We start from the raw sequence: 229033 nt of genomic DNA, 5'->3' as shown, positions 1-229033 counted from the left end.
GACACCAGCTTCGTGCAGGCCAACCTGCTGCTGCGCTGGTACATCCCCATTGGTGAAAGCAACCGCCTGATCCTGCGCGGCGAAGGCGGCACCACCTGGACCAGCGACCTGGTGGCCATGCCGCCCAGCCTGCGCTTCTTCGCCGGTGGCGACCGCAGCATCCGCGGCTATGCCTTCCGCGAAGTCGGGCCCCGCACGCCGGCGCCGGACAAGTACGCGCTGGGTGCGAAGAACCTGGTGATCGGCTCGGCCGAGTACGAGCACTATTTCAACGGCGGCCCATGGGGCGCGGCGGTATTTGTCGATACCGGCAGTGCGTTCGACAACACCATTGACCTGCACACCGGCGTCGGCTTCGGCGTGCGCTGGAAATCGCCGGTGGGCCCGGTGCGCGTGGATATCGCGCACGGCCTGAACAATCCGGATTCGCAGTTCCAGCTGTACCTGAACATCGGAGCGGACCTGTGAGCGCGCCCACGCCGAATCCACCTGCGGGCAGCCCGCCACCGCGCGTGCGTTTCTACCGTCGCCGCCGTTTCTGGGCGTGGTCGGGGGTGGGCGTGCTGGGCCTGGTGCTACTGGCCCTGCTGGCGGTCTACTGGCTGCTGCAGACCGTGGCCGGCCGCGACGTGCTGTTGGCACAGGTGGTGGCGCGGCTGCCGGTCGGCGCCAGCTTCACCTGGGACAAGGTGGAGGGCCCGGTCGCCGGCCCACTGACCCTGTACAACGTCGATTTCCGCTACGACGACATCCATTTCCACGCCGAGCGTGCGCACCTGGAACCGGACCTGCGCCCGCTGCTGGGCCGCAAGCTGCTGCTGGACCGGCTGGAGCTGACCAACGCGACCTTGAACCTGGCCAAAAGCGATGAGCCGTTCGAGATGCCGTCGTGGCCCGATTCGCTGCCGCAGATCGAGATGCCGCTGGCCATCCAGGCCGATGTGATCGCCATCGATGGCTTCCGCATCACCCAGGCCAACGAGCCGCTGATCGACATCGCCCGCGTGCGTGGCGGCATCGAGATCGCCAATGGCGAATTCCAGGCCCGGCAACTGGTGGTGGACAGCGACATGGGCGATTTCACTGCCCAGGGGCGCTACATTCCGGCCAAGGATTACGATACCGACGTGACCGTGACCGCCGTGCTGCCGGCCCCGCGCGGTCGCACTGCCGCCACCCTGGGCCTGGTTGCACGCGGCAACCTGGCGCACATGGAAGTGGGCGTGGCCGGGCGCGCGCCCAAGCCGTTGCGGGCCATGCTGGTGTTCGATGGCCGCACCGATCCGACGTGGAGCGCCAGCGTGCGCAGCGATGAGCTGGATCTGGCGCTGCTGTCGCCGGCGCTGGCCGCATCGGCCATCGCACCGCTGTCGCTGGATTTCACCGCCGCCGGCAAGGGCGGCCAGGCCAACCTGCACGGGAAACTGAAGCAGGGGGCACAGGAAGTGGAGCTGGCGCCTTCGGTGGTATCGCTGGAAAACCAGGTGCTGAAGGTGTCGCCGCTGGTGCTGAAAGGCCTGGGCGGTGAAGCGCGCCTGCAGGGCACCGCCGATTTCAGCAACCCGGACCAGCAGACCCTGAATTTCTCGGTGATTGCGCGGAACCTGACCTGGGTGCCCGAGCCCGACCCGAACACCGCCGGCAGTGCGCCGGTGCCGGTCACCCTGCAGGAAGCGCGCTTCGGCCTGGCCGGCACGCTGAAGGCATGGGCGGCCATTGGCCGTGCGCAGATCGAGCGCGAGCAGAAACGTGCCGACCTGCGCTTCGACGTACGCGGCAACGACCAGTCCGCTTCGATCCGCGAACTGGTGGCGCAGACCCCCGGTGGCCAGTTGCAGGTGGAAGGCCAGGTGGCCTGGGCACCGCAGCTGGACTGGGATGCCAAGGCCAGCCTGAAGGACTTCGATCCGGGCTACTTCCTGCCGGGTTGGGACGGTCGCCTGTCGGGCAACCTTGCCTCGAAGGGCCGCCAGGTACCGCCGCCGGCCAGTGCTGCCGCGGGTACGGCGCCCACCCTGGAAGCCACCGTCGATCTGCCTGCACTGAAGGGCACCCTGCGCCAGCGCAACGTGGATGCCAAGGGCAAGTTCGCGCTGCAGGGCGCGCAGGGCCAGGGCGAACTGGCGCTGGCGATCGGCAGCAGCCGGGTCACCGCCAAGGGCAAGGTGGGCGACCGCCTGGATATCGATGCACGCTTCGAGCCGCTGCAGTTGAGCGATCTGCTGCCCGGCGCCGATGGCGGCCTGCGCGGCCAGGTGCAGGTGACCGGCCCGCGCGACGCGCCGGACATCCGTGCCGACCTGGTGGGCAACAACATCAACTGGGACGGCTACGGCGCGCAGAGCCTGAGCATCCAGGGCAACCTGCCGTGGCGCGGCGACGCCGGGCGCCTGTCGATCCAGGGCCAGCAGGTCAATGCCGGCATGCTGCTGGAACGCCTGGCCATCGACGCGCAGGGCAGCGTGTCCAACCTGCGCCTGAGCGCGCAGACCCACAACGAACTGGGCGCGATCGACCTGCAGGGCAGCGTGCGCCAGCAGGGCGCGCAATGGCGCGGTGAACTGTCCACCCTTCGCATCGCGCCGGTGAAGGGCGATGCCTGGGCGTTGCGTGCACCGGCCGCCTTCGCGGTGAACGGCGGCACCTACACGCTGGCCGACACCTGCCTGGCCGCGGCCACCGGCGGCGCCCTGTGCGCCCAGGCCAACTGGCCGCGCGAAGGGCTGATGGTGCGCGGTGATGCCTTGCCGCTGTCGCTGGTGCAGCCGTGGCTGCCGCCGCAGTCGGGCCGCCGCATCTACCTGCGTGGCGAACTGACCCTGGATGCGCAGATCCGCCCGCGCGGCAACGCCTGGGAGGGCCACATGGAAGTGCGTTCGCCGGAAGGCGGCGTGCGCCTGGGCGAGAACCGCAACACGGGAACCGGCGCCAATGCCAACCGCGGTGAGCTGGCGCGCTACGACCAGTTCTCGGTGAAGCTGGACATGACCCCGGCCAGCATCAAGGGCTACCTGGGCCTGGGCTTCCAGGGCAACGGCTTCGTCGATGCGAAGTTCCAGACCGGCTGGGAGGCCAGCGCGCCATTGAACGGCGAGCTGTACCTGAACATGTCGCGGCTGTACTGGCTGGAGCTGTTCTCGCCGGACATCGTGCGCCCCACAGGCCTGATCGAAGGCCACGTGAGCCTGCGCGGCACGCGTGGCCAGCCGTCGCTGGGCGGCGACGCGCAGCTGAGCAACTTCAAGGGTGAATTCCCGGCGCTGGGCCTGACCCTCGACCAGGGCAAGGGCAGCTTCGTCGCCCAGCCCGATGGCTCGGCCAAGATCACCGCGCAGGCCAATTCGGGGCAGGGCACGCTGTACGTGGACGGCGGTCTGTCCTGGTTCGGCGATGCGCAGCCGCTGCAGCTGAAGATCCATGGCGAAAACGTGCTGGTGTCCAACACCAGCGAACTGCGCATCATTGCCAACCCGAACCTCGATTTCACCCTGGCCAAGGCCGCGATGGAACTGCGCGGTACGGTGCACGTGCCCGAGGCCGACATCGACCTGGAACGCCTGGACCGCGGCACGTCGGTGTCCGAAGACGTGGTGGTGCTGGACCCGGCCGACCCGGAGGAATCGCGCACCTCGCCGCTGGACATGGACCTGACGGTCAGCCTGGGCGACAAGGTGAAGATGACCGGGTTCGGCCTGAAGGGCGCGCTGACCGGCAAGATGCAGGTGTGGGCGCGGCCGGGCCGCGAGATGACCGCCAATGGCGGCCTGGAAGTCAGTGGCCGCTACAAGGCCTATGGCCAGGACCTGACCATCACCCGCGGCAACCTCAACTGGAACTACAACGCGGTGTCCGACCCGCGCATCAACATCCGCGCCGAGCGCCGCATTGGCGATGTCACCGCAGGCATCGATGTGACCGGGCGCGCCCAGCAACCCCGTGCCGATGTCTGGTCCGACCCGGCCATGTCGCAGTCCGAAGCGCTGGCCTACCTGGTGCTGGGCCGCAGCCTGACCAATGCCAGCAGCGACCAGACCCAGCAGGTCACGGCCGCCTCGGCCGCGCTGTCGGCCGGCAGCGGCCTGCTGGCCTCGCAGCTGGGCGCCAAGCTGGGCCTGGATGATGCCGGGGTCAGCCAGTCGCGCGCGCTGGGCGGTTCGGTGATTGGTTTTGGCAAGTACATTTCGCCCAAGCTGTACGTGGGCTACGGCGTATCGATGGTCGGCAGCGGTTCGGTGCTGACCCTGAAGTACCTGCTCAGCCGCGGCTTCGACGTGGAAGTGGAATCGAGCACGGTGGAAAACCGCGGCTCGCTGAACTGGCGCCGCGAGAAGTAGAGCCACGCCATGCCGGGGTCAGATCCCTTTCAACGAAAGGGCTCTGACCCCGGGTGCAACGCCGCCACCCAACCATCGGCCGTTGCCCCGGCCTGCCCCAGCGGCTATGGTCCCCGGCTGTTCTGTATTGCCGGAGTGCCGATGTCTGCCCGCAAAACCCTTCCTGCCGCCCTGGCCCTGGGCCTGACCCTGGCCGCCGGTGCCCACGCCGATGAAGGCATGTGGATGCCGACCCAGCTGCCCGACCTGGCCAAGCCGCTGCAGGCGGCCGGTTTCAAGGGCGATCCGGCCGACCTGGCCAACGTGACCGCGCCGCCGCTGAGCGCCGTGGTGCGTGCCGGCGGTGGCACCGGTTCGTTCGTGTCGGCCGATGGCCTGCTGCTGACCAACCACCACGTAGCGATGGGCGTGATCCAGTACAACAGCTCGCCCGAGCACAACCTGATCGACAACGGCTTCATCGCCCAGGGCCGCGCCGATGAGCGCCCGGCCAACCCGGATTTCCGCGTGCTGGTGACCGTCGGCTTCGACAAGGTGACCGACCAGGTGCTGGCCCAGGCCCGTGGCAAGACCGGCCGCGCGTACTTCGACGCGGTGGACGCGGCCAGCAAGCAGATCGTGGCCGAGTGCGAGAAGACCGGCAACGTGCGCTGCTCGGTGGCCAACATGTACTACGGCACCGATTTCTACCGCATTGCCCAGCTGGAGCTGAGCGACGTGCGCCTGGTGTACGCACCGCCGCGCGCGATCGGCAACTACGGCGATGAGATCGACAACTTCATGTGGCCGCGCCACACCGGCGATTTCACCCTGCTGCGTGCCTACGTGGGCAAGGACGGAAAGCCGGCCCCGTACAGCAAGGACAACGTGCCCTACCAGGCGCCGGCACACCTGCAGATGTCGCTGGAAGGCCCGAAGGAAGGCGACTACGCGATGCTGGCCGGCTACCCGGGCATCACCTACCGCCACCGCACGGCGGCCGAATTCGCCGGCCAGATCGACACCGTGCTGCCGCGCCGGGTGTCGGTGTTCCAGCAGATGATCGACACGATCGAAGCGGCCACGGCCAAGGATGCGCAGGCGCGTACCCGCTACGCCTCGCAGCTGCAGTCGCTGAAGAACAACCGCAAGCGCGCCGCCGGCGAGCTGGAAGGCCTGCTGCGCAGCGATGCCAAGGCCCAGCGCGCCGCCGACGAGTCGGCCATGCTGGCCGCCACCGACCGCCGCTACCAGGGCGATATCAAGGCTCTGCTGCGCAACCTGTCGCAGGGTGCAGCGGTGGGCGAGCGTGACCTGCTGCTGGACCAGATGGCCCTGCAGACCCAGCTGCTGCGTTCGGCACTGCTGCTGGAGCGCCTGCGCATCGAATCGGCCAAGCCCGATGCGCAGCGCGAGACCGGCTTCCAGCAGCGCGACCAGGCGATGATCGAAGGCGTGCTCAAGCAGGTGCAGCGCCGCTACGCACCCGAGGTCGAGAAGGCCCTGCTGGGCAGCCTGTTGACCCGCTACCAGCAGCTGCCGGACGCGCAGCGCGTGGCCGAGTTCGATACCGCCTTCGGGCGTACCCCCGAACAGCTGGCCAAGGCCCTGGATACCCTGTACGCCAGCACCCAGCTGGGTGACGAGGCACAGCGCCTGAGCCGTTTCGCCGCCGCCCGCGAAGGCAAGGCCCTTGCCGCCGATCCGCTGATTGCCGTGGCCGGCCCGCTGGTGGCCGCGCAGCTGCGCATCGAGAACGAAAGCAAGACCCGCGAGGGCGAACAGCTGCGCCTGCGCCCGGCCTACATGCAGGCGCTGTTCGCCTGGCGGGCCAAGCAGGGCCGCGCCGTCTACCCCGACGCCAACCGCACCCTGCGCATCAGCTACGGCAAGGTCGAGGCACTGCACCCGCGTGATGGCGTGATCTATTCGCCGGTGACCACCGTGGCCGGCATCGTCGAAAAGAACACCAACGCCTATCCGTTCGACGCGCCCAAGCCGCTGCTGGCGGCCATCGCCAAGGGCGATTTCGGCAGCACCGCCGACCCGGCGCTGAAGACCCAGACGGTCAACTTCCTGACCAACCTGGACACCACCGGTGGCAATTCCGGCTCGCCAGTGCTCAACGCCAAGGGTGAACTGATCGGCCTGAACTTCGACAGCAACTGGGAATCGGTCAGCGCCAGCTGGTGGTTCGACCCGCGCTACAAGCGTGCGGTGCACGTGGACATGCGCTACCTGCGCTGGCTGCTGGCCAAGGTCTACCCGGCGCCGGAGCTGCTGAAGGAAATGGGCGTGCCGGCCCAATAACTTCGGTACCTGGCAGGTGCCCACCCCTGCTGGTGGGCACCTGCCGCCATGACCTACCCTCACGACCAACGGTCGTGATCTACTGGCCCCTGTCCTGACGGAAACGCACGCGTGGTCTCCAGCTGGATCCTGCTGCTGGTCTCGGTTGCCTATGCCGCGCTGCTGTTCGGCGTGGCGTGGTGGGGTGACCGACGGCCCATGTACCCCGACCGCCCGTGGCTGCGGCCGGTGGTCTACAGCCTGGCGCTGGCCGTCTACTGTTCGTCGTGGACCTTCTACGGTGCCGTGGGCACGGCCGTGCGCAACGGCGTGGGCTACCTGCCGATCTACATTGGCCCGTTGCTGCTGCTGCTGTTCGGCTGGCGCATCATCGAGCGGCTGGCGCTGATCGCACGCAGCCAGAACGTGGTGTCCATCGCCGATTTCATCTCCTCGCGCTTCGGCCGCTCGCGGCGGCTGGCGGCGCTGGTGGCGATCATCGCCCTGATCGGCATCGTTCCGTACCTGGCCCTGCAGTACAAGGCCGTGGCCATGAGCCTGCAGGTGCTGACCGGCAACAGCGGGCCCACCGGCTTCTTCACCGACCCGGCGCTGTACGTGGCCCTGCTGATGGCTCTGTTCGCCACCCTGTTCGGCACCCGCCAGGTCGATGCCACCGAGCACCACCACGGCATGATGCTGGCCATCGCCTTTGAATCGGTCATCAAGCTGTGCGCGATGCTGGCGGTGGGCGTGTTCGCCTACCTGTGGCTGAGCGACCGCAGCGAAGCGGTGGTCGCCTCGGTGCATACATTGTTCACCGGCCTGCCGCCGGTGGGCTTCATTTCGCAGACCCTGCTCAGCTTCTTGGCCATCATCTGCCTGCCGCGCCAGTTCCATGTGGCGGTGGTGGAGTGCGGCGACGTGCGCGACGTGCGCCGCGCGCGCTGGATGTTCGGTGGCTACCTGGTGCTGATCTCGGCCATGGTGCTGCCGATCGCCACCGCCGGCGTCAGCCTGTTCGGCACCGGCGGCAGCGTGGCCGACGATGCCATGGTGCTGGCCCTGCCGCTGGCCGAGGGGCGCAACGCGCTGGCCCTGATCGCCTACGTCGGCGGTTTCTCGGCGGCCACCGGCATGGTCATCGTCTCGTCCATCGCCTTGGCCACCATGGTCAGCAACGACCTGGTGATGCCGGTCCTGCTGCGCCGCAGTGGCGACCACCAGGAAGCGGCCGACGTGGCCTCGCGCGTGCTGTGGATCCGCCGTTTGGCGATCCTGCTGCTGGCGTTGATGGCGTACAGCTACTACCGCAGCAGCAGCAACGACAGCACCCTGGCGTCCTACGGCCTGATGGCATTCGCGGCGGTGGCGCAGTTCGCGCCGGGCCTGATCGGCGGCCTGTACTGGCGTGGCGCCAGCCGCCGCGGCGTGGAAGCCGGCATGCTGCTGGGCTTCGCCACCTGGCTGTACACCCTGCTGCTGCCGGCGATGACACTGGCTGGCTGGGTGGATGCGGCGTGGGTGCAGCACGGCCCGTTCGGTATCGACTGGCTGCGCCCGCAGCAGTTGTTCGGCATGACCGGCTGGGACCCGCTCACCCACGGCACGTTCTGGTCGCTGCTGGTGAACGCGGCGACGATGATGCTGGTGTCCGCGCGCTGGCGCCCCGGCGTGGACGAGCGCCTGCGTGCGGCCCCCTTCCTGGACCCCTACGCGGAACGGCCGTCGGTCGCCGGTGGCTGGCCCGGCCACGTGCACGTGGGCGACCTGCTGGCGCTGGCCGCGCGGGTGGTGGGCGAGCGCCATGCGCAGCGCTCGTTCTTCGAACAGGCGCAGTCGCTGGGTCGCGAACTGCAGTCCTCGGCACCGGCCGACCGGCCGTGGGTGCAGTTCACCGAGCGTCTGCTGGCCGCCTCCATCGGTGCGGCCTCCGCACGCCTGCTGCTGACCAGTCTGCTGCGCGGTTCGGGCATGGACCTGGGCGAAGTGGTGGCGGTGCTGGATGAAGCCGGGCAGGAGCTGCGCTTCAACCGCGAGATCCTGTCCACCACGCTGGAAAACATCAGTGCCGGTGTCAGCGTGGTCGACCCGGACATGCGCCTGACCGCCTGGAACCGCCGTTACCAGGACATGTTCGGCTATCCCGACGGCATGCTCTACGTCGGCCGCCCGGTCGCTGACCTGATCCGCTACAACGCCGAGCGCGGCGAGTTGGGCGAGGGCGATATCGAAGTGCAGATCAACCGCCGCATCGGCTACATGCGCGCCGGTTCGCCGCACGTGTTCGAGCGCACCCGCAGCGATGGCAAGGTGATCGAGATGCGTGGCCAGGCGCTGCCCGGCGGCGGTTACGTGACCAGCTACAACGACATCACCGATTACAAGCACGCGGAAAAGGCGCTGCTGGAAGCCAACGAGACGCTGGAACAACGCGTGGCCGAGCGCTCGCATGAAGCCGAGGTGGCGCAGCAGTCGAAGACGCGCTTCCTGGCAGCGATCAGCCACGACGTGCTGCAGCCGCTGAACGCGGCGCGCCTGTTCGCTTCGGCGCTGCGTGACAGCGACCACGTGAGCGATGAGCAGAAGCATCTGGCCGAACGCGTGGATGCGTCGCTGCGCGCGGCCGAAGAACTGCTGGATGGCCTGCTGGACGTGTCGCGGCTGGATGCCGGTGGCCTGCACCCGGTCATCGGCGAGTTCGACGTGAGCGCGCTGATGCGCGAGCTGGCCGCGCAGTACACCCCGGTAGCGGCGGGCCGTGGCCTGCGCCTGGACCTGTTCGCGCGCACCACCTGGGTGCGCAGCGACCGTCGCCTGCTGCGGCGCGTGCTGCAGAACTTCCTGGCCAATGCCCTGCGCTACACCCGCCAGGGCCGCATCGTGCTGGCCGTGCGCCAGCGCGGTGACGAAGTGGAACTGCAGGTGTGGGATACCGGGCCAGGCATTCCCGAGCACCACATGCGGCAGATCTTCGACGAATTCCACCGTTACCAGCAGCCGTTCGACTGGGGTGAGCAGGGGCTGGGCCTGGGCCTGTCGATCTGCCAGCGCATCTCGCGCCTGCTCGACCACCGTTTGAACGCCCGCAGCCGGGTCGGCAGTGGCTCGATGTTCTCGATCATCCTGCCGCGGGTGGCACCGTTGCCGGGCTACACCGAGCCGGCGGCTGTGGTCACCGCAGCCGCACCGGCGGTGCGCAGCGATTCGCTGGCCGGCCTGCGCGTGCTGTGCGTGGACAACGACGAGGAGATCCTGGACGGCATGCGCGCGTTGCTGGGTCGCTGGCAGGTGCAGGTGATCACCGCGTCCACCGTGGACCAGGCACTGGAACGGATTGCCGAGCGACCGCAGGTGATGCTGGTGGATTACCACCTGCATGACCGCATGGATGGCCTGGATGCCCTGGTGGCGCTGCGCGAGGCCGCCGGCTACCCGCTGCCGGGCGCATTGCTGACCGCCGATGGTCGTGACGAATTGAAGCGGATGGCGCGCGAACGCGGCTACCGCGTGCTGACCAAGCCGATCAAGCCGGCTTCGCTGCGCGCCTTCCTGGGCGCGCTGCGCGATGCAGGAACGTCACCGTAGATCCACGCCATGCGTGGATCCGGTGGGTGCCAACCTTGGTTGGCACGATGCGGGACTGCACGCCCGGCGGCAACGATAGCCAACGCGTTATGCCACGCCGTGCAGGTGCTCGTACAGGATCGTCGAACCGATGACGATCAGGATCACGCCGCCGATGATCTCGGCGCGCTTGCCGACCATGCTGCCCAGCGCACGGCCGAGCATGATGCCGGCGGTGACCATCGTCAGCGTGCACAGGCCGATCACGGCCGCCATCACGCCGATATGCACGTCCATGAAGGCCAGGCCAATGCCCACCGCCATGGCGTCGATGCTGGTGGCGAAACCGGTCAGCGCCAGCTTCCAGAAGCCGTGGTGCTGCGAGGAGTCTTCCTCTTCGTCATCGCCGTCCGGGCGCACACCGTTGATGATCATGTGCACGCCCAGTGCCAGCAGCAGGCCGAACGCGATCCAGTGGTCGAAGGCTTCCACGTACTGCAGGGCAGCGCGGCCGAGCAGCCAGCCGATGATGGGCGTGATCGCCTCGATGACACCGAAGATGATGCCGGCGCGCAGTGCATCGCGGAACACCGGCCTGCGCATGGCCGCACCCTTGCCGATCGCAGCAGCGAAGGCATCGGTGGACATGGCAAAGCCGATCAGGAGGATCGAAACAGGAGACATGGGCGGCAGCTGAAGGTCGGGCAAGGACGGACGCACGGCGCGCGTTCGCGCCCAACCTGAGATTGCGCACGCGGGCCGCTGGTCTCGCCAACCATCATGGTTGTCCACGCCACGGCGCACTGGCCGAGTATGTTGACGTGGACGATTCCTGCGAAGGAATCCGGCTACTCCCCAAGGGGACGCGAAGCTTAGCACCGCGATCCGCGCGTGGCGCATTTCCAGGCAAACGCGCAGGCAGGGCTGGTTTGTATAGCGAAGGCTATATCGAGGCGAAGCAGAAGCGTGCCAAGCAAGCTTGGCACGCACCAGTGTGGTCAAGGTAGCGCCGGGCCATGCCCGGCGGGGGTCAGTCTTCTTCCGGCGGCAGCACGATGGCGTCGTCGTCGATGGCCAGCTTGCCGGCCATCAGCACCGCCTGGGTGCGGTTGGTCACCCCCAGCTTGCGCAGGATCGCGGTCACGTGCGCCTTGATGGTCGCTTCGGAAACATTGAGGTCGTAGGCGATCTGCTTGTTCAAGCGACCGGCGCCGAGCATCTGCAGCACGCGGAACTGCTGCGGGGTCAGCTCGCGCAGGCGCTGGCCGACTTCGCGTTCTTCGCTGCCAGTGGGCGGCACGTTGTGCGCTTCCGGCGGCGCCCAGGTTTCGCCATCCAGGATGGTGCCCAGCGCATGGCCGATGGTGTCCGAGTCGGCCGACTTGGGAATGAAGCCCAGCGCGCCGTGGTCCAGCGCACGGCGCATCACCGTGGCTTCTTCGCGCGCAGAGACCACCACCACCGGCAGGTGCGGGTGCAGCGACCGCATGTGCACCAGCGCGTTGAAGCCCTGCGCACCGGGCATGTTCAGGTCCATCAGGACCAGGTCGGCATCGTTGTGCTGGTCGGCCAGCGCGTACAGCGCTTCCACGCTGTCGGCCTCGAACAACTGCACGCCGGGGATGACCCGCTGCACCGCCCCGCGCAGGGCTTCGCGGAACAGGGGGTGGTCATCGGCAATCAGAAGGGTGGTCATGGTCGGGGGGAACCGTGGGGGAAACTGTTCGGGGTCAGATCCCGTTCCGTCAGGGACGGGCTCTGACCCCGTGGCGGCCGGAATCTGCTGGGGTCAGAGCCCTTTCCTTGCGGAAAGGGATCCGACCCCGGGCTCTGACCCCGGGCGATGCATCAGCGCACCTTGCGCTCGTCCACCAGCGAGGCCACGACCGACGGATCGGCCAGGGTCGAGGTGTCGCCAAGCTGGTCAGGTGCATTCTCGGCGATCTTGCGCAGGATGCGGCGCATGATCTTGCCCGAGCGTGTCTTCGGCAGGCCCGGCGCCCACTGCAGGTGGTCGGGCGTGGCGATGGGGCCGATTTCCTTGCGCACCCACGCCACCAGTTCCTTGTGCAGTTCGTCGCTGGGGGCTTCGTCGGCCACCAGGGTCACGTAGGCATAGATGCCCTGGCCCTTCACGTCGTGCGGGAAGCCGACCACGGCCGCCTCGGCCACCTTCGGGTGCGAGACCAGCGCGCTTTCCACTTCGGCGGTACCGATGCGATGGCCGGACACGTTGATCACATCGTCCACGCGGCCGGTGATCCAGTAGTAGCCATCCTCGTCGCGGCGGCAGCCGTCGCCGGTGAAATAGCTGCCCGGGTAGGTGCGGAAATACGTATCGATGAAGCGCTGGTGGTCGCCATACACCGTGCGCATCTGGCCCGGCCAGGAATCACGGATGATCAGGTTGCCCTCGGTCGGGCCGTCCTGGATCTCACCATCGGCGTTGACCAGCGCCGGCTGCACGCCGAAGAAGGGCAGGGTGGCCGAACCCGGCTTCAGATCCATCGCGCCGGCCAGCGGCGAAATCAGGATGCCGCCGGTTTCGGTCTGCCACCAGGTATCGACGATCGGGCAACGGCTGTCACCCACCACCTCGTAGTACCAGCGCCAGGCTTCCGGGTTGATCGGTTCGCCAACACTGCCAAGCAGGCGCAGCGAGGCACGCGAGGTCTTCTTCACCGGCTCCTCGCCCTCGCGCATCAGCGCACGGATGGCGGTGGGGGCGGTGTAGAAGATCGACACCTTGTGCTTGTCGATCACGTTCCAGAAGCGCGAGGTGTCCGGGTAGTTGGGCACGCCTTCGAACATCAGCGAGGTTGCGCCGTTGGCCAGCGGGCCGTACACGATGTAGCTGTGGCCGGTGACCCAGCCGACGTCGGCGGTGCACCAGTAGATGTCGTCCTCGCGCAGGTCGAACACCGCTTCATGGGTGTAGGCCGCGTACAGCAGGTAGCCGCCGGTGGTGTGCAGCACGCCCTTGGGCTTGCCGGTGGAACCGGAGGTGTAAAGGATGAACAGCGGATCTTCCGCGTTCATACGCTCCGGTTCGCAGGTGGACGGCTGGCTGTCCACCACGTCGTGGAACCAGCGGTCGCGCGGGGCCTGCATGTCCACCGCACCGCCGGTGTGGCGCACCACCAGCACGGTTTCCACCGTGTTGGTGCCCGGCAGCTTCAACGCGGCATCCACGTTGGCCTTCAGCGGCACCTTGCGGCCGCCGCGCAGACCCTCGTCGGCGGTGATGATCAGCTTGCTCTGGCAATCGCTCACCCGGTCGGCAATCGAATTCGGGGCGAAGCCACCGAACACCACCGAGTGGATCGCACCGATGCGCGCGCAGGCCAGCATGGCCACCGCGGCATCGACGATCATCGGCAGGTAGATGGTGACCCGGTCACCCTTCTTGACGCCCAGGTTGCGCAGCGCATTGCCCAGGCGGCAGGTGCGCTCGTACAGCTCGCGATAGGTCACGTGCTGGGCCGGTGCATCCGGGCTGTCCGGTTCGAACAGCAACGCGGTCTTGTCGCCGCGCGTTTCGAGCTGGCGATCCAGGCAGTTCACGCTGGCGTTGAGCTCGCCATCTTCGAACCACTTGATGTGGAAATCAGCCAGGTCGTAGCTGACGTTGCGGATCTTGGTCGGCGCACGCATCCAGTCCAGCCGCTGCGCGGCCTTGCCCCAGAAGGCATCCGGATCGGACACCGACGCCTGGTACTGCTGTTCGTAGGACTTCTTGTCGATGCGTGCCTTGGCGGCGAACTGCGGATCGACGGGGTAGATATCAGCCATGGCACCCTCACTTGCACGTTGACTTTTCATGTGCGGTCGCAGCATCGCAACGACCCTCCGCCACCAGTTTGCCCCATCCACGTGGGGTCGCGTCACCACTGCGCTTAGACCATGGTCGAAAGACCGGCCCGTAGCAGCCCGGCTTCGACCAATGGCGAATACCGCTATACATAAACCCCCCGCAGTCTCGGCTCGACCGTGCCCCACGCGCGGCATCACCTTGCCACTTGGGAGAGAGGGCAACATGAGCCACCGTACGTTGAAAGCCGTGCGCAAACCTTTGGCGGCCTGCTTGCTGGTCGCCCTGGTCGCACCGGGCATGGCGTTTGCAGAAACCGCCAAAGAGAAAGCACTGGAAGCGCGCGTTGCCGAGCTGGAACGCCAGGTCCAGGCGCTGCTGTCATCGCAGCAGCAGCAACAGACCCAGATCGTGCAGACCCAGCAGGCGGTCACCGAAGTCCGCACCGTGCAGGCCGAGCAGAAGCCGGCCGTGCCTGCGGGCAAGCAGCCGATCCAGGTCACCACCATCACCCCCGGCGCGGCGCCGGGCACCACGGTCAAGATCGGCGGCTTCATCAAGGCCGACTTCCTGGCCACCCAGACCGGCGATGGCCAGTTGGCTGACGATGCCACCGGCCGCGCGCTGTACCTGCCGGGCCAGACCCCGGTGGCCGGCGCCGGCGGCAGCGGCAAGCGCTCGGACGTGGATTACAACGCCCACGCCAAGTTCTCGCGCTTCAACATCGGCATCGACAACGTCAGCGAATCGGGCAACAAGTCCGGCGCGCTGTTCGAGATGGATTTCTTCGGCAATTCGCTGGGCAACCAGACCGCCACCAACACCTATGGCGTGACCCTGCGCCATGCGTACATGTACTGGAACAACTGGCTGGCCGGCCAGACCTGGTCCAACTTCATGGACGCCGCAGCGCTGCCTGAAGCGGTCGATTTCGTCGGTCCCACCGACGGTGTGATCTTCGTGCGCCAGGCGCAGGTGCGTTACACCAACGGCGGCTTCAGCGTAGCGCTGGAGAACCCGGAAACCACGACCCTGACCGGCACCCGCAACCCGGTGACCGGGGCTTGGACCAACGCCAGCGCCAACTCCGACCGCGGCAGCCTGCCCGATCTGACCCTGCGTTACGGCTGGAAGGGCGACTGGGGCACCTTCGGCGTGGGTGGCATCGTGCGCCAGCTGAAGGTCGACAACCAGGCCACCGGGGCCAAGGCAGACAAGGTGGGCGGCGGCCTGACCGTGGGCGGCAAGTGGGTGATGGGCGGCAACGATTCGCTGCATTACCAGCTGACCGGTGGTGAAGGCATTGCCCGTTACATCGGTCTGGGTGTGACCGCCGATACCGCTTACGACGTGGCACGTGACGAACTGAACCCGACCGGCGTGCTTGCCGGCTACGTGGGCTGGCGGCATGCGTTCACCCCGAAGCTGCGCACCAACCTGATCTACGCGCGCAGCGACTACGACAACGATGGCAGCCTGGGCCCGCTGGTGACCAAGAGCGTGCAGAGCATCCGCGGCAACATCTTCTACACGCCGATGCCCAAGGTCGATATCGGTGCCGAGTACATGTACGGCGTGCGTGAGATCGAAGACGGGCGCAAGGGCGATATCAACCGCGTGCAGTTCACCACCAAATATAGTTTTTGAATGAGTGCCGACCCTTGGTCGGCACCTACAAAGGGGAAAACGTCTCATGTCCAGTACACCCAGCACCGCGCATAACGCCGCGGGCAGCCTGACCAAAGGCCACAAGAAGGTCATCTTCGCATCGAGCCTCGGCACGGTCTTCGAGTGGTATGACTTCTTCCTGTACGGCTCCCTCGCCGCGATCATCGCCAAGCAGTTCTTCAGTGGTGTGAATGAAACCACCGGCATGATCTTCGCCCTGCTGGCCTTTGCCGCAGGCTTCTTCGTGCGACCGTTCGGCGCGGCATTCTTCGGCAGCCTCGGCGACCGCATCGGCCGCAAGTACACCTTCCTGGTCACCATCCTGATCATGGGCATCTCGACCTTCCTGGTCGGCGTGCTGCCCAACTACGCCTCGATCGGCTTCGCCGCACCGGTGATCCTGATCATCCTGCGCCTGGCCCAGGGCCTGGCCATGGGCGGTGAATACGGCGGTGCCGCCACCTACGTGGCCGAGCACGCGCCGGACGACAAGCGCGGCCTGTACACCAGCTTCATCCAGTGCACCGCCACGCTGGGTCTGTTCATGTCGCTGCTGATCATCCTGGCCTGCCGCTACTTCCTGGGCAACGAAGCCTTCGAAGCCTGGGGCTGGCGCATTCCGTTCCTGGTGTCGATCCTGCTGCTGGGCGTTTCGGTGTGGATCCGCCTGCAGCTGAGCGAATCGCCGTTGTTCCAGCAGATGAAGTCCGAAGGCAAGGGTTCCAAGACCCCGTTCCGTGACAGCCTGAAGGGCGGCAACCTGAAGCTGATGCTGCTGGTGCTGCTGGGTGCCGCGGCCGGCCAGGCCGTGGTCTGGTACGGCGGCCAGTTCTACGCGCTGTTCTTCCTGAGCAGCATGCTGAAGGTCGATGCCACCACCTCTTACCTGCTGATTGCCGCCGCGCTGGCGCTGGGCGTGCCGTTCTTCATCTTCTTCGGCTGGCTGTCCGACCGTATCGGCCGCAAGAAGATCATCCTGGCCGGCTGCCTGCTGGCTGCCGTCACCTACATCCCGATCTTCAAGGGCCTGACCCACTTCGCCAACCCGGCCATCGAAGAAGCCCGCAGCAGCTCGCCGGCCCTGGTGGTTGCCGATCCCAGCACCTGCTCGTTCCAGTTCGATCCGGTCGGCCTGCGCAAGTTCACCAGCTCCTGCGACGTGGCCACCGCCGCGCTGACCAAGGCGGGCGTGCCGTATGACGTGCAGCCGGCCGCGGCCGGTTCGCTGGCCATGGTGAACGTGGGCACGGCCAGTGTGACCTCGTATGAGGCCGCCGGCCTGACCAAGGAAGAAGGCAAGGCCAAGGCCGATGCCTTCGGTGCAGAGCTGAAGGGCGCGCTGACCACCGCCGGCTACCCGGCCAAGGCCGATGGTTCGCGCATCAACTACGCCGGCACGATCTTCATGCTGTGGCTGCTGGTGCTGTACGTGACCATGGTCTACGGCCCGATCGCCGCCTACCTGGTGGAACTGTTCCCGACCCGCATCCGCTACACCTCGATGTCGCTGCCGTACCACATCGGCAACGGCTGGTTCGGTGGCTTCCTGCCGGCCATTTCGTTCGCACTGGTGGCCGGTACCGGCAACCTGTACTACGGCCTGTGGTACCCCATCATCATCGCGCTGATGTCGGTGGTGATCGGCGGCCTGTTCCTGCGTGAGACCAAGGACGTGGATATCACCAAGTAGGAATGATGATAATCGGATAGAGGAGAGGCCGTGGTGCAGACCACGGCCTTTTCGTTTCCCGGTAGCGCCGAGCCATGCTCGGCGACCGCGCAACGCGCGGCACTAAATCCGCAGACGCGAAAAGACAGCGTTCGGCACGCCCGGGGTCAGATCCCTTTCGCTCGCGAAAGGGATCTGACCCCAGTGAATAGCGCGGCAGCCCGTATAGTCGGCCCATGACCACCACCGCCCCGGCCGACCTTCCCGCCCTCCTGCACACCCTGCGCAGCGCCTGGCAGGTCCAGCGCCCTTCGCTGGACCAGCGTGAGGCCGATCTACGCCGCCTGCGCGAAGCACTGAAGGCGCGTCTGGATGAAATGGCTGCGGCCATCGCCGAGGACTTCGGTCACCGCGCCCACGTCGAATCGAAGCTGGCCGATGGCATGAGCGTGCTGTCGGCCATCGACCACCTGCGCCGCCACCTGCGGCGCTGGTCGAAGCCGCGGCGGGTGGGCGCCGGCTGGCGGCTGTGGCCGGCGCGCGCGCAGCTGCGGCCGACGCCGCTGGGGGTGGTCGGGGTGATTTCGCCCTGGAACTACCCGGTCACCCTGGCGCTGGTGCCGCTGGCCACGGCCATCGCGGCGGGCAACCACGTGCTGCTCAAACCGTCCGAACACACGCCGCGCACCAGCGCGTTCCTGGCCGATCTGCTGGCCAGCGTGTTTCCGCCCGATCGCGTGGCGGTGGTGCAGGGCGGTGCGGATGTGGCTGCAGCCGTGTCCTCGCTGGCGCTGGACCATCTGGTGTTCACCGGCTCTACGGCCGTCGGCCGCAAGGTGATGGCGGCGGCGGCCGAGCATCTGGTGCCGCTCACGCTGGAACTGGGTGGCAAATCACCGGCCATCGTCTGCCGCGATTTCCCACTGGACAAAGCCGCCGCGCGGCTGGCCACCGGCAAGTGGTTCAACGCCGGCCAGACCTGCATTGCGCCAGACTATGTGCTGATCGACACCGTGCGCCAGCGCGAGTTCGTGCAGGCGCTGCAGCAGCAAGTGCGTGCGCGCTACGGGGATTTCGCCGATGCCGATGACTACACGCGCATCATCAACGAGGGCCAGTACCAGCGCCTGCAGGGCTATCTGGCGCAGGCCCGCGAGCGCGGCGTGCCGGTCATTCCGTTGGCCCAGGTGGATGCCACGCGCGCCGACCGCGAGCGCCTGCTGGTGCCCACCGTGGTGCTGGACCCGCCGGATGACCTGGACCTGATGCGCGAGGAGATCTTCGGCCCGATCCTGCCGGTGCGGGCCTACCCGGACCTGGATGCGGCGCTGGCCGACGTGCTGTCCCGCGACCGGCCGCTGGCGCTGTACCCCTTCAGCGAGGACCGCGCGACGGTGGAACGCATCCTCGACCAGGTGGTGGCCGGCGGGGTGACGGTGAATGACACGCTGCTGCATTTCGCCGCCGATGGCCTGCCGTTTGGCGGGGTGGGGGCCAGCGGCATGGGCGCGTACCACGGCCGGGCCGGGTTCGATGCCATGAGCAAGCGGCTGCCGGTGCTGTGGCAGTCACGCTGGGCGGCCAGCGACCGGCTGCGGCCGCCGTATTCGAAGATTGCGGGGTTGTTGCGGTTCCTGCTGCGGTGAAGCCACGCATGGCGTGGCTCTACTGGTAGGTGCCAACCTTGGTTGGCACGCGGGGTTGTCGGCAAGCGGCCAGCGCTACCGGGCCGGCATGCGCGGCATCCCGTGGGCGGGATCAGCGCGGAGCCCGGCCTTCCTGAAACCACGCGTAGGCGGCGGCTTCGAGGTCGCCTTCCTTCGCGATTACAGAGCCATCCTCATCCAGCAAGGTATAGCTGCGCTGGTCGCTACCCAATGAGGCACTGCCATCCAAGCCGAGCAACAGCGTGTACATCACGTCTCTGGTGAAGGTCCCGAGCAGATCCTGCAGTTGCACAGTCTGCTCTGAGGTAAGGCCCATTGCCGTGATCCTTGCCTCGCACTCAGTGCCCGGCATCCAGGCATCTGACAGAAGCTTTTCCTTTTCCGCGTGCCAATTGGCCACGAATGCGTCTGCGTCCAAGGTGATTCCATGCGATCCAAAGGGCGTCCCGGATTGTACGGGAGGGGGGGGCAGCCGTCAGCGAGCTGACGGCCCGTTGCCGGCCAGCGGACGGCACGCCCGGGCCGATCCACCCGGGTAGAATGCCCCCATGAAAATCGCCTCGTGGAACGTCAATTCGCTCAATGTCCGCCTGCCGCACCTGGAGCAGTGGCTCAAGGACTTCGGCCCGGACATCGTCGGTATCCAGGAAACCAAGCTGGAGGACCACAAGTTTCCCGATGCGGCGCTGATCGCCGCCGGCTACCGCAGCGTGTTCGCCGGCCAGAAGACTTACAACGGCGTGGCCCTGCTGTCGCGTGAGCCGGCGCAGGACGTGCAGATCGGCATCCCCGGCTTCGAGGACGAGCAGAAGCGTGTCATCGCCGGCACCTTCGGCGATCTGCGGGTGATCAACCTGTACGTGGTCAACGGCCAGGACATCGGCACCGACAAGTACGACTACAAGCTGCGCTGGCTGGAGGCGGTGCATGCCTGGATCGCGCAGGAACTGCAGCGCCACCCGAAGCTGATCGTGATGGGCGATTTCAACATCGCCCCGGACGCACGCGACGTGCACGACCCGGAGGTGTGGAACGAAAACCACATCCTGACCTCCACCGCCGAGCGCGGCGCGCTGAACAAGCTGCTGCAGCTGGGCCTGCACGATGGCTTCCGCCTGCACAACGACGAGGCCGGTGTGTTCAGCTGGTGGGATTATCGTGCGGCCGGTTTCCGCCGCAACCTGGGCCTGCGCATCGACCTGACCCTGGTGTCCGATGCGCTGAAGGGCAGTGCGGTGGCCGCGGGCATCGACCGCGAGCCGCGTACCTGGGAACGCCCCAGCGACCATGCCCCGGCATGGGTGGAATTGGGTTGAAGCGGTAGCGCCGGGCCATGCCCGGCGAGCGAAGCGGCGGCAGGGAGACGCCGGGCATGGCCCGGCGCTACCCCTCGGATCACCGTATGCTCTTGCGGGTGAACAGGTTGACGATGGCCAGCAGGATCACCGCGCCGATCAGCGAGAACAGGAACGTGCGGATCGTAATCGCTTCGTTGATGCCGCCGCCGAACAACCAGCCGGCAATCAGCGCGCCGACGATGCCGACCACGATGTTGAGGATGATGCCCTGCTGGGCGTCGCGTCGCATGATGATGCTGGCCAGCCAGCCCACCACGCCGCCCACGATCAGCCAGATGATGATGCCCATGTACGTGACCTCCGGAAGGGAACGCGCCCAGTTGACGCGCAGCGCCGTGAACCCGTCGTGCAATCCCGTGACGGGGGCGTGCGGATGAGCCTGCCGGCCACCCTGGACGGCCCCTGGCGGTTCGGCCCGGTCACCGTCTGGCGGCGCCCGCATGTGCCCGGCCAGCGGGGCGAGCCGCAGGCGCGGCAGGTGCTGGCGCAGGCGCTGGGGGGCGAACCGGAGGCGTTGCCGCTGGTGCGTGATGACAAGGGCCGGCCCGAGCTGGCCGGTGCGCTGGCCCACTACGGCACCGGCTGGAGCCACAGCGGCGAGGTGCTGCTGGTGGCGCTGGGCGAGGGCGTGCGCCTGGGGGTGGACCTGGAACTGCTGCGCCCACGCCCGCGGCTGCTGGAAATCGTGCAGCGCTTCTTCCACCCCGACGAGGTGGCCTGGCTGGAAGGGTTGTCCGTGGCCGAGCGCGAGCACTGGTTCTTCCGCGTCTGGTGCGCCAAGGAGGCGATCCTGAAGGCGCACGGGCAGGGCATTTCCTTCGGCCTGCACCGCCTGCGCCTGGCCCCCGGCCGCGATGGCGCGCTGCACCTGCTGGCCTGCGACGCCGAACTGGGCCAGGCCGAGCGCTGGCACCTGCACGAATGGCAGGCCAGCGGCCAGTTCCGCGCCGCGTTGGCCTGGCATGCCGATTGATGCCGCGCACCGAAGCGGCGAACCGGCGGGCAAAACCGGCGATAATGGCGGCATGAGCGAACATGATCTTCCCGCCGGCGTGGTTGCCACGCTGGAACAGGGCCTGGCCAGCATGGGCCTGGCGGCCGACCTGGCGCCGCCGCTGCTGCGCTACCTGGCCCTGCTACACCGCTGGAACGGCACCTACAACCTGACCGCCATCCGCGACCCGCAGGAGATGGTCACCCGCCACCTGCTCGATTCGCTGGCCATGCAGCCGTTCGTGGCCGATGGCAGCCTGGCCGACCTGGGCACCGGCCCCGGCCTGCCCGGCATCCCGCTGGCCATCGCCTGCCCGGGCCTGCAGGTCACCCTGGTGGAAAGCAACGGCAAGAAGGCGCGCTTCATGCGAGAAGCCGTGCGCCAGCTGGGCCTGGCCAATGCCCGCGTGGCCGAGTCGCGCGCCGAGGCACTGGACGAGGCCGGCGCCTACGACCAGCTGACCGCGCGCGCCATGGACACCCTGGCCGGCATCGTCCGCGTGGGCGGCCACCTGCTGCGCCCCGGCGGCGTGCTGCTGGCCATGAAGGGGGTCTACCCGCATGACGAGATCGCCGCACTGCCGGCCGGCTGGCAGGTGCGCGAGGTGACCCCGCTGAGCGTGCCCGGCCTGGCCGGCGAACGCCATCTGGTCACCGTTACCGGCCCTTGAACCCGCTCGTCGACCCCTTGTGCAACAACGGGTTGGCGATCCACGGTTTCCGCCCGGGGCCGGTTGTACGCATAATGACCTGTCCCAACCATCCGTCGACGAGGCACACCTGCATGGCCCGCATCATCGCCATCGCCAACCAGAAGGGTGGCGTCGGCAAGACCACGACCGCCGTCAACCTGGCCGCTTCCCTGGCCAACGCACCCAAGCGGGTGCTGCTGGTCGACCTCGATTCGCAGGGCAATGCGACCATGGGCAGCGGCGTGGACAAGCGCGAACTGGTCGCCTCCACCTACGATCTGCTGCTGGGTGAAGCCAACGCCGCCGATGTGCGCGTGGCCACCGCCGAAGGCTACGACCTGCTGCCGGGCAACATCGACCTGACCGCAGCCGAGATCCAGCTGATGGCACAGGAAGCGCGCGAGCAGCGCCTGAAGCGCGCACTGGCGCCGATCCGCGATGAGTACGACTACATCCTGATCGACTGCCCGCCGGCGCTGTCGCTGCTCACGCTGAACGCACTGGCCGCCGCCGATTCGGTGATCGTGCCGATGCAGTGTGAGTACTACGCACTGGAAGGCCTGAGTGCGCTGGTGGAAACCATCGAAGCGCTGCGTGCCAACCTGAACCCTGCGCTGGAGATCGAAGGCGTGCTGCGCACCATGTTCGACGTGCGCAACAACCTGGCCAACGCGGTGTCGGCCGAACTGACCGAACACTTCGGTGATCGTGTGTTCCGCACCATCGTGCCGCGCAACGTGCGCCTGGCCGAAGCCCCCAGCCATGGCCAGAGCATCGTCGGCTACGACCGTGCCTCGCGCGGTGGCGTGGCCTACCTGGGCCTGGCCGGCGAGATCATCCGTCGCAACAACGAACGCAACAAGGCCGCCAAGGCCGTGGAGACCGCCTGATGACCAGCAAGCCTGCAGCCAAGAAGCGAGGCCTCGGCCGCGGCCTGGACGCCCTGCTGGGTCCGAAGGGCGCGGTCAGCCAGGTGCAGGCCACCACTGCTGTCATCGAGCCGCTGCCGGGTGAAGTGCTGCGCAAGCTGGCCGTGGGCCAGCTGCAGCCGGGCAAGTACCAGCCGCGCCGCGAGATGGACGAAGGCAAGCTCTCCGAGCTGGCCGATTCGATCAAGTCCCAGGGCGTGATCCAGCCGATCCTGGTGCGCCAGCTGCCGGCCGGCAACTACGAAATCGTGGCCGGCGAACGCCGCTGGCGCGCTTCGCAGCTGGCCGGGCTGGACGAAGTGCCGGTGGTGGTGCGCGAGCTGGAAGACCGCACCGTCATCGCGATGGCGCTGATCGAGAACATCCAGCGCGAAGACCTGAACCCGCTGGAAGAAGCCGAAGCGCTGCAGCGCCTCATCAGCGAGTTCACCCTGACCCACGCCGAGGCCGCCGAAGCGGTGGGCCGCTCGCGCGCGGCGGTGTCCAACCTGCTGCGCCTGCTGGAACTGCCGGTGGCGATCCGCCTGCTGCTGGAAACCCGCCGTCTGGAAATGGGCCACGCCCGCGCGCTGCTGACCCTGGCCCCGGAACTGGCCGGCAAGCTGGCCCAGGAAGCGGCCGACGAAGGTTGGTCGGTGCGCGAGGTCGAGCGCCGCGCGCAGGCCTTCGCCGCCGGCAAGGTGCCCAGCAACCGCCCGGTGGCCACGCCGAAGGTGCAGCAGGCCGACATCGCGTCGCTGGAAACCGAACTGTCCGAATCGCTGGGCACCAAGGTGGCCATCAATCACGGCCGCGGCGGCAAGGGCAAGCTGATCATCCACTACACCGACCTGGATACCCTGGACGGCGTGCTGGAAAAGCTGCGTACGCGCCAGGGCTGAGCCCGGCCGGGTTTCTGCCCCGCGCACGGCGCGCCTGCGCCGTGCCCCGGGGCCTGACAGGGAACCGTGCATGAGCAACGACTTCGACGATGTCAGCCCCGGTGGCAGCCGCATGCACCTGCACCGCCGCGACACCGTGCATTCGCCTGCACAGGGCCAACCGCACACGGCGCAGATCCGTGCCTACATCGAGCGCCACCTGGGGCCGGTAGCGGGCGCGTTCGACGATGCGCTGCCCGATACGGTGCGCGTGCTGGTGCATGTGGTACCGCCCACCGCCGACCGTGCCTGGCTGCAGCTGGTCACCTCGGGCATGAGCGATCTGCCGATGAACCTGCCGCCGGGCGTGGACGTTCCGCATTTCGCCGAACTGATGCTGACCCTGCCGGCCCACTGGCCGCTGGATGCGCAATCGCTGCAGGACGAGTGCTTCTACTGGCCGGTGCGCCTGCTGCAGACGCTGGCACGCCTGCCGCATCTGTATGACACCTGGCTGGCACCCGGGCACACCGTGCCGCATGGCAATCCGGCCGAACCCTACGCGGCCGACGTGCGGTTCGACGGGGCCATGGTGGTGTATCCGGCTTCGGTGCCGCCGGCCTTTGGCGAACTGCTGGACGATGATGGCCGCACGATCGCCTTCCGCGCGGTGCTGCCGCTGTACCCCGAAGAGATGGCGTTGAAGCTGCAGGAGGGGGCCGATGAACTGCTCGAACGCCTGCAGGCCAAGGGCATCGATGACCGCATCGACACCGGCCGCTTCAACGTGGCGCGGCCACGGCTGGGCCTGTCCTGAGCCAGGCGGGTAACATCTGTGCTGCATTCCTGCGCGTAGAGCCCCCGCCATGACCCTCCTGCTCACCGGCGCTGCCGGCTTCATCGGTGCCTACACCGCCCGCGCCCTGCTGGAGCAGGGCCAGGCCGTGGTTGGCCTGGACAACTTCAACGATTACTACGACCCGCAGATCAAGCGCGACCGCGTGGCCGCGCTGTGCCCCACGCTGGACCTGCGCACGCTGGACCTGACCGACCGCGAAGGCCTGGCCGCGCTGTTCGACGAAGTGCAGCCCAGCGCGGTGATCCACCTGGCCGCGCAGGCCGGCGTGCGCTATTCGCTGGAAAACCCGCATGCCTACGTCGACAGCAACCTGACCGGTTTCGTCAACATGCTGGAACTGTGCCGCCACCGCGGCGTGCAGCACCTGGTGTACGCCTCCAGCAGCTCGGTGTACGGCGATTCGGCCACGCCGCCGTTCTCCGAAGACCAGCGCGTGGACCAGCCGCGCTCGCTGTACGCGGCCACCAAGGCCGCCAACGAGCTGATGGCCTACACCTACGCGCAGCTGTATGGCCTGCATGCCACCGGCCTGCGCTTCTTCACCGTGTATGGCCCGTGGGGCCGCCCGGACATGGCGCCGCTGCTGTTCTCGCGCGCGGTCCTGGCCGGTCGTCCCATCGACGTGTTCAACGAAGGGCGCATGCAGCGTGACTTCACACATGTTTCCGACATCGTGGCCGGTATCCTCGGCGCCCTCGCGCACCCGTCCACCGAGCCGGTGCCGCACCGCGTGTTCAACCTGGGCAACCACACCCCGGTCGAGCTGGAACGCTTCATCGGCGTGATCGAACAGGCGGCCGGGCGCCCGGCGCAGAAGGTCTACAAGCCCATGCAGCCCGGCGACATGGTGCGGACCATGGCCGATACCCGGCGTGCTCATGACGCATTCGGCTTCGACGCGGCCACCCCGATCGAACAGGGGCTGCCGCCGGTGGTGCAGTGGTGCCGCGAGTACTTTGGCGATCGCGCCTGAGGACGGTTCCTCACGCAGCCGGGTTCATCTTCGGATAACCTCGGCTGCGGACAATGCGCGGTCTTTGTTTCCCTCTTGGCCGAGTGCCCCATGAGCCAACCTGAGCTTTCCGTTGTCGTTCCGGTGTTCAACGAGCGCGACAATGTCGCCCCGCTGGTGGCCGAGATCACCGCCGCCCTGCGCGGCCATCTGCCGTTCGAGATCGTCTACATCGACGACCATTCGCGCGACGACACCCTGGCCGTGCTGCAGGGTCTGAAGGCCACCACCCCGGAACTGCGGGTGCTGCACCATGTCAGCCAGAGCGGGCAGAGCACCGCCGTGCGCACCGGGGTCAAGCACGCGCGCGCGCCGTGGATCGCCACCCTCGATGGTGATGGCCAGAACGATCCGGCCGATATTCCCAAGCTGCTGGCCGCCCGCGCCGCCGCCGATGCGCAGGTAAAGCTGTTCGCCGGCTGGCGGGTGAACCGCCAGGACAGCGGCAGCAAGCGCTGGGCCAGCCGCTGGGCCAATGCGATCCGTGCGCGCATGCTGCGCGACGACACCCCCGATACCGGCTGCGGCATCAAGCTGTTCGAACGCGCCGCCTTCCTCGACCTGCCGTACTTCGACCACATGCACCGCTACCTGCCGGCGCTGATGCAGCGGGCCGGCTGGAAGACCACCAGCGTGCCGGTGAACCATCGCCATCGCACCGCCGGGGTTTCCAAGTACAACAACCTGGGCCGCGCGCTGGTCGGCATCCGCGACCTGCGCGGCGTGGCGTGGCTGATCACCCGCAGCAAGCGCACTGCGGTGGAGGAGCGTTGATGGAGCTGCACTGGCTGGACCAACCGCTGACCTGGCTGTACTGGACCGGCCTGCACGTGACCGGCTGGAAGCTGATCGGCTACACCGGCGCGCTGATGTTCGGTGGCCGCTGGCTGGTGCAGTTCGTGGCCTCCAAGCGGGCGGGCAAGCCGGTCATCCCGCGCCTGTTCTGGTACATGAGCGTGGTCGGCAGCCTGATGACGCTCAGCTACTTCCTGTTCTCGGCCAAGCAGGATTCGGTGGGCGTGCTGCAGAACCTGTTCCCGGCGTTCACCGCGCTGTACAGCCTGCACCTGGACATCAAGCACCGCGGCTGGAAGCGCGACAAAGCCAGCCATTGAGGGCCGGGGTCGGATCCCTTTCCGCAGGAACGGGCTCTGACCCCCGTCCGGATCCCCGGCGCATCCACGCATGGCGTGGATCTACTCATGAGGCAGGACCTTCGTCCCATGCCTGCGCGGGGCTGGCGGTGCGATCATCGGGGTCTGCCTTCCCGGGAACCTGTGCTTGTGAAAACCCGTCTTGCCGTTGCCCTGCTGATCGCCCTGGCCTCGCCGGCCGTTGCCCTGGCCGCGCCGCCCGCTGCCGCCGCACCGGCCAGCATGGCCGCCGAATCGCCCGCCGACGCGGCGTTCCGCGCGATCTACGAGAAAGAATGGAAGTGGCGCCAGGACGGCGGTGGTGAAGCCAGCGAAGACGGCGATGCACCGGCCAATGCCACCCGCCTGCCCGATGTCAGCGCCGCCGCCCAGCAGGGCCGGCTGAAGGTCTGGGACCAGACCCTGGCCGAACTGAAGAAGATCGACCCGGCCACGCTCAGTGCGGCCAACCAGGTGAACTACGCGATCTATCGCGACCAGGTGTTCAACCTGGCCGAGGAAACCCGCCTGCGCGGCTACGAAATGCCGTTCAATTCCGATTCCTCGTTCTGGTCCAACCTGTCCTTCATGGCCCGGCGCGAGATGAAGACCGCGCAGGACTACCGCAATTACATTGCCCGCCTGAACGATGTGCCGCGCTACTTCGGCCAGCAGACCGACAACATGCGCGCCGGCCTGAAGCGCGGCTTCAGCGTGCCGCGCGCGGTGCTTGATGGCCGCGAAGTGTCCATCGCCACCGTGGCCGAACTGAAGGACCCGACCCAGTCGCCGCTGTACGCACCGTTCAAGAAGCTGCCCAACAGCATTCCGGCCGCCGAACAGGCCGCGCTGCGCGAGCAGGCAGTGGCGGCGATCGGCGGCAAGGTGGTGCCGGCGTTCCAGCAGCTGCGCACCTTCTTCGTGAACGAATACGTGCCGCAGGCCCGCACCACCCTGGCCGCCGAAGCGATGCCGGGCGGCAAGGCGTACTACAAGCAGCAGATCCACGAGTACACCACGCTGGATCTGTCGCCCGACCAGATCCACCGGATCGGCCTGGAAGAAGTGGCCCGTATCCAGCAGGAAATGAACGCCATCATCAAGCAGGTGCAGTTCAAGGGCAGCTTCGCCGACTTCCTCACTTTCCTGCGCACCGACCCGCAGTTCTATGCCAAGACGCCGGAAGAGCTGCTGTCGCGCGCTGCGTGGATTTCCAAGCGTGCCGACGGCCAGATCGGCAAGTTCATGACCCTGCCGCGCGCCCGCTTCACCATCGTGCCGGTGCCGCCGGATATCGCCCCGTTCTGGACCGCGGGTCGCGGTGGCATGGGCACCTACTGGGTGAACACCTACGATCTGCCGTCGCGCCCGCTGTACAACCTGCCCGCGCTCACCCTGCACGAATCCGACCCGGGCCACGCCCTGCAGGGCGCGCTGGCGGCCGAGCAGGGCGAACAGCCCGAGTTCCGCCGCAATGCCTACATCTCGGCCTACGGCGAAGGCTGGGCGCTGTACTGCGAGAAGCTGGGCGTAGAAATGGGCATCTACGAGACCCCCTACGAGGATTTCGGGCGCCTGACCTACGAAATGTGGCGCGCCGCGCGCCTGGTGATCGACACCGGCGTGCACAGCAAGGGCTGGACGCGCGACCAGGCGCTGGCCTACCTGCGCGACCACACCGCGCTGAGCGAGCACGAAGTGACCACCGAAGTGGATCGCTACATTTCCTGGCCGGGCCAGGCACTGAGCTACAAGCTGGGTGAAATCGCCATCGTGCGCCTGCGTGCCCAGGCCGAGAAGGAACTGGGCGACAAGTTCGACATCAAGGGCTTCCATGATGCCGTGCTGAAACAGGGTTCGGTGCCGCTGCCGGTGCTGGAACAGCAGATCCAGGCGTATATCGCCGAACGCCGGAAGGCCTGACCGGGCACGCCGCCGGGCCATGCCCGGCGAGCGGCTGCGATTGTGTAACGGCTGCAACGCCCGCTACCCTCCTGGCATGATCCGCTTCGTGCGCCGCCGCCCGTCGTTCCTGCTCCGCCTGCTGATGCTGGTGGTGGTGGCGATCGGCAGCGCGGGCGGCGCCACGGCGTCGGCACTGGGCGAGCTGCACGAGATGTCGCATCTGGACCATCCGGCGGCGCCGCACGATGCCGCCGGGCTCGATGCCGGGCACGATCCGGACGACACCAGCGCTCGCCTGCTGCACGCGCTGGTGCATTGCGGGCACTGCCACGGCCAGGGCGGCGTCTTGCCGTTCGCATTGGCCAGCTGGGAACTGCCGCTGCCGCCGTCTGCCGCCGCGCCGACCACGATCGACACCGACGGCCGTCCCGCGCCGCTGGAATCGCTGCTGCGTCCTCCGATCCAGGCCTGATCCATCGCCCGCCGTGCGCGGGCTTCCGATCCTGCCCTGAGGTTTCCGGAGTATTCCCATGTGGATCCGCCTGGCCGCTGTCGCGGCCCTGGCGATCGCGCCGTGCGTGCATGCGCAGGCGCCGTCGTCGCTTGACCCCCTGACCCTGGACGCGGCCGTCGACCGTGTCGCCCGTACCCATCCCGACCTGCGCCTGCCCACCCTGCAGCGCCAGGCCGCCGAAGCCCGTCTGGACGGTGCCGCCCTCACCCCGGCGCTGGTGCTCGGCGTGGAAGTGGAGAACGTGCTGGGCACCGGCAGCACCCGCGGCTTCGATGCCGCCGAAGCCACCGTCACCCTGGCCGGCGTGCTGGAACGCGGCGGCAAGCTGGACGCGCGTCGTGCCGTGGCCCAGGCCAACCTGGACGCGCTGGCCCCGCAGCGCGAGATCACCCGCCTGGATCTGCTGGCCGAAACCGCGCGCCGCTACCTGGCCATCAGCGCGGCCGAACAGCAGCGCCGCATCGCCGTGGACGATATCGAGCAGCGCCGCCGCGCGGTGGCCGCCGCACGTTTGCGCCTTCAGGCCGGTGCCTCGCCGGCGTCCACGCTGCTGACCGCGCAGGCGGCACTGGCCCAGGCCGAACTGGACCGCGACCGCAGCCTGCAGGCCGCACGCGCCGCGCGTATGGCGCTGGCGGCGCTGTGGAACGCGCGCGAAGTGGATTTCGATGCCATTACCGGCGACCCCTTGCAGCTGCCCGCGCTGCAGGACTTCCAGCAGCTGGCGCAGCTGCTGCAGCGCACGCCGGAACTGGCGGCGATCGCCACCGAAGCACGCGTGCGCGAAGCGCAGCTGCAGTTGGCGCGCAGCCAGCAGCGCAGTGACCTGTCCTGGCAGCTGGGCGTGCGCCACATGCGTGACAGCGGCGACAGCGCCCTGCTGGCCGGCTTCAGCATGGCGCTGGGCAGTGCGCGCCGTGCGGCGCCGGAGATCCGCGCCGCAGAAGCCGAACTGGCCCTGAGCGCAGTCGAGCGCGAGGCCCGCGCGTTGCAGCTGTACGCCACCCTGGCCGAGGCACACGGCCGCTACGAAACCGCCCGGCTGGAGGTGCAGCGCATGCAGCGCGACGTGCTGCCGCAACTGCAGAAGGCCGAAAAGGCCGCCGAAACCGCATGGCGCGCCGGTGCCATCAGCTACCTGGAATGGGCCCAGCTGCAGGGCATGCGCATTGAAGCGCGGCAGCGCCAGTTGGATGCCGCGCTGTCGGCACAGTCCGCCCTGATCGAAATCCAGCGCCTGAGCGGACAACCGCTGCTGGCCGCCTCTGCTGAAGGAACCCTGCCATGAAGGCTGTCACCTCCCTGATCCGACTGGCCACCGTGGCCGCGCTGCTGGCAGCGCTGAGCGCGTGTGGCAACGGCGGCCCGCAGGCCGCGTCGCCTGCGGACGATGACCACGATCACGCCGAAGGCGAAGCCGCGCATGCCGACGACGCGCCCGAGCGCACCACCATCACCGCCGCGCAGGCGGCCGAGGCGGGCATCGTCAGCGCCGCAGCGGGCGCCGGCACCATCGCCGACGAACACGACGTGCAGGGCCTGCTGGCCCCGGTTGATGGGCGTAGTGCACAGGTCACCGCTCGCTTCCCGGGCCCGGTGCGCGCGCTGCGCGCGAACGTGGGCGACCGCGTGCGCGCCGGCCAACCGCTGGCCAGCATCGACAGCAACCTCAGCCTGACTACCTACAGCGTGGCCGCGCCGATCAGCGGCGTGGTGCTGTCACGGCAGGTGCAGGTGGGCGCCGTGGCGGGCGAGGGCCAGGTGCTGTTCGAGATAGGCGATCTGTCGCAGCTGTGGGTGGATCTGCATATCTTCGGTGCCGATACCCAGCACATCACCGCCGGCGTACCGGTTACCGTCACTCGCATGACCGACGGCGTCAGCCAGGTCACCACGCTGGAACGCGTGCTGCCCGGCACCGCCACCGCCAGCCAGAGCACCGTGGCGCGCGCCAGCGTGGACAATGCCGATGGCCTGTGGCGGCCAGGTGCGGCGGTGCGCGCGCGCATCGTGGTGGCCAGCACGCCGGCCGGTATCGTGGTGCCGCTCAGCGCGTTGCAGACCCTGGGCGGCAAGGACGTGGTGTTCGTGCGCGAGGGCGACACCTATACCGCGCGACCGGTCACCCTGGGCGCACGCGATGCGCAGCAGGTGGCGGTCAGCGCCGGGCTGCGTGCCGGCGAGCAGGTGGTGGTGCAGCAGAGCTACACGGTGAAGGCCGACATCGGCAAGGCGGGTGCCAGCCATGAGCACTGACCCCAACGCCCGCCACGGGCTGCTGGAACGCATCATCGCCGCGGCCATCCAGCGCCGCTGGCTGATGCTGGGCCTGACTCTGGTGCTGGTGGCGTTCGGTATCTGGAGTTTCACCCGGCTGCCGATCGACGCCACCCCGGACATCACCAACGTGCAGGTGCAGGTGAACACCGCCGCGCCCGGCTATTCGCCGCTGGAAAGCGAACAGCGCATCACCTACGCGGTGGAAACGGCGATGGCCGGCCTGCCGAAGCTGGACCACGTGCGTTCGCTGTCGCGCTACGGCCTTTCGCAGGTCACCGTGGTGTTCAAGGACGGCACCGACCTGTACTTCGCCCGCCAGCAGGTGGCCGAACGCCTGCAGCAGGTGCGCTCGCAGATTCCGGCCGGGCTGGACCCGCAGCTGGGGCCGATTGCCACCGGCCTGGGCGAGATCTTCATGTACACCATCGACGCCGATCCCAAGGCGCGCAAGCCCGACGGCACGGCCTATACCGCCACCGATCTGCGCACGCTGCAGGACTGGGTGATCCGCCCGCAGCTGCGCAACGTGCCGGGCGTGACCGAGGTCAACACCATCGGTGGTTTCCAGCGCCAGGTGCACATCACCCCGGATCCGGCGCGACTGCGCTCGCTGGGCTTCAGCCTGGACGACGTGGCCGAAGCCGTGCAGGCCAACAACCAGAACGTCGGTGCCGGCTACATCGAACGCAATGGCCAGCAGTTCCTGGTGCGCATTCCCGGCCAGGTGGCCGATCTGCAGGAGATCGGCAACATCGTGCTGGACCGCCGCGAAGGCGTGCCGATCCACGTGCACGACGTGGCCAGCGTGGCCGATGGCCCGGAACTGCGCAGCGGCGCGGCCACCCAGAATGGCCACGAAGTGGTGATGGGTACCGTGGTGATGCTGGTCGGTGCCAACAGTCGCGAGGTCGCGCAGGCCGCGGCCGCTCGCCTGCAGCAGGCGCAGGCCAGCCTGCCCGCGGGAGTGACCGTTACCGCCAGCTACGACCGCACTGCGCTGGTCGACCGCACCATCCAGACCGTGGCGCGCAACCTGCTGGAAGGCGCGCTGCTGGTGATCGTGGTGCTGTTCCTGCTGCTGGGCAACGTGCGTGCCGCGTTGATCACCGCGGCGGTCATTCCGCTGGCCATGCTGTTCACCCTCACCGGCATGGCCCGTGGCGGCGTCTCGGCCAACCTGATGAGCCTGGGCGCACTCGACTTCGGCCTGATCGTCGATGGCGCAGTCATCATCATCGAGAACTGCCTGCGCCGCTTCGGCGAACGCCAGCACGCGCTGGGCCGCGACATGACCGTGGCCGAACGCTTTGCCGAAACCGCCAGCGCCACCGCCGAAGTGATCCGCCCCAGCCTGTTCGGCCTGGGCATCATCACCGCCGTGTACCTGCCGATCTTCGCGCTTACCGGCGTGGAAGGAAAAATGTTCCACCCGATGGCGATCACCGTGGTGCTGGCACTGACCGGCGCCATGCTGCTGTGCCTGACCTTCGTGCCGGCCGCCATCGCGCTGTTCCTGGGTGGCCGCGTGCAGGAACAGGAAAACCGCCTGATGGCCTGGCTGCGGCGGCGCTACCAGCCGCTGTTGGCGTTCACCCTGCGCCGCGGCCGCTGGGTCGCCGTGGGCGCCCTGGTGCTGGTGCTGGGCTGCGGCGCCCTGGCCACGCGGCTGGGCAGCGAATTCGTGCCCAGCCTGGACGAAGGCGATGTGGCCATGCATGCCATGCGCATTCCCGGCACCAGCCTGGCGCAGTCAGTGCAGATGCAGGTGCAGATTGAACGCCGCCTGCTGCAGGTGCCGGAAGTGGCCAAGGTGTTTTCCAAGATCGGCACGCCGGAAGTGGCGTCCGACCCGATGCCGCCCTCGGTGGCCGACACCTTCATCATGATGAAGCCCCGCAGCCAGTGGCCCGACCCGCGCAAGCCGCGTACCACGCTGCTGGCCGAGCTGGAACGCACGGTGGAATCGCTGCCCGGCAACAACTACGAGTTCACCCAGCCGATCCAGATGCGCATGAACGAGCTGATCTCCGGCGTGCGTGCCGATGTGGCGGTGATGCTGTACGGCGATGACCTGGACACCCTGCGCAACGTCGGCCAGCGCCTGCAGCGCGTGGTCGCAGCGGTACCGGGTGCGGCCGATGTGCGGCTGGAAGAGACCACCGGCCTGCCGCTGCTGACCGTGCTACCGGATAGGCAGCGGCTGGCCGGCTATGGCTTGAACCCGGGCCAGGTGCAGTCCACCGTGGCCACCGCCGTGGGTGGGCAGGTGGCCGGGCAGCTGTTCGAAGGTGACCGCCGCTTCGACATCGTGGTGCGCCTGCCCGAAGCACTGCGCCAGGACCCGGCCGCCTTGGCCGACCTGCCGATTTCGCTGGAGCCGGCGCTGGCCAGTGACAACGGCGACGAGTTGAGCCGGGGCGTGGCCGCGGGCAGCGGTGCGCCGCGCACCGTGCCGCTGCGCGAACTGGCCCGCATCGAAACCAGCGAAGGGCCGAACCAGATCAACCGCGACAACGGCAAGCGCCGCATCGTGGTCACCGCCAACGTGCGCGATCGTGACCTGGGCAGTTTCGTGGCGGACCTGCAGCAGGCGGTGCAGGGCAGGGTGGAACTGCCGGCCGGCTACTGGATCGACTACGGCGGCAGCTTCCAGCAGCTGATCTCGGCCAGCCAGCGCCTGGCGGTGGTGGTGCCGGTCACGCTGCTGCTGATCTTCGTGCTGCTGTTCTGGGCGTTCGGATCGGTGCGTGATGCGGCCATCGTGTTCAGCGGCGTGCCGCTGGCCCTGACCGGCGGCGTCCTGGCGCTGGCGTTGCGCGACCTGCCGTTGTCGATCTCGGCAGGCGTGGGCTTCATCGCCTTGTCGGGCGTGGCGGTGCTCAACGGCCTGGTGATGATCAGCTTCGTGCGCCACCTGCGCGAACAGGGCCTGCCCCTGCTGGATGCGGTGCGCGAAGGCGCGCTGGGGCGCCTGCGCCCGGTGCTGGTGACCGCCCTCGTCGCCTCGCTGGGCTTCGTGCCGATGGCCTTCAATGTCGGTGCGGGTTCGGAGGTGCAGCGACCCCTGGCCACCGTGGTGATCGGCGGCATCGTTTCGTCCACGCTGCTGACCCTGCTGGTGCTGCCCGTGCTGTACCGCTGGCTGCACCGCCGCGAGCCCTGACCGGAGGGGTCAGATCCCTTCCGCAGGAAGGGCTCTGCCCCCGTCCACTTACGGCAGCTTCGCAACCACCTTGATCTCGAACTGGAACCCATACAGCCAGGTCACGCCGATGCCGGTCAGGGTCGGGTGCGGCGCCTGGCCCCAGTATTCGGGCACGATGGCCCAGGCCTTCTCGAAATTCTTTTCCGGATCGACCAGGAACACCGTCACGTCGATCACATCGTCGAACGTGCAGCCGGCGGCTGCCAGCACCGCATTGAGGTTGTCGAAGGCGCGGCGCACCTGGGTTTCGAAGTCCGGCTCGGGCGAGCCGTCTTCGCGGCTGCCGACCTGGCCGGAGACGAACAGGAAGCCGTTGGAGCGGATGGCCGGCGAGTAGCGGTTGCGCTCGTAGAGGGCCTGGCGACCGGCGGGGAACACGACATCACGCTGTGACATGGGGACTATCCCGTGGAAGAGAGGGCTATCCTGCTCGCCAATGCTGTCTGGATAAGCCGCGATAATCGGCCTAGATTGATTGTCGATCCCAAACAATCGTGGGCCGCCCATGGACCGATTCGAGGCAATGCGGGCCTTCGCCCGGGTGGTGGAAACCGGCAGCTTCACCCGCGCCGCGCACACCCTGCAGATCAGCCGCACCACGGTCACCCAGCTGGTGCAGCAGCTGGAAGCGCACCTGCGCCTGCGCCTGCTCAACCGCACCACCCGGCGCGTCAGCACCACCGCCGACGGCGCGGCGTACTACCCGCGTATCGCCCGCCTGCTGGCCGAACTGGAGGCGGTGGAAGGCGGCCTGGGCGAGGCCGCCAGCCAGCCGCGCGGGCGCCTGCGCATCGATGTGCCCGGCCCCTATGCACGGCTGAGGCTGGTGCCGGCGCTGGCGGATTTCCATGCACGCTACCCGGAGATCCAGCTGGACATCGGGGTGAGCGATCGCGAAGTGGATGTCATCGCCGACAACGTGGACTGTGTGATCCGCGGCGGCACGCCGGCCGACCCGGCGCTGGTTGCACGGCCGCTGGCCAGCCTGCCGCTCGGCTTCTACGCCAGCGCTGCCTACCTGCAACGCTTCGGCACGCCCGACCACCCGCGCGCGCTGGAAGGGCCGGACCACCACGTGGTCGGCTTCCTCAGCCCGCGCAGCGGTCGCGCGCGGGTGTTCAGCGCCCGCCGTGGTGATGAGCGCATGGAGGTGCAGGGCCATTACACGGTTGCCTTCGACGATGGCAACGCCTACCTGGCCGCCGGCGTGGCGGGCCTGGGCGTGGTCGCGCTGCCCAGCTACATGGCCGCGCCGCACGTGGCCCGCGGCGAACTGCGGCCGGTGCTGCAGAACTGGCAGCTGCCGCCGATGCCGATGCACGTGATGTTTCCGCCGAACCGGCATATGAGCCAGCGCCTGCGGGTGTTCATTGAATGGGCGGTGGAGGTGTTGGGGTGACACGCGCCGGGCATGCGAAAATCATCATTGCACGCACCAGGAAACCGCCACACGCATGAGCCGCATCGTCGCACTGGATACCGAAACCACCGGCATTTCCCACCGCATGGGCCATCGGGTTATCGAAATCGGTGCGGTGGAACTGATCGATGGCCAGCTCACCGGCCGCCAGTTCCACACCTACCTGCAGCCGCAGCGTTCGGTGGACTGGGGCGCGCAGCGCGTGCACGGCATCAGCAATGCGATGCTGGTCGGCAAGCCGCTGTTCTCGAGCAAGGCCGCCGAGCTGCTGGAATTCCTGCGTGGCAGCGAGATGGTCGCGCACAACGCCACCTTCGATGTCGGCTTCCTCGACAACGAGCTGCGCCTGGCCGGCATTCCTGGCAGCCTGGCGCAATACTGCCGCATCACCTGCAGCCTGAAGCTGGCACGTGGGCGCTGGCCGGGCCAAGGCAACAAGCTCGATGATGTGCTGCAGCGCCTGCGCATTCCCGGCAATCGCGGCCTGCATGGCGCGCTGAAGGATGCGCACCTGCTGGCGCAGGTGATTCCGCACCTGCGTTGAGGTGGCCTGCAGCAGGGGTCAGAGCCCGCGTCTGTCGACGCGGGATCCGACCCCATCGGGAAACCCCGCCAACCGTTCGATCATCGCCACACCGGTGCCCGCGCCGTCTTCGCTGGCCATCGCTGTACCCAGTGCAGCAGCACGTGCGCGCGTCTCCGGGTCTTCAGCGAATGCGATGGCCGTCGCCAGCGTGGCCGCATGCAACCGCTTCGGCGACAGTGGTGCTGGCGCAACACCCAGCGCCTGCAGGCGCCGCGCCCAGAAGAACTGATCGGCAGCGAAGGGCATCACCAGCGAGGGAATACCCGCGCGGCAGGCCGAATGCGTGGTGCCACTGCCACCGTGATGGATGGCCAGCGCGCAGCGCGGGAACAACGCTTCATGCGGTGTCGGGCCAACGACGAACACGTTCGCCGGCAGGTCGCCTGCAGGCAGGCCCGCCCAGCCGGGAAACAGCAGCACGCGGCGCGGTGCCAGGGCCTGCAGCAACGCCGGCAGCACGCGCTCGCGATCAAAGCCGGTCATGCTGCCGAAGCCCAGGTAGACCGGTGGCGGACCGGCATCGAGGAAGGCCTGCAGGTCTGGCGGCGGCAACCACGGTTGCTCCGGCATCCGCCATTGCCCGCACACCACATGGTCGGCCGGCCAGTCCGGCGGCGGCGGCAGCAGCTGCGGGGAAATGCCGTACAGCATCGGCAGGCCGGTCCACAGCGCGCGGCGCGGGGCTTGCCCCAGTGCGGCGCGCGCCAAGTTGATCGGCTTGCGGAACGTGCGCCAAACCGCCTGGTTGACCAGCCCGTAGCTGGCCCGGCGCAGGAACCCGGGCAGCGGCAGCGGCGGCAGGAAGGGGGATGCAAAGGCCCGCGTCGGGGTGAGCGGAATCATGCCGGTGCCGATCGCTGGCAGGTCGTGCCGTTCGGCCACGCTCAAGCCCACCAGGGCGGCCAGACCGCCCGTCACTATGGCGTCGCAGCCCGTGGCGGCCGCATCGGCCTGCGCCATCCAGGCCGGCACGTGGCGGCCTGCCATCCGCGCCAGCCCGCGCGAGGCCGCAGCCAGGTTGTTGCCGCGTGCCACCAGGGCCACCACTTCGTCGTGGATGTCGCCTTCCAGTGCCGCGTGCGGTACGCCCAGGGCGCGCGCAGTGCCCAGCGTGCCCTGTTCGGCCAGCAGCATCACCTCGTGGCCGGCCTGGCGAAGGCCGTGGCACAGCATCACCAACGGGCGGGTGTCGCCTTCGGTGCCATAGGTCAGGGCCAGCAGTCGCATGGAAGGGCTCGCGCGAGGGGCCGCCAGTATGGGCAGACCCGGCATGAACACGGCGTGCCACGTTCAGCCTTTGCCCTGTGGACAACTTGCGCAAGTGATTGAAAGCCTGCATAATGCGCGGCTCGCTGTGTCCGGTTTCGTGCCGGGCGGCGCCACCGGGAGCACGTCCCCGGCCGCCCAACGCCAGCGTAACCCTTTGATTCTCTTGACGTGTGGTGGGCAACCGCCGAGGCCGCCGTCTCCCGGGCTACGGGCTGACACAATTAACTATCGAGGTGCGCAATGTCCCGCGTATGCCAGGTTTCCGGCAAGCGAGTGCAGACGGGTAACAACGTCTCGCACGCCAACAACAAGACCCGTCGTCGTTTCCTGCCCAACCTGCACGAGCGCCGCTTCTGGGTTGCCAGCGAGAACCGCTGGGTGAAGCTTCGTGTTTCCGCGCATGCACTGCGCACCATCGACAAGAACGGCATCGATTCCGTTCTGGCTGAGCTGCGTGCGCGCGGCGAAAAGGTCTGAGGAGTAGACGATCATGGCAGGCAAGCGCGATAAGGTCCGTATGATTTCGACCGCCGGTACCGGTCACTTCTACACGACCGACAAGAACAAGAAGAACACCCCGGGGAAGATGGAATTCTCCAAGTACGATCCGGTCGTGCGCAAGCACGTCCCGTACAAGGAAGGCAAGATCAAGTAATCCGCAAGGGTTGCTGATCGCCTCCGGAAAAACCCGCCCTTGTGGCGGGTTTTTTCATGCCCGGCGCCCGGTAGGTGCCAACCTTGGTTGGCACACGGCTTTCAAGCAGTCGAGCATGGCTCGACTCTACAAATCTTGCTGGGCAGAATGGCCGCACACCTCCCGACGGGCGACGCGATGCTGTTCGAGTGGCTGCTGGGCTCCTATCTGCTGTTGATCGACTGGCTCATCCGCCTGGTCGCGCTGTGCTGGATTCCCACCCGCACCACGCCGGGGGCCGCACGCAGCTGGCTGCTGCTGGTCGGCTTCGTGCCCCTGCTGGGCCTGCCGTTGTACCTGCTGTTCGGCCACCCCTGGCTGTCGCGCGAACGCATTCGCCGCCAGGCCGAGGCTTCGTTGGTCATCCGCGAAGAGCAGGCGCTGCAGCGGCGCCTGCGCTGGGTGCCGCAGCCCGACACCGCCACTGCCGAGATCGTGCCGCTGGTGCAGCGCCAGGGCGACTTCATGCCGGTGCACGGCAACGCCGTCGACCTGCTGACCGACTACGACGAATCGCTGCACAGCCTGATTGCCGATATCGACCAGGCCGAAGACCGCGTGCACCTGCTGTACTACCTGATGTTCGATGACGCCGTGGGCGAGGCCATCGTCGAAGCCCTGCAGCGAGCCGCCGCGCGTGGCGTGCAGTGCCGCGTGCTGCTCGACGCCGTCGGTGCCAAGCGCGGCCTGCGCGCCTACCGCAAGCGGCTGCAGGCACGCGATGTGGAAGTGCGCGCGATGCTGCCGGGCGGCCTGCGCTGGCGCCGCAGCGGCCGCATGGACCTGCGCAACCACCGCAAGATCGCAGTGATCGACAACGAAGTGGCCTACGTGGGTTCGCAGAACCTGGCCGGCCCGCAGTTCGTGCCCGGCCATCCCAACCGTGAACTGGTGGCGCGCGTGCGCGGTCCGGCGGTGGCCCATCTGGAAGCGGTGTTCGCCAGCGACTGGTACATGGAAACCGGGCAGCGCCTGGAGGTGATTGCCAACGTGCCGGTGTGCAGCGACGACATCGCCACCCAGCTGCTGCCCAGCGGCCCGGCCTACCCGTACAGCAATGCGCGCGATGCCGTGGCCGCGCTCATCCACCTGGCACGGCGGCGCCTGGTGATGGTGACCCCGTACTTCGTGCCCGACGAGGCCACCCTGAGCGCGCTGCGCATCGCCGCGCTGTCGGGCGTGCAGGTGCAGTTGATCCTGTCGGCCAGCAACAACCAGCGGCTGACGTCCTGGGCGCAGGAGGCGTACTACGACGAACTGCTGCGCTGTGGCGTGCAGATCGCGCTGTACGAGCCACAATTCCTGCATGCCAAGCACATGAGCGTGGACGAAGACATCGCGGTGCTGGGCTCGATCAACATGGATATCCGTTCGTTCGCGCTGAATGCCGAGATCGGCCTGATCTGCTACGACCGCCCGCTGGTGAAGCAGTTGTGCGCGATCGAAGACGACTACCTGCGCCAGTCGACGCTGCTGGACCTGGAGCAGTGGCGGCAGCGGCCGGCGTGGCGGCGCAGCCGTGAAGGCATCGCACGGCTGGCCGATGCGCTGATGTAAACGGGCGCGTTGGCGCGGGGCATGGCGACCATGGCCTACAATCCACGCATGACTGATTCCGCGCGAACCGCTGAAGCGGACCTGGCGATCATCGGTGGCGGCGCCGCCGGCGTACTGGTGGCCCTCCACGTGCTGCAGCAGGCCCGGCAGCCCTTGCGCATCGCCCTGTTCGAGCCGGCCTCGCAGCCGGCGCAGGGCATTGCCTACTCCACACCGTGGCCCGAGCACCTGCTGAACGTGCCGGCGGCGAAGATGAGCGCGTTCCCCGATCAGCCCGGCGACTTCCTCGACTACCTGGAAGCAGCCAACGCCTACCCGGGTGAAGCACGCGATGTGCTGGGCGAGCGCTATGTCTGCCGCCACTACTTCGCCAGCTACCTGCAGCAGCGCCTGCAACAGGCCGCAGCGGCCAGCCCGGCGAACGTGCAGGTCATCGCCCAACCGGTGCTGGCCCTGCAGGTGGATGCACACGGCTGCCAGTTGCAGCTGGGCGATGGGCAGACGCTGCGCGCCGCGCAGGCGGTGCTGGCTACCGGCAACAGCATGCGCCCGCTGCCGGTGCCCGGCGCCGGCGCATTGCCGGCCGATGCGGTGGTCGAAGCCTGGGATTACGACGGCGTGCGCACTCTGGCCGGTACGCACGCACTGGCCATCGTCGGCTCGGGCCTGAGCATGGCCGATACCGTGCTGGCCCTGGTGGCTGCCGGCCATAGCGGCCCGCTGCACGTCATTTCCCGTCATGGCCTGCTGCCGCTGCCGCACGACCATGGCGCGCTGCCGAGCTTCGATCCCGCCAGCCTGCTGCCGCTTACCCTGCGCCAGCGGCTGCGCGCACTGCGCCAGCACGCCGGTGAACTGCAGGCCGCCGGGCAGCCGTGGCAGGGCGTGATGGACCGCATCCGCGCCCACGGGCAGGCCCTGTGGTGCAGTCTGGATGCAGCCGACCAGCGTCGCTTCCTGCGCCATGTGGTGCGCTACTGGGACGTGCATCGTCATCGCATTGCCGAAGGCATCGATGCGCAGCTGCAGGCGCTGCAGGCCAATGGCCAGCTGCAGATCCACCGCGCACGGTTGCAGCAGGTGCGCCAGCAGGACGACGCCCTGCTGCTGAGCGGGCGCAGTGCTGACGGTGGTGACCAGGCCTGGGCCGTGGCCGGCATCATCAATGCCACCGGCGTGGAAACCCGTGCCACCGCGCTGCGCAACCCGTTGCTGCAGCAGCTGCTGGCCGATGGCATGGCGCGGCCGGGACCGCACGGGCTGGGCCTGGACAGCAGCGTGCCCGGCGATCGCCTGCACGACGCGCAAGGCCGGCCGCAGCCGCGGCTGGGGGTGCTGGGCAGCCTGCGCATCGGCAGCCTGTGGGAAAGCCTGGCCGTGCCTGAACTGCGTCAGCAGGCGCAGGCGTTGGCCGCGCAGGTGGTCGCAGGGCACGCGACCGCGATGCCGTAAAATGAGGGCATGGATGTCTCCCACCTGCTTGATGGCCTGAACCCGGCCCAGCGCGACGCCGTCTCTGCTCCCCCCGGCCACCACCTGGTGCTGGCCGGCGCCGGCTCGGGCAAGACCCGCGTGCTCACCCACCGCATCGCCTGGCTGCATGAAGTCTTCGGCGTGCCCACCCACGGCATTTTCGCGGTCACCTTCACCAACAAGGCGGCCGGTGAAATGCGCCACCGCATCGACGCGCAGCTGCCCAACGGCAGCCGCGGCATGTGGATCGGCACCTTCCACGGCCTGGCCAACCGCCTGCTGCGCCTGCACTGGCAGGACGCCAAGCTGCCCGAAGGCTTCCAGGTGATGGATTCGGACGACCAGCTGCGGCTGGTCAAGCGCGTGGTGCAGGCGCTGGAAATCGACGACAGCAAGCACCCGCCCAAGCAGATTGCGTGGTGGATCAACGAGCAGAAGGACGAGGGGCGCCGCCCGCAGCACATCCAGCCCGAGCCGCACGATGCGTGGCTGGAAACCATGCGCCAGGCCTACATCGAATACCAGGCGCGCTGCGACCGCGCCGGCCTGGTCGACTTCGCCGAACTGCTGCTGCGCGCGCACGAACTGCTGCGCGACAACCCGGCCCTGCTGGCGCACTACCGCGCCCGCTTCCGCGAAATCCTGGTGGACGAATTCCAGGATACCAATGCCATCCAGTACGCCTTCGTGCGCGTGCTGGCCGGCCACGAAGGCCACGTGTTCGTGGTCGGTGACGATGACCAGGCCATCTACGGCTGGCGCGGCGCCAAGGTCGAGAACGTGCAGGGCTTCCTGCGCGATTTCCCCGGTGCGCAGACCATCCGCCTGGAACAGAACTACCGTTCCACCGCCAACATCCTGGGCGCCGCCAACGCGGTGATCGCGCACAACCCGGACCGCATCGGCAAGGAACTGTGGACCGACAGCGGCGATGGCGAGCCGATCGACCTGTACGCCGCGTACAACGAAATGGACGAGGCGCGCTACATCGTCGAACGTGCCCGCCAGTGGGTGCGCGACGGCGGCAGCTACACCGAGGTGGCCGTGCTCTACCGCAGCAACGCGCAGTCGCGCGCGCTGGAAGAAGCGCTGCTGAGCGAACAGGTGCCGTACCGCGTGTATGGCGGCATGCGCTTCTTCGAGCGTGCGGAAATCAAGGACGCGCTGGCCTACCTGCGCCTGCTGTCCAACCGCAACGACGATGCCGCCTTCGAGCGCGCGGTGAACACGCCCACCCGTGGCATTGGCGAACGCACGCTGGACGAAGTACGCCGCGAAGCACGTGCGCAGGGCCTGTCGCTGTGGGAAGCCACCATGCTGGTCACCCAGGGCAGTGCGCTGGCCGCACGCGCACGCAACGCGCTGGCCGGCTTCCTGGTGCTGGTGAACGAGCTGCAGGCACAGACCCTGCACATGACCCTGGCCGAGCGCGTGGACCACATCCTGTCGCGCTCGCAGCTGCGCGAGCACTGGAGCAAGGAAAGCCGCAATTCGCTGGATTCGGAATCGCGCACCGACAACCTGGACGAACTGGTGTCGGTGGCCTCGCGCTTCGTGCGCCGTGCCGATGACATCGAGGAAGTGGGCGAGGAGATGGACGAGCTGGTCGCCTTCCTGGCCTACGCCGCGCTGGAGGCCGGTGAGGGCCAGGCGCAGGCGGGCGAGGAGGGCGTGCAGCTGATGACCCTGCACTCCGCCAAGGGCCTGGAATTCCCGCTGGTGTTCCTGGCCGGCATGGAAGACGGCCTGTTCCCGAGTGCGCGCTCACTGGAAGAAAGCGGGCGGCTGGAAGAAGAGCGCCGCCTGGCTTACGTGGGCATCACCCGTGCACGGCAGAAGCTGGTGCTGTGCTACGCCGAATCGCGGCGCATCCACGGCCAGGACAACTACAGCCTGCCCTCGCGCTTCCTGCGCGAGATTCCGCGCGAACTGCTGCACGAGGTGCGCCCGAAGGTGCAGGTCTCACGCCCGGCCTCGCTGGGCAGCAGCCGGGTGATGGGCCACGCCTCGATCGAGGCGCCGCCGCTGAAGCTGGGTGCCCTGGTCACCCATCCCAAGTTCGGCGAAGGCATGGTGACCGACTACGAAGGCAGCGGCGCGCACGCCCGCGTGCAGGTCGAATTCGCCGATGCCGGCAGCAAGTGGCTGGTGATGGCCTACGCCAACCTGACGGTGATCTGACCCCCGTCGGGGTCAGATCCCTCCCGCGGGAGGGCTCTGACCCGGTCTTCGAGCTCCTGTAGAGTCGAGCTTGCTCGACTGCTCTGCGCGCTCAGTCGAGCAAGCTCGACTCTACAAAAAGCAGTCGAGCAAGCTCGACGCTACAACGGCAGAATCCCATGACCCGCAACGTGCTCTTCCTCTGCAGCCAGAACCGCCTGCGCAGCCCCACGGCCGAGCAGGTGTTCGCCGATTGGCCCGGCATCGAAACCGCCTCGGCGGGCTTGCTGGCCGACGCCGAGGAAGTGCTCAGCCCCGAGCTGCTGCAGTGGGCCGACCTGGTGTTCGTGATGGAAAAGGCGCACCGCAACCGGCTGTCCAGCCGCTACAAGGCATGGCTGAAGGGCAAGCGGGTGATCTGCCTGGATATCCCCGACGACTACGACTACATGGACCCGGTGCTGGTGGAACTGCTGAAGCGCAAGGTGCCGCCGTTCCTGCGCTGACAGGTCGCCACGGCACCCTGTCGCGCGCGGTAACCGTCCGTAGAGTCGAGCTTGCTCGACTGGCCCTTCCCGGAAACAGCCGTCCAGCCCGCCCGGCGCTACGGATGGGCTACTCCTGCGCCGCCATCTTCTGCTTGAAGTCCGCGGTGAAATCAGTGACTGCGCGCTCCAGCGCTTTCTCCCAGTTTTCCGGCGAAACCACTTGGAACACATTCGTGCCATGGCCCTTGGCAACGAACGATCGGCTCTGCTCAGCCTCGCCCGTTGTCACTTCCACCGATATATCCGCCACCATCTGTTGCGCCCAGCCTGCGGCGCGCCAGAAATTGAAAGGCGCTCTGACCGCGAACTGATTCATCGACGCCTGCAGGTGCAGGCAGCGTGCCTCGCAGCTCTCGATCGTGCGATAGCCCATGTTCCGCAGTGCCTGAATGATGATCTCGCGGGTCTTCTCGGCCGTGGTGGTCGACTCCAGAACTAGGTTGAAGCCATTGCCCTGGCGGACTTCTCCGCCCACGTTCCGGGCCCGGTCCGCTGCGGGCACCAGCGCCAGGAAGTCGGTGGGGCGATGGTCGGTGACCGGTGCCACGACCACCGACGTGCCCTGTTCCGGATTGACCCGGATATCAGGCACGTTCACTCGCACGACTTCGGTGCGGATGCCGCAGCCAGTGAGCAACAGCAGCAGTGTGGCTGCAATGATCGACTTCATGTATTCCCCCTGTTGGAATGATGTTTCTGTACCGCGCATTATCGCGTGGCCGACGGGTCCGGGGGGCTGAAGAAGCAGTCGAGCAAGCTCGACTCTACAATGGGGGGTGACAACTTCCAGGAACGCCGCCATGACCGAAACCACGCTGCACGTCACCGTGACCTTGAACGCCAAGTTGCAGCCCGAACACCGCCACGAGCTGTTCGAGGACCCGCTGGATGCGCTGCTGCAGGCGGCCGGGATCGGTGAGATCACCGGCGGCGGCACCGCGATCTCCGACGAGGGTGAAGTCGAGTACGGCGATATCGAAATCGCGCTGAACGACGCGGCCGGCGTGCCCAAGCTGGTTGACCTGCTGGAACAGCTGGGCGCACCGAAGGGTTCCAAGGTGCAGGGCGCAGGCGAGGCTGATCGCAGTTTCGGTGTCACCGAGGGCCTGGGCATCTACCTGGACGGTCTGAACCTGCCGGACGAGGTGTACGAGCAGTGCGATTCGAACCATGTGTTCGAGCAGCTGTCCGAGCGCATCGATGGCCTGGGCGAAATCTGCAGCTGGTGGCAGGGCCCGACCGAAACCGCGCTGTACATGTACGGCCAGTCGTTTGCCGCGATGCAGGCGGCCATTGCCGAGTTCGTCGCCAGTTATCCGCTGTGCCAGAACGCACGCATCGTGCAGATCGCCTGAGCGTAGACGTTTACCGGCAGGTGCCAACCTTGGTTGGCACGATGCTTCCGATCACAGAAAGCAGTCGAGCAAGCTCGACGCTACTGGCCCGCCGCCTGCTTTGCATTGTCGCGCAGGGCCAGTTCCTTGCCGACCTGATAGCCGCCGTAAAGCACCGCGAAAACGCCGATGACAACCCATAGGACTGTGCGCGGGACGGCGGCGGGTGTTGGTTTGCGTTCGTGCATGGCGATCTCCTTGAAAGCGATGGATGCTGCGCGGCCAGCATGTACCGGCGGCCTTCGTCGAGCAAGCTCGACGCTACGCAGAACCGGGGCTGCGCACCTGCTCCCAGTCCAGGCCGAACTTCGCCAGGTACTTGCGCAGGCGGTCGGCGTCGTTGGTACTGGCGCGCTGGGTGCGCGATACCGCGAACAGCTCGCGGCCGGCGGCGGATAGCGACTTTGAGCGTGCGCAGACCCGCACCACTTCTTCCAGCTGCACGCGGTCGAAGCGGTCCAGCTGGTCGGCTGCCTCGCCCAGCAGGGCCTGCAGCGGTGAGGGCGCTTCGCCGCCGCGCCACTGCCGGCGCAGGCGGGTAATCTCGTCGTCCACGCCCTCGGTCTGGATACGCCCGGCCGTCGCCAGGGTGGCCAGGCGCATGATCGACGCGCCCAGGTCGCGGAAGTTGCCGCGCCAGGCCGCCTCGGCGCTGGTGGCGAAGGCCAGGTAGCGCGCGCGTGCTTCCACGTTGAAGCGCACCCGCGCGTGCTGCTGCTGTGACCAGCGCTCCAGCTCGAACTCGATGTTCGGCTCGATGTCCTCGCTGCGCTGGGCCAGGCCCGGCAGGTGGTAGGTCCACAGGTTCAGGCGTGCCAGCAGGTCTTCGCGGAAGCGGCCTTCCAACACCGATTGCTGCAGGTCGCGGTTGGTGCCGGCAATCAGCTGGAACTCGCTTTCCACTTCGCGATCGCTGCCCACCGGCAGGAAGCGTTTCTCCTCCAGCGCACGCAGCAGCATGGCCTGTTCGTCCAGGCCCAGTTCGCCGATTTCATCCAGGAACAGCAGCCCTTGGTGCGCCGAACGCAGCAGGCCGGCGCGGTCCGACGATGCGCCGGTGTAGGCGCCCTTGGTATGGCCGAACAGCGTGCTCATCGCACCGTCGCCGCGCAGCGTGGCGCAGTTCACTTCAACGAAGCGGCCGGGCAACTGGTGCTTGAGCTTCTTCAGTTCGAACACGCGCTTGGCCAGCTGGCTCTTGCCGGCACCGGTGGGGCCCATCAGCAGCATGGGTGCGCGCGAACGCGTGGCCACCGCTTCAATCTGCTCGATCATCGCGTTGAAGGCGGCGTTGCGGGTCGCGATGCCGCTCTTCAGCAGGTCGCGGTCCTGCAGTTGCTGCTGGGCGAAGCGCTGGGCGATGTGGTCGTAGCGCGACAGGTCCAGGTCGATGACGGCGTAGCTGCCGGCCGCGCCATCCTGCTTGCGCGGCGGTGAGGTCTGCAGCAGGCGGCCGGGGAAATGTCGGCTCTCGGTGAGCAGGAACCAACAGATCTGCGCCACGTGCGTGCCGGTGGTGATGTGGACGTAGTAGTCCTCCTCCTCCGGCTGGAACGGGTAGCCGGCCAGGAAGTCGTGCAGGGTGGCGTAGACCCCTTCGAATTCCCAGGGATCGGCCAGGTAGGTGTCGTGCCGGCGCACCTGCAGGCCCGGCGCGGCCTGTGCCAGGTCGTCGCACACCACCCGCGCCAGCTTGGCGTAGCGGCGCTCGTCCAGCAGCAGTTCAACCCGGTCGGGCAGGAAATCCTCGTGCATGCCCAGCGATACCGTCGGCCGCCATTTCTGCCAACGCCCCGGGCCTTCGCCCGCGTCGAGCTGGGTGCCGAGCATGCCGAAGACGACCTGTCGCCGAGACATATCCATTCCTATAAAAGACGCGCTGCAACTATATGCATTCTTCGCGTGCCGCGTCGGCGATTCTTGCTTGAAGCGATTAAAAACTCAGTAAAAACAACATCTTGATCAAGTCAATCAAAAGTTGGCACGGCCATTGCTCTATTCCAGGCAAGACACGACGCGGGCAGTTCCCGCCAAGCACACCACAATGGCCAACCTGATGCTCTTCTCCAACACGCGTGCCCCGGCGCTGCCGCCGGCCACCACCGTCAATGAAGCCGGTGGCCTGGCCTACTGCCGCGACGCGCGTGCTGCGTTGGCCCTGTATGCGGCCACCGGCTGCCTCAACAACACCTTCTACAGCAACGCCGACGCGCAGCTGCAGCAGGTGCTGGCGCTGACCGCGCAGGTCGAGCCGGCCTTCGTGGCGCGCACCGCGGTGTACGCCCGCCAGGTGGCGCACATGAAGGACATGCCGGCGCTGCTGCTGGCGGTGCTCAGCCTGGGCGACCCCGAGGTGTTCGCCCAGGTGTTCCCGCGGGTGATCGACAACGGTCGCCAGCTGCGCACCTTCGTGCAGATCATGCGCAGCGGCCAGGTCGGGCGCCGTTCGCTGGGCTCGCTGCCCAAGCGTCTGGTGCGTGAGTGGATCAAGCAGGCCCCGGTGGAAACGCTGGTGCGTGCAGCCATCGGCCAGCAGCCGTCGCTGGCGGATCTGATCCGCATGGTGCACCCGAAGCCGGCCGATGCCGAGCGCAAGGCGCTGTATGCGTGGATCGTCGGTCGTCCGTATGACGCGGCGCAGCTGCCGGCGCTGGTACAGGCCTACGAGGCGTTCAAGCGTGACCCGCAGGGGCTGCCGCCGGCGCTGCCGTTCCAGTACTTCAGCACGCTGCCGCTGGATGCGGCGCAATGGTCGGCGCTGGCGCGCAGCGCGTCGTGGCAGTCGATGCGGATGAACCTCAACACGTTCGCCCGCAACGGCGTGTTCGACGATGCGGCGATGGTGGACCTGATTGCCGCGCGGCTGCGTGACCCGCAGCAGGTACGTCGTTCGCGGGTGCTGCCGTACCAGTTGCTGATGGCGTTCCACGCCGGCAAGGGCCTGCCGTTGCCGATCCTGGATGCACTGCAGGATGCGATGGAGATCGCCACGGCATCGGTACCGGTGCTGCCAGGGCGGGTAGTGGTTGCGGTGGACGTGTCCGCGTCCATGCAGTGGCCGCTGACCGGCTACCGCAAGGGCGCCAGTACGTCGGTGCGCTGTGTGGACGTGGCGGCCTTGATCGCGGCTTGTGTGCTGCGCGGTCAGCCGCAGGCCACGGTGCTGCCGTTCGACACCCAGGTGCGGCCGGTGCGGTTGAACCCGCGCGACAGCGTGATGACCCTGGCCGCGCAGTTGGCGATTAACGGCGGCGGCACCTCGGTCAGCGCACCGCTGGAAGACCTCAACCGTCGCCGCGCGCAGGTCGACCTGGTGGTGCTGGTGTCGGACAACGAGAGCTGGCGCGATACCCGCCAGGGCGGTGCGACGGCCACGATGCGGGCGTGGGAGGTGCTGAAGCAGCGTTGCCCGCAGGCGCGCCTGGTCTGCATCGACCTGCAGCCGGTGGCCAGCAGCCAGACGGTGCAGCGCGAAGACGTGCTGCACATCGGCGGCTTCAGCGATGCCGTGTTCGATCTGCTGGGCCAGTACGCGCAGGCACCGGCCGATGGCAGTGGCTGGGTGCAGCGCATCCAGGACATGACGTTGTAAGGCGGCAAGGATGTCGCCAGGGACCGCCCGGCGGGCAATGGGGCCCGCCGGGCAGGGACCCGGAATTCGAGTTTTCGCGGTGAATGCTGGTGGAACTACATTGGTTGTCCCTTCGGGGTCGGGTTCAAGTCCCGCCTTTCCTGCCGGGTGTGGGGAAAGAGACGTTCCACTCCTTTTGTCACCGCACCTGTTTCAACGCCGGCACTGCGAATGCCGGAGGAACTACAGCCTTCTAAGCTCCGGGTCGCGGGTTCGAGCCCCGCCCGCTGTGGCAACACAGCGGTAGCTCAGTGGTAGAGCAGGATGTTCCTCCACCCCTCGTCGCAGTACCGGCACCTTCGCTTTCGTTGCGCGGGGAATGCCGGCCGAACTACATCGGAAACCCTTCGGGGTCGGGTTCAAGTCCCGGCCACCTGCCACGGCAACGCGGCAGGTGGTGCGTTCGGCCACCTTTGTCACCACATCTTCTTTGTTTTTGTATTGGATGAAAGGAAACATCACCATGACCACTTTGAACCATGACGTGATCCAGCAGCCCGGCGCTGCACCCATCAAGCTGTGGACGCGCGGCGTGCCGCTGGAAGACCAGGCACGCGAACAGCTGCAGAACATCGCGCGCCTGCCGTTCATCCACAAGTGGATTGCGGTGATGCCCGACGTGCACCTGGGCAAGGGGGCAACCGTGGGTTCGGTGGTGCCGACCGTGGGGGCTATCATTCCCGCCGCGGTGGGCGTGGATGTCGGCTGCGGCATGATGGCCGTGCGCACCACGCTCGATGCCAGCGACCTGCCGGACAATCTGTCTGCAGTGCGCAGCGCGATCGAACGGGCGGTGCCGCATGGCCGCAGCGTGACCCGCGGTGGCCGTGACAAGGGCAGCTGGGATACGCCGCCGGAGCTGGCCATCGAAGGCTGGAAGCAGCTGGTGGATGACTTCGCGCTGATCTGCGAGCGCCACCCGCGCCTGAAGAACACCAACAACCTCAAGCACCTGGGTACCCTGGGTACCGGCAACCACTTCGTGGAAGTGTGCCTGGACCAGGACCAGCGCGTGTGGTTCATGCTGCACTCCGGCTCGCGTGGCGTGGGCAATGCCATCGGCACCTACTTCATCGAACTGGCCAAGCAGGAAATGCGCCGCTGGATGATCAACCTGCCCGACCAGGACCTGGCGTACCTGCCCGAGGGCAGCCAGCACTACGGCGACTACGTGTTCGCCGTGGAGTGGGCGCAGCGTTTCGCACGCATGAACCGCGAGGTGATGATGCGCAACGTGGTGGCCGCCGTGCGCACGGTCATCAGCAAGCCGTTCGAAGCCCAGGCCGAGGCGGTGAACTGCCACCACAACTACGTGAACCGCGAGACCCACTTCGGCAAGGACGTGATGCTGACCCGCAAGGGTGCGGTCAGTGCGCGCAAGGGCGAGCTGGGCATCATTCCGGGCAGCATGGGCGCCAAGAGCTTCATCGTGCGCGGGCTGGGCAACGAGGACAGCTTCCACAGCTGCAGCCATGGCGCCGGCCGCGTGATGAGCCGTACCCAGGCGCGCAAGCTGATTACCGTGGATGAACACGCCAAGGCCACCGCGCACGTGGAATGCCGCAAGGATGCGGAGGTGGTGGATGAATCGCCGGCGGCCTACAAGCCGATCGAGGCGGTGATGGAGGCCCAGCGCGATCTGGTCGAGATCGTGCACACGCTGCGCCAGGTGGTGTGCGTGAAGGGATGAAGCGGGCCGCGCGCGGCGTACACTGCGCCGCGCGCGGCAGGATGGAGGAACCCATACATGGACATGATTGAACTCGATGGCGGGCAGGGCGGCGGGCAGCTGCTGCGCTCGGCCCTGACCCTGAGCCTGTGCACAGGCATTGGCTTCACCCTGCAGAACATCCGTGCGATCCGGCGCAAGCCGGGGCTGATGCGCCAGCACCTGACCGCGGTGAATGCCGCTGCACGGGTGGGCAACGCCTGCACGCATGGTGCTGCGCTGGGTGCTACCTCGCTGCGCTTCGAGCCCGGCGTGGTGAGCGCTGGCGACTACCACTTCGCCACCGGCAGTGCCGGTTCGGCCACGCTGGTGCTGCAGACCGTGCTGCCGGCGTTGTGGCGCGCGCAGCAACCCTCGCGCCTGCGGCTGGAAGGTGGCACCCACAACCCGCTGGCGCCCAGCGCCGATTTCATCGCCGACAGCTACCTGCCGTCACTGGCGCGCATGGGCGTGCAGGCCGAAATGCAGTTGCTGCAGCATGGCTTCCACCCGGCCGGCGGTGGCGTGATTGAAGTGCAGGTGCAGCCGTGCGCCGCGTTGCAGGCACCGCAGCTGGAGCAGCGGCCGGCCCTGGAGTCGATGCAGGCGCAGGTGCTGATGTCCGGCTTGTCCAGCAGCATCGGCCTGCGCGAGCTGCAGGTGCTGGCCGACACCCTGGGCGTCGATCCGCACCCGCGTCACGTGCAGTCGATCCGCCCGGCCTTGGGCCCGGGCAATGTCGCCCTGGTGCGCGTGCAGCATGGCAGCCACGTGGAAGTGTTCGATGGCCACGGCGAGCGCGGGGTGAGTGCCGAACAGGTAGGCGCTCGCCTGTCCGCACGCGTGCAGCAGTACCTGCAGGGCAACGCCTACGTGGGTGAATACCTGTCCGACCAGCTGCTGCTGCCGATGGCCCTGGCCGGCGGCGGCGCCTTCACCACCCACGTCATCAGCGATCACCTGGCCAGCAACGCCCGGCTGATCGAGAAGTTCCTGCCGGTGGAATTCGACTGGCAGCCACAGGATGGCGCCTGGCGGGTGACCGTCGAGGCGTAGCTGCCCAGCGCCCCGCCGTGCGATGCCCGGCGGGCGTCAACCCCGCGCATTGATCCTGCTCAAGGCGCGGCGTGCACATCGGCTGTGTAATGGTGGTGTTCCCATTCGGCAGATCGCCACGGAGCCCCATCATGTACACGCGTATCCTGATCGCCACCGACGGTTCCGAGCTGGCCGACAAGGGCCTGGCCAAGGGCCTGGAGCTGGCCAAGGACCTCAATGCCGAGGTCGATATCGTGACCGTGTCCGAGCCGTGGGCCGTCGGCATGTACGACGCCATGGGCTGGAGCGTGGGCTACATGAACAGCCCCGAGTACAAGGCCGACCGCGAGGAAGGGGCCCAGAAGGTGCTGCAGCCGGCGCTGGCCAAGGCTGCCGAACAGGGCATCAAGGCCAACCCGGTGCATGTGCTGGACCGCTACGCGGCCGACGGCATCATCGAAACCGCCGCTGATCGCAACAGCGATCTGATCGTGATGACCTCGCACGGCCGCCGTGGGGTGACCCGCGTGCTGCTGGGCAGCCAGACCGCCGAAGTGCTGGCGCGCAGCTCGCTGCCGGTGCTGGTCATCCGCTGAATTCACGCGTTCCCGGGGAGAGGACCGACGCCGGTGCGCAGGATGCGTACCGGCTTCATCTTTTGTGGCGTTCGGGCGTGCTGGGGTCAGAGCCCTTTCCTGCGGAAAGGGATCGGACCCCGCGCTGCATCACCAGCTGTACAGCTTCCAATACACCGGCGACACGCCATCCTTGTCGTTGTCCATGCGGCCGTCGCCGTTCCGGTCATACATGTAGAACGGTGCGCCCCGCGACGGGGTGACCTTGACCATGCGCAGCTGGCCGGACACGCGGTACTCCTCGATGGTATCGCCGTTGTCCATGGTGCGGCTGGACACTTCGGCCCCCTTCACGTCCACCGGGGGAGCGCCGGCACCGCCCATGCTGGCGCAGCCAGCAAGCAGGAGCACGGACGCCAGCATCAGGGTCTTCATCGGCAGGGCCTTTGCCTGGAACGGGTCTTGATTATGCCCCATCACCGTGTCGCCGCCGTGCAGGCGCGGGCGCGTAGAATCGCCGCATGAGCAGATTAGTCCTGATCGACGGGTCCAGTTACCTGTACCGCGCGTTCCACGCGCTGCCGCCCCTGTCCAATGCACAGGGTGAACCCACCGGCGCGCTGTTCGGCGTGGTCAACATGCTGCGGTCCACACTGAAGGAGCGCCCGGCCTACGTCGCCTTCGTGGTGGATGCGCCAGGCAAGACCTTCCGCGATGACCTGTACGACCAGTACAAGGCCAACCGCCCGCCCATGCCCGACGACCTGCGCAGCCAGGTGGAACCGATGTGCCGCATCGTCGAAGCGCTGGGCATCAGCATCCTGCGCATTCCCGGCGTGGAGGCCGACGATGTGATCGGCACGCTGGCCCTGCAGGGCGTGGCGCAGGACCTGAAGGTGACCATTTCCACCGGCGACAAGGATTTCGCCCAGCTGGTGCGCCCGGGCATCGAACTGGTGAACACCATGACCGGCAGCCGCATGGATTCGGACGCGGCCGTCATGGACAAGTTCGGCGTGCGTGCCGACCAGATCATCGACCTGCTGGCGCTGATGGGCGACACCGTGGACAACGTGCCGGGTGTGGAGAAGTGCGGCCCGAAGACCGCGGCCAAGTGGCTGGCCGAATACCAGACGCTGGACGGGGTGATGGCCGCCGCGCCGACCATGAAGGGCAAGATCGGTGAAAACCTGCGCGCGGCGCTGGATCGCCTGCCGCTGAACCGCGATCTGGTGACCATCCGTACCGACGTGGAGCTGGAAGCGAGCCCGTCCACGCTGGCGCTGCGCGAGCAGGACGTACCGGTGCTGACGGAGCTCTACGCGCGCTACGGCTTCACCCAGGCGCTGAAGGAGCTGGGTGCGCCGCTGCCGGCCCCGGCCGCCGCCAGCGAAGCCACCCCCAGCCTGCGCGGTACCGCCGCTGGTTTCGCCCGCGGCAGCGCCGAAGCGCCGGCGGCAGGTGAACTGGACCCGGCGCTGGCCGCACCGGGCGAGTACGAAACCGTGGTGACCGACGAGCAGTTGCAGGCCTGGGTGCAGCGCCTGCAGCAGGCCGAGCTGATCAGCTTCGACACCGAAACCGATGCGCTGGACGCAATGCGTGCGCGCCTGGTCGGCATCAGCCTGGCGGTGGAGCCGGGCAAGGCCGCCTACATTCCGGTCGGCCACGATTATCCCGGCGCGCCGGCACAGCTGCCGCTGCAGCAGGTGCTGGACGCGCTGCGCCCGCTGCTGCAGGACCCGGCGAAGAAGAAGCTGGGCCAGCATGGCAAGTACGACCTGCACGTGCTGCGCCGCCACGGCGTGGAGGTGCAGGGTTACCACGACGACACCATGCTTGAGAGCTTCGTGCTCAATTCCACGGCCACCCGCCACGACATGGATTCGCTGGCCCTGCGCTACCTGGGCTACAACACCATCAAGTTCGAGGATGTGGCCGGCAAGGGCGCCAAGCAGATTCCGTTCTCGCAGGTGGGTATCGACGAAGCCAGCCGCTACGCGGCCGAGGACGCCGACATCACCCTGCGCCTGCACCACGCGCTGCGCCCGCAGCTGCTGGCCGAACCGAGCCTGGACAGCGTGTACCGCAGCATCGAGATGCCGCTGGTGCCGGTGCTGACCACCATCGAAGCCAACGGCGTGCACATCGACACCGCCGAACTGCGCCGGCAGAGCCAGGACCTGTCCTCGCGCATGCTGGCCGCGCAGCAGAAGGCCACCGAACTGGCCGGCCGCAGCTTCAACCTGGATTCGCCCAAGCAGCTGCAGGCCGTGCTGTTCGACGAGCTGAAGCTGCCGGCGGTGGTGAAGACCCCCAAGGGCCAGCCCAGCACGAACGAGGAAGCACTGGAGGCCATTGCCGACCAGCACGAGCTGCCGCGTGTGATCCTGGAATACCGTGGCCTGGCCAAGCTGCGCAGCACCTACACCGACAAGCTGCCGGAAATGGTGAACCCGGACACCGGTCGCGTGCACACCAGCTACCACCAGTCCGGCGCCGCCACCGGCCGCCTGTCCTCGTCGGACCCGAACCTGCAGAACATTCCGATCCGCACCGACGATGGCCGTCGTATCCGCCGCGCCTTCGTCGCCCCGGAAGGCTGCCAGCTGCTGGCGGCCGACTATTCGCAGATCGAGCTGCGCATCATGGCCCACCTGTCCGAAGACCCGGGCCTGGTGCGCGCCTTCGAGCAGGGCGCGGATGTGCACCGTGCCACCGCCGCCGAAGTGTTCGGCCGCACCCTGGACGAGGTGACGCCCAACGAGCGCCGCGCCGCCAAGGCCATCAACTTCGGCCTGATGTACGGCATGAGCGCCTTCGGCCTGGCCCGCAACTTGGGCATCGACCGCGGCCAGGCGCAGGACTATGTGGCGCTGTACTTCAGCCGCTACCCGGGCGTGCGTGACTTCATGGAACGCATGCGCCAGCAGGCGCGCGAGCAGGGCTATGTGGAAACCCTGTTCGGCCGCCGCCTGTACCTGAACGACATCAACGCCCGCAACCAGGGCCTGCGCGCCGGCGCCGAACGGGCGGCCATCAACGCCCCCATGCAGGGCACGGCGGCGGACATCATCAAGCGGGCGATGGTGTCCGTGGACCAGTGGCTGCGCGACAGCGGGGCACCGGCGCGGATGATCCTGCAGGTGCACGATGAACTGGTCTTCGAAAGCGCGGCCGGTTTCACAGAGGAATTGCGTAAGCACGTGGTCGAACACATGTCGCAAGCGGCACAGTTGCGGGTGCCGCTGGTGGTCGATACCGGCATTGGCAGCAACTGGGACGAAGCGCACTGAGTCGCATTTCGGGCCATTAACGACGTGAATTCATTCATCTCAGGGGATTTTCTGACTCGAAGATGAATGTTTATGGATAGGCGCACGATTAAATGGGCGCCCTTCACGAACCGTTAGTGTTCGGAGTGCTTCTATAACTCTCGACAGGCGCAACGCCTGTTGTGGATCTCTCCCATCCCCTGGAGCAGATCTCGGAACGGGGGCTCCTCCCCAAGCGCCCGTTCCCCGGCCCCGTTGACCTCCCCCTGGTCAGCGGGGCTTTTTATTTGTGCCCTGCTGCGCCACGCTGGGCCATCGCTCCGTAGGGGAACCGGCAATGCACGACCTGTTCGCACTGGCCATGCCGTGGTGGGAATTCATCCTGCGCGCGGTGGTGGTCTACACCGTGGTGCTGGGCATGGTGCGGCTGGGCGGCAAGCGCGCGCTGGGGCAGATCACCCCGTTCGACGTGCTGCTGATCGTGCTGCTGGGCAACGCTGTACAGAACGCCTTGCTGGGCAGTGATACGTCACTGGGCGGTGGCCTGCTGCTGGCGGCCACGCTGATCCTGCTGAACTACGCCGTGGGCTGGCTGACCACGCGCAGCCGGCGCATGGAGCGGGTGATCGAAGGCGAGCCGGTGGTGATCGGGCGTGATGGGCGCTGGTTCGACAGCGTGCTGCGCCGTGAACAGGTGACCCGCGCCGACGTGGAAGCCGCGCTGCGCCAGCAGGGCTGCCTGGGCGTGGAAGAAGTAGCTTTGGCGCTGCTGGAGAACAACGGCCATATCACCATCATTCCACGGCAGAAGACGGCCGCGTGATACCGCGCGATGCAGCGCGTGCCCGACCGTGCGCCCCGCCCTCGCAACATCGCGCGTGCTCGACGCTACGCCCCGCGCCCGCAATGTCGAACGCACTCGACCGTGCGTCCCGCTCCGGTAGAGTCGAGCTTGCACGACTGCGGTTGGCGCCATGCGAAAAGCAGTCGAGCAAGCTCGACGCTACGGGCATTGCGGCGTTGCGTTACACCCAGTCGCGCGGTCCCGACCGCAAGCCCCGCTCCGGTAGAGTCGAGCTTGCTCGACTGCGGTTGGCGCCATGCGAAAAGCAGTCGAGCAAGCTCGACGCTACGGGCATTGCGGCGTGGCGTTACACCCAGCCGCGCGGTCCCGACCGCAAGCCCCGCTCCGGTAGAGTCGAGCTTGCTCGACTGCGGTTGGCGCCGTGCGAAAAGCAGTCGAGCAAGCTCGACGCTACGGGCATTGCGGCGTTGCGTTACACCCAGTCGCGCGGTACCAGGTAATCGGCCAGGCGCGCCTCGGCGCTGCCGGCTTCGGGGCTGAACCCGTATTCCCAGCGCACGCGCGGCGGCAGGCTCATCAGGATGCTTTCGCTGCGGCCGCCGCTCTGCAACCCGAACAGGGTGCCGCGGTCGTAGACCAGGTTGAACTCCACGTAGCGGCCGCGACGGTACAGCTGGAACTCGCGCTCGCGTTCACCGTAGGCGGCATCCTTGCGTCGCTGCACGATCGGCAGGTAGGCCTGCAGGAAGCCATCGCCCACCGCGCGCAGATAGTCGAAATCGCGTTCGAAATCGCCGTGCAGGTCGTCGAAGAACAGCCCGCCCACGCCGCGCGTTTCGTTGCGGTGGCGCAGGAAGAAGTACTCGTCGCACCAGCGCTTGTGGGCGGCGTAGCGTTCTTCACCGAACGGGGCGCACAGGTCGCGGGCCACCCCATGCCAGTGCTGCACGTCCTCGTCCTGCGGATAGAACGGGGTCAGGTCGAAGCCGCCGCCGAACCAGCTGGCCACCACTTCGCCGTCGCGCTGTGCCTGGAAGAAGCGCACGTTGGCGTGGGTGGTGGGCACGTGCGGGTTCAGCGGATGGAACACCAGCGACACGCCCGTGGCGCGCCACGATGCGCCCGCCAGCTCCGGCCGGTTGGCCGACGCCGACGGCGGCAGGCGGCTGCCGCAGACATCGGAAAAGCCGATGCCGGCCTGTTCGAACACCGCACCGTCGCGCAGCACGCGGGTACGCCCGCCACCGCCCTCGGCGCGCTGCCACAGGTCTTCCTGGAAGCGCGCGCTGCCATCGGCGGCTTCAATGGCCGCACAGATGCGGTCCTGCAGGTCGGTCAGGTAGGCGCGCACGCGCTCGAATTCGTTCATACCGCGTACTTTACCGCAGCGACCGCGCCGTTCAGTGGAACCGCGCGCGGATGTCCGGGCGCAGCAGGCGCCAGCCCAGCCAGCCCTGCAGGCCGGCGAACAGCACCGAGGTGCCCAGCAGCGTGAGCGTCATCAGCAGGCGCTGCACCTGCAGCTGCTGCTGCAGCTCGGCATCGTTGGCGGCCAGCCCGATGAACTGCAGCATCACCCCATCCAGCCACCAGGTGATGACGAAGTTGGCCAGTGCGCTCAGGGCCAGCGCCCATACGAAGGCCCACAGGCCCCAGCGGCGCTCGCGCCACAGGCCCCAGCTGGCCAGGGTGGAGCCCAGGCACAGCAGCGCAGCGATCAGGGACGTCGCCACCGGGTGCGCGAGCATCCACAGCAGGCTGCCATCCAGCTGGTTTTCCCAGGCCAGCTTCACCAGCGCCTGCCAGAGCGCGGTCGGCGCCAGCACGGCCGCCACCACGGCCTGGCCCAGGAAGTAGACCACCATCAGCAGGCACAGCCAGAACGAGCCCTGTGCCAGCGGTTTCACCCAGCTGTTGCGCGGGGCCGCGGCCGGCGAGGGAAGATCGGGAATGGAGGAAGACATCCGGTGTCCTTGCGCTGCGATGGCGCCCGCCAGGTCAGCGGGCCGTCGCCAGGGCGGCGACCGCCGGCAGGATATGGTGTTCACTCAAGGGTGCCAAGGGCAGGCCGTGCGGCGGCTGCAGCGGCACCCAGGCCAGTTCGGCAATTTCGGCCTGCGCGCGGGGCGTGCCCGCCACCTGTACCCACCAGGCATCTGCCTGCACCCGGTGGCCGGGTTCGTTCACCGCCCAGTCCTGGAAGCGGCCCAGCGCGAGAGCCGAATCAGGCTGCAGCTGCACGCCCAGTTCCTCGTGCAGCTCGCGCGCCAGCGCGGTCAGCGCCGCTTCGCCGGGCTCGGGCTTGCCACCGGGCTGGATGAAGCGCTGGGCGCCGTGCTTGCGCACCACCAGCGCCCGGCCGCGGTCATCCAGGATGACCGCGGCCACGATCTGGATCGTGGCCGCGGCGTCGCTCACTTCAGGTTCTGCTCGAACAGCTTGAGGATGCGCTTGTACTGGTCCAGCCAGGAATCGGCACGGGTATAGCCGTGGCGCTCCAGCGGGTACGGCGCGATGGACCAGTTGTCCTTGTGCAGCTCGATCAGGCGCTGGGTCAGGTGCACCGAATCCTGGAAGAACACGTTGTCATCCATCATGCCGTGGGCGATCAGCAGGTTGTCCTGCAGGTTCTGCGCGTACTCGATGGGCGAGGACGTGCGGTACGCCTCCGGGTCGATGTCCGGGGTGTTCAGGATGTTGCTGGTGTAGGCGTGGTTATAGTTGTTCCAGTCCACCACCGGGCGCAGTGCGGCGCCAGCCTTGAACGTGCCCGGCGAACGGAACAGCGCCATGAAGGTCATGAAACCGCCGTAGGAGCCGCCGTAAATGCCGGCATGGTCGCGGTCACCCTGCTGGGTGTCCACCAGCCAGTCCAGGCCGTCCTTGTAGTCTTCCAGTTCCGGGTGGCCCATGTTGCGGTAGATGGCCGTGCGCCAGTCGCGGCCGTAGCCCTCGCTGCCGCGGTAGTCCATGTCAAGCACGATGTAGCCCTTTTCCACCAGCAGGTTGTGGAACATCTGCTCACGGAAATAGGCCGGGTAGCGTTGGTGCACGTTCTGCAGGTAGCCGGCGCCGTGCACGAACATCACGATCGGGTACTTCTTGCCCGGTTCCTTGTGCTCGGGTTCGTAGTACTTGGCCCAGACCACGCCGGCGCCGTGCTTGGACGGCACCGCCACCAGCTTCGGCTGCACCCACTCACGCGCCTTGTATTCGGCGGTGCGGGTGTCGGTCAGCACGCGGGCCTGGCCAGCACCGGTACTCGGCACCACCGCCAGCTGCGGCGGCAGGTAGGCGCCGGAATAGCGCACCAGCAGCTGCTGGCCGTCCGGCGACAGCGAGAAGTCTTCCACGCCGTTCAGGCTGGTCAGTTCGCGCACCTGGCGGCTGCCGGTGTCGACTGCGCAGACTTCGTAGTCGTGCGGGGCCTGCTGGTTGCACAGGAAGTAGAAGCCCTTGCCGTCGGCCGACAGCACCGGCGCGGAGGTTTCCCACTTGCCGCCGGTCAGCGCCTGCGGCTTGGCCGTGCCGGCCTGGGTGTACAGGTGCGAGTAGCCCGATTCCTCCGAAAGCAGCCACAGCGTGCGGCCGTCGGCCATCCAGCCGAAATCGTTGAAGCCCCAGTTGATCCAGGCGTTGTCGGTCAGCCGGTGGCGGTTCTGCACGCGGCCATCGTTGCCCACACTGACGATCCAACGGTCCTTGTTGTCGTTGGCGCGCAGCATCACCGCGGCCTGCTGGCCATCGGCGCTCCAGCGCATGCCGCCGCCCATGAAGTCGCTCATCACCTGCACGCTACGGTCGCCCTTCAGCGCGTCCTTGCCGGCCTTGCGGCGCAGCTCGGCCAGCGGGTCGGTGCCGATGCCCGGCAGGCCCGACAGCGACAGCTTCTGCGCCTTGCCGGTACGCACGTCCACGAACCACAGGGTGTGCGGCTCAAAGCCATTGCGGCCGACGCGGGTGCGGGTGTCTTCGGTTTCCTCGTAGCCCGATTCGGTCACGTACAGCGGCATCTTGCTGGTGCGGCCGTCATCGAAATCCTTGGCCTTGGTGGCCACGATCAGGTGGCCCAGGTCCGGCGACAGCAGGCTGTCGACGATCTCCACGTCGGCGCCCAGGTAGATCGGTGCGGCCGCGCGGGTCGGGTCGGCCTGGCGCCAGCGCTGATCCTGGTCCTTCAGCGCTTCGCGCTGGTCACGGTCGCGGCGCAGGGTTTCCAGGGTGCGCAGCTGTTGGTCGCGCAGCAGGTCATCCTTGGGCTTGCTGGCCGGGTCCTTGTCGGCCTTCAGGCTGGCCACCTGCTGCACGCCGCTGGCGGCGGTCCAGTGGAACCAGTTCTGGCCCACGCGCCAGATCACGCCGTTGTCGGCGGCGAAGTTCACCCCGGTGGCACGCTCGTTGCTGCGGGTCAGCTGGGTCAGCGCGCCACTGCGCAGGTCGCGCACGAACACATCGCCATTGCGCACGAAGGCGCTGCGGCTGCGGGTGCGGTCGTAGACCGGATCGGCGACGTCCAGGCTGCCGCGCTGGTCATCGGCCACCTGCGCGGCGGCGCCACCGGCCAGCGGCTGGCGGAAGGTGTCGCGCACCGGGCTGCCATTGCGCTTGAGCTGGTACTCCACCTGCTGGCTGTTCCACGACCACCAGGCCTTTTCCACCGGCGGACCGATCCAGTCCGGGTCGGCCATGGCCTGTTCGATGGTGATCGGCGTGGGCGCGGCATGCGCGGCCGGTGCGGCCAGGATGGCCGACAGCAGAAGGGACAGGGGCAGCACTCGGGACATGGGCGGACGGCACCAGAAGAGGAAACCGGGCAAGGGTAGCAGCCGCCCGCGCCGGGGGAGGGGGCCACAGGTCATGGCAGCGGGATCGGCAAAGCCATGCAACCGGTCGCCGGTCCTGCGCATCCAATCTCCTGAACCCGCATCATCCACCGTACAGGAGCCCGACCATGCAGGAACTCATTCCGATCACCCTCTTCATCTGCATCGCCTATGCGATCCATGCCCTGGCCGATGCCCGCGCCCGCAGCAAGCTGGTCGCTCCGCACGTGCCGGAGGAGGTGATCCGTTCGCTGGCGGTGCTGGAAGAAGAGCGCCGCCGCCAGGGCGCACTGCGCTGGGGCATCAGCCTGGTCAGCCTGGCCGTGGCCATGGGCCTGCTGGAGGCGATGGGCGCGCGCGAGCTGACCTTTGGCGCGGCCGCCGCGCTGGCCGGCAGTGCCGGGCTGGGCCAGCTGCTGGCCTGGCATTTCACTCGTCCTGCGCTGCGCAAGGGCTGAGGCGGGCATGCCACGGGCACAGGGGGCGCCCCGCGCATGAGCCTGCTGGGCGGAGCACTGGCCGCATTGCGGGGGCGTCGCTGCGACGTCACCGTAGCGCCTCTGCCGGACGCTGACGACGACCGCGCGCTGGTGCGGGCGATCATCGATGGCTCGCAGCCGGCGTTTGCGCTGCTGGTGCAGGCCCATCAGCGCACCTGCGCGCACGTGATCGGGCGCATGGTCGGCGACCGCGACCAGGTGGCCGATCTGCTGCAGGAAACCTTCCTGGCGGTGTTCCGCCAGCTGCACCGCTTCCGCTTTGAATCATCGCTACGTACCTGGGTTTCGCGGGTGGCCTACACCACGGCGCTGCAGTACCTGCGCCGGCGGCGTCTGGAGGCGCAGTGGATGGTGGCGGTGGACGTGCCGGAGGAGCTGGGCGTGGGTGACGAAGGCCGCGGCCCGGCGGAACTGAGCGAGGCGCTGCAGGCTGGACGCCAGCTCGGCGCGGCGCTGGAACGGCTGACCCCGCCGCAGCGCCTGATCGTGGGCCTGCACTACCTGGAGGATTTCGACCTGGTCGAGATCGAGCAGGTGACCGGCTTGCCACGCGGTACCATCAAGAGCCACCTGTACCGCGCGCGGCAGATCCTGAAGCAGGACCTGACCCGACACGCCACCGCCGGAGAGCTGCTGTGAGCGAAGCCAACGACCCCCGCGATGCCGATGCGCGCGCGCTGTCGCGCGCGCTGCGCGAGCAGGAGGACGCCGTGCCCGATGTGAGCGAGGCGCTGCGGCAGCGGTTGCAGACGGAAACCCGCGACAGCGGCGTGGGCTACGTGGTGGTGCAGGTGCTGCTGGTGTGTGCGCTGCTGGCCGCCGGCGCCTGGTATTTCTGGCGGTGAAGCCCCCGTCGGGCATGGCCCGGTGCTTCCTCGGCCGATTGCAGGGTAGCGCCGGGCCATGCCCGGCGAATCGGCACCGGGCCCAGGGGCAGGGTCCCCGCGCATGGCGATGCGTTCGTCGGATCGGCGCCCGCCGGTCATGGGGCGCGGCCATGCCCGGCGGTGTCTGACCGCCCCTGCGACATAGTGAAGCAGCGCGTCACCCGGTCGCATCCCACCTTAACCAAATCCTCCTAAAGTGGTCCGGTATCCCACCCGTACCCGGCAGGAGGCGTCCCTTGGACGCGTTGTTGTTGTCGCGGATCCAGTTCGGATTCGTCATCAGTTTCCATGTGCTGTTCCCCGCCTTCACCATCGGCACCGCCAGCTGGCTGGCCTTCGTTGAATGGCGCTGGTTGCGCACGAAGTTGCCCGTCTGGCGCGATCTCTACTTCTTCTGGCAGAAGATCTTCGCCGTGTCCTTCGGCATGGGCGTGGTCAGCGGCATCGTCATGGCCTTCCAGTTCGGCACCAACTGGCCGCGATTGAGCGAAGTGGCCGGCACCGTGATCGGCCCGCTGCTGACCTATGAAGTGCTGACCGCGTTCTTCCTGGAAGCCAGCTTCCTGGGCGTGATGATGTTCGGCTGGGGCCGGGTCTCGCCGCGCCTGCACTTCCTGTCCACCTGCATGGTGGCGCTGGGCACGCTGTTCTCCACCTTCTGGATCCTGTCATCCAACAGCTGGCTGCATACGCCGGCCGGCTACGAAATGATCAACGGCATCGTGCACCCGGTGGACTGGTGGCAGGTGGTGTTCAACCCGTCCTTCCCGTACCGCTTGGCGCACATGGCGCTGGGCTCGTTCATCACCACCTGTTTCGTGATCGGTGGCGTGGGCGCGTGGTACCTGCGCAAGGGCACGCACGTCGAAGCTGGGCGACGCATGCTGATCGCCGCCGTGGCCTTCGCCGCGCTGACTGTGCCGGTGCAGATCTTCGTCGGCGACATGCATGGCCTGAACACGCTGAAGCACCAGCCGATGAAGATCGCCGCGGTGGAGGCGCACTGGCACGAAAGCAAGGAAGGCGAAGGCGTGCCGCTGGTGGTGTTCGCCCTGCCCAACGAGAAAGAGCAGCGCAACGATTTCGAAGTGGCCATCCCCAAGCTGGGCAGCGTGATCCTGACCCATTCACTGGACGGCACCTTCGATCCGCTGACGTCGGTACCGGCCAGCGAGCGGCCGCCGGTGACGCCGGTGTTCTTCGCCTTCCGCATCATGGTCGGGCTGGGCACGCTGATGCTGCTGCTGGCCTGGGTCTCAGCCGTGCAGCTGTGGCGGAAGAAGCTGCTGGATTCGCCGTGGCTGCTGCGCGGCTGGAACTGGATGCTGCCCAGCGGCTTCATCGCCTTGGTGTCCGGTTGGTTCGTGACCGAGATGGGCCGCCAGCCCTGGGTGGTGTACGGCGTGCTGCGCACCGCCGATGCAGTGGGTCCGCAGAGCGCGTGGATGACCGCGTTGTCGCTGGCGGTCTACGTGGTCGGCTACGCCTTCGTGTTCGGCTGGGGCATCTGGTACCTGGTGAAGATCCTGCGCCATGGCCCCCAGCCCCATGACCACGGGCCGTCGCTGGACCATGGCAGCCACACCCCGGCGCGCCCGCTGTCGGCGGCCGATGAACCGCTGGAGGAGCGCTGAGATGGACCTGATGACCTGGCTGCCGGTGGCATGGTTCGCGGTGATCGGCTTCGGCGTGCTGATGTATGTGGTGCTGGATGGCTTCGTGCTGGGCATCGGCATCCTGGCCCCGTTCGCCGAAGACGAGGAACAGCTGGACCTGATGATGAACACTGCCGCGCCCATCTGGGACGGCAACGAAACCTGGCTGGTGCTGGGCGGTGCCGGCCTGCTGGCCGCGTTCCCCAAGGCCTATGCGGTGCTGCTGTCAGCGCTGTACCTGCCGGTGCTGCTGCTGGTGGTGGCGCTGGTGTTCCGCGGCGTGGCCTTTGAATTCCGCTTCAAGGCGCACCGTTCGCGGCGGCTGTGGAGCGTGGCCTTCGGCCTGGGCTCGCTGCTGGCGACCTTCGCCCAGGGCGTGATCCTGGGCACCCTGGTGCAGGGCATTCCGCTGCTGGAGGGTCGCTTCAGCGGTGGGGCGTTCGTCTGGTTCAGCCCGTTCGCGATGCTGACCGGTGCCGCGCTGGTGGCCGGTTACGCGCTGCTGGGCAGCACCTGGCTGATCCTGAAGACCGAAGGGCGCGTGCAGGCACTGGCGCGGCAGCTGACCCGGCCGCTGGTGGCCGCGGTGATCGTGGCGATGGGCCTGGTCAGCAGCTGGCTGCCGTTCCTGCACTCGCGGCTGATGGACCGCTGGTTCAGTGATGGCAACTTCTGGTGGCTGTCGCCCGTTCCGCTGCTGACCCTGGCGGTGGCGGCCGCGCTTTGGCGCAGTGCCACCCACCCGCGCCGCGACCTGCCGCCGTTCCTGCTCAGCCTGGGCCTGTTCGTGCTCGGCTTCGCCGGTCTGGTGCTGGGCATGTGGCCCTACCTGCTGCCGCCGTCGATGACCCTGTGGCAGGCCGCGGCCCCGGCCTCGTCGCTGGGCTTCAGCCTGGTCGGGCTGGTGATGCTGCTGCCGGTCATCTTGGGCTATACCGCATGGTCGTACCGGGTGTTCCGCGGCAAGGTGCACGCCGGCGCCGGTTACCACTGAGGCGTGACCCACGGCAGCGGACGGTGACCGCTGCCCGTTGGGGTTTGTGAAACATGTATTCCCTGCGCCGGACGTGCTAGCGTGCGCTCCTTTCCGGCCGCCAGGGGGGCTGCCGGCGACGTCCTGGACGGACGCACGGCTGCAGGAATGGGGGGCTGCCGCGCGTCGCCGTAAATGGCTCGTGCCTATTGTTTGCCCATCCAAACATCACCGGTAATGATTGAATTTTCCGTAGTCGACTGGGCTGCCTGGGCACCCGGGCTGACCGAACGCAGCCAATGGATGGACTGGGCCCGCACGCCGTTCCTGCCGCAGGGTGAGGGCACGCCTGCGCTGGCCGAAATTCCCGCCATGCAGCGGCGCCGCATCGAGCGCCTGGGCCGCATGGCCATCCAGACCGCCTGCTGGTGCGAAGACGGGCAGGGCGCCGACAGCCAGGTGCCGCTGGTGTTCGCCAGCCGCCATGGGGACGTTGCCCGTTCAATGGAACTGCTGGGCTCGCTGGCGGCCAACGAGCCGCTGTCGCCCACCGGCTTCGGGCTGTCGGTGCACAACGCCATCGCCGCGCTGTATTCCATCGCCCGCGGCCACCGCGGCAACTACCTGGCGCTGGCCGCCGGCCAGGCCACCGTGGAAGCGGCCTGCCTGGAAGCGGTGGGGCTGCTGGCCGATGGTGCGCCGGAAGTGCGCATCGTGGTCTACGAATCGCCGTTGCCCGACGTTTACGCGGAATTCGCCGACGAACCCGACCCGTTCTTCGCCTGGTGCTGGCGACTGGCACCGGTCGCCGCCGCCGGTACCGGCCTGCGCCTGGCCTGGCAGGCGGCCGAGGGCGAGCCGCAGACCGCCCCGGGCCTGCTGCCGCACGCGCTGGACCTGCACCGCTTCCTGCTTGGCCAGGACGCCAGCCTGGAGCACGTCAGCCAGGGCCAGCGCTGGTGCTGGAGCCGCCGTGTCTGAGGCGCTGCGCCGCCTCGATCACGCCTGGCGGGTGTTCGGCACCGGCCTGAGCTTTGCTGCCTTCGGTGTGGGCGGGTTGCTGCTGGGCGTGTTCGTAATGCCCCTGCTGCTGCTGATGCGCGACCCGGTGGCGCGGCGACGGCGTGCGCGACGGGTGGTGCAGGGCGCGTTTGCCAGCCACGTCTGGCTGATGTGCCGGCTGGGGGTGATGACCCTGCACGTGGAAGGACGCGAGCGCCTGCAGCGCGACGGCCTGCTGGTGCTGGCCAACCACCCCACACTGATCGACGTGGTCTGCCTGATCGCCCTGTTGCCCAACGCCGACTGCGTGGTGAAGCGGGCGGTGGCCTGCAACCCGTTCATGCGCGGCCCGGTGCGCGCCGCTGGCTACATCGCCAACGACGATGGCGCCGGGCTGGTGGATGACTGCGTGGCAGCCGTGCACGCCGGCGGCACCCTGGTCATCTTCCCGGAAGGCACCCGCACCGTGCCGGGCCAGCCGCTGCGCCTGCAGCGCGGCGCGGCCAACATTGCCGTGCGCGGCCGGCTGGACATCACCCCGGTGCGCATTACCTGCACCCCGCCCACGCTGACCAAGGGCCAGAAGTGGTATCGTGTGCCCTCACGTCGTTTTCACGTTCAGCTGCAGATCGGCGAAGATATCGCGATCGCGCCGTTCCTGGCCGAAGATGACTCGCCGAGGGGGGATGCCTTGGCGGCCCGTCGCGTCACCGACCACCTCACTCGTTATTTCGACCTGTCTGGAGATCCGACCCGTGCAAGCACTTGAGCACGAGATCAAGGAATTGATCATTTCCTCGCTGTCACTGGAGGACATCACGCCGGAGGACATCGATCCGACCGCGCCGCTGTTCGTTGAAGGCCTGGGCCTCGACTCGATCGATGCGCTGGAACTGGGCCTGGCGCTGCAGAAGAAGTACGGTGTCAGCCTCTCGGCCGACTCTGAAGAAACCCGTCGCCATTTCTCCAGCGTGCGCGCGCTCGGCGAGTTCGTCGCCGCCCGCCAGTCGTAAGGCGCAGGAACAGCCATGACCAAGAATGAACTTTTCGAGCGCATCGTCCGCATCCTGACCGACAGCTTCGAGATCGAGCCGGCCCGGATCACCCCGGAGGCGCGCCTGTATGACGACCTGGACATCGACAGCATCGATGCGGTCGACCTGATCGTGCAGCTGAAGCCGCTGCTGGGCCGCAACCTGCAGCCGGAAGCCTTCAAGGCCGTGCGCACCGTGCAGGACATCGTCGATGTCGTGCATGGCCTGCTGCCTGGTCAGGCTGCCGCCTGACTGCAGCGCAGACGGCACGGCCATGGCTCGGGCACGCGTGGTCGTGGTGGCAGCGCTTTCGCTGGCCTACCCCGTGCTGGTGTACGCCGCGATGGGCCGCTTCGAGCCACGCTGGCTGTCGCTGCTGCTGTTCGGCCTGGCCCTGCTGCGCGCGCTGACCACCCGGCAACCGCTGTGGTGGGCCGCCGCCGCCGGTGCCGGCCTGCTGGCCGGGCTGGCCACCGTCCTCAACCAGGCATTGCCGCTGAAGCTGTACCCCGCGCTGGTGAACGTGGTGATGCTGTGCGTGTTCGCCACCAGCCTGCGCTTCGGCCCGCCGCTGGTGGAGCGCCTGGCGCGCCTGCAGGAACCGGATCTGCCACCGTTCGCGGTGGTCTATACCCGTCGCGTCACCCAGGTGTGGTGCGGCTTTTTTGTTTTCAACGGAGGCCTGGCCCTGCTCACCGCGCTGTACGCGTCGGATCGGGTCTGGATGCTCTACAACGGACTGTTGGCGTACGTGATGATGGGCGTGTTGTTTGCAGGTGAATGGCTGGTGCGGCGGCGGGTGAAGGCGGCACATGCGCATGGCTGAGTGGATCGCCCTGGACCGCCTGATGGTCACCGCGCAGCCGGGTCGCCCGGTCGGTCTGTGTGGCGAGGTGGCGCTGGACCACAGCGTGCTGCGCCAGCGTGTGGTGGCCTGGCGTGACGCGTTCGCCGCAGCCGATGGCCGCGACTGGGCGCTGTATTTCGACGATGCCATCGCCTTCGCCGCGGCGCTGTTCGGCGCGTGGCATGCCGGCAAGCGCGTGTTCCTGGCCGCCGACAACCTGCCGGCCACCCTGCAGGCGCTGCAGCCGCAGGTCGCAGGCTTTGCCGGCGACGTCTCGGCCGATTACCGGCCGCTGGTTCCCGCTGCTCCGATCGATGGCGCGCTGCACGCGCTGGATGAGCGCGCCTGCGAACTGTGCGTGTTCACCTCCGGCAGCACCGGCCAGCCCAGCGCGATCAGCAAGCGCATGGACCAGTTGGCGCGCGAGGTCGATGCGCTGCAGGCGGCCTTCGGTGCGCAGGTGGAGGGCGCGCAGGTGCACGGCACCGTGTCCCACCAGCATATCTACGGCCTGCTGTTCCGCGTGCTGTGGCCGCTGGCGGCGGGGCGGCCGGTGCAGCCGCGGCGGTTCTTCCATGAAGACCTGGTCGCGACCCTGGCCGCCGCCGACAGCGTGCTGGTGGCGACCCCGGCGCACCTCAAGCGCCTGCCCGAACAACTGGACTGGGCGAGCCTGCATGGGCGCCTGCGCGCAGTGTTTTCTTCCGGCGGCCCGCTGCCCGAAGACGCCGCACGACAGGTGCGCGGCTGGCTGGGCGTGGCACCCACCGAGGTGTATGGCAGCAGCGAGACCGGCGGCATCGCCTGGCGCCGCTGGGACACCGACATGCCGCCGTGGCAGCCGCTGCCGGGCGTGCAGTGGCGCATTGAAGAAGGTTGCCTGGCCGTGGCCTCGGCGCATCTGGAGAGCGCCGACTGGTGGCGGACCCAGGACCGGGTGGAAGCCCTGGCCGATGGCCGCTTCCGCCTGCTGGGGCGTGCCGACCGCATCGTCAAGATCGAAGAGCGCCGGGTTTCGCTGGACGCGCTGGAACGCGCCCTGCGCGAAGACCCCGAAGTGGAGGACGCGCGCGTGCTGGTGCTGCAGGGGCACCGTGAACAACTGGCCGCCGTGGTGGTGCCCGCCGATCCGGCGCTGGCCGAGGCCGGTGATGCCGCGCGTCGCGCACTGGGCCAGCGGCTGGGCGCCCGCCTGGCGCAGGGCCATGATGCGGTGACCCGCCCGCGCCGTTGGCGGCTGGTGCAGGCACTGCCGATCAATGCCCAGGGCAAGGTGACCCAGGCGGCGCTGGCGGCATTGTTCCAGCCGTTGCTGCCGGTGCCGCAGTGGGACCAGCGCGGCGACGCCAGCGCGACCCTGCGCATGACCCTGGCCCCGGCGCTGCGTGCGTTCCAGGGCCACTTCCCGCAGGCGGCGATCCTGCCCGGCGTGGCCCAGCTGGACTGGGCGGTGCGCTTCGGCCGCCAGGCCTTCGATCTGCCGGCCGGCTTCGTGCGCATGGACGTGGTGAAGTTCCAGAAGGTGGCGCGGCCCGGCGACGAACTGACCCTGCAGCTGGACTGGGATGCGCCGCGCGGCGTGCTGACCTTCCGCTACACCTCCCTGCACGGCGTGCATGCCAGCGGCAAGGTGATCCTGACCGATGCGCACTGAGCCGGCGCCAACCGGGGGCGCCTTCGCGCCGCTGGTGGTCATTCCCGTGTACGACCACGAACACGCCATCGGCGCCGTGGTGCAGGGCGTGCAGGCCGCGGGCCTGCCGTGCCTGCTGGTGGACGATGGATCATCGCCTGCGTGCGCGGCCGTGCTGCACGCGTTGTCCACGCAGCCCGGCGTCGATCTGCTGCGGCTGGACCAGAACCAGGGCAAGGGCGGCGCCATGCTGGCCGGCTTTGCCGAAGCGGCCCGGCTCGGCTACAGCCATGTGCTGCAGATCGATGCCGACGGCCAGCATGACACTGGCGATCTGCCGCGCTTCATCGCCGCTGCCCGGGCCCGCCCGCAGGCGGTGATCTGCGGCATTCCCGCCTACGATGCCAGCGTGCCCAAGGCGCGCCTGTACGGTCGCTACGCCACCCATATCTGGGTCTGGATCAACACGCTGTCGCTGCACCTGCGCGACACCATGTGTGGCTTCCGGGTGTATCCGCTGCCGCCGGTGCTGGCCCTGGTCGGCCAGGAAACCATCGGCCGGCGCATGGATTTCGATACCGAAATCATGGTCCGCCTGTACTGGCGGCAGGTGCCGGTGGAGCACCTGGCCACGCGCGTGACCTATCCGGCCGATGGTGTGTCGCACTTCGATGTGTGGCGCGACAACGTGCGCATCAGCCGCATGCACACCCGCCTGTTCTTCGGCATGCTGCCGCGCGCGCCGCGCATGCTGTGGCGCCGCCTGCGGGGCCAGGGCTGACATGGCGCGCACGCAGGACGCACCGCATTGGGCCGACATCGGTGAATCCACCTCGGTGGCCGGTGTGCTGTTCCTGTGCTGGGTGCACCGCTGGTTCGGGCGCTGGCCGTTCCACCTGTGCGTGTGGCCGGTGGTGGCCTGCCACTGGCTGGGCAACCGTGTCGGCCGCCAGGCGTCGATGCAGTACCTGCAGCGGCTGCAGGCGCACAGCGGTGCGCTGGGCCATGCGCCCACCTGGCGCGACAGCCTGCGCCACTTCTTCAGCTTCGCCGATACCCTGCTGGACAAGCTGCTGGGCCTGGGTGGGCGCTACCCGCCCGAACGCATCCACCTGCAGCGCGACCTGGTGTTGGGCAAGATCGCGCGCCGCGAAGGCGGCCTGATCCTGACCGCGCATATCGGCTGCCTGGAACTGTGCCAGGTGCTGGCCGAACAGGTGCCCGGCTTCCGCATTACCGTGCTGGTGCACACCGCCCATGCGCAGCGCTTCAATCGCCTGCTGCAGCGGCTGGACCCGCTGGCCGCGGTGGAGCTGGTGCAGGTGACGGAAATGGGCCCGGCCACGGCGATGCTGCTGGCCGACAAGGTCGCCGCCGGCGGCTTCGTGGCCATCGTCGGCGACCGTGTGCCGGTGCAGGGCGGTCGCAGCGTGATGGCCGATTTCCTGGGCCACCGCGCGCCGTTCCCGATTGGTGCCTATGTGCTGGCCTCTGCGCTGGCCTGCCCGGTCTACACCATGTCCTGCCTGCACGATGGCGATGGCTATCGCGTGGCATTTGAACAGTTCGCCGAACGCGTGGTGCTGCCGCGCGGCTCGCGTGATGCCGCCCTGGCCGAACAGGCGCAGCGCTTCGCGCGCTGGCTGGAACTCCAGGTCATCCAGTCCCCGTTGGACTGGTTCAATTTCTTCCCCTTCTGGGATCAGGCCCCCCATGACGACTGACGCCGTACCCGTATGCCGTTTCGGTGATGCACCGCTGACCATTGAAGACGTGGTGGCGCTGGCCCAGCGCCAGTGCGAGGCCGCCCTGAGCGAAGCGCCCGCGTTCCGCGCGCACATCCAGCGCGGCGCCGATTTCCTCGACCGCCTGCTGCGCGAGGACGGGGTGATCTATGGCGTGACCACCGGCTACGGCGATTCGTGCACGGTGAACATTCCGCCGGCGCTGGTGGCTGAATTGCCGCACCACCTGTACACCTACCACGGCTGCGGCCTGGGCCGTTACTTGGACCCGGCGGAAACGCGCGCCGTGCTGGCCGCGCGCCTGGCCTCGCTGGTGCGCGGCATGTCCGGCGTCAGCGTGCCGCTGCTGGAAGGCCTGGCCACCCTGCTGCAGCACGACGTGCTGCCGCTGATCCCGGCCGAAGGCTCGGTCGGCGCCAGTGGTGACCTGACCCCGCTGTCCTACGTGGCCGCCGTGCTGTGTGGCGAGCGCGAGGTGCTGTTCGAAGGCCAGGTACAGGCGGCCGGTCCGGTGCTGGCGAAGATCGGCATGACCCCGCTGAAGCTGCGCCCGAAGGAAGGCCTGGCGATCATGAACGGCACCGCGGTGATGACCGGCCTGGCCTGCCTGGCCTGGCAGCGCGCCGACTACCTGGCCCGCATGGCCACGCGCCTGACCGCCTTCAACGTGTTGTCCAGCGACGGCAACGCGCACCACTTCGATGAAACCCTGTTCGCCGCCAAGCCGCACCCCGGCCAGGGCCGCATTGCCGCGCGCCTGCGCAGCGACCTGCACAGCGAGCGCCCGCCGCGCAACGAACAGCGCCTGCAGGACCGCTATTCGCTGCGCTGTGCGCCGCACGTGATCGGTGTGCTGGAAGACAGCCTGCCGTTCCTGCGCCAGCTGATCGAAACCGAACTGAACAGCGCCAACGACAACCCGCTGATCGATGCCGACGGCGAGCGCATCCTGCATGGCGGTCATTTCTACGGTGGCCACATCGCGCTGGCGATGGATACGCTGAAGAACACCGTGGCCAACGTGGCCGACCTGCTGGACCGGCAGCTGGCGCTGGTGGTCGACGCCCGCTATAACCACGGCCTGCCGGCCAACCTGTCGGCGGCCACCGGCCCGCGCGCGGCCATCAACCATGGCCTGAAGGCGCTGCAGATCAGCGTGTCGGCGTGGACCGCCGAAGCCCTGAAGCAGACCATGCCGGCCAGCGTGTTCTCGCGTTCCACCGAATGCCACAACCAGGACAAGGTCAGCATGGGCACCATCGCCGCGCGCGACTGCCTGCGCGTGATCGAACTGACCGAGCAGGTGGTGGCGGCCATGCTGATCGCCGCCCGCCAGGGCCTGGCCCTGCGCGAACGGGTTGGCCTGAACGCGCAGCTGCATGGCAGTCTGGCCGACATGTACGCCGACCTGGGGCAGCGCATCGCCCTGGTCGAAGAAGACCGCGCGCTGGATCGCGAACTGCGGGAACTGCTGGTGGAGATCCGCGCGCAACGCTGGGAACTGTATGCCGGTGAATGAACACACGGAACTGGTCGGGGAAATCACCCTGACCCCCGCCTTCCATGACTGCGATCCGATGAACGTGGTCTGGCACGGCAACTACTTCAAGTATTTCGAGATCGCGCGCTGCGCGCTGCTCGGCCGCTACGACTACGACTACCCGCAGATGCTCGAATCGGGCTACCTGTGGCCGGTGGTCGATGCACGGGTGAAGTACGTGCGCCCGCTGCTGTTCAACCAGCCGCTGCGCATCGTGGCGCGCATCGTGGAATGGGAAAACCGGCTGAAGATCGAGTACGAAATCTTCGATGCGGGCAGCGGCCAGCGCTTGACCCGTGCAATGACCATCCAGGTCGCGGTGGACGCGGCCAGCAAGGAAATGCTGTACCAGTGCCCGCCGGTGCTGTGGCAGCGCCTGGGAGTGCCTGCACCATGAAGACCCTGTTCACTGTTCCGCGCGCGCTGCTGTGCGCGTTGCTGCTGGCCGCCGCGCCGCTGGCCCAGGCCGCCGACCCGGCGGTGGATGCGATCACCCAGGCGGTGGCGCGGCCGGACGTGCTGCGTGGCCAGTTCACCCAGGAAAAGCAGGTCAGCGGCTTCAAGAACCCGCTGCGTTCGCAGGGCCAGTTCGTGGTCGCGCGCCAGCACGGCGTCATCTGGACCACGCTCAAGCCCTTCCCCTCGGAAGTGGTGGTCACCGCCGACCGCATCCTCAGCCGCCAGCGCGACGGCAGCACCCGGGTCGAACTGGATGCGCGGCAGCAGCCGGCCATGCGCTCGGTGAACGCGATCATGTTCGCGCTGATGAGCGGTGACGTGCAGGCGCTGTCCAGCCAGTTCAATGTGCAGGCCAGCCGCGAAGGGCAGGGCTGGACGCTGAAGCTGACCCCGAAGTCGGCGATGCTGGCCAAGGCTTTCGAATCGCTGACCCTGCAGGGCGACCGCTACGTGCGCCAGGTGCAGATCGTGGAGGCCAACAAGGACCGCACGCAGATCCAGTTCAGCGCGCTGAGCGAAGCACCGGCCACGTTGAATGCCGACGAGGCGCGCCGCTTTGACTGATCTGGGTAGCGCGAACGGAGCGGACCGCCTGCGCCGCTGGTGGCACTGGCTGGGCATTGCCTGGCTGCTGGTGCTGCTGGTGCTGGGCGTGCAGCAGTGGCGGCTGTGGAGCGAACAGTCGCGGATCGACACCGACATCCTGGCGCTGTTACCGCAGGATGCACATGATCGCCTGTTGAGCGATGTCACCCGGCGCATTGCCGATGGCAGTTCGCGCCAGGTGGTGGTGCTGCTGGGCAGTACCGATGGCGCCGCCGCCAAGCGCGCGCAGGCGGCCTTCGCCACGGCGATGGCCGGCGATGCCGACAGCGGGCTGCTGGTCCCCAGTGGCTCGATCGAAGGCTGGTTCGATGAAGCGCGCGCGTTCTACGCGCCGTACCGCGACCGCCTGCTGACCCCAGGCCAGCGCGAACAGTTGCAGCAGGCCGAACCGGGTGCGCTGGCCGAACAGGCCTTGGGCGCGCTGTACGGGCCGATGGGCGCACCGCGGCTGACCGATTGGCGGCAGGACCCGCTGTCGCTGTGGCCGCAGTGGTGGCAGCAGCAGGCACAGGGTTCGGGCCTGCGCCTGGGCGATGACGGCCTGCTGGAAGCCGAAGGCAAGCACTGGGCCGCGCTGCAGTTCGATACGCCGGGCTCGGCGTTCCAGCTCGATGGCGAACGCCATATCGACGGCCTGCTGGAACGTGCCGGCCAGGCCGCCAAGGCCGCCGCGCCGGATCTGGAGATCCTGCATGCCGGCGTGCCGCTGCATGCCGAAGCGGCGGCCGTGCAGGCCAACCAGGAAATCAACACCATCGGCTGGGGCTCGCTGGCCGCCGTGCTGCTGCTGGTCTGGCTGGCGTTCCGTTCGCTGCGCCCCATCCTGCTGGTGGCCGCCTCGTTGCTGATCGGCTGTGGCGTGGCGCTGGCGGTCACCGTGCTGGTGTTCGGCAAGGTCCACGTGCTGACCCTGGTCTTCGGTGCATCGCTGGTGGGCGTGGCCGAGGACTACGGCATCCACTGGTTTGCCTCGCGCCAGGCCGAACCGGCGGACCGCCGCTGGAAGCTGCTGCGGCACCTGCTGCCCGGCCTGTGGCTGGCCCTGCTGACCAGCGCGCTGGCCTACCTGGCACTGGGCCTGGCCCCGTTCCCCGGCCTGCGGCAGATGGCGCTGTTCTCGGTGGTGGGCCTGGCGGCTGCGTTCCTGACGGTGATCTTCTGGTTCCCGTGGCTGGACGGTGGTGACATCCGCCAGACCCGTTTCTCGCAGTGGCTGGGCAACACCCTGGAGCGCTTCCCGCGCCTGCACGGTACGCGCCCGGTCACGGTATTCATCGTCGCTGCACTGGCGCTGTCGGCCATCGGCATCGCGCGCCTGCAGAGCAACGACGATCTGCGCAGCCTGCAGTCATCGCCGCCGGCGCTGATGGCCGAACAGATCCGCCTGAGCCAGTTGCTGGGCATGCCCAGCCCGGCGCAGTTCTACCTGGTGCAGGGCGAAGATGACGCACAGCTGCTGCAGCGCGAAGAAGCGCTGACCGGGCGCCTGCGCGTGCTGGCCCACGACAAACGCATCGGTGGCTACCGTGCGATCAGCGATTGGCTGCCGTCGCCGGCGCGCCAACAGGCCGATGCGGCGTTGACCGCGAAGGTCGAACCGGGCGTGTTGTCGGCGGTGGGCGAAGCGGTGGGCGAACCGCTGCCGCGCCCGGATTTCGCTGCCGGTCCGCTGACCGCGCAGGCGTTCCTGGCCTCGCCAGCGTCCAAGCCGTTCCGCCACCTGTGGGTGGGCAGCGTGGGCGGGCAGAAGGTCAGCGTGGTGATGGTGGACGACCTGTCGCGTGCCGATGCGCTGGCCACCCTGCAGGGCGCGGCCGAAGGCCTGCCCGGCGTGCGCTGGGTCGATCGCACTGCCGATTTCTCCAAGCTGCTGGGCCACTACCGCAAGCTGATGGGCGGCCTGCTGCTGGTCGGCATCGCGCTGGTGTTCGGCGCGCTGTGGCTGCGCTATCGCCGCCAGGCGTGGCGGGTGTTCGCACCCACGCTGATAGCCGGTGCGCTCACCCTGGGCCTGCTGGGCCTGTTCGGGCAGCCGCTGCAGCTGTTCAACGTGCTGGCGCTGATGCTGCTGCTGGGCATGGGCATCGACTACGGCATCTTCCTGATCGAGCACCGCGGCGATGCCAGTGCCTGGCTGGCGGTGTGCGTGGGCGCGGCCAGCACCTGGCTGTCGTTCGGCCTGCTCGGCCTGTCGCAGACCCCGGCGCTGCGCGCGTTTGGTCTCACCCTGCTGTTCGGCATCGGCCTGGTCTGGCTGATCTCGCCGCTGTTCCGGCCACCGCCGCACGACCTGCCGCCGGCATGACAACGGCACCGCCGTATTCCCTTTTTTCCACCTGATCGAGCAACAAGGACGCCCCGATGAACACTGCTGTGGATGCTGTCGAACGTACTGAAATCCTGATCATCGGTGCAGGTCCTGCCGGTTCGGTGGCCGCCGCGATGCTGCGCCAGCAGGGGCGCCAGGTGCTGATGCTGGAGCGCCAGCAGTTCCCGCGCTTCTCGATCGGCGAAAGCCTGCTGCCGCAGAGCATGGAATACATCGAAGCGGCCGGCCTGCTGCAGGACGTGGTGGAAGCGGGCTTCCAGTACAAGAACGGCGCGGCCTTCGTACATGGCGAAGCGCGCACGGCCTTCGATTTCCGCCAGAAGTTCTCGCCGGGCTGGGGCACCACCTACCAGGTGCAGCGCGCCGACTTCGACAACGTGCTGGCGCGTGGCGCCGAGCGCATGGGCACCACGCTGCGCTTCGGCGATGAAGTGCTGGCGGTCGAGCCGGGCGAACAGCCGGTGGTCAGCGTGCGCCGTCCCGACGGCAGCGAGTACCGCATCCAGGCCGACTTCATCCTCGATGCCTCCGGCTTCGCACGCCTGCTGCCGCGCCTGCTGGACCTGGAATCGCCGTCGAACTTCCCGGTGCGCGGGGCGATCTTCTGCCACGTGCGCGACAACATTCCGGCCGAAGCCGATTTCGACCGCAACAAGATCCTCATCACCACCCACCCCGAGCACATCGACGTCTGGTACTGGACCATTCCGTTCTCCAACGGCTGCTGCTCGCTGGGCGTGGTGGCCGAACCGTCGTTCTTCGAACGCTACGAGGGCGACGATCTGCAGAAGCTGCAGGCCATCGTGGGCGAAGACCCGAACCTGACCCGCCTGCTGGCCAACGCCGAATGGGCGGTGCTGCCGGTGCGCCGCATCACCGGCTATTCGGCCAACGTCAGTTCGCTGTGGGGCCCGGGTTACGCGCTGCTGGGCAATGCCGGCGAGTTCCTCGATCCGGTGTTCTCCTCCGGCGTCACCATCGCCTTCAAGTCGGCGCAGCTGGCCAGCGAATGCCTGAAGCGCCGCTACGCCGGTGAAACCGTCGATTGGGAAGCGGAGTTCTCCATTCCGCTGCGCGCCGGCGTGAAGACCTTCCGCCGCTTCGTCGAAGCCTGGTACCAGGGCGGTTTCCAGAAAATCATCTACCACCCCGAGCAGCAGCCTGCCGTGCGCGACATGATCAGCTCCATCCTGGCCGGCTATGCGTGGGATACCAAGAACCCGTACGTGGCCGATGACAGCGGCCGCCGCATGCGTGTGCTGGAGGAATTGTGCAGCGCCTGATCGTCCGTTTCACGGCCGTGCTGCTGTGCGTGCTGCTGGCCGCCTGTGCCAGCCGCATGCCGCGGCCCCTGGTCGAACTGCCGCCGCTGCGCCTGCCGCCGGCCAGTCTGCCGGCGCCGCTGGCGCTGCAGCAGCAATTGCATTTCCGCTTCGGCAGCCACGAACGCGACCTGGACGCGCTGCTGGAAGCCGATGCCCAGCAGGTGCAGTTGGCGGTGCAGGCCATGGGCCAGACCGGCGTGCGCCTGCAGTGGGATGGCCAGCAGCTGACCCAGCAGCGCGCGCCGTGGCTTCCGCCGCAGGTGCGTGCCGAGCGCGTGCTGGACGATCTGCAGTTCGCGCTGTGGCCGACCGCCGCGATTGCCGCGGCATTGCCGCCGGGTTGGCAGGTGGCCGACGACGGCCAGCAGCGCACGCTCTCACGCGACGGCACGGTGTGGCTGCTGCTGCAGCGCCGCGCCGATGGCAGCGTGGAACTGGACAACCGCGCCGAGGGTTACGCCCTGCGCATTGAATCGATCGACATGGCCGGGCAGCACGAATGACCGCACCGATTTTCCTGAACGACCTGGGTGTGGTCTGCGCGCTGGGCGCGGGCCGTGCCGAGGTGGCCGCCGCGCTGTTCGCCGATGCCCCGGGTGGGCTCAGCGACAACCACACGCTGCTGCCGGGGCAGACCCTGGCACTGGGTGAAGTGCGCACGCCGTTGCCGGCGCTGGACGATCTGCCGGCGGCCCTGCGCGGCCGCAACAATGCTTTGCTGGACGTGGCGTTGGCACAGATCGCGCCGTCGGTTGCCGCGGCCATTGCCCGCTATGGTGCGTCCCGCGTGGCGGTGGTGCTGGGCACCAGCACCTCGGGCATCGGTGAATCCGAACAGGCGCTGCGCACCCGCGCCGAGCAGAGCCACTGGCCCGAAGGGTTCGATTACGCACAACAGGAAATGGGCACTGCCGCCCAGTTCGTGCGCCAGCGCAGTGGCGCGCAGGGCCCGGCATGGACGCTGTCCACCGCCTGTTCGTCCAGCGCCAAGGCACTGATGTCGGCCGCACGCATGCTGCGCACCGGTGTTGTCGACGCCGTCATCGCCGGTGGCGCCGATTCGCTGTGCCGTTTCACCGTGGCCGGTTTCAGCGCACTGGAATCGGTATCGCCGCAGCGCTGCAATCCGTTCTCGCAGCACCGCAGTGGCATCAACATCGGCGAAGGCGCCGCGCTGTTCCTGCTGACCCGCGAGCCGGGCGGCGTGCGGCTAGCCGGCTGGGGTGAATCGGCCGATGCGCACCACATGTCCGCACCCGATCCGCAGGGCCTGGGTGCCATCGACGCGCTGCAGCAGGCCCTGCAGCGTGCCGGCTGGGCCGCGCAGGAGGTGGATTACGTGAACCTGCACGGCACCGCCACTGGCCACAACGACGCCATGGAAAGCCAGGCGGTTGCGCAGGTGCTGGGCACCACCGTGCCGGCCAGTTCCACCAAGCCGCTGACCGGGCACACGCTGGGCGCGTCCGGCGCGATCGAAGCCGCGCTGTGCTGGATCGTGCTGGCCGACAACCCGCAGCAGCAGCTGCCGCCGCACTGGTGGGACGGCGTGGCCGACCCGGCGCTGCCGGTGCTGCCGCTGGTGGCACCCGGTACGCGCACGGCGCAGGCACCGCAGCGCGCCCTCAGCAACTCATTCGCCTTCGGTGGCAGCAACGCCGTGCTGGCGCTGGAGCGCCTGTGAGCCGGCCGTTGTACGCCATTGAAGAGGTGGTGCCGCACCGCCAGGACATGTGCCTGCTGGAGCGCATCGTGCACTGGGACGATGAAGGCATCGAGGCCGAGCTGGTCGTGCCCGAGGCGGGGTTGTTCGTCGAAGACGGCGGCATTCCGGCCTGGGTGGGCATCGAATACATGGCCCAGGCCATTGCCGCATGGGCGGGGTGCCGCGCACGCACCGCCGGGCGCCCGCCGCAGCTGGGCTTCCTGCTCGGCAGCCGCCGCTACAGCAGCCAACGCAGCAGCTTCCCCAGCGGCACCTGCCTGCGCGTACAGGCGCGCTGCGAGCTGTTGGGCGACAATGGGCTGGGAATGTTCGCCTGCCGCATCCTGGCGGGCGACGAAGAATGGGCAGTTGCCAACGTGTCGGTGTTCGAACCGGCCGACTCGATGGCCTATCTGGAGAGTGGACAGGCATGACAGGGAATCGGAGTGTGCTGGTGACCGGCGCCAGCCGGGGTATCGGCCGGGCCATCGCGCTGCGTATCGCGCGCGATGGCTTCGACGTGGTGGTGCATTGCCGCAGCCGCGTTGAAGAAGCGCAGGCCGTGGCCGCGGACATCCAGGCGCTTGGCCAACAGGCCCGCGTGCTGGCCTTCGATGTGGCCGACCGGGCTGCCGCGCGTGCGGCGCTGGAAGCCGACGTGGAAGCCCACGGCGCCTACTACGGGGTGGTCTGCAATGCCGGCATCGCCCGTGACGGCGCCTTCCCGGCGCTGTCCGAAGACGATTGGGACCAGGTCATCCACACCAACCTGGACGGCTTCTACAACGTGCTGCACCCGCTGATCATGCCGATGGTGCGCCGTCGCAAGCCGGGCCGCATCGTCACCCTGTCGTCGGTGTCCGGCGTGGCCGGCAACCGCGGCCAGGTCAACTACAGCGCGGCCAAGGCCGGCATCATCGGTGCCACCAAGGCGCTGGCGCTGGAACTGGCCAGCCGCCAGATCACCGTGAACTGCGTGGCCCCGGGCCTGATCGAGACCGACATGCTGAATGAAGAAGTGGTCGAGCACGCATTGAAGCTGATTCCCGCCGGCCGCGTTGGCCGCCCGGACGAAGTGGCCGCCACCGTGGCCTTCCTGCTGTCCGAGCCGGCCGGGTACATCACCCGCCAGGTCATTTCGGTGAACGGGGGCATGATCTGATGGCCGCCGATCGTCGCGTCGTGGTGACCGGTGCCGCCGCCATCAGCCCGCTTGGCCACGACTGGCCGACCATCCAGGCGCATCTGCGCAGCTGCCGCAATGCGGTGCGCAGCATGCCCGAATGGGATGTCTATGCCGGCCTGAACACCAAGCTGGCCGCGCCCGCGCAGGATTACGACCTGCCGCCGAACTACAACCGCAAGACCACCCGTTCGATGGGCAAGGTCGCCATCATGTCGGTGCGCGCCACCGAAGTGGCGCTGCGCGAAGCCGGCCTGTACGAGCACCCGGTGCTGCGCAGCGGCCGTGCCGGCGTGGCCTACGGGTCCTCGTCGGGCAGCCATGAAGCCACTGGTGAATTCGGCCGCATGCTGCATGAATTCACCACCGATGGCATCAGCGCCACCACCTACCTGAAGATGATGAGCCACACCGCGCCGGTGAACATCGGCGTGTTCTTCGGCCTGTCCGGCCGCGTCTACACCACCTCCAGCGCCTGCACGTCGGGCAGCCAGGGCGTGGGCGCCGGTTACGAGGCGATCCGCAGCGGCAAGCAGACCGTGATGGTGGCCGGCGGTGCCGAACAGCTGGACGCCACCGCCGCCGCGGTGTTCGACACCCTGTTCGCCACCAGCACCCGCAACGATGCCCCGCAGACCACCCCGCGCCCGTTCGATGCCGGCCGCGATGGCCTGGTGCTGGGCGAGGGCGCCTGCACGCTCATCCTGGAAGACCTGGAACACGCGCAGGCGCGCGGCGCCACCATCCTGGCCGAGATCGTGGGTTACGGCACCAACAGCGACGGCCAGCACGTCACCCAGCCCAGCGCCGACACCATGGCCCAGGCCATGCGCCTTGCCCTGGAAGACGCCGGTCTGGAGCCGTCGCAGATCGATTACGTGAACGCCCACGGCACCGCCACCGACCACGGTGACATCGCCGAAACCCAGGCTACCGCGCAGGTGTTTGGCAACGCCGTGCCGATCAGTTCGCTGAAGAGCTACGTTGGCCACATGCTGGGCGCCTGCGGCGCGTTCGAGGCCTGGATGAGCATCGAGATGATGCGCGCAGGCTGGTTCGCGCCCACCCTGAACCTGGGTGAGGTCGATCCGCGCTGCGGCCAGCTCGATTTCATCACCGGCCAGGGTCGCGAACTGCAGGCCGAATACGTAATGAGCAACAATTTCGCCTTCGGCGGCATCAACACCTCGCTGGTGTTCCGCCGCTGGAGCGAGTGACCCGCTGTACCCGCACCCCAACAAGGAGATGTTCCGATGCGCCGCACCCTGCTGATCGCCGCCGCCACCGCGCTGCTGGCCCTGTCCTCCACCGCCTCGGCCCGCGACACCCGCGTCGAGCAGTCCCTGCGTGACCTGGTCAATTCGCAGGCCGCCAAAGATGCCGGCATCGATGGCAGCGTCCGCTTCTACCTGGCCGGCCAGCCGGTCAGCGTGCAGCAGCGCCTGGGCGAGGACGTGACCAACAAGAAGACCAACGCCGCCAACAAGAGCGACGAAGAAGCCTGCCGCTGGGTGGCCCTGTCGGCGCTGCGCGCGCTGCAGGATGGCGCCAAGTCGCGCGGCGCCAACGCCGTGGTCGACATCGTCAGCTACTACAAGAAGAACGAGTTCAAGAGCGCCACCAACTACGAATGCTATGCCGGCGCGATCCTGGCGGGCGTGGCGCTGAAGGGCACCTACGCGAAGGTCAAGTAAGGCCCGCGCAGCGCCCGGTGCTGGCTGAACGCCGCCGCCACATTGCTGAACCCCGGTGGGGAAACGCCTTCGATCGCGCCGCTATCGTCGCGTGACGGCTTTCCCCGCCCCCGGCTTTCCGACACAATCATGGCTCTTCCCGGGTTATCGTCCCGCGGACATGCACGCCTACGTCTATAAAAGCCAAAAAAAGCCGGACACCTACGTCTATCTCGCCCGTCGTGATGACTTCAGTGCGCTGCCTGCGCCGCTGGCAGCGTCGCTGGGCGCGCTCACCTTCGTGCTGGATATCGCGCTGGATGCTTCGCGTCGCCTGGCCCAGGCCGATCCGGCCAAGGTCCGCAGCGAACTGACCGAACGTGGTTTCTACCTGCAGGTGCCGCCGTCGGTGGCCAGCCTGATGCCGCGCCACTATGACTGAGCTGTCCCGTTCGCGCGCCCTGACTGCAGCCTTCGGGCTGGGCGCCGTGCTGGCGCTGGGTTCGGCCCTGGGTGGCCTGCCGGGCGCGCTGCTGGCCGCCTTGGCGCAGCCGGCGTTCGCGCTGGGTGTGTCGTGGTGGCGGCGCAGCCGTGCGCTGCTGTCGCTGCAGCAGACCCTGCGCCAGGACGTGCCGGCGCTGCTGGCGCTGTGGTTTGCCGCGCCGCTGCTGCTGGCTCTGCTGTTGGCCTGGCCGCTGGCGGCGCTGCGCGACAGCGGCAGCCTGGCCGCCGTGCTTGGCCTGAGCGTGCTGGTCAGCGCCGCGTTGCTGGCGGCCTGGCGCACCTGGCCGCTGTGGAACGATGTCGAACGTCTGGATGGTGGCCTGGGCCCGCATTGGCAGGCACTGGCCGGGCGCGATCTGAGCGCCTGGCGTGGCCTGGGCGTGGCCGCGAACGTGGTGGCGCTGGCCGCGCTGGTGGTGTTGCCGGCCTGGCCCGAGCTGTTGCCCGAAGGCGCACGCTGGCCGGCCGCGCTGGCCGTGCTGCTGCTGTCGCCGCCACTGCACCTGCTGCTGCAGAAGGTGCAGCCGGCACCGCTGGTGGCACTGCGCAGCCGTGTGCTGGACACCGCCAGCGACGACGCGGCACCCCGGTTCACTGCCGTGGCCGACAGCACCCCGCTGGAAGCCATGGCGCCGCAGGAACTCACCCCGTCGCTGTTCGAAGCGGCCCGCCACGGCCGTGTCGACCGCGCGCTGCAGTTGCTGCAGGCCGGTGCCGACGCGCACGCGCTGCCCGATTCGAGCTGGCGCGACCAGCGCAGCCTGGCCGTGCTGGCGGCGGTGCTGCCGGACCTGCGCCTGCTGCGTGAACTGATCGGCCGCGGCGTCGACGTGAACGCCCCGCACCGTGGCATGACCCCGTTGCTGGCCGCCACCCGTGACAGTTGGCATGGCCGCCCCGAAGCGGTGATGACCCTGCTGGCCAACGGTGCCGATTCGCGCGCCACCGACAGCGACGGCAACACCCCGCTGCACCATGCCGCACGCAGTTCCGACCCCGGCGTGGCCGCACTGCTGCGCGATGCCGCCGCCGAAGTGGACGCGCTGAACCATGAAGGCTGGTCGCCGCTGGCGGTGGCCTGCCAGGTCGGCAACTGGCGCCTTGCACGCTTCCTGCTTGAGCGCGGCGCGCGTACCGAACCGGCCGAGGGCACCCCGGTGCTGCTGGCCGCGGCGGCCACCGAAGATGATGACCCGGCCGGCGTGCAGCTGCTGCTGAAGCACAAGGCCCGTGCCGATGCGCGTGATCGCCAGCGCCGCAGTGCGCTGCACGACGCCGCGCTGGCCGGCCACGTGGACATCATCGGCGTGCTGCTGGGCGCCGGTGCCAACCTGGAAGCCCGCGACGCGCTGGGCCGCACCCCGTGGCTGGAAGCAGCCCGTGCCGGCCGCGCAGCGGTGATCGAACACCTGCTGCCGCACAAGCCCGACCTGACCGCCGTCGATGGCGAAGGCCGCAACGCGGTGCTGCTGGCCGCCATGGCCGACGATGTGTCGCCGCTGCTGGTCAAGCGCCTGGTGGACCTGGGCATCGCCGCCGATGCCAGCGATCCCTTGGGCCGGCGCGCCGTCGATTACGCTGCCGAAGCCGGGCGCTGGGCGATCGTGGCCCTGCTCGATCCCAGCTATCCGCTGCCAGCGGCCGTCAGCGATGGCCTGGCCGAACGTGGCGATGCCGCCACCGCCAGCGGTCTGCTGCCGGACCGCCCGCCGCTGACCCTGCTGCGCGAAGCGCTGGGCTTCGGCAATACCGACGGCATGGCCGCCCTGGCCAGGCTGTGCCAGCCTGAAGAACTGGGCAGCCTGCTGCTGGACCCGGAACTGGCCCTGGAACCGCGCGCAGTGGACTGGCTGCTGGGTCATGGCGCCGACCCGTACGTGCGCGATGCCTGCGCCGACACCCCGATGTTCGCCCTGCTGGCGCGTGGCATCGATGCCGTGCCGGCGCTGCAGGTGATGCTGCAGCGTGGCCTGTCACCGGCGGGCCGGGGTGGCCTGGCGCGCTTCCTGGCCGCCTGCGCACAGCACGACCAGGCCGCCCGTGGCCTGGAACAACTGTCGCTGGAACTGCTGGAACGCGGTGCCGATCCGTTCGCGCCTTCGCCGGCAGGTGATCCGCCGTTGTCGTTGGCCGTGCGCCTGGGCTGGCTGCGCCTGCAGCAGGCCCTGCTGAACACCGGCGTGGACCGCGAAGCGCGCGACAGCCACGGCATGACCGCCCTGCACCTGGCTACCGCCCTGGCCCGCGAAGGCGCATTGAAGCTGCTGGTGCAGCACGGTGCATCGCCCGAAGCGCGCGCCGCCGACGGCCAGACCCCCTTGGGCGTGGCGCTGTCGATCGGCCGTCGCGACCTGGCCGATTGGCTGGACTGGCGCGTGTGGCCGCTGCCGCGCCGCACGCTGCGCGAGAGCGATCTGCCGGCCGCCGCCATGGCCGGTGACGTCGACGCCGTGCGTCGCCTGAACGATCTCGGTTTTGCCATCGATGCGGTGGATGCGCAGGGCTGCACGGCCCTGCTGCGCGCGGCCGGTGGCGGCCACCTGGCGGTGGTCGATCTGCTGCTGGCCCGTGGCGCCGATCCGCAGCACGGCGCAGCCAGTGGTGCCACGCCGTTGTCGGCGGCCGTCAGCATGCGCCAGGTCGATATCGTGTCGGCCCTGCTTGATGCCGGCGCGCAGCTGGAACACCGCCTGCCCGGCGGCGTAACCGTACTGATGCTGGCCTCGGCGCTGGGTCTGCCGGACATCGTGGCGCGCCTGCTGACCGCCGGCGCCGACGTGCATGCCGGCGACGCCCAGCAGTTGGGGCCGCTGCACTGCGCAGCGCTGTACGGTTTCAGTGCGCGCGACCGTTCGCGCCTGCTGGCGCTGCTGGACACCCTGCTGCTGGCCGGTGCCGAACCGGACCAGGCCGCTGCCGGTTCGGTCACGCCGTTGCTGCTGCTGCTGGGCGCGCGCGCCGAGCCGGGTACGGCCTGCGACGAACAGGTGGTGATGGCTGCCGTGGAGCGCCTGCTGGATGAAGAGGTGAGCCTGGACGTGCGCGATCCGCGTGGCTTCGGCCCGCTGCATCTGGCCGCCCTGCACGGCCTGCCGCTGCTGGTGCAGCGCCTGCTGCGCGCCGGCGCCGACCCGGAAGCACGCGACAGCTTGAACCGCAGCCCGCGCGAGATCGCGGTCATGCGCGGCTTCATCGACGTGGCCGGCGAATTCGAACCGCGCGTCCCCGGCGTGTCCTCCATGGCCCGCTTCCTGCGCGACAATGGCTGAAGCGCGGGGTCGGATCCCTTTCCGCAGGAAAGGGCTCTGACCCCTGCATGGCGTCATGCACGCTCATCCACGCATGGCGTGGATCTACTTGTCGCGCTCGGCGTCGGCTTCGAACAGGTGCATCAGGTCGTTGCGGGCATCGCGCGAGGTCTGGATCACCGCGGCTTCGTCGTCGTACACCAGGTACTGGTCACGCAGCAGCTGTTCGTCGTGCTCGCGGAAGCGCTGCACATGGCGCTCGGCCACATCCGGAGCCACACCCAGCGCGGTCAGCACGCGGCCGCTCATCTCCAGGCTGGTGCCGAACACTTCGCGGAACGGCTCGGCCGACATGTCCATCAAGCGCCACGCATGCTGGCGGTTGCGCGCCCGCGCCAGCACCTTCGCTTCCGGGTACAGGCGGCGCACCATGCGCACCGCGCGCAGGTTGGTTTCCGGATCGTCCACGGTGATCACGAACACATCGATGCGCTCGCCACCGGCCGCGCGCAGCATTTCCGGCCGGGTCGGGTCACCGTAGTACAGCTGGTTGCCGAAGCGGCGCAGGTCGGCCACGGTGTCCGGGTTCGCTTCCAGCGCCACGAACGGCACCTTCTGCGCGGTCAGCAGGCGCGCGATCACCTGGCCGAAGCGGCCCATGCCGGCAATCAGCACCTTGGGCTGGTTGTCCGGCGCCACCTTGTCGGCCGGCGCGGCATCACGCGGCGCCACGCGCTCGCGTCCCAGCAGTTTCAACAGCGCGATCATCAACAGCGGGGTGATGGCCATCGACAGACCGACCACCGCCACCAGCCGGTCGTGGTTGGCATTGCCAAGCAGGTGCGCGCGCTGCGCTTCGTTGAATACCACGAAGGCGAACTCGCCGCCCAGCCACAGCACACTGCCCAGCAGCAGCGACTGCCGCGACGTCAGCCGGGCGACCCGGCCGATCGCATACAGCACGCTGAACTTCACCAGCAGCAGCGCGCCCACGCCGGTGGCGATCAGCCAGGGCTCGGCGGCAATGCGGTCCAGGTCGATGCCCATGCCCACGGCAATGAAGAACAACCCCAGCAGCAGGCCCTTGAACGGCTCGATCTGCGCTTCCAGTTCATGGCGGAATTCCGAATCGGACAGCAGTACGCCGGCCAGGAACGCGCCCAGGCTGGGGCTCAGCCCGGCTTCCTGCATGAACCAGGCGGTGCCCAGCACCACCAGCAGGGCGGTGGCGGTGAACACTTCGGGGCTGCGCGTGCGCGCGATGACGCCAAACACCCGCCGCAGCACCGGGCGCCCGCACAGGATCACCACCGCCAGCGCACCCAGCGCCACTGCCACATCTTCCCAGCGCAGGGTCTGGTTACGCGCCCCGCCCAGCAGCGGAATGGCGGCCAGCAGCGGAATGGCGATCAGGTCCTGGAACAGCAGGATGGCGAATCCCAGCCGCCCATGGTCGCTGTTCAGCGCCTTGTGTTCCGACAGCAGCTGCAGGCCCACCGCCGTGGACGACAGGGCCAGCGCGATGCCCACCACCAGCGCGCTCTTCCACTGGAAATGGTCCAGCAGCAAAAGCCCGCCCAGCAGCAGGCCGGACACCGCCACCTGTGCCGCACCGGCACCGAACACCGAACGCCGCATCACCTTCAGGCGTGAGGGTGACAATTCCAGCCCGATCACGAACAGCAGCATCACCACGCCGATCTCGGCCGCGCCCAGGATCCGGTCGGCATCCTGCACGAAGCCCAGCCCGTCCGGGCCCAGCACCACGCCGGCGGCCAGGTAGCCCAGCACCGCGCCGAAGCCGAACTTCTTGAATACCGGCACGGCGATCACCGCGGCCAGCAGCAGCACCAGTGCCAGTTCCAGACCACCGCTATGCATGGGAATACCTGGTCATCGCAGTGGCCGGGGCGCGTCCGTTCGGTTGGGGGGAAGGGCGGTGGAGTGCCCTGCGCGCATTATGCGCGCCTGCCCGTGCACGAACGACAACGGCACCGCAACCGGCAACCGGCCAGCGCCGGAACCGGGGTTGACCGCGGCAGAGGGCAGGTCCAGACTGCCCGCCGCTGCCGGTGTCTTGCGGCAGTACACCCATCCGGAGTCCCCAACCCATGTCCAGCGACAGTAGAAGTCGACCTCGTTCGACGCCAGCGATGGCAACCGCCTGACATCGGGACGGTCTGCCTGCGTTGGCGTTGCGCGAGGTCGCACCCACGAAAGGCAGATCCATGAACCAGAAGCAATTGCTGCGTCCGGTGGCCGATGCCGCCGCACTGGCCGCCCCCCTGGCCGACTACAACACCGCCGACGCGGTGGAATTCCTCAACACCCTGGAACTCGAACGCGCCGCTGACACGCTGGCGGCACTGCCGCTGCCGCGCGCGGTGAAGATGCTGGAAGCACCGGAACTGCACCGCAGCGGTGAACTGGTGGCCGCACTGCCGCCGGCGCGTGCAGCCGCGCTGCTGGGCCTGATGGCCGACGACCGTGCCACCGACATCGTGCACGAGCTGGACGAAGACGAGCGCGCCCGGCTGATTCCGCTGCTGGGCAGTGAAGCCCGCCAGGCCATCCAGACCCTGCTCAGCTACCCGCCCAACACGGCCGGCGCGCTGATGACCACCGAATTCGTGGCGGTGCCGGCCAGCTGGACCGTGGCCCAGACCCTGCAGCACATCCGCCAGGTCGAGCGCACCCGCGAAACCGTGTACGCCATCTACGTGCTGGACCCGGCCAGCCAGCAGCTGCAGCAGGTGGTGACCATGCGCCGGCTGATCACCGGCCTGCCGGAGGAATCGATCCTGGACGTGGCCCAGGTCAACCCGCCGGTCACCGTCGATGCCCTGCTGGACCAGGAAGAAGTGGCGCGGCTGATCCGCCGCCACGACCTGCTGGCCATTCCGGTGGTCGATGCGCAGCTGCACCTGCTGGGCATCGTCACCGTCGATGACGTGCTGGATGCCCTGATTGAAGAGTCGACCGAGGACGCGCACAAGTTCGGCGGCATGGAAGCGCTGGACAAGCCCTACATGCAGATCGGCTTCTTCGAGATGCTGCGCAAGCGCGCCGGCTGGCTCAGCGTGCTGTTCCTGGGCGAAATGCTGACCGCCAGCGCCATGCAGCATTACGAGGATGAACTGGCACGTGCCGTGGTGCTGACCCTGTTCATTCCGCTCATCATGAGTTCCGGCGGCAATTCCGGTTCCCAGGCCACCTCGCTGCTGATCCGCAGCCTGGCCCTGCGCGAATTGCGCCTGCGCGACTGGTGGAAGGTGGCCCTGCGCGAAGTGCCCACCGGCATGGTGCTGGGCGCGATCCTGGGCTGCCTGGCCATCGTGCGCATCGTCATCTGGCAGCTGGGCGGCCTGCACGACTACGGCGAGCACTGGGTGCTGCTGGCCATCACCATCGGTGCGGCGCTGGTGGGCATCGTCACCTTCGGTTCGCTGTCCGGTTCCATGCTGCCCTTCATCCTCAAGCGCCTGGGCTTCGACCCGGCCAGCGCCTCGGCTCCGTTCGTGGCCACCCTGGTGGATGTGACCGGCCTGGTCATCTACTTCAGCATCGCCGCGATGATCCTGCACGGCACCCTGCTGTAACCGGGCCGTCATCCACGCATGGCGTGGATCTACCCGTAGTAGATCCACGCCATGCGTGGATGCGGTGTGCCGGGGGGCCTGCGCACGATCATGCCGCTGCAGCGCCAGTCCGTGTACCGTAGGCGCATGAGTACCTACCATCTGCAGTCCGTGTTCCGCCCGCAGTCGGTTGCGGTGATCGGCGGCAGCCCGCGCGAACGCTCGGCCGGCCGCGCGGTGATGCGCAACCTGCGGGGCACCGGCTTCCCCGGCAAGGTGGCGTGGATCAACCCGCGCCATGCCGAGATCGATGGCATCCGCACGGTGAAGCGGCTGAAGGACCTGGACTGGGTGCCGGACCTGGTGGTGATCACCGCGCCGGCGGCCATCGTGCCGCAGGTGGTGCGCATCGCCGCCGAACGCGGCGTGCAGGCGGCCATCATCCTCACCGCGCACCTGGGCGAGGGCCCGGGCTCGCTGTCCGAACAGGTGGAAACGGTGGCGCGCAAGCATGGCCTGCGCATCCTCGGCCCGCACTGCCTGGGCGTGATCGCGCCGCACGCGCGGCTCAATGCCAGCATCGCCGCGCATTTCCCGCAGGCCGGCGACCTCGCGTTGATTTCCGAATCCTCGGCGATTGCCGCGGCGCTGGTGGAGTGGGGCGTCGCACGTTCGGTCGGCTTCTCCGCCGTGGTATCGCTGGGCGACACTCTGGACGTCGACTTCGGTGACCTGCTCGATTACTTCGCCACCGACTACCGCACCCGCGCCATCCTGCTGTACGTCGAACACATCAAGGACGCACGCAAGTTCATGTCGGCCGCGCGTGCCGCTGCGCGTGCCAAGCCGGTGGTGGTGGTAAAGTCCGGCCGCGCCGAGCGCGTGCAGCCCGGCAGCGCCGATACCCACGTGCAGGCGCTCGCCCGCGCCGATGATGTCTACGGCGCCGCCTTCAACCGCGCCGGGCTGCTGCGCGTCAGTGCGCTGGACGAGCTGTTCACCGCCGCCGAAACCCTGGGCCGCCTGGGTACGTTCCCGGGCCGTCGTTTGGCCGTGCTCAGCAACGGTGGCGGCGTCGGCCGCTTGGCCGTGGACCAGCTGGTCGCCTTGCGCGGCACCCTGGCACAGCTGTCCGACGGCACGGTCGAAACACTGGACAAGGTGCTGCCGCAGGGCTGGTCGCGCAGCAATCCGGTGGACATCGTGGTCGACGCCGATGGTGACCGCTACGCCGCCGCCATCGAGGCGCTGCTGGCCGACAGCGAAAACGATGCGGTGATGGTGGTCAACGTGCCCACCGCGTTCACCTCGTCGGCCGATGCGGCGCAGGCGCTGACCCGCACCCTGGGCCTGCGCCCGCGCCACCACCGCGACAAGCCGGTGTTCGCCGTGTGGCTGGGCAACGATGACCAGGCCACCGCCACGCTCAACGCCGCGCGCGTGCCGACCTACCCGACCGAAGCCGAAGCCGTGCGCGGTTTCCAGCATCTGGTGCGCTACCGCGAGGCGCAGAACGCGCTGATGGAAACGCCACCCAGCCTGCCGCAGGATTTCAGCGTGGACACGGCACGGGCGCGCGCCCTGGTCGAATCTGCACTGGGCAACGGCCAGCAGTGGCTCGATCCGCTGGCCACCCATGAACTGCTGAAGGCCTACGGCATTCCGTCGGCGCCGGTACTGCATGCGCGCGATGCGCACGAGGCGATGGACCTGGCACAGCCGCTGCTGGAGCGCGGCGCCACGGTGGCCCTGAAGATTCTGTCGCCGGATATCCCCCACAAATCGGAAGTGGATGGGGTGCGCCTGAACCTGGCCACGCTGCCGGCGGTGCAGAGCGCGGCCAATGCGATTCTTGCCCGCGCGCGCCAGCTGCGCCCCGATGCGCGCATCGACGGTCTGCTGGTGCAGCCCACCATCGTGCGGCCGAAGGCGCGCGAGATCATCGTCGGCATTGCCGATGATGCAACCTTCGGGCCGGTGATCGTGGTCGGGCGCGGCGGCACGGCGGTGGAAGTGATCAACGACAAGGCGCTGGCGCTGCCGCCGCTGGATCTGCGCCTGGCGCACGAACTGATCGGCCAGACCCGCGCCTCGCGCATTCTGAAGGCGTATGGCGATGTGCCCGCTGCCGACGAACGCGCGCTGGCGCTGGCGCTGGTGAAGCTGGCACAGCTGGCCGCCGATATTCCTGAAGTGCGCACGCTGGACATCAATCCCTTGCTGGTGGACAGCAAGGGCATCCTGGCCCTCGATGCGCGCGTGGCCATCGCACCCTCGCGCATCCTGCACAAGGGCCGTGGCCATCCGCGCTTCTCGGTGTTCCCGTACCCGAAGGAGTGGGAACGCACCATCGAACTATCCGATGGCGGGCGCGCCTTCGTGCGCCCGGTACGGCCGGAAGACGATGCGCTGTTCCGCGCGTTCTTCGCCCGGGTCAGCGATGAAGACCTGCGCCTGCGTTTCTTCCAGTCGGTGAAGCACTTCAGCCACGAATTCATCGCGCGGCTGACCCAGCTCGACTACGCGCGCTCGATCGCGCTGGTGGCCATCGACCCACGCAGCGGCGACATGCTGGGCGCGGTGCGCCTGCATGCCGATGCCGATTACCACCGCGGCGAGTACGGCATCCTGATCCGCTCGGATCTGAAGGGCCACGGCATTGGCTGGCGCCTGATGGCGATCATGATCGAGTACGCCAAGTGGCTGGGCCTGGACGTAGTGGAAGGCCAGGTGCTGCGCGAGAACAGCACCATGCTGGCGATGTGCCAGAGCCTGGGCTTCAAGGCAAAGCTGGACCCGGACGACCCTACCGTGATGGTGGTGACCCTGCCGGTGCAGCAGGTCGAGGTGCCCGCGGCACCGGCATGACCGGCGCCTTGATAGCGCAATCCCGCGTTCCTTACTGGAAGCGCAACTCTTCAGTCACCCTGCTGCAGGACTGATCCAGCTCCACATGGAACGATCTGCGTTCGGCCATGGACAGCGGATCGGCAAGGTCCTCCTCATGCAATACGTCAAAGGCACGACCATCTGCCACGGAGGACGACAGGGTTACAAAGTAGGTCGTGGCTTTCCAAGCCCGGGTGCGCGAGACGTAGGCGTCCACAACACGCACGCAGTCCGGTTGCTCCCTGGCGGCCAGAATATTGGCGCGTGTCTTTTCAGGCAGTGTCTGCAGCGAAACCTTCCCGGAGGCTCCACACGCAAGGGGCAGGCATCCCATAACAAGGCACAGCGTGATCGTCGACAATCTGGACATCACTCATCTCCCCGGACAAAGAGCAGCGTCGAGCTTGCTCGACTGCTTTGGATCTTCGTAGAGTCGAGCTTGCTCGACTGCTTTGCGCACAGCAGTCGAGCAAGCTCGACTCTACGCCAGGATCATCGCAACGGCTCCACCACCACCGCCGTGCCATAGCACAGCACCTCGGTCAGCCCGGTCATCACGTCGGTGGCGTCGTAACGCATGCCGATGATCGCGTTGGCCCCCAGCTGCCGCGCATGCTTCACCATGTCCCGGTAGGTCTCCTCGCGGGCCTGTTCGCACAGCTCGGTGTAGATGGTGATGTTGCCGCCAAAGATCGTCTGGATTCCACCAAGGAAATTGCCGACGATCGAGCGCGAGCGCACGGTGATGCCGCGCACCACACCCAGGTTGCGGGCCACCCTGTAGCCGGGCAGCTCGAAGGCGGTGGTGACCAGCGAATCCTCGAAGCGCAGGGCTGGAGGGGAAGGGATGCCGCTGTTGTAGGGGTCTGCCATGATCGCGTCCGTGTCGGTGCCTTCGGTAGAGTCGAGCTTGCTCGACTGCTCTGGGCTTTTCGTAGAGTCGAGCTTGCTCGACTGCTTTGCGCACAGCAGTCGAGCAAGCTCGACTCTACGGAGCAGGGCAGTCGAGCAAGCTCGACTCTACCGTGCAATCGCCCGTTCCGGCATGGCCACGTCGGCCCGCCGGCGCGACAATACCCACATGACCGAACGCATTCCCCTGCTGCTGTTGCCCGGCCTGCTCAATGATGCCGAGCTGTGGCGCGCGCAGCTGGCCGACCTGGCCGACATCGCCGACTGCACCGTGGGCGACCAGACCCGTGGTGAAACCCTGCAGGCGGTGGCCGAGGACGTGCTGGCGCAGGCGCCCGAGCGCTTCGCGCTGGCCGGCTTCTCCCTGGGCGGCTTCGTCGCCCAGCAGATCCTGCGCATCGCGCCCGAGCGCGTGCTGCGGCTGGCGCTGGTCGATACCTCGATCCATGCCGATTCGCCGGAGCGCGCCGAGCAGCGCCGCAGCCAGCGCGCCAGCGTGCGCCTGCCGGGCAAGTTCCATGGGTTTGGCGATGCGCTGATGCGCAGCTACATCGATGCCTCGCGGCTGGACGACTACGTGCTGGTGCAGCGCGTACGTGACATGACCGCACGCCTGGGCGCCGAGGTGTTCCTGCGCCAGAGCGGGCTGGAACGCCGCGACGGCCATGACGTGCTGGCCGCCTACCGCGATCCGCTGCTGATCGTCTGCGGGGCCAACGACCGCATCACGCCGTTGGCGGTGAGCGAGGAAATGCACGCGCTGGTGCCACAGTCGCAGCTGGTGGTGGTGCCCGATTGCGGGCACCTTGCACCGATGGAAAAGCCGGACGAAGTGAGTGCGGCAATGCGCGGCTGGTTGCTGCAGAGCAGGGGCTGAACCCCGCTTCTGGTAGGTGCCGACCTTGGTCGGCACGCTGGTTCATCGACCGACCAACGGCCAGTGCCGACCAAGGTCGGCACCTACCGGTTCCGGTCTCCAACCGCAGCCGGGATCAATCCCAGGCCGGGGCAATGCCGTCCGGGTTGGCCAAGCGATGGCCGCGGTCCAGCTTGGCGATCTGCGCCATGTCATCGTCGGTCAGGCGGATCGCGGCGGCTTCCAGGTTGCCGGCCAGGTTCTCGCGCTTGGTGGACGAGGGGATGACCGCAAAGCCCTGCTGCAGCGCCCAGGCCAGCGCCACCTGGGCCGGGGTGGCCTGGTGGCGGCCGGCAATGGCCTGGATCACCGGGTCCTTCAACACTTCGCCATAGGCCAGGCTCATGTAGGCGGTAATGCGGATGCCGTTGTCCTGCAGGAACTTCACCAGCAGGCGGTTCTGCAGGTACGGGTGGATCTCGATCTGGTTGGTGGCGATGGCATCGGCGCCCAGGATCTCGATCGCCTTGCGGGTCTGGGCGATGGTGAAGTTGGAAATGCCGATCTCGCGGGTCAGGCCCTGCGCCTTGGCCTCGGCCAGTGCCGGCAGGTATTCCTCCATCGGCACATCCACCTTGTCGTTCGGCGAAGGCCAGTGGATCAGTGCCAGATCCACATGGTCGGTGCGCAGCTTCTGCAGGCTGGTGCGCAGGCTGGCCAGCAGCGCATCGTGCTTGAACTCGCTGATCCACACCTTGGTGGTCAGGTAGATTTCCTCGCGCGGCACGCCGGATTCGGCGATCGCCTGGCCGACTTCGGCCTCGTTGTCATAGATCTGCGCGGTATCCACGGCGCGGTAGCCGACGTCCAGTGCGTTGCGCACCGAATCGATCACGGTCTGGTCTTTCAGGCGGAAGGTGCCAAGGCCAAAGGCGGGGACAGTCATGGGAAGCTCCAACGGGGGGAAAGGAGTGAACAGGAAGGGTAGGGCAGCGGCCGTATGCATGCCGGCAACGGTGCATTGCATGGCCGGTCAATGTGCGGCGGCGGCAATGCCCTCGGCGCGGTGGTCCACGCCATCGCGGCGGTCCAGGCGGCCGCTGAGTGCGGTCAGTGCATAAGCGGCCAGGACCACCAGCGCACCCAGCCACGACGTGTGCATCAGGCCGATGTGCTCCACCACCAGGCCACCCAGCGAGGCGCCCAAGGCGATGCCGATGTTGAACGCGGCGATGTTCAGGCCCGAGGCCACGTCGGTCGCCTGCGGTGCATAGCGCTGCGCCTGCTTGACCACATACACCTGCAGGCCCGGCACGTTGCCGAAGGCGACCGCACCCAGTGCCAGCACGGTCAGCAGCATCAACCAGGTGTTGTGGGCGGTGAAAGTGAGCACGAACAGCACCAGGGCCAGCAGGGCGAAGATGCGCTTCAGCGCCGGCACCGGGCCCAGCCGGTCGGCCAGGCGGCCGCCCCACAGGTTGCCGATCGCCACCGACACGCCGTACACCAGCAGCACCAGGCTGACCGCATTGGCCGAAAAGCCGGTCACGTCCTGCAGGATCGGCGCCAGGTAGGTGAAGGCCAGGAAGGTGCCGCCGTAGCCCAGCGCGGTCATCGCATAGACCAGCAGCAGGCGCGGCTGCGCCAGCACGCCCAGTTGCTGGCGGAAACTGGCCGGCGCGCTCTGCGGCACCGTGCGCGGCACGAACAGCAGCGCGCCCAGCAGGGCGACCACGCCCAGTGCGGCCACGGCCAGGAAGGTGGCACGCCAGCCCAGGTGCTGGCCGATGAAGGTGCCCAGCGGCACACCCGTCACCAGCGCCACGGTCAGGCCGGTGAACATGACGGCGATGGCACTGGCGGCCTTTTCCTTCGGCACCACCGCGGTGGCGATGATCGAGCCGATGGAGAAGAACACGCCATGGGCCAGGCCGGTGAGGATGCGCGCGGCGATCAGCGAGGTGTAGCCCGGTGCCATCCAGGCAATCACGTTGCCCAGGGTGAACAGCACCATCAGCGCCACCAGCAGCTGCTTGCGCGGTACGCGCCCGGTCAGCGCGGTCAGCACCGGCGCGCCGATGGCCACGCCCAGCGCATACAGGGAAACCAGCAGGCCGGCCGAGGGCAGGCTGACGTGCAGGTCGGCGGCGATGGTCGGGATGAGGCCGACGATGACGAATTCGGTGGTGCCGATGGCGAACGCGCCGAGCGTCAGCGCCAGCAGGGCCAGGGGAATGCCACGGGTCATGACAGGGTCCAGAGGAGGAGAAGGCGGGCAGTGTGCGCGGCCCACCTTTGCCGAAAAACCGGTCTTCACGCCAATCACTCTTGCCTGCTGGTCAATAATGGCGGCATGAAGACCACCCTCGACGAAATGCAGGCCTTCCTGGCGGTGATCGACAGCGGTTCGATCAGCGCCGCCGCCGAGCAGCTGGGGCAGACCCCTTCGGGGGTCAGCCGCGCGCTGGGCCGCTTGGAAGAAAAGCTGGGGACCACCCTGCTGACCCGCACCACGCGCCGGCTGCACCTGACCGCCGAAGGCGAGGCCTACCTGCGCCACGCCCGGGCGATCATCGATGCGGTGGAATCGGCCGAGGAGCAGATGGCCGCACGCCGCGAGCGTCCGGTCGGTCGGCTGCGGGTGGACGCGGCGATGCCGTTCGTGCTGCATGTGATTGCACCGCTGGTGGCCGGCTATCGTGCGCGCTATCCCGAGGTGCAGCTGGAGCTCAACAGTTCCGAGCGCTATATCGACCTGCTGGAGCGGCGCACCGACCTGGCCATCCGCATCGGCCCGCTGGCCGATTCAACCCTGCATGCGCGGCCGTTGGGCCGCTATCGCTTGCAGCTGGTGGCCAGCCCGGCCTACCTGGCCGCCCACGGCGAGCCGAGCAGCGTGGCGGCGCTGGGGCAGCACACACTGCTGAGCTTCAACGAGCCGGAATCGCTGAATCGCTGGCCGCTGCCGGGCGATGCCGACGGGCAGTTGCTGGTGCGCCCGGACGTGGCCGTTTCCAGCGGTGAAACGCTGCGTCGGCTGGCGGTGGAAGGCGTGGGCATCACCTGCCTGTCCGACTTCGTGACCGCACGCGACCGCGCCGCCGGCACGCTGGTGCCGGTGCTGTCCGCGCAGACGCTGGATGTGTACCAGCCGATCCACGCGGTGTACTACCGCAACACCGCCGTATCGGCGCGCATCAGTTCGTTCCTGGATTACCTGGGCGAGGCGATGGCGCAGGGCCAGGACCCGCGCTGGTAGCGCCGGGCCATGCCCGGCGGAACCCTCACGCCGCGCGTGCCAACGCTTCCTTCGTCGCGGCGTCGCTCGACAGATCGAACACATCCACCGCGTCGATCAATCGGTCGGCCTGCTGTTCCAGGCTGCGTGCGGCGGCACTGGCTTCTTCCACCAGCGCGGCGTTCTGCTGGGTGGTGCCATCCATCTGGATCACCGTCTGGCTGACCTGTTCGATGCCCGCGCTCTGCTCCTGCGACGCGGCGGAAATCTCGGCCATGATGTCTGTCACTCGCTGCACCGACGCCACGATCTCTGCCATCGTGTTGCCGGCCTGGCGCACATGCTGCGTGCCCTGGCCGACCTGTTCCACCGATGCTTCGATCAGCGCCTTGATCTCCTTGGCGGCGCCGGCCGAGCGCTGTGCCAGCGTGCGCACTTCACTGGCCACCACCGCAAAACCACGGCCCTGGTCGCCCGCGCGCGCCGCTTCCACCGCTGCGTTCAGCGCCAGGATATTGGTCTGGAACGCAATGCCGTCGATCACGCTGATGATCTCGGCGATCTGCCGCGACGACGCTTCGATTGCATCCATGGTCGCCACCACCTGGCCGACCACCGCGCCGCCCTGCGAGGCCACGCCGTGTGCGCCGATCGCCAGTTGATTGGCCTGGCGTGCGTGCTCGGCGTTCTGGCGCACGGTCGAGGTCAGTTCTTCCATCGAGGCAGCGGTCTCTTCCAGGTTCGCGGCCTGCTGCTCGGTGCGCCGTGACAGATCGTTGTTGCCCGCGGCAATTTCCGCCGCCGCACTGTGGATGCTGCCCGAGGTGTGCTTGATGTCGGTGACGATGGTAGCCAGCTGGGCGGCAGTGGTATTGGCATCGCCGGCAATGCGGGCGAACACGCCCTGGAAGTCGCCGTGCATGCGCGCGCCCAGGCGACCATCGGCGATGGCGCGCAGCATGCTGGAGACCTCGCCCAGGTTGTGCTCGGTGGTCTGCATCAGGCGGTTCAGGCCTTCCACCATGCTGCGGAAGTCGTGCTGGAAACGGCTGCTGTCGCCGCGCTGGCTGAAATCACCTGCCGCCGCGGCTTCGGCCAGACCGCGGATCTGCCCGTTGATCGCGCCCAGGTTCGCCTTCACTGCATCCAGGGCCTGGGTGATCACCGCCTTTTCGCCCGGCAGGCGTTCCATGTCCTGGCTCAGATCGCCAATGGCATAGCGCCCCATGATCGCGATCGCGCGCATCTTTACCTGAATGTGCGCGTCCACCAATGCGTTGGTGTCGGCCACCATGCGCCCGTAGGCGCCGGGGAAAGCGCTGGCATCCATGCGGTGGCTGATGGTGCCGGCCTCGTGCTGCTCGGCCATGCCGGCCTGCGCGGCCAGTACGCCACGCAGGGTGTTCTGCACGGCCTGCATGGCCTGCGCCAGGCGACCGATTTCGTCGCGGCTGCGGACCTGCACCGCGTGGTCCAGATCGCCGGCGGCGACCGCGCGTGCGGCGGCTTCCACCGCCAGCACCGGTTGCACCACCGCGCGCCGCAGCCACCAGCCCAGGGCCAGCAGCAGGGCGATGGCCGCGCCTATCGTCAGGCCGCCGCTGACCACCAGCAGGTGCCGCGCCGCCTGCGAACGTGCGGCGACGGCGGTCTCGGCCACCTTGGCCGTGTGGTCACCCAGCGCATCCAGCGCGGCGGCGACCGGGCGGTCCTTGCCGCGCACCAGGGTGTCACCGGCGGCCGGGTCGTACTGGGCCTCGGCAAAAGCCTGCAGCGCACCGTGGTAGGCCTGCTGCAGCTGCGTGTGCTGCGCGCTGAAGGCCTGTGCCAGCTCGCGCGTGCGTGCATCGGGGCTGGCCGCCACGCGCTGCGCGAGCTCGGCCACCACGCGACCCTCGCTGTCGAAGGCATCCAGATGGCGCTGCCGCAGCGCGTCGTCGTGGCCGCGCAGCAGCACGTTCTTCCACTCCTGCACCTGGCTGCGGAATTCGCGTTGCAGGCGCTCGGCATCGCGGCTGAGCGCGACCTCCGGCGGCACTTCGGTGGACAACTTCAGCCAGGCCGTGGCCAGACCGGCCAGGGCACACAGCAGTACGACAGCCAGACCAACAGAGACGGCACCGAGCAACTTGGACTGCAGTCGCGGCGCAGCGGACGACACGTTCATGGAAGGGGCTCACGGATGAATGGCGATGCGGTATCGACCGTTCTTGAGCCTCCTGAAGTGAGATTCAGATCACATTACCGTTCCGTTTAGAGAGGTGAAGGTTGTGTTTCATAGGACAGATGTGTCCAGACGAGACGAAAGCGGACAGTAGACGGGCGGTTTAAATGTAACTATTGTTGTTACATGAAATCCGCCAATCCCCTGTCCGACGCACTGCATGTCATGGCCCATCTGGTCGGCCAGCCGGGCCCGCGTACCTCCGAACAACTGGCCGCGTGCCTGCCCACCCACCCAGTGGTGATCCGCCGCCTGCTGGCGCAGCTGCACAAGGCGGGGCTGGTGCACAGCAGCCGCGGCCACGGCGGCGGCAGCCAACTGGCCCGCGATGCGGCCGCGATCACCCTGCACGACGTCTACGTGGCGGTGGGCTCACCGCCGCTGGTGCAGGTCGGTACGCGTGACAGCGGCGGCGGCTGCCCGATCCAGCAGCTGGTCAACCAAGCGCTGCTGGACGGCGCGCGCGAGGCCCAGCGCCTGCTGGAAGCGCGCCTGCAGGCCAGCACGCTGGACCAGCTGGGCGCCGACTTCGCCCGCCACCTTGCCCATCACCGTTCCCTGGAAGGCTCCCATGAATCCTGATGTCATCATCGTCGGCGGCAGCTACGCCGGCATCGCCGCCGGCCTGATCCTGGCGCGCGCACGGCGCCCGGTCACCGTCATCGACAGCGGCCTGCCGCGCAACCGCTTCGCCAGCCACTCGCATGGCGTGCCGGGGCAGGACGGCATCAGCGGTGCTGAGCTGCTGAAGAACGCGCGCCAGCAGCTGCTGGATTACCCCACCGTGCGCTGGCTGCAGGGTGAAGCAGTGGATGCGCAGGCCGGCGCCGGTGGCGTGCAGGTGCGCACCGCTGATGGACAGGTAGTGGCGGCGCGCAAGCTGCTGCTGGCCACCGGCATCGCCGACCAGGTGCCGGATCTGCCGGGCCTGGCCGAGCGCTGGGGCAGCACCGTGCTGCACTGCCCGTACTGCCATGGCTACGAGGTAGGCGGCGGCGCCATCGGCGTGCTGGGCGGCCATCCGCTGTCGGCCGGCAAGGCGCCGCTGTTTGCCGAATGGGGCAACGTGACCTTCTACAGCCAGGGCCTGCCGATCAGCGACGACGAGCGCGCGGCCATGCAGCAGCGCAACGTGCAGGTGGAAGACACGCCGGTGTTGGGCGTGCGCGGCGATCAGGACACGTGGCTGGAAGTGGAGCTGGCCGATGGCCGCCGCATTGCCCAGCGTGCGCTGTTCGTGGCCGCACCGCAGGCGATGGCGACCCCGCTGGTACAGCAGCTGGGCTGCGCGCTGGTGGAACACCCGATGGGCGTGCTGGTGCAGGTGGATGCGATGAAGCAGACCAGCGTGGCGAACGTATATGCCGCCGGCGATGCGACCACGGTGGGCAACATCACCCTGGCGATGGCCGAAGGCGTGCGCGCCGGCATCGGCGTCCACCACGCCCTGGTGGGCGAAGACAGCAGCGGGGTCGGATCCCTTTCGCAGAAAGGGCTCTGACCCCGCGATGTGCCGACCAAGGTCGGCACCTACCAGGGCGGTGGTTCCAGAACAGCAGGAACCCTCAGCCCTTCACGCACAGCACCTGGCGCAGCGTGTGCACCACTTCCACCAGGTCCCGCTGCGCGGCCATCACATCATCGATCGACTTGTACGCCGCCGGTGATTCATCCAGCACGCCGCTGTCCTTGCGGCACTCCACGTGCGCGGTGGCTTCGCGGTGCTGGGCCAGGGTGATCTGCTGGCGCGCCGCACCCCGGCTCATCACCCGGCCGGCACCGTGGCTGCAGCTGTGGAAGCTGTCCGCGTTGCCCTTGCCGCGCACGATGTAGCTGCGCGTGCCCATGCTGCCTGGAATGATGCCCAGTTCGCCGGCACGGGCGCTGACGGCACCCTTGCGCGTCACCAGCAGTTCCTGCCCGGCGTGCGATTCCTTCTGCACGTAGTTGTGGTGGCAGTTCACCGCCATCGCCGCCAGCTTGAACTTCGGCAGGCGCTGGCGCATCTCGGCCAGCACGCGCGCCATCATCGCCTCGCGGTTCTGCCGTGCGTAGTCCTGCGCCCACGACACCGCCTGCACGTAATCGTCGAACAGCGGTTCGCCTTCCATGAAGAACGCCAGGTCCTTGTCGGGCAGATGGAAGCCGAGCACGCGGCGCTCAAGTTCACGCCGCGCCTGTTCGATGAAGTAGGTGCCGATCAGGTTGCCGGTGCCGCGCGAGCCGCTGTGCAGCATCACCCACACTGCATCGGTTTCATCCAGGCAGAGTTCGATGAAATGGTTGCCGCCGCCCAGCGTGCCCAGCTGGCAGTCCAGCTTGTCGGTACGGATCTTCCGGTGCTTTTCCTTGATGCGCTCCAGCCCCGCGACCAGCCCCGACTGCACCAGCCGGGTGCCGATGCTGTCGGGCAGCCGCTGGTGTTCGCCGCCACGGCCGTTGCCGACCGGCACACTGCGCTCGATGCCGCTGCGCAGTTGGCGCAGGTCATCGGGCAGGTCGTTGGCGCGCAGCGTGGTGCGTACCGCCGCCATGCCACAGCCGATGTCCACGCCCACCGCGGCCGGAATGATCGCGCCCCGGGTGGGGATGACCGAGCCGACGGTTGCGCCCTTGCCCAGGTGTACGTCGGGCATGACCGCCACCCACGGCCCGACGAACGGGATCGCGGCGATGTTGCGCAGCTGCGCGTGGGCCTCGGCTTCCAGCGGAACGCCGTCCACCCAGCCCTTGATCGGCGTGCTGCCTTCGGCATGCAGCCATTGATAATTGTGTTGAATGTCCATGTCGTGATGAATGTCCTGCACAGGCCCGCACCACGGCGCGGCCGTGGGCATTTCCCTGTGGTTGCAGTGCGGGCACGCAGGCGTGCGCGGCGCAATGCCGATACGTGTGACGACGCAAACGAAAACGCCCCCGGAACTGCATTCCGAGGGCGTCGCCAAACCTCGGAGATCGGGGCGACCGATCTCCGCAGCGCGGGTATCAGGCCGTTGTCAGCGGGAATTCCTTCACCGACGCACGAATCGCCACATCCATGCGCAGGCATGGCAGCAGGTTGGCGATGGCGACGGCGGGTGTGTTCAAGGAAGGAATCCGGTAGCTGTTGAAACGTGGCGCGCACCATAAACCACGAACCGGTGGTGCGCAACCACGCAATGCAGGGCCATTGATCCGTTGCCTCAGCCTTCCGCGCTGGCCGCATCCAGCTGCGCGATGTCCTGCACGCTCAGGCCAAGGTTGGCCGCGGCCAGCAGATCGTGCAGCTGTTCAACGCTGGTGGCGCTGACAATCGGCGCGGTGATCGAAGGCCGTGCGATCTGCCAGGCCAGCGCAATCTGTGCGGCACTGGCGTTGTGCTTGCTGGCCACATCGTCCAGCGCCTGCAGGATGCGCAGGCCGCGCGGGTTCAGATAGCGCTTGACCACCATCTCGCCACGCGCCGGGCTCTTGGCCGCATCGGCGGCAGTGCGGTACTTGCCGCTCAGGAAGCCGCTGGCCAGCGCGTAGTAGCCGATCACGCCAATCTGTTCGCGCTGCACCAGCGGCTCCAGTTCGGTTTCATAGCCGGCGCGGTCGTACAGGTTGTACTCCGGCTGCAGGGTTTCGTAGCGCGGCAGCTTGTAATCGCTGGATACCTTCAGCGCATCGGCCAGGCGCGGGGCGCTGTAGTTGGACGCGCCGATGGCGCGCACCTTGCCGGCCTCGATCAGCCGGCCGAACGCGGCCAGGGTAGCTTCCAGCGGAGTGGATTCATCATCTTCGTGGGCCTGGTACAGATCGATCACATCGGTCTGCAGGCGGCGCAGCGAATCTTCCACCGCCGCGTTGATGTTGTCCGGGGTCAGGCCCGGGCGCTCGGCCCACTTGGCCACCTTGGTCGCCAGGATGACCTTGTCACGCTTGCCGCTGCGGGCGAACCACTTGCCGATCAGCGTTTCCGATTCACCGCCCTGGTTGCCCGGTACCCACGCCGAATACACATCGGCGGTATCGACCAGGTTGAAGCCGGCATCGACGAAGGCATCGAGCAGGGCGAAGCTGGCCTTTTCATCGGCGCTCCAACCGAACACATTGCCGCCGAAGGCGAGCGGACGTACATGCAGGCCGGAACGGCCGAGTTCGCGGGTTGCCGTCATGGACACGGACTCCTTGGGGGAAGTCCTCCAGCATAGAGCGCCACCTGTGACCGTGCTGCGGCGGTGACCACAAAACTGTGTTCCGCAACGCGCACGTCGCTAACGTTTTGTGAACACCTGTGGCGCGGCGACTGCTAGTCTCGCCGCATCTTCCGCTGGAGTCGTCCCGATGAATGCTGTTTCGTCCCTGCGTGGTTGCCGCCTGCTGCTTGCTTCGGCGCTGCTGGTCGCGGTTCCCGCCATCGCCGCACCCGCTGCCGTCGTGGCGCCGGCGAAGATCCAGGTATCGCCGGCACTGGAAGCTGCGATCAAGGCGCCTACCCGCGATGCCAACAACGTAAAGCGTGACGGATACCGTCATCCTGCGCAGACGCTGGCGTTCTTCACCGTGGCACCGGAAAAGACCGTCATCGAGATCACCCCCGGCAACGGCTGGTACTCGGAAATCCTGGCGCCGCTGCTGCGCGACAAGGGCCATTACATTGCCGCGGTGGTCGATCCGCAGGCGGTGGCTGAAGGGCGTGGCCGCGATTACCAGCAGCGCAGCCGTGACGGCCTGGAAAAGAAGTTCGCCGGCGCCCCGGCGCAGTTCGACAAGACCGCCGTGGTGGCCTACGACCCGGCCAAGCCGGTGTTCGGCCCGGCCGCTTCGGCCGATGTGGTGCTGACCTTCCGCAACGTGCACAACTGGCGCAAGGCCGGCCAGGCGCAGGGCATGTTCCAGGGCTTCTTCAACGTGCTCAAGCCGGGCGGCGTGCTGGGCGTGGTCGAGCACCGTGCCAAGGCCGACGTGGCCGACGACGATGACACCGGCTATGTGGGCCAGCAGCAGGTGATCGCCATGGCCGAGGCCGCCGGCTTCAAGCTGGACGCGCGTACCGAAGTGAATGCGAACCCGCGCGATACCAAGGACCACCCCAATGGCGTGTGGACCCTGCCGCCGACCAACCAGCATGACAAGGCGGACGACGCCAAGTACCAGGCCATCGGTGAAAGCGACCGCATGACCCTGCGCTTCGTGAAGCCGTAAGAGGGTAGCGCCGGGCCACGCCCGGCGAGCGCGCAGCGCGGCGTGGGACAATAGCCCATCGCCGCCTGCCGCCCCCTGCAATGCTGATCGCCTTCAACAAGCCCTTCAACGTGCTCTGCCAGTTCACCGACCGCAGCGTGCCGCCGCGGCCGACCCTGGCCGGGTTCGGCCTGCCGCCGCGCGTGTATGCCGCCGGTCGCCTGGACCATGACAGCGAGGGCCTGCTGCTGCTGACCGACAACGGCACGCTGGCACACAAGCTCACCGACCCGCGGCACAAGGCCGACAAGACCTACTGGGTGCAGGTGGAAGGCACGCCCAGCGACGAGCAGCTGCAGCAGCTGCGTGACGGCGTGGTACTGAACGATGGGCCGACCCTGCCGGCGAAGATCGAGCGCCTCGATCCGGCGCCGGCGCTGTGGCTGCGCGATCCGCCGGTGCGGTTCCGCAAGACCGTGCCCGACAGCTGGCTGGCCATCACCATCCGCGAGGGCCGCAACCGCCAGGTGCGGCGCATGACGGCCGCGGTGAACCTGCCGACCCTGCGTCTGGTGCGCGTGGCGATGGGCCCGTACCGGCTGGACGATCTGCAGCCGGGGCAGTGGCGGCAGATCGGCTGAAACGAAAAGGGTCGGAGCCCTTCCTTGCGGAAGGGATCCGACCCTGGGTCGGGGGCTCTGACCCCTGATGGGGCTCAGGTATCGCTGCCGATGTCGCTGTGCTCGTCCACCACGGTGTCATTGCGGCGGTCACGCGCGTGGATGCGCTGCGCCTGGCCATTCACCACATGGCCATTGGCCGCCTTCTTCTTCTGCTGCTTGCGGTACAGCGCGTAGCCCAGCAGGCCCACGCCCACCGCTGCGGCGGCAATGGTCACCGCCGGGTTGCGGCGGGCGAACTTGGTGGCCACCTTGCCCCCGGTCTTCACCGCACCCAGCGCAGCGCCGGTCTTGATCCAGTCGCTGGCCTGCGGGCCCAGGTGGCGCAGGCTGCCGCCGGCACTCTTCAGGCCATCGCCAGCGCTGTGGGCCAGGTCCAGGGCGCGCTCCAGGGCGCGGTCGGTGATTACGGTCAGCTTGCTCATGCGGGGGTCCTTTGCCTCGGGTCGAAGTCCAGTGTGTCGTGCTGCCTGTAAACGGTATGTCAGGCAGGGCTGTCGATGCGTTGACGCTACCCCGTCCATTCAGCATCCGGCAGGCCGGGGGTCGGATCCCTTTCCCTCGGGAAAGGGCTCTGACCCCACCAGCCGCGTCCGGGGTCAGAGCCCTCTGCTTTGCAAAGGGATCCGACCCTATCACTCAGGTGCCGCGCGGTTTGGCGCGGTGGGTCGCAGTGGCCGTCCACGGGTCGTCCGGCCACGGGTGGCGCGGGTAGCGCCCCTTCATCTCCTTCTTTACCTCGGCATAGGTGTTTTCCCAGAAGTTGCGCAGGTCCTGGGTGACCTGCAGCGGCCGGCCGCCGGGCGACAGCAGGTGCAGGGTCAGCGGCACCCGGCCATCGGCAATGCGCGGGGTGTCGGCCAGACCGAACAGCTCCTGCAGCTTCACCGCCAGCACCGGTGGCTGCGGTTCGCCGGTTTCACTGTCCAGGCCATAGGTGATCGCTCGTTCCAGCCCCGAAGGCACGCTGATGCGGGTGGGCGCATGGCGTTCCACCAGTTGCCGTTGCGCCCACTCCAGCGGCGATTTCAGCGCTTCACCGAAGCTGCTCTCGTCCAGCGCATCCAGCCGCGTCTTGCCGGCAAAGGCCGGTTGCAGCCACTGCGCGCGGCTGGCCAGCAGGGCCGCATCACTGCAGTCGGGCAGGCCCAGGTCGGGCATCCAGCGGCGCAGCGACTCCACCCGTGCCTGCCATTGGCGCAGGCCCTCGGTCCACGGCAATGCCTGCAGGCCCAGTTCGGCCACGGCATCGGTCAGCGCCTGCGCGGCGTGCTGCGGGTCCACCCGCCCGGCCGAACGGCTGTCCAGCACGATGCGGTCGAAGCGGGTCTCGCGCAGCGCCACCAGGGCACGCCGATCGCCATCCCAGCGCACGGTGTCCTCGGTCATGAAGCGCTGCGACCAGGTGGCACGCAGATAGCCTTCGTCCACCGGCGCGGCGCGCAGCAGCAGCGCATCGCGTGCCTCGAAGCGCAGTTCGCTGGCCACCAGCCACGGTTCACCGCGCAGGTCGCTCAGCTCGTGCAGACGCGCGCTGCGGCCGTTGGCCAGCAGGTAGCGCAGCGGGTCGGACGGATGCTGGAAGGCGATGCGGTCGGGGAAGGCATGGGCCAGCAGATCGCCCAGTTCGTGCGCTTCGATGCTGGCCGGTGGCAGCGCATCGCATCGCAGGCGTCGGCGCCACTGCTTGGCGGCCGCATCGATCGCGGCCAGGCCGCTGCGGTTGGCATCGGCCGGTGCACGGCCATTGCGGAACGCGGCCAGTGCCCGCCAGCGCGCCGCCAGTGCATCGCCGCCCTGGCGCAGCGGATCGCGTGCTTCCAGCAGGGCGGCCAGATCGGCGGCCAGCGCCTGCGCGCGTGCATCCGCGGCGGCCAGCAGCATCGCCGCCAGCCGTGGGTGGGTGCCCAGCGCCAGCACGCGTCGGCCCAGCGCGGTGATCGCCCCGCTGCTGCTGAGTGCGCCCAGCCGCTGCAGCAGCTCGCGCGCGGCGGCCATCGGCCCGCTGGGCGGGGTATCGACGAAGCGCAGATCGCTGCTGCCCCAGGCGGCCAGCTCCAGCGCCAACCCGGCCAGTTCCACCTGTTCGATTTCCGCACGCCGCTGCGGCTCCAGCCGTTGCGACTGCGGCCACAGCCGCCAGGCCACGCCTTCGGCCACGCGGCCGGCGCGGCCGGCACGCTGGTCGGCCGAGGCCTGCGCGATCGCCACCACGTCCAGCCGGGTGAAGCCGCTGTTGGGGTCGTAGCGTGGTTCGCGGGCCTGGCCACTGTCGATCACCACGCGCACGCCGGGCAGGGTCACCGACGATTCGGCCACGTTGGTGGCCAGCACCACGCGGCGGCGGCCATCGCTGGCCGCCTGCAGCACGCGCGCCTGCTGTTCCACCGGCAGTTCACCATGCAGGGCCAGCACCTCCACGCTGCTGTCCAGCGCGTCCTGCAGGCCGGCTTGTACGCGCGCGATCTCGCGCTGGCCGGGCAGGAACACCAGCAGATCGCCGGGGTGCTCGGCCAGGGCCTGCTGCACCGCGCGGCGCACCTGCAGTTCCAGTGTCTCGTCGCGCCGGGCCGGAAAGTGGCTGATCGCCACCGGGTAGCTGCGGCCTTCGCTGCTCAGTCGTGGCGCATCCAGGAAGCGCGCCAGGCGCTCGCCGTCCAGGGTGGCCGACATCACCACCAGGCGCAGGTCGTCGCGCAGCTGTGCCTGCACGTCCAGCGCCAGCGCCAGCCCCAGGTCGCCGCTCAGATGGCGTTCGTGGAATTCATCGAACAGGATCGCGCCCACCGTTTCCAGCATCGGGTCGTCCTGCAGCATGCGGGTCAGGATGCCCTCGGTGACCACCTCGATGCGGGTGCGCGCCGAAACCTTGTTCTCGAAGCGGATGCGGTAGCCCACCGTGCCACCCACGTCCTCGCCCAGTTGCCGGGCCATGAACAGCGCCGCGCTGCGTGCGGCCACCCGGCGTGGTTCCAGCAGGATGATCTTGCGGCCCTGCAGCCACGGTGCATCCAGCAGGGCCAGCGGCACCTGGGTGGTCTTGCCGGCGCCGGGCGGGGCTTCCAGCACCAGGCGCGGGTGGTCGGCCAGGTGCTGCTGGATCTGCGGCAGCAGCGGCGAAATCGGGAAGAGCGGGGCATTCATGTGCAAAGGATAAGGGGCGCAGCGCGGCGCAGGTACAATGCGCGGGTTTTCCTGTCTCTGCTGCCCCCATGCACCTGATCGATATCGGCGCCAACCTCACCCACGATTCCTTCGACCGCGACCGCGACGCCGTACTGGACCGCGCGCGCCAGGCCGGGGTGGTGCAGATGGTGATTACCGGCGCCAGCCGCGAGCATTCGCCGCTGGCCCTGCAGCTGGCGCAGCAGCACCCGGGCTTCCTGTACGCCACCGCCGGCGTTCACCCGCACCACGCGGTGGAATACACCGACGAATGCGATGCGGAAATGCGCGCGCTGCATGCGCATGCCGAAGTGGTGGCCGTGGGCGAATGCGGGCTGGATTACTTCCGTGATTTCTCGCCGCGCCCGGCGCAGCACCGTGCGTTCGAGCGCCAGCTGCAGCTGGCGGCCGACAATGGCAAGCCGTTGTTCCTGCACCAGCGCGACGCGCACGCCGATTTCATGGCGCAGATGAAGAACTTCGACGGCCGCCTGGGCGCGGCGGTGGTGCATTGCTTCACCGGCGAACGTGACGAGCTGTTCGATTACCTGGACCAGGATTGGTACATCGGCATCACCGGTTGGCTGTGCGACGAACGCCGCGGCGCGCACCTGCGCGAACTGGTGAAGAACATTCCGGCCAACCGCCTGATGATCGAGACCGACGCGCCGTACCTGCTGCCGCGCACCCTGAAGCCGATGCCGAAGGACCGCCGCAACGAACCGATGTTCCTGTCGCACATCGTGGAAGAGCTGGCCCGCGATCGTGGCGAAGACGTGGCGGTGACCGCAGCCAACGCCACCGCAGCCACGCGCACGTTCTTCCGGTTGCCCGACGCGGGTTGACCGGGTAGGCGGCGTGGCGAAACGCCACGCGTCGTGATGTCGAACCAATCGACCTTGCACCGTGATGTCGAACGAACCGACATTGCACCGCGATGTCGAACGATCCGCCATTGCGCCGCGATGTCGAACGAGCCGACCTTGCGCCGTAGAGTCGAGCTTGCTCGACTGCTGTTGGCAGAAGCAGTCGAGCAAGCTCGACTCTACGATGCCGGCCATCCGTCATCCGTCATCCGTCATCCGTCATCGCCCGGCGGTGCGGGCAATCCACGAGCGCCCGGATCAATCAACGCCGGCAGCAGGTAGCGCCGGGCCATGCCCGGCGAGCGCAGCGGCCAGATCTTCCAGCCCCTCGCTATACGTCGCAAACCGCGGCGCCCACCCCAGCGCTTCGCGCGTGCCACGGCTGTCGATGCGCTTGTTGCTGGCATAGAAGCGGCGCAGCGTCGGGCTCACCGCCGGGTCGTCCCAGGCCACTGCCGGGGGCAGGGTGAAGCCCCCCAGCTGCGCGGCATACGCCAGCACGTCCTGCGGTGGCGCCGGTTCGTCATCGGCGGGCAGGTACAACCCCCCCGGCGTGGGCCGTCGCATCGCCGCGATGACCACCGCGGCCAGATCCTCCACGTGCAGCCGGTTGAACACCAGCCCGGGCCGCAGCACGTGGCGGGCGCGGCCCTGCGCCAACTGCAGCAGCGCATTGCGGCCAGGGCCATACAGGCCCGGCAGGCGGAACACCGCCGAATCGATGCCGCGCTCCCTCGCCAGCGCCTGCCATTGCGCTTCCGCACGCAGACGCTGCACACCCGCCGCCTCGGTGCTGTCGGCCACGCTGTGTGCATCCACCCAGCCACCGTCGCGGTCGGCATACACCGAGGTGGACGACAGATAGCCTACCCAGCGCAGCGCCGGGCTGGCCAGCAACGCCGGCTGCAGCACGCGCAGCGCCGGATCTCCGTCGGCATCGGGCGGCACGCTGCACAGCACGGCCTGCGCCTGCGAAACGGCCTCCAGCAGGGCCGCTGGCGGCGCCGCATCGGCATGCAGTGCGAACCGCTGCAGTCCGTCAGCGGGCGCGGCGGTGGGGTCACGCACCGTGCCTGCCACTGGCACCCCCAACGCCTGCAGGCGGGCGGCAAGCACGCGGCCGCTCCAGCCCAGGCCCAGGATCAGCACCGGTGCGGGCAGCGCCGTGTTCACGCCGCGCGCTGTGCCTGGTAGGCCTGCAGGCTGCTGTAGGCCACCTGCAGCAGCAAGGCTTCCTGGCCGGCGGTGCGTGCACGGGCCAGCATGTCGCCCACGATCTGCGCGGCCTCGACCTGCTGGCCGGCCTCCAGATCGCGCAGCATCGAGGCCTTCAGCGCCGAACCGGCCTGGGTCAGGGTGCTGCGGGCAACGTCCTGTGCATCGTCGGGAATCGGTTCGCCGGCGGCCTCGGCCACGGCCAGGCATTCGTCGTACAGGCCGCGCACGATGGCCTGGCCATCGTCGGTGGCCACGATGGTGCCGATGTCCGCGCGCAGCAGGCAGGTTGCGGCGGCCAGCGCGGTCAGGAAGGTGTACTTGATCCACTGCTCCTGGCCAATCTGGCCGCTGGCCAGGTGGTCCACGCCGGCCTGTACGCAGGCGGCAGCGAAGGCCTGCACGCGCGGCGACAGGGCGCCGCCATCACGCTCGCCGAAGGTCAGCTTGGCCGGCCGGCCCAGGTGCAGCACCGCGCCGTCGGCGGCCTTGGTGGCGCTGATGAAGCACAGCCCACCCAGTACCGCCTCGCGGCCGAAGCGTGCATCCAGCGCGGCGTAGTGGTGCAGTCCATTGAGGATCGGCAGCACGGTGGTCGCCGGGCCCACGGCCGGGGCGATCGCGTCAATCGAACTGTCCAGGTCGTAGGCCTTGCAGCTCAGCATCACCAGGTCGAACGGCTGCGCGGCGGCCAGCGCGGGCAGGGCATCGGCGGTGACATGCTGCACCGGGAAGCGCGCATCGCCCAGCGGGCTCTGGATCACCAGCCCGTCGCGGTCGAGCTGGGCGGCGCGCGCGGGGCGCACCAGGAAGGTCACATCCACCCCGGACTGGGCCAGGCGGCCGCCGAAGTAACCGCCGGTGCCGCCGGCACCAAGAATCAGGATACGCATCACACCTTCACCGCAGTTGTGGGGTCACCTGCAGATTGTGCCGGAGATCGCAGTCCGTGGCGGTGCAGCTGGTGGCGGATCAGAACAAGGGGCGGGAAGACGTTCGCGCTGACGGTGTTGACCACTGCCACGCGCGGCGCAGCAGCAGAAAGAAAAGCCGGGCATGCGCCCGGCTCTTCAGCAGACGGTATCCACGCAGGGCATGGATGACCCGCCACGGTTCAATTGATCGCGGTGATGAAGGCCGGATCCTTGATGGTCTGTTCGATGTTGAGCTTGATGGTCTCGTTCAACGAACCAAAGATGTTCACGAACTTGGACGTGTTGCGCTGCACGTTCTTCACCTGGTCGTAGACCACCTGGCCCTGCGGGTCGGTCACCACGTAGCGCACGCGCAGGGTCCAGTCCACGCTGTAGCCCAGATCGTCGATCAGGAACTCTTCCACCTTGCCGCTCAGGACGTTGCCTTCCTTGTCCATCTTGATGCCGACCAGGCGCAGCTCGGAAAACACCGCATCGCGCATGATCGCATCCACGTTCTTCTCGAACAGGATGTTGCCCATGGCGGTGTTGCGCACCTGGTTGGGCTTGATCTCCCCGCCCTTGGCCGGCAGGTACTCGAACGCGGTCACATCCACCCGGCCTTCGGCGCTCAGCACCGAACTGGGGGCGTAGTTCAACGGAATGGGCCGGGAAGCGCAGCCGGCCAGAACGAGCAGGAACAGCGATGCAGCGACGAGCCGGGCAGGGCCGGCAGTACGACGGGTGAACATCTGGTTGGGTCCCCTGGTGCGTCCATGACATATGAAAAACCAGCTGGCCCGGGGGCCCGCTGGTCGGTCTGGTGAAGCGCACCGATTAGACGACCGAACCGGGCGCCAGGCAAGTGCCCTGGCGCCACCGGAACCGGTCCCCCACGCAGGGGGGGGTACCTCAGCTGCGCATGCCCACGCCGCGGCGCAGCAGCCACAGCGCAAGCGCGGTCAGCACCACCACGAACCCGATCATCAGGGCATAGGCCACCCACACCGGCACATCGCTGCTGCCCAGCAGGCCGTAGCGGAACGCGTTGACCATGTAGAAGATCGGGTTGGCATGGGTGGCCGCTTCGGCCCAGGTCGGCAGCAGCTTCACCGAATAGAACACGCCACCCAGGTAGGTCAGCGGGGTCAGGATGAAGGTCGGCACGATCGCCACGTCATCGAACTTCTTGGCGTACACCGCGTTGATGAAGCCGGCCAGCGAGAAGATCGTCGCGCCCAGGATCACCGTGCTCAGCGTCACCAGCGGGTGCGGAATGCGCACCGGGGTGAAGAACATGGCGATGATCAGCACGATCACGCCAACCATCAGGCCGCGCAGCACCGCACCGGCCACGTAGCCCCACAGGATCACCCAGTTCGGCATCGGGCTGACCAGCAGCTCTTCCACGTGGCGGCCGAACTTGGCGCCGAAGAACGAGGAACTGATGTTGCCGTAGCTGTTCTGGATCACGCTCATCATCACCAGGCCCGGCACGATGAACTCCATGTAGCTGTATTCGCCCATGTCGCCCACCCGCGAGCCGATCAGGCGGCCGAAGATGAGGAAGTACAGGGTCATGGTGATCGCCGGCGGTACCAGGGTCTGGCCCCAGATGCGCAGGATGCGCGCGACTTCCCGGCGCACGATGGTCATCAGCGCAATGCGGTTGCGCTGGCCGTCGGTCAGCTCGGTGGTGCTCATGCAGACGTCTCCTGGTTGCCGGTGAGGCGCACGAACAGCTCCTCCAGGCGGTTGCTCTTGGTGCGCATCGAACGTACGCGGATGCCGGCCTCGTTCAGCGTGGCGAACACGCGGTTGAGGTCCATGGCGCGCGGCATGTCGATGTCCAGCGTGTGCGCATCGGGTGCGGTCAGGGTCGCGCCCTCGATCACCGGCAGCTGCGCCGGCAGGTCACCGTCGATGTCCAGCAGGAAGCCTTCCACATCAAGCTTGGCCAGCAGGGTCCGCATCGGCCCCTGCTCCACGATCTGGCCGTGGTTGATGATGGCCAGGTTGCGGCACAGATACTCGGCCTCTTCCAGGTAATGGGTGGTGAGGATGATCGTGGTGCCGGCGGCATTGATCTCCTTCAGCACCCGCCACATGTCGCGGCGGATCTCGATGTCCACGCCGGCGGTGGGTTCGTCCAGGATCAGCAGGCGCGGCCGGGTCATCATCGCGCGGGCGATCATCAGCCGGCGCTTCATGCCGCCGGACAGGGTGCGGCTCATCACCTGCGCCTTTTCCCACAGGTGGGCACGCTTCAGCTCTTCTTCGGCGCGCTGCTCGGCTTCCTCGCGGGCCACGCCGTAGAAACCGGCGTAGTTCACCAGGATGTCGAAGGGCTTCTCGAACAGGTTGAAGTTGATTTCCTGCGGCACCAGCCCGATCAGGCGCATGGTGGCGCTGCGGTGCTGCACCAGGTCGCTGCCGAACACTTCCACCTTGCCCTGGCTCAGGTTGACCAGGGAGCTGATGATGCCGATCAGGGTCGATTTGCCGGCGCCGTTGGGGCCCAGCAGGGCGAAGAAGTCGCCCGGGGCGACCTCCAGCGAGACCCCCTTCAGGGCCTGGGTGCCGTTGTCGTAGGTCTTGCGCAGGTCGCGCACGCGCAGGGCGGGCGCCGTTTCGTTCAGGGAAGCCAAGCTTGCAGCCTTCGCGCCCATGGGCTGGCGCAGGAGAGGGGCGGGGAGGGTCTATTATAGAAGACCCCGAGGGCTTGCCCCGGCTACACACTGTCCCGAAAAGTCGTGCCTGTCCAATTCCCCATCAAGCTGGTCGGCCGCCGCATGCTGGCGCCGACCATCGGCCACTACCAGTTCGTGCGTGATGACGGCCAGCCGCTGGATTTCCAGCCCGGCCAGTTCATCCAGGTCCATTTCGCCTACGCCGACGGCACCGAAACCAAGCGCAGCTACTCGCTGGCAACCATCCATGACCACGCCCTGGGCCCCGGCGAAGCGGTCGACATCGCCGTCAGCTTCGTGCCCGGCGGCGCCGCCACGGCGCTGTTCGAGGCCCTGGACATCGGCGGCCAGGTCAGCGCGTCCGGCCCCTACGGCCGCTTCTGCCTGCAGCCCGGCGACCACAATGCCCGCTACCTGCTGATCGCCACCGGCACCGGCGTCACCCCGTACCGGTCGATGCTGCCACTGCTGGCTACGGCCATGGCCGAGCGCGGCGTGCAGGTGGTGCTGCTGCAGGGCGCACGCAGCCCCGGCGAACTGCTGTACAGCGATGATTTCTACAGCTTCGCCGAAAAGCACCCGAACTTCCGCTATGTGCCGTGCCTGTCGCGCGAACTGCCGGCCGAGCCGCACCCGGACGTGCACCACGGCTACGTGCAGCAGGCCCTGGCCGGCATCCAGCCGGACCCGGTCACCGACATCGCCTACCTGTGCGGCAACCCGGACATGGTCGATGCCTGCGCCGAGGCGCTGAAGGCGGCCGGCCTGGGCAACCCGCAGGTGCGGCGCGAGAAGTACGTCAGCAGCAAGTAAGGCTGCTGGAGGGCGCCCGGTTTTTCGACCGGCGCCCATCGCCGCCAGCAGCGTGCCCGTGTAAGTTGTCCCCTGCAGTTGGTCACATCCGCCGCGACCGCGCGTCGTGGTCGACAGGAACGTCCTCCAGGGGAAACACGCACGATGCAAAAGCACCCACTTGTACTGGCCGGGGTACTGGCCAGCCTGCTTGCCGCCGGCTGCAGCGCGCCGCCTTCCGCCGGCACCGCCGATGGTGGCGACAGTCCCAGCCGTCGCTACGGCCAGATCGATTTCCGTCCCTGCACGCTGTCCACCGTGGGCGCCAGCGCCAACGTGGAAGCGCAGTGCGCCACCTTCAAGGTGCCCGAGGACCGCGCCAACCCGGCCGGCCGCAGCATCGACCTGCGCATTGCCCTGCTGGAAGCGGGCAACAGCGGTGCCGGTGCGCCGGACCCGGTGTTCTTCCTGGCCGGTGGGCCGGGCCAGGCCGCCAGCGAAGTGGCCGTCATTGTCGATACCGCCCTGCGCCAGGTGCGCAAGCAGCGCGACATCTTCCTGATCGACCAGCGCGGCACCGGCGGCTCCAACCCGCTCAGCTGCCTGGGTGCCGATGGCAAGGAACTGCAGCTGGACGAAGACGCTGCGCCCACCGAAGCGGTGATGCGCGACTTTGCCACGCAGTGCCTGGCCTCGCTGAAGGGCCGTGCCGACCCGCGCTTCTACACCACCACCGAAGCCATTGCCGATCTGGACGCCGTGCGCCAGGCGCTGGGCGCGGAAAAGCTGAACCTGGTGGGCGGCTCGTATGGCACGCGCGTGGCCCAGCGCTATGCCATGGCCTACCCGCAGCACACCCGCAGCATCGTCATTGACGGCGTGGTACCCAACGACCTGGTGGTCGGCGGCGAGTTCGCCAAGACCTTCGACAACGCCATCACCCTGCAGTCGGCGCAGTGCCGCAAGGATGCCGCCTGCAGCAAGCGCTTCCCGGTGGATACCCGCGAACAGCTGCGCAGCGTGGCCGACACCCTGCGCCGTGCGCCGGTCACCGTCGATTACCGCGACCCCGGCACCAATGCGCCGCGCCAGGACGTGTTGTCGCCGGACAGCGTGGTCGGCCTGGCGTTCGCTTTCTCCTACGTGCCGGAATATTCATCGCTGCTGCCGCTGGTGCTGGATGAAGCGGCGCAGGGCCGTTACGCGCCGCTGGCCTCGCTGGTACGCGGTGCCACCCGCAGCATGGATTTCCAGATCAACCGTGGCATGCAGTGGTCGGTCATCTGCAGCGAAGACGCGCCGCGCTTCCAGGCGCCGCCGGAAAGCGATGAAGCCCTGTTCGGTGCCGAGGCGGCACGCGCGTTCTTCGCCGCCTGCCCGGTGTGGCCGCACCAGCCGGCACCGGCAGCGACCACCGCCGCGCTGAAGGGCGACCTTCCGGTGCTGCTGCTGTCCGGCGAGCTGGACCCGGTCACCCCACCGCGTTACGCCGACCAGGTGGTCAAGGGCCTGCCCAACGGGCGCGCCCTGGTCGCCCGCGGCCAGGGCCACGGCACGCTCAGCGCCGGCTGCATGCCGCGCCTGCTCGGCCAGTTCATCGACACCACCGACGCCAAGGCACTGGATGCCAGCTGCCTGGACACGCTGAGCTACGTGCCGGCATTCACCTCGTTCAACGGATGGGCCCCATGATCGTCGCCGAGAACCTGCACAAGGGTTTCGACACCCGCACCGGCCGCATCCAGGCCGTGGCCAACGTCGGCTTCACTGCTGCTGATGGCCGCATCACCGGCCTGCTGGGCCCCAACGGCGCCGGCAAGACCACCACCATGCGCATGCTGTACACGCTGATGACCCCCGACCAGGGCAGCATCACCGTCGATGGCATCGACGCGGCGCGCGATCCGGTGGAAGTGCGCCGCCACCTGGGCGTACTGCCCGACGCCCGTGGCGTCTACAAGCGGCTGACCGCGCGCGAGAACATCGCCTACTTCGGCGAACTGCACGGCCTGTCGGCGCAGCAGATCCGCGAACGCACCGAGGTGCTGTCGCATGCGCTGGACATGGGCGACATCCTGGACCGGCAGACCGATGGCTTCTCGCAGGGCCAGCGCACCAAGACCGCCATCGCGCGCGCGCTGGTGCACGACCCGCGCAACGTCATCCTGGACGAACCCACCAACGGGCTGGACGTGATGACCACCCGCGCACTGCGCCGGTTCCTGCTGGGCCTGCGCGAAGAAGGGCGCTGCGTGATCCTGTCCAGCCACATCATGCAGGAAGTGGGCGCGCTGTGTGACCACATCGTCATCATCGCCAAGGGCACCGTGATGGCTGCCGGCAGCAGCGATGAACTGCGTGCACAGGCGGGCGAAACCAATCTGGAAGATGCGTTCGTGAAACTGATCGGCAGCGAAGAGGGCCTGCACGCATGAGCATGATGTCGACCCTGATGACGGTGATGCGCAAGGAACTGCGCGATCTGTCGCGTGACCGCCGCACGCTGGCGCTGACCCTGCTGTTCGGGCCGCTGCTGTACCCGCTGCTGATCCTGGGCATGGGCAAGCTGTCGGAAAGCCGGGTGCGCACGCAGATTGAACAACCGCTGCAGATTCCCACCATCGGCGCCGAACACGCGCCCAACCTGGTGCGCTTCCTGGCCGCACAAGGCCTGAATGCCACCACCGCACCGGCCGATCTGGCCGAGGCCATCCGTTCGCAGGAAATTGATGTCGCCCTGCGCATCAGTGCCGATTTCGGCAAGGACTGGGCCGACGGCAAGCCGGCGCTGGTGGAAGTGATCCGTGACAGCACCCGGCGTGCCGCCGAAGTGCCCAGTGCGCGGTTGCAGGCGGCGCTGGCCACCTACAACGGCCAGGTGGGGGCACTGCGGTTGATGGCGCGTGGCGTGGATGCCCAGGTGGCACGCCCGCTGGATGTCGCCCAGCAGGACATGGCCAGCGCCGAAGCCAAGCGCGGCATGATGCTGTCCATGCTGCTGCCGGTGCTGCTCACGCTCACCTCGTTCATTGGTGGCGCCTACCTGGTGATGGATTCCACCGCCGGCGAGCGTGAGCGGCAGTCGCTGGAGCCGCTGCTGGCCACGCCCGGTTCGCGCAGTGCGATTGTCAGCGGCAAGATCGCCGCGGCCTGCGTGGTCGGCTTCGCCTCGCTGCTGCTCACGCTGGTGGCCTTCAAACTGAGCGCGCAGATCGCCCCCGGCAACGTCGGCCGGCAGTTGAACATGAACATCGTGTCCATGCTGCAGATGCTGCTGGTCATGCTGCCCATGCTGCTGATCGGTACTTCGCTGCTGACCTACCTGTCGGCGGCCGCCAAGAGCATGAAGGAAGCGCAGAGCCACATGACCTGGCTGGTGCTGCTGCCCATGCTGCCGGGCTATGCGCTGATGGCTTACCCGGTGAAGAGCGAGCTGTGGCAGTACGCGGTGCCGTTCCTGTCGCAGAACCAGATGCTGTTGAAGGTGATCCGCCACGAGGCGATCTCGCCAACGGTGTGGGGCATCTATCTGGGCGCCAGCCTGGGCCTGGCCGCGGTGCTGTGGTTCGCTGCCGTGCGCCGTTACCACAACGAGCGCCTGGCTATTTCCGGCTGAGCCGGGGCGCGCGCAGGGTGACCGCCGCCCCGAGGGCAGGCGGTCGCCGTGCCAGGGCCTCGATCGCGATGGCATCGGCATGCGCGGTGCCATCGCTCAGGAAGGCGGCGTAGCGCAGGGCACGCTCCTGCGCATCTGCGCCCAGCGCCAGGTACCGCGGGTGCGCTGTCAGCAGCGCATCTTCGCGCAGCCCCAGGTTGCCGTGGATGCTGGACCAGGCGTGCTGTTCGGGGTGTTCCACTGCACGCGCATGCACCGGTCCCCGTTCCACATGGCGGTGCGCACCCAGCAGGTACGCCGGGTCCTGCACGGGCAGGCACTGCAGCCCGGTCTGCCACTGCGGCGCGGGGCGCCCATGCCGTTGGCTGAAGGCCCGGCTGTAGGCGGCGCAGCACGCGCGCAGCGCACGCACCACCCCATCGCCTGTGCGCGGTGTAGCCAGCAGATGCAGATGGTCATCCATCACCACGTAGGCATGCAGCAGCAGCCCGTGCTTCAGCAGCGCGCTGTGCAGCAGGGCCAGCAGTTGGCGCCGGTCGTCATCGTCGACGAACAGGGTGGCCGGGTGGCGCGCGCGCTGCCGCACCAGGCAGGGCGGGTAGGGGGACAGTGGCGGATGGCGCATCGCGCGTGCCTGGCGCAGGGAATCCCCCAGCCTGCACGGCCCGCAACGGCGGCGCGAGCGGGCAACACGCCAGCAAGGCCCGCAGCGTGCCGGCGGCAGCCGCCTCGCAGCCAGACGCGACAGGTTCCCCGCACAGGGCCCAATACCCACAACGCAACAGGGCCCGGATCGCTCCGGGCCCTGCAGGCAGTTCGCAGTCGTGGCGGGTGGATCAACCGCCCGGCGCGAACACCAGCGTGCGGCGGGTGGTGACCGGTGCCCCCACCGGCTCGAAGCGCCAGCGCTTCACCGCGTTCAGTGCCTCGCGGTCGAACACGCGCGACGGTGTGGCGCGCAGCACGCGTGCATTGGTCACCGAACCGTCGGTGCCCACGGTGATCTCCACCAGCACTTCGCCGGACGTACCCGAGCGCAGGGCTTCAGACGGATAGCGCGGCGCCGGGGTGCTGACCGGGCGCAGGCTCGGTGCCGCGGTGGCGGCGGCCTGGCGCGCGGCCGTCGCGGCCTGGGCGGCCGCCTGCTGCTGCTTCTGCTCGGCCTCGCGGCGTGCGGCGGCCTGGCGTTCGGCATCCTGGCGCTCGCTGTCGCGGCGGGCCGCGTCCTGCTGGGCGGCAATCTGCTTGGCGGCCTCGGCTTCCTTCACCCGCTGGTCGGCCAGGCGCTGCTGTTCCACCAGCTGCTTGGCGCGGTCTTCGGCGTCCTTCTTGACCTTGGCGGTCTCGTCTTCGGTGCGCTTGGCAGCCACCTGCACGCCCTTGGTCATGCCTTCCTTCAGGCGCGGCAGGGCCGGGGCGGACGGGTCCACCTTCTCGATCAGCGCGACCAGGCGCTGGGCTTCGCTGAAGTCCTCGCGGCCCAGGTGCTGTTCGGCGGCAATAAGCGTGTACGGCAGCAGGTCGGTCAGCGCGCTCTTCACCGAGGCGTCGTCCGGGGTCTTGTCACGCAGGGCCAGGTAGTACTCGATGGCGTTGTCGCCGGCCGGCGCGTACATGCGGTTCTCGCGCAGGGCCTGGCTGGCGGCCTCGCGCAGTTGTTCGGTGCCCATCGACTGCACCTTGGCGGCGACCGCCGGTGCGGCGGCATCGGCCGGGGCCGTTGCGGCGGGCGCGGCGGCCCCGGGTGCGGCAGCGGCGGGTGTTTCTTCCTTGCCCGAGCAGGCCGCCAGGGCCAGCACCAGGGCAACCGGCATCCACCGGCGCGCGGCAGCGATCGTAGAGACGTGCGACATCCTGCTCCCCTTTAGAAGACGACGTTACGTAGTGCGTGTGGCTGCAGCGCCGGGATCGGGATCCGGGCGTGGCCGCCGGCGTTTCCCGACGCCGGCGCCGACTGCGGCGAGGGTGCAATCTAGCATCCCCGCCGCCATTGCGTACAAGGGCAGTGGCCGTGGCCGGCAGCAGCACGGGGCGGCTGCCGGCCCGCAGGGCTCAGTGCGCGCCGCCCTTGCCGTGGCCCTCGGCCTTCTCATGGCCGTTGGACATCAGCTTGTCGGTCCAGGCAATGCCGATGGCCGACAGGATGAACACGCAGTGGATGATGGTCTGCCACAGCACGCCATCGGCGGTCAGCATGGCGCAGCGGGCCGCACCGATGTTGGCGGCGGCCACGGCCATCTGTTCCGGGGTGCACAGCGGAATGCCGCCCAGCGCGCCGGTGGCGATGAAGGTCTTCAGCAGGTGGATGGAGGAGATGCCGATGATCGCCATCGCCAGCTTCACCTTCAGCACGCTGGCGTTCACGTGGCTCAGCCATTCCGGCTGGTCCGGGTGGCCTTCCAGGCGCAGGCGCGACACGAAGGTTTCATAGCCACCCACGATCACCATCACCAGCAGGTTGGAAATCATCACCACGTCGATCAGGCCCAGCACGATCAGCATGATCTGCTGCTCGCCCATCGAGGCCGAGTGGGAAATCAGGTGCCACAGCTCCTTGCCGAACAGGAACACGTAGACGCACTGCGCCACGATCAGGCCCAGGTACAGCGGCAGCTGCAGCCAGCGCGAGGCGAAGATCAGCGAGGACAGCGGGGACAGGGGGCGTTGGGGGCTCATGCAGGACAGTGCGTTGCGGGGAAGCGGCGAGGTTACCGGCCCACCATGACGGTGCCAAGCCAACCAAGGCACTAGACTGGCACTTTCCTGAACGACGCCGAGCCGACGCCATGATCGACCTGTATTACTGGCCCACCCCGAACGGCCACAAAGTGACCCTGCTGCTGGAAGAAACCGGACTGGATTACCGCGTGCACCCGGTCAACATCGGCGCCGGCGACCAGTTCAAGCCGGATTTCCTGGCCATTTCGCCCAACAACAAGATGCCGGCCATCGTCGACCATGCCCCGGCCGACGGCGGCGCCGCGCAGAGCGTGTTCGAATCCGGCGCGATCCTGCTGTACCTGGCCGAAAAGACCGGCCAGTTCCTGCCCACCAACCCGCGTGGGCGCATCGCCACCCTGGAATGGCTGTTCTGGCAGATGGCCGGGCTGGGCCCGATGAGCGGGCAGATGGGCCATTTCAACGTGTATGCGCCGGAAAAGATCGGCTATGCCATCGAGCGCTACGACAACGAAGTGCGCCGCCTGCACGGGGTGATGGACAAGCGCCTGGCCGAGCACGCCTACCTGGGCGGTGCCGAGTACAGCATTGCCGACATGGCCAGCTACCCGTGGATCGGCGCCTACGACAAGATTCCGGTCGACTTTGCCGCGTTCCCGAACCTGAAGCGCTGGCACGAAGCCATCGCCGCACGCCCGGCCACCCAGCGCGCCTACGCCCTGCGCGACAAGGTGAACCCCAACGCCGGCAAGCCGCTGAGCGACGAAGAGCGCAAGCAGCTGTTCGGCCAGCGCTGACGCTTGGCGAAACCGGGGTCAGATCCCTTTGCGCCGCAAAGGGCTCTGCCCCCCGCTGGCCATGGGCAGAAGGTCATGCTGCCTTCGCGCACCGGCTTGGTTAGGATGGACACTGACGTTGCCCGGGATGTCCCATGCGCCACCTGTTCGCCTCGCTTGCCCTCATGATCGCCACCAGCACTGTTGCCCACGCCGAAAAACTCACCCTGGAAGCCATCACCGGCCCGCTGCCGCTGTCCGGCCCCACGCTGATGAAGCCCAAGGTGGCCCCGGACGGCTCGCGCGTCACCTTCCTGCGTGGCAAGGACACCGACCGCAACCAGCTGGACCTGTGGAGCTACGACATCGGCAGCGGCCAGACCCGCCTGCTGGTGGATTCGAAGGTGGTGCTGCCCGGCACCGAAACCCTGAGCGATGAAGAAAAGGCGCGCCGCGAGCGCCAGCGCATCGCCGCCATGACCGGCATCGTCGATTACCAGTGGGCACCGGACGCGCAGCGCCTGCTGTTCCCGCTGGGCGGCGAACTGTATCTGTACGACCTGAAGCAGCAGGGTGCCGCGGCCGTGCGCCAGCTCACCCACGGCGAAGGCTTCGCCACCGACGCCAAGCTGTCGCCCAAGGGCGGTTTCGTCAGCTTCATCCGCGGCCGCAACCTGTGGGTGATCGAGCTGGCCAGCGGCAAGGCCGTGCAGCTCACCCACGATGGCAGCGCGACCATCGGCAATGGCGTGGCCGAATTCGTGGCCGACGAGGAAATGGACCGCCATACCGGCTACTGGTGGGCGCCGGATGATTCGGCCATCGCCTTCGCCCGCATCGATGAAAGCCCGGTGCCGGTGCAGAAGCGCTACGAGGTCTACGCCGACCGCACCGATGTGATCGAGCAGCGCTACCCGGCCGCCGGCGATGCCAACGTGACCGTGAAACTGGGTGTGATCGCGCCGGCCGCCGCTGCCGCGCCGCGCTGGATCGACCTGGGCAAGGAACAGGACATCTACCTGGCGCGCGTGGATTGGCGCGATGGCCAGCGCCTGACCTACCAGCGCCAGTCGCGCGACCAGAAGCAGCTGGACCTGGTGGAAGTGGACCTGGCCGGCAAGGGCACGCGCACGCTGGCCCATGAAACCAGCCCGACCTGGGTGCCGCTGCACAACAGCTTGCGCTTCCTGCAGGACGGCAGCCTGCTGTGGTCGTCCGAACGCAGCGGTTTCCAGCACCTGTACCGCATTGGCAACGACGGCAAGACCACCGCACTCACCCAGGGCAACTGGCCGGTGGACGAACTGCTGGCCGTGGACGAAGCGGCGGGCAAGGTCTATTTCCGCGCCGGCATCGACTCGGCACGCGAAAGCCAGATCTACGCCGTATCGCTGCAGGGTAGCGCGCCGCAGCGTCTGTCGCAGGCCCCGGGCATGCACAGCGCCAGCTTCGCCCGCAACGCCAGCGTGTACGTGGACACCTGGTCCAACAGCAACACCCCGCCGCAGATCGAGCTGTACCGCGCCAATGGCGAGAAGATCGCCACCCTGCTGCAGAACGATCTGGCCGACCCCAAGCATCCCTACGCGCGCTACCGCGACGCGCAGCGGCCGATCGAGTTCGGCACGCTTACCGCCGCCGATGGCAAGACCGCGCTGAACTACAGCATCATCAAGCCGACCGGCTTCGACCCGTCCAAGCGCTACCCGGTGGCCGTGTACGTGTATGGCGGCCCGGCCAGCCAGACCGTCACCGACAGCTGGCCCGGCCGTGGCGACCATCTGTTCAACCAGTACTTGGCCCAGCAGGGTTACGTGGTGTTTTCGCTGGACAACCGCGGTACCCCGCGTCGCGGCCGTGATTTCGGCGGCGCGCTGTACGGCAAGCAGGGCACGGTGGAAGTGGCCGACCAGCTGCGCGGCGTGGCCTGGCTGAAGCAGCAGCCCTGGGTGGACCCGGCGCGCATTGGCGTGCAGGGCTGGTCCAACGGCGGCTACATGACCCTGATGCTGCTGGCCAAGGCGTCGGACAGCTATGCCTGCGGCGTGGCCGGCGCACCGGTCACCGACTGGGGCCTGTACGACAGCCACTACACCGAACGCTACATGGACTTGCCCAAGCGCAACGACGCCGGCTACCGCGAAGCGCGCGTGCTCACCCATATCGACGGCCTGCGCTCGCCGCTGCTGCTGATCCACGGCATGGCCGACGACAACGTGCTGTTCACCAATTCCACCAGCCTGATGAGCGCGCTGCAGAAGCGTGGCCAGCCGTTCGAACTGATGACCTACCCGGGCGCCAAGCACGGCCTGTCCGGCGCCGACGCGCTGCACCGCTACCGCGTGGCCGAAGCCTTCCTGGAGCGCTGCCTGAAGCCCTGATCGCGACTGGGAAGGAGCCCGCCGATGCCGCTGCCACCGCCCGTTCCCGCACATGCCGCCCCCGCCACCGGCTGGTGGCGGCGCCACTGGCGCTGGGCCATGCCGCTGGCCGTGGTGCTGCTGCTGGCCACCCTGGGCGGCGCTACCGGGTGGAGCCTGCTGCGCTGGAGCGATGCCGCGCGCGACAGCGCACCCATGCGCGAGGCCATGCGCCGCGCTGGGTGCAGCATTGAACTGGTGCAGGCCTTCGGCGAACCGCTGCAGGCCGACGCGATGCCGGTGGGCAGCATGCAGACCGCAATCGACGGCCAGCGCAACGTTGGCCTGATCGTCGGCCTGCAGGGACCAGATGCACGCGGGCGCCTGTTCGTGCAGGGCAGCCGTCGTGATGACGTCTGGGATTACCCGGTGATGTACGTGCTGGGCGAAGACGAACAGACCTTCGACCTGAGCGCGCTGGACGATTCGGAAGCCGCAGAGGAGTGTGCGCTGCGGGAGTGCCGTGCGCGGGGCGGCTGTGGGGTGGGGTTGGCGTTGTGACCGCAGCGCGATAGGCCCGCAGGCTTCGCCTCTGGCCGGTGATCGGGTGGCTCGTGTCGTTTAGGAATAATCCGAAATTCGACCGACAGCACAGTTCATGCCTTGAACGTGCCGGTTATTTCGGAGATAACTTCGCCCATGCGGCCCAGCCGCGTTACCGGAACAGGGACGGTCCGACGTACAGCGCGCCATGGCGATGCTGGCGTGTGGGTGTTCCTCCGCCGGTGCGACCCCCGCCCAAGAGTGGAGAACAGGGATGTTCAAGCGAATCAAAGCCGAATGGCTGCTGGCACTGTCGTTGGCCCTTCCGGGTCTTGCGATAGGTGCCAGCGCATACGCACAGGAAGTTGGCAAGGAATGGACGGCTTTCCCGTATCTGCCAGGCCAGAAATTCCTCTTTGAAAGCGCCGCGCGCCAATCCATCGAGACGATGTTCGCCGGCGACCAGGTGGATGTCCCCTTCCAGTGGTATGTGCACAGCCAAGCGGTCAGCCCTCGTGAGACAACCACCGACTATCGCTTTCAGCCCCTGGCGCTGATCAAGGCGGATTGGACCTACACGTACGCCTCGCAGCCCTACGCAAGCGAAGAGCTGTTCATGCAGGCGATCCGCACGCAGAACGCGTCCGATCCGCAGTGCCCGGCCCTGCAGCTGGACCCCATCCAGTGGGTGGAAGGCTCTGACAAGGGACCCGATGGCAGCAGCCGACGCGACACGGCAATGCTGTCGGGAACACGCTACCTTGATTTCGGTGGGGGCTCGTGCCTGGGCGCCTTCGTGCGCGGTGTGCTGGAGCGCAAACGCCGCGTGGACTGCCCCAACAAGTCCAGCACCCAATGGAACGCGGCCAGCGGCATGTGCGAGATGCGCACTGCCGGCATGATGACCTACAAGGGCCCGCCGCAACCCAAGCAGTGCCCGATGCGCGGCAACCCCTGCAATCCCGCCACCGGTGACAAGAGCCAGCCAGAGCCTGACTTCGACCTGGGCTGGGTCAGTGTCCAGCGGCACTATCACTCCCTGACTAGCACTGCTGGCGAGTCGATGGGGATCGGCTGGACCCATTCCCACAACATACGCCTTGCCACCGGCAACGACCCTACCGTGTTCCCGCCGGCATTGTCGGTCGGCCTGATCGATCCTGATGGAAACCAGATCGCCTTTGTCAAAGTCGGCACCCAGTACGAGGCCAACGACGGCAGCGGCGACCGCGCGGTCCAGCAGACATCGGGATGGCAGGTGTCGCGTGCAACGGAGCGCCTGTACTTCAATAACGAAGGCCGCATGCAGCACCGCGACTTCGAAGACGGAACATGGCTGGCCTATGCCTACGACGCGCGCGGGCGCTTGCTGTCGGTCACCCATTCCAGCGGGCGCCAGTTGACGCTTCACTACGCAGTGCCGGGCAATGCGTTGCGGATCTCATCCATTTCATTGGCCGGGCAGGCGTTGGTTTCGTACGCTTATTCCAGCAGCGAGAATCTGCTCAGCGCCACGTACGCAGATGGAAGCGTGCGCAGCTACCACTATGAGGATGCGCGTTACCCGAATTACCTCACCGGTGTTACCGCCGAGGACAACCGCCGTTTCAGCTGGTTCGGGTATGACGACAAGGGGCGCGTGATCTACAGCCGTCACTCCCCTGGTCCAGGCACGGCGGGTGCAGGAATCGATGGGATTGACCTCGCGTACCTGCCGGCCGGTGACACCGTCGTGACCGACGCCTTGGGAAAGACGTCCACCTACCAACTGACCGCAGGTGGCCCAGGCACGCTCCCGCGCATGGTCACGGGTTCAACTGATGCCGCGGGTACCACCACAACTGTGCTGCTGCCCGAGAGTACGGATTTCCGCAGGCGTGTTGCATCCAGCACGGATCGACGCGGCACGGTAACCCAATATGCCTACGCCGAGGGGACCGACCCGCTGGCAGGCGCCGTGCGGGTCACGACTACGACGGAAGCTGCGGGAACCCCGCAGGAGCGGGTGAGTGAAACGCGCGTTGCGATAGACAGCAACCGGGTTGTCCTGCAGACCGTGGGTACGCAGGAAACCCGCATTGCCCGCAATGCACGCCTGCAGCCCACGGTCATCACCGTGCGTGATACGGCCACGGATGAGACCCGTGTCACCACACTGACCTACTGCGAGGCCGAAGGTCCTGACTGTGCCCAAGTGGGTGCCCTGCGGTCGACCGATGGCCCCCGTACTGACGTGAGCGATATTACGACCCGTGCGTGGTACACCGCGGACGATGCGGGCTGTGCAAGCGGTGGCACCTGCAGTTTCCGCAAGGGCGACCTGCGCAGCATCAGCAATGCGCTGGGCCACACCACGGAGACGCTTTCTTACGATACCTTCGGGCGCCCGTTGTCCGTGCGTGATGGCAATGGCGTGGTAACCGATTATGGCTACCACCCGCGCGGTTGGCCGACATCGATCACGGTGCGCGGCGCGACCCCGGCTGACGACCGCTCTACCCAGATCAGCTACTGGCCCACTGGCCAGGTGCAACAGGTCACCGAGCCTGACGGCAGCAGCGTCACCTACGTGTACGACGCGGCCCAGCGCCTGACCGATATCGCAGACAGTGCCGGGAACACCATCCACTACACGCTGGACGATGCCGGCAACCGCCTCAACGAGGACACCGTTGATGCGGGTGGCACCCTGCGGCGCACACTGGCGCGGACCTACAACATCCTTGGCCAGTTGACCGCGCTGAAAGATGCGGGCAACCATGCCACCGGCTTCACTTACGACGCCAACGGCAACCCGCAGACGGTGACCGATGCGCTTCAGCGTGTGACCAGCCAGCAGCATGATCCGCTGAACCGCCTGGCCCAGACCCTGCAGGATGTGGGCGGCGTGGCGGCAGAGATCCGCAGCCAGTACAACGCGCTGGATCAGGTCACCCAGGTGACCGACCCCAAGGGATTGCATACCACCTACGCCTACAATGGATTCGGCGACCTGACCGGCCAGGTCAGCCCCGACAGCGGCACCAGCAGCTTCACCGTCGATGCGGCGGGCAATCGCAAGACCCGCACCGATGCACGCGGCGTTACGGCCACCTACAGCTATGACGCGCTCAACCGCGTGATCGGTGTTGCGTACCCCAATCCGAATCTGGATATCGGCTACAGCTACGATGTGGCGCCGGCCGCCTGTGCCGCCGATGAGCGCTTCGCCAAGGGGCGCCTGGGGCAGGTGCTGCACGCCAATGGCAGCACCCAGTACTGCCACGACCGCTTCGGCCAGATCACCCGCAAAGTGCAGACGATCAACGGTGTGGCCAGCACCTTGCGCTATGCCTACAGCAAGGCGGGCCGCTTGACCGCGCTGACCTATCCCGATGGCAGTGTGGCCGACTATGTACGCGACCCCTTGGGGCGCATCAGCCAGGTTGGCCTGACCCGCCCAGGACAAGCGCGGCAGGTGGTGGTCGACAACGTGACCTATGCCGCCTTCGGCCCCGCGACGGGATGGAGCTATGGCAATGGCCGCCAACTGCAGCGTCCGCTGGATCTGGATTACCGCCCGCAGGCGGTACACGACCCGGCCGCCGGCGGCCTGTCGCTGAGCTACGGGTACGATCCGGTGGGCTCCATCACCGAATTGAAGAATGGTGCGGGCTCAACCGTATTGGCCACGTATGCCTACGACACGCTGGGTCGCCTGACCCAGACTCAGGACGGTACGACGGGCACGCCGATTGAGACGTATGCGTACGATGCCACCGGCAACCGCACTGCATTGACCAGCGCGGCCGGTGTGGCCAGCTACACCTATCCCGCCAGCAGCCATCGCTTGACTGCGGTGGATGGCGAAGCCCGCGGCCATGATGCGGCGGGCAATACCACCAGCATTGGCAGCAAGGCGTTCACCTACAACGACGCCAACCGCATGAATGCGGTGAAGCAGGGCAACGCGGTGCTGGAAAGCTATGCCTACAACCATCGTGGTGAACGCGTGCTGCGTACCCCGGCGGGCGGCGCTGCGCAGATCACCTTGTATGACGAGGCAGGGCAATGGCTGGGCGACTACAGCGACAGTGGTGACGCGCAGCAGCAGGCCATCTGGCTGGACAATTATCCAGTGGCGCTGATCAACGTGCCCGCTGCGGGCGTGCCAGAGCTGGCTTACGTGCAGCCGGATCACCTGGGTACGCCGCGCGTGGTGATCGACCCAGTGCGGGATGTGGCGATCTGGGAGTGGAGCAACAAGAGCGAAGTGTTTGGGAACCAGATCCCGAGTGCCGACCCGGACGGTGATGGTGTGGCGTTCGAACTGGCGCTGCGCTTCCCGGGCCAGCAGGCGACGGATGCGAGTGGGATGTTCTACAACTACCAGCGGGAGTATGACCCGGCGGTGGGGCGGTACTCGCAGAGTGACCCGATTGGGTTGATGGGGGGGGTAAATACATTCAGCTATGCGCTAAATGATCCGACGTCGGAGGTTGACCCTCACGGTCTTCAGGTCATGCGCGGCGGCCTACAAGCCGGTTCTCGCGCTTCCATAGACCCGAGTCACGCATCTGTAGGGGGAAGTCAATCAAACTTCGTTTCGCCTGTTTCTGGGGAAGTGGTGTCCTCTGGGCTTGCAACAACGTCAAGTATACTTAGCGCTCTAAGTCTAAGTCAGTCGAATAGTGTTGCGAATCCGCAAAGTGCCGCATCACTTCTGGTTCGAAGCATTCTGTCTCAGGCGTGCGAGCAGGATGGCGATGACTGCAATCGACTTGTTCTAAAAATAGACTCGTTGGTGATTGAGCTAAGAAAGAGATACTGGGATCTTAAGCAGGACAAGCATGGGCTTCCAGCCACAGGGCGCATGTCGATAGATGGGCACGTACAGCAATTTCGGAACAAACAGGCCCAGTTGAGACGCTTGCTCTCTGAAGCGGCGGCAAAGCGATGCGCAGGATACAGTAATGAGGCATGGTCCTGGGCGACCCTGCCTCAACCTATGTGAGACGTCGAATGATTTCTGATAGAGACCGGATTAGAAAGATCGCTGAAGAATGGGTTCACTTCACCGGGCTTGCCGTGGACTCCCAAGAGCGCGATTCCCTTGTAAGGGTACTAGATGAAGTTGACGACATCATTCGTCTGAGCCCTAGCGGGGGATGGATGTTCATTGAGGCTGTCAGACGAATGAATGTGGATGCGTCACTGCTTTCCAATCTTGCCGCAGGGCCGTTGGAGGATTACTTGATTGTTCATGGAGATGCCGAAATCTTGCGCCTTGAAAATCTTGCAAAGCAGGACCGATCTCTTAGAGAATTGCTTGGCCAAACTTGGAAAAATTCGATGTCCGACGAAGTGTGGCGGCGGGTTCAGCTTGCTGCCAAGTCAGGCTAGGGCTATTCATGGAGCGAGGGAGAGTGCGACTCGCGCGATTGGAGAAGGTGGGCGGAAATCATCTTGCTTCCCGACGCACGTGGCGTTACGACCACCTACAGCTATGACGCGCTCAATCGCTTGATCGGTGTTGCGTATCCAGATCCGAATCTGGATATCGGCTACAGCTACGATGTGGCGCCGGCCGCCTGTGCCGCCGACGAGCGTTTCGCCAAGGGGCGCCTGGGCCAGGTGCTGCACGCCAATCGCAGCACCCAGGACTGCCACGACCGCTTCGGCCAGATCACCCTCAAGGTGCAGACGATCAACGGTGTGGCCAGCACCTTGCGCTATGCCTACAGCAAGGCGGGCCGCTTGACCGCGCTGACCTATCCCGATGGCAGTGTGGCCGACTATGTACGCGACCCCTTGGGACGCATCAGCCAGGTTGGCCTGACCCGCCCGGGGCAAGCGCGGCGCGTGCTGCGCACCCCGGCGGGCGGCACAGCGCAGATCACCTTGTACGACGAAGCAGGGCAATGGCTGGGCAACTACAGCGCCAGTGGTGACGCGCAGCAGCAGGCCATCTGGCTGGACAATTACCCGGTCGCGCTGATCAATGTGCCCGCTGCGGGCGTGCCGGAGCTGGCCTACATCCAGCCCGATCACCTGGGTACCCCGCGCGTGGTGATCGACCCAGTGCGGGATGTGGCGATCTGGGAGTGGAGCAACAAGAGCGAAGTGTTTGGGAACCAGATCCCGAGTGCCGACCCGGACGGTGATGGTGTGGCGTTCGAACTGGCGCTGCGCTTCCCGGGCCAGCAGGCGACGGATGCGAGTGGGATGTTCTACAACTACCAGCGGGAGTATGACCCGGCGGTGGGGAGGTACTCGCAGAGTGACCCGATTGGGTTGATGGGGGGGATCTCCAGTTACGCCTATGCAAACTCTGGTCCAGTCGGAATCAGTGATCCATCGGGGATGATAGCGAAATGCAATTGCAACGATGGAGGCGCTTCGATTGATATCCCAATTCGGTTTCGAGGTGAGATGGCGACGCCTGAAAAGATCAGTGAAATAATCAGATCAATTGAGTCAACTTGGTCAAGTCCAGGCTTCACAGTCACGGTAAGTCAGCCGGCGAAAGGTCGTGCTAACGATATTGAGATTGTTCCAGGTGTTGGTGTTTCATTTGTGCGCGGAAGTAGTGAGGGGCGGTGGTATTCAGATATGAATCCTTGGACGGCTGCACATGAGGCCGGCCATTTGATGAAGTTTAAGTATGATGGGCGGGTTGATATGTATGATGTGACTAATTTGAATCCGCGCACAACGTCTCCAGTTCCTGGTTGGGAAGGGAATATCATGGCTGAACATTTGGGTCTCCCTGACGACAGAGTTAGAGACGCAATCAAGAGGGCGCTCCGATGCAAGTGAGACTTACCATGTTTGGACTTGTTCTGCTTATTCTTGGATGCAGTTCTGTGTCAAGAAGTGCGGCCTGGCCTTCGCATTGGATGGACGCCAGTGTCGGCCGGGTTACCCCCGGGAATGCTGATGAACTGAGCGCTGATAGAATCGATATTCTTGATTCTGAGGATGAAGAAAAGGCAAGGCTGTGGCTCTCATCCTCTGGCAGAAGAGTTGCCCTTCTTTCTGAGATGCCCGGATTCTCAGAGTTGAATTTTGTCAGAAATAATGCTCGGACTCCTGCTGGTGATCTATACCTGGTGAGAGGGGTTTCGGATGGTGGGAATGGGGTTTTCTCTGTTTATGTAAATGGCAATGGAGTTATGGTTCTATACAGTGTGATGGGCAATTGTGCGCCTAGTGAGATGCGTGTTCTATTAATACGCCTTAATGCCGTCCCCAAGGAGGTGTACGGTGGATGCGGTGGTACTATGTGAGCTGGGGGGCGGTCTCAGCTTGCAAGCGCAACACGTGAGTTAGGTTGATCGATCTCTAATCTCCCATCCCAGCTTCATTCGATGCATGCAAGCCAACGCGCTGGCGCGGCAGTGCGTTTAGGTGAGCCGTGGCACAACTACCCTGTTGCGCTGATCCATGTGCCTACCGCTGGAGTGCCGGAGCTGGCCTACATCCAGCCGGAACACCTAGGCGCGCCGCGCGTGGTCATCGACCCGGTGCGCGATGTGATTATCTGGGAGTGGAGCAGCAAGAACGAAATCTTTGGCGATCAGGTGCCGGATAATGATCCCAACGCGGATGGTTTGGTGTTTGATCTCGCGTTGCGCTGCTGGTTTCCGAGTACGGAAGTCGATCCAGCGAGCAGCCAATGGTCGACGATTCGGCCCTATTCAAGCGTCTTGGAGTACGGCGGGACCAGTCTTAGGACGCACGGCTACCGTAACGACTGTTTCGGATAAGTTCTGGGATATCGGCTCCATGGTCTACTGTGGCTGTCGCGCAGCCGGTGAATAAGGGGTCTGAAGTGATGAGCAACCTGGAAGATAGAGACGAGCTATCTGCTCCTGATTTCTATGCGCAGTTCTATCTAGGCGCAGGTTTGGAACAGAAGACCGTGATCGAGTTGCTCAGGCATGTTGCAGACGAGCTTCGACTCCCTGCAGGGAAACTTCGGCCAACAGATCGTTTCTCGAAGGAGCTATCGCCCGGAGAACTGCATGCGTGGGACGCGGGGTACGGAGTACTGATTGTCGAAGTCCAATCCTTGGCAAGAAGGCGTGGCGTCGTGATCGATAAGAGGGTCGACTCTCTGGACGACTACATCCGTATTATGGCTAACATCTACTGACGAGCAGAGATGGCGATGTTCCGAGAGGACTGTTAGGCGCTCTGCTGGGCTATGAAAAGAAGGTCGCCATGCTGGGACATAGGCCATGAAGGCGTTCCTATCTACGGTCATGGCCCTCTGGCGCGCCACGGAGTCGAGCTTGTTCAACTGAACCCCGATACCTCATCACCACTACCGATCCCGCTCCACCAACGCCCACTACACCGAACGGACGGACACGGTACCAGTCCATCAGCCACCCGCCAGATGGCAACGCACACCGCTCATTCTTGGGCACCGCAGGCCCAGCCCGCCACCACGGTCGGGCCCGACCATCGGGAATGCTGACACCCTCAAGCTGGTTGAGCGCCATCAACTGCTGCAGATCCAGATACAGCGCCTCAGATTCCGGCGCACGCTGCAGGGCGTCCGCCGGAAGTCGAAGCACGACCATCGCTTTTGTGCGCTCCACCCTCAGCACGGGAAAGCCCTTGCAGCGGACCTGGAAAGAGGGCGCAACGGCATCCGCCGGGTAGATCGTGAAGCCCGTTGCTCGGCGCGTGGAAACAAATGCGTGCGCACTGCCATAGAGCTTCTCGAATTCCGCGAATCCTGTCTTCGGGTAGACCCACGTCTCTTCGGCTGCGCTTTGCGGCCATGGCAACAGGGCAATAGCGGCCAGCGCACCGAGGACCATCAGGCCAGACGCCAGGAACGACCTCACTCACGATCCCGCGCCGAGCGGCCGTACGCGTTCCTGGATGAAGACGTTGAGGGCGAGACAGGCCATGGCCAGGCCTTCCATCACGCGGTCGCCCACGTCCTGGTCAGGGTCTCCATTCTGGCGGGCGCGCTCGGCGGCCAGCAGCAGTTCCTGCACCACGCGCTGGCCAGCCAGTGCGCAATCGGCATCGGCCAGTGCAATCTGTCGGCTGCGTAGCGGGTGGCGCTCCGGCCAGGGCTGGCCGTCGGCGGCGGCACCGGCGCCGATACTGCGCAGCAGGTGGGTGAGCGAGTTGGGGTCCGGCGCGGGATCGGCTGCTGGCGGTTCCTGGATGGATTGCGGGGCAGGGGAATAGGGTGCGGTCATGGCGGGCTCCTTGCGTGCAGGCAGAAGCCGCCACCGATAAAGGTGGCGGACGATGCGTGGTTCGAAACCCGGCGTTCGCGAAACCGGCAGGCACAAGGCCTCCACGCACCGCCCGCCATAGCCGGCCGACGGATTGCCAGCCGGCACCACACAGGGTGATGCCGGCTGGCAAGCGTTTACTTCTACGAACTAGCGGGGTTTCGAATCCCGGCCACCGATGCACGGTGGCATCGAAAGGAATACGCCCGGTCGTACGCGATGCCAAGGCAGTAGGGCCGATGCCGTCACTGCATTCAACATTTTCAGAATCGTTGCAAATTTCGCCGTGTGGCTAAGGCCTTGGTATGCAAGGCTATCGGCAGTATTGGTGGCTCAAGCGTATTTGCAGTTGCAGAGATGCCTGGGGCGCCAGGGGCAGGGCAGATGCGACATCCCCATGCCCCGCCAGCAGACGTCAGTGTCCCTTCATCGCGACCTTGGTCTGTTCAAGCCAGACGGAAGTTTGGTTGGGCGCGTGGCGCGACCAGTGCTTGCCATCGTCCCGGATGCTGGCGAGCAAGCGGCAGACCTGTTCGCAGTCGGCGGGCTGTGCCATCAGCCTTCCGGCATCGATGCGTTAGGCCTGCAATCTGCAACGGCCCGCCAAGTAGAATTCAAGCCATCCGTCTTGAGTGGGTGTGTGCTGCAAATGATCTATTCTGAAAGAATCATGAGCTTGGCCGTTGCCGAAAATGGAGGAGGTTGATGGCAAGGAAATCCAGGAGAAAAACCCTGGCTTTGCGAGTCGATGCCAAGTCGGACCTCGCCCGCAAGAGGCGTGCTATCCGGGAGAAGTATTCTGCGAGCGTCGCATTGAGCAGGCGCCAAAAGATGGCCCAAGTGCTGAAGGCCGTCTTCTACATTCTGGGTGGGCCTCTGGTATGGATTCTGAAGTCAGGAAAAAACAGGTGATCTTGAAGAAGGTCGTTGTTCGCTCCCAAGAGGTGAAGTCATGAGGGGGCTGTCAGCTACGTCTTGTCTTCTGTTACGTCCACGGTTCTCATGTGTTTGGCTGTCCCGGAATTCATATGGGACATGTATCAGCTCGATACTGGCGATGTCTTTCCGTGGCTGTACTTGGCGTGGCTCATTTGCCTAGGGCTGCTGTTGAGGCCTCATCACGGAAAGACCGTATGGGGTTGTACGAAGAAGGGGCTTTTGGTTGGCGCCGTGGCCGGGATTCTGGCCCAATTGGCGGTGTTGCTCGTTGAGCATGAAAGGTTTGCCACTCTCAATGCATCTTTGATATGGCAGACGCTGCTTTCGATGTGTCTTATGAGCATCCTTTTTGCCACTCCCGTGTGGGGGGGCATCGCAAGTGGACTGTCGTTCTGGATTGTGAGCCGGAGATCGAGTGCAAATTCAGCTTGACCGTTCATGGTGTGGGCCCGGTACCAGGAAATCTGGCGGGATAGCTGGTCGATAGCGTTGATGAATTTGCCAAGATCCGGTCTTCCAGCGCGCGGTGATCGACCGAGCTCGGAGCATGGAAAGCGCCAAGAACCAAGGCTCGGCGACGTCCCCGGCAAACGATGCCAATCAAGGAAAGGATCCATCCTGATGCACCTGGTGACCTTCACCTGCCCACTCTGTGGCGCGCACCGGCAACGCTTCCCCATGCGTACGGCCTGGAAGAGTCGGGCGCAGGTCTCCTGCCGGGACTGTGGCATCGTCGTGTGTTCGAACCCTCCACGGGGCACGCACCTGCTGTACGTGCTGTACGCCGAGGTCATCACCCTGCTGGCGTCATTGGCGCTGGTCGTGGCGTATGTCCTCAACGCATGGGCATGGCTGGGCGCAATCTGGCTGGTGGCAATGGTGCTGTGTTGGTTTCCCGGAGCGATCAGGCACGCACGAAGCCCGATCGTCCGTGTCGTGCGGGATCCCAACTACAGCTACGCGCGCAGGCCGAACGCGTGAGTGGCCGGCACACTGCCATGTATCCGGGATCTTCATGAGACGCAGACTTTTCATGATGTTTGGCACAGCGTCAGCCCTGGCGGCCTGCAACGGTGGTGATCGACTGGGCGAGCTGCAAACCAAGCCCATTTCCGCACTCATGAGCAGGGCTTATTACGGGGGAATGTGCGAGGGCTCGGCCACCGCCGACGAGCAGATCGCAGATATTCGCGTCATGAAAATCCATACCAGTGCCGGTGATTGCCGGGTGCTCTATCTGGATGGCGTGGACCGGGCCGGCGAGCTTCTGATCTACGCGGAAAAGCCTAGTGACCGTCTGGCGTGCGACGGGTTGCTGCAACGGCTGAAGGCAGAGGATGCCAGCGCGGCGGTCATTGCCAAGGCCGGCGAGCGCTGCACCTGATCGAAAGCGCTTGCCTTGGTAGAGGCCAGCCTTGGTTGGCCCCTTGGAGCCGCCCACCAAGGTGGGCGTCTACCAGAGCCGGCCGTGACCTCCAGCCGATTGTCGCCATCGCCCCAACCGCGTAAGTTGCGGGCAACCCTTTGCTGGAGTGTCCCATGAAGCCCATCGCGCTGGCCGTTGCCCTGGCCCTGAGTGCCGCCCCGTTGCTGTCCGCACCGTCGGCCCTGGCCGCACCCGCCGCCAAGGCGGCTACCCCGGCCAGCCCGGCCTGGGTGGCGCGCAGCAACGCGCTGGCGCAGATCCTGCTGGACGCGCAGGGGCCGTTCCAGCCCGAGGAAACCGGCTTCTTCGGCGTGCCCGGCTATGACGACAAGGTGGCCGACCTGGGCCCGGACAATGGCCAGCGCTACCGCGCCGCCATGGCGAAGGCCCGCGACGAACTGAAGGCCAAGCTGGCCAGCGAGAAGGACCCCAACGTCCGCCAGGACCTGGAGATCATGATCGCCGCGGCCAACCAGAACATCGAAGGCAGCGAACTGAACGACAAGTACCTGCTGCCCTGGCGCGATGCGCCGCAGACGGTGTTCAGTGGCCTGAACCTGCTGCTGTCCGACCAGGTGCCGGCCGAGCGCCGCGGCAAGGCGCTGGATCGCCTGAAGGCCTATGCCGGCCTGCAGCCGGGCAGCACCGCCTTCACCACCCTGGCCCGCCAGCGCTACGAAGAGCGGCTGAAGGACAGCAGCCTGCTGCAGCCAACCACGATTGAAGTGCAGCAGTCGCTGGACAACGTGCAGACCTACATCACCGGCATCGAGTCGCTGCTGAAGAAGTACCAGATTGCCGGTGCCGATGAAGCCATGCAGGCGCTGGCCGGGCAGATGAAGGACTACGCCGAATGGACCCGCAAGGAAGTGCTGCCCAAGGCCCGCACCGACGCGCGCCTGCCGGCGCCGCTGTATGCCTACCAGCTCAAGCAGGTGGGCATTGATATCGACCCGAAGCTGCTGATGCAGCGCGCCCAGTTGGAATTCATGGAAACCCGCTCGGCGATGCAGCAGCTCGCGCCGCTGGTGGCCAAGGAAAAGGGCCTGAAGGTGGCCGACCCGAGCGACCCGGTGGCGGTCATCCGCGCACTGAAGGCCAACAAGATTGCCAATGACCAGTTGGAAGGCCACTACCGCAAGGTGATCGACGCCATCGATCCGCTCATCCGCGAGCACGCCATTGTCGATGTGCCCAAGCGCGCCATGCAGATGCGCCTGGGCTCGGCGGCGGAAAGCGCGGCCAGCCCGGCCCCGCACTTCCTGCCGGCGCCGCTGGTGAACAACACCGGGCAGCAGGGCACCTTCGTGCTGCCGCTGGGCAACCCGGCCGCGGGTGAAGGCGCGCAGTACGATGATTTCAACTTCGGCTCGGCCGCATGGACCCTGAGCGCGCATGAAGGCCGCCCCGGCCACGAGCTGCAGTTCACCGCAATGGTCGAGCGCGGCGTGTCGCTGGCACGCACCATGTTCGCGTTCAATTCGGTGAACGTGGAAGGCTGGGCGCTGTATGCCGAGGCCGAGATGGTGCCGTACGAGCCGCTGGACGGGCAGATGATCGCCCTGCAGTTCCGCCTGCTGCGCGCGGCGCGCGCGATGCTCGACCCGATGCTCAACCTGGGCCTGACCGACCGTGCCACCGGTGAGCGCGTGCTGATCGATCAGGTGGGCCTGTCCAAGGCCATGGCCACGCAGGAGCTGGACCGTTACATGGTGCGCATGCCCGGCCAGGCCGGCAGCTACTTCTACGGTTACACCCGCATCCTGGAACTGCGCATGCAGACCGAACTGGCACTGGGCGCGAAGTTCGACCGCCTGGCGTTCAACAACTTCTTGCTCGACCAAGGCCTGCTGCCGCCGGACCAGCTGGCCGAAGCCGTGCAGCAGCAGTTCGTGCCGAAGTACAAGCGCTGAACCTCGGGGTCGGATCCCTTTCCGCAAGGAAAGGGCTCTGACCCCAGGGGTTACCGTTCCCTCAGCGCTGCGGTTCCGGCGTAATGGTCTGCGTCGGCAGGCGTGCCGGCGGTTCGGGGTTGGGCACCCAGATCGCCACGCCGGCCGCGCGCTTCTGCGTGGTGGGAATGCCGATGCCCACGCCGCCGCCCACGTGCGAGCCGTAGCTGCCGGCGCCCACCGACATGCCCACCGGCGAACCGCTGCTGCCCACGCCCATCAGGATCACGCCGTTGGCGCCCAGCGCGGCGGCTTCGCGCTTCAGCCGCGCCACTGCCGCATCGGTCTGGCCTTGGGTCCCGAAGCCCACCGCCGAAGACGATTCCAGCTGGGCGATTTCCAGCGAACCGGCCGGCGGGGTGGAATAGATCTGCACCAAAGCCGGGTCGATCGGCGCCCGCGCCCGGCCCAGCATGACTTTGGAGGTGCTGGCGCACCCGGCAGCGGCCAGCAGCATGGCCGCCAATGCGACCCAACGGATGTTCATGGCGTATACCCCTGTGGATTGCCTCGGATCATCGGACCGGCACTCTGAATAAGCGCCAACACCGGCATGCTGGCCCTGGTCGCATGCTGGCACGGCGGCGGTGATGCTGTCGCCAACACCGGTAGGCGGCCGCCCCGGGAACGGCTATGGTGGCGGCAACCAAGCACGGAGCGTGGCATGGGCGTTATCAGTCTGTTGTGGGGTGTGGTGGCGCTGCTGTGGATGATCCTGGCGCTGATCCCCCTTCTGGGGTGGGGCAACTGGTTCCTCATTCCCTTTGCGGCCGTCGGCGCGATCATCGCCGCCATCGGCATCCTGTTCACCCACCCCAGCAAGCGCGGCCGCGCCTGGGCCGGCCTGGTGCTGAACGGCATCGTGGTGGTGGTGGGCATCTTCCGCCTGGGCCTGGGCGGCGGGGTGATCTGAACACCCCCGGCGGGTGCGACCGGGCGTCGCAGGTGCGCGGTCGCGGCGCGGGCAGGGGCGTAGAATGGGCGGCTGCGCGAGCCCCCCGCGTGCCTGCAGGACCGCGTCCGCCGCGGTAGCCCCGATGATCATTCGCCCCCGGCCGCACGGCTGGCAATTGTTGTACATCCTGCGCGGTTCCATCGTTCCGGCGGTGGCGCCGAAGGTGCTGGCCATCCTGGTGCTGGCCATCGCCGTTGCCGCGGTGGTGGAGCTGGCGCAGCCGCCCGGCATCGAGCGTGTCTCGGCCGCACCGTTCACCCTGCTGGGCCTGGTGCTGTCGATCTTCCTCAGCTTCCGCAACAGCGCCTGCTACGACCGCTGGTGGGAAGGCCGCAAGCTGTGGGGCCAACTGGTCTACGAATCGCGCTCGCTGGCGCGCCAGCTGCACCTGCTGCTGGCCGACGATGCGCCGCGCCGGCAGCGCGTCAGCTACCTCACCATTGCCTTCGCCGCCGCCCTGGCCGCGCGCCTGCGCCGCCGTGAGGTGGCCCTGGCGGCCGTGCCGTGGCTGGACGATGACCAGCGCGCGCAGCTGGCCCAGCGCGAGAACGTGCCCGATGCACTGCTGGCGATGATCGCCGCCGAACTGGCCCAGGCCCTGCGCGCCGGCACCCTCGATTCGATCCTGTACACGCAGCTGGAAGAACGCCTGCACGCCATGTCGTCCATCCAGGCCGGCTGCGAGCGCATTCTCACCACGCCGCTGCCGTTCGCCTACACCCTGCTGCTGCACCGCTGCGCCTGGATGTTCTGCGTGCTGCTGCCGTTCGGCCTGGCCAGCTCGCTGGGCTGGGCCACCCCGGTGCTGTCGGCGGTGCTGGCCTATGCGTTCTTCGGCCTGGACCAGTTGGGCGAAGAGATGGAAGACCCGTTCGGCCTGGAGCCGAACGATCTGCCGCTGGACGCCCTGGTGCGCACCATCGAAATCGACCAGCTGGATGCGCTGGGCGAGCGCCCCCTGCCCGAACCCCTGCTGCCGCAGGGCTACCTGTTGCAATAGCCACTCCTCGGAGCCTGCCATGCCTCACCCCCATTACCGCCCGCGGCGCATGCGCCATGACGAATTCTCGCGCCGCCTGATGCGCGAGAACACGCTGACCACCGACGACCTGATCTACCCAGTGTTCGTGCACGAACCGGCCGGTCGCGTGGCCGTGCCGTCGATGCCGGGCGTGGAGCGGCTGTCGATCGAAGAGCTGCTGAAGGTGGCCGAAGAAGCGCTGGAGCTGGGCATTCCGGTCATCGACCTGTTCCCGGTCATCGATGCCTCGCAGAAGACGCTGGACGCTTCGGCGGCGTGGGCCGAGGACGGCCTGGCACAGCGGGCGATCCGCGCGCTGAAGACCCGCTTCCCGGAACTGGGGGTGATGACCGACGTGGCGCTGGACCCGTACACCACCCACGGCCAGGACGGGATCATCGACGACAAGGGCTACGTGCTGAACGACATCACCGTGGAAGCGCTGGTGAAGCAGTCGCTGTCGCACGCCGAGGCCGGCGCCGACATCATCTCGCCGTCGGACATGATGGACGGCCGCATCGGCGCCATCCGCCGTGCGCTGGATGCCGACCACCACGTCAACGTGCGCATCATGGCCTACTCGGCCAAGTACGCTTCGGCCTTCTACGGCCCGTTCCGTGATGCGGTGGGCAGCGCCGGCAACCTTGGCAAGGCCGACAAGAAGACCTACCAGATGGACCCGGCCAACGGTGACGAGGCGCTGCGCGAGATCGCGCTGGATCTGGAAGAAGGCGCCGACATGGTGATGGTCAAGCCGGGCATGCCCTACCTGGACCTGGTGCGCCGGGTGAAGGAGAAGTTCGGCGTGCCGACCTTTGCTTATCAGGTCAGCGGCGAGTACGCGATGATGAAGGCCGCCTTCGCCAATGGCTGGCTGGACGAACGTGCCTGCGTGCTGGAATCGCTGCTGGGCTTCAAGCGTGCCGGCGCCGATGGCGTGCTGACCTATTTCGCCCCGCAGGTAGCGCGCTGGCTGCGCGAGCGCTGACAATAGCGCCCACGAACGCGTTCACGAACTAGGGAGACACAGGCGATGGCACCGGAACTGGGATGGATGCAGTGGTTGATCTGGATCGTGGGCACCACGATCTTCGGCGCCATCATCGTGTTCGTGTTCCTGGCCGCCCGCCGTGCCGCCCGGCGCGCGCCGGAACAGCCGTCCGCCGCGCGCCATGTGGCCCGCAGCCAGGCCCTGCCGGATGCGGTGGAAGCCGAACTGGCCGCGTTGAACCAGCGCAAGGACAGCGGCCAGATCAGCGAAGCCGAGTACGAACAGCAGCGGGCCAAGGTGTTGGCGCGCTGAGCGGCATGACCCGGGGTCGGATCCCTTTCCGCAGGAAAGGGCTCTGACCCCTTCGCGGGCGCCTCATCCACGCATGGCGTGGATCTACTGCACGGTTCATCCACGCATGGCGTGGATCTACTTTTCGCACCCGGCCACGGCCGCGATCTTCGGCACCGCCAACCGGTACACATCCACGCCACCGGCACGCGGCGCGCGTGCGGCGCTGCTGGCCACCAGCATTTCGCCGGGCTTGGCGTTGTCGATCACCGGTGCCGCGGTCCAGCCGCCGCTCTGGTTGAACGACAGCCCCAAGGGCTGCAGCGCCGCCCCGGTCCACGCGCAGCCGCTGGTCATCACCTGCGCCGCCGTGGCGCCCACCCGGCTGAACACCACCGCGCCGTCCTGGCCCAGCCAGTCACCGTCGGTCTCGTCGCCCGCGCTGTTCAGCGCATCCAGAGCCACCGCCGCGCCACGCGCGCCCTGTGCATCCAGCGGTGCCACGAATAGATCCCAGCCCGTCCCCCGGCCCTGGTGGCGCGCGAACAGCAGCCGGCGGCCATCGGCGCTCAGCGCCGGGCCACGCTCGGCGCGGGTCTTTTCGGTGCCGGCCAGCGCCTGCGCAGGGCCCAGGCTGCCATCGGCCGCCAGCGGCGCGCGGTACAGCGCCAGCGCGTCCTCGCGGCCGGCGGCAAACAGCAGCCAGCGCCCATCGCGGCTGAAGTACGGATCGACCACCTCGCCGGGCACCGCCACCGGCAGGGCCTGCGCCTGCTGCCAGCGCCCGTCCACCACCCGTGCCTGCCACAGCCCCCAGCCCGCTTCGCCGCGGCGGGCGAAGACGATGCGCTGGCCATCGGCACTGATCGTCGCGCGCCCTTCATCGGCCCGGGTCGATACCACCCCCATGCCTTCAATGCCGTACTCGTTCAACGCCATCGCCACGGGGGCAGAGAGTAGACTGGCGGCGAGCACCAGCAGGGTCGGGGTGATGCGCATCATCCAGGTCCGTGCACGAAAGAGCATCAGTCTAGCCAGCTTGAGGATTCCATGACCGACCGTTACGCCGTCTTCGGACACCCCGTCGCCCACTCGAAGTCGCCGCAGATCCACGCGACGTTCGGTCGCCAGGAAGGCATCAGCGTGGACTACCGCGCCATCGACCTGGCCCCGGATGCTTTCCTGGCCGGGCTGGAAGCCTTCGCTGCCGAAGGCGGCGTGGGTGCCAATGTCACCTCGCCGCACAAGGAAGCCGCGTTTTCCGTGTGCACCACCCTGACCGCACGTGCGCGCCGCGCCGGCTCGGTCAACACGCTGCTGCGCAAGGGCGACCGCTGGCACGGCGACACCACCGATGGCATCGGCCTGGTGCGTGACCTGACCGACCGCCACAGCCTGGACCTGCGCGGCCGCCGCGTGCTGCTGATCGGCGCCGGTGGTTCGGCGCGCAGCGTGGCACCGGCACTGCTGGATGCCGGTATCACCGAACTGGTGGTGGTGAACCGCACGCCGGAACGTGCCGACGAACTGATCGATGCGATGGGTGAACCCGGCCGCGCCATCAGCCGCTACTGGGAAGACCTGCGCGAGCTGGGCGATTTCGAACTGATCCTCAACGCCACCTCGGCCGGCCGCGACCGCGATGTCGAGTTCAAGCTGCCGCTGTCGCTGGTCAACTCGATGACCACCGCGGTGGACCTGAACTACGGCGAGGCCGCCATCGCCTTCCTGGCCTGGGCGCGTTCGGCCAACTGCCGCAACACCGTCGATGGCCTGGGCATGCTGGTTGAGCAGGCGGCCGAAAGCTTCCTGCAGTGGCATGGCGTGCGCCCGCAGACCGACGAGGTCTACCAGCAGCTGCGCGCCGGTGCCGGCACTTTCGCCGGGCAGGACTGAACCATGGATGCATCGGCCATGCTGTTGAGCGTGCTCAGCCTGCTGGGCGTGCGCCTGCCGGTGCTGATCGCACTGTGCGTGGGCCTGGTGTGGGTGCTGGGCGCGCCGCGTGATGCGGCCCGCAGCGGCGCGCTGGCCGGCCTGCTGCTGTTGCTGGCCGCCAACCTGGGCAGCCTGGGTGCCAGTGTGGTGCCGCTGTGGCTGGTCAGCAGCGGCGATTTCAGCGCCGTTTCGGCGATGAGCGCAGTGCTGGGCGGGGTCCACTTCGTGCTGGCCCTGCTGGATGCCTTCGGCATCGTGCTGCTGGTCTGGGCCCTGGTGCGGTTGCTGCGCGCCCGCCCGGCGGCGTCAGCGCCGTAACGCGGGGCCACGCCTGCTGTTGGTAGTGGCCGACCTTGGTCGGCGCTGTTGGGGTGTGCCAACCAAGGTTGGCACCTACCAGAGCTGTGCCAACCAAGGTTGGCACCTACCAGGCGGTGGGCGGGTGGCGCCATCTGCCTTGGCCGCGGCGCTGCGCCCGGCCCATGGCCGCCAACGGCCGACGCCGCTGACCCTGTTCAGCGCCGCCGCGCCGGTCCCGTCGGCCGGCCATGCGACAATGACCGGCCTGATCCAGCCACGGTAACTTCCGGCGTGACCGAAACTGTCGCCGCGCCCCGCAAGCTCGATGACGCCTTGAAGGATGCGATCCGCAAGGCCTATACGACGCTGCAGGCCAACACCCCCGGCTTCTCCACCCGCCGCTCGCAGAGCCAGATGATCGGCGTGGTGTCGCGCGCGCTGTCCACCAGTGGCGGCGTGGGCGTGGTCGAAGCGCCTACCGGCGTCGGCAAGAGTCTGGGCTACCTGACCGCAGGCGTGCCGATCGCGCTGGCCAGCAAGAAAAAGCTGGTCATCAGCACCGGTACCGTGGCCCTGCAGTCGCAGCTGGTCGAGCGCGACATTCCCAATTTCCTCAAGGCCACCGGCCTGGAAGCGACCGTGGCGCTGGCCAAGGGCCGCACCCGCTACCTGTGCACGCGCAACGCCGCCGAAGCGCAGGGCGAGGGCGCCCAGGGCGGCATGTTCGAAGACGAGGCGCCGCTGTACGACCGGCCGCTGGCGCCCATCGAAATGGATATCGCCAAGCGCCTGTCCGATGCCTTCACCAGTGGCAGCTGGGACGGCGACATCGACAACGCGCCGGAAACCATCAGCCCTGGCCTGCGTAGCCGCATCACCACCCCGGCCTCGGCCTGTGCCGGTCGTCGCTGCGCGTATTCGGCGCAGTGCGCCGTGCTGCGCTCACGCAACACCGTGCGCGATGCGCAGATCGTGGTGACCAACCACGCGCTGCTGCTGTCGGCCCTGTCCATTGGTGACAGCGACAACGGCCAGCCGATGATCGCCGCGCCGTCGGACATGCTGCTGGTGCTGGACGAAGGCCACCACATCGGCAACGTGGCCATCGACCAGGGCGCGGCCAGCCTGGCCCTGGACGACATGGCCAAGCGCGTCGGTCGCCTGCAGATCCTGATTGCCGGTGCGTACCGCGCGGTCGACAAGGACCGTCTGGGCAACCTGCTGCCGAACGAGGCCATCGACGTGGCCAGCAATGTGGCCAAGCAGCTGCGCGCCTTCCGTGACCACGTGGAAGCGGTGTGGATGCCGGCGCCGGCCGACGAAGAGCCGATGTGGCGCGCGGCCAACGGGCGCCTGCCCGAGGCCTGGCGCGAACCCATCGAAGCGCTGGCCGACGACACCCGCAGCCTCTACAACTGGGCCCACGCCGCCACCGCACAGGTGGCCAAGGGCAAGCCGGACGACGCTGCACGCGAGCGCCTGCAGCGCAACCTGGGCATGGCCCTGGAAATGATCGAGCAGCAGTACAACCTGTGGCAGGCCTGGCGCCGCGAGGACAAGGACGGCGCGCCGCCCACCGCGCGCTGGGTCACCGCCACCCGCGATGGCGACCTGGTGCTGCACGGCTCACCGGTGTCGGCCGCGCACGTGCTGCGCAAGCTGCTGTGGGATGAAGTGGATTCGGTGGTGATGACCTCGGCCACCCTGACCGGCGGCGGTGATTTCCAGTCGCTGGCCATCGACAACGGCATTCCGCCGGAAGCGGAAATGGTGTCGCTGGCCTCGCCGTTCGACCTGCCCAACCAGGCCGAACTGATCGTGCCGAAGTTCCCGGTCACCCCCGACGACCGCGACGGCCATCCGCGCGAAGTGGCGCGCTACCTCGACCAGGAACTGGACTGGGCCAAGGGCTCGATGGTGCTGTTCACTTCGCGCTGGAAGATGGAAAAGGTGGCCGGCCTGATGTCGGCCGCGCGCCGCAAGCAGGTGCTGGTGCAGGGCGAAATGTCCAAGACCCGGCTGATTGACGAACACCTGCGCCGCGTGGCCGCCGGCGAAGGCTCGGTGTTGTTCGGTCTGAACTCGTTCGGCGAAGGCCTGGACCTGCCCGGCGAAGCCTGCACCACGGTGGTCATCACTCAGGTGCCGTTCGCCGTGCCCACCGACCCGCAGACCGCCACCCTGAGCGAATGGGTGGAAGCGCGCGGTATGAACGCCTTCAACCTGATCGCCATCCCGCACGCGCTGCGCACGCTCACCCAGTTTGCCGGCCGCCTGATCCGCACCTCCACCGACACCGGCCGGGTGATCATTCTCGACTCGCGCCTGCTGACCCGCCGCTACGGCAAGCGCATCATCGACGCACTGCCGCCGTTCAAGCGCGTGATCGGCTGAGGCACGTCGGCGGGCGATCTGGGGACAGAGCCCTTTCTGCGAAAGGGATCCGACCCCTGCCGCGATCCGGGGTCAGATCCCTTCCGCAGGAAGGGCTCTGACCCCAGCAAGCACGCCCCGCTCAACCGCCTTCCGGGTTCCGGCACACGGTTCCATACGCTTCCAGATAGGGCTTGCCGAAGCAGCGCCGCAAGCCGTCAAGCACATCGAGGTTCGGCGGCCAGGCGACATCGACCTTCTGTCCACCGGCGGTGGTGAAATGGAAACGACCGTCCTTGATGTTCTGCGCCATTTCCGGCGGCGACGGCAGTGCGACCAACCGCGCACGCGCGTCTTCCAGGCCGCGACGGTCCTGGCGCAGGAAAGCGACCATCCCATCCACGTAGGCATTCCAGTAGCCGGGGTCACCCTGGCCAGCAGGCTTGCGGCTGCGCTCCATCAGCGCAATCGCCTGTTCGGTCTGCCCCAGCTCCGCACGCATCTGACCTTCGTGCCAGGTAATGATGGTTCTGCCTGCGGCCTTGGGCTGCGCCGCATACGCCGCCAGCAGGTCGGCGGCCTCGCGCTGGCAGCCGCGGTCGGCCAGCGGGCGCCAGCCACCTTCCAGATCCTGGTCGAACGCATCCGGCTCCATCGCCAGCATGGCATCGCGGTCGTAGTTGCAATCCGCCGCCTTCGGCGGTTCCGGTGCCGCGCCCAGCGCAGCGGCAAGGGCAATGGAAAGCAACGTCATCACAACCTCCGTGTTGGTGTTGCGTCCTACCTTACCGGGGTCAGAGCCCTTTCTGCGAAAGGGATCCGACCCCCTGCCGCGATCCGGGGTCAGATCCCTTCCGCAGGAAGGGCTCTGACCCCAGGGCCTCTCAATCGCCCAGCAGGGCGGTGTTGCGCACGGCGCCCTTGTCGGCGCTGGTGGCCAGCAGGGCGTAGGCCTTCAAGGCGCTGGTGACCTTGCGCGGGCGTGCTTCGCGCGGCTTCCAGCCACGCGCATCGGCGTCGCTGCGGCGCTGGGCCAGGGTGGCCTCGTCCAGGAGCAGGTCGATGCGGCGGGCCGGAATGTCGATGCGGATGCGGTCGCCATCTTCCACCAGACCAATCGTGCCGCCGCTGGCTGCTTCCGGTGAAACGTGGCCAATCGACAGACCCGAGGTGCCGCCGGAGAAACGGCCATCGGTCAGCAGCGCGCACTGTTTGCCCAGCCCCTTCGATTTCAGGTAGCTGGTCGGGTACAGCATTTCCTGCATGCCGGGGCCGCCCTTCGGGCCTTCGTAGCGGATCACCACCACGTCGCCCGGCTTCACTTCATCGGCCAGGATGCCAGCCACGGCCGCGTCCTGGCTCTCGAACACGCGCGCCGTACCTTCGAACACGTGGATCGACTCATCCACGCCGGCGGTCTTCACCACGCAGCCATCAACAGCCAGATTGCCGCGCAGCACGGCCAGGCCGCCTTCGGCCGAGTAGGCGTGCTCGACGCTGCGGATGCAGCCTTCGGCGCGGTCCACATCCAGCGTGGGCCAGCGCGTGGCCTGGCTGAAAGCCACCTGGGTGGGAATGCCGGCCGGGCCGGCGCGGAAGAAGTCGTGCACGCTCGATTCGCCGCTGACCGCCACGTCCCAGCGCGCGATGGCGTCGGCCAGGGTGCGGCTGTGCACGGTCGGCACGGTGGTATCGAGCAGGCCGCCACGCGCCAGTTCGCCCAGGATGCCGTACACGCCGCCGGCGCGGTGTACGTCTTCCATGTGGTACTTGGGCGTGTTCGGCGCCACCTTGCACAGCTGCGGCACGCGCCGCGACAGCGCATCGATGTGGGTCAGGTCGAAGTCCACTTCGGCTTCCTGCGCGGCCGCCAGCAGGTGCAGGATGGTGTTGGTGGAACCGCCCATGGCGATATCGAGGGTCATTGCATTGGCGAATGCGGCCTGGGTGGCGATGCCGCGCGGCAGCGCGCTTGCTTCCTCGCCGCCGTACCAGCGGTGGCACAGTTCGACGATCAGGCGGCCGGCGCGCAGAAACAGCTGCTCGCGGTCGGCGTGGGTGGCCAGGGTGGAGCCGTTGCCGGGCAGCGACAGGCCCAGCGCTTCGGTCAGGCAGTTCATCGAATTGGCGGTGAACATGCCCGAACAGGAACCGCAGGTGGGGCAGGCGCTGCGCTCGAACTCGGCGACCTTTTCATCGCTGGCGCTTTCGTCGGCGGCAATCACCATCGCATCGACCAGGTCCAGCTTGTGCTCGGACAGCCTGGTCTTGCCGGCTTCCATCGGCCCGCCGGACACGAACACCACCGGGATGTTGAGGCGCAACGCGGCCATCAGCATGCCGGGGGTGATCTTGTCGCAGTTGGAAATGCACACCAGCGCATCGGCGCAGTGCGCGTTGACCATGTATTCGACCGAGTCGGCGATGATCTCGCGGCTGGGCAGCGAATACAGCATGCCGTCGTGGCCCATGGCGATGCCGTCGTCGACCGCGATCGTGTTGAATTCCTTGGCGACGCCGCCGACCTTTTCGATCTCGCGCGCGACCAGCTGGCCGAGGTCCTTCAGGTGCACGTGGCCGGGCACGAACTGGGTGAAGGAGTTGGCGATGGCGATGATCGGCTTGTGGAAGTCGCCGTCCTTCATGCCGGTGGCGCGCCACAGGGCGCGGGCGCCGGCCATGTTGCGACCGGCGGTGGAGGTGCGGGAGCGGTATTCAGGCATGGCTGGCGGAACGGGCGGGCCGTACAACGTGGGGGGTGCCCGATCATGGCGGAGTTTTTCGGTTGCTGCTGCAACCACCTTCGCCGCCTGCAGCGGCTTGGTGGTCCGCGCATTTCTCCTTATCCCCGCGCCTTCGGCGCGCCCCCTTGAACAACAAGGGGGCTCCTCGCCTGAGACGTGGGAGCGCTCGCCGGGCAGGGTCGGGCGCTGCGGCATGTGTGCCAACCAAGGTTGGCACCTACTGGAAAGGTGTGCCGGCCCGGCGAAAATGAAAACCCGTTCATCTTTCCTACTTTGCCGATTCCGGTTGTTGGTGTGAATTTGGCATCATTGGGGCATTGATCCGATTCCGAGGCATGACGCCATGAAGCGTTCCCGCACCACCGCGCTGCTGTTGATGAGCGCTGCACCCCTGCTGTTCACCGCCTGCCAGAAGGATGAACAGGTGCAGGTGCAGGAAGGCCTGTACACCTCGGTGGAGGCCTGCACCGAGGCCACCGGCGACCCGTCGTCGTGCCGCAACGCCTTTGCCGAAGCGCAGCAGAAGGCGGCCGATGCGGCGCCCAAGTACGCCAGCAAGGAAGCCTGCGAGCAGGACTACAAGCCGGAACAGTGCGTGCAGCAGCACACCTCGGCCGGTACGTCGTTCATCGGCCCGATGATGATGGGCTTCTTCATGTCGCAGATGCTGAGCAACCGCGGCGGCCTGGCCCCGCAGGCGCCGGCGTCGGCACCGGCCTACCAGGACAAGAACGCCGGCTGGGCGCGCCCGGCACCGGGCGGCACCGGTGGCATGAACACCGCCAGCGGCATCGGCGCCGGCAAGGCCGGCCTGGCCCCGGTGACCAGCGAACCGAACCGCGCCGTGACCGCCAGCCGCAGTGGCTTTGGCAGCACCAGCGCGCGCCGCAGCGGTAGCAGCTTCGGCGGCTGATCGATCCATGCAGCGTATCCAGATTGCCGAGCGCGCCCATTGGCGGGCGCGCGCGGAGGAAGCCGGTTTCCGCTTCCACACCATCGACGGCCAGCCGTACTGGGACGAGCGCGCGTACTACGCCTTCACCCTGCGCCAGATCGAACAGGACATCGAAGACCCCAGCGCCGAGCTGCACCAGATGGCGCTGGACCTCGTGGGCGATGTGATCGCCAGCGAGCGCCTGATGGACCAGTTGGCCATTCCGGCGCACTACCGCGACTGGATTGCCGAGAGCTGGCGCCAGCGCCAGCCGCACCTGTACGGGCGCCTGGACCTGGCCTACGACGGCACCGGCCCGGCCAAGCTGTACGAACTGAACTACGACACGCCCACCTCGCTGTTCGAGGCCAGCTTCTTCCAGTGGCAGTGGCTGGAAGACCAGCGCAATGCCGGCCGCCTGCCGCAGCACGCCGACCAGTTCAATGGCATGCACGAGGCACTGGTCGAGCGTTTCGGCGCACTGGCCGGGCAGTTGCCGCCGCCGTTGTTCTTCAGCGCGGTGGGCAGTTCCGAAGAAGACCGCGGCACGGTCGATTACCTGCGCGATTGCGCGTCGCAGGCCGGCCTGCATGGCCAGGCCATCGCCATTGAAGATATCGGCCTGTCCGAGGACGGTCGCTTCACCGCGCTGGATGACACGGTGATCGGCACGCTGTTCAAGCTGTACCCGCTGGAAGACCTGATGGCCGAGGAATTCGGCCGCGCGCTGCCCGGTTCGGGCATCCAGCTGCTGGAACCGGCGTGGAAGGCGGTGCTGAGCAACAAGGGCATCCTGCCGCTGCTGTGGCAGCGCAACGTGGGCCACCCGAACCTGCTGGAGGCGCATTTCGACGATGGCAGTGCGCTGGCCTCGGGCTGGGTGCGCAAGCCGCTGTTCTCGCGCGAAGGTGCCAACATCGAGATGCACCTGGCCGATGGCAGCACCCAGCGCAGCGACGGACCGTACGAAGGGCCGGCGATCATCCAGCGTGCGCACCCGCTTACCCGTTTCGACGGCGGTTACCCGCTGATCGGCAGCTGGGTGATCGGTGACCACGCCTGCGGCATCGGCATCCGCGAGGATGACAGCGCCATTACCCGCGACAGTGCGCGCTTCGTGCCGCATGCGATCGTGGACGAGGCGCCGACGCGGATCTACGTCTGATGGCGGCGCGGCGCAACCGCGATCTGCGGCCGGCGCCGCTGCCCGGTCGCCACCTGGACGATGGCCACGGTCTGTGGCGGTATGCAGACCGCGTGGCCGTGCGCTGCCATCGTTGCGATACCCCGGGCTGGGTGGTGGGGCGGTCTGCAGCAGCGCGTTTCCGCTGCCTGGGCTGCAGCCTGGCGCTGGACGGTGGCAGCGGCAATGCCGGTGCCTGCACCTGTGGTCGCTGCAGCGCGGGCGATTGGGTTGGGCCGGTGCGCTACAGCGGGCATCGCGCCTGCGGCCACTGTGGGCACAAGTGGGTGAGCGCCGCGTTGTATCGCGCGCGCGCTGCAGCGCCGGTGCGCACCTTGATGGGGGAGTGCGGCCAGTGTGGGCGCAGCAGTGAAGTGACGGTGAGCGTGTCGCGGGTGCGTGCGCACGAGGCCATCGACCCGCATCTGGGGCTGCCGCTGCGGTTGGTGGAAAAGACGGCCGCCGGGGTGCTGTGGGCGTACAACGAAGCCCACCTGCAGGCCTTGCATGCATTTGCTGTGGCACCGCTGCGCGAGCGCGCGGGCGTGGCCAATGCCTCGATGTTTTCACGCCTTCCGCAGTGGATGAAGCTGGCCCGTAACCGCGTGCTGCTGCAGCGCGCGGTGGAGCGGTTGCAACGGCGATTGCTGCTGGGGTGATGCCAAGCTTGGTCGGCGCTGTGGGTTGTGTGCCAACTAAGGTTGGCACCTACCAGAGCGGTGTGGCGGTCACAGCAAGCCTTCGCGCTTCACCGACAGGTAGCGTTCCACCAGGGCGGCGGGCAAGGCATCGGCGGTGACGTCCAGCACCATTACTTTTTCGGCGCGCAGGGCGTCGTGGGCCTGCGCGCGCTGCTGCAGGTACAGCGCGGTGGCCCCGGCCTGGGCGGCGTCTTCCAGCGTGTTCACTTCGCCGTCCAGCACCGCTTCCAGCTCGCGTTCGCGCAGGCTGGCCACGCACACCAGGTGGCGGCGCTGCAGCAGGCGCACGGCGGCCAGCAGGTCTTCGATATCTTCATCGCGCACGTTGCTGACCAGCATCACCAGTGCGCGCCGCTGCTGGCGCAGCGATACCTCGGTGGCGGCGGCCAGGTAGTCGGTGGCCACCGGCTGCGGCTGCAGGTCGAAGCTGGCGCGCAGCAGGTGCTGCACCGTGCCCATGCCACGCTGCGGTGCCACCCAGCGGCGCTCGCCGCCAGCGGCGAACAGGCCCACCGCATCGCCCTGGCGCAGGGCCAGGTAGGCCACCACCAGCGATGCATTCAAGGCATGGTCGAAGTGCGAAAGCCCGCCCTCGCTGGCCAGCATGCGCCGGCCACTGTCCAGCATCAGCAGCAGCTGCTGGTTCTTCTCGTCCTGGTACTCGCGCGAGATCAGCTTGCGCGCGCGTGCGGTGGCCTTCCAGTCCAGCTGGCGCAGGCTGTCGCCGGTGCGGTACTCGCGCATCTGGTGGAAGTCGGTGCCTTCGCCACGGCGGCGCTTCACGTGTGCGCCCACCAGCCGCGAGGCCTGGTCGGCACTGAACAGGGCGAAGCGGGTGAGCGGCACGAAGTTCGGGTAGACCCGCACCTCCAGCGCCGGCGGCAGCGTGCGCTGCTGCCACCACAGCCGCCACGGTGAACGCAGGCGCAGGTGCACGCCATCGAAGCGGTAGCGCCCGCGCTGCGGCGGCTGCACGTGGTAGTGCAGGGTGCTGGCATGCCCAGCGCGAAGCTGCAGCCGCTGCGGCAGGTCTTCCACGGGCCAGCCGCCGGGCGCCAGGTCGAACACCTGCACGTACTGCGCGCGCGCGGCCTGCAGGCGCAGGCCCACCTGGCGGCGCACGCCCAGGGCCAGCGCTTCGGGCACCTGCCGTTGCACCTGCGGCGACGGCTGCCGGGCCACCCGCCAGGCATCCAGCAGGGCCAGCAGCAAAGCCGCCAGCCCCATCGCGGCCCAGCTCCAGCGCGGCAGCAGGCCGCCCAGCACCGTGCCGCCCAGCGCAGCCCAGGCCAGCAGCACAGCCAGCAGCAGCGGCGCAGGCCTCATCGGCGCGGCGCTTCCACCTTGGCCAGCAGGGCGCCCAGTACGTCGTCCGGGCCCTGGCCTTCAATCTGCAGTTCCGGTGCCAGCGCAATGCGATGGCGCAGGGCAGGGCGTGCGATGTCGCGCACATCGTCGGGGGTGACGAAATCGCGCCCGGCCAGTACCGCCTGCGCGCGTGCGGCACGCACCAGGGCAATGCTGCCGCGCGGGCCGGCGCCGACCGCGATACCCGGCCAGGACCGGCTGGCGGCGACGATGCGCACGGCGTAATCAATCACTTCATCGTCCACGGTGATCGCCGCCGTGGCCTGCTGCAGCGCCAGCAGTTCGCCGGCGCCGAGGACGCGCGGCACCTGGCTCAGGTCGAAATCGCTGGCGGCACGGCCGTGGGTGATCGCCGCCACCATGCGCTTCTCATCGTCCAGCTGCGGGTAGTCGATCAGCACCTTCAGCAGGAAACGGTCCAGCTGTGCTTCCGGCAGCGGGTAGGTGCCTTCCTGTTCCAGCGGGTTCTGCGTGGCCAGCGCCATGAACGGCGGCGCCAGGGTGAACGCCTTGCCTTCGATGGTGACCTGGCCTTCCTGCATCACTTCCAGCAGGGCCGACTGGGTCTTGGCCGGCGCACGATTGATTTCGTCGGCCAGCAGCAGGTTGGTGAACACCGGGCCGCGACGGATCCGGAAGCTTTCGCTCTTCGGGTCGTACACCGCGTGGCCGCTTACATCGCTGGGCATCAGGTCCGGGGTGAACTGCACGCGCCCGTAATCCAGTTCCAGCGCCTGTGCCAGGGCGCGCACCAGCAGGGTCTTGCCCAGCCCGGGTACGCCTTCGATCAGCACATGGCCGCCGGCCAGCAGGGCCACCAGGATCTGGTCCAGTACATCGCTCTGGCCGATGAAGGCGCGGCCTACCGCTTCGCGGATGGCATCGACGCGTTCAATCAGGCGGGCGGCAGCGGCGGACGGAAGCTCAGGGGCATCGGTCATAGCAGGGATCTCATCTGGAGCAGCAAGCGGATGCGCTCGCGCAGGGCGGAGGAATCGTTGGCGGCAGGCACGGTCATCGCGCTGGTCACGAGTGTTACAGGCCAGTGCAGCAGTTCGGCAATGGCATGGTCGCGCGCGCTGCCGTCCAGGGCGGCGGCCACCGGCGCGCGCAGGCGCAGCCGGTGCAGGAACAGCGCCTGCACCGCGCGGTACAGGTGTGGCCCCTGGCCGAAGCGCAGCAGCAGTTCGCCGCTGGCGCGCACGTGTTCCAGCAGCGAGCGGCGTTCCACCACCGGCGAAGGTTGCGCACTGCCCAGGCGCTGCGAGCGCGCCCACAGCCAGCCCAGGATCGCCAGCAGCAGCGGCAGCCACACCGGCCAGCCCTGCAGCACGATGCGTGCGAACAGCGTGGGCGGGCGCTTGCCGTAGACCAGCCAGACCGTGCCGCGGCCATAGTTCGGGTCCAGCAGGTAGCGGGTCAGGTCGCGGTGGGACAGGTCATGCAGGCCATCGCGCAGGCGCTCGCCGGCATTCAGCACGCGCCGTTCCGTGTTGGTGCCGGCGCCGGTGCCGCGCATGAATTCCATGTCGGCCAGCACATCGATGCGGCCCTTGCCGTGGCGCAGGCGCGCGAACACCAGGTCGCCGTCGTTGCCCCAGCGCCGTTCGGCAGTGGCGGCGGCGCGGAAGCCCAGCGAGAAGCGGCGACCCTTGCAGAACTCCACGTGGTCGGGATCATCGGCCACGTGGAAGCGCTGGCATCGGCTGTCGTGGAACAGGCTGTCCACGCCGATGCGGTCCAGCAGCGGACCTTGTGTGGTGCTGGTGGTGTCCTTGCGCCGGGCGGTGGCCGGTGGTGGCGTGCGCAGCAGCAGATGACCACCTTCGCCCACCCAGTCCAGCAGGGCCTGCGCGGTATGCGGCGCCAGATCGCGCGTGTCCTGCAGCAGCACCAGGGTATCGCCCGGGGCCAGCGCCATGTCGCGCAACTGCAGCTGCTGTCGGGTCTGTACCTGCAGGCCGTCGGCACGCAGCGCCTGGCCCAGCACGTACAGCGGGTTGAAGCTGGCCTCGCCCTGCGGAGGCAGCACCAGGGTCTGGCTGACCTTTTCGTGGGTGCGCAGGAACAGGATCGTCAGCGGCACGCCGAGTACGATCAGCGCACCGAGCAGCAGCGACCAGAACAGGCGCGGCTTCATGCCTGCCACCGGAACTGCTGCTGCAGCGCAGCCGACAGTGCGTCGAAATCACTGCGGGCGGGAAGGCGACCGCCGTAGGCGGCGAACTGCCACATGCGCACGATGCGCGCGAACAGCTCACGGTCGCTGGCTTCGGGCATGCGCCGCGAGGCGCGCAGGCACTGCGCTTCGGTGGCGCCAGGCGGCAGCACCACGCCGCTGCGGTCCACCACGGTGCCCACGCTGGCGCGATACAGCAGGGCCAGCGCCTGGCGCGGGCGGCCTTCGTCCCACAGCCGTGCAGCCTGGGTGGCCACGTCCGGCGGCAGGATGTCAGGCAGCAGGATGCTGTCTTCGCGGACGGCCGGCGCCGTTCCACCCTTGCGCCGACCGCTGCCGCGCAGCCACGGCAGCCACAGCCGCGCGGTCAGCAGCAGCACAAGCACCAGCAATCCCAGCCCACCCCACAGGCCCCACTCGGCCACGCGTGCCACCCAGCGGCGCGCATCCTGGCGGGCCTTGCGCGCGCGCTCAGCGTCGGTGTCCGGCTGCAGTTCCTTCTTTTCCTTCTTTTCCGCGTCGTCGCGGTCGATCGGCTGCCATTGGCTGACCTCGCGCAGCGGCCGCTGCAGCGGATCTTCGTAGGCGCGGTTCACCGCCTGGCGGAAGCCGGCGGTGTCCACCGGCGCATCGCCGAAGATCACCGCCGGGGTGTTGGCCGGATCCTGCGCGGCGCTGGGGCGCTTGCGGGTGGGCTTGTCGCTCTGCTCCGTCGCGGCCGTGGCCGGGCGGGCATCGCTGTCCTGCGCGTGGGCCGGTGCCAGCGGCAACGCCAGGCACAGCAGCAGGACCAGCGACGACGCGGCCGGCAGCAGGCGCTCCCGCAGCCGGCGCAGGGCCATTTCCACGTCCCAGGCTTCCATTTCCGTGCGCCGGTTCAGATACAGCCCGAAGCCGGCGCCGACGTACAGCGGGCCGATCAGCGCCGACGCCAGCCAGCACAGCAGGTTGAACACCAGCAGCGCCCACGGCGGTGGCGCCACGCGCAGCATCTCCCACGCCGCACGCCACGAGTCGGGCAGCAGATCCAGCGGAATGAACAGGAACGCCGAGGCGATCGCACCCAGCACCAGCACCAGTTCGAAGCCCAGGCACAGGCAGCACAGGATCAGGGCCGCGCCGCCCGCGCCGGACACCACTGCGCGCCGCCGTGGCCCGCGCTGTTCCGGTGCATTGCCCTCCAGCAGGTTCACCGGCAGGCACAGGCTGCGCAGCCCACTGAAGCGGCGCCAGCCCAGGTAACCCCAGAAGCCGCTGTTGCCCCAGTGCCGCTGCGCACGCAGCGCCGCACGTGGCGCCACCTGTTCGCCGAAGATGCCGCGCGAGAGCACGTACAACGGCGCGCGCTCGAACAGCGGTTTGCACCACCACATCAGCAGCCAGGCCCAGCCGAACGCATCCAGCCACCAGGCCAGCGCATTGAACAGTACGAACAGCGGTGCGCTGGCCAGCAGCCAGCTGCCCCACACGCTGCGTGCGTGGCGGCGGGCCAGGGCCATCCCCAGTTCCATCGCCTCCCAGCTGCTGCGGGCGCGCAGCGCGACGTTCAGATGTTCAATCCGCACGACTGCCCCCACGCCCACCGCGCCACAGCCACAGCAGCACGCCGGCCCATAGCAGGCCGGCCACGCTGAACTTCAGCCAGGCCGGAATATCGGCGATGGACGACCAGAAGGCCTCCACGAAGGCGGCCAGCAGCAGCATGAAGGCCACGCCCAGGCACAGGCGTGCGCCGATGCGACCGCCTTCCACCAGCGCGTCCACGCGGCGCTGCCGGCCCGGTGCGAGCAGGCGCATGCCCAACTGCAGGCCCGCACCGCCCGCAATCACGATGGCGGTCAGTTCGAAGGCGGCATGCCCGACCACGAAGCGCCAGAACGGATCGCCGTGGCCGATCTGCTGCAGGTGGCCGGCCACCGCACCGATGGTGACCCCGTTGAACAGCAGCACCAGCAGCGTACCCAGCCCGGCCAGCAGGCCGCTGGCGAAGGTGCGCAAGGCAATGCCGATGTTGTTCAGGATGTAGTAGCCGAACATCATCCAGTCGGTACCGCTGTCGCGGCCCAGGCGGTCGGCCGAGGGGTCGTACATGCGTTCCATGCTGGCAATCTGCGCGTTGTCCATCAGCAGGTACACGCTGTCCGGGTGCCACTGCACCAGCACGAAGCAGGCGATGGCCGGCACCGCGAACATGGCCAGCGCCGCCCACATGCTGCGCGCCTGGCTGCGCACCAGCAGCGGGAAATCGGCCACCAGGAATTCCAGCGCACGCCGCCAGCGCGTGGGCGGCGTGCGGTACAGCACGTCGTGGCCCTGCTGCATCAGGCCTTGCAGGCGCTGCACCAGCTGCGGGCTGTAGCCGCGCTCGCGGGCCAGGGCCAGTTGCTGGCACAGCCGCCGGTAGCGCTGGGCGAAGGCGGTATCGCCGGGGTCTGCACTGCCCACGGCAGCGCGGCGCCGGCGCAGCAGACCTGCGCGCTGCTGCAGCCACTGTTCCAGTGCATGCCATTCCTGCTGGTGGCGGGCGACGAACTGTTCCTGTTTCATCGACGGCCCAGCAGCCAGTTGGCCATGGCGTACAGGCGCAGCACACCCACCTGGCCGTTGGCGCCGGTAAGCGGCTGGGCCAAGCCGGCCAGTTCCTGCTGGCGTGCCGGCGACAGCCGTGGCGCGCGCTCGGCGAAGGCCATCACGGCGGTCTGTTCTTCCGGCCGCAGCGGCTGCGCCGGGGCCAGCACGCTGTCGATGGTGACCGGCGGCGGCAGGTAGAACGGCGGCGCGTGCACCACCACGGTGCCGGCCACCAGATCGCCCAGGCGCCGCCCATGCGGATCGAACAGGCAGCTGACCAGGCCCAGCGCGTAGGCGAAGGGCAGCATGTCCACGGTGCGCAGCAGGTTGCGGGTGACCGCGCCGGCCCAGCCCAGCGGCGCGCCATCGCGCATCACCACGCGCAGGCCCAGCGCACGCTTGCCGGGGGTGCGGCCCCACAGCGCTTCGCAGACGATGGGGTAGGCCCACATCAGCAGGAACATGATGGCCAGATAGATGCCGCGGCCGAACTCTTCCAGCAGCGCCAGCGGAATGGCCAGCACGAAGCCGGTGCCCACGCGGATGCCCAGGTCGATCAGCCAGGCCAGCGCACGCGGCATCGGCCCGGCGGCCGGCAACTGCAGCAGCACGCCTTCGGGCGTGACCACCTCGCGGTAGGTATCGAGCATGGGCGCGGCCATCAGGGCGACGGTCGCAGGTGTGGGCGCTGGAGTCCTCTCCGGCGTGCTGCCACGGGCATGGGCGGGGTCTCGACGGTTCCTGGTCGGGCCCCGACTTTAGCAGAGCGTGGTGGCCGGCGAGAGGCTCAACCCAGGTATTCGTCCTTCAACCGCACGTAGTGGTCGGCCGAGTAGTGCAGCGATTCGATTTCCTTGTCGCTGAGCGTGCGTGCCGGCCGCGCCGGGTTGCCCACCCACAGTTCGCCTTCGCCCACCACCTTGCCCGGGCCGACCACCGCGCCGGCGCCGACGAAGGCGTGGCGGGCGATCTGCGCGCCGTCCAGGATGCAGGCGCCCATGCCGATCAGGCTGTAGTCGCCAATGCTGCAGGCATGGATGATGCAGCCGTGGCCGACGGTCACGCCTTCGCCGATCAGGGTGGGGTAGCCGGCCTTGTTGTAGGGGCTGTGGTGGCTGACGTGGATGATGGTGCCGTCCTGCACGTTGGTGCGCGCGCCAATGCGCACGTAATTCACGTCACCACGGATCACCGTGCCCGGCCAGATCGACACGTCGTCGGCCAGTTCCACATCACCGATGAGGGTGCATGCCGGATCGATGTACACGCGTTCGCCGAGTACGGGCATCTTGTCGCGGAAAGGGCGCAGCGGGTTCATCGGTGTCTCCAGCATTCGGGGGCATTCGCGACGATGATACGCGCGCCGCTGCATCGGTAGCGCCGGGCCATGCCCGGCGGATGTTCGCGCGCCGCTGCGCTCGCCGGGCATGGCCCGGCGCTACCGCCTATGCCGGCGCGTGCGCGGCCAACATCTGCCGGAACATATCGTCCAGCCACGCCGCATCCCCATGCCCTGCGGGCAGTCGTGGGCCTTCGGCGCGCGCAGCCAGTTCCGTATCGATGTAATCACTGATGGCGGCGATGCGCGGCCCGGCGGCGACTTCGGCGCTGGCGCGCTTGACCACCAGCAGCGCATCGATGGCCTCACGCACCGGGCCGTGCGGCAGCAGCCGGTCCAGCAGGTCCTCGAAGGCCATCGGCGGCGGCGTCTGCTCGTGTTCGATCCATTGGCAGGCCAGCAGCGGGCGCAGTACGTACAGGTACTTCTTGGTGCGCACCGTGTCGCCACGCAGGTAGCCGCGATGGTTGGAACGGGCCATGTTGAAGTAGTGCCACCAGGTGCCCAGCGGCGAGTAGAAGCGTTCGGCGGCCTGCCACAGCTGGGCCACGGCAGCGGCATCCTGCTGGTAGATGATCGGCGAGCGCAGCCATTCGATCAGGGTCGGGTTGGACTTGGACACCAGCCGCAATGCCTTGCGCAGGTCCCAGCCGCTCACGTCCAGCTCGTCGTCGATGGGCAGCTCGATCACATCGCGATGCGCCTCATCGGGGCCGGTGGCTTCATTGACGCTCAGGTACCACGGCTGGCGGTGCACGTAGATGAAGCGCGCATCGTAGTCGCTGTCCGGCGACGAGAAGCCCCAGCCACGGCTGCCCGATTCGCAGGCCAGCAGCACGCGCACGCCATGCGTGCGCTCGATGTCGGCCAGGGTGGAAAGGATGGCGGCGCGCTTGTCCGGCGCGATGGGGTGGATGTCGTCCATGCAGAGCAGATTCGTAGAGTCGAGCTTGCTCGACTGTAACGCACGCGTGGCGCATGCATGCGTGTCGACCAAGGTCGACACCTACCAACCTGTTCCGGTAGGTGTCGACCTTGGTCGACACGCAGGCAGGGGGGATTACGCCACGCGGCCGCGGCGGGCGCGTTCCAGATGCACCAGCAGCAGCGAGATCGCTGCCGGGGTCATGCCCGGAATGCGCTGGGCCTGGCCGATGGTCTGCGGACGCACGCGTTCGAGCTTCTGCAGCGCTTCGGCCGACAGGCCGCGCACGATCGCATAGTCGAAATCCTGGGCGATCGGCGTGGCTTCATGCCGCTGCTGGCGCTCGATCTCCTCGCGCTGCCGGTCCAGGTAGCCGGCGTACTTCACGCCGATCTCCACCTGTTCGGCCACCTTGCCATCGGCCACGGCCGGGCCCAGCGACGGCACCTGCATCAACTGCGCGTAGTCCAGCTCCGGGCGCTTGATCAGGTCCAGTACGTTGGTTTCGCGGCTGACGGCCACGCCCAGCGTTTCCTGCACCTCGCGGCCCAGCGCGTTGGCCGGGGTGGCCCACAGCGCGCCCAGTCGCGCGCGCTCGGCAGTGACGGCGGCCTGCTTGGTTTCAAACGCACTCCAGCGGCGGTCGTCGACCAGACCCATCTCGCGGCCGACCGGGGTAAGCCGCTGGTCGGCGTTGTCTTCGCGCAGCTGCAGGCGGTATTCGGCGCGGCTGGTGAACATGCGGTACGGCTCGTTGGTGCCGTGGGTGATCAGGTCATCCACCAGCACGCCCAGGTAGGCCTCGTCGCGGCGCGGGCACCAGCCGCCCAGCCCGCGCACCTGGCGCGCGGCGTTCAGACCGGCCAGCAGACCCTGCGCGGCAGCTTCTTCATACCCGGTGGTGCCGTTGATCTGGCCGGCGAAGAACAGGCCGTTCACCAGCTTGGTTTCCAGCGAGGCCTTCAAGCCGCGCGGGTCGAAGAAGTCGTATTCGATGGCATAACCGGGGCGGGTGATGTGCGCGTTCTGGAAGCCGACGATGCTGCGCACCATCTCCAGCTGCACGTCGAACGGCAGCGAGGTGGAAATGCCGTTGGGGTAGATCTCGACGATGCCCAGCCCTTCGGGTTCCACGAAGATCTGGTGGCTGGCCTTTTCGGCAAAGCGCACCACCTTGTCTTCGATGGACGGGCAGTAGCGCGGGCCGATGCCTTCGATCTGGCCGCTGTACAGCGGCGAGCGGTGCAGCGCGTCGCGGATGATCTGGTGGGTCTGTTCGGTGGTGTGGGTGATCCAGCAGCTGACCTGCTGCGGGTGCTCATCCACCGAACCAAGGAAGGACATGACCGGCCGCGGCGTGTCGCCGGGCTGTTCGTCCATCACGCTGTAATCCAGTGAACGGCCATCGATGCGCGGCGGCGTGCCGGTCTTCAGGCGGTCCACCTGGAACGGGCGTTCGCGCAGGCGCGCGGCCAGGGTGGTGGCCGGCGGGTCGCCCATGCGACCGGCGGCGTACTGGGTGGGGCCCACGTGGATCTTGCCAGCCAGGAAGGTGCCGGCGGTCAGCACCACGGCTTCGGCGTCGAAGCGCAGGCCGGTCTGGGTGATCACCCCGCGCACGGCATCGCCTTCGATGACCAGGTCATCCACGGCGGCCTGGAACACGGTCAGGTTGGCCTGGCCTTCCACAATGGCGCGGATCGCCATGCGGTACAGGTTGCGGTCGGCCTGGCAGCGGGTGGCGCGCACGGCCGGGCCCTTGGAGGCGTTCAGCGTGCGCCACTGGATGCCGGCGCGGTCGGCCGCGTGGGCCATGGCCCCGCCCAGCGCATCGATCTCCTTCACCAGGTGGCCTTTGCCGATGCCGCCGATGGCCGGGTTGCAGCTCATCGCGCCCACCGTTTCGATGTTGTGGGTCAGCAGCAGGGTGCGCACGCCGGTACGGGCCGCGGCCAGCGCGGCCTCGGTGCCGGCGTGGCCGCCGCCAATGACGATGACATCGTAACGATGGAAGGACGGGTTCATAGGGGGCAGGTCAGCAAAGGGAGCGGGCGCGCCGGGGGCGGCCAGGGTGGCGATTTTAGCGCCAATCGGCCGGGGGCGACGGGGGCGCCAGCAGGCTGGAGTGAAATCAACCCTAAAGTTGGCAGGAAAGTTGCAGATAACCCGATAGCACCCATCGTGGCTGGCGCTCATGGCGTTGGTGACCGGATTGGAACAGGGGCCGGTACAGGCGCACGATGGGGAAGCAGGGGGCCGGTGGTCGGGGGACTGCCGGCCCCGTTTTTTTCCCGGCCGCAGATGGCGCTATCCACGCATGGCGTGGATCTACTGGCAGCATCAAAACGAACGGCCCCGCAGTGCGGGGCCGTTTGTCTTGCAGAGGTGCCGACATCCGACAGGGCCGGAACAGGGGGGATCCAGATGTTCCTGTCGGATATCGACGTAGAGCGTTTGGTCACGGCCCTAACGTTTTTGTCACATTGTGACGCGGGCCGTCACCACCTGCGTAGAGTGAGGCTTGAACCGGGGGAAATGCAAGATGGTTCAGGGCTCAACTGTGCGCTGCGTCCCACGATCGAGATTGCGCCATGGGGAACCGTTCATCCTGGGCGCGGCGGGACGCGGCGGCGGACCGGCCGGACGCGCCGGGCGGGCTGCTGGTGCCGGACGCTGGACCGCCTGCGGCGGGCGCTGCATCGAATCCAGGTTGCGCCAGGGCGAGCCGCCGTTGTTCTCGCGGGGCGGCCGCGGCGGACGGTTCTCACCGCCATTGCCCGGGCGCGGCGGCGGGCGATGGTTGTGCGGCGGCGGGCGGTAGATCGGCCGCGAATAGTACGGATTGCCATAGCCGTAATAGCCATAGCCGCCGTAGTACGGGTAGCCCGAATCGTAGGGATAGCCGTAGGGGTAGCGGTACTCCGTCGAGGGCGCACCGTGGTAGTAGCCGCCACCGCGGCCACCGCCAACGTAATCGTAGGTAGCGCAGCCGGTCAGGGCCAACATCAGGCCACCGGCAAGCAACAGGCGCAGTTTCATGTGGAGTCCCCCCAAGGACGGGTGTAGTGCCAGCTTCGGGCGCGCGCGTTGAATCGGCCCTTAATCCCGCCGGCCAGAATGAATGGCGGTGAAGGGCTGCATGCTGGCACGGCAGCCGGCATCGCCGCCAGCGCGGGGGCTTACGTTAACCTTGCGTCATGAGCGATTCACTGTTGCCTACCCCCGCCGATGTGCTGGCCGCCGCAGCGCGCATTGCGCCGCATGCCCATGTGACCCCGGTGCTGCGTTCGCACGCGCTGGATGCGCTGGCCGGGGCGTCGTTGGCGTTCAAGGCCGAGCACCTGCAGCGCGGCGGCGCGTTCAAGTTCCGTGGGGCATGCAACGCGGTGTGGTCGCTGCCGGAAGATCGGGCGGCGGCGGGCGTGGTGACCCATTCGTCGGGCAACCACGGTGCCGCGCTGGCGCTGGCGGCGCGCACCCGCGGCATTCCCTGCCACGTGGTGGTGCCCGAGGGCGCGGTGGCGGCCAAGCTGGCCAACATCGCCCGCCATGGCGCCACGCTGTGGCGCTGCCCGCCCACCATTGCCGACCGCGAGGCCACCTGCGCGCAGGTGCAGGCCGATACCGGCGCGACCCTGGTGCACCCGTATGCCGACCCAGCCGTGATGGCCGGGCAGGGCACCGCGGCGCTGGAACTGCTGCACAGCGATGGCCCCTTCGATGTGCTGGTGGTGCCGGTGGGCGGCGGTGGCCTGGCCTGCGGCACCGCGCTGGCCCTGCAGCACGCCAGCCCGCACACCCGCCTGGTGCTGGCCGAACCGGCCGGGGCCGACGACACCGCGCGCTCGCTGGCCGCCGGCACCCGGCAGGGGCCGTTCACCCCGGACACGTTCTGCGACGGCCTGCGCACCCTGGTCGGGGTGCCCAACTTCGCCCTGCTGCAGGCCGCCGGCGCCGAGGTGATCGTGGTGGATGATGCCGCCACGCTGTCCGCCATGCGCCTGCTGTGGGAGGTGCTGAAGCAGGTGGTCGAACCGTCCTCGGCTACGGTGCTGGCCGCGGTGCTGGCGCAGCCGCAGCGGTTTGCCGGCCTGCGCGTGGGCCTGGTGCTGTCCGGTGGCAACGTGGACCTGCCGGCACTGCGCTGGGAGGCGGCGTGAGCCGCGGCCGGCACCGTGCCCGCACCGGCCTGCTGGGCTGGCTGTGGCGGCTGTTCGTGCTGGTGGTGGTGTGGTTGCTGGGCGTGACCGCGTGGATTGTCTGGGTGGGCGAGCGCGACCAGGCGGCCAAGGCGGACGCGATCATCGTGCTGGGCGCGGCCGCCTACGACGCCAAGCCGTCGCCGGTGTTCGAAGAGCGCATCCGCCATGGCCTGGATCTGTACCAGGCCGGCTATGCGCCCTTGCTGATCTTCACCGGTGGCTATGGTGGCAGCGGCGCGCGCTTTTCCGAATCACAGGTGGCGCGCCGTTATGCACTGAAGCATGGCGTGCCCGATGACGCGATCCTGATTGAAACCGCCTCGCGCAATACCGTGCAGAACCTGGTGGAAGCCAAGCGGCTGATGGAGCAGCGGCACCTGCAGCGGGTCATCATTGTCAGCGACCCGCTGCACATGGCCCGCGCGCTGCGCCTGAGCCAGGCGATGGGGATTGAAGCGCTGGCCTCGTCCACGCCCAGTACGCGCTTCCGCAGCTTCCATACCAGCTGGCGTTTCCTGTTGCAGGAAATCTACTTCTTCCACCGCGACCTGGTGCGCCCGCCGTTGAGTTCGCCGGGTAATACCTGAGCTGTTGCCGCTTCGCTCGCCGGACATGGCCCGGCGCTACCCAGACTGCGCGCCCGGTAGCGCCGGGCCATGCCCGGCGGCGCCTTTGGATCAGGGCTGCTTGCGGCGGATCGGGATGGCCGACACGGGTACCGATGCAATGTCGTGGCCGCCCTCGCGGATCGGTGCGCCGGGGTCCGGTGCCCAGGCGTGGGCGTAGATCACTTCCCAGCTGCTGGGCAGCTTGCCATCGGCGCGGCGCAGGGGTTCGTAGGCCGCGGCGGCGGCGGCGAAGCGGCCGCGTCCGGTCAGGGTATGGCGACGGTCCACGCGGGCGTTGGTCGCGCCCATTGCGCGCAGCTCGCGCATCAGCGCGGGCAGGTCGTCGTAGGTCAGGGTGAACAGATCGCGGTCCAGCACCGGGTCGCGGAAGCCGGCCATCATCAGTGCATCGCCGAACTGGGCGATCTGCGCGAAGCGGCTGACATGCGGGCGGTCATCGGCGGCGGCGAACGCTTCGTTGAGCTCGATCAGCGTTTCCGGGCCAAAGGTGGAACACAGCAGCAGGCCACCCGGCTTGAGCACGCGGCGGAAACCGGCAAACACCGCCGGCAGGTCGTCCAGCCACTGCAGGCACAGGTTGCTGAAGATCACATCGACGCTGTTGTCGGCCAGCGGCAGCGCGGCGGCATCACCGCACAGGCGCTGGAACGGCTTCCACCAGCCGGCCTGGCGCTTGGCCTGGCCCAGCATCGGCAAGGCCACGTCCAACGCGATCACCTGCGCCTTCGGCCAGCGCTTCTTCATCAGCGCGCTGGCGTGGCCGGTGCCCGAACCAATGTCCAGCACCACCGCCGGCGTGCGTGCTTCCAGGTAATCCAGCGATTCGATCAGCCGCGACTGCACTTCGCGCTGCAGGGCAGCGGCGGCGTCGTAACTGCTGGCGGCGCGGCCGAAGGCGCGGCGGACGTGGCGGGCATCGAAGTGGGACGGCATTGCAGAAGTCTCTTAGAACGTACCGGGGTAGGCGCCGCCGTCGATCAGCAGGTTCTGCCCGGTGAGGTAACCGGCCTGTGCGCTGCACAGGAAGGCGCAGGCGGCGCCGAATTCGTCCGGCGTGCCGAAGCGGCCGGCGGGGATCTGCTGGCGGCGGCGCTCGGCCACGGCCTGCGCGTCGCCGTCCTGGCCCGCTGCATGGGCGAAGTTGGCGCGCAGGCGGTCGGTGTCGAACTGGCCGGGCAGCAGGTTGTTGAGGGTGACGTTGTGGCCGACCGTGCGCCGGGCCAGGCCAGCGACGAAGCCGGTCAGGCCACTGCGCGCGCCGTTGGACAACGCCAGGGTGTCGATCGGCGCCTTCACCGATGAAGAGGTGATGTTGACGATGCGGCCGAAGCCGCGCGCGATCATCGCGTCCACCGTGGCGCGGATCAGCGCGATCGGCGCCAGCATGTTGGCGTCCAGCGCGGCGATCCAGTCGTCGCGTTCAAACGTGCGGAAATCGCCGGGCGGCGGGCCACCGGCGTTGGTCACCAGGATGTCCACCTGCGGGCAGGCGGCCAGCGCCTGGGCACGGCCGGCGTCGGTGGTCACATCGGCAGCCACCGCGCGCACTTCGCCGGCACCGGGCAGGGCGCGCAGTTCGTGGGCGGCGGTCTGCAGGGCGGTTTCGCCACGGGCCACGATCACCACGTTCACGCCCTCGGCCACCAGCGCACGCGCGCAGCCCAGGCCCAGCCCCTTGCTTGCGCCACATACCAGTGCCCAGCGGCCGGAAATACCCAGATCCATGCGTCAGTCCTGCATCGTTCGGAAGGCGCTCATTGTCTGCCATCGGCCGGTGACAGGCCGGCAACGAAGTGTTGCAGGGCAGCGGCCACCTGATCGGCGTGGCCCAGGAACGGCGCATGGCCGCCGTGGGCGATGGTCAGTGCCTGCGCACCCGGCGCGAGTGCCGCGGCGGCCTGCATGGCGGCCGGTGACACCAGGCGGTCGCGCTGGCCGGCGATCCACAGGCTGGGTCTGCCCAGCGCCGGCAGGGCGCCGCGCAGGTCGGTGCTTTCCAGCAGGCGCAGGCCTTCCAGCAGGGCGCGCTCGGTCGGCGCGCCACGTTCCACCAGGCGCTGGCGCAGGGTGCGCAGTTCCTCGCGGGCGTGCGCCGAGCCCATCACGTCCAGGGCCAGGAAGCGCTCAAGGGTGCCGGCGAAATCGGTCGCCAGGTCGCGCCCGAACTGCTCGAACACCGCCGGTTCCACGGCATGTGGCCAGTCGTCGCCGCGTACGAAGCGCGGGGTGGCCGCGATCATCGCCAGCCCGCGCACCTTGGGCAGCGTCGCTGCGGCGTGCAGTGCGAACAGCCCGCCCAGCGACCAGCCGCACCACACCGCCGGCGGGGTGGCCGCGGCAATCGCGTTCACCACGTAGGGCAGGCGCAGCGGTGTGGCGTCGTCGCGGCTGTGGCCGTGGCCGGGCAGGTCCACCACGTGCAGGGTGAAGTGCTGGGCCAGGCGTTCCACCAGCGGCGCGAACACGCCGCCCTGCAGGGCCCAGCCATGGATCAGCACCAGGCCCGGCCCGCGGCCGGTGACATCGATATGCATGCGGGGCCCTGCGTGTTTCAGGCGATGGCGCGGTCGAACGGCAGCGACGGCGGCAGCGGATCGGGGGCGAGGGCGGCGCGGCCGACCTGGTCGCGCGCGCTGGCAATGGCGTCCACCAGGCCGCGCACCTGTTCGGGCGTATGCAGCGCCGACAAGGTGACGCGCAGCCGCGCCTTGCCTTCGGGCACGGTGGGCGGGCGGATGGCACCGACCAGCCAGCCGGCCTGTTCCAGCGCCTGCGACATCGCCACGGCGGTGTGGTCGTCGCCGCACAGCAGCGGCTGGATCGGCGTTTCCGAGGCCATTACATCCAGCCCGTGGCGACGTGCTTCGCCGCGGAACAGGGCAATCAGATCGGTCAGGCGCTCACGCCGCCAGTGGTCGCGACGGGCCAGGCGCACCGCTTCCAGCGCGGCGGCGGCCAGGGCCGGCGGCAGCGCCGTGGTGTAGATGTAGGGGCGCGCGGTTTCGGCCAGGTGTTCAATCAGGTCGTCGCGGCCCAGCACCAGCGCGCCGGCACCGCCCAGCGCTTTGCCCAGGGTAACCAACTGCAACGGCACATCGTCCACGCCCAGCCCGGCGCTGGCCACGGCACCACGGCCGTCGCCCAGCACGCCCACGCCGTGCGCATCGTCCACGTAGAACAGCGCCTGCTGCAGGCGCGCCACCAGGGACAGCGCACGCAGCGGCGCGATATCGCCATCCATGCTGAAGACACCATCGGTGGCCAGCATGGCCGCGCCATCGGGCGCGTGCTTGAGCTGGCGCATGGCGCCTTCCGGGTCCAGATGCGGGTAGCGGCGCAGGCGTGCGCCGGCCAGCCGGGTGGCATCGAGCAGGCTGGCGTGGTTCAACTTGTCCTGCACGCAGACATCGTTCTCTTCGCTCAGCAGCGCCTGCTGCACGGCCAGGTTGGCGGCGAAGCCACTGCCGAACAGCAGGGCGCGCGGGTAACCCAGCCAGTCGGCCACTTCGCGTTCCAGTGCGTCGTGCAGCGCGTGGTGGCCGCAGACCAGGTGCGAGGCACCGGCACCGGCGCCTTCGCGTGCGGCGGCGTCCTGCAGGGCGTTGACCACGCTGAACTGCTGGGCCAGGCCCAGGTAATCGTTGCTGCAGAAGCCGGTCAGCCAGCGCCCGTCAACTTCCAGGCGCACGCCATCGCGGCGCGACACCGTGCGCCGGGGGCGGCGACGGCCTTGGGCATCGCGCAACGCGCGCTGGGCTTGAAGGCGGGCGGACAGGTCGGGGCGGGCCATGGTGGCTACGGGCGACGACGGGGCGGCTAGGGTAGCGCGTTGCCGCGGCGGCCGCTTGTGCCCCGCATCACGCGGCGCCGGCAGGGGCACAGGCGGCGATATCGGCGTGCACGGTGCCGCCGTGGTCGTGGCCCGCGGCGTCCACCTGCACCGGCATCGGCTGCAGGCCCAGGCGCGCGAACAGGGCCAGGTCGCGTTCGCTTTCCGGGTTGCCGGTGGTCAGCAGTTTTTCCCCGTAGAAGATCGAGTTGGCGCCAGCCAGGAAGCACAGCGCCTGCAGTTCATCGCTCATGGCTTCGCGGCCGGCCGACAGCCGCACCATCGAACGCGGCATGACGATGCGGGCCACGGCAATCATGCGCACGAACTCGAACGGGTCCAGTTCGGCGCTGCCATGCAGCGGTGTACCGGGCACCTGCACCAACTGGTTGATCGGTACCGAATCGGGGTGGGCCGGCAAGGTGGCGAGCGCCAGCAGCAGGCCGATGCGCTGCGCGCGCGTCTCGCCCATGCCGACGATGCCGCCACAGCAGGTTTTCAGTCCCGCATCGCGCACGTGGCCCAGGGTATCCAGGCGGTCCTGGTACTGGCGGGTGTGGATGATCGAATCGTAATAATCCGGTGCGGTGTCCAGATTGTGGTTGTAGTAGTCCAGGCCGGCATCCTTCAGGGCACGTGCCTGTTCGCCGCTGAGCATGCCCAGGGTGGCGCAGGTTTCCAGGCCGAGCGCCTTCACCCCGGCAATCATCGCGGCCACCTTCGGAATATCGCGGTCCTTCGGCGAACGCCATGCGGCGCCCATGCAGAAGCGCGATGCACCGGCGGCCCTGGCCTGGCGCGCCTTGGCCAGCACCGCCTCGGTGTCCATCAGCTTCTGCGCGTTCACCCCGGTGTTGTAGCGCTGCGCCTGCGGGCAGTACGCGCAGTCTTCCGGGCAGCCGCCGGTCTTCACCGACAGCAGGGTAGACACCTGCACCTGCGCCGGATCGAAATGCGCGCGATGCACGCTGGCCGCGCGGAACAGCAGTTCCGGCAGGGGCAGGTCGAACAGCGCCTGCAGTTCGTCGTGCTGCCAGTCGTGGCGGATGGCGTAGGCCATGGCGGGACCTTGGAAGGGGGGGGGCGAGGGCGGCAGTGTGGGTGGGTCGGTGAAGGCTGTCAACGTCAGGTTTTATTTCTAGGTTTACAGACGGAAGTGCAGCAAGCCGCCGCCGCGGTGTAAGTTCATGGCTGCATAGGGAGTCGCGAGCATCTGCCATGGACAGTTCCCAGACCTACCCGATCCGCCGCGATGCGGTGCTCTGCAGCCTGGCCGAGCTGCCGGACGGCGGCCTGCGCGTGGTGCTGGATGATCTGCGCCAGACCGATCCGCCTGGGCACTGGAAGCACCACGTGCTGGTGACCTTCAAGGACTACCCGGCGGGGCAGCTCGATCCGTCGGCGCTGTCGAACGAGGAACTGCAGGCATTCGGCCATTACGTGCTGGTTCGCCTGCTGGCCATCAACGGTTGCCTGCCTGCCGAGGAAGGTGCTGCCGAACGCGATGCGCCGCTTGCCGGCACGTAGCGGCCGCAGGCACGACCGCGCCGCTACACTGGCCCGCCCAGCAACGGACCTGCCATGGACCTGCCGCACTTCGCCTACCACCCCGACCCGCTGGCCACCGGCAGCGTGATCGCCGCCGATACCGCGTGCGTCTGCTGCGGGCAGGTGCGTGGCTACGTCTATGCCGGGCCGGTCTACGCCGAAGACGAATACGAACAGGCGATCTGTCCCTGGTGCATCGCCGATGGTTCGGCGCATGCGCAGCTTGGCGCCACCTTCACCGATGAAGAAGGCGTAGGCGGTGGCGGTGAATGGGACGCGGTGGACGAAGCGATCATCGATGAAGTGGCGCAGCGCACGCCGGGCTTCAATGGCTGGCAGCAGGAGCAGTGGTGGACACACTGCGGCGATGCCGCCCAGTTCATCGGCCGCGCCGGTCGCGCCGAACTGGAAGCGCAGGGCCCGGCCGCGCTGGCCGCGATCCAGGACAGCACCGGACTGGACGATGGCCCGCAGTGGCAGCACTTCCTGGTGGCGCTGGACAAGGACGGATCACCCACGGCCTACCTGTTCCGCTGCCGGCATTGCGGCGAACTGGGCGGTTACCAGGACTGCGACTGACAGGAGCCACGCCTACATGCAGGCACGCCGATACGCTCGTGTTTCCAGATGTGCCATTGCGGTGGCAAGCGCGCTGGCCTGCCTGCTTCCGCTGCAGGGCGGGGCGCAGCAAGCGGCGACCACCGACATTCCCTACGCCACGCCCGACGCGGCCTTGACTGCCCTGCGTGCGCTGCCGCAGGTGCGCGAGCGCCAGGACAACGACTGGGTGGTGCTGCACCACCTGCAGGGCCAGGTGTTCTGGTCGGTCACCCTGCCGGGCAATGGCTGGCACCCGTCCATCGTCCGCCGGCAACTGCGCGAGCAGCAGGGCGAAGTCCGTGTCGACATGCAGGTGCGCTGCGGCGCTGACAAGGATGACTGCGACCGCTTGGTGCAGGTGTTCCAGGCCAGCAACGAGAACCTGCGTGCGGCTGCCAGGACGATGGCCGAATCGCCGGACAAGGACTGAGCCTGACATGTACGAATGGCAGCCCATCACCTTCTCTGAGCTGGAAGCGTTGGTGGCCGCACAGCTGGGCCGCTGCACGCCCGCCCAGCAGGCGGCCTTCGCCAGACTGCGCGTGCCCTTCCATCACGTGCCCGTGCATCGCCTGGGTGCCGTGGAGCAGGTGTGGGTGGTGGCCCACACACCTGCGGGCTGGCTGTACTACGAAGACGTGGAAGAGGGCTTTGAGACCGGACGGCCCGATGCACACGGCGTGCTGGCCGAGCGCGGCTGCGATCAGCTTGAGCTGACCCACCTGCTGCACCGCCTGGGGCTGTAAGCCACTACAGCCCCGGCGTGCAGCGCAGTGGCGTCAGGCTGCCTTTGCCTGCTGGCGGGCGCGCGCGCGGCGCTCAATGCTGGCGGCGAACAGCGGGGTTTCGCGGCCATTGTGATTGCCGCCGTCGCGCTGGCGTGCTTCGGCCGCTTCTTCGAACGGGGTGCCATGTTCGGCGATGAAATCCAGGAATTCCTGGGTGGGGTGGGCGACCACGGTGTTGGTGTACTCGCAAGTGTTTTCGTCGATCTTCTTCACGCTCAGCGTCCAGATCACCTGCACGCGGCTGCGCCCGTTCGGGGTGAAGGCATCGGACGTGGACACCATGCGGCACAGGCTGGGCGTGGCCACCTCGGCCACGTAGTGCTGCACCATCAGCGTCTTGCCGATCATTTCCACGTTGATGGACATGCGCGTGCCATCGTCGGTGGTGGTGCTGCCAGCGGAAATATGGTCCGGCGGGCAGCAGCGCTGGTACTCGGCTTCGGGCAGGTTGAACAGCCACTCGGCGATGTCCACCTGTTCGATCGGCAGGTTGATGATGGCGCTGTAGGCCGAGGAAGACAGCTGCTTGTCGCTGATGATGATGTCGGACATGTGCGGGCTCCGCAGTGGTGGGGTGTGTGACCACTATCGGTAGTCGCTGCGCGCAGGGCAGCCACCTGTTGGCATGGTGGCGTGCATCCATGCGGGCAGCGGCGCCATACCTAGGTAGGGCGCGTGCAGCAGATTGCCCGCTTACACCTGGGCCATGCCACCATCCACGAACAACTCGACACCGTTGATGAAGCTGGCCGCATCCGAAGACAGGAAGGCCACGGCGTTGGCCACCTCCTGCGGTTCGCCCAGCCGCGCCAGCGGCACCTGCGCGGCCAGGTGGTCGAACAGACCCTGGCGGGCTTCATCGGGCACCAGGTCGCCCAGGCCAGGGGTGCGGATCGGGCCCGGGCTGACCACGTTCACGCGGATCCTGCGGTCCTTCAGGTCCAGCGACCACGAGCGGGCGAAGTTGCGCACTGCCGCCTTGCTGGCGCTGTACACGCTGAAGCTGGCGGTGCCCTGGATCGACACGGTCGAACCGGTCAGCACGATCGAGGCGCCATCGACCAGCAGCGGCAGCGCCTTCTGCACGGTGAACAGCACGCCGCGCACGTTGGTGGCGAAGATGCGGTCGAAGTGTTCTTCGGTGATTGCCCCCAGCGGCAGCATGTCACCGCCGCCGGCATTGGCGAACAGGATGTCCAGGCGACCGGCCTGGCGGGCAATCTGCGCGTAGACCGCGTCCAGGTCGCTCGGCTGCGAGGCGTCGGCACGGATGCCGGTGGCCTGCGCACCGATGCTGGCCACGGCCGCATCCAGTTCCGGCTGGCGGCGGCCGGTGATGTAGACCGTTGCGCCCAGGCGGGCCAGGTGCTGGGCGGTGGCCAGGCCGATGCCGGTGGTGCCGCCGGTGACCAGGGCGATCTTGCCGTTGAAATCAGTGTTCATGGTGTTCTCCTGTAAGGGCTGCCGGGGAGGGAGGTGGCAGCGGGTGGGAGAATGATGGGCGGCCAAGGTTGTGCGATAAATAATGCGCAATGACAATGACTGTGCATATGTGTGCATAATCGGGCGCATGAACCAGCTCAACGCCATCCATGCCTTCGCCCGCGTGGTCGAGACCGGCAGCTTCACCCGCGCCGCCGATTCGCTGGATATGCCCACCACCTCGCTGAGCAAACTGGTGCGCGAACTGGAGGCGCACCTGGGCGTGCGGCTGCTGCAGCGGACCACGCGCCGGGTGGCGGTGACCGCCGAAGGCCAGACGTACTACGAGAAGGCCGGCCGCCTGCTGCGCGACCTGCAGGATGTCGATGCCTCGTTCAGTGCGGCGCGCGGAACGCCACGCGGCATGCTGCGCGTGGACATTGGCGGTTCCACCGCGCGTGACGTGCTGATTCCGCTGCTGCCGGCGTTCATGGCGCGCTACCCGGACATCCGCATCGAGCTTGGCGTGTCCGACCGCACGGTGAACCTGATCGGCGAAAACGTGGATTGTGTGATCCGCGGTGGCGCGCTGGATGACTCATCGCTGGTCGCACGCCATCTGGGCGACGCGCGCCTGATCACCTGCGCCAGCCCGGCCTATCTGAAGGCGCATGGGGTGCCGGCGTATCCGGAAGAACTGCGCAATGGCCACCGCTTGATCAGCTATCTGCTGCCGTCGAACGGGCGCGCCGTGCCGTTCCGGTTCCGTGGCCCCGACGGTGCCTTCGAGATCAAGGCCGAGCACCGCCTGGGCATCAACGAAAGCAATGGCCATCTGGCCGCCGCGGTGGCAGGCCTGGGCCTGGTGCAGACCTTCGGTTATGCCGCAGCCGCCGCGTTGCAAAGCAAGGCGCTGGTGGAGGTGCTGCAGCCGTGGAGGCCGGCGTCGTACCCGTTCCATGTGGTGTACCCCGATAACCGCCATGTCAGCCCGCGGCTGCGGGTGTTCATCGATTGGCTGGTGGAGGTGATGCCGCCGTTGCTGGGGGTCTAGCGACCCGCCATACCGGCAGCGCAGCGTCAGCTGCGTCGCGGCCGCACGGACACGTGGGGGTGGTCGGGAACATGCCAGCGCCACGGGAAGTCCACGGCGCGGCTGATGCCGATGCGCGGTCCCACCACGGGCGATGCCGGCGGTGGCGTGCCGTCGGAGGCGATGACGATGCCGCGGTCGGCACCGACCAGGTCCGCACCATCCAGATCGCGGGTAATGCCGAAGGCCTGGGAAAGCTTGCCGGGCCCGCTGGCAAGATCGCGCTCGCGCCTGGCAGCAGGCCGCGCCACCTGCATGGCCGCCACACCGGCCACGGGTTCGGCCGCCCTCAGCAGTACGCCGACGCCTTCGCCGACTTCCCCACACACCACGTTGCTGCCCCAGTGCATGCCATAGGTGAAGTAGACATAGAGATGACCGGCCTCGCCGAACATCGTGGCGTTGCGCGCGGTCTGCCCGCGATACGAGTGTGCGGCCGGATCTTCGCTGCCGGCATAGGCTTCGACTTCCACGATGCGCGCGGCGCGCCCGTCGTCACGCACGATCAGCTTGTTCAACAACTGCGGCGCAACCACGGTGGGATGGCGGCGGTAGAAATCGCGTGGTAGCACGCTCCATTGGGCGGGAAGCCAATGGAGGGTTGTGCCCGGCTTTTGTACTGGTGCTGGCATTGGACTGCGATTGCTGCGCATGGCCATCAGGCTAGTCCGCCACATGTGCAGTGCACGTGTCGACTAGCGGGCGGCGCAGCGGTTAATTCTTACCGCACGGTGCCGCAGCGACTGATAGCACCCTGGCCGCGCTGCGCGCATGTTCAAGCGCATGCACCTACGACGATTCCACAACGTCCTTACCCGCGTTACAAGACAGACACTGCAGCTGCTGCTTCCGCTGCGCTGTCTGGTCTGCGGCGAGCCCGGCCATGATGGCCTGGATCTGTGCGGCGCCTGTCTGGCCGATATCCCCTGGTCGGGCCGCGCGTGCCACCGCTGCGCGCTGCCGCTGCCCGATACCGCGCTGCCGGTGTGCGGTACCTGCCGCGACGAACCGCCGCCGCAGACGGCCACGCACGCCAGCCTGCTGTACCTGCCGCCGGTGGACCAGTTGCTGCTGCGCTTCAAGTTCCACCACGACCTGGCGGCCGGGCGACTGCTGGCCCAGCTGATGCTGCGCCATCCACCAGCGTGGACCTGTCCGCCGCTGGCACCGGTGCCGCTGCATCGCCGCCGCCTGCGCCAGCGCGGCTACAACCAGGCCGGGGAGCTGTGCCGTCTGCTGCAGCAGCCGGTATGGCGCGGGCTGTACCGCCGTCGTCATACCGCGCCGCAGTCAGAGCGCAGTGCCGAACAGCGCAGGGACAACCTGTTCGATGCCTTCGACGTGCGCGGGCCGGTGCCGGGGCGGCTGACGCTGGTGGATGACGTGATGACCACCGGCAGCACGGTGCTTGAGATCGCCGAGACGCTGAAGCTGGTGGGCGTAGGCGAAGTGCGCGCCTGGGTCTGCGCACGGGTGCCGTGAGCGTGCCCACAGTGATGGATGCCGGTAGAGTCGACTGTCAGTCGACTATCGCGCGCAGCGCGGGTTTCTCGCGATCTGAAGGAAGGGCAGTCGACTGACAGTCGACTCTACCGGGTCGATTCATCCCGAGGATTCATCAGGTCTGTACACGGGTGCCATGACGGCGTCATCATCGCCGCTGGCGCTACGATGCAGGTTGGATCCTGATCGAAGGAGTGGTCATGCTGTCTCCGGACTCGTCCCGCCCGTCGCTGGTGTCGGCCATTGGCCGCAGCTGGCCGATCCTGTTGCTGTACGGCGTGGTTGCGCTGGGGTTCGGCATCACTGCGGTGGGCTGGCCGCTGTCGGCGGCCACCGCCCTGGCCTGGGTGCTGGGCGTGATGGCCATTGCCGAAGGGGTTATCAGTCTACTGGCGCTGATCACTGGCGGCAGTGGCGCACCGCGCGGCTGGCTGCTGCTGTACGCGCTGGCGTCGCTTGGTTTTGGCGTACTGGCAATCATCAATCCGCTGGCCACGGCCAGCGTGCTGGTGCTGCTGCTGGCCGTGTGGCTGCTGGTGGCCGGGCTGTACCGCATCGTGTTCGCCATTCGCGTGCGCAAGCAGATCCAGGGCGAGTGGCTGCTGATACTCAGTGGCGTGCTGGCGGTGGTGCTGGGCGTGCTGCTGGCCGCCAACCCGGTGACAGGCCTGGCGGTCACCACACTGTGGATCGGCATTGGCAGCCTGGTGTATGGGGTGTTGCAGATCGTGGTGGCATTGAAGCTGCGCAAGCTGACGTAGCGTCGAGCTTGCTCGACGGCTGTTGGAGGGTCGACCAAGGTCGACCGCTACCAGGCAAAGCGGGGCCCGGGTAGAGTCGAGCTTGCTCGACTGCAGTTCGCAGCAAGCCCGCGCGGCGCGCGATGGTCGACCAAGGCCGACCGCTACCAGGCAAAGCGTCCAACCACTACCGGAAGTGCGCTTCGATCTCTTCCAGCGATTTGCCCTTGGTTTCTGGCAGCCACAGCGCGGCCACCAGGAAGAACACGAACGTGCAGCCGGCCCAGAACAGGAACATGCTGGCGTAGCCGTAGTGGCCCACCGTGGGCAGGAACAATGCCGCAATCGTGGTCGACACGAACTGGTTGATCAGCAGGGCGATGCTCATGCCGTTGGAGCGGATGCGGTTGGGCATCAGCTCCGACAGCGCCAACCACACGCACACACCGGGGCCAACCGCGAAGAAGGCGACGAACACCAGGATGCAGGCGGCCACGGCCCAGCCATGGGCCGGCGGCGGTACCGTGCCGATGCGTGCCTGTTCGATGCGCAGCGGCGCCTGCGCGGCGCTGGCCGGGTCGGCGAAGGGATTCAGGTGCAGGCGGCGGAAGAACGTACCGATCACGCTGTCCGGCTGCACGGTGCCGGCACGCTCGATGCGCAGTTCGCGGTCACCCGGGTTGTCGCTGCGCAACGCGCGCACATTGGTGAAATCGCCGTAGGCGTAGGACACGGTCAGTTGCAGCGGCCGCCCTTCGCGGTCGATGCCCGCGCCCAATTGCTGCCACTGCGCGTCATCCAGTACCAGGCGCAGGTCATCGCCTTGCACCGCTGCGTGCAACTGCGGCTGCACATCGGCACGGCCGCGCTCGGCCTGGAAGAACAGCGTGGCGGCCGCCAGCAGGGCCACGCAGATGCCACCACTGCCCAGCATCAGCAGAAACTTGCGGCCCTTGCGATCGACCAGCAGCAGCGCAGCCACGGTCATCAGCGCATTGAGCAGCTTGATGGCCACGTCGGCACCGTTGGCCACCGAACCCGGCAGACCGGCCTGGTTAAGAATGTTCACTGCATAGGCCAGCACCGAATTGATGCCGGTGGCCTGGGTGCAGGCCAGTACCACGCAGGCCAGCAGGAAGGGCTTCACGTAGCGGCGGCTGAGCAACGGCTCGCGCGTGCCATCGGCACTGCGGGTATCCGGTGCCTGGATCTGCGCCAGCGTGGCCTCCACCTGGTCGGGCGCCAGCACGCGCTGCAGGCTGCGCCGCGCGTCGTCCACGCGCCCACGCCTTACCAGCCAGCGCGGCGATTCAGACAGCCAGAACAGACCCACGCAGAACACGATGCCCGGGGTCAGGCAGCTCCAGAAAATGGTGCGCCAGGCATGGTCTTTGGCCGCGAACAGTGCCTGCGCCTGCTGTGCGTCGGGCAGGCGCCGCGCCGCTTCGGTGGCCGCATCCACCGCATGGGCCTGGTACAGACCGATCAACGCGGCCAGCACCAGGCCAATGGTCAGCAGCAACTGGAACATCGCCGCACCACGGCCGCGCCGCTCCGGGCTGAGTACTTCGGCCAGGTACAGCGGCACCACCACGCCGATCAGGCCGCCGCTGATGCCTTGCAGCAGGCGCCCCAGCAGCAGCGGCGTGTAGCCCGAAGCGAGTGCCATGATCGGAATCGAGGCGGTGAACAGCACGCCGGCCAGCAGCATGGCGCCACGGCGGCCGATCAGGTCGGCCACCAGCCCGGCGAACAGCGAGGACAGCACGCTGCCCAGCAGCACCGCCGCCACCACGAAGCCGAGCTGCTGGCTGCTCAGGTGCCAGGCCTGGCTGGCGGTGGCTTCCAGGTAGGGCAGGGCGCCGGCAATGATGCCGATGTCGATGCCGTACAGCAGGCCCCCCAGGCCACCAATGAACAGCAGATAGCGAACGGGCCAGCGCGGAGCGGTACGTGCAGTCATCGACAGGTTTCCTGTGCGGCAATTCGGTGCGGATTGCTTCTGTAGAGTCGAGCCATGCTCGACTGCGCTTCGTTCCTGTATCGCGCACGATCAGTCGAGCATGGCTCGACTCTACAAAGGCGTGGTGCGTCAGGCTGGTGCGCCGTTCAGTTCGATCACGTGCCCACCCACCACCACCTGCTGCAGGTGCAGGCTGGCGTCGAGCACCACCAGGTCGGCCAGGGTGTCTGGCGCAATGCGGCCGCGATCGTGCAGGCCCAGGTAATCGGCCGGGAAGGTGGACACGCGCTGCGCGGCGTCGGCCAGGTCCAGGCCCACCTGCACCAGGTTGCGCAGTGCCTGGTCCATGGTCAGCGCGCTGCCGGCCAGCGAACCGCTGGCCAGGCGCACGCAGCCGCCGCACTTGTGTACGCGCTGTTCGCCCAGCGCGTACTCGCCATCGGGCATGCCGGTGGCAGCGGTCGCATCGGTCACCGCGTACAGGCGCGGAATCGCGCGCGCGGCCAGGCGGATCACGCCGGGGTGGATGTGCTGTAGGTCGGGAATGATTTCCGCGTACTGCGCATGCGCCAGCGCGGCGGCGGCTATGCCGGGGCGGTAGTGGTCCACGCCTGTCATGCCATTGAACAGATGGGTGAACCCCGAGGCGCCGGCCTGCAGTGCGGCCACGCCTTGTTCGTAGCTGCCGGCACTGTGGCCCAGCTGCACGCGGATGCCCATGGCGGCCAGCGCGGGAATCAGTGCGGTGTGCTCGCCGATTTCCGGTGCCAGCGTCATCACCCGGATCGGGGCGAGCGCATGCAGCTGCTGCACCAGCGCCAGCGTGGCCTCGATAGTGCGGTTGGGCTGTGCGCCCAATCGCTGCGGACTGATGAAGGGCCCTTCCAGGTGCACGCCGGCAATGCGCGCGGCATCGGCCTGCGGCGCGGCCTGGGCCGCGGCGACGCCACGCAGGGCGTGTTCGATCTCCACCAGCCCGGCGGTCATGGTGGTGGCCAGCAGGGTGGTGGTGCCGAACCGGGTATGGGTGCGGGCGATGGTGCGCGCCACGTCGCCGCCCTGCATCAGATCCACGCCCGCCGCACCGTGTACGTGCAGGTCGACGAAGCCGGGCAGGATCACCGGCAGCTGCAGATCATCCGCACCGCTGTGGTCATCCACCTGCAGCTGGCGCACGTGTGAATCGAAGTGGACATGGCCGCGCCGCCAGCCCAGCGGGGTCAGGATGCGGCCGTACAGGGTGCGTGTCGGGTTCATGGCGGTGTCTCGGCGATGATCACTTCGATGCCCAGCCGCTGCAGCCCCTCGCGGGTGGCTTCGTCGATGCCGGGGTCGGTGATGACGGCATGGATCTGGTCCAGGCGGGCGATGCGGTGCAGGCTGACGCGGCCGAACTTGGACGCATCGGTGAGCACCACGATGCGCCGCGCGCGTTCCACCATGCGGTGGTTGAGGCGCGCTTCGGCCTCGTCGTGGGTGGTCAGGCCGAACTGCAGGTCCAGGCCATCCACGCCCAGGAACAGGGTGTCGAAGCTGTAGGAGTTGAGGCTGGCCTCGGCCTGGCTGCCCTGCAGCGACAGCGACTGCTGGCGCAGCAGGCCGCCGGTCAGCAGCACGTTGATGCCCGGCGCGTTGGCCAGTTCCCAGGCGATGTTCAGGCCGTTGGTCATCACCGTTACATCGCGGTGGCCGCGCAGGTGGCGGGCCAGGGTCATGGTGGTGGAACCGGAGTCGATGATGATGTTGTCACCGCCCTGCACCAGCCGCGCGGCGCGCGCGCCGATCGATTCCTTCAGCGGCAGGTTCAGCGCATCCTTTTCATGGATGTCCTGTTCCTGCGGCGGCGTGCGCACCAGGGTGGCGCCACCGTGGGTGCGGTTGGCCAGGCCCTGCGCCTCGAAGTGGGTCAGGTCGGCACGGATGGTAACCGCCGATACGCCATAGCGCTCCACCAGATCAGCCACCTGCACGGTGCCGTGTTCGATCAGGCGCTGCAGGATCTGTTGGCGACGGGAGCGGGTGTTGCGCATGGCCATCTCTCGGTTTCGTGTGAAAGGTAGAGATTAGCCGTTCGCAAGAACGCTGGCAGCAGAACTTGCGTTCTGCTTGCGGGCCCCGGCCTGGTTGCCGCTGCACGCACGCGCATATTCGCCCAAGCACTGGCCGACCCGATGCTGCGCCAGCGCGGCCGGCGTATTGGCCAGCGTGCCGTCGCGCACCGCACCGTACTGCTCGGGCAGGTACTGGCTGAGCAGCACCGGCGGCGGCGCGTGCTGTTCCAGGTTGGCAAACAGGGTCTGCACGGCCTGCACCAGCGCCGGTTCGCCCCAGTAGTAGCGGCAGCGGTCGCTGAAGGAGAACGCGCGCAGAAGGCGCAGCGCGGCGTCGTCACCCTGGTAGTAGGACTGCCAGTACTTCGGCTGCGCCACCATCACCGCGTCCAGCACCTGCGGCAGGCGCGAGCACTGTTCGGCCGGCAGCAGCTCGGCCTCGATCGCGGCCAGTGCGAACAGTGCTTCGCGATAGGCGAAGGTCGCCGCAGGGCCCACCTTGAGAATGGCGAAGTGATCGCGCACCAGCGCGTGCAGGCCGCTTTCGCGCTGGTAATCGGTGGAATGTGCTTCGAAGACGATGCGCGGCTGCTGTTCCAGGAAGTCGGCCAGTGCGCTGGCGGCCGCGGCGTCGTATTCGTGCACGCTGCTGTGGTCGAAGTCCACGCCCGGCTGCACCACCATTGCGATCACCCGCTGCCAGGCATCGCGCAGCTGCGGCGTATCGAAGGCGTGCTGGTGGATGGCCAGGGTCTGCGCGGCGGCGGCCGGCGTGGTCACCTGCAGGCCTTCGGCCAGCGAGGCTTCGCCGCCGGGAATTGGCACTTCGGTACCGATCACGTAGACCGGTGGCGGCAGGCCGTGTTCGGCGGCGGTGCGTTCGGCAATCTCGGCCAGCTCTGCCGAGCGCGCGGCGACGATGGCATCGGGCAGCGGCACCGGGTCGTCCGCGCAGGACATGCTGCAGTCCAGGTGGATCTTGTGGAAACCGGCGGCCACGTAGGCTTCGATCAGCACGCGTGCATGGGTCATCGCTTCGGCGGCCGGGCGCTTCTGCCAGGCATTGGGCCCCAGGTGGTCACCGCCCAGTATCAAGCGCTCGCGCGGGAAGCCCTCTTCGTCGGCCAGTGCGCCCACGTAGTCGCGGTACTGCGGCGGCGTCATGCCGGTGTAGCCGCCGAACTGGTCCACCTGGTTGGAGGTGGCTTCGATCAGCAGCACCGTGCCATGCGCCAGGGCCACGTGCATGGCCGCACGCAGCACCTGTTCGTTGCTGCAGCAGACGCTGTACAGGCCAACGTTGGCACCGGCACGGTGGGAAGCAAGCAGGGTCTGCAGCGGGGACATGGTCAGGCTCCGGTCGATCAGGAAAGCGAGGGGTGGCAGGCCAGCAGGGCGGCGCCGCGTGCGCCACCGGCATCGCCGAAGCGTGGCGGCACGATGGGCGGCACCTGCACGCCGTTGAACAGATGCGCGGCGACGGCGGCGGGCAGCTGCTGGTACAGCGGCGCGTACTGCGACAGGCCCCCGCCGAGCACGATCACGTGCGGGTCCAGCGCCAGCACCAGCGCGGCCAGGCTGTGGCCCAGCAGGTCGCGGTGGATATCCAGCGCCTGCCGTGCACGCGCATCGCCTGCTTCGGCGTTGGCGATCATGGCGCTGGCATCGGCGGCACTGCCGCCCAGGTGGCGCTCGATCATGGCCAGGCCGCTGCCGGACACGTAGCGCTCCACGCAGCCCTGCAGGCCACAGGCGCACGCGATCAGCGGCAGGCCGTGGCGCTGCAGCAGGTGCCCCGGCACGCTCCAGTGGCCCCATTCGCCCGCCAGGCCGTTGAAGCCGGACAGCAGGCGACCGTGCAGGCAGAAGCCGCCGCCGGCGCCGGTGCCGAGAATCGCGCCGAACATGCTGGGGTAGCCTTCGGCGGCGCCGCCGTGTGCTTCCGAAAGTGCGAAACACTGCAGGTCGTTGCCGAAATGCAGCGGGCGCTGCAGGCGCGCCTGCAGATCGGCAGCCACGGTCTGCCCGGTCAGTGCCGGCACGTTCGCACTCAGTTGCCGGCCACTGCGCCGGTCACGCACGCCGGGCAGGGCAATGCCGATGGCCGCGGCGGGGCTGCCGAGCGCGGCATCGGCCTCGGCCACCAGGGCCGCCACCGCCTGCAGGAAACCGGCGTAGTCGCCCTGCGGGGTGGCCACGCGGCGGCGCCAGCTGACCTGCAACGTCGTATCGCAGGCCACCAGTTCAATCTTGGTGCCGCCAATATCGATGCCGTAGCAGGCGTGGGCGATCAGCTCAGCCATGGTGGATGGTGACGCCCTGCACGACGCGGTTGACGGTGCCGTCGGGGAACGGGTTGTCCGGGGTCAGGCCCAGCGCGGCCGAACGCTGCAGCGCATAGAGCTGGGCAAAACCCAGCCACACCGGCGCCAGCCACGGATCATCCAGGGCAGGCACGCTGAGGGTGTAGTCATCATCGGCACCGATATCGGCATGCGGGCCGATGGCCAGCACCTGCCCGGCCACGCCGTCGCGGCGCAGCTCTTCCAGCAGATCCTGTTCGTAGCGGCGGGCCAGCGCCTGGCCGCTGCGCAGCACCACCACCAGGGTCTGTGCGTCGAGCGTCGACTTCGGGCCATGGCGGAAACCCAGCGGCGTGTTGGCCAGCGCCAGCACGCGGCCGGCGGTCAGCTCCAGCACCTTCAGCGCGCTTTCGCGGGCCAGTGCTTCCAACGGGCCACTGGCCAGGTAGATCACCCGGTTGAAGGGGCGCTGCGCCAGTGCCGCCACCGCTGCATCCCAGGCGGCCAGGCCTTCGCGGCCCAGCGCGGCAATCTGCTTCAGGCGCGCGACGCGGGCATCCCACGGCGCGCGATCAAACACGGTCAGCGCGGCCAGCAGCATGCAGGTCAGGCTGCTGGTCATCGCAAACGCGCGGTCGCAGCTGGCCGAGGGCATCAGCAGGGTGCAGGTATCGGCACGACCGGCGCCACGCCGGGCCAGTTCGCCATCGGCATTGCAGGTGATGTCCAGGAAGCGCGCCTGCGTCACGTCGCTGCGCACGCGGTCCACCGCGGCCACGCTTTCCGGGCTGGAACCACTGCGCCCGAACGACACCAGCAGGGTGGGGCGGTCGCGCTGCAGGTACAGCGCCGGGTGGGTCAGCAGGCTGGTGGTGTGCACCACGCGCACCTCGGCCGGCCACTGCGCATTGATCGCATCGGCCACCATTTCGGCAATGAAGCCGGAGCTGCCGGCGCCGGTGAACAGCACGCGCTGGTTCGGATCGTTGAGGCTGTCGCCAAGGAAGGCCTGCAGGCGGTCGCGGGCACGCGACAGGTCCTGCGCCAGGGTTTCCCACAGCGCCGGCTGCTGGGCGATCTCGGCAGCGGTGTCGGCTCCGCCAAGGCGCTGCCAGGCGGACACATCGGAAAGCAGGGTGACGTCCATTCAGAGGTTCCAGTTGGGCCAGCGCACCATCTGCGTTTTCTTTCGAAATGTCAAATATCGAAAGCAAAAGAAAAGAAAATGGCGAGACGGGTTTGCCCTGCCAGTACGTGGCAGGCAGGCGAAAGAAACGGCGAAATGCCGTATCGCACAACGCTTAATAGGCGCCTGCAAGCGCTTACACAAAGTATTGCGTCGCATCATCTTTCGTTTCGTGGAAATAAATCTTCCTTTTTGCTTTCAATTTATTGACATCTTTCGAATCGCTGTCCTAGAGTCGGCCCAACCGCTTTCGAAACGCCCGGTGAACGGGTTGGGAGTCTGTGTGGAGAACTGCGTTCGTCGCTCGCCGCTGCTGCTGGCGCTGCTGCCGGCCTTGATGCTGGCAGCGACATCGGCCCGCGCCGAACCCGTGGGCAACCTGCGTTCGATCGCCGCCAGCGACGGCCGCGAGGGCCTGCGCGCGTGGGACCTGCAGACCGACAACGGCACCCGCCTGCGCATCGAATTGCCGGCCGCCGACATCATCCGCGTGCAGGCCGGCCGCAAGGGCACGCTCACCGGCGCCGGCGACAAGGCCGCGCCGATCGTGCTGCCGCAGCCCAAGGCGAACGTGCAGGCGCAGCTGGAAGAAGACGCGCAGGAAATCCGCGTGCGTACCGATGCGCTGGTACTGCATGTGCAGCGCCAGCCATTGCGCCTGCGTCTGGAACGGCTGGACAACGGCCAGCCCACCGCGTTGTGGCAGGAACTGCAGCCGCTTGACCTGGATGCCACGCAGAGCGTGCAGGTGCTGTCATCGCAGGCCGATGAAGGCTATTACGGGGGCGGCCAGCAGAACGGCCGCTACCAGTTCAAGGGCCGCGAACTGGAAGTGTCCTATTCCGGTGGCTGGGAAGAGGGCGACCGCCCCAGCCCGGCGCCGATGCTGCTCAGCAGCCGCGGATGGGGCATGCTGCGCAACACCTGGAGCGATGGCAGCTACGACCTGCGCCAGGCCGACCAGGCCACCCTGCTGCATCGCGAAGACCGTTTCGATGCCTACTACTTCGTCGGCGCCGATCTGCCCAGGCTGATCGAACGCTACACCCAGCTGACCGGCCGCCCGAACCTGGTGGCGCGCTGGGCGCTGTCCTACGGCGATGCCGATTGCTACAACGATGGCGACAACAGCAAGAAGCCCGGCACGGTGCCCGAAGGCTGGAGCGACGGCCCCACCGGCACCACGCCGGATGTGATCGACAGCGTAGCGAAGCAGTACCGCGACCATGACATGCCCGGCGGCTGGATCCTGCCCAACGATGGTTATGGCTGCGGCTACCAGAAGCTGCCGGAGACCGTGCAGGGGCTGGCGAAATATGGCTTCCGCACCGGTCTGTGGACCGAGAACGGCGTGGACAAGATCGCGTGGGAAGTGGGCAAGGCCGGCAGCCGCGTGCAGAAGCTGGACGTGGCCTGGACCGGCAAGGGCTACCAGTTCGCGATGGACGCCAACCGCCAGGCCTTCAACGGCATCCTCGACAATTCCGATTCGCGCCCGTTCCTGTGGACGGTGATGGGTTGGGCCGGCATCCAGCGCTACGCGGTGGCCTGGACCGGCGACCAGAGCAGCAGTTGGGACTACATCCGCTGGCACGTGCCGACCCTCGTCGGCTCGGGCCTGTCCGGCATGGCCTACGCCAGCGGCGACGTCGATGCGATCTTCGGTGGCAGCGCCGAAACCTTCACCCGCGACCTGCAGTGGAAAGCGTTCACCCCGGTGCTGATGGGCATGAGCGGCTGGTCGTCGAACGCGCGCAAGCATCCGTGGTGGTATGACGAACCGTACCGCAGCATCAACCGCGATTATCTGAAGCTGAAAATGCGCCTGACCCCGTACATGTACGGGCTGGTGCACGAGGCTGCACAGACCGGCGCACCGCCGGTACGTGGCCTGATGTGGGACCACCCGCGCGATCCGCACGCGCAGGATGAAACCTACAAGTACCAGTTCCTGCTCGGCCGCGACCTGCTGGTGGCGCCGGTGTACCGCAGCCAGGCCGCCAGCCGTGGCTGGCGCCGCGACATCCACCTGCCGGCCGGCGGCTGGATCGACTACTGGGATGGCCGCCGCGTGCAGGCCGGTGCCGAGGGTCGCCAGCTCGACCGCCAGGTGGACCTGGCCACGCTGCCGGTGTTCGTGCGAGCCGGTGCGATCCTGCCGATGTACCCGTCCATGCTGTTCGACGGCGAAAAGCCGCTCGATGAAGTGACCTTCGACCTGTATCCGCAGGGCGATGCGCAGTACACGCTGTACGAAGACGATGGCACCACCCGCCGCTACCAGCAGGGTGAATCGAGCACGCAGGTGGTGCGCGTGCAGGCGCCGGCGCAGGGCAGTGGCACGGTGCAGGTGCAGATCGATGCGGTGCAGGGCCAGTACAATGGCCAGCTGGCACAGCGCCGCTACGGCCTGCGCGTGCTCAGCCGACAGGCGCCGCGCACGGTGCAGGCCGCTGGCCGCACGCTGCCCGCGCTGGCCGATGCGGCTGCGTTCAAGGGTGCAGCCGAGGGTTGGTACTTCGATGCCAGCGAGCGCCGTGGCACCCTGCACGTGCGCACCGCCGCGCAGGACATCCGCCAGCCGCTGCAGCTGCAGCTGGACTTCGCCGTAGCGGCGGCGCCCGCCGACGACGCCTTCCCGGCGGCACCGGTGCTGGGCCGCGAGCTGCCGGCCGACAGCCTGCTGGTGGTCAACCGTCCGGCCGAAGAACCCGGCCATGCACTGGAAAATGCCTTCGATGATGATCCGGGCACCTGGTTCCGCAGCGTGCGCAACCAGGCCGTGCGCACCGGTGCCCACGAGTGGGTGATCGGCTTCGGCGAGCGGAAGATGATCGATGGCATCGATATCGCGCCGCGCAACGACAAGAACTGGAAGCACGGCCAGGTGCGCGACTACGAGGTCTACCTGGGCGACAGCAACGGCGAGTGGGGTGAGCCGATTGCCCGTGGCCGCCTGCAGTTGAAGGAAGGCGTGCAGCGCATCGACTTCCCCGCCCATGCCGGCCGCCTGCTGCGCTTCCGCGTGCTGAGCGTGCAGAACCCGGAAGGCGACGGCGCCAGCAGCACCGATCCGATGGTCACCGCCGCACTGGGCAGCGCCCGCGCCTTCGATGCCCTGCAGCCGCGCGATGTGGGCCCGATCGCCCTGTCCACCTTCCATATCCTTGAACACCCGACACCAGAACGGCCGGCCCAGCAGCGCTTTCTCTCGGAACTGCCGGTGCCGGCCGCCCTGGCCCAACAGGTACGCGCGGACCACGCCTTCCGTGGCGACGCGGGCATGCGCATGAACGGCCTGCAGTTCCGCCGTGGCCTGGGCGTGGCCGCCAACAGCCGTATCGACCTGCGCCTGCAGGGGGGCTGGCAGCTGCTGCGCGCCGACCTGGGTATCGACGATGCCTGCCGCAGCGCCGGTGGCCTGCAGTTCCAGGTCTGGGGTGACAACCACCTGCTGTATGACAGCGGCCTGGTGAAGGCGCCCGGCGTGGTCAAGCCGGAACTGGACATCCGTGGTCTTTCCTCCCTGAGCCTGCGCACGCTGGGTGCGCAGGGCAGCCAACCCACCCAGGTCTGTGCGAACTGGGCCAATGCCGTGCTGATCGGCCAGGAGGGCGACTCGGCCAGCATCGTCGCCCCATGACCCCCACGTAACACCGCTCCTCCCCCGCCCATTCCGACTACGGCTTCCGAGCCGTGGCCCGGGAGCGTTTTGCCCGCCAATCGCTTTCGCGCCGCCCACCCGCCGCGCACCCCTGCCAGGAGAGAACCCCGATGTTGCCCGCCCGCCATGCTCGTCCGCCCTGTCGTTCGCTCGCCCCGTTGTCGCTGGCCATTGCCGGCGTGCTGCTGTCCATCGCCCTGCCTGCTGCCGCCCAGGACAGCAAAGACGCCGCCACGGACCTGGCCCGCATCGAAGTCACCGGCTCCAACATCCGCCGCACCGACGTGGAAACCGCCTCGCCGGTGCAGGTGATCAGCAAGCAGGACATCCAGAACATGGGCGCGCGCACCCTGCTGCAGGTGCTGGACAATCTGCCCGCCGCACGCCCGGCGCAGCAGGATTCGCGCTCGCTGTTCACCGGTTCCGATGGCGCATCGCAGGCCAACCTGCGTGGCTTGGGCGCGCAGGGCACGCTGGTGCTGCTGAACGGCCGCCGCCTGTCGTACTACGGCGCGCCGGCGGGCTTCCAGACCCAGTTCGTGAACATCGACGCCATTCCCGCCGCCGCTATCGAACGCATGGAAGTGCTGACCGACGGCGCCTCGGCGGTGTACGGCACCGACGCGGTGGCCGGCGTCATCAACGTGATCACCAAGCGCAACTTCCAGGGCGCGGAGATCACCTTCAGCAACGACACGTCCTCGCGCATCGATTCCTATGGCGAACGCCAGGCCAGCATCACCGCCGGCTTCGGTGACCTGACCGAGAACCGCTTCAACGTGTACGGCGCGGTGAACATGTACCGCCGCGACGCCATTCCGCTGGCCGATTTCTATGACAAGCGGCCGGACCAGTTCTACGTCAACAACCCCAACTACCTGACCAACCTGCGCCTGGGCGTGGGCAGCAAGCCGGGCCAGTTCAACCCGGGTACCTATTTCGCCTTCGATCCGGTGACCGGCCGCCGTGTGCAGGAAGCTGCACCGGGCTGCCAGAACGTGCTGCAGGGCCAGGCGGCGGGCCCCAGCTGCGTCTGGGAAACCTGGATGAACAACGAGATCGACGCCGGCGCCAAATCCGAGCGCAACACCGCCTACCTCAACGGCACCTTCCTGGTCGGCGACAACACCGAAATCTTCGCCGAAGCCACGTACACCGATATCGACCTGCGCGCCAACGGTGGCACCCCGCGCACCTACGGCACCACCACCGGCAACCCCAGCAGCTGGTTCTCGCGCGATACCGGCACCACGGTGAACCAGTTCCTGTACCCGTACCTGGGCCCGAACAACGAGTACAACCACGCCAGCCCGGAACTGAAGGCGCTGATGGGCGGCGTGGTGGGTCTGAACTACCTGCTGCAGGACGCCGGCCCGAACTACTTCGGCCAGCGCAACACCGACCAGAGCTACCGCGTGCTGACCGGCGCGCGTGGCAACGTGGGTGACTGGAACTGGGAAACCGCGTTCGCCACCGCCGGTACGCACTCGGTCACCTACCAGACCATCAACGTGAACCTGAAGGGCTTCGAGAAAGCCTTCGGCCCGTACTCGGTGGACCCGGGCACTGGCCGGGTGATCATTTCCGATCACCCTGCCTACAAATTCGGTGAGATCAGCGAGGCCAACGCGGCGCTCATCCGCGAAGCGTTCCCGACCTTCGACATCCAGTCGTGGACGCGCCTGCATACCCTGGACGGCAAGATCGAAGGCCCGCTGGCGCAGCTGCCGGCCGGTGAAATGCGCGCGGCGTTCGGCTTCAACGCCAGCCGCGAAACCTTCTACACCCCCGGCAACCCGGATGCCGCTGCCGGCCTGATCACCCAGCAGGGCGGCTCGTGGTTCGATGGCGCGCGCAATACCTATGCGCTGTTTGCCGAAACGGTGGCGCCGATCACCGACAAGCTGGAACTGGACGCCGCGCTGCGCGTGGACAAGTACCCGAACTTCAAGGCCAACGTGGCGCCGAAGATCGGCTTCAAGTACCAGGCGTTCGACCAGCTGATGCTGCGCGGTACCTATTCCACCGGCTTCCGCGCCCCCAGCCTGGCCGAATCGGGCAGCGGCGGCGTGTTCGCCCAGCTGGGCGGCTACCGTGACGACGTGCGTTGCGACGAAACCAACGCAATCGCCAACCTGCTGCTGAAATCGCAGCGCCCCGGCGATGTCGACCTGGGCAAGGGCCTGCTGAACGTGGATTGCAGCCGCACCGTGGCCCGCATGACCCAGCCCAACCAGGATCTGAAGCCGGAAAAGGCGAAGATCGCCACCCTGGGCTTCGTCTACGAGCCGGCCAGCTGGCTGTCGGTGTCGGCCGACTACTGGTTCATCTACCGCGACAACGAAATCGTCGCGCCGGATTTCACCAAGGACACCGACATCATCGCTTCCACCCGCTCGCCGATCACCGACGCCGACCGCGCCAACGTGGCCCAGCTGGCCGCGATGTGTGCCGACCCGGCCAGCGGCGTGGCCTGCCCCGGCGTGCTGCCCGGCTACAGCGTGGGCAACGTGGCCAGCGTGGTGGGCCAGTACAAGAACCGCGGCAAGACCCTGGTCGACGGCTTCGACGTGGATGCGCGCAGCCGCTTCTCGCTGGGTGAATGGGGCGGGCTGAACATTGGCCTGGCCGCCACCATCGCCAACCGCAACCGCTACTACATGGATGAAGAGAGCGGCTGGTACTACGGCGATGTGGTGGGCTACTACAACAACCCGCGCCTGCGTGCCACGCTCAATGCCGACTGGACCTACAAGCAGGTGACCACCAGCATGTTCGTGAACTACGTGGGCGGCACCAAGTGGGCACGCGACCGGGTGGACGAAGTGGACAACAATGCGCAGACCTGCACCGCCGGCTTCCTGGCCCTGGAAAAGAGCAAGTGTGACGGCGCACCGTCGTGGTGGACCGCCAACCTGAGCGTGACCTGGCGCCCGGACGATGCCTGGAACCTCAGCTTCACCGTCAAGAACCTGTTCGACCGCCTGCCGTTCTACGACCCGAACAGCTTCCTGGGCGATTCCAGCGATTACGCCACCATCTTCGGCCGCGGCTACAGTGTCACCGTGGGCTACAAGTTCCAGTAAACCCATCGTGTGACCCGGCGCGCCGGCTGCGGCTGGCGCGCCTTCAAGAGGAGAGTAAGAGCCATGCAACGTAGGGAATTCATTGCGGCCGGTGCCGCCATCGCCGCCAGCAGCCTGCTGCCGCAGACCCCCGCCTGGGCACGCGGGCGCAAGGTGCGCCTGGCCCTGATCGGCACCGGCATGCGTGGCCTGGTGCTGCTGAAAGAGCTGGTGCGCCGCGATGACGTGGAGGTCGTCGCCCTGTGCGACATCGAACCGATCATGCTGGGCCGCGCCATGGACATGGTGGCCAAGGCCGGCAAGCCCGCGCCGAAGACCTACGGCCAGGACCGCGACAGTAACGCGTGGAAGCGCCTGCTGGAACAGAAGGGCATCGACGGCGTGATCATCGCCACGCCCTGGGAATACCACGCGCCGATGGCGATTGCCGCCATGCAGGCCGGCGTGGCCGTGGGCTGCGAAGTGGTGGCCGGCATCACCCTGCAGGACCACTGGGATGTGCTGAAGACCCAGCTGAGCACCGGCACCCCGTACATGTTGCTGGAAAACGTCTGCTACCGCCGCGACGTGATGGCCGCGCTGCAGATGGTGCGGCAAGGCCTGTTCGGCGAACTGGTGCACCTGCAGGCCGGCTACCAGCACGACCTGCGCGGGGTGAAGTTCAACTCCGGCGATCCCAACCAGCCCTACGACAGCGGCGTGGAGTTCGGCCCCAAGGGCTGGAGCGAAGCACGCTGGCGCACCGAACATTCGGTGCAGCGCAATGGCGAGTTGTACCCCAGCCACGGCATCGGCCCGTGCGCCATGTACACCGGCATCAACCGCGGCAACCGCTTCACCCACATCAACGCCTTCGCAACCAAGGCACGTGGCCTGCACGACTACACAGTGGCCAAGAGTGGTGGAACCACCCATCCCAGCACGAAGGTGAAATTCAAGCTGGGTGACATCGTGACCACCACGCTGGCCTGCGAGAACGGCGAAACCATCCTGCTGCAGCACGACACCTCGCTGCCGCGCCCGTATTCGATGGGCTTCCGCGTGCAGGGCACCAAGGGCCTGTGGATGGATGTGAACCATTCGATCCACATCGAAGGCCGCAGCCCGCCGCACCAGTGGGAAGAGTTCAAGAAGTACCAGGACCAGTACGAACACCCGCTGTGGAAGCAGAATGCCGACACCGCCGCCAGCGCCGGCCACGGTGGCATGGACTGGTTCGTCATCCATGCCTTCGTGGAAGCGCTGAAGGCCAAGGCGCCGATGCCGATCGACATCTACGACGCGGTGACCTGGAGCGCGATCACCCCGCTGAGCGAACAGTCCATCGCCAACGGCTTCCAGACCCTGGAATTCCCCGACTTCACCGCCGGCACCTGGAAGCAGCGCAAGCCGATCTTCGCCTTCGACGGCAACTACTGACCGGCTCTTGTAGAGTCGAGCTTGCTCGACTGCTTTCAACGCAACGCCGGGCCATGCCCGGCGTTGCTGCTGGCGTCTGCGCTACTCTGCACGCAGAAACCCAGGACCCCTCACCCCCATGGCATGGCAGAAGATCAGCGACCTTCCTGACCAACGATTCGTAGGCCCCTACGGCATCGAATACTGGCGAATCCACGAAGGCCAGGTCTTCCACCAGGGCCGCTTGCTGCGCAAGGCCGATGCGGCCACCTTCGAGTTCATTCCCGCTCACTACTTCATCGCGCGTGACGCGCACGCCGTCTACCACGCCTGGACCCGGCTGCCCGCCATCGACCGCGACAGTTTCCGCCAGTGCGGCGATTACTGGCTGGACAACCGCCATGTGTACTTCGAGTACGAAACATCGCTGAAAGCGCTGGCAGAAGCCGATTGCACCACCTTCCGCAGTCTGGGCGGTGCCTATGGCGCCGATGACCATGGCGGCTGGTACGGCGGCCGGCGCATGAAGCAGTGCCTGCGGGGTGACCGGCTGCAGCTTTCACCGCTTGACCCGCTGTTCGCGCTGGACGACACCCATGTCTACTGCGACGGGAAGCCGCTGCCCGGCGTGGATCGCGCACGCTGGCGGCTGCTGAACGATGGATTCTCCCGCGACGACAGCCGTATCTACTACCTGGAACGGAAACTGCCGCGCGTAGATGCGGCATCGTGGCGGCCGTTGCAGGGCAGCTGGTCGCGGGACCACAAGCACCTGTTCCATATGTTCATGATCGAGACCGACCCGGCGTTGCGTGCGCAGCATGGTTTCAGCTATGACGCGGGGTGACGCTGCAGTCGGTTACCGCGATACCTTGATCTGGGTCAGGCGTCCCCCCGAGGCCCTGGCGTGCGGTACGCGGAACATGGCGCCGGGTTGCACGAGTTCGGCCTGCTGCATCATCTTCGGCCACCACTCCGGAAGCCGCGCTGCGCGCTCGTAGTGGTTGAACGTGCTCCATCCCTTGGCCAGCACGAACACGGTCAGACCGAGGCGTGCGATGGCCTCGCGTTCTGCAGGCTTGCGATGGTGATGATCCTGGGTGACGTGTACGCGGATGCCACGCTGGGTGGCCGCGTCGAAGAGCTCCAGGTCGGTCGTGCCAGGTTTCACGAACTGCCTTACGTGGAAGACTTCATGTTCGTCCGCACCTGCAATGGCGTCGATGGCCCGGGCCAGCGCGGGCGGAAGATTCTCATCGATCTGCGCCTTCAAGGCGCGGCTCGATTCTCGAACTGCAGTGCTTTCTTCACTGCAGCCAGAGGCAGGTCATACAGTCGTGCCACGCGACGCTCGTCGCCACCTTCGGCCTGCATTGCCTCGACAATGGCGATGGTGGGAACGCCCGATTCGGAGAGGATGGGCTGACCAAAACTGCGCTGGGGATCAAACACCACCGCGCGGGAGCCCTTCAGTGGGAACCATCGTTCGGCACGATCATCGATGCCCAGCTCAATGCCGTCACGCAGTGACGGTGCGATGACTTTGCGCATCACGTCCTGGCGCTTCACCACATCCACCAGTGCGGCATCGCCGCTGTCGCCCACCAGTTCCATGAAAATGCGGCGCCCGTCGGTCTTGAAGCTGGTGCTGGTGAAGGGATACTCCTTACCGAGCCGTTCGTTCAGTTCGACAATGGTTCGCCGCACCAGGTTGAGTGGCACGCCACAGGCGACGAACGTGCGGACGAAGCGCAGCTCGATCAGATCGCGGAAGCCAATGCCGTCGATCTCTGAATCGGCCCATTGCGACTTCCACAGGGGAGGGTGGACCTCAGGATTACCGTGCTTCCGGCCCTGGTAGCCCTTCAGCCACCGGCGCAGCTCCGACGAGCTGCCGCCAATGAAGCGCGCGGCATCGGCGTAGGAATAGAGGCCGACGCCAAGGTTGTCCTGTGCTGGCAAGGCGATACCCATGGCAGCGAGTCTACTCAATGCGAAGGGAGCAGGAGTGCAGAGCCACATTCTGCGCCCTGCGGGACGCATGAACTGAGACGGGAGACATGCGGGCGCGAATCTGCCCGCTGCTTGGCAGGCCGTAGCCGACACGAAGATGGCGCGCCCGGAGGGATTCGAACCCCCGACCAATGGCTTCGGAAGCCACTACTCTATCCGGCTGAGCTACGGGCGCGTTGTAGAACCGCCACACCGTCGGCCAGTGCCGGGGTGGGCATCGCAGCGCCATGAAGGCGGTGCGGGAGGGGCATTCTATCCAGTTTCGCCGCACAAATCTCCCCCCGGCTGCAAAGTCGGCCGCAGGGCACAGGAGTATCCTAGTGCGATGGCTGATACTCCCCTTTCCGCGCCGCATTCGGCGCCGACGCCGCGCTGGCGTCATTACTGGTCCCTGATGCGCGCTGATCGCCCGATTGGCACGCTGCTGCTGCTGTGGCCCACCTGGTGGGCGTTGTGGCTGGCCGCTGGCGGCCTGCCGCCGCTGTGGACCCTGTTCGTGTTCACCGCCGGCGTGTGGCTGACCCGCTCGGCCGGGTGTGTCATCAACGACTACGCCGACCGCTGGCTCGACCCGCACGTGGAACGCACCAAGGCCCGTCCGCTGGCCACCGGGGCGATCAGCGGCCGCGCGGCGCTGGTGCTGTTCGCGGTGCTGATGCTGGTGGCGTTCGCGCTGGTGCTGACCCTGAACGGCCTGACCATCGGCCTGAGCTTCATCGGCGTGTTCCTGGCCGCCAGCTACCCCTACCTGAAGCGCTACACCCATCTGCCGCAGGTGTACCTGGGCATGTCCTTCGGCTGGGGCATCCCCATGGCGTTTGCCGCCGTGCAGGGCGAAGTGCCCACGCTGGCGTGGCTGCTGTACGCGGGCAACATCCTGTGGTCCACCGCCTACGACACCTGGTACGCCATGGTCGACCGCGAGGACGACCTGAAAATGGGCTCGCATTCCACCGCGATCCTGTTCGGTGAACTGGACCTGGTCATCCAGGGCGTGCTGTATGCACTGTTCCTGGCCACGATGGCGCTGGTGGGTGTGCGCGGCGGCCTGGGCGGGTACTACCTGGCGGGCGTGGCGGTGGCCGCGGTGCTGGTGGCGTATGAATTCTGGATCTGCCGCAACCGCGAACGCGGGCCGTGTTTCAAGGCCTTCCTGCACAACAACTGGGTGGGCGCGGCCTTGTTTGCGGGTATCGCCGCGGATCTGGCGCTGCGCTGATGGCGCCCGCCGGGCATGGCCCGGCGCTACCGGTGTGGGTTTGCGCGGATGGCGCCCGGCGCCGGCTTTCGTAGAGTCGAGCTTGCTCGACTGCTCTTCGCGGCCAATCCAGGGCAGTCGAGCAAGCTCGACTCTACGACCAATAGGTGGCTGACAGCCCGCACCCCACCGCCCAGAATCGGGCCATCGAACCTGGGAGGGTAGGCGATGGCCTCGACGGCAGCAGCACAGGACGGCTGGATGGCGCGCGCAGCGCTGCGTTCGGCCGCCTGGGCGGAAAAGTGGTTCCCCGATGCGTACGTGTTCGCGGTGCTGGGCGTGGTCATCGTCGCGCTGGCGGCACTGGGCTTCGGCTCGACCCCGCAGGCCACCGCCAGCGCCTTCGGCGATGGCTTCTGGAGCCTGATCCCCTTCACCATGCAGATGGCCTTCGTGGTCATCGGTGGCTATGCAGTGGCCACCGCGCCGATCGTCGCCCGCTTCATCGATTTCCTGGCCCGGGTGCCGCGCACCGGCCGTGGCGCGGTGGTGTACGTGGGCCTGGTCAGCATGCTGGCCTCGCTGCTCAGCTGGGGCTTCTCGCTGGTGTTCGGCGGCCTGCTGGTGCGTGCGCTGGCCCGCCGCAGCGAACTGCGCATGGATTACCGCGCCGCAGGTGCGTCGGCCTACCTGGGCCTGGGCGCGGTGTGGGCGATGGGCCTCAGCTCGTCGGCGGCGCAGCTGCAGGCCAACCCGGCCAGCATGCCGCCGGGGCTGGTGGAAATCACCGGCGTGCTGCCGTTCACCGAAACCATCTTCCTGTGGCAGTCGATCGCGCTGACCGTGGTGCTCATCCTGGTTTCGCTGCTGATCGCCTGGCTGACCGCACCGGCCGCCGGCAGTGCACGCACCGCCGAAGATTTCCCCGGCGCCGCGCAGGCCGAGCCGGAACCGCTGCAGCAGCGCACCCGTCCCGGCGAATGGCTGGAATACAGCCCGCTGCTGACCGTGCTGCTCTCGCTGCTGGCCTTCGGCTGGCTGTTCAACGAATTCGCCAGCAAGCCGGTGGTCACCGCCATCGCCAACCTCAACACCTACAACTTCCTGTTCATTTCGCTGGGTCTGCTGCTGCACTGGCGGCCGCGCAGCTTCCTCAACGCGGTGGCCAAGGCGGTGCCCAGCACCACCGGCGTGCTGATCCAGTTCCCGCTGTACGGCGGCATCGCGATGATCCTCACCCATGCCGCCGGCGGTGATGGGCAGACGCTGGCGCATCGCCTGTCCAGCCTGTTCGTGCACGTGGCCAGCACCGATACCTTCGCCCTGGTGATGGGCGTGTACTCGGCGGTGCTGGGCTTCTTCGTGCCCTCCGGTGGCGGCAAGTGGATCATCGAGGCGCCGTATGTCATGCAGGCCGCCAATGAGTTGAAGGCGCACCTGGGCTGGGCGGTGCAGGTCTACAACGCGGCCGAAGCGCTGCCGAACCTGATCAACCCGTTCTGGATGCTGCCGCTGCTGGGCGTGCTGGGTCTGAAGGCACGCGATATCGTGGGCTTCACCTTCATCCAGCTGCTGGTGCACATCCCACTGGTGTTGGGCCTGCTGTGGGTGCTGGGCATGACCCTGACCTACGTGCCGCCAGTGATGCCGTAGCGCGCCTGGGGTCAGATCCCTGCCGCAGGCGGGGCTCTGACCCCAACAACCCTCCGTAGAGTCGAGCTTGCTCGACTGCTTTGCGATCCTGCCCTTGTAGAGTCGAGCTTGCTCGACTGCTTTACGCGAGCAAGCCAGAGCAGTCGAGCAAGCTCGACTCTACGACGGCGTGACCACACGCGGCTGCGCGACGGCAGTCGAGCAAGCTCGACTCTACGACGCGGCCGCTTGCTTCTCGATCTCTACCTTGCGCAGCAGAAATCGCTGCACCTTCCCGCTGGGTGTCTTCGGTACCTGCGCCACGAATTCCACCAGGCGCGGATACGCATGCGCAGACAGGCGCGAACGCACGTGCTGCTGCAGTTCCGTGGCCAGCCCCTCATTGCCACTGTGGCCATCGCGCAGGATCACGAAGGCTTTCACAATCTCGGTGCGCTCCGGATCGGGCACGCCGATCACCGCGGCCTCGGCCACGGCGGCGTGTTCCATCAGCACGCTTTCCACGTCGAACGGCCCGATGCGGTAGCCCGACGAGGTGATCAGATCATCAGAGCGGCCGATGAAACTGATCGAGCCATCCTCTTCCCACTCCACCGAATCGCCCGTGCGATACCAGCCATCGCGCAGCGCGGGCGTCTCGGCGCCGTAGTAGCCGGTGAACCAGAGAATGGGCGACTGCTGCACATCCACCGCCAGGATGCCCGGCGTGCGCGGCGGCAGGACGTTGTCGTGCTCATCCAGCACCGCCACCCGGTAACCGGGCATGGCGAAGCCGGACGAACCGGGCCGCACCGCGTGGGCCAGCGCGTGGTGGTTGTTCACCACCATGCCGGTTTCGGTCTGCCCATAGTGGTCCAGCACCGTGGTGCCCAGGTGTTCGCGGAACCAGCGGGCGATTTCCGGATTCAGCGGCTCGCCCGCACTGCTGACCACCCGCAGTTGCCCCTTGATGCCGGCGCTGGCCGCAGGGCCGGCACCGATGATCTGCCGGTAGGCGGTGGGCGAGCCCGCCAGGTTGGTTACCCCCAGCTGCTGGATGATCTGGTTCAGCCCGGCCACGCTGAAGCCGGCTTCGCTGAAGGTGGTGGCATGACCCAGCAGCAGCGGGCCGGTAACCCCGTAGTACAGGCCGTAGGCCCAACCGGGATCGGCAATGTTCCAGAACACATCGTCGGCGCGCAGATCCACCGCCAGTTCCATGTAACTGGCAAAGGCCAGCAGGGCGCGCAGCGGCACCGGCACGCCCTTGGGGCTGCCGGTGGTGCCCGACGTGGACAGCAGGGCCATCAGGTCGTCACCGCGCAGCATCACCGGGGCCCGCTCGGCCGGTGCCTGGTACGTGCGCGCCCGCCAGTCGATATCGCCGTCGGCCACGCGCAGCCCGGTGCCGGCGATGGTGGCTACGGTCGGGCAGCCGCTCACCCCGTCCAGCTTGCTGCGGTTGGCCAGGTCGGTCACCACCAGCCCAGTGCGCCCGGTGGCCAGCCGCGTTTCAATGGCCTTGGGCCCGAACGCGGTGAACAGCGGTTGGTAGACCGCACCCAGCCGCCAGGTGCCCAGAATCACCGCCAGCAGGTCGGGCGTGCGCGGCAGCAGGCCGGCCACCACATCGCCACGGGCGATGCCAGCCTCGGCGAGTACGTTCGCGGCCCGCGCAGCGGCCTCGCGCAGGTGTTCGAAGGTGTAGGTGTGCAGGTGCCCCTGCGCATCCACCCAGCGCAGCGCGGTGGCATTGCGCCCGCAGTGGCGGTCGCAGCACTCCACGCAGGCATTCACACCGGTCCGCAGATCGCCCTGCAGGCGCGCTTCCCACTGCGCCAGATCGAAGTCGGCCAGGGCCTGGTCGTAGGAAGGCCGTGCTGTGCTGTCGTGAGCCATGCGTGTCTCCACCAAGGGTCTGCCCGACGATAGGCGCGGCCGGGGGCGGCTGCAAATCGGACCAAAGGCGTAGGCGGTCAGCTGGCTTCGTCTTCGCCGAAGCGCACGCCGTTGAAGGTATGCGTGCAGCAGGTGCACGAGGGCACCATGTCCTTCGCCTTCAGCGCCGGCGCCACCCGCTGCAGCAGACCGGCCTCATCCACGTACAGCCCGCTGAAGTACGAGGCCTCGCCCACGCGCACCTGGTCACGGCGCGGGGCATTGCCGGTGGCCACGATCCAGCTGATGGGGTCCTGCGTATCCAGCCGCGCGCAGGCTTCCGAATGCACCTGCACCCAGGGCTGGCCCACCTTGGACAACAGGAAGCGGAACAGCGGCGTGTAATCGCGGCCGTGGCGGTGGCCAGCGTGCATCGAACCACGCGTGGCCTCGCTGGCCAGCGTGCCCTTGCGATGGCGCTCGTGGCGGTAGTCACCGCCGTGCTCGCCGTGGCGGCTGTTGCGTGCCCGTGCATTCACCCGGCGGAACAGAGGGGCGGAACGGTCCATCGTTCACTCGGCGCAGGGAAGAGCCGTCGATTGTCGGGCGGCCCCGCGCAGCCAGCAAGCGCCTGGCCGCCTTAATGGGCGCGGCAGCAGGGCCCATTAAGCACATGCGCAACCCGCATGAACCCTTCATGTGCTTGTGGCACAAGGGACTGCGCGTGTTCATTCACCGCCGTGCACGCGCCCGTAGCCGCGCTGCAACGCGTGGTTAACCTTCGGCTGCAGACCATGCGCACGTCCACCGCATTCCGCGCGTGGCATTTGGAGATCGGACATGGCACAGCAGAACCAGAACCCGAACCAGAAGCAGCAGGGCCAGCAGAACCAGCAGGATCAGCAGCAGGGACGTGGCCGCGACCAGCAGCAGCAACAGCAGCAGGAACAGCAGCAGCGCAACCAGCGCAACCAGCAGCAGGGCGGCCATGACGAAGAAGAATGACCCGCGTGCAGCCCACGCGTGAACGGTGAAGCCCCGCCTGGTGCGGGGCTTCGCTTGTTGCAGCAGGCGTGTTTACAGCGGGCCTACCCGCTGCAGCGCGGGGGTGGCCGCCATGTCGTTGGGGTTGGTGCCGGGAAGATCCTGCGGCACCGCCATGCCCATGCCGGCATACAGATCCACCCAGTGCTGGGAAATCTGCCCGGTCTTTGGATTGCGGAAGTTCATCGGCTGCAGCGCGAACACATGGTGGGTGCGGAACGCGCGTTCAATGAAATCCGAACAGTAGTAGCTGTCCTCGTTCAACACATAGGCCGTGTTGTACGGCTTGCCCAGCATGGTGCGCGCCGTGGCGATGGCATCGGCCAGCACCTGCGGCGGCGCCGCGCGCAGGCGGTACACCACGATCTGCCGCTGCTTGTCCCGCGCATCCTGGCGGAACTCCGCCAGCGTCTGCTGCCGCGAGCCCTTTTCATCGGCGTGCAGCACCTGCAGTTCACCCGGTCCATCGGCCACCAGGGCAACGTGGTCGAAGCGGGTGCCGCCTTCGCGCGCGGTGGCATCGTCGATGGCCGCGCTCAGGCCAGTCTGGCCGGCGCTGACGAACAGCAGATCGCCCGGCCGCGCTTCCACGGCCAGCGCAACGGCCGGCCACAGCGCGGGCAGCAACAGGCCAATCAACAGGAACAGGGCGCGCATGGCAGGGCCGGGCTCGGGAAAACGCGATTGTACGGCGCAGGGTAGGATGGTGCGACCGAACCGGAATCAGGATGATCCCATGCGCTGCCGCCGTTCCCTTGTGCTGCTGGCCCCTGTCTTCAGCCTTGCCCTGGCCGCCTGCACCCAGGCCCCGCAGGCTTCGCAGCCGCAGCCGGCAGAAGCGGCGGCCCCTGCTGCACAGGCCGCCGCAGCCGCAGCCGCTACGCCCGCCGCACCGGCCTGCCCGCACGAGCAGTTCGATACCTTCCTGAAGCACTTCGGCAAGGAGATTGCGCTGCAGGAAACGGCCACTGCCGATCCGCTGCGCGACAGCTACGTCGATGCCGGTGCCGAACCCGAGCCGAAGACCGTGGAAAAGCAGCTGCCGCTGGCCGAGGTGGAATGGCCGGTGATGCCGGATCCGGCCACGCTGGCCGGCCGTGGCCGCGAAATGACCATCACCGCGCAGGCCGACGGCCAGATGCAGGTGCTGATGCGCACCCCCGATACCAGCGACCAGCAGGTCTACACCTTCGCCCGCACCCCGTGCTGGACGCTGGTGAGCCGGGCCGATGAATCGATCTGAACAAAACCGGCCTCGCCGCCCCGGTAGAGTCGAGCTTGCTCGACTGCTGTTGGCGTAATGCGAAAAGCAGTCGAGCAAGCTCGACGCTACAAGGACATGCCATGAGCACCCACAGGATGCGAACCGTCGCCCACGTCGCCGCGCTGTTGCTTGCCACCGGCACCGCCAGCGCGCAGGCCCTTCACGCCGATGATCGCGCGTATTTCGCCAGCGCTGGCGCCGAGCAGACCGCGCGCTCGGTTCTGGCCGAGAAGACGGCGGCGCTGCAGGCGGCGACCGGGGGCGATCCCGCCGTGCGCTTCCGGCAGGCCGAGCAGCTGCAGGCGCAATGCCTGCGCCACTATGCCTACCTGCACCTGCAGGCCGGCCGCGATGCCCGCGATCGTCGCCCGGCGCAGGCGTTGGACCAGGTAATGGGCTTGTGCGGCAGCATTGCCCGCGCCGGCAGGGCGGCCCTGCATGCGGCGCCGGCCGATGCCGGCTGGGCCAACGCCTACCCGTTCCTGCGCGAGCGTGCGCAGCAGGAGGCCGCGCTGCCCAGTAACGCCGCGCTGGATGACGCGGTGGATGCGTTGGCCGGCCCGGCCATGGACAGCTTCGCGCGGCTGCGCCGACAGATCATGCGCACGGCCGTCTATCCGCAACTGCAGCACGACGGGCGCCAATGGGACACCGGCGCCGATCGGCTGGCGCTGGCCCTGCAGCCCGACCGCGCGCTGCGCGAGGCAGGTTGGAAGGGATACTGGCAGGGCCTGCAGTCGCGGCGCGATCCGATGGCGTCGGTGCTGCTGGGGCTGGTGCAGGTGAACGACAGCGCCTCGCAGCTTCAGGACCACGCCTCGGCTACCGAGCGTGGCTATCGCCACATGGGGCTGGACGCTGCCACCGTGCAGACCACGCTGGCAGCGGTGGAACGCCATGCCCCGCAGCGTGATGCCTACCAGCAGCAGCTGCTGCGGCATGCAGAAAACAACGGCGTGTCGAACCCGCAGCCCTGGGATACCACGGTGCCCGATGCCGGCTACGTGCCGCCCGTGCTGACCCTGCAACAGCTGCGCGATACCGCCGCCGATGCCATGCAGCACTTGGGTCCGGCCTACGTGGAAGAGCTGCGCGCGCTGCTGGACCCTGCCAGCCAGCGCATGGATCTGGACACCGCGCGCGGCCAGCGCAGCCAGGATGCATTCCCGGTGTTTGCACCCGATGCACCCGCGCTGTTGTTCGTGGGCCAGCGTAGTGGTGATCTGGAAAGTGACGTGGAGATCGTCCACGAAGCCGGGCACAGCCTGCACGGGCAGTGGATGCAGCGGAACCATGCATCGCCGCTGCAGCTCAATGGCAGCGCGTGGCTGACCGAAGCGTTTGCGATCTACAACGAACTGCGCTTCCGCGAACGCCTGTACCAGCAGGCGCAGGACCCGCGTGCCAAGGCGTACTACCTCAAGTCGCTGCTGGACGACATGGTGCTGCAGGTGTTCACGTCGGCAGAAGAGGCGCAGCTGGAGCGATCGATCTACCAGGGCGTGGCCAACAATACCCTGGGCACCGCCGATGATCTGGACCAGCTTACCGGGCAGGTGCTGGCGCGCTATGGCCAACAGCCGCAGCGCTACCCGGAACTGCGCAACGCCTGGATCGGCAAGCGCTTGATGTATGAAGACCCGAACTACCTGGTCAACTACCTCTACGCCGGGCTGCTGGCCGTGCAGTTGTACGCGCTGGACCAGCAGGACCCGGAAGGCTTCCGCGTGCGTTACCTGCAGGTGCTGGGCGAAGGCTTTGATCGCGCACCCCAGCAGCAGGTGGCGCAGCTGTTGGGGCATGCGCCCGACTGGCCCGCGCTGGTCGATGCGGACATGCAGGTGTTCGAAGACAACGTCGCCCAGCTGCGCGCGCTGCATGCGCAGATCGATAGCGAGCGGCATCGGTGAAGTGGGACCTGGGCCGCCTTGCGCCGTGGCCGCCGCTGGATGGTCCGGTGGTCGACGCCTGGAGCGGTGGTGGTGGGTGGCGGTGGCGCCTCAGGTAGCTGGTAGATCAGACGGTGTGCACGCGCCATCCGCGCCCGTGGTCGTGCAGTTCGCCGCTGCCGGCCACCCCACCGATCTGCAACACCAGGCCCTGTGCATTGGGCAGGTCTTTCTGTTCGGGGAACCAGCGGCGGTCGGCGGCCACCACGATCAGCAGACCCTCGTCATCACCCATCGGCGCGAACTGCGCCGACGGCGGACTGAGCGGCTGCAGGCCGAAACGCGCACTGACGTCGGCGCGTACCGCATCCACATCATCGCTGGGCAGGCCCACCTCGCTCAGGCACTGCAGTTCACTGCCGTGGAAGGCACCGGTATGCGTGCCGGCCGGCAGGCGCTTACGCCCGATCAATTCCAGGATCAGGCCGTCGGGTCCGGTGAAATACACCGACTGCGACTGCCAGCTGCTTTCCAACGCGAAGTAATCGACGCCCTCTGGATTGCGTTGCAGTGGCGTGCGTTCGCGCAGCCACCCCATCGCCTCGGGGAAGCGATTGTCTGGCACGTTGAAGGCCAGGTGCACGCCGCCGGTGGCGCGGGTACCCGCCGGTTGCAGGTCGATCGTGCTCCAGCCGATGTGCACATGGTGGCCGATCACGCGCTGCTGCAGTACATCGCGGAAATAGTCGGCAACGGTTTCGACGTTCGACACCGGCAGAGTGAGATGCAGCAGGCGCATGCGTGATCCTCCATGAGGCACTGGGGCGAGTGTAGCGCCGCGCACCTTTCGCCAGCGTCATCGCCCGCGCAACGAATCGTTACGGCATGCTCTGGTAGGTGCCAACCTTGGTTGGCACAAGCCGTCCGCAGCCGTAACAATGCACCCTTCAAGGACGTCTACAGGGGGAAGGGCATGCACGGACTGATGGCAGAACACCGCGCCGCGGGTGAAACCGGATGGCCATGATCCTTGCGCTGGTGCTGCTGGCACCGCTGCTGCCACTGGCGCTGCTGGTGCTGATGTGGCGGCGTGCGCCGCGCTGGCAGGGCAACCCGTGGCTGTACCGCGCGGCCTTCGCCTTCCTGGCCGCGCTGCTGGCGCCCACCCTGCTGATGGCCGGCCACGGTGGCCTGCCGTGCCCCACCTTCGGTGGCCTGATACTGGTGTTCATGCGGCTGGAATGGATTGGCGACCTGCAGTTGAACCTGATCGCGTTTGGCAGCAAGGACGCCGCGATCCTGTCCGCACCGTTTCTGGTGGTGTTCGCCGCCGCGCTGTTCATCCCGCTTCGCACCGCCCGCCGTGTTCCATTAACCTGGTAGGTGCCAACCTTGGTTGGAACGAACCGTCCACGCCATACTTGCGGTCTGCCTCTGAAGGATTACAGATGGTCAGCAAAGAACCAACCAGCGAAGGCCCTGTGGACGCGGCGTTCCGCCCCGTCCTGACCTGGATGGCCAACGAAATCGCAGCCGGCCGCCCGCCGCAGACGGCAAACGTGTACCTGCGCACCGCCGATACGTGGGAGGCCATCACCGGCATCCTCCAGGACTACGGCGAAACGCTGGTGCCGCTGCCGGAGACGACCTGGGAATCCTCCGTGTGCCAGTGGTATGGGCATCACTGGCAGGTCCTGGTCGATCTTTATACGCAAGGAGAAGGGCGAAGCGATCTGGTGATGCATGTCGACATCATCGAAGCCGAAGGCGGCTTCGACTACACCCTGCACCTGGTCTATGTGCCCTGATCACGCGGGATCGTAGAGTCGAGCAAGCTCGACTGCTCCGGCCCTTCGTAGAGTCGAGCTTGCTCGACTGCCCTGGTTCTTCGTAGAGTCGAGCTTGCTCGACTGCCCTGGTTCTTCGTAGAGTCGAGCTTGCTCGACTGCCGTAGCAAAGAGCAGTCGAGCAAGCTCGACTCTACCAATGCAACGCAGTCCCGAATCGCCCGGCATTCCAATCCAAACAGTCGTGCATCGCCCGGCATTCCAAGCCAAGCAGTCCCGCATCGCCCGGCATTCCAAGCCAAGCAGTCCCGAATCGCCCGGCATTCCAAGCCAAGCAGTCCCGAATCGCCCGGCATTCCAAGGCCAAGCAGCCACGCGTCGGCCGGCATTCCACGGTCAAGCAGCCACGCACCACCCGGCTCGGCCCATCCACGCATGGCGTGGATCTACCGGTGTGCGCCGGGTGTGTCCCGGCACATCCATCCAAGCCCGGCCGTGGCCCCACGCACCATCATCGCGTTGCCTCCCGGCCGATTGTGCTACTACGGCCCGTGCAGTCCTTCCCCCTTCGGAGCACGACCATGGTCAACCCCGTCGCCCAGGCCCATCGCGGCCCGGGCACCACGCTTTTCAGCCTGCTGAACCCCATACCGTTCGGCTTCTTCGTCGCCGCGCTGGTCTTCGACATCCTCTACCTCAACACCGCCGAGGTGATGTGGGGCAAGTCCGCCGCCTGGCTGATCACCTTCGGCCTGCTGATCGCCATCATTCCGCGCCTGATCAACCTGTTCGCGGTGTGGCGCCGCAACGGCACAGCCACCGGCGTGGACCGTGTGGATTTCCTGCTGAACCTGGTGGCCATCGTGCTGGCCATCTGGAACGCCTTCCTGCACAGCCGCGACGCCTATGCGGTGGCCGTGCCGGGCACCGTGCTGTCCGCGCTGACCGTGGCCCTGATCGCGATCGGCTACATCCTGTTGTCACTGCAGGCCCCGGTGCTGCAGGGAGGTCGTCATGGCTGAGCGCATCCTGCCCACGCTGGGCATCCTTTCCCTGGCCGTCATGCTCGCCGCCTGCGCCGGCAAGGCCGAATACCACCCGGCCGACCAGTCCGGTCCGCAGCCGCCGCTGCCCAAGCCGGCCAACTTCCTCATGCCGCCCATGCAGGTGCCCAAGGGCGTGGGCTGGGCCGAAGGCCAGGCGCCGGCCGTGGCCGAAGGCCTGAAGATCGAGCGCATTGCCGCCAACCTGCAGCACCCGCGCCGCCTGCTGACCCTGCCCAATGGCGATGTGCTGGTGGTGGAAGGCAATGGTCCCGGCGAAGAACCGGTCACCACGCCCAAGCAGTGGATTGCCGGCAAGGTGAAGGCGCGCTCGGGCAAGGCCGGCAAGGGCGGCAACCGGGTCACCCTGCTGCGGCGCACGCCGGGCACCGATACCTGGACCCAGCACGTCTACATCGAAGGCCTGCACTCGCCGTTCGGCATCCAGTTGATCGGCAACACGCTGTACGTGGCCAACACCGGCAACATCATGCAGTACCAGTACGTGCCGGGCGCCACCCGCATGGCCGACAAGGGCCGCGAGTTCACCGATCTGCCCAGCACCATCAACCACCACTGGACCAAGGAACTGCTGGCCAGCCGCGATGGCAGCAAGCTGTACGTGGGCGTGGGGTCCAACAGCAACATCACCGAAAATGGCCTGGCCGTGGAATATCGCCGCGCCGTGGTGCTGGAAGTGGACGTGGCCACCCGTGGCAGCCGCATCTACGCATCGGGCATCCGCAATCCCACCGGCCTGGACTGGGAGCCGAGCACCGGCGCGCTGTGGGCGGTGGCCAACGAGCGCGATGAGATCGGTGCCGACCTGGTGCCCGATTACCTCACCTCGGTGAAGGAAGATGGCTTCTACGGCTGGCCCTACAGCTACTACGGCCAGCACGTGGACGAACGCGTGCAACCGCAGCGGCCCGATCTGGTGGCCAAGGCGATCAAGCCCGACTACGCCATCGGCTCGCACGTGGCGCCGCTGGGCCTGCTGTTCTACACCGGCCAGTCGCTGCCTGCGAAGTACCACGGCGGCGCCTTCATCGGCGAACACGGCAGCTGGGACCGTTCACCGCTGAGCGGCTACGAAGTGGTGTACGTACCGTTCAAGGACGGCAAGCCGACCGGCCGCCCGCAACCGGTGGTGACCGGGTTTGCGTCGAAGGATGAAAAGACCCTGATGGGCGCCCCGGTGGGCATGGCGATGGATGCCGACGGCGCGCTGCTGGTGGCTGACGACGTAGGCGACGTCGTCTGGCGGGTGTCGGCGAAGTAGCGGAATTGTAGAGTCGAGCCATGCTCGACTGCTTTGGCTTTGGCTTTGGCTTTGGCTTTGGCTCTGGCTTTGGCTCTGGCTGCGGCCGTGGCTCTGGCTGCGGCCATGGCCGTGGCTGTGGCCTTTGTAGAGTCGAGCTTGCTCGACTGCTTCGGCCAACAGCAGTCGAGCAAGCTCGACTCTACGAAAAGCGAAAAGCAGCCAAGCATGGCTTGGCTCTACAGTTCCGCGGTGCTTCCGCGCAGTCCGCTGAACACCGATTCGGCGGCAAACCCCACGCCGCCCAGCAGTACGCCGAAGTACACCATCGTGGCCACCACGAAGGCATAGCCGGCCGCCACCGCGGCGCCATCGCGCTGGATGAAGCCGATGGCAAACGACATCAGCGCCAGCGCGGGCAGCGTATTGCTGAAGGGAATCGGCCCGGCCGGGGCCATCAGCAGCAGCGTGGCTACCACCAGCGCCAGGTTGTTCACGCGCATCATCTTCTTCGAACGCACCATCACCGCCAGCCGCATCGGCTGCGACAGGCGCTCCATGCGGTGCACCCACTTCAGGGCCCGGCCCAGGTTGGCGCGCAGCTTGTCGGTGGCCACCTCGCGCTCGGCCAGGCGCTGCGGCACCCACAGCGGCCGGTCGCGCACGCGGCTCAGGCCAATCAGCAGAATGGACGCACCAAACACCGTGCTCAGGCCGGGAATGGACACCGGAATCAGGAAAATGGCCGACAGCAGGATCACGATCAGCATCAGCCCTTCATCACCCAGCGCTTGCAGCAGGGTGCCCACGCGGATGTGCTGGCCCGGCAGACCGTCGATCAGGTCTTCAATCTGCTGTGCCAGCGGGGCGGTGTCGGTGGCCTCGGGGGCGCGGTAGGTCATGCGTCTGGATCTCCAGGGTAGGGCGGTCATGGGGCCGTCCTGCGGTGGGGCGCACAGGCTTGCCGAGTATGGCCGCCAACGGCGGCGCGCGGCTGAACCGCACATGAGAACGGCAGCCGCGGCCGGGCTGGCCTAAAATGGAGGGCCCCGCGCTGGAAATGAAACTGATGGACATGGGCCGCAGGCAATCGACCATCCAACTGGTCGCCATCGATATGGATGGCACCCTGCTGGACCCGGCGCACAAGCTCACCGCACGCGCCAAGCAGGCCATTGCGCAGGCCCGCGCGCTGGGCGTGCATATCGTGCTGACCAGCGGCCGCCCGGTGTCCGGGCTGGCGCCGTTCCTGCAGGAACTGGGCATCACCGGCAATGACGATTACTGCATTGCCTGCAACGGCGGCCTGGTGCAGCGCATCGGAACCCGCGAAACAGTGGTGGAATTCCCGCTCAGCTTCGACGACTTCCTGTACTGCGAACAGGTTTCGCGGCAGTTGGGTGTGCACTTCCAGGCGCTGGACGGCCACCGCCTGTACACCACCAACCAGGACATCAGCCGCTACACCGTCATCGACTCGCACCTGTCCCACGTGCCGCTGTCGTACCGCCGCGTGCAGGACATGGACCCCTCGATGTCCTTCATCAAGCTGATGATGATCGACGAACCCGACGTGCTGGATGCAGCCATTACCCGCCTGCCGGCCGAACTGACCGAACGCTTCGCCGTGTTGAAGAGCGCGCCGTTCTTCCTGGAAGTGTTCGACCACCGCGCTGGCAAGGGGCCCAGCCTGCAGCGCCTGGCCGAACATCTGGGTATCGACCGCGCCAACGTGATGGCCATTGGCGATCAGGAAAACGATCTGACCATGCTGCAGTTCGCCGGCACCAGCGTGGCCATGGGCAACGCCATCGACGCAGTGAAGGCGGTGGCGCGTTTTGAAACCACACCGAACACCGACGAAGGCGTGGCCCGCGCAATCGAGCGCTTCGTGCTGCAGTAACCGCGCGCCCCGGCTCCGGTAGGTGCCAACCTTGGTTGGCACACAGCCCGGGGTCAGATCCCTTCCGCAGGAAGGGCTCTGACCCCACGCGCAATGTTCCCGGCACCGAAAGAGCATGCCAACCAAGGTTGGCATCTACCAATTCGGGTGGGCGGCAAACACGCAAGGTTCCCACAATGTTGCCGGCGCATGCTGTCCGCATGGCCCAGCCCGACCCCGTGTTCCTGCCCACCCGCCCGCGCGCCCACGGACGCGCGAGCCCGGTGCCCTATGCGGCCCCGCAGGTCGATCTGAACACCGAATACCAGTTCTGGCAGGCCTACGAACGCCTGGTGCGGCCCTTGCCCGGCGGCGGCCTGCGCCTGGCCTGGCTGGTGTTCCAGCAGGTCTACCGCGCCCGCCAGCGCCACCCCCACGACAGCCATGCCAGCGCCCTGGGCCGCGTGCTGTTCGGCAGCAACATGACCGCAGAGCGCGCCGCCGAACTGCAGGACTTATACGGTTTGGTCAGCCGCCGCCTGGCCGCCCTCGCCAGCCGGGGTCAGAGCCCTTTTCGCAGAAAAGGGCTCTGACCCCGAAGCCCCGACATCCACCCCAAAGACACACCGCGCATCATCCGGCACCCCTCGCTGCATGCGCAGAATCCGCGCCTGCACCCACGACGGCTCGCCAGCGCCCACCACATCACCCGGCGCGATCCCCAGCCATCGTTGGAAACGCCGATGCAGCTGCGCGATATCCGGCGCGCGCCACAGCGCATCGGCGGGCATGCGGATCAGCACCAGCGGCGGGGCATTCTGCACATCCATCACCACCACGCCCTTGCAGCGCACCTGGAAAGCCGCAGCGCCATCATCCTCGGTGTGGAAATCGAACCCCTGCCGGCCCTTTGCCGTGGCCAGGCCGCGTGCATCGCCTTCCAGCAGCGAGTAGTCGAAGTCCTGCAAGGTGGTGTAGGCGTGCACCTGGTCCTCGGGTGGGGCGGGCCACTGCCACCACACCGTGGCCGCCACCACGCCGCACGCGGCCACCGCAGCGAGCAGGCGCGCCCTCATTGCGGCCGCACCCGCTCCTGGATGAAGCTGTTCAACGCCAGCGCTGCCATCGCCAGACCTTCCATCACGCGGTCGCCCACGTATTGGTCAGGATCTCCGTTCTGGCGGGCGCGCTCGGCGGCCAACAGCAGTTGCTGCACCACGCGCTGGCCTGCCAGGGCGCAGTCGGCGTCGCACAGGGCGATCTGCCGGCTGCGCAGCGGGTGGCGTTCCGGCCACGGCTGGCCGTCAGCGGCAACGCCGCCGTCCACGCTGCGCAGGATGGCCAGCAGGCTGGTGGGGTCCGGGGCGGGTTCGGCCGCTTCCTGGATGGGGTGCGGGGGAGGGCAGTGCGGTGTGGTCATGGCAGGCTCCGTGCAAGCAAGCAGAAGCCGCCACCGATAAAGGTGGCGGACGATGCGTGGCTCGAAAACCGGGTGTTAGACAATGCCGGCGGGTACAAGACCCCCACGCACCGCCCGCCATAGCCGGCAGACGGATTGCCAGCCGGCACCACGCAGGGTGGTACCGGCTGGCAAGCGTAAACAACGTCTAACACATCGGGTTTTCGACGCCCGGCCACCCGTTGTCGGTGGCGCTACCAGAGTTGCCTGATGATGTTGGGAATGCCAAGGGCTGCGGGCCAAACCCGCCAATGCCAGAGACGTTTTCAGAATTGTTGCATAGTGCGATTGCGTGGTGAGAAGTTTGGGGCGCAAGGCTTTCAGCGATTTGGCAGGAAGCTGCAGCGATTCACGATTTGATGGTTCCTATCGTGGCATTCGCGACAGGCTCTCGGTCGACCGCTGGTTCTGCGCACGTCCCTCGCGGCCCGCAAAGGGCGTGCTAGATTCATGCAAGAGGGAGTCGCACGGGGTGTACTTTCATGGATGCATCGGCTGAGAAGTGCAGGGCTTCATCAGAAGGACGATCTCTGGTCAACTTGCGGGCCGCATCATGTCCCCGGCTATCGCTGATCGCTCCGGCGTTGCTGCTGGCAGCGTGTTCGAGCGCCCCGGCATCGGCACCATCAGCTCCCTTCCATCATCGAGCGTCCTTTGAAGCGCGGAGTGGATCAACCACGGACGCATTCAAGCGAGACATCGAGCGCTTGGCGAGCACCCGCTTCGGCGATGTCGATGCACTCGAGACACAGCTTCAAACACGCCTGGGGCCGATAACGCGGCAGGGGCGGCGGTATGAGCGGACTGCGGATGGCGGAACGTTGGGCGGGCTTGCGCTGCGCAACATCTCTTTGCGAAGCGCTGCGGACGATCCCAGGCATGCGAACCTGAGCTTTGAGTTCGCAGCACCGGGCATCGTGCTTCGGCAGGTCGCCTGGGATGGAGCGGTCATGCATCCCCCTCACCCTGATGCGCCGGGTTCGCGCGCCCACTGGAACGCGCAGCTGGGCGACGCCACCGTGGTTCTTGGGCTCGATACTGATGACGCGACGCTGGTTTACGTTTCAATCAGTCAACACTGAAAATCCGGCCGCCATGGCGAATCTGGAGACATGGCGGCTTCCGATACCCATAACGGGAAGGGCGCCACAAACGGGGGCCAGACAATGAAGCGCGAACCAGGCTGTGTCGGCGTAGACGGGGCGAAGTCAGGTTGGATTGCTGTCTGGTGGGAAGACAACGAACTGAACCACTGCGTGTACAGCAGTGCGCAGTCTCTCGTGCATGCGCAGCCGCAGGCCCGAGTCATTGCCGTGGACATTCCCATGGGCCTGTCGGATCGCGAAGGGCGAATGGCAGACATAGAAGCCCGAAAGTTTGTGGGCGGCCGACGGGCGTGCAGCATATTCTCCTCGCCGGTCAGGGGTATTCTCGATGCCACATCACAGCCTGAGGCATCGCGCAGACACCGGGCGATAGACAATCGCGGCTTTGGCGCGCAGTCCTTTGCGATCCTGCCCAAGATCCGCGAGTGGGATGAGGTGCTGCAGGCAGACCCGCACGCACGTGCAACGGTACGGGAGATTCATCCCGAAGTTTCCTTCGCCGCGCTGAACGGCGGTCGTGGCAAAGGGCTGGCAATGAGGAAGAAGTCGCAGGAGGGCGCGGCCTTGCGAAGCGAGTTGCTTTCGCCCGTGTTTGGTTCCGAACGCATCGCGCGACTTGTGCAATCCGTGTCGCGTCGGCAGGCGGCGACGGACGATGTGCTCGATGCCCTGGTTGCGCTATGGAGTGCGGAGCGCATCGCTGCGGGCGCCGCCGTTTCTCTACCGACGCCTGCCATTCTCGATGCCACCGGTTTGTCTACAGCAATCTGGTACTGATGCAGAGCCAATGACTGAAATCACATTCCGCATGCTGGTCCTGCTGACCCTGATTGCCACCGTGGGCGGCATCGTGTTTGATGAAATTGGTGCCAGAACGCTACCGAAGCTGTTGCAGGAAGAACGGCTCAGAATCAAGAATCGAGTGGTTGCGTACAGCAAAGCGCATCCCATGTGTGGGCTCCTGCGTATCCTGCTGGTTATTGGCTACCTGGCCTCTCTCATCGCGATTGCATTCTACGTGCCGTTCGCCCCGTGGTTGTTTCTGGTATTCACGGTGGGATGGAGCGCACTCACGGTGATTGATGCGCCCCATGTCATCTCGCGCCCGGCATCGCTGTTCTACGAGGCATCGTTGCTTCTCAATGGCGTCATTCTGGCACTTTGCTTCTTCTCGTCCCCAATCAACTAGATTCAAACCGGCGCTTCTCGGGGGGGGGGAGGCAAGATATGAAATTGGTGATGGTCGTTCCGTTGGCAAATGTGTGATGGGCTGCCGATTATGCGTCTTGCGCTCGAGAGCGGTTTGCTAGATAAAACGCTCATGCGGTCCTGCCGCATTCCGGAACAGGGACGATCCGAAGTAAGGCGCGATGAAGCGGGAATCCGCTTTTGCGCCTTCGTCCCTCCCGGTGCGGTATTCGCCCAGGAAGGAGAACACGGATGTTCGGACGGAAATTGAAGCGGGTTTGCGTGGCGCTGATGATCGTCGCGGTGGGTTGCGTTGCCCCCATTGCTTCGCAGGCGCAGGAGAGCAAGACGACTTGGCGCATCTCCCAGCCCAGCGGAAATTCGACCCAATACAAGACTCAGCAAGCGGCGGTGCAAGCGATCAAAAGCCTGCCAGCGCCGAGTCCGTTCCCGCCTGAGTTTCAGTTCGGCTGGCAATCTGTCAACTCAATCAAATCGAAGGTCGTGGACTTGGAGGGTAATACCTCAATCACGTACTGGATGGGCAAGTCTCAACCGTCCGACCCTGATTGGACGTATCTAAGCACCGCGCAGTTCCCGACTGAGGAGGCCATGGTTGCCTCCTATCTTGCTGATATCCAGGCATTCAATCCCATTTGCCAAGGTGCAGCCGTCACGCCTACAAGCGAGTGGTACGCGCTTAGCCCTGATATGGAAGGAACCATCGAGACGCGCGATTTTGAAGTGATCTACATGACTGGCAGCAACACGGCCGAGTCGCCATGTATGCCCTATCCAAGCGAAGCCGTCATGACGCGGACCCGTCGCCTGAACTGCCCACTTCCCTTTACACAGTGGTCCAACAAGCATGAAGCCTGCGTAAGCGAAGAGTTCGTTGCGACAATTACGTCGAAGTCCAAGCAGTGCGACAAGGACGGCGGCAACGGCAGCTGCCCTGCCTCAGGCAGCGCTGCCATGAGCGGTTTGAGTCCGATCGCTTCAAACACATCACCATCGCAAGAGCCTCCGTGCGACGGCACCGTAGGCAATCCCTGCGATGTGAAAACCGGCGAGAAGTACGAGATTGCGCAGGATTTCGATCTCGGCTGGATTGCACTCACGCGCTATTACCACTCGGGAATATCCACCTCGTCGGGAGGCTTTGGCTATGGTTGGACACATTCGCTTGGTGCGCAGTTAGCACTGGATGGGGCGGGTGGCGCAGGCATTGTTGAAGCCACGGGCTTCCAGCGCGCCTTCAAGAAGGTCGGCCAGGTGTACGAGGCCGCAGACAGCAGTGGCGACCGCCTGGTCCTGAGTGGAAACTGGACGCTGTATACGTCCGACACTATTTCGACGTTCGACGAAGCGGGGCGGCTCACCTCGAAGCGCTTCGTGGATGGCACTTCGCTCACCTTCGTCTACGATGCCAGCCAGCGCCTCGCTGCCGTCGTGCATAGCAGCGGCCGCACGCTTGAGTTCCTCTATCAATCCAACGACTACGAAGCATTCATCAGCTCCGTTCTGGTCGCGGGTGTGCCCCAGGCCAGCTATACGTACACTGCATATGGCCAGGTCGCTACGGTCACCTACGCCGGCGGCGGGGTGCGCACCTATCATTACGAGAACGTGGCGTTCCCTCAGCACTTGACCGGCATTACCGCTGAGGACGGGCGTCGCTACAGCACCTTTACCTACGACACCGACGGTCGCGTCATTTCAAGCCAGCATGCAGGCGGTGCCGATGGCGTAACTCTGGTCTACAGTCCCAACGGCGGCGCGGTTGTCACCGACGCATTGGGCCATCAGACCGATTACACGCTCACGCCCGGTGGCGACAGCGCGCCTCCCCGCAAGGTGTCGGGTACGATCGATGCTCAGGGTTCGGTCAGCCGCACCTATTATGACGGCGCGGTCGATTTCCGCCGACGTTTGGATACCTATACGGACCGGCGTGGAATCCAGACCAAGCACACCTACAGCGAAGGCACTGATGCGGTGACGGGCCGACCGGTCAACACCCATACCATCACCGATGCGGTGGGCCTGCCTGAGCAGCGTGTAGTGCACACCGTGCGTGACAACGAGACCAATGCGGTGCTGGCTACGACCATCGGTCAGCGTGAGACGCGTACCGCCTACAACGCGCGCCGGCAACCAGTAAGCGTGACCCAGAAGGATCTGGCGTCTGGGCAGACACGTACGACCACGTATGCCTATTGTGAGGCCGCGGATGTGGCCGCAGCAGGTAGTTGCCCGGTGGAAGGACTGCTGAAGACTGTGGATGGCGCGCGCACCGACGTGCCTGACGTCAGCACCTATGCCTACTACGCCGGAGACGACGCCGGATGCGCGACCAATGGTGCCTGCACCTATCGCAAGGGCGACCTGCGCAGCGTCACCAATGCACTCGGTCAGACGGTGGAGACGCTGGCCTACGACACCTACGGGCGGCCGCTGTCAGTGAAGGATGCCAATGGCGTGGTCACCGACTACGCCTACCATGCTCGCGGCTGGCCCACCTCGGTGACCGTACGCGGGGCCACCACCGCAGAGGATCGCTCCACCCAGATCAGCTACTGGCCCACAGGCCAGGTGCAGCAGATCACCGAGTCGGATGGCGGCAGCGTGACCTACGTGTATGACGCCGCACTGCGACTGACCGATATCGAGGACAACGTGGGCAATACCGTTCACTACACGCTGGATAATGCTGGCAATCGACTGAAGGAAGACACCCTGGATGCTGGCGGCACCCTGCGCCGCACCTTGGCGCGTACCTTCAACACGATTGGCCAACTTACGGCGCTGAAGGACGCCGGCAACCATGCTACCGGCTTCACCTACGATGCCAACGGCAACCCGCAGACGGTAACCGACGCCCTGCAGCGCGTGACCAGTCAGCAGTACGACCCGTTGAACCGCCTGGCCCAGACCCTGCAGGATGTGGGCGGGGTGGAAGCGGAGATCCGCAGCCAGTACAACGCGCTGGACCAGGTCACCCAGGTGACCGACCCGAAGGGACTGCACACCACCTATGCCTATAACGGTTTCGGTGATCTGACTGGACAGGTCAGTCCGGATAGTGGCGCCAGCAGCTTCACTTTCGATTCTGCCGGCAACCGCAAGACCGCGACCGACGCGCGAGGTGTCACTGCCACCTACCACTACGATGCGCTCAACCGCCTGACCGGAATCGCCTATCCGGACCCCAATTTGGACGTGGGCTACAGCTATGACGTGGCACCAGCGATCTGCACTGCCGACGAGCGCTTTGCCAAGGGGCGCCTGGGGCAGGTGCGGCATGCCAATGGCAGCACCCAGTACTGCCATGACCGGTTTGGTCAGATCACCCGCAAAGTGCAGACCATCAACGGTGTGGCCAGCACGCTGCGTTACGCCTACAGCAAGTCCGGGCGCCTGACCGCTTTGACCTACCCCGACGGCAGCGTGGCCGACTACGTACGCGATACCCGGGGCCGCATCAGCCAGATTGGGCTGACGCGTACCGGCCAACCGCGCCAGATCGTTGTGAACAACGTGACCTATGCAGCCTTCGGCCCGGCTACCGGTTGGACCTACGGCAATGGCCGCCAGTTGCAGCGCCCGTTGGACCTGGATTACCGTCCGCAGGCCGTGCATGACCCGGCCGCAGGCGGCCTGTCCCTGAGCTATGGCTATGATCCGGTGGGTTCGATCACCGAGCTGAAGAACGGCGCAGGCTCTGAGGTGTTGGCCACGTACGCTTATGACGCGCTCGGCCGCCTGATCCAGACCCAAGACGGCGCGACCGGCACGCCGATCGAAACCTACGGCTACGACGCTACCGGTAACCGGACGTCGCTGACCACATCAGCAGGAACCGCCAACTACACCTATCCGGCTACCAGCCACCGACTGACCGCCGTGGATGGCGAAGCACGCAGTCATGACACGGCGGGCAATACCACCAGCATCGGCAGCAAAGCATTCACCTACAGCGATGCCAACCGCATGAACGCGGTGAAGCAGGGCAACTCGGTGCTGGAAAGCTATGCCTACAATCACCACGGTGAGCGCGTGCTGCGCACACCTGCTGGCGGTGCAGCCCAGATCACGCTGTATGACGAGGCTGGGCAGTGGGTGGGCTACTATTCCGCTACGGGCCAGTTGCAGCAGCAGGCTATCTGGCTGGATAACTATCCGGTTGCGTTAATCAGCGTGCCAAGCACAGGCGTGCCGGAACTGGCATACATTCAGCCGGACCATCTGGGTACCCCCCGAGTTGCTATCGACCCGGTGCGGAATGTGGCGATCTGGGAGTGGAGCAACCAGAGCGAAGTGTTTGGCGACCAATCTCCAAGCCTGGACCCGGATGGCGATGGTGCTGCATTTGACGTGGCGCTGCGCTTCCCGGGGCAGCAGGCTACCGATGCGAGTGGGTTGTTCTATAACTTCCAGCGGGAATATGACGCTGCAACAGGACGCTACACGCAGGCGGATCCCATCGGCCTGTCTGGCGGCATTTCTGCGTATGGATACTCCAACGCCTCTCCGCTTCGCGTGGTTGACCCGCTTGGACTTGAGCCGGTGTTCGACACAAATACATGCGGTGGACAAATGGGAATGGTGACTTGTGATGGCAATGGGGGATTCCTGGTCAGTGTCTGCAATTCAGGCTGCGACAAAATATGCACCGTTGTGCATGAGCGAAACCATAAGGCCCTGCTGGAAAAGAGGGTTCCCAATGCCTGCGTGGGTAGGCCCAAAGGTGCAAGTCCATTTCCAAAGGACTGGGAATATGGTGGGATGGCACATCGGCAGCTAGCGAATGAACTTGAGTGCCGTGCATATCAAGAGCAGATGATCTGTGCGACACGGCTTCGCGATGGCGGACTCGGAGGCCCTGCGGTAGACAAGGCGTTCAGCAGGGCAATTAAAGAAAGGAGCGACCGGCAATGCGATGCATTCGGATACTAATCCTCCTCTCGCTCGCCCTGGGCCTGCTGGGGTGCAGGGACGAGGTGGAGAGTTCCACGTACACTATGGGTCAGACGGGAAAGACCTGCACTGCCTTTAAGGGCTTTGATCGCCACCCCCCGCAAGTGGTTGTTGCCGAGCTTGCGCGACGGGGGTTGGATAGTCGCAGGTTGATTCATAAAACGGTTTGCGGCTCGATCACCAGTTGGGAGATCCTACCTGCGGGGGCGTCGATCAATCGGATACCTCCGCCAGATGTGTATGTAAACGTCCGGCTGAGGGAAGACGGCTCCGTTTCCGTCAGCTCGGACCAACCATGATGTCGGCACTGCCCCTGATGGCCGAGCGTCGGGCCAGCGTCACTGGGCGGTAGGATTGCTATGTGAGGTGCTGGGTTCAATCAGTACCCGGAGAGGGTAGCCCCTGGCCGGAATCAAATCTGATCGATGACAGCATCGCAGTTCGTTTAATGCGATGGGCGCTCTGCGGGCTGCAATCGGGAATAGCTGGTGAAATGGCCAGAGGAAGTCCGGCACACGGCGGCCCACGGCTCCCAACAAGCAGCGCTGCTCCTCAGGCACCGACGCATTGATTCGCTCAAACAGCGCTTCGATCCACGATGTTCTTGCACTCTCCACCAGCAACTGCCCCTGGCTCTGGTGGAGAGCCAACCAGCGCTCGAAACCGATGCGAAGGCGTACGATATCCGGCGCCCGCCAACGGGCATCGGCAGGCACCCGGATCAGCACGCGTGACGGGGCGTTCTCCACGTCCATCACCAGAACGCCCTTGCATCGGATCTCGAAGGACGTCGCCCCGGCATAGCGCGTGTGCAGTTCAAAGCCCTCATCTGCTTTGGCGGTCACGAAGCCGAGAGCATCACTGTGCAGCAGCCGGTAGTCGACTGGCTGCAGCTTCTGGTAGGCCCACACCGGATCGCGCGCTGGCTCGGGCCACTCCTCCCATACCGCGCCGATCAACGCGATGCACTTCTCGGCAGCGGCAAGGCCGCGTTTCTTCATTCATCACCTCGCACACAAACGGAACGGCACGCCCACAAGCGGGCCTTCAGCCCTGCGGCCGCCCCCGTTGGTGAGCGCAAGCGCTGCCATCTCCAGCCCTTGCATCACGCGGTCGCCCACGTACTGATCCGGGTCGCCGTTCTGACGCGCGCGTTCGGCGGCCAGCAGGATCTCCTGCACGATGCGTTGGCCCACCAACGCGCAGTCGGCGTCGGCCAGGGCCATCTGCCGGCTGCGCCGATAGTGGCGCTCGGGCGATGGCTGGCCATCGGCCGCAGCGCCGGTACCGAGGCCGTGCAGGATGGCGATGAGGCTGTTGGGGTCTGGCGCAGGGGCGGGAGAAGGCGCTTCCTGGATGGGGCGCGGGGGAGGGGAATGCGGCTTGGTCATGGCTGGCTCCGTGCATGCAGGCAGAAGCCGCCACCGGTAAAGGTGGCGGACGATGCGTGGCTCGAAAACCGGATCACTAGACAATGCCGGCGGGTACAAGACCCCCACGCACCGCCCGCCATAGCCGGCAGACGGATTACCAGCCGGCACCACGCGTGGTGGTGCCGGCTGGCAAGCGTAAACAACATCTAGTGAATCGGGTTTTCGACGCCCGGCCACCCGTTGTCGTTGGCGCTACCAGAGTTGCCTGATGTTGTTGGAAATGCCAAGAGGTTGGGAGCAATGCCGCCAAAACCCGGAACGTTTTTGGCATTGTGGCATGCAGTGGGGTGCAGGCAGCGCTTGCGGTGACGGGCGCGACGGCACTTCTGGGATGGAGTCGTCAGATTGTTCAGCCGAAGATGCAGGGTGCGGCAATGCGACATCACTGATCCAACGCCCAGCCATGAGCATCCGCGCGGTTGGACCATGTGATGCTGAAAGCAGGCTTGGGAATGGGATGAATGCCGATGGCGCAATGTCCGCGTCTGGCCGAAAGCAGACATGCTGGCGCCAGGCAGCGCGACCAGGAATCCCGAGCACGCTCTCGACTCATAACGATCACTCGTGCCACCGCCGATCCTGCCGCTGGCCCCGGCTACGCGCTGGCTTGTTAGCTGGACTCAGGCGCCCTAGGATCGAACCGTACTCGCGCGAAAGTTCGCCAAACGTTGCTTTGACGGCAAGTCGTATAGCCGGACCCACGGGTCCGGCTATCAGGTAGTTGGATGGTCTTGATAACTTCAGGGGGGCGTGACTAATGCTAGAGCAATTCCACTATGCCGTTCTCAGAGCGCTGATAGCGACACCGGGTATTCTCGTGCGGCGCCGCATCGAGTAGCAGCCATGGAAGATTCCAATAGTCATCAAGTATGGGTTGACCTCGTATGCGGCGATCATCACTGCTGCTTCTGTGGCGCATGGATAGAGCAGGACCTGCAACCAATCCTGCTTCCGCTCGCTGGAGACGCGATTCAAGCCCTCAGTGCTCACGGCTCCTGCTTGAAGCGTCACCTTGATACCGATGTTCCGTATCTGGCTCCCGACGAGGCGTGCGAGTGATGATGCCCAAGAGAGCAATAAAGCCGACGCCGCTACGTGGCGCGGTCCAATTGCAGAGTTGGCCATCCCAGTCTTGCCCAACGCGGACGGCTCGCCGTGGCGGCTTCGTTTCGCTCGTACCCATGCCCGCATAGAAGCCACGGCAATCCCATTCCGGATTTTGCAATTCTGGTTTGCAGTTCCATCCTGGAGTCACCATGGGTCGTGAAGCTGTGAGGGTTCCCCCCCCCCCCCCCCCTCCTACCATCTCCGGTGGTGCTTGTGGTTTTCTTCTTTCTGGTTGTGTTTGCTGGATTGTCATGTAGGTAAAAATTTTTTTTTTTGATAGCTACGTGGCACCCCACAGTTTTACTCTCTTCCTCTACCAACCTCTTTCCATCTATTTTTGCATTTTGGGTTTGCAGTGCCCCCCTGGGGCACCACGGGTTGGTGAAGGTGGTGGGGTTCCCCCCCCCCCCCCGGGTTCGAGCATTCGCTGTTGGCTTTGGCCTTGAGGCTATGCGTTACTTGCAGCGGAAGAAGAAGGGTGAAAAATGATGATTGATCGGCAAAATGCTTGGAATACATCAAGAGCTGTAAACGTCGGCTTACTCATCGCTGGTCTTGCCATCGGTCCAATGGTGACGGTGGATGACACGGGATCGTTCACAGATGCCTTGATTCTGACGCTTGTCTTTGCCGTGGTCATTGTCTTTGTTACCGGATTCTTCTCAGCATTGCTGAAGCAGCCCATGCGCAGGCCGACGATCGATGCACCCCTGTATGAATTCGGCGAGTTCATCCAACAGTCGTTCATGTCTGGCTTGATTCTCTGTGCAATGGCATTGGGAGCCGGGAGCTACACCCTGATTACGGGCGCAGGGCAGGGATGGCGCTTGTTCGCGGCCATTGGCATCGGATGTGTACTTGGAAGCATGGTTTCTTCCTGGTTGTTCGCTTCCCGAGGAGTTACGGAGAGGTAGCGTTGTCACCCCAGCAGACGTTCTGGTTCGTAACCGGCAATCAGGTGGTAGCGACCGCCCGGCGCTCTGCTTTGCGCGGTTCGGTGCAGGCGATAGGCATCGCAAGAGTAGGTAGCCGTGCCCGCAGTGGCGGACGACGAGGTGCCGGGGCCGTAGACCATGCGTACTCGCGGGACCAACTATTCTGGAGAGGGGAACCATTTTGGCGCCAGGTGGGTGTCCGCTTTGGGTCGAAAGCAGCGGTCCGCCACTTGCCGAGCCCACGGAGCTGATATGCATGACCACGCACCCATCCTGAGTGAATTCCAAGCACAACTCTTCTGCACCCAACTCTGGCTCGAACTCACGATCGCAGGCAGAAGCATCTGGTCCGATCCAAACCTCCCACCCGCAACCCAACTCAATTGCCTGAAGTGGTTGAACGAAATCCAGCACCGCGCCTGGACCGCCCACTCCCAGCCTTCAGCCCAACGCCTGGCCGTCCTCCTCGATCAGATCACCGCCGCCTGCAAACAAGCCAGAACTAGCCCCATCGGTCAACGTCGCCCTGCAACAAGCAACAAAAGCAACTCAAACCCAACACACCACTCCATAACCCCCATCACCCCACCGAAGCCGACGGCGCACACCCCATCACCCGCCGGTACGCCGCCGAAAACTTGCTCGCATTCGCATACCCCACCGACTGCGCCACCCGCATCACGCTCACCCCACGCTCCAGCTCACCCCGCGCCCAATGCATGCGCCGGTGCACCAGGAACTGGTACGGCGACATCCCCGCCGCCGCCTGCAGCCCACGGCTCAACCGCGTGTCATCCACTCCCAACGCATCGGCCATCATCGGCACGGTCAGGCGCACGTCGCGCGCCGCATCGATGTACTCGGTCAACCGTTTCATCTGCGCCGCAGACAACACACGCGCCCCCGCAGAAAGCGCGGCGGGCCGCTGCGCCATCTGCACCAGCCGATCCACCACCGCGTTTCCGCAGGCGTGCAGCAGTTCATCCGACAGCACGCCCGAACGCGATACCGCCCATAGCGCATGCAGCAGCGCGCTCACTGTGGCGTCGCGGTGCAGCGCGCCGGTCAGCGGCGTCAGGGTCGGCAGGTTGACCGCCGTTGCGCCCAGCGCGGGCCAATCGATTGCCAGCCCCAGCACTTCCACCTCCGGGCTGCTGTAGGTACCGGTCTGCCCGGGCAGCACCACGTTGAACTGGCCGATGTGCCAATGCGCATCCAGCGCTGCCCGCCGTGGGCAGATCTGCTGCAGCCGGCCGCCGCCCTTGATCACCAGCGCCAGGCGCAGTTGCGTGGGGTGGCCCATCGCGCCGGCACTGGCGGGAAAGTGGTGGTGAATGAAGGCCAGGTTGCCTGCACCGTTCGACCCGAGCACCGGCGTGGTGGCCGCCAGTTGCTGGGCCACCGTCACCTTGCTGCCGGAAATGGAGCGGTGCGCAGGCATACGGAGTAGCGCCGTTATGGAATTGTTACATCATAACATTGATGGCCCCTGCGGCCGCTGTCTCCGTTCAAGAGGTTCCCGTGCGTTCCCCCACTCCTTTGGCCGCTGCGATCGCGGCCCTTCTGCTTGCCCCATCGTTGCCCGCGCTCGCTCAGGATGCCGTCAGCCCCACCACGCTGGATGGCGTGCGGGTAACCGGCTCCAAGCGCGATACCCCGTACCTGAAGAGCGATCTGTCGGTCACCGTGCTCAACCGCGAGGCACTGAAAGAGGCCGGCGTGGTCGAATTCCGCGATCTGGACAAGCTGGCCCCCAACGTGAAGTTCAACGCGATGGGGCAGCTCAGTGACATGTACATCTCCATCCGCGGCATCGAATCCAACCCGTTCCTGGTCAACCGCGCGTCGGTCTACATCGATGGCATTCCGTTCAAGGAACTGAGCAACGCGGTGCTGAACCAGGTGGAATCGGTGGAGGTGCTGCGTGGCCCGCAGGGCACGCTGTACGGTGCCAACAGCGAATCGGGCCTGGTGCTGGTCAAAACCAAGGGCCCGACCGATGCCATGGAAGGCGAGGTGAACCTGCGCAGCACGTGGTTCAGCAACGGCAATGGCAACAGCCTGGATGGCTTCGTGTCCGGGCCGCTGGGCAAGCGCGGCAACCTCTCCGGTTCGGTCGCCTTCATGGCGTCGGACGAGGACAGCTTCCTGCGCAATCTCACGCCGTTCAATGGCACCGAAGGCAAGGTGCGCGAGCAGTACCTGCAGGGCAAGCTGCGCTGGCAGCCCAGCGATTTCGTCACCGTGAATGCCCTGGCCCACCACCTGCGCACGCGCGCGCCGGGCATGTTCGAGTACGAATACCTGCCGCTGGATGTGGGCCTGTACAACCGCACCTACGGCACGCGCCTCAATGGCGGGCGCCAGGCCAGTGACTTCACCTACATCAACGATGCGCCCAAGCGCACCGAGAAAGATGAGACGGTGGCGGGCCTGAGTGCGCAGTGGCAGTTGGAAGCCGGTACGTTCGACGTGGCCGCGTCCTACCGCACCCACGAGGACGTTTCGGCGGGCTACGACTTCGACATGACCGAGAGCGCGGCGCTGGCCGGGCGTACCTACGACAAGCAGGACGCCTGGAACGCGGAGGCGCGCTTCAGCTCGCCGGATGACCAGGCACTGACCTGGATGGCCGGTGTTTCCACCTACCGCACCGACAAGGATTCGATCCTGGGCACCTTCGTCGGGCCGATTACCCGTGGCTTGAACAGCTACAACCTGGCACCCCGGCAGACCGCCAAGGGCCAGGACTACAGTGTGTTTGCCACGGCCAGCTATACCTTCCCCGCCGTGCCGAAGTTGACCGCCAGCCTGGGCCTGCGCCACGAGCAGGCGCGCCGTTCCACCGAACAGCGTGCCGGTTCGCTGGACCTGGCCGAAGGTGGGCTGGTGCTGTACCGCGACGCCGCGCTGGAACACACCTTCCATGCCACCCTGCCGCGCGTGTCACTGCGCTACGACGCCACCGACAACCTCTCGTTCTATGCGGCCTCGGCCAAGGGCTACATCCCCGGCGGCTTCAATCTGGCCGCCGCGCAGAGCGACGTAGTGAATGACAAGGTGCTGCGCTACGAATCGGAAATGATGTGGAGCCACGAGCTGGGCTTCAAGATGAACGTTGGCGGCGGCCGCGGCCATATCGGCGGCGCGCTGTTCCACATCACCTCGGACAACTGGCAGGAAATCCAGGTGGCCACCGATGCCAACGGGCGCCCGATCTCGTCGGACTACGTGGGCTCGGATGCATCGATCCGCTCGCGCGGTGCCGAACTGGAAGGTGCCTACGAGCTGGCGCCGGGCTTCACCCTGACCGCCAACGTGGGCTATGTGGATGCGAAGTACACCAAGCTATGGGCCACGGTGGACGAAAACCTGGCCGGCAACCGGGTGAAGCTGACGCCGCATTACACGGGCTATCTGGCGGCACGCTACAAGCACCCGTCTGGCGCCTTCGGGCGGGTGGAATCGGCGTTCACCGGTTCCAGCGCGCTGGATGAGCGCAACCGTGCCTACCAGCCGGCCGTGGCCATCATCGGCCTGCAGGTGGGCTACGAACATGGCCCCTGGACCGGCCGCCTGTTCGTGCAGAACCTGACCAACAAGCGGCGCGTGAACGGGTTGATCTTCGACAACCTGGCCTTCGGGCGCGACGGCAATTACTACGGGCCGATTGACAGCCCGCGCATTGTGGGTGCCGAAGTGAGCATGCGCTTCTAGGCCTCACGCGCAAACGGCGGTGCAGCAAGAAAGCTGCACCGCCGCTGGCGATCAAAGGATGCGGGAAGCCCTCAACGAATTCCCGCAAGCTCCTCGCGCACGATCTGCGCGCCCGCACTCAGCGCCCGCAGCTTGCCGCGCGCCACGTCACGCGGCAGCGGCGCCATGCCGCAGTTGGTGCAGGGGTACAGCTTGTCGGCATCCACGAACTGCAGCGCCTTGCGCAGGGTGTTGGCCACTTCTTCCGGCGTTTCCACCGTGCTGGACGCCACGTCGATCGCGCCCACCATTACCTTCTTGCCGCGCACCAGTTCAATCAGGTCGATCGGCACATGCGAGTTGTGGCATTCCAGCGAGATCAGATCGATGCTGGATTTCTGCAGTTTGGGGAACGACTCTTCGTACTGCCGCCATTCCGAACCCAGCGTCTGCTTCCAATCGGTATTGGCCTTGATGCCGTAGCCGTAGCAGATGTGCACGGCGGTCTGGCACTTCAGCCCTTCAATGGCACGCTCCAGGGTGGCCACGCCCCAGTCGTTCACCTCGTCGAAGAACACGTTGAAGGCCGGTTCGTCGAACTGGATGATGTCCACGCCGGCCGCTTCCAGTTCCTTCGCTTCCTCGTTGAGGATCTTCGCGAATTCCCAGGCCAGCTTTTCGCGGCTCTTGTAGTGCGCGTCGTACAGCGTGTCGATCATGGTCATCGGGCCGGGCAGGGCCCACTTGATCGGCTGTGCGGTCTGCCGGCGCAGGAACTTGGCATCTTCCACGAACACCGCCTTCGGCCGGCTGACCGCGCCCACCACGGTGGGCACGCTGGCGTCGTAGCGGTTGCGGATGCGCACGGTTTCGCGCTTGTCGAAATCCACGCCGTCCAGGTGTTCGATGAAGGTGGTGACGAAGTGCTGCCGGGTCTGTTCGCCGTCGCTCACGATATCGATGCCGGCGTGCTGCTGTTCCTGCAGGGACAGGCGCAGCGCGTCCTGCTTGCCCTCGGTCAGCGCGTCATCCTGCAGTTTCCAGGGCGACCAGAGCTTTTCAGGCTCGGCAAGCCACGACGGCTTGGGCAGGCTTCCGGCGGTAGAGGTCGGCAGTAGTTTCTTCATCGGTATCGGGGTCTTGTGTCCTGGGGAGGGGAATGAAGTGAACAGCGATCAGCGCGCAGCCCACTGCTCAAGCACGCTGCGGTAGGGCTTGATGAAGTGTTCTTCGGTGAAGCGGCCCTGCTTCACGGCCAGTTGGCTGCGCTCTTCGCGGTCGTAGACGATGCGGGTGGACGAATAGTCCTGGTGCTTCAGGCTGGGCTGGTAGACCTTGCCGGCCACCGAGTTGGCGTTGTAGATCTCCGGGCGGTAGATCTTCTGGAAGGCCTCCATCACGCTGATGGTGCCGATCAGTTCCAGGTTCGAGTAGTCGCCCAGCAGGTCGCCCTGGAAATAGAACGCCAGCGGCGCAACGCTGCCCGGCGGCATGAAGTAGCGCACCTGCAGGCCCATCTTGTCGAAGTACTGGTCGGTGGGCGAGAACTCGCCCTGGCGGTATTCCACGCCCAGGATGGGGTGGTGGTTCTCGGTGCGGTGGTAGGTCTTGCTGCTGGACACGCTGATGCAGATGACCGGCGCCTTGCTGAATTGCGCGCGGTAGGCGTCGGACTGCAGGAAGTGCTTGAACAGCTTGCCGTGCAGATCGCCGAAGTCGTCGGGAATGGCGAAGCTGTCCTTGCCCTCATTGCTGGCCGGCAGCACCACGCTGAAATCGTAGTCACGCACGTACGAGGAGAAATTGTTGCCGACGATGCCCTCGGTGCGCGCGCCCGTGTGCGTATCCACCAGGGTGGGGCGCAGCACTTCGATCAGCGGGAACGGGTCGCTGCCATCGCTGCCGTCGATGTGCATTTCCACCGAAATGATGTCCAGCTCCACCACGTAGCGATCGGCGTTGGGGTTGTCCCAGTGCGCCAGGTCGTTGCAGCGGTTGTTGATCATGGCCAGCGTGTTGCGCAGGTTCTGCTGCCGCGCCGCGCCGCGTGCCAGGTTGGCGAAGTTGGTGGTGATGCGGGTGCCGTCGGCCGGCTGGTAATCCTCGTTGAACGGGATGCGCGTGATGCTGAAGGTAAAGGTGTCTGTGCTCATGGGCGGCATTCCGGTTCAGAGGGTTTCAAGGGTGGCGGCGGGCTGCGGCGCGGGGCGGTGGGACAGCGACAGCAGCGGCAGGGCGCGCTGCACGGCCAGTTCTGCACGCTGCAGCAGGGCCGGGTCGTGTACGCGGCCGTCGGCGAAGTCCTTGTCGGTGGCGTACACCCCCAGCGGCAGGGTGCGGGCCTGGAAGAAGCTGAAAAGCGGCCGCAACTGGTGGTCGATCATCAGCGCGTGGCGCTCGCTGCCGCCGGTGGCGGCCAGCAGGATGGGGGTGTCGACCAGCGCGTCCTGCTGGATGAAATCGAAGAAGTGCTTGAACAGGCCGGTGTACGAGCCGCGGTAGACCGGCGTGGCGACCACCAGCACATCGGCCTGCTCAACCGCAGCCAGCGCCTGTTCGGCGCTGTCGGGCAACTGAGAACGCCACAGCGCCCCGGCCAGTTGCGGGGCCAGTTCGCCCAGCTCAATCAGCTGCGGCTGGCTGGGCAGGTGGTCGCCCAGCAGGTGCAGCAGGTGTTCGCACAGGGTGGCCGCCCGCGAGGGGCGCTGCAGGCCGCCGGACACGGCGACGATTCGGAGGGGGCGGTGGGGAGAAAGCATGACCCGATGCTAGTCAGGGCATTCCATGACGTAAAATGGTTTTACTTCACACATCCATGAGCGGGGCTCATAGACATGCTGGAACGTATCCACCTCAGCATCGTCCAGCAGGTTGAACTGCAGGGCTCGCTCACCGCCGCCGCCGGCGTGCTGAACCTGACCCAGTCGGCCCTGAGCCACAGCATGAAGAAGCTGGAACAGCAGCTGGGCACCGATGTCTGGCTGCGCGAGGGCCGCAACCTGCGCCTGACCCAGGCCGGCCAGTACCTGCTGGCCGTGGCCAACCGCGTGTTGCCCCAGCTGGACCTGGCCGAAGAGCGGCTGGGCCAGTTCGCCCAGGGCGAGCGCGGCTCGCTGCGCATCGGCATGGAATGCCACCCCTGCTACCAGTGGCTGCTGAAGATCGTGTCGCCCTACCTGGCCGCCTGGC

The 229033-nt window shown here is 67.2% G+C and carries 205 protein-coding genes, 1 tRNA gene, 2 pseudogenes and 1 riboswitch (2 of these 209 only partly in view); of the genes and pseudogenes, 128 read left to right on the top strand and 80 right to left on the bottom strand.

What is annotated here, in order from left to right; translation table 11 throughout:
- The 4 genes from C1932_RS19420 to C1932_RS19405 all read left to right on the top strand — a co-directional run.
- Positions 1-468, top strand: partial view of an autotransporter assembly complex family protein gene (locus tag C1932_RS19420; protein WP_108763255.1) — the final stretch only. 1329 nt of this gene lie to the left of the window's left edge; the window shows 468 of its 1797 coding nt (coding positions 1330-1797); its start codon lies off the left edge, out of view; its stop codon occupies positions 466-468.
- The gene (locus C1932_RS19415) at positions 465-4334 is read left to right on the top strand and encodes a translocation/assembly module TamB domain-containing protein (protein ID WP_108763254.1); all 3870 of its coding nucleotides are present in this window, start codon (positions 465-467) and stop codon (positions 4332-4334) included. Before C1932_RS19420 ends, C1932_RS19415 begins: the two co-directional genes overlap by 4 nt.
- A 141-nt stretch (positions 4335-4475) precedes the next feature.
- The gene (locus C1932_RS19410; protein ID WP_108763253.1) at positions 4476-6623 is read left to right on the top strand and encodes a S46 family peptidase; all 2148 of its coding nucleotides are present in this window, start codon (positions 4476-4478) and stop codon (positions 6621-6623) included.
- Between the two features lie 111 nt (positions 6624-6734).
- Entirely contained in the window at positions 6735-10190 is a 3456-nt protein-coding gene (locus C1932_RS19405) for a PAS domain-containing hybrid sensor histidine kinase/response regulator (protein ID WP_108763252.1), read from the top strand.
- Between the two features lie 87 nt (positions 10191-10277).
- Here the strand turns inward: C1932_RS19405 and C1932_RS19400 are convergent, their stop codons facing one another.
- From C1932_RS19400 to acs, 3 genes are all read right to left on the bottom strand, one after another.
- Entirely contained in the window at positions 10278-10853 is a 576-nt protein-coding gene (locus tag C1932_RS19400; protein WP_108763251.1) for a manganese efflux pump MntP family protein, read from the bottom strand.
- A gap of 89 nt (positions 10854-10942) precedes the next feature.
- Positions 10943-11032: riboswitch (yybP-ykoY riboswitch) on the bottom strand.
- Between the two features lie 167 nt (positions 11033-11199).
- Entirely contained in the window at positions 11200-11865 is a 666-nt protein-coding gene (locus C1932_RS19395) for a response regulator transcription factor (RefSeq protein ID WP_006477308.1), read from the bottom strand.
- A gap of 152 nt (positions 11866-12017) precedes the next feature.
- Positions 12018-13961, bottom strand: coding sequence for an acetate--CoA ligase (acs, locus tag C1932_RS19390; protein WP_108763250.1), 1944 nt, complete (start codon positions 13959-13961; stop codon positions 12018-12020).
- A gap of 244 nt (positions 13962-14205) precedes the next feature.
- Between acs and C1932_RS19385 the strand changes: the two genes are divergently transcribed.
- The 3 genes from C1932_RS19385 to C1932_RS19375 all read left to right on the top strand — a co-directional run bounded on the left by C1932_RS19385 (position 14206) and on the right by C1932_RS19375 (position 18963).
- The gene (locus C1932_RS19385) at positions 14206-15627 is read left to right on the top strand and encodes a DcaP family trimeric outer membrane transporter (protein ID WP_108754623.1); all 1422 of its coding nucleotides are present in this window, start codon (positions 14206-14208) and stop codon (positions 15625-15627) included.
- A 46-nt stretch (positions 15628-15673) separates the two neighbouring features.
- A complete protein-coding gene (locus tag C1932_RS19380; RefSeq protein WP_108763249.1) occupies positions 15674-17338 on the top strand; it encodes an MFS transporter in 1665 nt (554 codons plus the stop codon).
- Between the two features lie 215 nt (positions 17339-17553).
- Positions 17554-18963, top strand: coding sequence for a coniferyl aldehyde dehydrogenase (locus C1932_RS19375; RefSeq protein ID WP_108763248.1), 1410 nt, complete (start codon positions 17554-17556; stop codon positions 18961-18963).
- Positions 18964-19075: 112 nt separating this feature from the next.
- Here the strand turns inward: C1932_RS19375 and C1932_RS19370 are convergent, their stop codons facing one another.
- Positions 19076-19402: a hypothetical protein gene (locus tag C1932_RS19370; protein WP_108763247.1), complete on the bottom strand. Its 327-nt coding sequence runs from the start codon at positions 19400-19402 to the stop codon at positions 19076-19078.
- 130 nt (positions 19403-19532) lie between these two features.
- Here C1932_RS19370 and xth point away from each other — a divergent pair, with 130 nt between their 5' ends.
- Positions 19533-20300, top strand: a complete 768-nt coding sequence (gene xth / locus C1932_RS19365) for an exodeoxyribonuclease III (protein WP_108763246.1) — start codon at positions 19533-19535, stop codon at positions 20298-20300.
- A gap of 79 nt (positions 20301-20379) precedes the next feature.
- Here xth and C1932_RS19360 read toward each other — a convergent pair whose 3' ends face one another.
- Positions 20380-20631: a GlsB/YeaQ/YmgE family stress response membrane protein gene (locus C1932_RS19360; RefSeq protein WP_108754901.1), complete on the bottom strand. Its 252-nt coding sequence runs from the start codon at positions 20629-20631 to the stop codon at positions 20380-20382.
- Positions 20632-20715: 84 nt separating this feature from the next.
- Here C1932_RS19360 and C1932_RS19355 point away from each other — a divergent pair, with 84 nt between their 5' ends.
- The 13 genes and pseudogenes from C1932_RS19355 (at position 20716) to C1932_RS19295 (ending at position 34682) form a co-directional block, all read left to right on the top strand.
- Positions 20716-21315 carry a 4'-phosphopantetheinyl transferase superfamily protein gene (locus C1932_RS19355; protein WP_108763245.1) on the top strand — a complete coding sequence of 200 codons (600 nt, stop codon included), beginning with the start codon at positions 20716-20718 and terminating at the stop codon, positions 21313-21315.
- A 52-nt stretch (positions 21316-21367) separates the two neighbouring features.
- Entirely contained in the window at positions 21368-22006 is a 639-nt protein-coding gene (rsmG, locus tag C1932_RS19350; protein ID WP_108754900.1) for a 16S rRNA (guanine(527)-N(7))-methyltransferase RsmG, read from the top strand.
- A 113-nt stretch (positions 22007-22119) separates the two neighbouring features.
- The gene (locus C1932_RS19345) at positions 22120-22917 is read left to right on the top strand and encodes a ParA family protein (protein ID WP_108754616.1); all 798 of its coding nucleotides are present in this window, start codon (positions 22120-22122) and stop codon (positions 22915-22917) included.
- Complete coding sequence (locus C1932_RS19340; protein ID WP_108751359.1) at positions 22917-23837, top strand: ParB/RepB/Spo0J family partition protein; 921 nt, start codon at positions 22917-22919, stop codon at positions 23835-23837. The genes C1932_RS19345 and C1932_RS19340 overlap by 1 nt, the downstream gene beginning before the upstream one ends.
- Positions 23838-23907: 70 nt before the next feature.
- Positions 23908-24633, top strand: a complete 726-nt coding sequence (locus C1932_RS19335) for a suppressor of fused domain protein (RefSeq protein ID WP_108763244.1) — start codon at positions 23908-23910, stop codon at positions 24631-24633.
- 49 nt (positions 24634-24682) lie between these two features.
- On the top strand, positions 24683-25648 hold the full coding sequence (locus C1932_RS19330; RefSeq protein ID WP_108763243.1) for an NAD-dependent epimerase/dehydratase family protein: 966 nt from the start codon (positions 24683-24685) through the stop codon (positions 25646-25648).
- A 90-nt stretch (positions 25649-25738) separates the two neighbouring features.
- A complete protein-coding gene (locus tag C1932_RS19325; RefSeq protein ID WP_108754613.1) occupies positions 25739-26461 on the top strand; it encodes a glycosyltransferase family 2 protein in 723 nt (240 codons plus the stop codon).
- Positions 26461-26802, top strand: a complete 342-nt coding sequence (locus tag C1932_RS19320) for a lipid-A-disaccharide synthase N-terminal domain-containing protein (RefSeq protein WP_108757547.1) — start codon at positions 26461-26463, stop codon at positions 26800-26802. The genes C1932_RS19325 and C1932_RS19320 overlap by 1 nt, the downstream gene beginning before the upstream one ends.
- A gap of 168 nt (positions 26803-26970) precedes the next feature.
- Entirely contained in the window at positions 26971-28743 is a 1773-nt protein-coding gene (locus C1932_RS19315) for a DUF885 family protein (protein ID WP_108763242.1), read from the top strand.
- 76 nt (positions 28744-28819) lie between these two features.
- On the top strand, positions 28820-29197 hold the full coding sequence (locus C1932_RS19310; RefSeq protein WP_234412219.1) for a hypothetical protein: 378 nt from the start codon (positions 28820-28822) through the stop codon (positions 29195-29197).
- Between the two features lie 58 nt (positions 29198-29255).
- Positions 29256-30527, top strand: a complete 1272-nt coding sequence (locus tag C1932_RS19305; RefSeq protein WP_108763241.1) for a TolC family protein — start codon at positions 29256-29258, stop codon at positions 30525-30527.
- Between the two features lie 155 nt (positions 30528-30682).
- Positions 30683-31495: pseudogene (locus tag C1932_RS19300) on the top strand (efflux RND transporter periplasmic adaptor subunit); the annotation flags it as partial.
- Positions 31496-31514: 19 nt separating this feature from the next.
- Positions 31515-34682, top strand: a complete 3168-nt coding sequence (locus C1932_RS19295) for a CusA/CzcA family heavy metal efflux RND transporter (RefSeq protein WP_199912041.1) — start codon at positions 31515-31517, stop codon at positions 34680-34682.
- A 48-nt stretch (positions 34683-34730) separates the two neighbouring features.
- On the opposite strand, the gene C1932_RS19290 is transcribed toward C1932_RS19295, so the two are convergent.
- Complete coding sequence (locus C1932_RS19290) at positions 34731-35120, bottom strand: RidA family protein (protein ID WP_108763238.1); 390 nt, start codon at positions 35118-35120, stop codon at positions 34731-34733.
- Positions 35121-35229: 109 nt separating this feature from the next.
- Between C1932_RS19290 and C1932_RS19285 the strand changes: the two genes are divergently transcribed.
- The gene (locus C1932_RS19285) at positions 35230-36123 is read left to right on the top strand and encodes a LysR family transcriptional regulator (protein WP_108763237.1); all 894 of its coding nucleotides are present in this window, start codon (positions 35230-35232) and stop codon (positions 36121-36123) included.
- 55 nt (positions 36124-36178) lie between these two features.
- Complete coding sequence (gene dnaQ / locus C1932_RS19280) at positions 36179-36688, top strand: DNA polymerase III subunit epsilon (RefSeq protein ID WP_108763236.1); 510 nt, start codon at positions 36179-36181, stop codon at positions 36686-36688.
- Between the two features lie 18 nt (positions 36689-36706).
- On the opposite strand, the gene C1932_RS19275 is transcribed toward dnaQ, so the two are convergent.
- Entirely contained in the window at positions 36707-37957 is a 1251-nt protein-coding gene (locus C1932_RS19275) for a glycosyltransferase (protein ID WP_108763235.1), read from the bottom strand.
- Positions 37958-38239: 282 nt separating this feature from the next.
- Between C1932_RS19275 and rpmB the strand changes: the two genes are divergently transcribed.
- The 6 genes from rpmB to C1932_RS19245 all read left to right on the top strand — a co-directional run bounded on the left by rpmB (position 38240) and on the right by C1932_RS19245 (position 44389).
- Positions 38240-38476 carry a 50S ribosomal protein L28 gene (rpmB, locus tag C1932_RS19270; protein WP_005411638.1) on the top strand — a complete coding sequence of 79 codons (237 nt, stop codon included), beginning with the start codon at positions 38240-38242 and terminating at the stop codon, positions 38474-38476.
- 10 nt (positions 38477-38486) lie between these two features.
- Positions 38487-38654 carry a 50S ribosomal protein L33 gene (gene rpmG, locus C1932_RS19265; RefSeq protein ID WP_170272460.1) on the top strand — a complete coding sequence of 56 codons (168 nt, stop codon included), beginning with the start codon at positions 38487-38489 and terminating at the stop codon, positions 38652-38654.
- Positions 38655-38831: 177 nt separating this feature from the next.
- Positions 38832-40250, top strand: coding sequence for a cardiolipin synthase (gene cls, locus C1932_RS19260; RefSeq protein ID WP_108757539.1), 1419 nt, complete (start codon positions 38832-38834; stop codon positions 40248-40250).
- 30 nt (positions 40251-40280) lie between these two features.
- On the top strand, positions 40281-41702 hold the full coding sequence (locus tag C1932_RS19255) for an FAD/NAD(P)-binding protein (RefSeq protein ID WP_108763234.1): 1422 nt from the start codon (positions 40281-40283) through the stop codon (positions 41700-41702).
- Positions 41703-41711: 9 nt separating this feature from the next.
- Positions 41712-43904, top strand: coding sequence for a DNA helicase II (uvrD, locus tag C1932_RS19250; protein WP_108754599.1), 2193 nt, complete (start codon positions 41712-41714; stop codon positions 43902-43904).
- A 158-nt stretch (positions 43905-44062) separates the two neighbouring features.
- Positions 44063-44389 (top strand): low molecular weight protein tyrosine phosphatase family protein, encoded by a 327-nt coding sequence (locus C1932_RS19245; protein WP_108763233.1) that lies wholly within the window; start codon positions 44063-44065, stop codon positions 44387-44389.
- A gap of 109 nt (positions 44390-44498) precedes the next feature.
- On the opposite strand, the gene C1932_RS19240 is transcribed toward C1932_RS19245, so the two are convergent.
- Positions 44499-45101 carry a hypothetical protein gene (locus tag C1932_RS19240; protein ID WP_108763232.1) on the bottom strand — a complete coding sequence of 201 codons (603 nt, stop codon included), beginning with the start codon at positions 45099-45101 and terminating at the stop codon, positions 44499-44501.
- A 130-nt stretch (positions 45102-45231) separates the two neighbouring features.
- Between C1932_RS19240 and C1932_RS19235 the strand changes: the two genes are divergently transcribed.
- Positions 45232-45786, top strand: coding sequence for a hypothetical protein (locus C1932_RS19235; protein ID WP_108763231.1), 555 nt, complete (start codon positions 45232-45234; stop codon positions 45784-45786).
- An 80-nt stretch (positions 45787-45866) separates the two neighbouring features.
- Here the strand turns inward: C1932_RS19235 and C1932_RS19975 are convergent, their stop codons facing one another.
- Positions 45867-46013, bottom strand: a complete 147-nt coding sequence (locus C1932_RS19975) for a hypothetical protein (protein ID WP_199911987.1) — start codon at positions 46011-46013, stop codon at positions 45867-45869.
- Between the two features lie 73 nt (positions 46014-46086).
- Complete coding sequence (gene rtcR, locus C1932_RS19230) at positions 46087-47682, bottom strand: RNA repair transcriptional activator RtcR (RefSeq protein WP_108763495.1); 1596 nt, start codon at positions 47680-47682, stop codon at positions 46087-46089.
- A 187-nt stretch (positions 47683-47869) separates the two neighbouring features.
- On the opposite strand from rtcR, the gene C1932_RS19225 reads away from it, so the two are divergent.
- From C1932_RS19225 to C1932_RS19210, 4 genes are all read left to right on the top strand, one after another.
- Entirely contained in the window at positions 47870-49417 is a 1548-nt protein-coding gene (locus C1932_RS19225) for a TROVE domain-containing protein (protein ID WP_108763230.1), read from the top strand.
- Positions 49418-49919: 502 nt separating this feature from the next.
- Positions 49920-51146 carry an RtcB family protein gene (locus C1932_RS19220; RefSeq protein WP_108763229.1) on the top strand — a complete coding sequence of 409 codons (1227 nt, stop codon included), beginning with the start codon at positions 49920-49922 and terminating at the stop codon, positions 51144-51146.
- 57 nt (positions 51147-51203) lie between these two features.
- The gene (gene rtcA, locus C1932_RS19215; protein WP_108763228.1) at positions 51204-52220 is read left to right on the top strand and encodes an RNA 3'-terminal phosphate cyclase; all 1017 of its coding nucleotides are present in this window, start codon (positions 51204-51206) and stop codon (positions 52218-52220) included.
- A 131-nt stretch (positions 52221-52351) separates the two neighbouring features.
- Positions 52352-52798 carry a universal stress protein gene (locus C1932_RS19210; protein ID WP_108754591.1) on the top strand — a complete coding sequence of 149 codons (447 nt, stop codon included), beginning with the start codon at positions 52352-52354 and terminating at the stop codon, positions 52796-52798.
- A gap of 129 nt (positions 52799-52927) precedes the next feature.
- Here the strand turns inward: C1932_RS19210 and C1932_RS19205 are convergent, their stop codons facing one another.
- On the bottom strand, positions 52928-53212 hold the full coding sequence (locus tag C1932_RS19205) for a DUF2782 domain-containing protein (protein WP_108751337.1): 285 nt from the start codon (positions 53210-53212) through the stop codon (positions 52928-52930).
- A gap of 86 nt (positions 53213-53298) precedes the next feature.
- Between C1932_RS19205 and polA the strand changes: the two genes are divergently transcribed.
- Both polA and C1932_RS19195 read left to right on the top strand, forming a co-directional pair.
- Positions 53299-56073: a DNA polymerase I gene (gene polA, locus C1932_RS19200; protein WP_108763227.1), complete on the top strand. Its 2775-nt coding sequence runs from the start codon at positions 53299-53301 to the stop codon at positions 56071-56073.
- A gap of 316 nt (positions 56074-56389) precedes the next feature.
- Positions 56390-56875, top strand: coding sequence for a YetF domain-containing protein (locus C1932_RS19195; protein ID WP_108763226.1), 486 nt, complete (start codon positions 56390-56392; stop codon positions 56873-56875).
- 454 nt (positions 56876-57329) lie between these two features.
- On the opposite strand, the gene hemF is transcribed toward C1932_RS19195, so the two are convergent.
- From hemF to C1932_RS19175, 4 genes are read right to left on the bottom strand one after another with little or no spacing between them, the layout of a single operon-like run.
- Positions 57330-58226 carry an oxygen-dependent coproporphyrinogen oxidase gene (gene hemF, locus C1932_RS19190; RefSeq protein WP_108751334.1) on the bottom strand — a complete coding sequence of 299 codons (897 nt, stop codon included), beginning with the start codon at positions 58224-58226 and terminating at the stop codon, positions 57330-57332.
- A gap of 31 nt (positions 58227-58257) precedes the next feature.
- Complete coding sequence (locus C1932_RS19185) at positions 58258-58821, bottom strand: hypothetical protein (protein WP_108763225.1); 564 nt, start codon at positions 58819-58821, stop codon at positions 58258-58260.
- 34 nt (positions 58822-58855) lie between these two features.
- On the bottom strand, positions 58856-59275 hold the full coding sequence (locus C1932_RS19180; protein WP_108763224.1) for an NUDIX domain-containing protein: 420 nt from the start codon (positions 59273-59275) through the stop codon (positions 58856-58858).
- Complete coding sequence (locus tag C1932_RS19175) at positions 59272-61641, bottom strand: S9 family peptidase (protein WP_108763223.1); 2370 nt, start codon at positions 61639-61641, stop codon at positions 59272-59274. The genes C1932_RS19180 and C1932_RS19175 overlap by 4 nt, the downstream gene beginning before the upstream one ends.
- A gap of 167 nt (positions 61642-61808) precedes the next feature.
- Here C1932_RS19175 and C1932_RS19170 point away from each other — a divergent pair, with 167 nt between their 5' ends.
- The 26 genes from C1932_RS19170 to C1932_RS19045 all read left to right on the top strand — a co-directional run bounded on the left by C1932_RS19170 (position 61809) and on the right by C1932_RS19045 (position 86549).
- On the top strand, positions 61809-62138 hold the full coding sequence (locus C1932_RS19170; RefSeq protein ID WP_108754583.1) for a hypothetical protein: 330 nt from the start codon (positions 61809-61811) through the stop codon (positions 62136-62138).
- A gap of 36 nt (positions 62139-62174) precedes the next feature.
- A complete protein-coding gene (locus tag C1932_RS19165; RefSeq protein WP_108763222.1) occupies positions 62175-62819 on the top strand; it encodes a sigma-70 family RNA polymerase sigma factor in 645 nt (214 codons plus the stop codon).
- Positions 62816-63025: a hypothetical protein gene (locus C1932_RS19160; protein WP_108763221.1), complete on the top strand. Its 210-nt coding sequence runs from the start codon at positions 62816-62818 to the stop codon at positions 63023-63025. The genes C1932_RS19165 and C1932_RS19160 overlap by 4 nt, the downstream gene beginning before the upstream one ends.
- A 278-nt stretch (positions 63026-63303) precedes the next feature.
- Entirely contained in the window at positions 63304-64701 is a 1398-nt protein-coding gene (locus C1932_RS19155; RefSeq protein ID WP_108763220.1) for a cytochrome ubiquinol oxidase subunit I, read from the top strand.
- A gap of 1 nt (position 64702) precedes the next feature.
- Positions 64703-65716: a cytochrome d ubiquinol oxidase subunit II gene (cydB, locus tag C1932_RS19150; protein WP_108757522.1), complete on the top strand. Its 1014-nt coding sequence runs from the start codon at positions 64703-64705 to the stop codon at positions 65714-65716.
- Between the two features lie 216 nt (positions 65717-65932).
- Positions 65933-66676 carry a beta-ketoacyl synthase chain length factor gene (locus tag C1932_RS19145; protein WP_108763219.1) on the top strand — a complete coding sequence of 248 codons (744 nt, stop codon included), beginning with the start codon at positions 65933-65935 and terminating at the stop codon, positions 66674-66676.
- Positions 66669-67466, top strand: coding sequence for a lysophospholipid acyltransferase family protein (locus C1932_RS19140; protein ID WP_108751325.1), 798 nt, complete (start codon positions 66669-66671; stop codon positions 67464-67466). Before C1932_RS19145 ends, C1932_RS19140 begins: the two co-directional genes overlap by 8 nt.
- Positions 67453-67710 carry a phosphopantetheine-binding protein gene (locus C1932_RS19135; RefSeq protein WP_005411610.1) on the top strand — a complete coding sequence of 86 codons (258 nt, stop codon included), beginning with the start codon at positions 67453-67455 and terminating at the stop codon, positions 67708-67710. The genes C1932_RS19140 and C1932_RS19135 overlap by 14 nt, the downstream gene beginning before the upstream one ends.
- 15 nt (positions 67711-67725) lie before the next feature.
- A complete protein-coding gene (locus C1932_RS19130) occupies positions 67726-67983 on the top strand; it encodes an acyl carrier protein (protein WP_108751324.1) in 258 nt (85 codons plus the stop codon).
- Between the two features lie 22 nt (positions 67984-68005).
- Positions 68006-68557: a hypothetical protein gene (locus tag C1932_RS19125; protein ID WP_108751664.1), complete on the top strand. Its 552-nt coding sequence runs from the start codon at positions 68006-68008 to the stop codon at positions 68555-68557.
- Positions 68550-70232, top strand: coding sequence for an AMP-binding protein (locus C1932_RS19120; protein ID WP_108763494.1), 1683 nt, complete (start codon positions 68550-68552; stop codon positions 70230-70232). Before C1932_RS19125 ends, C1932_RS19120 begins: the two co-directional genes overlap by 8 nt.
- Positions 70222-70992 (top strand): glycosyltransferase family 2 protein, encoded by a 771-nt coding sequence (locus tag C1932_RS19115; protein WP_108763218.1) that lies wholly within the window; start codon positions 70222-70224, stop codon positions 70990-70992. The genes C1932_RS19120 and C1932_RS19115 overlap by 11 nt, the downstream gene beginning before the upstream one ends.
- A 1-nt stretch (position 70993) precedes the next feature.
- Positions 70994-71935, top strand: coding sequence for an acyltransferase (locus C1932_RS19110; RefSeq protein WP_108763217.1), 942 nt, complete (start codon positions 70994-70996; stop codon positions 71933-71935).
- Positions 71925-73475: an aromatic amino acid ammonia-lyase gene (locus C1932_RS19105; RefSeq protein WP_108763216.1), complete on the top strand. Its 1551-nt coding sequence runs from the start codon at positions 71925-71927 to the stop codon at positions 73473-73475. The genes C1932_RS19110 and C1932_RS19105 overlap by 11 nt, the downstream gene beginning before the upstream one ends.
- Entirely contained in the window at positions 73462-73893 is a 432-nt protein-coding gene (locus C1932_RS19100; protein WP_108751320.1) for an acyl-CoA thioesterase, read from the top strand. The genes C1932_RS19105 and C1932_RS19100 overlap by 14 nt, the downstream gene beginning before the upstream one ends.
- Positions 73890-74519, top strand: a complete 630-nt coding sequence (locus C1932_RS19095) for an outer membrane lipoprotein carrier protein LolA (protein ID WP_108751319.1) — start codon at positions 73890-73892, stop codon at positions 74517-74519. The genes C1932_RS19100 and C1932_RS19095 overlap by 4 nt, the downstream gene beginning before the upstream one ends.
- Positions 74512-76866 (top strand): MMPL family transporter, encoded by a 2355-nt coding sequence (locus C1932_RS19090; protein ID WP_199911986.1) that lies wholly within the window; start codon positions 74512-74514, stop codon positions 76864-76866. The genes C1932_RS19095 and C1932_RS19090 overlap by 8 nt, the downstream gene beginning before the upstream one ends.
- Before the next feature lie 56 nt (positions 76867-76922).
- Positions 76923-78173, top strand: coding sequence for an NAD(P)/FAD-dependent oxidoreductase (locus tag C1932_RS19085; protein ID WP_108754571.1), 1251 nt, complete (start codon positions 76923-76925; stop codon positions 78171-78173).
- The gene (locus C1932_RS19080; RefSeq protein WP_108751316.1) at positions 78161-78718 is read left to right on the top strand and encodes a DUF3261 domain-containing protein; all 558 of its coding nucleotides are present in this window, start codon (positions 78161-78163) and stop codon (positions 78716-78718) included. Before C1932_RS19085 ends, C1932_RS19080 begins: the two co-directional genes overlap by 13 nt.
- Positions 78715-79899: a beta-ketoacyl-[acyl-carrier-protein] synthase family protein gene (locus C1932_RS19075; protein ID WP_108763214.1), complete on the top strand. Its 1185-nt coding sequence runs from the start codon at positions 78715-78717 to the stop codon at positions 79897-79899. The genes C1932_RS19080 and C1932_RS19075 overlap by 4 nt, the downstream gene beginning before the upstream one ends.
- Before the next feature lie 47 nt (positions 79900-79946).
- Positions 79947-80354: a hypothetical protein gene (locus tag C1932_RS19070; RefSeq protein WP_108757819.1), complete on the top strand. Its 408-nt coding sequence runs from the start codon at positions 79947-79949 to the stop codon at positions 80352-80354.
- Complete coding sequence (locus C1932_RS19065; protein ID WP_108763213.1) at positions 80351-81082, top strand: 3-ketoacyl-ACP reductase FabG2; 732 nt, start codon at positions 80351-80353, stop codon at positions 81080-81082. Before C1932_RS19070 ends, C1932_RS19065 begins: the two co-directional genes overlap by 4 nt.
- Positions 81082-82320, top strand: coding sequence for a beta-ketoacyl-ACP synthase (locus C1932_RS19060; protein WP_108754567.1), 1239 nt, complete (start codon positions 81082-81084; stop codon positions 82318-82320). The genes C1932_RS19065 and C1932_RS19060 overlap by 1 nt, the downstream gene beginning before the upstream one ends.
- Positions 82321-82356: 36 nt before the next feature.
- Complete coding sequence (locus tag C1932_RS19055; protein WP_108751312.1) at positions 82357-82797, top strand: excinuclease ATPase subunit; 441 nt, start codon at positions 82357-82359, stop codon at positions 82795-82797.
- 160 nt (positions 82798-82957) lie between these two features.
- Complete coding sequence (locus C1932_RS19050) at positions 82958-83218, top strand: YcgL domain-containing protein (protein ID WP_108754565.1); 261 nt, start codon at positions 82958-82960, stop codon at positions 83216-83218.
- The gene (locus C1932_RS19045; protein ID WP_108763212.1) at positions 83211-86549 is read left to right on the top strand and encodes an ankyrin repeat domain-containing protein; all 3339 of its coding nucleotides are present in this window, start codon (positions 83211-83213) and stop codon (positions 86547-86549) included. Before C1932_RS19050 ends, C1932_RS19045 begins: the two co-directional genes overlap by 8 nt.
- Before the next feature lie 84 nt (positions 86550-86633).
- On the opposite strand, the gene C1932_RS19040 is transcribed toward C1932_RS19045, so the two are convergent.
- The gene (locus C1932_RS19040; protein ID WP_108757512.1) at positions 86634-88409 is read right to left on the bottom strand and encodes a monovalent cation:proton antiporter-2 (CPA2) family protein; all 1776 of its coding nucleotides are present in this window, start codon (positions 88407-88409) and stop codon (positions 86634-86636) included.
- 347 nt (positions 88410-88756) lie between these two features.
- Here C1932_RS19040 and mgtE point away from each other — a divergent pair, with 347 nt between their 5' ends.
- Both mgtE and C1932_RS19025 read left to right on the top strand, forming a co-directional pair.
- The gene (mgtE, locus tag C1932_RS19030) at positions 88757-90127 is read left to right on the top strand and encodes a magnesium transporter (RefSeq protein WP_108763211.1); all 1371 of its coding nucleotides are present in this window, start codon (positions 88757-88759) and stop codon (positions 90125-90127) included.
- 126 nt (positions 90128-90253) lie between these two features.
- Positions 90254-92974: a bifunctional acetate--CoA ligase family protein/GNAT family N-acetyltransferase gene (locus C1932_RS19025; RefSeq protein ID WP_108763210.1), complete on the top strand. Its 2721-nt coding sequence runs from the start codon at positions 90254-90256 to the stop codon at positions 92972-92974.
- 31 nt (positions 92975-93005) lie between these two features.
- Here C1932_RS19025 and C1932_RS19020 read toward each other — a convergent pair whose 3' ends face one another.
- Together C1932_RS19020 and C1932_RS19015 are read right to left on the bottom strand one after the other, a co-directional pair.
- Positions 93006-93365 (bottom strand): hypothetical protein, encoded by a 360-nt coding sequence (locus tag C1932_RS19020; RefSeq protein WP_108763209.1) that lies wholly within the window; start codon positions 93363-93365, stop codon positions 93006-93008.
- Positions 93366-93487: 122 nt separating this feature from the next.
- A complete protein-coding gene (locus C1932_RS19015) occupies positions 93488-93868 on the bottom strand; it encodes a YbjQ family protein (RefSeq protein ID WP_108754558.1) in 381 nt (126 codons plus the stop codon).
- Between the two features lie 208 nt (positions 93869-94076).
- On the opposite strand from C1932_RS19015, the gene C1932_RS19010 reads away from it, so the two are divergent.
- Positions 94077-94784, top strand: coding sequence for an alpha/beta hydrolase (locus tag C1932_RS19010; protein ID WP_108751306.1), 708 nt, complete (start codon positions 94077-94079; stop codon positions 94782-94784).
- A 115-nt stretch (positions 94785-94899) separates the two neighbouring features.
- Here the strand turns inward: C1932_RS19010 and dkgB are convergent, their stop codons facing one another.
- Both dkgB and C1932_RS19000 read right to left on the bottom strand, forming a co-directional pair.
- Complete coding sequence (gene dkgB, locus C1932_RS19005; RefSeq protein ID WP_108763208.1) at positions 94900-95709, bottom strand: 2,5-didehydrogluconate reductase DkgB; 810 nt, start codon at positions 95707-95709, stop codon at positions 94900-94902.
- A gap of 87 nt (positions 95710-95796) precedes the next feature.
- On the bottom strand, positions 95797-97011 hold the full coding sequence (locus C1932_RS19000; protein ID WP_108763207.1) for an MFS transporter: 1215 nt from the start codon (positions 97009-97011) through the stop codon (positions 95797-95799).
- A gap of 105 nt (positions 97012-97116) precedes the next feature.
- Here C1932_RS19000 and C1932_RS18995 point away from each other — a divergent pair, with 105 nt between their 5' ends.
- Positions 97117-98022: a LysR family transcriptional regulator gene (locus C1932_RS18995; protein WP_108763206.1), complete on the top strand. Its 906-nt coding sequence runs from the start codon at positions 97117-97119 to the stop codon at positions 98020-98022.
- 25 nt (positions 98023-98047) lie between these two features.
- Here the strand turns inward: C1932_RS18995 and C1932_RS18990 are convergent, their stop codons facing one another.
- A complete protein-coding gene (locus tag C1932_RS18990; RefSeq protein WP_108763205.1) occupies positions 98048-100168 on the bottom strand; it encodes a methyl-accepting chemotaxis protein in 2121 nt (706 codons plus the stop codon).
- Between the two features lie 183 nt (positions 100169-100351).
- On the opposite strand from C1932_RS18990, the gene C1932_RS18985 reads away from it, so the two are divergent.
- Positions 100352-100807, top strand: a complete 456-nt coding sequence (locus C1932_RS18985) for an Rrf2 family transcriptional regulator (protein WP_108757504.1) — start codon at positions 100352-100354, stop codon at positions 100805-100807.
- Positions 100797-101726 carry an NAD(P)/FAD-dependent oxidoreductase gene (locus tag C1932_RS18980; RefSeq protein ID WP_108763204.1) on the top strand — a complete coding sequence of 310 codons (930 nt, stop codon included), beginning with the start codon at positions 100797-100799 and terminating at the stop codon, positions 101724-101726. The genes C1932_RS18985 and C1932_RS18980 overlap by 11 nt, the downstream gene beginning before the upstream one ends.
- Positions 101727-101790: 64 nt before the next feature.
- Here the strand turns inward: C1932_RS18980 and C1932_RS18975 are convergent, their stop codons facing one another.
- Both C1932_RS18975 and C1932_RS18965 read right to left on the bottom strand, forming a co-directional pair.
- Complete coding sequence (locus C1932_RS18975; RefSeq protein ID WP_108763203.1) at positions 101791-103011, bottom strand: RtcB family protein; 1221 nt, start codon at positions 103009-103011, stop codon at positions 101791-101793.
- A gap of 396 nt (positions 103012-103407) precedes the next feature.
- Positions 103408-104364 (bottom strand): aldo/keto reductase, encoded by a 957-nt coding sequence (locus tag C1932_RS18965; RefSeq protein ID WP_108763201.1) that lies wholly within the window; start codon positions 104362-104364, stop codon positions 103408-103410.
- Between the two features lie 169 nt (positions 104365-104533).
- Here C1932_RS18965 and C1932_RS18960 point away from each other — a divergent pair, with 169 nt between their 5' ends.
- Entirely contained in the window at positions 104534-105394 is an 861-nt protein-coding gene (locus C1932_RS18960) for a class I SAM-dependent methyltransferase (protein WP_108754547.1), read from the top strand.
- Between the two features lie 80 nt (positions 105395-105474).
- Positions 105475-106014, top strand: a complete 540-nt coding sequence (locus tag C1932_RS18955) for a pseudouridine synthase (protein WP_108757501.1) — start codon at positions 105475-105477, stop codon at positions 106012-106014.
- A gap of 74 nt (positions 106015-106088) precedes the next feature.
- Here the strand turns inward: C1932_RS18955 and C1932_RS18950 are convergent, their stop codons facing one another.
- Both C1932_RS18950 and hrpB read right to left on the bottom strand, forming a co-directional pair.
- Positions 106089-106478, bottom strand: a complete 390-nt coding sequence (locus tag C1932_RS18950) for a hypothetical protein (protein ID WP_108751293.1) — start codon at positions 106476-106478, stop codon at positions 106089-106091.
- Positions 106479-106692: 214 nt separating this feature from the next.
- On the bottom strand, positions 106693-109197 hold the full coding sequence (gene hrpB, locus C1932_RS18945) for an ATP-dependent helicase HrpB (RefSeq protein ID WP_108763200.1): 2505 nt from the start codon (positions 109195-109197) through the stop codon (positions 106693-106695).
- A 68-nt stretch (positions 109198-109265) separates the two neighbouring features.
- On the opposite strand from hrpB, the gene C1932_RS18940 reads away from it, so the two are divergent.
- A complete protein-coding gene (locus C1932_RS18940; protein WP_108763199.1) occupies positions 109266-110063 on the top strand; it encodes a TatD family hydrolase in 798 nt (265 codons plus the stop codon).
- A gap of 279 nt (positions 110064-110342) precedes the next feature.
- On the opposite strand, the gene C1932_RS18935 is transcribed toward C1932_RS18940, so the two are convergent.
- The 5 genes from C1932_RS18935 to C1932_RS18915 all read right to left on the bottom strand — a co-directional run bounded on the left by C1932_RS18935 (position 110343) and on the right by C1932_RS18915 (position 114882).
- Positions 110343-111257 carry an NAD-dependent epimerase/dehydratase family protein gene (locus C1932_RS18935; protein WP_108754542.1) on the bottom strand — a complete coding sequence of 305 codons (915 nt, stop codon included), beginning with the start codon at positions 111255-111257 and terminating at the stop codon, positions 110343-110345.
- Positions 111254-112192 (bottom strand): 2-dehydropantoate 2-reductase, encoded by a 939-nt coding sequence (gene panE / locus C1932_RS18930; RefSeq protein WP_108754541.1) that lies wholly within the window; start codon positions 112190-112192, stop codon positions 111254-111256. Before panE ends, C1932_RS18935 begins: the two co-directional genes overlap by 4 nt.
- A 221-nt stretch (positions 112193-112413) precedes the next feature.
- Complete coding sequence (locus tag C1932_RS18925) at positions 112414-112965, bottom strand: hypothetical protein (RefSeq protein WP_159094025.1); 552 nt, start codon at positions 112963-112965, stop codon at positions 112414-112416.
- 160 nt (positions 112966-113125) lie between these two features.
- Positions 113126-113917, bottom strand: coding sequence for an ABC transporter permease (locus C1932_RS18920; RefSeq protein ID WP_108751287.1), 792 nt, complete (start codon positions 113915-113917; stop codon positions 113126-113128).
- Positions 113914-114882 (bottom strand): ABC transporter ATP-binding protein, encoded by a 969-nt coding sequence (locus C1932_RS18915; protein WP_164274990.1) that lies wholly within the window; start codon positions 114880-114882, stop codon positions 113914-113916. Before C1932_RS18915 ends, C1932_RS18920 begins: the two co-directional genes overlap by 4 nt.
- A gap of 84 nt (positions 114883-114966) precedes the next feature.
- Here C1932_RS18915 and C1932_RS18910 point away from each other — a divergent pair, with 84 nt between their 5' ends.
- The 4 genes from C1932_RS18910 (at position 114967) to C1932_RS18895 (ending at position 119311) form a co-directional block, all read left to right on the top strand.
- Entirely contained in the window at positions 114967-115716 is a 750-nt protein-coding gene (locus C1932_RS18910; protein ID WP_108754539.1) for a ferredoxin--NADP reductase, read from the top strand.
- A gap of 144 nt (positions 115717-115860) precedes the next feature.
- A complete protein-coding gene (locus C1932_RS18905) occupies positions 115861-117387 on the top strand; it encodes an alpha/beta fold hydrolase (RefSeq protein WP_108763198.1) in 1527 nt (508 codons plus the stop codon).
- Positions 117384-118130 carry an ATP-binding cassette domain-containing protein gene (locus C1932_RS18900; protein ID WP_108751282.1) on the top strand — a complete coding sequence of 249 codons (747 nt, stop codon included), beginning with the start codon at positions 117384-117386 and terminating at the stop codon, positions 118128-118130. Before C1932_RS18905 ends, C1932_RS18900 begins: the two co-directional genes overlap by 4 nt.
- Entirely contained in the window at positions 118127-119311 is a 1185-nt protein-coding gene (locus C1932_RS18895; protein WP_108757495.1) for an ABC transporter permease, read from the top strand. The genes C1932_RS18900 and C1932_RS18895 overlap by 4 nt, the downstream gene beginning before the upstream one ends.
- Here C1932_RS18895 and C1932_RS18890 read toward each other — a convergent pair.
- The 3 genes from C1932_RS18890 to C1932_RS18880 all read right to left on the bottom strand — a co-directional run bounded on the left by C1932_RS18890 (position 119298) and on the right by C1932_RS18880 (position 121987).
- Entirely contained in the window at positions 119298-119936 is a 639-nt protein-coding gene (locus tag C1932_RS18890) for a transposase (RefSeq protein WP_108763197.1), read from the bottom strand. The genes C1932_RS18895 and C1932_RS18890 overlap by 14 nt on opposite strands.
- A gap of 211 nt (positions 119937-120147) precedes the next feature.
- The gene (locus tag C1932_RS18885; RefSeq protein ID WP_108754535.1) at positions 120148-121164 is read right to left on the bottom strand and encodes a TonB family protein; all 1017 of its coding nucleotides are present in this window, start codon (positions 121162-121164) and stop codon (positions 120148-120150) included.
- A 199-nt stretch (positions 121165-121363) separates the two neighbouring features.
- Positions 121364-121987: a TIGR00645 family protein gene (locus C1932_RS18880; protein ID WP_108754534.1), complete on the bottom strand. Its 624-nt coding sequence runs from the start codon at positions 121985-121987 to the stop codon at positions 121364-121366.
- 110 nt (positions 121988-122097) lie between these two features.
- On the opposite strand from C1932_RS18880, the gene C1932_RS18875 reads away from it, so the two are divergent.
- The 9 genes and pseudogenes from C1932_RS18875 (at position 122098) to C1932_RS18845 (ending at position 133806) form a co-directional block, all read left to right on the top strand.
- Positions 122098-122787, top strand: coding sequence for a glutathione S-transferase N-terminal domain-containing protein (locus C1932_RS18875; RefSeq protein ID WP_108751277.1), 690 nt, complete (start codon positions 122098-122100; stop codon positions 122785-122787).
- 134 nt (positions 122788-122921) lie between these two features.
- Positions 122922-125147: a S9 family peptidase gene (locus tag C1932_RS18870; protein ID WP_108763196.1), complete on the top strand. Its 2226-nt coding sequence runs from the start codon at positions 122922-122924 to the stop codon at positions 125145-125147.
- Positions 125148-125171: 24 nt separating this feature from the next.
- Positions 125172-125687 (top strand): cytochrome c oxidase assembly factor Coa1 family protein, encoded by a 516-nt coding sequence (locus C1932_RS18865; RefSeq protein WP_108754532.1) that lies wholly within the window; start codon positions 125172-125174, stop codon positions 125685-125687.
- Between the two features lie 256 nt (positions 125688-125943).
- Positions 125944-130662, top strand: a complete 4719-nt coding sequence (locus tag C1932_RS18860; protein WP_199911985.1) for an RHS repeat-associated core domain-containing protein — start codon at positions 125944-125946, stop codon at positions 130660-130662.
- 8 nt (positions 130663-130670) lie between these two features.
- Positions 130671-131051: a DUF6869 domain-containing protein gene (locus C1932_RS19905; RefSeq protein ID WP_159094571.1), complete on the top strand. Its 381-nt coding sequence runs from the start codon at positions 130671-130673 to the stop codon at positions 131049-131051.
- A 72-nt stretch (positions 131052-131123) separates the two neighbouring features.
- Positions 131124-132467 (top strand): annotated as a pseudogene (locus tag C1932_RS18855) (RHS repeat-associated core domain-containing protein); the annotation flags it as partial.
- A gap of 80 nt (positions 132468-132547) precedes the next feature.
- On the top strand, positions 132548-132937 hold the full coding sequence (locus tag C1932_RS19900) for a hypothetical protein (protein WP_159094570.1): 390 nt from the start codon (positions 132548-132550) through the stop codon (positions 132935-132937).
- Positions 132938-133018: 81 nt separating this feature from the next.
- The gene (locus C1932_RS19895) at positions 133019-133417 is read left to right on the top strand and encodes a hypothetical protein (RefSeq protein WP_159094569.1); all 399 of its coding nucleotides are present in this window, start codon (positions 133019-133021) and stop codon (positions 133415-133417) included.
- 68 nt (positions 133418-133485) lie between these two features.
- The gene (locus C1932_RS18845; protein WP_108763194.1) at positions 133486-133806 is read left to right on the top strand and encodes a hypothetical protein; all 321 of its coding nucleotides are present in this window, start codon (positions 133486-133488) and stop codon (positions 133804-133806) included.
- A 97-nt stretch (positions 133807-133903) separates the two neighbouring features.
- On the opposite strand, the gene C1932_RS18840 is transcribed toward C1932_RS18845, so the two are convergent.
- From C1932_RS18840 to C1932_RS19890, 3 genes are all read right to left on the bottom strand, one after another.
- Positions 133904-134509: a hypothetical protein gene (locus C1932_RS18840; RefSeq protein WP_108763193.1), complete on the bottom strand. Its 606-nt coding sequence runs from the start codon at positions 134507-134509 to the stop codon at positions 133904-133906.
- Entirely contained in the window at positions 134510-134875 is a 366-nt protein-coding gene (locus C1932_RS18835) for a hypothetical protein (RefSeq protein WP_108763192.1), read from the bottom strand.
- Positions 134876-135329: 454 nt separating this feature from the next.
- Positions 135330-135470: a hypothetical protein gene (locus C1932_RS19890; RefSeq protein ID WP_159094568.1), complete on the bottom strand. Its 141-nt coding sequence runs from the start codon at positions 135468-135470 to the stop codon at positions 135330-135332.
- A gap of 1004 nt (positions 135471-136474) precedes the next feature.
- On the opposite strand from C1932_RS19890, the gene C1932_RS18825 reads away from it, so the two are divergent.
- The 3 genes from C1932_RS18825 (at position 136475) to C1932_RS18815 (ending at position 139192) form a co-directional block, all read left to right on the top strand.
- Complete coding sequence (locus C1932_RS18825) at positions 136475-136834, top strand: hypothetical protein (protein ID WP_234412215.1); 360 nt, start codon at positions 136475-136477, stop codon at positions 136832-136834.
- A 52-nt stretch (positions 136835-136886) separates the two neighbouring features.
- Positions 136887-137237: a hypothetical protein gene (locus tag C1932_RS18820; RefSeq protein WP_108763190.1), complete on the top strand. Its 351-nt coding sequence runs from the start codon at positions 136887-136889 to the stop codon at positions 137235-137237.
- Between the two features lie 155 nt (positions 137238-137392).
- Entirely contained in the window at positions 137393-139192 is a 1800-nt protein-coding gene (locus C1932_RS18815) for a DUF885 domain-containing protein (protein ID WP_108763189.1), read from the top strand.
- Positions 139193-139253: 61 nt separating this feature from the next.
- Here the strand turns inward: C1932_RS18815 and C1932_RS18810 are convergent, their stop codons facing one another.
- Positions 139254-139718, bottom strand: coding sequence for a hypothetical protein (locus C1932_RS18810; RefSeq protein WP_108754523.1), 465 nt, complete (start codon positions 139716-139718; stop codon positions 139254-139256).
- Positions 139719-139895: 177 nt separating this feature from the next.
- On the opposite strand from C1932_RS18810, the gene C1932_RS18805 reads away from it, so the two are divergent.
- The 4 genes from C1932_RS18805 (at position 139896) to C1932_RS18790 (ending at position 142510) form a co-directional block, all read left to right on the top strand.
- Positions 139896-140144, top strand: coding sequence for a hypothetical protein (locus C1932_RS18805; RefSeq protein ID WP_108754522.1), 249 nt, complete (start codon positions 139896-139898; stop codon positions 140142-140144).
- Between the two features lie 124 nt (positions 140145-140268).
- Positions 140269-141186, top strand: coding sequence for a bestrophin family ion channel (locus tag C1932_RS18800; RefSeq protein ID WP_108763188.1), 918 nt, complete (start codon positions 140269-140271; stop codon positions 141184-141186).
- A gap of 19 nt (positions 141187-141205) precedes the next feature.
- A complete protein-coding gene (gene hemB, locus C1932_RS18795) occupies positions 141206-142195 on the top strand; it encodes a porphobilinogen synthase (protein ID WP_108751261.1) in 990 nt (329 codons plus the stop codon).
- Positions 142196-142240: 45 nt separating this feature from the next.
- The gene (locus tag C1932_RS18790; protein ID WP_108751260.1) at positions 142241-142510 is read left to right on the top strand and encodes an SHOCT domain-containing protein; all 270 of its coding nucleotides are present in this window, start codon (positions 142241-142243) and stop codon (positions 142508-142510) included.
- A gap of 117 nt (positions 142511-142627) precedes the next feature.
- Here C1932_RS18790 and C1932_RS18785 read toward each other — a convergent pair whose 3' ends face one another.
- Complete coding sequence (locus C1932_RS18785; protein ID WP_108763187.1) at positions 142628-143491, bottom strand: PD40 domain-containing protein; 864 nt, start codon at positions 143489-143491, stop codon at positions 142628-142630.
- A 48-nt stretch (positions 143492-143539) separates the two neighbouring features.
- On the opposite strand from C1932_RS18785, the gene aroE reads away from it, so the two are divergent.
- From aroE to dinG, 3 genes are all read left to right on the top strand, one after another.
- Complete coding sequence (aroE, locus tag C1932_RS18780) at positions 143540-144385, top strand: shikimate dehydrogenase (protein WP_108751258.1); 846 nt, start codon at positions 143540-143542, stop codon at positions 144383-144385.
- A 3-nt stretch (positions 144386-144388) separates the two neighbouring features.
- Complete coding sequence (locus C1932_RS18775; protein ID WP_108763186.1) at positions 144389-144745, top strand: hypothetical protein; 357 nt, start codon at positions 144389-144391, stop codon at positions 144743-144745.
- Positions 144746-145018: 273 nt separating this feature from the next.
- Entirely contained in the window at positions 145019-147121 is a 2103-nt protein-coding gene (gene dinG / locus C1932_RS18770; RefSeq protein WP_108763185.1) for an ATP-dependent DNA helicase DinG, read from the top strand.
- A gap of 121 nt (positions 147122-147242) precedes the next feature.
- Here the strand turns inward: dinG and C1932_RS18765 are convergent, their stop codons facing one another.
- Positions 147243-147854, bottom strand: a complete 612-nt coding sequence (locus C1932_RS18765; RefSeq protein ID WP_108763184.1) for a hypothetical protein — start codon at positions 147852-147854, stop codon at positions 147243-147245.
- Between the two features lie 130 nt (positions 147855-147984).
- Positions 147985-149823 (bottom strand): dihydroxy-acid dehydratase, encoded by a 1839-nt coding sequence (gene ilvD / locus C1932_RS18760; RefSeq protein ID WP_108763183.1) that lies wholly within the window; start codon positions 149821-149823, stop codon positions 147985-147987.
- Positions 149824-150187: 364 nt separating this feature from the next.
- Here ilvD and C1932_RS18750 point away from each other — a divergent pair, with 364 nt between their 5' ends.
- The 3 genes from C1932_RS18750 to C1932_RS18740 are packed head-to-tail and all read left to right on the top strand — an operon-like array spanning position 150188 to position 152620.
- A complete protein-coding gene (locus tag C1932_RS18750; protein ID WP_108751249.1) occupies positions 150188-150757 on the top strand; it encodes a DUF1190 domain-containing protein in 570 nt (189 codons plus the stop codon).
- A gap of 7 nt (positions 150758-150764) precedes the next feature.
- Positions 150765-151943 (top strand): glutathionylspermidine synthase family protein, encoded by a 1179-nt coding sequence (locus C1932_RS18745; protein WP_108757477.1) that lies wholly within the window; start codon positions 150765-150767, stop codon positions 151941-151943.
- Positions 151943-152620 carry a hypothetical protein gene (locus tag C1932_RS18740; RefSeq protein ID WP_108763181.1) on the top strand — a complete coding sequence of 226 codons (678 nt, stop codon included), beginning with the start codon at positions 151943-151945 and terminating at the stop codon, positions 152618-152620. The genes C1932_RS18745 and C1932_RS18740 overlap by 1 nt, the downstream gene beginning before the upstream one ends.
- A gap of 69 nt (positions 152621-152689) precedes the next feature.
- Here C1932_RS18740 and C1932_RS18735 read toward each other — a convergent pair whose 3' ends face one another.
- The 10 genes from C1932_RS18735 to C1932_RS18690 form a co-directional block, all read right to left on the bottom strand.
- Complete coding sequence (locus C1932_RS18735; protein WP_108763180.1) at positions 152690-153988, bottom strand: DUF58 domain-containing protein; 1299 nt, start codon at positions 153986-153988, stop codon at positions 152690-152692.
- Complete coding sequence (locus tag C1932_RS18730) at positions 153985-154971, bottom strand: MoxR family ATPase (RefSeq protein WP_108751245.1); 987 nt, start codon at positions 154969-154971, stop codon at positions 153985-153987. The genes C1932_RS18735 and C1932_RS18730 overlap by 4 nt, the downstream gene beginning before the upstream one ends.
- A complete protein-coding gene (locus C1932_RS18725) occupies positions 154968-156170 on the bottom strand; it encodes a DUF4350 domain-containing protein (protein ID WP_108763179.1) in 1203 nt (400 codons plus the stop codon). Before C1932_RS18725 ends, C1932_RS18730 begins: the two co-directional genes overlap by 4 nt.
- Complete coding sequence (locus tag C1932_RS18720) at positions 156167-157774, bottom strand: DUF4129 domain-containing protein (protein WP_108763492.1); 1608 nt, start codon at positions 157772-157774, stop codon at positions 156167-156169. The genes C1932_RS18725 and C1932_RS18720 overlap by 4 nt, the downstream gene beginning before the upstream one ends.
- Complete coding sequence (locus tag C1932_RS18715) at positions 157764-158756, bottom strand: stage II sporulation protein M (protein ID WP_108763178.1); 993 nt, start codon at positions 158754-158756, stop codon at positions 157764-157766. Before C1932_RS18715 ends, C1932_RS18720 begins: the two co-directional genes overlap by 11 nt.
- Positions 158753-159442, bottom strand: coding sequence for an RDD family protein (locus C1932_RS18710; protein ID WP_108757471.1), 690 nt, complete (start codon positions 159440-159442; stop codon positions 158753-158755). The genes C1932_RS18715 and C1932_RS18710 overlap by 4 nt, the downstream gene beginning before the upstream one ends.
- A 125-nt stretch (positions 159443-159567) precedes the next feature.
- Positions 159568-160098, bottom strand: coding sequence for a gamma carbonic anhydrase family protein (locus C1932_RS18705; protein WP_108763177.1), 531 nt, complete (start codon positions 160096-160098; stop codon positions 159568-159570).
- Positions 160099-160225: 127 nt separating this feature from the next.
- The gene (locus C1932_RS18700) at positions 160226-161044 is read right to left on the bottom strand and encodes a nucleotidyltransferase domain-containing protein (protein ID WP_108763176.1); all 819 of its coding nucleotides are present in this window, start codon (positions 161042-161044) and stop codon (positions 160226-160228) included.
- 135 nt (positions 161045-161179) lie between these two features.
- Positions 161180-163069, bottom strand: a complete 1890-nt coding sequence (gene mnmG, locus C1932_RS18695; protein ID WP_108763175.1) for a tRNA uridine-5-carboxymethylaminomethyl(34) synthesis enzyme MnmG — start codon at positions 163067-163069, stop codon at positions 161180-161182.
- Between the two features lie 522 nt (positions 163070-163591).
- Complete coding sequence (locus C1932_RS18690; protein WP_108763174.1) at positions 163592-164083, bottom strand: hypothetical protein; 492 nt, start codon at positions 164081-164083, stop codon at positions 163592-163594.
- Between the two features lie 158 nt (positions 164084-164241).
- Between C1932_RS18690 and C1932_RS18685 the strand changes: the two genes are divergently transcribed.
- Both C1932_RS18685 and C1932_RS18680 read left to right on the top strand, forming a co-directional pair.
- On the top strand, positions 164242-165204 hold the full coding sequence (locus tag C1932_RS18685) for a pyridoxal-phosphate dependent enzyme (RefSeq protein ID WP_108763173.1): 963 nt from the start codon (positions 164242-164244) through the stop codon (positions 165202-165204).
- Positions 165189-165833, top strand: a complete 645-nt coding sequence (locus tag C1932_RS18680) for a YdcF family protein (RefSeq protein ID WP_164275080.1) — start codon at positions 165189-165191, stop codon at positions 165831-165833. Before C1932_RS18685 ends, C1932_RS18680 begins: the two co-directional genes overlap by 16 nt.
- Before the next feature lie 90 nt (positions 165834-165923).
- On the opposite strand, the gene bioC is transcribed toward C1932_RS18680, so the two are convergent.
- The 5 genes from bioC to bioB all read right to left on the bottom strand — a co-directional run bounded on the left by bioC (position 165924) and on the right by bioB (position 170764).
- Positions 165924-166808, bottom strand: a complete 885-nt coding sequence (gene bioC / locus C1932_RS18675) for a malonyl-ACP O-methyltransferase BioC (protein ID WP_108751234.1) — start codon at positions 166806-166808, stop codon at positions 165924-165926.
- 12 nt (positions 166809-166820) lie between these two features.
- Entirely contained in the window at positions 166821-167600 is a 780-nt protein-coding gene (locus C1932_RS18670; protein ID WP_108763172.1) for an SDR family oxidoreductase, read from the bottom strand.
- A 29-nt stretch (positions 167601-167629) separates the two neighbouring features.
- Positions 167630-168409, bottom strand: coding sequence for a pimeloyl-ACP methyl ester esterase BioH (bioH, locus tag C1932_RS18665; RefSeq protein ID WP_108763171.1), 780 nt, complete (start codon positions 168407-168409; stop codon positions 167630-167632).
- 17 nt (positions 168410-168426) lie between these two features.
- Complete coding sequence (gene bioF, locus C1932_RS18660; protein ID WP_108751231.1) at positions 168427-169665, bottom strand: 8-amino-7-oxononanoate synthase; 1239 nt, start codon at positions 169663-169665, stop codon at positions 168427-168429.
- A 67-nt stretch (positions 169666-169732) separates the two neighbouring features.
- Positions 169733-170764 carry a biotin synthase BioB gene (bioB, locus tag C1932_RS18655; RefSeq protein ID WP_108763170.1) on the bottom strand — a complete coding sequence of 344 codons (1032 nt, stop codon included), beginning with the start codon at positions 170762-170764 and terminating at the stop codon, positions 169733-169735.
- Positions 170765-170922: 158 nt separating this feature from the next.
- On the opposite strand from bioB, the gene C1932_RS18650 reads away from it, so the two are divergent.
- From C1932_RS18650 to C1932_RS18635, 4 genes are read left to right on the top strand one after another with little or no spacing between them, the layout of a single operon-like run.
- Positions 170923-171231 carry a hypothetical protein gene (locus C1932_RS18650; protein ID WP_108763169.1) on the top strand — a complete coding sequence of 103 codons (309 nt, stop codon included), beginning with the start codon at positions 170923-170925 and terminating at the stop codon, positions 171229-171231.
- Between the two features lie 54 nt (positions 171232-171285).
- Complete coding sequence (locus tag C1932_RS18645) at positions 171286-171831, top strand: CbrC family protein (RefSeq protein ID WP_108763168.1); 546 nt, start codon at positions 171286-171288, stop codon at positions 171829-171831.
- A 16-nt stretch (positions 171832-171847) separates the two neighbouring features.
- Positions 171848-172282 carry a hypothetical protein gene (locus C1932_RS18640; protein WP_159094567.1) on the top strand — a complete coding sequence of 145 codons (435 nt, stop codon included), beginning with the start codon at positions 171848-171850 and terminating at the stop codon, positions 172280-172282.
- Between the two features lie 7 nt (positions 172283-172289).
- A complete protein-coding gene (locus C1932_RS18635) occupies positions 172290-172598 on the top strand; it encodes a hypothetical protein (RefSeq protein WP_108763166.1) in 309 nt (102 codons plus the stop codon).
- A gap of 33 nt (positions 172599-172631) precedes the next feature.
- Here the strand turns inward: C1932_RS18635 and C1932_RS18630 are convergent, their stop codons facing one another.
- Together C1932_RS18630 and C1932_RS18625 are read right to left on the bottom strand one after the other, a co-directional pair.
- A complete protein-coding gene (locus C1932_RS18630; protein WP_108763165.1) occupies positions 172632-173192 on the bottom strand; it encodes a hypothetical protein in 561 nt (186 codons plus the stop codon).
- A gap of 141 nt (positions 173193-173333) precedes the next feature.
- Positions 173334-174083, bottom strand: coding sequence for an SDR family oxidoreductase (locus C1932_RS18625; RefSeq protein WP_108763164.1), 750 nt, complete (start codon positions 174081-174083; stop codon positions 173334-173336).
- A gap of 127 nt (positions 174084-174210) precedes the next feature.
- On the opposite strand from C1932_RS18625, the gene C1932_RS18620 reads away from it, so the two are divergent.
- Positions 174211-175116, top strand: a complete 906-nt coding sequence (locus C1932_RS18620; RefSeq protein WP_108763163.1) for a LysR family transcriptional regulator — start codon at positions 174211-174213, stop codon at positions 175114-175116.
- A 26-nt stretch (positions 175117-175142) separates the two neighbouring features.
- Here C1932_RS18620 and C1932_RS18615 read toward each other — a convergent pair whose 3' ends face one another.
- Positions 175143-175787: a DNA-3-methyladenine glycosylase gene (locus C1932_RS18615; protein ID WP_108763162.1), complete on the bottom strand. Its 645-nt coding sequence runs from the start codon at positions 175785-175787 to the stop codon at positions 175143-175145.
- Between the two features lie 151 nt (positions 175788-175938).
- Here C1932_RS18615 and C1932_RS18610 point away from each other — a divergent pair, with 151 nt between their 5' ends.
- Positions 175939-176637 (top strand): ComF family protein, encoded by a 699-nt coding sequence (locus C1932_RS18610; protein WP_108763491.1) that lies wholly within the window; start codon positions 175939-175941, stop codon positions 176635-176637.
- Positions 176638-176858: 221 nt separating this feature from the next.
- On the top strand, positions 176859-177419 hold the full coding sequence (locus tag C1932_RS18605; RefSeq protein WP_108754489.1) for a DUF308 domain-containing protein: 561 nt from the start codon (positions 176859-176861) through the stop codon (positions 177417-177419).
- Between the two features lie 166 nt (positions 177420-177585).
- Here C1932_RS18605 and C1932_RS18600 read toward each other — a convergent pair whose 3' ends face one another.
- From C1932_RS18600 to C1932_RS18575, 6 genes are all read right to left on the bottom strand, one after another.
- Positions 177586-179361 carry an MFS transporter gene (locus tag C1932_RS18600; protein WP_108763161.1) on the bottom strand — a complete coding sequence of 592 codons (1776 nt, stop codon included), beginning with the start codon at positions 179359-179361 and terminating at the stop codon, positions 177586-177588.
- 129 nt (positions 179362-179490) lie between these two features.
- A complete protein-coding gene (gene nagA, locus C1932_RS18595; protein ID WP_108763160.1) occupies positions 179491-180618 on the bottom strand; it encodes an N-acetylglucosamine-6-phosphate deacetylase in 1128 nt (375 codons plus the stop codon).
- Positions 180615-181391, bottom strand: a complete 777-nt coding sequence (locus tag C1932_RS18590) for a DeoR family transcriptional regulator (RefSeq protein ID WP_108751658.1) — start codon at positions 181389-181391, stop codon at positions 180615-180617. Before C1932_RS18590 ends, nagA begins: the two co-directional genes overlap by 4 nt.
- A 33-nt stretch (positions 181392-181424) precedes the next feature.
- Positions 181425-182759, bottom strand: a complete 1335-nt coding sequence (locus tag C1932_RS18585; RefSeq protein ID WP_108763159.1) for a D-tagatose-bisphosphate aldolase, class II, non-catalytic subunit — start codon at positions 182757-182759, stop codon at positions 181425-181427.
- A 17-nt stretch (positions 182760-182776) separates the two neighbouring features.
- Entirely contained in the window at positions 182777-183715 is a 939-nt protein-coding gene (locus tag C1932_RS18580; protein ID WP_108763158.1) for an ROK family protein, read from the bottom strand.
- Positions 183708-184862, bottom strand: a complete 1155-nt coding sequence (locus C1932_RS18575; RefSeq protein ID WP_108763157.1) for an SIS domain-containing protein — start codon at positions 184860-184862, stop codon at positions 183708-183710. The genes C1932_RS18580 and C1932_RS18575 overlap by 8 nt, the downstream gene beginning before the upstream one ends.
- A 322-nt stretch (positions 184863-185184) precedes the next feature.
- On the opposite strand from C1932_RS18575, the gene C1932_RS18570 reads away from it, so the two are divergent.
- From C1932_RS18570 to C1932_RS18555, 4 genes are all read left to right on the top strand, one after another.
- On the top strand, positions 185185-188544 hold the full coding sequence (locus C1932_RS18570; RefSeq protein ID WP_108763156.1) for a TIM-barrel domain-containing protein: 3360 nt from the start codon (positions 185185-185187) through the stop codon (positions 188542-188544).
- 131 nt (positions 188545-188675) lie between these two features.
- Entirely contained in the window at positions 188676-191651 is a 2976-nt protein-coding gene (locus C1932_RS18565) for a TonB-dependent receptor (RefSeq protein ID WP_108763155.1), read from the top strand.
- A 63-nt stretch (positions 191652-191714) separates the two neighbouring features.
- Complete coding sequence (locus C1932_RS18560; protein WP_108763154.1) at positions 191715-193070, top strand: Gfo/Idh/MocA family oxidoreductase; 1356 nt, start codon at positions 191715-191717, stop codon at positions 193068-193070.
- Positions 193071-193188: 118 nt separating this feature from the next.
- Positions 193189-193896, top strand: a complete 708-nt coding sequence (locus C1932_RS18555; RefSeq protein ID WP_108763153.1) for a DKNYY domain-containing protein — start codon at positions 193189-193191, stop codon at positions 193894-193896.
- Positions 193897-193908: 12 nt separating this feature from the next.
- Here the strand turns inward: C1932_RS18555 and C1932_RS18550 are convergent, their stop codons facing one another.
- The 3 genes from C1932_RS18550 to C1932_RS18540 all read right to left on the bottom strand — a co-directional run bounded on the left by C1932_RS18550 (position 193909) and on the right by C1932_RS18540 (position 195237).
- The gene (locus tag C1932_RS18550) at positions 193909-194322 is read right to left on the bottom strand and encodes a DUF5615 family PIN-like protein (RefSeq protein WP_108763152.1); all 414 of its coding nucleotides are present in this window, start codon (positions 194320-194322) and stop codon (positions 193909-193911) included.
- Positions 194319-195023 (bottom strand): DUF433 domain-containing protein, encoded by a 705-nt coding sequence (locus C1932_RS18545; RefSeq protein ID WP_108763151.1) that lies wholly within the window; start codon positions 195021-195023, stop codon positions 194319-194321. The genes C1932_RS18550 and C1932_RS18545 overlap by 4 nt, the downstream gene beginning before the upstream one ends.
- Positions 195024-195160: 137 nt before the next feature.
- Positions 195161-195237, bottom strand: a tRNA-Arg gene (locus tag C1932_RS18540).
- 150 nt (positions 195238-195387) lie between these two features.
- Here C1932_RS18540 and ubiA point away from each other — a divergent pair.
- Complete coding sequence (gene ubiA / locus C1932_RS18535) at positions 195388-196281, top strand: 4-hydroxybenzoate octaprenyltransferase (RefSeq protein WP_108757445.1); 894 nt, start codon at positions 195388-195390, stop codon at positions 196279-196281.
- Positions 196282-196488: 207 nt separating this feature from the next.
- On the top strand, positions 196489-197913 hold the full coding sequence (locus C1932_RS18530) for a TIGR00366 family protein (RefSeq protein ID WP_199911984.1): 1425 nt from the start codon (positions 196489-196491) through the stop codon (positions 197911-197913).
- A gap of 213 nt (positions 197914-198126) precedes the next feature.
- Here the strand turns inward: C1932_RS18530 and C1932_RS18525 are convergent, their stop codons facing one another.
- Positions 198127-199791, bottom strand: coding sequence for an AMP-binding protein (locus tag C1932_RS18525; RefSeq protein WP_108763149.1), 1665 nt, complete (start codon positions 199789-199791; stop codon positions 198127-198129).
- Positions 199792-199868: 77 nt separating this feature from the next.
- Positions 199869-200339, bottom strand: coding sequence for a hypothetical protein (locus C1932_RS18520; protein ID WP_108763148.1), 471 nt, complete (start codon positions 200337-200339; stop codon positions 199869-199871).
- 271 nt (positions 200340-200610) lie between these two features.
- On the opposite strand from C1932_RS18520, the gene C1932_RS19970 reads away from it, so the two are divergent.
- Positions 200611-200775, top strand: coding sequence for a hypothetical protein (locus tag C1932_RS19970; protein ID WP_180886923.1), 165 nt, complete (start codon positions 200611-200613; stop codon positions 200773-200775).
- Positions 200776-200847: 72 nt separating this feature from the next.
- Here the strand turns inward: C1932_RS19970 and C1932_RS18515 are convergent, their stop codons facing one another.
- Entirely contained in the window at positions 200848-201471 is a 624-nt protein-coding gene (locus C1932_RS18515) for a YiiX/YebB-like N1pC/P60 family cysteine hydrolase (protein ID WP_108763147.1), read from the bottom strand.
- Between the two features lie 79 nt (positions 201472-201550).
- On the opposite strand from C1932_RS18515, the gene C1932_RS18510 reads away from it, so the two are divergent.
- Together C1932_RS18510 and C1932_RS18505 are read left to right on the top strand one after the other, a co-directional pair.
- Entirely contained in the window at positions 201551-202057 is a 507-nt protein-coding gene (locus C1932_RS18510) for a hypothetical protein (RefSeq protein ID WP_108763146.1), read from the top strand.
- Between the two features lie 116 nt (positions 202058-202173).
- Positions 202174-203988: a M3 family metallopeptidase gene (locus tag C1932_RS18505; protein ID WP_234412401.1), complete on the top strand. Its 1815-nt coding sequence runs from the start codon at positions 202174-202176 to the stop codon at positions 203986-203988.
- A 106-nt stretch (positions 203989-204094) separates the two neighbouring features.
- Here C1932_RS18505 and C1932_RS18500 read toward each other — a convergent pair whose 3' ends face one another.
- Complete coding sequence (locus C1932_RS18500) at positions 204095-204766, bottom strand: hypothetical protein (RefSeq protein ID WP_108763144.1); 672 nt, start codon at positions 204764-204766, stop codon at positions 204095-204097.
- A 218-nt stretch (positions 204767-204984) separates the two neighbouring features.
- Here C1932_RS18500 and C1932_RS18495 point away from each other — a divergent pair, with 218 nt between their 5' ends.
- The 4 genes from C1932_RS18495 to C1932_RS18480 all read left to right on the top strand — a co-directional run bounded on the left by C1932_RS18495 (position 204985) and on the right by C1932_RS18480 (position 208079).
- Positions 204985-205350, top strand: a complete 366-nt coding sequence (locus C1932_RS18495; protein ID WP_108763143.1) for a hypothetical protein — start codon at positions 204985-204987, stop codon at positions 205348-205350.
- A 65-nt stretch (positions 205351-205415) separates the two neighbouring features.
- On the top strand, positions 205416-205775 hold the full coding sequence (locus tag C1932_RS18490; protein ID WP_108763142.1) for a hypothetical protein: 360 nt from the start codon (positions 205416-205418) through the stop codon (positions 205773-205775).
- A 560-nt stretch (positions 205776-206335) separates the two neighbouring features.
- Positions 206336-206776, top strand: a complete 441-nt coding sequence (locus C1932_RS18485) for a DUF2231 domain-containing protein (protein WP_108763141.1) — start codon at positions 206336-206338, stop codon at positions 206774-206776.
- On the top strand, positions 206769-208079 hold the full coding sequence (locus tag C1932_RS18480; protein WP_108763140.1) for a sorbosone dehydrogenase family protein: 1311 nt from the start codon (positions 206769-206771) through the stop codon (positions 208077-208079). Before C1932_RS18485 ends, C1932_RS18480 begins: the two co-directional genes overlap by 8 nt.
- Before the next feature lie 218 nt (positions 208080-208297).
- On the opposite strand, the gene C1932_RS18475 is transcribed toward C1932_RS18480, so the two are convergent.
- Positions 208298-208960: an exopolysaccharide biosynthesis protein gene (locus C1932_RS18475; RefSeq protein WP_108763139.1), complete on the bottom strand. Its 663-nt coding sequence runs from the start codon at positions 208958-208960 to the stop codon at positions 208298-208300.
- A gap of 167 nt (positions 208961-209127) precedes the next feature.
- Between C1932_RS18475 and yidA the strand changes: the two genes are divergently transcribed.
- Both yidA and C1932_RS18465 read left to right on the top strand, forming a co-directional pair.
- Positions 209128-209961 carry a sugar-phosphatase gene (gene yidA, locus C1932_RS18470; RefSeq protein ID WP_108763490.1) on the top strand — a complete coding sequence of 278 codons (834 nt, stop codon included), beginning with the start codon at positions 209128-209130 and terminating at the stop codon, positions 209959-209961.
- A 200-nt stretch (positions 209962-210161) separates the two neighbouring features.
- Positions 210162-210533, top strand: a complete 372-nt coding sequence (locus tag C1932_RS18465; RefSeq protein WP_325051528.1) for a hypothetical protein — start codon at positions 210162-210164, stop codon at positions 210531-210533.
- Here the strand turns inward: C1932_RS18465 and C1932_RS18460 are convergent.
- Both C1932_RS18460 and C1932_RS18455 read right to left on the bottom strand, forming a co-directional pair.
- Positions 210456-211016, bottom strand: a complete 561-nt coding sequence (locus C1932_RS18460) for a cold-shock protein (protein WP_199911983.1) — start codon at positions 211014-211016, stop codon at positions 210456-210458. The two genes, C1932_RS18465 and C1932_RS18460, sit on opposite strands and share 78 nt — an antisense overlap.
- Positions 211013-211360 (bottom strand): hypothetical protein, encoded by a 348-nt coding sequence (locus C1932_RS18455; RefSeq protein ID WP_108763137.1) that lies wholly within the window; start codon positions 211358-211360, stop codon positions 211013-211015. The genes C1932_RS18460 and C1932_RS18455 overlap by 4 nt, the downstream gene beginning before the upstream one ends.
- 746 nt (positions 211361-212106) lie before the next feature.
- Here C1932_RS18455 and C1932_RS18450 point away from each other — a divergent pair.
- The 4 genes from C1932_RS18450 to C1932_RS18435 all read left to right on the top strand — a co-directional run bounded on the left by C1932_RS18450 (position 212107) and on the right by C1932_RS18435 (position 218652).
- The gene (locus tag C1932_RS18450; protein ID WP_108763136.1) at positions 212107-212481 is read left to right on the top strand and encodes a hypothetical protein; all 375 of its coding nucleotides are present in this window, start codon (positions 212107-212109) and stop codon (positions 212479-212481) included.
- Positions 212482-212565: 84 nt separating this feature from the next.
- Complete coding sequence (locus C1932_RS18445) at positions 212566-213282, top strand: DUF429 domain-containing protein (RefSeq protein ID WP_108763489.1); 717 nt, start codon at positions 212566-212568, stop codon at positions 213280-213282.
- 10 nt (positions 213283-213292) lie between these two features.
- Positions 213293-213694, top strand: coding sequence for a hypothetical protein (locus C1932_RS18440; RefSeq protein ID WP_108763135.1), 402 nt, complete (start codon positions 213293-213295; stop codon positions 213692-213694).
- A gap of 251 nt (positions 213695-213945) precedes the next feature.
- Positions 213946-218652, top strand: coding sequence for an RHS repeat-associated core domain-containing protein (locus tag C1932_RS18435; protein WP_108763134.1), 4707 nt, complete (start codon positions 213946-213948; stop codon positions 218650-218652).
- A 359-nt stretch (positions 218653-219011) separates the two neighbouring features.
- Here C1932_RS18435 and C1932_RS18425 read toward each other — a convergent pair whose 3' ends face one another.
- Together C1932_RS18425 and C1932_RS18420 are read right to left on the bottom strand one after the other, a co-directional pair.
- Positions 219012-219674, bottom strand: a complete 663-nt coding sequence (locus tag C1932_RS18425; protein WP_234412212.1) for a cold-shock protein — start codon at positions 219672-219674, stop codon at positions 219012-219014.
- A gap of 3 nt (positions 219675-219677) precedes the next feature.
- The gene (locus C1932_RS18420) at positions 219678-220064 is read right to left on the bottom strand and encodes a hypothetical protein (protein ID WP_234412210.1); all 387 of its coding nucleotides are present in this window, start codon (positions 220062-220064) and stop codon (positions 219678-219680) included.
- 1634 nt (positions 220065-221698) lie between these two features.
- On the opposite strand from C1932_RS18420, the gene C1932_RS18415 reads away from it, so the two are divergent.
- Positions 221699-222127: a hypothetical protein gene (locus C1932_RS18415; protein ID WP_159094566.1), complete on the top strand. Its 429-nt coding sequence runs from the start codon at positions 221699-221701 to the stop codon at positions 222125-222127.
- A gap of 601 nt (positions 222128-222728) precedes the next feature.
- Here the strand turns inward: C1932_RS18415 and C1932_RS18410 are convergent.
- Positions 222729-223589 carry an AraC family transcriptional regulator gene (locus C1932_RS18410; protein ID WP_108763131.1) on the bottom strand — a complete coding sequence of 287 codons (861 nt, stop codon included), beginning with the start codon at positions 223587-223589 and terminating at the stop codon, positions 222729-222731.
- Positions 223590-223726: 137 nt separating this feature from the next.
- On the opposite strand from C1932_RS18410, the gene C1932_RS18405 reads away from it, so the two are divergent.
- Positions 223727-225865 (top strand): TonB-dependent receptor, encoded by a 2139-nt coding sequence (locus C1932_RS18405; protein ID WP_108763130.1) that lies wholly within the window; start codon positions 223727-223729, stop codon positions 225863-225865.
- 71 nt (positions 225866-225936) lie between these two features.
- Here C1932_RS18405 and C1932_RS18400 read toward each other — a convergent pair whose 3' ends face one another.
- Genes C1932_RS18400 through msuE form a run of 3 tightly spaced genes read right to left on the bottom strand, consistent with a single transcriptional unit; the run spans position 225937 to position 228603 of the window.
- Positions 225937-226971 (bottom strand): methionine synthase, encoded by a 1035-nt coding sequence (locus C1932_RS18400; protein ID WP_108763129.1) that lies wholly within the window; start codon positions 226969-226971, stop codon positions 225937-225939.
- Between the two features lie 48 nt (positions 226972-227019).
- A complete protein-coding gene (locus tag C1932_RS18395; protein WP_108763128.1) occupies positions 227020-227997 on the bottom strand; it encodes a DUF1852 domain-containing protein in 978 nt (325 codons plus the stop codon).
- A 15-nt stretch (positions 227998-228012) separates the two neighbouring features.
- Entirely contained in the window at positions 228013-228603 is a 591-nt protein-coding gene (gene msuE / locus C1932_RS18390; RefSeq protein ID WP_108763127.1) for an FMN reductase, read from the bottom strand.
- 75 nt (positions 228604-228678) lie between these two features.
- Between msuE and C1932_RS18385 the strand changes: the two genes are divergently transcribed.
- Positions 228679-229033, top strand: partial view of a LysR family transcriptional regulator gene (locus tag C1932_RS18385; protein WP_108763126.1) — the 5' end (the start) only. Its footprint extends 557 nt past the window's final position; 355 of the gene's 912 nt are visible here — the first part of the coding sequence; the start codon lies at positions 228679-228681; its stop codon lies beyond the right edge, outside the window.

Origin of the sequence: Stenotrophomonas sp. YAU14D1_LEIMI4_1 (assembly GCF_003086815.1) — a bacterium.
Lineage (GTDB): Bacteria > Pseudomonadota > Gammaproteobacteria > Xanthomonadales > Xanthomonadaceae > Stenotrophomonas.
The sequence above is the reverse complement of the archived record's forward strand: the minus strand, read 5'-3'. Positions and strand labels throughout refer to the sequence as shown.

Coding starts and splice junctions, on each gene's coding strand:
- C1932_RS19410 (WP_108763253.1), top strand. CDS start 4,476: ATGTCTGCCCGCAAAACCCTTCCTGCCGCCCTGGCCCTGGGCCTGACC.
- C1932_RS19400 (WP_108763251.1), bottom strand. CDS start 10,853: ATGTCTCCTGTTTCGATCCTCCTGATCGGCTTTGCCATGTCCACCGAT.
- C1932_RS19395 (WP_006477308.1), bottom strand. CDS start 11,865: ATGACCACCCTTCTGATTGCCGATGACCACCCCCTGTTCCGCGAAGCC.
- acs (WP_108763250.1), bottom strand. CDS start 13,961: ATGGCTGATATCTACCCCGTCGATCCGCAGTTCGCCGCCAAGGCACGC.
- C1932_RS19385 (WP_108754623.1), top strand. CDS start 14,206: ATGAGCCACCGTACGTTGAAAGCCGTGCGCAAACCTTTGGCGGCCTGC.
- C1932_RS19380 (WP_108763249.1), top strand. CDS start 15,674: ATGTCCAGTACACCCAGCACCGCGCATAACGCCGCGGGCAGCCTGACC.
- C1932_RS19375 (WP_108763248.1), top strand. CDS start 17,554: ATGACCACCACCGCCCCGGCCGACCTTCCCGCCCTCCTGCACACCCTG.
- xth (WP_108763246.1), top strand. CDS start 19,533: ATGAAAATCGCCTCGTGGAACGTCAATTCGCTCAATGTCCGCCTGCCG.
- C1932_RS19360 (WP_108754901.1), bottom strand. CDS start 20,631: ATGGGCATCATCATCTGGCTGATCGTGGGCGGCGTGGTGGGCTGGCTG.
- C1932_RS19355 (WP_108763245.1), top strand. CDS start 20,716: ATGAGCCTGCCGGCCACCCTGGACGGCCCCTGGCGGTTCGGCCCGGTC.
- rsmG (WP_108754900.1), top strand. CDS start 21,368: ATGAGCGAACATGATCTTCCCGCCGGCGTGGTTGCCACGCTGGAACAG.
- C1932_RS19345 (WP_108754616.1), top strand. CDS start 22,120: ATGGCCCGCATCATCGCCATCGCCAACCAGAAGGGTGGCGTCGGCAAG.
- C1932_RS19340 (WP_108751359.1), top strand. CDS start 22,917: ATGACCAGCAAGCCTGCAGCCAAGAAGCGAGGCCTCGGCCGCGGCCTG.
- C1932_RS19335 (WP_108763244.1), top strand. CDS start 23,908: ATGAGCAACGACTTCGACGATGTCAGCCCCGGTGGCAGCCGCATGCAC.
- C1932_RS19330 (WP_108763243.1), top strand. CDS start 24,683: ATGACCCTCCTGCTCACCGGCGCTGCCGGCTTCATCGGTGCCTACACC.
- C1932_RS19325 (WP_108754613.1), top strand. CDS start 25,739: ATGAGCCAACCTGAGCTTTCCGTTGTCGTTCCGGTGTTCAACGAGCGC.
- C1932_RS19320 (WP_108757547.1), top strand. CDS start 26,461: ATGGAGCTGCACTGGCTGGACCAACCGCTGACCTGGCTGTACTGGACC.
- C1932_RS19310 (WP_234412219.1), top strand. CDS start 28,820: ATGATCCGCTTCGTGCGCCGCCGCCCGTCGTTCCTGCTCCGCCTGCTG.
- C1932_RS19305 (WP_108763241.1), top strand. CDS start 29,256: ATGTGGATCCGCCTGGCCGCTGTCGCGGCCCTGGCGATCGCGCCGTGC.
- C1932_RS19290 (WP_108763238.1), bottom strand. CDS start 35,120: ATGTCACAGCGTGATGTCGTGTTCCCCGCCGGTCGCCAGGCCCTCTAC.
- C1932_RS19285 (WP_108763237.1), top strand. CDS start 35,230: ATGGACCGATTCGAGGCAATGCGGGCCTTCGCCCGGGTGGTGGAAACC.
- dnaQ (WP_108763236.1), top strand. CDS start 36,179: ATGAGCCGCATCGTCGCACTGGATACCGAAACCACCGGCATTTCCCAC.
- C1932_RS19275 (WP_108763235.1), bottom strand. CDS start 37,957: ATGCGACTGCTGGCCCTGACCTATGGCACCGAAGGCGACACCCGCCCG.
- rpmB (WP_005411638.1), top strand. CDS start 38,240: ATGTCCCGCGTATGCCAGGTTTCCGGCAAGCGAGTGCAGACGGGTAAC.
- cls (WP_108757539.1), top strand. CDS start 38,832: ATGCTGTTCGAGTGGCTGCTGGGCTCCTATCTGCTGTTGATCGACTGG.
- C1932_RS19255 (WP_108763234.1), top strand. CDS start 40,281: ATGGCCTACAATCCACGCATGACTGATTCCGCGCGAACCGCTGAAGCG.
- uvrD (WP_108754599.1), top strand. CDS start 41,712: ATGGATGTCTCCCACCTGCTTGATGGCCTGAACCCGGCCCAGCGCGAC.
- C1932_RS19245 (WP_108763233.1), top strand. CDS start 44,063: ATGACCCGCAACGTGCTCTTCCTCTGCAGCCAGAACCGCCTGCGCAGC.
- C1932_RS19240 (WP_108763232.1), bottom strand. CDS start 45,101: ATGAAGTCGATCATTGCAGCCACACTGCTGCTGTTGCTCACTGGCTGC.
- C1932_RS19235 (WP_108763231.1), top strand. CDS start 45,232: ATGACCGAAACCACGCTGCACGTCACCGTGACCTTGAACGCCAAGTTG.
- C1932_RS19975 (WP_199911987.1), bottom strand. CDS start 46,013: ATGCACGAACGCAAACCAACACCCGCCGCCGTCCCGCGCACAGTCCTA.
- rtcR (WP_108763495.1), bottom strand. CDS start 47,682: ATGTCTCGGCGACAGGTCGTCTTCGGCATGCTCGGCACCCAGCTCGAC.
- C1932_RS19225 (WP_108763230.1), top strand. CDS start 47,870: ATGGCCAACCTGATGCTCTTCTCCAACACGCGTGCCCCGGCGCTGCCG.
- C1932_RS19220 (WP_108763229.1), top strand. CDS start 49,920: ATGACCACTTTGAACCATGACGTGATCCAGCAGCCCGGCGCTGCACCC.
- rtcA (WP_108763228.1), top strand. CDS start 51,204: ATGGACATGATTGAACTCGATGGCGGGCAGGGCGGCGGGCAGCTGCTG.
- C1932_RS19210 (WP_108754591.1), top strand. CDS start 52,352: ATGTACACGCGTATCCTGATCGCCACCGACGGTTCCGAGCTGGCCGAC.
- C1932_RS19205 (WP_108751337.1), bottom strand. CDS start 53,212: ATGAAGACCCTGATGCTGGCGTCCGTGCTCCTGCTTGCTGGCTGCGCC.
- polA (WP_108763227.1), top strand. CDS start 53,299: ATGAGCAGATTAGTCCTGATCGACGGGTCCAGTTACCTGTACCGCGCG.
- C1932_RS19195 (WP_108763226.1), top strand. CDS start 56,390: ATGCACGACCTGTTCGCACTGGCCATGCCGTGGTGGGAATTCATCCTG.
- hemF (WP_108751334.1), bottom strand. CDS start 58,226: ATGAACGAATTCGAGCGCGTGCGCGCCTACCTGACCGACCTGCAGGAC.
- C1932_RS19185 (WP_108763225.1), bottom strand. CDS start 58,821: ATGTCTTCCTCCATTCCCGATCTTCCCTCGCCGGCCGCGGCCCCGCGC.
- C1932_RS19175 (WP_108763223.1), bottom strand. CDS start 61,641: ATGTCCCGAGTGCTGCCCCTGTCCCTTCTGCTGTCGGCCATCCTGGCC.
- C1932_RS19170 (WP_108754583.1), top strand. CDS start 61,809: ATGCAGGAACTCATTCCGATCACCCTCTTCATCTGCATCGCCTATGCG.
- C1932_RS19165 (WP_108763222.1), top strand. CDS start 62,175: ATGAGCCTGCTGGGCGGAGCACTGGCCGCATTGCGGGGGCGTCGCTGC.
- cydB (WP_108757522.1), top strand. CDS start 64,703: ATGGACCTGATGACCTGGCTGCCGGTGGCATGGTTCGCGGTGATCGGC.
- C1932_RS19145 (WP_108763219.1), top strand. CDS start 65,933: ATGATTGAATTTTCCGTAGTCGACTGGGCTGCCTGGGCACCCGGGCTG.
- C1932_RS19130 (WP_108751324.1), top strand. CDS start 67,726: ATGACCAAGAATGAACTTTTCGAGCGCATCGTCCGCATCCTGACCGAC.
- C1932_RS19125 (WP_108751664.1), top strand. CDS start 68,006: ATGGCTCGGGCACGCGTGGTCGTGGTGGCAGCGCTTTCGCTGGCCTAC.
- C1932_RS19120 (WP_108763494.1), top strand. CDS start 68,550: ATGGCTGAGTGGATCGCCCTGGACCGCCTGATGGTCACCGCGCAGCCG.
- C1932_RS19115 (WP_108763218.1), top strand. CDS start 70,222: ATGCGCACTGAGCCGGCGCCAACCGGGGGCGCCTTCGCGCCGCTGGTG.
- C1932_RS19110 (WP_108763217.1), top strand. CDS start 70,994: ATGGCGCGCACGCAGGACGCACCGCATTGGGCCGACATCGGTGAATCC.
- C1932_RS19105 (WP_108763216.1), top strand. CDS start 71,925: ATGACGACTGACGCCGTACCCGTATGCCGTTTCGGTGATGCACCGCTG.
- C1932_RS19100 (WP_108751320.1), top strand. CDS start 73,462: ATGCCGGTGAATGAACACACGGAACTGGTCGGGGAAATCACCCTGACC.
- C1932_RS19095 (WP_108751319.1), top strand. CDS start 73,890: ATGAAGACCCTGTTCACTGTTCCGCGCGCGCTGCTGTGCGCGTTGCTG.
- C1932_RS19085 (WP_108754571.1), top strand. CDS start 76,923: ATGAACACTGCTGTGGATGCTGTCGAACGTACTGAAATCCTGATCATC.
- C1932_RS19075 (WP_108763214.1), top strand. CDS start 78,715: ATGACCGCACCGATTTTCCTGAACGACCTGGGTGTGGTCTGCGCGCTG.
- C1932_RS19070 (WP_108757819.1), top strand. CDS start 79,947: ATGTGCCTGCTGGAGCGCATCGTGCACTGGGACGATGAAGGCATCGAG.
- C1932_RS19065 (WP_108763213.1), top strand. CDS start 80,351: ATGACAGGGAATCGGAGTGTGCTGGTGACCGGCGCCAGCCGGGGTATC.
- C1932_RS19060 (WP_108754567.1), top strand. CDS start 81,082: ATGGCCGCCGATCGTCGCGTCGTGGTGACCGGTGCCGCCGCCATCAGC.
- C1932_RS19055 (WP_108751312.1), top strand. CDS start 82,357: ATGCGCCGCACCCTGCTGATCGCCGCCGCCACCGCGCTGCTGGCCCTG.
- C1932_RS19050 (WP_108754565.1), top strand. CDS start 82,958: ATGCACGCCTACGTCTATAAAAGCCAAAAAAAGCCGGACACCTACGTC.
- C1932_RS19045 (WP_108763212.1), top strand. CDS start 83,211: ATGACTGAGCTGTCCCGTTCGCGCGCCCTGACTGCAGCCTTCGGGCTG.
- C1932_RS19040 (WP_108757512.1), bottom strand. CDS start 88,409: ATGCATAGCGGTGGTCTGGAACTGGCACTGGTGCTGCTGCTGGCCGCG.
- mgtE (WP_108763211.1), top strand. CDS start 88,757: ATGAACCAGAAGCAATTGCTGCGTCCGGTGGCCGATGCCGCCGCACTG.
- C1932_RS19025 (WP_108763210.1), top strand. CDS start 90,254: ATGAGTACCTACCATCTGCAGTCCGTGTTCCGCCCGCAGTCGGTTGCG.
- C1932_RS19020 (WP_108763209.1), bottom strand. CDS start 93,365: ATGTCCAGATTGTCGACGATCACGCTGTGCCTTGTTATGGGATGCCTG.
- C1932_RS19015 (WP_108754558.1), bottom strand. CDS start 93,868: ATGGCAGACCCCTACAACAGCGGCATCCCTTCCCCTCCAGCCCTGCGC.
- C1932_RS19010 (WP_108751306.1), top strand. CDS start 94,077: ATGACCGAACGCATTCCCCTGCTGCTGTTGCCCGGCCTGCTCAATGAT.
- dkgB (WP_108763208.1), bottom strand. CDS start 95,709: ATGACTGTCCCCGCCTTTGGCCTTGGCACCTTCCGCCTGAAAGACCAG.
- C1932_RS19000 (WP_108763207.1), bottom strand. CDS start 97,011: ATGACCCGTGGCATTCCCCTGGCCCTGCTGGCGCTGACGCTCGGCGCG.
- C1932_RS18995 (WP_108763206.1), top strand. CDS start 97,117: ATGAAGACCACCCTCGACGAAATGCAGGCCTTCCTGGCGGTGATCGAC.
- C1932_RS18990 (WP_108763205.1), bottom strand. CDS start 100,168: ATGAACGTGTCGTCCGCTGCGCCGCGACTGCAGTCCAAGTTGCTCGGT.
- C1932_RS18985 (WP_108757504.1), top strand. CDS start 100,352: ATGAAATCCGCCAATCCCCTGTCCGACGCACTGCATGTCATGGCCCAT.
- C1932_RS18980 (WP_108763204.1), top strand. CDS start 100,797: ATGAATCCTGATGTCATCATCGTCGGCGGCAGCTACGCCGGCATCGCC.
- C1932_RS18975 (WP_108763203.1), bottom strand. CDS start 103,011: ATGGACATTCAACACAATTATCAATGGCTGCATGCCGAAGGCAGCACG.
- C1932_RS18965 (WP_108763201.1), bottom strand. CDS start 104,364: ATGACGGCAACCCGCGAACTCGGCCGTTCCGGCCTGCATGTACGTCCG.
- C1932_RS18960 (WP_108754547.1), top strand. CDS start 104,534: ATGAATGCTGTTTCGTCCCTGCGTGGTTGCCGCCTGCTGCTTGCTTCG.
- C1932_RS18955 (WP_108757501.1), top strand. CDS start 105,475: ATGCTGATCGCCTTCAACAAGCCCTTCAACGTGCTCTGCCAGTTCACC.
- C1932_RS18950 (WP_108751293.1), bottom strand. CDS start 106,478: ATGAGCAAGCTGACCGTAATCACCGACCGCGCCCTGGAGCGCGCCCTG.
- hrpB (WP_108763200.1), bottom strand. CDS start 109,197: ATGAATGCCCCGCTCTTCCCGATTTCGCCGCTGCTGCCGCAGATCCAG.
- C1932_RS18940 (WP_108763199.1), top strand. CDS start 109,266: ATGCACCTGATCGATATCGGCGCCAACCTCACCCACGATTCCTTCGAC.
- panE (WP_108754541.1), bottom strand. CDS start 112,192: ATGCGTATCCTGATTCTTGGTGCCGGCGGCACCGGCGGTTACTTCGGC.
- C1932_RS18925 (WP_159094025.1), bottom strand. CDS start 112,965: ATGTTCACCCGTCGTACTGCCGGCCCTGCCCGGCTCGTCGCTGCATCG.
- C1932_RS18920 (WP_108751287.1), bottom strand. CDS start 113,917: ATGAGCACCACCGAGCTGACCGACGGCCAGCGCAACCGCATTGCGCTG.
- C1932_RS18915 (WP_164274990.1), bottom strand. CDS start 114,882: ATGGGCGCGAAGGCTGCAAGCTTGGCTTCCCTGAACGAAACGGCGCCC.
- C1932_RS18905 (WP_108763198.1), top strand. CDS start 115,861: ATGCAAAAGCACCCACTTGTACTGGCCGGGGTACTGGCCAGCCTGCTT.
- C1932_RS18900 (WP_108751282.1), top strand. CDS start 117,384: ATGATCGTCGCCGAGAACCTGCACAAGGGTTTCGACACCCGCACCGGC.
- C1932_RS18895 (WP_108757495.1), top strand. CDS start 118,127: ATGAGCATGATGTCGACCCTGATGACGGTGATGCGCAAGGAACTGCGC.
- C1932_RS18890 (WP_108763197.1), bottom strand. CDS start 119,936: ATGCGCCATCCGCCACTGTCCCCCTACCCGCCCTGCCTGGTGCGGCAG.
- C1932_RS18885 (WP_108754535.1), bottom strand. CDS start 121,164: ATGTCGCACGTCTCTACGATCGCTGCCGCGCGCCGGTGGATGCCGGTT.
- C1932_RS18880 (WP_108754534.1), bottom strand. CDS start 121,987: ATGAGCCCCCAACGCCCCCTGTCCCCGCTGTCCTCGCTGATCTTCGCC.
- C1932_RS18875 (WP_108751277.1), top strand. CDS start 122,098: ATGATCGACCTGTATTACTGGCCCACCCCGAACGGCCACAAAGTGACC.
- C1932_RS18870 (WP_108763196.1), top strand. CDS start 122,922: ATGCGCCACCTGTTCGCCTCGCTTGCCCTCATGATCGCCACCAGCACT.
- C1932_RS18865 (WP_108754532.1), top strand. CDS start 125,172: ATGCCGCTGCCACCGCCCGTTCCCGCACATGCCGCCCCCGCCACCGGC.
- C1932_RS18860 (WP_199911985.1), top strand. CDS start 125,944: ATGTTCAAGCGAATCAAAGCCGAATGGCTGCTGGCACTGTCGTTGGCC.
- C1932_RS19905 (WP_159094571.1), top strand. CDS start 130,671: ATGATTTCTGATAGAGACCGGATTAGAAAGATCGCTGAAGAATGGGTT.
- C1932_RS19900 (WP_159094570.1), top strand. CDS start 132,548: ATGGACGCCAGTGTCGGCCGGGTTACCCCCGGGAATGCTGATGAACTG.
- C1932_RS19895 (WP_159094569.1), top strand. CDS start 133,019: ATGCATGCAAGCCAACGCGCTGGCGCGGCAGTGCGTTTAGGTGAGCCG.
- C1932_RS18845 (WP_108763194.1), top strand. CDS start 133,486: ATGAGCAACCTGGAAGATAGAGACGAGCTATCTGCTCCTGATTTCTAT.
- C1932_RS18835 (WP_108763192.1), bottom strand. CDS start 134,875: ATGACCGCACCCTATTCCCCTGCCCCGCAATCCATCCAGGAACCGCCA.
- C1932_RS19890 (WP_159094568.1), bottom strand. CDS start 135,470: ATGGCACAGCCCGCCGACTGCGAACAGGTCTGCCGCTTGCTCGCCAGC.
- C1932_RS18825 (WP_234412215.1), top strand. CDS start 136,475: ATGCACCTGGTGACCTTCACCTGCCCACTCTGTGGCGCGCACCGGCAA.
- C1932_RS18820 (WP_108763190.1), top strand. CDS start 136,887: ATGATGTTTGGCACAGCGTCAGCCCTGGCGGCCTGCAACGGTGGTGAT.
- C1932_RS18815 (WP_108763189.1), top strand. CDS start 137,393: ATGAAGCCCATCGCGCTGGCCGTTGCCCTGGCCCTGAGTGCCGCCCCG.
- C1932_RS18810 (WP_108754523.1), bottom strand. CDS start 139,718: ATGAACATCCGTTGGGTCGCATTGGCGGCCATGCTGCTGGCCGCTGCC.
- C1932_RS18805 (WP_108754522.1), top strand. CDS start 139,896: ATGGGCGTTATCAGTCTGTTGTGGGGTGTGGTGGCGCTGCTGTGGATG.
- C1932_RS18800 (WP_108763188.1), top strand. CDS start 140,269: ATGATCATTCGCCCCCGGCCGCACGGCTGGCAATTGTTGTACATCCTG.
- hemB (WP_108751261.1), top strand. CDS start 141,206: ATGCCTCACCCCCATTACCGCCCGCGGCGCATGCGCCATGACGAATTC.
- C1932_RS18790 (WP_108751260.1), top strand. CDS start 142,241: ATGGCACCGGAACTGGGATGGATGCAGTGGTTGATCTGGATCGTGGGC.
- C1932_RS18785 (WP_108763187.1), bottom strand. CDS start 143,491: ATGATGCGCATCACCCCGACCCTGCTGGTGCTCGCCGCCAGTCTACTC.
- aroE (WP_108751258.1), top strand. CDS start 143,540: ATGACCGACCGTTACGCCGTCTTCGGACACCCCGTCGCCCACTCGAAG.
- C1932_RS18775 (WP_108763186.1), top strand. CDS start 144,389: ATGGATGCATCGGCCATGCTGTTGAGCGTGCTCAGCCTGCTGGGCGTG.
- C1932_RS18765 (WP_108763184.1), bottom strand. CDS start 147,854: ATGACGTTGCTTTCCATTGCCCTTGCCGCTGCGCTGGGCGCGGCACCG.
- ilvD (WP_108763183.1), bottom strand. CDS start 149,823: ATGCCTGAATACCGCTCCCGCACCTCCACCGCCGGTCGCAACATGGCC.
- C1932_RS18750 (WP_108751249.1), top strand. CDS start 150,188: ATGAAGCGTTCCCGCACCACCGCGCTGCTGTTGATGAGCGCTGCACCC.
- C1932_RS18745 (WP_108757477.1), top strand. CDS start 150,765: ATGCAGCGTATCCAGATTGCCGAGCGCGCCCATTGGCGGGCGCGCGCG.
- C1932_RS18740 (WP_108763181.1), top strand. CDS start 151,943: ATGGCGGCGCGGCGCAACCGCGATCTGCGGCCGGCGCCGCTGCCCGGT.
- C1932_RS18735 (WP_108763180.1), bottom strand. CDS start 153,988: ATGAGGCCTGCGCCGCTGCTGCTGGCTGTGCTGCTGGCCTGGGCTGCG.
- C1932_RS18730 (WP_108751245.1), bottom strand. CDS start 154,971: ATGACCGATGCCCCTGAGCTTCCGTCCGCCGCTGCCGCCCGCCTGATT.
- C1932_RS18725 (WP_108763179.1), bottom strand. CDS start 156,170: ATGAAGCCGCGCCTGTTCTGGTCGCTGCTGCTCGGTGCGCTGATCGTA.
- C1932_RS18715 (WP_108763178.1), bottom strand. CDS start 158,756: ATGAAACAGGAACAGTTCGTCGCCCGCCACCAGCAGGAATGGCATGCA.
- C1932_RS18710 (WP_108757471.1), bottom strand. CDS start 159,442: ATGGCCGCGCCCATGCTCGATACCTACCGCGAGGTGGTCACGCCCGAA.
- C1932_RS18705 (WP_108763177.1), bottom strand. CDS start 160,098: ATGAACCCGCTGCGCCCTTTCCGCGACAAGATGCCCGTACTCGGCGAA.
- C1932_RS18700 (WP_108763176.1), bottom strand. CDS start 161,044: ATGGACGACATCCACCCCATCGCGCCGGACAAGCGCGCCGCCATCCTT.
- mnmG (WP_108763175.1), bottom strand. CDS start 163,069: ATGAACCCGTCCTTCCATCGTTACGATGTCATCGTCATTGGCGGCGGC.
- C1932_RS18690 (WP_108763174.1), bottom strand. CDS start 164,083: ATGAAACTGCGCCTGTTGCTTGCCGGTGGCCTGATGTTGGCCCTGACC.
- C1932_RS18685 (WP_108763173.1), top strand. CDS start 164,242: ATGAGCGATTCACTGTTGCCTACCCCCGCCGATGTGCTGGCCGCCGCA.
- bioC (WP_108751234.1), bottom strand. CDS start 166,808: ATGCCGTCCCACTTCGATGCCCGCCACGTCCGCCGCGCCTTCGGCCGC.
- C1932_RS18670 (WP_108763172.1), bottom strand. CDS start 167,600: ATGGATCTGGGTATTTCCGGCCGCTGGGCACTGGTATGTGGCGCAAGC.
- bioH (WP_108763171.1), bottom strand. CDS start 168,409: ATGCATATCGATGTCACCGGCCGCGGGCCGGGCCTGGTGCTGATCCAT.
- bioF (WP_108751231.1), bottom strand. CDS start 169,665: ATGGCCCGCCCCGACCTGTCCGCCCGCCTTCAAGCCCAGCGCGCGTTG.
- bioB (WP_108763170.1), bottom strand. CDS start 170,764: ATGGCCTACGCCATCCGCCACGACTGGCAGCACGACGAACTGCAGGCG.
- C1932_RS18650 (WP_108763169.1), top strand. CDS start 170,923: ATGGACAGTTCCCAGACCTACCCGATCCGCCGCGATGCGGTGCTCTGC.
- C1932_RS18645 (WP_108763168.1), top strand. CDS start 171,286: ATGGACCTGCCGCACTTCGCCTACCACCCCGACCCGCTGGCCACCGGC.
- C1932_RS18640 (WP_159094567.1), top strand. CDS start 171,848: ATGCAGGCACGCCGATACGCTCGTGTTTCCAGATGTGCCATTGCGGTG.
- C1932_RS18635 (WP_108763166.1), top strand. CDS start 172,290: ATGTACGAATGGCAGCCCATCACCTTCTCTGAGCTGGAAGCGTTGGTG.
- C1932_RS18630 (WP_108763165.1), bottom strand. CDS start 173,192: ATGTCCGACATCATCATCAGCGACAAGCAGCTGTCTTCCTCGGCCTAC.
- C1932_RS18625 (WP_108763164.1), bottom strand. CDS start 174,083: ATGAACACTGATTTCAACGGCAAGATCGCCCTGGTCACCGGCGGCACC.
- C1932_RS18620 (WP_108763163.1), top strand. CDS start 174,211: ATGAACCAGCTCAACGCCATCCATGCCTTCGCCCGCGTGGTCGAGACC.
- C1932_RS18615 (WP_108763162.1), bottom strand. CDS start 175,787: ATGCCAGCACCAGTACAAAAGCCGGGCACAACCCTCCATTGGCTTCCC.
- C1932_RS18610 (WP_108763491.1), top strand. CDS start 175,939: ATGCACCTACGACGATTCCACAACGTCCTTACCCGCGTTACAAGACAG.
- C1932_RS18605 (WP_108754489.1), top strand. CDS start 176,859: ATGCTGTCTCCGGACTCGTCCCGCCCGTCGCTGGTGTCGGCCATTGGC.
- C1932_RS18600 (WP_108763161.1), bottom strand. CDS start 179,361: ATGACTGCACGTACCGCTCCGCGCTGGCCCGTTCGCTATCTGCTGTTC.
- nagA (WP_108763160.1), bottom strand. CDS start 180,618: ATGAACCCGACACGCACCCTGTACGGCCGCATCCTGACCCCGCTGGGC.
- C1932_RS18590 (WP_108751658.1), bottom strand. CDS start 181,391: ATGCGCAACACCCGCTCCCGTCGCCAACAGATCCTGCAGCGCCTGATC.
- C1932_RS18585 (WP_108763159.1), bottom strand. CDS start 182,759: ATGTCCCCGCTGCAGACCCTGCTTGCTTCCCACCGTGCCGGTGCCAAC.
- C1932_RS18580 (WP_108763158.1), bottom strand. CDS start 183,715: ATGGCTGAGCTGATCGCCCACGCCTGCTACGGCATCGATATTGGCGGC.
- C1932_RS18575 (WP_108763157.1), bottom strand. CDS start 184,862: ATGGACGTCACCCTGCTTTCCGATGTGTCCGCCTGGCAGCGCCTTGGC.
- C1932_RS18565 (WP_108763155.1), top strand. CDS start 188,676: ATGTTGCCCGCCCGCCATGCTCGTCCGCCCTGTCGTTCGCTCGCCCCG.
- C1932_RS18560 (WP_108763154.1), top strand. CDS start 191,715: ATGCAACGTAGGGAATTCATTGCGGCCGGTGCCGCCATCGCCGCCAGC.
- C1932_RS18555 (WP_108763153.1), top strand. CDS start 193,189: ATGGCATGGCAGAAGATCAGCGACCTTCCTGACCAACGATTCGTAGGC.
- C1932_RS18545 (WP_108763151.1), bottom strand. CDS start 195,023: ATGGGTATCGCCTTGCCAGCACAGGACAACCTTGGCGTCGGCCTCTAT.
- ubiA (WP_108757445.1), top strand. CDS start 195,388: ATGGCTGATACTCCCCTTTCCGCGCCGCATTCGGCGCCGACGCCGCGC.
- C1932_RS18530 (WP_199911984.1), top strand. CDS start 196,489: ATGGCCTCGACGGCAGCAGCACAGGACGGCTGGATGGCGCGCGCAGCG.
- C1932_RS18525 (WP_108763149.1), bottom strand. CDS start 199,791: ATGGCTCACGACAGCACAGCACGGCCTTCCTACGACCAGGCCCTGGCC.
- C1932_RS18520 (WP_108763148.1), bottom strand. CDS start 200,339: ATGGACCGTTCCGCCCCTCTGTTCCGCCGGGTGAATGCACGGGCACGC.
- C1932_RS19970 (WP_180886923.1), top strand. CDS start 200,611: ATGGCACAGCAGAACCAGAACCCGAACCAGAAGCAGCAGGGCCAGCAG.
- C1932_RS18515 (WP_108763147.1), bottom strand. CDS start 201,471: ATGCGCGCCCTGTTCCTGTTGATTGGCCTGTTGCTGCCCGCGCTGTGG.
- C1932_RS18510 (WP_108763146.1), top strand. CDS start 201,551: ATGCGCTGCCGCCGTTCCCTTGTGCTGCTGGCCCCTGTCTTCAGCCTT.
- C1932_RS18505 (WP_234412401.1), top strand. CDS start 202,174: ATGCGAACCGTCGCCCACGTCGCCGCGCTGTTGCTTGCCACCGGCACC.
- C1932_RS18500 (WP_108763144.1), bottom strand. CDS start 204,766: ATGCGCCTGCTGCATCTCACTCTGCCGGTGTCGAACGTCGAAACCGTT.
- C1932_RS18495 (WP_108763143.1), top strand. CDS start 204,985: ATGGCCATGATCCTTGCGCTGGTGCTGCTGGCACCGCTGCTGCCACTG.
- C1932_RS18490 (WP_108763142.1), top strand. CDS start 205,416: ATGGTCAGCAAAGAACCAACCAGCGAAGGCCCTGTGGACGCGGCGTTC.
- C1932_RS18485 (WP_108763141.1), top strand. CDS start 206,336: ATGGTCAACCCCGTCGCCCAGGCCCATCGCGGCCCGGGCACCACGCTT.
- C1932_RS18480 (WP_108763140.1), top strand. CDS start 206,769: ATGGCTGAGCGCATCCTGCCCACGCTGGGCATCCTTTCCCTGGCCGTC.
- C1932_RS18475 (WP_108763139.1), bottom strand. CDS start 208,960: ATGACCTACCGCGCCCCCGAGGCCACCGACACCGCCCCGCTGGCACAG.
- yidA (WP_108763490.1), top strand. CDS start 209,128: ATGGACATGGGCCGCAGGCAATCGACCATCCAACTGGTCGCCATCGAT.
- C1932_RS18465 (WP_325051528.1), top strand. CDS start 210,162: ATGGCCCAGCCCGACCCCGTGTTCCTGCCCACCCGCCCGCGCGCCCAC.
- C1932_RS18460 (WP_199911983.1), bottom strand. CDS start 211,016: ATGAGGGCGCGCCTGCTCGCTGCGGTGGCCGCGTGCGGCGTGGTGGCG.
- C1932_RS18455 (WP_108763137.1), bottom strand. CDS start 211,360: ATGACCACACCGCACTGCCCTCCCCCGCACCCCATCCAGGAAGCGGCC.
- C1932_RS18445 (WP_108763489.1), top strand. CDS start 212,566: ATGAAGCGCGAACCAGGCTGTGTCGGCGTAGACGGGGCGAAGTCAGGT.
- C1932_RS18440 (WP_108763135.1), top strand. CDS start 213,293: ATGACTGAAATCACATTCCGCATGCTGGTCCTGCTGACCCTGATTGCC.
- C1932_RS18435 (WP_108763134.1), top strand. CDS start 213,946: ATGTTCGGACGGAAATTGAAGCGGGTTTGCGTGGCGCTGATGATCGTC.
- C1932_RS18425 (WP_234412212.1), bottom strand. CDS start 219,674: ATGAAGAAACGCGGCCTTGCCGCTGCCGAGAAGTGCATCGCGTTGATC.
- C1932_RS18420 (WP_234412210.1), bottom strand. CDS start 220,064: ATGACCAAGCCGCATTCCCCTCCCCCGCGCCCCATCCAGGAAGCGCCT.
- C1932_RS18415 (WP_159094566.1), top strand. CDS start 221,699: ATGATGATTGATCGGCAAAATGCTTGGAATACATCAAGAGCTGTAAAC.
- C1932_RS18410 (WP_108763131.1), bottom strand. CDS start 223,589: ATGCCTGCGCACCGCTCCATTTCCGGCAGCAAGGTGACGGTGGCCCAG.
- C1932_RS18400 (WP_108763129.1), bottom strand. CDS start 226,971: ATGAAGAAACTACTGCCGACCTCTACCGCCGGAAGCCTGCCCAAGCCG.
- C1932_RS18395 (WP_108763128.1), bottom strand. CDS start 227,997: ATGAGCACAGACACCTTTACCTTCAGCATCACGCGCATCCCGTTCAAC.
- msuE (WP_108763127.1), bottom strand. CDS start 228,603: ATGCTTTCTCCCCACCGCCCCCTCCGAATCGTCGCCGTGTCCGGCGGC.